This window comes from Treponema sp. Marseille-Q4132 (assembly GCF_014334835.1).
Classification (GTDB): domain Bacteria; phylum Spirochaetota; class Spirochaetia; order Treponematales; family Treponemataceae; genus Treponema_D; species Treponema_D paredis.
On record NZ_CP060591.1, the window covers coordinates 1,267,942 to 1,498,627 of the forward strand.

A 230,686-nucleotide genomic window follows, 5' to 3' on the forward strand; every position below is an offset into this window, starting at 1 on the left:
GGGCAACGCAAGATTTTTAATATTCCGTTCGCTGTCCGTACTCCCCGTCGTAAAATCCGGACGGATGCCGTAACGGTTCGCAGCCTGACGCACGACGGCGCCGCAGTACGAATCGAGCGTTTGAATACGGGCATCGGCAAATTCGCTTACCGCCCGCGCGGCGTTTTTTCTTTGACGTTCGGGCACCTGTTCGTTTTTTGAAAAAAATACGAGCGTTTTGTAAATACGCGCATACATTTCGGCGGCGGCTTTTTTCGTAAACGTCAGCGTCAAAACAGCCGGCGCTCTGATATCGTCGAATTCCATAACGAGCCATGCAAAGCGCGTAGCGAGTACTTGCGTTTTACCCGAACCCGCTCCCGCAGCGACGACGGCGTTTTTTACGGAGCAGCACACTTTTTTTTGCTGATCGTCGAGCGGATATTCCAAAAGGTCAAGGTATGCATAATCGTTTTTCATCGCAGGCTCCCGAGTTACAGTTTGTGAGATGCGACCGTATAGGCCGTGCGGCAAATCGTTTTAAAATCGCAAACCATACAGTCCGAATACACGTCGGGCGCGATGAGCGCGTCATCTCCGTGCCGTACGCCTCGAAGCGGTTCGGGATTTCCGTTTTCGACCGTTTCGTAAAAGAAGGCGGCATAACGTTCAAATACCGAAAGTGTCGGCTCATAGGATTTGGGCGTTTTTTTTGTATTTTCACTGTCGATAACGGCGGCATTTTTACCCGCATTTTTTATCGAACAGAAAATCATTTTATCCGCTTTCGCCGAATCGGCAAGATTCCACAACGTTATATACATGGCGCATTGAAAATTGTCGAGCGCACCCGTCGCTTCGTCCGCGCGGCACGAAGCGATCGACGGAAGAGCAGTGTTTTTATAATCCACGATGATGATCCGCCCCGCCTCATCCGAAAGTATGCAGTCGATTTTCCCGAAATACTTGTAACGCTTTTCGTTCTCCCACGCGTCGAACTGCGTTTCCGTCGAAACGACGCGGCAGCCGCCGAAGCCTTTTTCTTTTTTACAAAACTCGTGCAGAAAATCGATGATGATCTTTTCGAATTTATGCGATTGCTCTTCGAGTACGCGAAGCGCGAGCGGACTTTGATAAAAATCGAATGACTTGTCGTGAATCGCTTCCCGCGTCTTTTCTTTTATCAATTTTCGTATATCGTTTTCACGCTCCCCGAAAGTTCCGTCTTCATCCGTGACCGGCAGCGTATCAAAGGTTTTAAAAAGCAACTCCAGGATTTTGTGATTGATATTTCCCTGATCGTATTTTTCGAATAAGGACGCGTCGAGGGAATCTTCGCGGAGTTTGACGACCGATTTGAAAATCCACTTCCGGGGACAGGGAAAAAAATCGCGCATATCGCTTTGGCTGATCTTTACCGCAAAAGCGCCTTCGCTTGAAGAGCCGTGCGGTGTGCGGCGCTCTTTCAAAACATAGTCGATTATTTTTTTTACGCCGGCGTCTACGGACTGCGCGCGGGGAGCGTTTACGGAAAAATCCGAAGACGCCTTCCAATGTTCATACTGCGCCTTTTGCAAGTCGCTCAAAGCGCGGGGAGCATCCGATTCCGATAAAAACCATTTTCTTTCATTGAGGATAAAATCGTTTGCATCGAGTTCGTCGAACGGCGTATGATTTTTTTCGACGGGAGCGATATTGAAATACGTATGCGGGATTGCAAAGCCTGAGAAAGTCCGTTCGCTGCACGAAAAGATGCTCCGCACCCCGTCCGCATTATTAAATTTTCCGTACAGTCTGATAAAGGCGGTAGACGCCGCATCGGAATCGCGTATGCCGAGCGCGCGGCGTTTTTGCGTATTGAGAAAACCGAGCGGCTTACGGACGACGGTGAGCGCGTCCTGCGTACAGTTTATGACGATGTTGACAGGATAGGCGGCGCATGCGGCGACTTTATAATCGAAGACGGAAAGTCCCGAAAGCGCATCTTGCGGGCGATAGATTTTGCTTCTCAGCTCGTTGATAAAAAAAGAAAACGGCGAGCGAAGCTTCAAATCAAGCGGCACGATATAATCTTTTTCGATAGCGACAAGCGTCTCGAGCTCTGCAATGCAGCGGCCGAGAACATTGTTCGCTTCGACGCTGAACTCGTCATCGGCAAGGAATTCGTTTTTAAACATAAGCCACGCCGTCCGCAAGCCTTCGAAGGACTTCGCACCCGTAACGGCTTCTATCGATTTTTTTAATCGCTTGTATAATTCAAGCTCACGCTCGCTTCGTCCGGATTTGCCGAGCGATTCGATCCATACGTCCCCGCCGCCGTAATTGCAGATGCAGTGGAGCCGGTTCCCTTCGCGCACGAGGCTTTCGTTGAGCGCTTTGTTTTTCCACGGCACGCGCCCGTCGAGCACAAGACGGCGCACGCTGTCGTATGAATAATCGGTTTTGCGGCATTCGTCGATATCTTCAAAGATGCTGCCGGCGCTGCCGACCGTAAAACGCACCCCGCTTCGAACGACAAAGGGAATGCGGTAGTTCGTAAGTTCCCGTTCGATATACGGCCTGTAGGTTTCGAGGTCGGGAACGTGCAGCGCGATATCTTCATACGAAAGCTCTCCGCCGCTTTTTCCGACAATGTCCCGAATGCAGAGCGCCGTTCTTCGAAGCTCCGTCCTCGCGTCGGGATAGACGAAGACTTTGCTTTTATGCACTTCTTTTTCGGGAAGCACATACGAAGTTATATTTTCGGAAGCGGCGAAAACCGCTTCGTATTCATCGAAATCTTCAAGCTGTTCCGGATAAAAAATAATAAATTTTTTCCGCTCTTCCGTAAAGTCCGGCATGAGCCATGCAGGCTCGAACATCTCATCGCCTAAAAAATCGACATAGCGTCGGTAGAGCGTAAGATAATCTTCGTCTTCATCATCTGCCGCTTCGGGATTATCGCTCGTATAGCGGGAAAATTTTTCATACCACGTTTTCAAAAACGGAAGATTTCCGGCAATCCAATCGGTAAAGGAATCGGCTTCGTCGGCAAACTGCGGATGTACGATGCTCTTAAACAGAGGTTTACCGCTTCTGACGGCAGCGGCATTTTCTTCGATAAGATTTCGAACGAACACTTTTCGGAGCGCTGCAGGCACGGCATGACGGCCGCTCTCTTTTGCGACGGCATATTTTTCTTTAAATGTATCCCACGCGATAAAGCGCTCGAGCGCAACGGCTTTAACACCGGACGCTTGAGGACTTCTTACACACCGCTCCGCCCACGAAACGAGAGCGACATCGGTCGGAAAAACAAAGACCACATCTTCCTGTCCGAGATTTTCTTTCAGCACATCCGCGATGCGCGCCGGTTCAAGTTCAATACGTTTCATAATAATATTGCTGTAACCAGTATAGCACATAAAGCGTTTCATAGATACGGCAGGATTCAGGTACCCTGTCATACGCTATAAATTACAGCAAGGGGATTTTTATGAGAAAATTAATAATCGCAGGGCTTGCAGCGGCAATCGTATGCGGAGCCTTTGCTCAGCAAAATGCTCCAACGTTCGACGATCCGAAAGCATCCGTCATCGCCGTTTCATCCGCTGCCGTCCCGGGTAAAATGAAAGACAATATCAAGCTTATCAATTTGTCGGACGACGAAAATATTTCGTTCCGCGTATACATCTACAATTCGAAAAAGGCTTCGTGGAATCTGTACGGCAAAGCCTTGCTCAAGGGCTTTCACGACGGTGATACTATAGATTCCGATTTCGAAAGCAAAATAGGTAAAGTCGAATACGTCGCCGTCATTCCCGACGGAAACGGTACGTACAAATACGAAGCGGAAAAAAAGCACAACGACTTGCGTATTCGAATCTACCCTGCAAAAGAATCGGCCGATGAAAGCTATAAAAAAGATGCGGTAATAGCCGACGTTCGAAACATTCCCGGCGTTTTCAAAGACAACGTCAAATTCATCAATGAGACGAGCGATAAAAATATCTCGTTCACACTGTATGCGTTCAACGATAAAAACGGAACGTGGCAAAAGGCAGGCATCGCCGTTTTAAAAGACTTCGGCGATACGGACACGGTCGATTCGCCGCTCGAAGATTCGCTTCCGTCATACGCATACTTTGCCGTCGTTTCGCGCAGCGGAAAAACATACGCATACGATTTTAGAAAGGCGAATAAAGACTTTATCATCACGGTGCGGTGATAAGAGGTGTAAGCGGAGCGCCGAGCTCGCCGCAGGGAAAGCGGGTATTCCCTCCTTCCCTCATTCGTACAAAAAGCACGCGACCGAATGCCCGGACGCCGCTTGTGCGGGTTTTACGAACTTCGGCTGACACTGTTTGCATTTTTCCATGCGGTTCGGACAGCGGTCGTAAAAATAGCAGCCCGGCCGCTGCGTGTCGGGAGAAGGCACGTCGCCTTTCAATATGATGCGCTGGCGCTGCCGTTCGACTTTCGGATCGGGGATCGGAACCGCGGAAAGCAGCGCTTTCGTATACGGATGAAGCGGATTCGCATAGAGGTCTTTATATCCGCCCGTTTCGACGATTTTTCCGAGGTACATGACGGCGATCCTGTCGGAAATGTATTTGATGACCGCCAAATCGTGCGCGATAAACAGGTACGACAGCTCCATTTCTTTTTGAATGTCTTTAAAAAGATTCAACACTTGCGCTTGAATCGAAACGTCGAGTGCGGAAACGGGTTCGTCGGCGAGTATGAGACGAGGCTTCAGCGCAAGCGCGCGCGCAATGCCGATGCGCTGGCGCTGACCGCCTGAAAATTCATGAGGAAATCTGTTTTTGAAAAATTTCGAAAGACCGACGAGTTCCATGAGGTGTTCGACGCGAGAAGTGATGTCGGCTTCGGCTATATCGAGCAGTCCGTATTTTTTGTAAATGCGCATGGGTTCGGCGATGATTTCCGACGTCGTCATGCGCGGATCGAGCGACGAATAGGGGTCCTGAAACACGAGCTGCATATCGCGCCGGACTGCGATCATTTCCGACTTTTTCATCTTCGTCAAATCTTTTCCGTCGAGGAGCACTTTTCCGGCAGTCGGCTTATACAGCTGAGAAACCGTCCGCACGACGGTCGATTTTCCGCAGCCCGATTCGCCGACGAGTCCCAGCGTTTCTCCCTTGGCTATGTCAAAACTGATGCCGTCGATCGCGTAAATATATTTTTTTTTGCCGCCGAAAATACCTTCGCTTCCGTCGGGAAAATGCATTTTCAAATCGCGTACTTCAAGGATATTGTCGCTCATTTTGTCGTGTCCTCTGAGGTAAGTGTTCCGCCGTCTTTTTGCGCATAGAGCCAGCACGCCGCATGGTGCGTGCCCGAAAAGTCCACGACCGGCGGATAGCGGTTTTTGCACACGGGCAATGCCTTATGGCAGCGCGGATAAAACGGGCAGCAGTCGGGCAAATCGACGACGTTCGGCGGCTGCCCTTCGATCGAAAAAAGTCTGCTTTCGTCGTCGCGGTCGAGGCGCGGCACCGATTTGATAAGCCCCTGCGTATACGGATGTTTCGTATCGTAAAAAATATCTTCGGTCGTACCGCGTTCGACGATGCGGCCGGCGTACATGACGACGATCGTATCGCACACTCCGGCGACGACGCCGAGCGAATGCGTTATCAAAATGACGGCGGTTCCGAGACGGTGCGTCAAATCCTGCATCAAATCGAGTATCTGCGCTTGGATCGTCACGTCGAGCGCGCTCGTCGGTTCGTCGGCGATGAGTATGTCGGGATTGCACGACAGCCCCATTGCGATCATGACGCGCTGGCGCATACCGCCTGAAAACTGATGCGGATATCCGTCGATGCGTTTTTCCGCCGCGGGAATACCGGTAAGCTTCAGCATTTCGATCGCTTTTTCTTTCGCGGCCTTTTTGCTCAGCCCCTGATGCAGACATATCGTTTCGATCATCTGCGTCGAAATCCGGAGGTACGGATTGAGAGAAGACATCGGATCCTGAAAGATCATCGCAATTCTGTCGCCTCGTATTTCTCTCAGACGCGCATCGCTCATTTTTAATAAATCTTCGCCGTTAAACAGCACTTCACCGCCTTCGATTTTTCCCGGCGGAGTCTGAATCAAATTGATAATGGAAAGATTCGTAACGCTCTTTCCCGAACCGGACTCGCCGACAAGTCCGAGCGTTTCGCCTTTGTGCAGATCGAAAGTCAAACCGTCTACCGCTTTTACGACTCCCGCGTCGGTATAAAAATAGGTGCGGAGGTCTTTTACCTGTAAAATCACTTCATCCGTCATATATGCCTCACACCCTGTTTTTCGACTGCGGATCGAATGCGTCGCGCACGCCGTCGCCTAAAAAATTCATTGCAAATAAAAATACAGTCATAACGACTGCCGGTACGAGCAAACACCAGGGATAGAGCGCCATACCCTGCACACCGTCGGCAATGAGCGAACCCCATGAGGCAAGCGGCGCCGAAATGCCGAGTCCCAAAAACGACAAAAAGCTTTCGCTCATGATAAAAGACGGAAGCGACAGCGCCGTATACACGATGATGATGCCGACCGTATTCGGAATGAGATGATGCATGATGATGTGCCACGGACGGGCTCCCATCGAACGGGCGGCAAGAACGAACTCCATGTTTTTCAAACTCATCACCTGTCCGCGCACAACGCGTCCGATCGTAAGCCATGACACGAGTGCGATCGCGATAAAGAGGATGGCGACGTTGCGTCCGACGATCGCCATCATAATGATGACGACGAGCATATACGGCAGACCGTACATGACATCGACAAAGCGCATGAGAAACGAATCGATTCTGCCACCGGCGTAGCCCGCAATCGAACCGATGACGATACCGATGAGAAGCGCGGTCACCGTACCGATGAGGCCGACCATCATGGAAATGCGTCCGCCGTACACCGTACGCGACAGCATATCGCGGCCGAGAGAATCGGTACCCAACAAATATCTCCGGTTCTGTTCGGGATCGGTTTTATTGCGTTCTTCGATGGAAGCGATCACCGCCTGCTCTTCCGCGTTGTATTCGCTGCGCTTTTCCTTTGCCATCACTTTTGCAAAATACGCTTTGCGCGTTACAAGTTCGACCGCTCCCGCTTTTTGAAACGACGGCGGAAGATTCGTATGGTTGAGATTTTGCTGTGCATAGGGATAAAAAGGCAGCACCGGTGCAAGCAGGGCGATAAGCGCATAAACGACGACGATCAAAAAACTCGCGTATGCCATTTTATTTTTTCGCAGGCGGTTCCATGCATCCGCCGTCAGCGACACCGATTTCATTTCCTGATCGAATTCGTTCGTCGCTTTTTTTTCTTTTTTAATCATAGCGTTTTAATATTCCCGTTATTTATAAGAAATTCGAGGATCGAGAAATCCGTACAAAATATCGACGATGAGGTTCATAACGATAAGAATGCCCGAATACACGATAACCGTACCGATAATGAGCGTGTAATCGCGGTTGAGCGCGGATTTGACGAAAAAGTTTCCGATACCCGGCACGAGGAACACTTGTTCGACGACGACGGAACCGGTAACGATACCTGCAAACGCGGGACCGAGATAGCTGACGACCGGAAGCAGAGCTCCTTTGAGCACGTGCTTTACCATGACGACGGAATTTTTCAAACCCTTTGCACGCGCGGTTCGTACGTAATCGGAACGGAGCGTTTCGAGCACGCTCGCTCGCGTCAGGCGTGCGATCGACGCAAAGCGCGGAAGGGCAAGCGTAAAAGCCGGCATGATAAGCGTTTTCCATCCGTAACGCCCCGTGATCCAGCCGGAGGTCGGAAGCCATTTGAGCGTAAGCGCAAAAACAAAAACCGCAACCGGCCCTACGACGAAAAGCGGCACCGAAAGACCTACGCTCGCAAAAGACATCGTCGAGTAATCGACCCACGTATTTTGTTTTACCGCGGAGATAAGGCCGAAGGTAATGCCGAAGAGCATCGCAAAAGCAAGCGAAATGACGCCGAGCAAAAGAGAGTTCGGCATACTTGAGCCGATGAGCTGATTGACCGTAAAATCTTTGTTTTTGAACGACGGCCCCAAATCGCCGTGGAGAACATTGCCGACATAACGCAAGTACTGTTTAAACAGCGGTTCGTCCATGTGGTATTGCTTTTCGAGATTCGCGAGGATTTCCGGAGGTACTTTTTTTTCACTCGCAAACGGCCCGCCCGGTGCAAGCCGAGTGATAAAAAAACTCAGAGTTACGATAACGAAAAGCGTCGGAATGAGACCCAGCAAACGTTTTATAATAAATTTTCCCATATAATTACTCCGGCATAAAAAAAACGGAACAGCCGTTTTAGGCCGTTCCGTTCATTGTACCAGAAAATTACATTTTCTGCAATTTATTTTTTTTATTTTTTCGGTTTTAAGCCCGTATACGAGTGAATATCGAGAACATTCGAGTACCAGCCGTCCCATTTATTCAAATCGATAAGACACTGTGAAACGTAGATGTACATCGGAATGACCGCAGCGTCCCGTCCGATCGCAATCGATTCGGCCTTTTCAAGCACTTTCATGCGTTCAGGTCCGGCCGGCATACGGGCGGCGTCGCTGACGAGCTTATCGAATTCAGGACTGTTATAGCGTCCGTCGTTGTTTCCGCTGCCCGTCGTCAACAGTTCGAGGAAGTTCGACGGATCTTTATAGTCGCCGATCCAGCCCGCGCGCGCGATTTCGAAGTCGTTCGCCTGGCGCTTTGTCAGGAACGAATTCCATTCCATGTTCTGCAGTTCGACGTTGATGCCGAGATTTTTCTTCCACTGCTGCTGTACCCATTCGGCGGTTTTTTTGTGCTTTTCGTTCGTATTGAAAATATACGTAAGCACGGGGAAACCCTTACCGTTCGGATAGCCGGCTTCGGCAAGCAATTTCTTCGCTTCCTCGGGGTTAAACGAAAAACCCTTCGGCGGAGTATAGCCTGCCATTTCGGGAACGAAAGCACCGGTCGCAAGCTCTCCGCCCTTCGTTACTTTTTCGACGAGTTCTTTCGTATCGAGAGCGAGGATGAGCGCTTTACGAACGCGGACGTCTTTGAGCGTTTTATTGTTTACATTGAAAAATGCATAATACGAACCGAGGTACGGCGCGCACTGATAATCGTCGCGGAGTACTACTTCGTCGATTAAATCCGGCGGGATATGAGCGCTCGAAGAGTTCCAATCGATTTCACCGTTTTTGTATTTGTTGTAAGAGGTAACGCTGTCTTCGATCGGCAAAAACGTAATGCGCGACAGGAATATATTTTCTTTATTCCAATACTTGCCGTTCGGAACGACGGTGAGCTTGTCCTGCGGCACCCACGATTCGAGTACGAAGGGACCGTTGCCGACGAAGTTTTCTTTTTTGATCCATTCGGAACCGTATTTTTCTATCGCGTGCATCGGAAGAGGAGCGAACGCATAGTGCGCCATCATATCGACCGCATAGGGAACGGGACCGACGAGCGTCACTTCAAACGTATAATCGTCGACGGCGCGGATACCCACGGAACTCTCAGGCGCTTTTCCTTCGTTGTATTCTTTTGCACCCTTGATAACCAAAGCCGGCATATAACCGTAGACGGCAGCCGTTTTCGGCGACATATAATAGAGCCACGAATCGACAAAGGTTTTTGCCGTAATCGGCGTACCGTCGCTCCACGTCGTTTTGCGCAGATGGAACGTCACGACCGTATTGTCCGCGCTGCGCTCCCAGCTTTCCGCAACGCCCGGAACGGCTTCGCACGTTTTTACGTCGTAATCGACAAGTCCTTCGAACAGCGCCAAAAAAATGCGGTGTTCGGGTACGCCTTCAATCTGCGTCGGATCGATCGACTGCGGCTCGGCACCGTTGCTGATAATAAACTCGGCGCCTGAAGCGCTTTTTTTACCGCACGCCGAAAAACACAACACGGCGGCACAGAGCGCAAGAACCCATACCGATAGCTTTTTCATATAACCTCCATAAAAACTTTTACGGGTATATTGTACAAAGTATTCGATCAAATGTCGAGATTGGAAAAGCGATCGGAGATATGTGCTGTTTTCGTATCGGAAAAAGCGCCTGTCAACAAAAAAGCGCTTCGTAAAAAGCACGCTCGGCACGCACGCCGCACCGAGCGCCGTGCGGGAATGTTATATCCGCTTCATCGCTTTTAAAAGCATATTGCCCGCAATGCCGCCCAAAACGACGACAACGAGGTAAATCCAGCCGGAAAGCGAAAAGTTCGCGATCGGCGTATACAGCGCACCCGCGTTGCAGCCGTTTGCAAAGCGCGTTCCGATACCCATCGTAAAGCCGCCGAGCGCAAACACCAAAATGTCGATAAAGGTGATTTTAAGTTCCGACGTACAGGTTTTCGTAAACGAGCCGGCGAGCAAAAGACAGATAATCGTTCCCAAGATGATGCCTATATCCTGAATCGACGTGCCGGAAAAAAGCGATGCGTTGTAAAAGTCGGCGCTTTTTCCCGAAAAAGACGCGAGCGATTCCGCGCTGACGCCGAACAGGCGCAGGAATTTTCCGAACCAAAAACCGAACGGCGTCGAAACACCCCAGCCCGCTTTCGTTACGCCCATGAGCAGCGTAAACAAAATCGAAAAGGCAAAGGCGCCCGTCGCAAGCGACCACGGCTTTGCAAAGATGTGTTCATAATTTTCCGCGCTGAAAAATTTATAATGCTTGGTATCCAGTTCGGGCACGGAGTCCTGATCTTTTTCCGTGCAGACGCCGGAAAACGTGTCCGCGTTTTTGCGCTTGCGCTCGTACAGATACGAAAGCACTGTCACGATCGACGCCAAGAGCACGGTTACCAGAATCGCGCCCAAATAACCGCCCTTACCGTCTTTTGCAAACCAATCCGGGAAAAAGACACCCTTTCGTCCGCTGCCGCTTACAAACCAGCTGTCTTTGATCCACGAAGCTTTTGCCTGAAACGGAAATCCGACAAAAACGCCCAAGCACAAAAAGAACAGCGTAATGCCGCCGCGCGGCAGTCCCGTTACGATATCGGTAAGCGAACCGCTCGCGCAGCACGACGAAAGGCTCATGCCGAAACCGAACAAAAGTCCGCCGATTAAAAGGCCGGCGTTGATCGGATGAATCGAAAGCTTATACGCACTCGCATCCGTAAAGATGAGGAACGACGCCGTCAAAATCGCCGAAATCGTAAACATCAGCATCAGCGTCCGCATCAATTTCGTCGAGCCCGTGCGGAACGCGCGGTTGACGCTTCCGGCAAAACCGAAAAAAGCGCGCGTCAAAACATAACCGATCCCCATTCCGATGACCAAGCGGAAAAAAAACATTCCGCTCAAAAAAAACGGATCCCAGCACAAGACTCAAAACGAGTACGATAAAACCGATACCGTTTTCCACTTTGTTCATATAATGACCTCCATAATTAATAATAATTATTTTTTTCTACTCATATCTCTCGTACCGAAACGGTAAAACAACACGCCCAACACAGTCCACGCGATCAAAAAGACGATCGAACCGGCACCGAGCCGTGCGGGAGATGTCGGCCACAGCAAAAGAGCGATAAAGAGCAGCGCGACGGCGCACGCAAGAGCGCACGACAACTTATCGAAAACGGAAACGCTTTTTTTTATACCGACAAAACCGACGTATCCGTACGCCAAAGCGGCAAGTACGGAGGCCATATCGACGATGAGGACGATCACTTCTCTGCCGATCCACGGCCCGATCAAACTGACGCCTGCGATAAATAAAATCGCTTTCGGATACAAGCCTTTTTCATTTTTTTCTCCCAAAAACGAGGGACTCAATTTTTCTCCTGCAACGGCGCCGAGCAATTTGCTGCTGCCGATCATAAATCCGTTGATGCCGCCGGTAACCGCCGAAAAAAGAGCTAGGAGCATGAATACGAAACCGGCCGTCCCCGTCTTTTCCGTTACCGAAGAGGCAACCGCCCATTCGAGCTTTTCCGCTTCTTCAGGAGCGAAGCTTAACCCCGCGATCATATTCAAAAGCGCATAAATGACGACACCGAACGCGATTCCGGCGAGCGCCGTCGCATGAGCTTTTGCAGGCGAAAAACGGAGATCGTTCGATACTTGCGGGATCACGTCGAAACCGACGAATAAAAACGGAACGATCGCGACGACCGAAGCGATTTTTGCGCTCGCAATCTGCGATACGCCGAAATAATTGTGCGAAAAAATTTCCAAATCGCTTTTGCCGAGGATAATAAAAAAAAGCGCCGTAACGATAACGACAAGTGAAGCGCTCATGACGTTTTGAATGCGGGCGCTCAGCGACAGCCCGCGCAAATTGATAAGCGTAAAAACGACGATGGGTATCGACGCGATGACGATATCCGAAGCATACACGTCGGTTCCTCCGATCGTATACAAATGTCCCCACAGCACCGTGCTCCCGAAAATTTTCCGCAAAATCAAAACGTATGCGGTCGCGTTGAGCGGTATCATACTCAAATAGCACAGGCTCAGCGACCAGCCGACGATAAAGCCGTGAATCTTTCCGAGATTCGAAAGCGCATACGAAAATTCGCCGCCCTCACCGACATGACAGGTAAGCATCACTTGGTAGGCTTTTTGAATAATCGCAATAAAAAAGCCGCCGATACCGAGACCGATCACCGTACTCAAAACTCCCGCTTTCGGCAGAAAAAAAGTACCCGGCAAAATAAACGAACCCCAGCCGATAATCGAGCCGATTACGAGATTGAGAACATCGAATTTTGACAAACCTTTTTTTACTTTTTGCGTATTCATTGTTAAACCGGCCGAAACCGTTTCTACTAAAAAGGCCGCCCTCATGAAGTTTTCAACAACTTCAGGGACAGCCTTTTAAATTCGTAAGTTTAAAGCCGCAAAGGGCTGCCCTTATTTTTTTGCGGGAACGGGCACACCCATAATTTCGCCGATAGCCTGCGCAACGGGTGCGCGGCCGACAAGACAGCCGTTTACGGGTGCTTCTCCCGATGCAACGCCGGCCGCAAAGCCGTCGCAGCCCGGATAGCCGCATGCGCCGCAATTTACGCCGGGCAGCACCGCCCGGATTTTTCCGACGCGTTCATCGACCGGAATATAAAATATCTTTTTGAAAATACCGAGCAGCACGCCGATGACAAACGCAAGCGCGAACGAAACCGCAACGGCCGTAAGTATAGCAACCATAGTGTACCCCCTTCCTTTTCAGATCAAACCTTTGAAGCCTAAAAACGACAACGAAAGCAAACCCGCAGTGATAAACAGGATCGGCTTTCCTTTTATGAAAAGCGGAAGAGGAGAGCTTTTAATCCGTTCGCGTACTCCGGACATAATCACGAGTGCAATTAAAAAACCGATCGCAGCACCGAGCGAGTATACGATCGATTCGATATAATTATAATTTTTGTTAATGCACGTGATCGTAACGGCGAGAACCGCACAGTTCGTCGTGATGAGTGCAAGATACACGCCCATCGCGCTGTACAATCCCGGAATCGATTTTTTGAGATAAAATTCGACGAGCTGTACGAGAGCTGCGATGACGAGAATGAACATGAGCGTCTGCAGATACTGCAGTTTCAGCGGTACCATGATTCCGTAATAAAGCGGATAGGTAACGGCCGTCGCGAGCACGATAACGAAAGTAGTCGCAATCCCCATGCCCGTCGCTTTATCCGTTTCCGTCGTCATGCCGATAAACGGACAGATCGCCAGATATTGAATAAAAACGACGTTGTCGATAAGCATCGATTTAATAAAAATGCTGATTAAGTTGTTCATGCCGCGCCTCCTTTTGCTTTCGCTTTCGCTTTTCTGATCTTTGCCGCGCGCTCAGCAGCGAGCGTCACTGCGGAAAGCAAACCGAACACGAAAAATCCGCCCGGAGCATCCGATAAAAATTTTACGGTATACGCTTCGGGAATGATAGCTTTGCCGAACAGCGAACCGCTCCCCAAAAGTTCGCGCACGATCGAAATGGCGCAAAGCACCCACGTGTAGCCGAAGCCCATGCCGAACGCATCGAGAACCGCATTGAGCGGGCCTTCTTTCGACGCGAACGATTCGACGCGTCCCATAATGATGCAGTTGACGACGATGAGCGGCAAAAATACGCCGAGAGATGCCGACAGCGCCGGAATGTATGCTTCAAGCAAAAGCTGCACGATCGTCGTAAAAGCGGCGATGACTATGATGAAAATGGGCAAGCGTATGTCTTCCGGAATAATATTGCGGAAAATCGCAATTATTAATTCGCTCATAACGAGGACGAACATCATCGAAAAGCCCATACCGATGCCGTTGAACACGTTCGTCGTAACGGCAAGCGAAGAACACAAACCGATCGAAATGACGAGCAGAGGATTTTCTTTTACGATACCGTTTGTAAAAATCGATAATCTGTTTTGTTGTTTTTGCATTTCGCTTTTACTCCTATTTCGCAGCAAGGCAGGCAAGCGCGCTCTGCGTTCCCTGCGTCAAAAGATCGGCAACGCCTTTACTCGTGATCGTCGCACCGGATACCGCTTCGAAGGTTTGACCGGAAACGAAACCGTCGTTCGCATTTTTGCCTTCGAACTGACCGTAAAACGTTTTACCGCTCGAAACGGTATAATTCGGATCGCTCGCTTTTAAGCCGAAGCCCGCCGTATCGCTCGATGAAAGAAACTGCATACCCGTAAGCACGCCGTCTTTTTTTATACCGAAAATGATCGTCGATCGGTCGTAGGTAGGACCCGTCACTTGCGCGACCGCGCCTATGACGTTCCCGCCTTTTTTGGCAAGGTACATTTTGTCGATACTGATCGCCTGAACCGAGCTCGCCTTAAAATCCGTCACTTCTTCAAAAGAGTCGGCCGCGGCGAATACCGTTTTCATGCCGGAACTCGCTTTATCGGCCTGCTGCCGTTCGATGACGGGAGCCGTAATGTGATTGACGAGCGCAAGGCAAAAACATGAAACGGATGCGAAGATCGCAAGCGTGAGTCCGAGTTTTAAAATATGTTTCATTTTGCAGCCCCCTTCTTTGCCGCTTTACCGTAGCCGTATTTTCTCGACGTCAGTTTATTAAGGAATGTCGAAAGCGAATTCATAAATAAAATCGAAAACATAACGCCTTCGGGATAACCGCCGAATCTTCTTATTAAAAATGTAAGAAGTCCGCAACCTGCACCGAACACCGCACGCCCGGCTTTTGAAACCGGCGTCGTCGCGTAATCGGTGGCCATAAAGGTTGCACCGAAAAGCAGGCCTCCCGACGTGAGCGCCATGACGACGTCTCCGCCCGAAACAAAGGTCAAAAGAGCTACCGTTCCGACCATCGTAACAGGCGCGCGCCAGTCGATCACCTGCGTGAGAGCAAGGAATGCAAATGAAATCAAAATGAGCAATTCATTCGTTTCGCCGATGCAGCCGGCCGTGTTGCCCAAAAAGCTTTCGAGATACGCACCCGCATTGCCGACGGCACCCTCTTTCAGCTTGGAAAGTACCGTTGCGGCGCTTACCGCATCCGTTCCCGGAGCGAGCCACGATGCGCCGATCGCGGCGGAAAAGCTGACGAATAAAAACGCGCGCCCCGTAAGAGCGGGGTTCCATACGTTCGCCCCCAGTCCCCCGAAAAATCCCTTGGCGACGACGACCGCGAAGAGGTCTCCGAGCAGCACTTGCCACAGCGGAACCGTCGGCGGCAGTACGAGCGCGAGTAAAAGTCCCGTGACGACGGCCGAACAATCGCTCACGGTGATATTCTGCTTTGTCAATTTTTGAAACGCCGCTTCAAAGACGACGCTTCCCGCAACGGAAACGAGCACGACAAACAGCGCGCGGAACCCGAACAGCATAACGCCGTATATCGTTTCGGGAAGCAGCGCCAGAATAAGCATGCACATAAGAAAACGCGTCGATATCCCCTCGACAAAATGCGGGGCGGGAGACACGTACATTTGTTTCTTTACCGGTTCGCTCATTATTTTCCTCCAGCTGCTTTACCCGCAGCGTTTTTCTTTGCGGCGCGCGCTTTGACGACGCTTTTGCCGAGTTTAAATCGGTGCACCAAACGGACATGCGCAGGACAAACGTATGCGCAGCTGCCGCATTCGATGCAGTCTTTAAGCCCGAATTTTACGGCGGCATCATAGTCGTTCGCTTTCAGCGAGCGCGCCATCATAACCGGCGAGAGCCGCATCGGACAAGGCGGAATACATTTTCCGCAGCCGAGGCAAAGTTCTTCTTCGCCGATATAAATTTCTTTTTTTGTTAAAAATAAAACGCCGCTCGTGCCTTTGACGACGGGAAACGAAGCGTCGGCCGAAGCGACGCCCATCATCGGACCGCCGGAAAGGATCTGCACGAGTTCGCCGTCTTTTACGCGTATGACGTCTCCGATCAAATCTTCGACAAGCGTGCCTATCGGAACTCGTATATTCGCAGGATTTTCGCACGCACCGCCGCTTACGGTAAATGCGCGCTCGATGAGCGGCTTTCCGAGGCGGAACGCATCCGAAATCGCGCAGGCCGTACAGACGTTTGAAACGACACAGCCGACGTGGGCGGGAAGGCCGCCTGCGGGTACTTCGCGCTTTAAAATAGCGGTAATAAGATTCTTTTCACCGCCCTGCGGATACTTCGTTTTAACAATTTTAATTTCCATATCATTCGTATGATTCGTTTCGGCGATCGCATCGTTGATAACATTTATCAGATCGAGTTTGTTGTTTTCGATCGCAACGATACCTCGGGCGCCCAAAATATGCATTTCGGCTGCAAGTCCGTCGATCATTTTTTTACACGATTCTTTTACGGTATGATAATCTACAGTGAGATAGGGTTCGCATTCGGATGCATTTATGATGACGTATTCGATCTTTATGCCGTCCGGCGGCGAAAGTTTCACATAGGTAGGAAACGATGCGCCGCCCATACCGACGATGCCGGCAAGTCTGATGCGCTCGAGCGCGTCTTTCGGATCGCATGTAAACGGATCGAGCGGATCCATATACGCCGTCTCATCGCTTCCGTCCGATTCGATTGTAACGCAGGGAACTTGCGCTCCGTCTGCGGCGGCATGCGGTGCGATTTGCACGACCGTACCCGTGATCGACGCATGTACGGGAACGGACATATACTTTTCGGACGCCGCGATAACCTGCCCCTTAAGAACACGGTCGCCGACGCTGACGGTACATTCGTTCGGAAAACCGCCCATCGTGACGGGGATCGTCACCCGCTTGGTAGAAGGAAACGCATCCGCGATGGTTCCGTCGCGAGTGTGTGTCTTCCGCTCCGGCGGATAGACTCCGCCTTTAAATGTAAACATACGCATAAACCGTATTGTATGATATTCTTTCACAACTGTAAACTACGCACTGCGAAAAAAAGTTAGACATAACTTACTTCATATATACGGAGGGGTTTATGCCGATTGTTTTTACGTCTTTACAAAATGCGGCTGCATTCTGAAAAAACACTCTCTGCAAGGCATAAAAAAAAGACGGCCCCGTCTTCCGACAGGCCCGTCTTTCGGTGCTGCATTTTATCGCTTACTTTTGCAGAATAAATTCGACGCGGCGGTTTTTCCAGTTTTGATCTTTATCGCGCCAATCGGCAACAAGCTCCGTGCCGCCCTTTCCTTGAGTAGAAAGACGGGAAGCGCTTATGCCTTTATCGACGAGATAGGATTTTACGAATTCCGCGCGTTTTTGCGAAAGCGGAATGAGCGCGGGGCCCCACTGACGCGGATTGTCCTGCGTTTCTTCGGCTTCGTTTTCAGTCGTACGGTTCGCGTGTCCGACGACCGCAACTTTATAATCTTTGAATTTATTGAGAATTTCCGCGATGCGCTTGAGAATGCGTTCGTTGTTTGCCGCCTGTTCGGCCGTAACGCCATCGCGTTTTCCGGGAGCGCTTTCAACTTTAAAGTCGGCATTGTCGGGACGGAAGATGATCGACGGAACGGCCATTTTAAGCACATTGCCTTCGCGGATGACGAGCACGTCGACAGGAATGATTCCCCGCACCGTCGATGTCATACCGAGATTGTCTTTAACGGTAAACACCCACGGATAATCGACCGCCGACTGAACGCGTTCCGCCATGCCCGACGCGGTCTTTTGCGTATTGCTCAAACCGTCCCACACGATGCGTTCCGTAATCGCCGACGTTCCGCCCGTCTGCCAAAAGCGGCGGCCGTTCGGATCGTTGATCGTAAACGACCATGCGGTAATTTTGCCTTTTGTCGAACCGTTCAATCTGATAAACAAATCGTCATCGATACCGTCATTATCGGGACTGAAGTATGAAGGCGTCGTGCGGACGCTGAGTTCGGGAGGAAGGGCCGAACATACGAACGGAGACGACGAAGCGGAAACGCTCCGCCCGTTCCGATATACGATATCGAGTTTTCCGGTAAAAGTGCCTTCGCCGGCTTTTCCCGCGCTGTCCAAACCGTCCCACATAATCGATGAGGGAAGACTTGCGCTGTCTTTCGACGACCAGCTGCGCACCGCTTTTCCGTCTTCTCTGCATACGTCGAAATTCCAGGAGGAAATCGCGTCACTGACCGAGGTACGGATATCGAAACGTTGAGAATCGAGTATGCCGTCGCCGTTCGGAGAAATACCGTCGTAAGCCGTCGTCACGTACGCTTTTACGTCGCGGGTATCGACAGTGATATTTCGGATCGATGTGCCGAACGCATTGCCCGCTTCATCCGTCGAAGCGATGACGAGCGTATATGCCCCGTCGGGAACCGTATTGCCCGATTCGTCCGCACCGTCCCATGCGAATCCCGCTTTGCCTGCGGTCTGCACGGTACCGGCCCACGTGTATTTCCGGACAACGGCACCGCGGGCATTGCGCACTTCGGCAGTCCACAATTTTTCGGCCGTGCAGTCGCGCACATCGACAGGCAAAGATCTTTGGGCCGAATCGCCTGACGGTGAAAAGGACGCCCACGGAATTTCCGCGGCAAGATAGGGCGCTTTCGTGTCGAGCGCAAAAGCCTGCGTCGAAGCCGATGCCGTCGAAGCATTTGCGGACGTTATTTCAAGAGAGGCGATATACTGTCCGTCGGGACAGAGAGAGCCTTTGTCGTCTTTTCCGTCCCACACAAACGATGCGGGAACGTCTTTGTTTTCGCTCAGCGTTTTAAGCGCGGTACTCGAACCCGCCTTCATAATTTTAAACACATACTTTACGATACCGCCGCTTCCCGCGTGCGTGACGGGCGTAAAGGATATCGTATCTTTGACTTTATCGCCGTTCGGTGAAAATGCGCTGTCCTGCATTGCAAGAAGCAGCGTCGCCTTCGTCGTGTCGAAACTGAACGCATCGGAACGGACGGCTACGGTATTGCCCGCCAAGTCGGTTGCCGAAAGCTCGTACACGTATGAGCCGTCGGGCGCAAGTTTTCCGGCATCATCGAGACCGTCCCACGAAACCGTTTCGGGCGGGAATTCGCCGAGCGAGTATTCGCGCACGGCTTTTGTCATATTGCCCGAAGCGTAGATGCGCCCCGTCCATGCGGGAACCGCCGCAAGCGTTTTCGGCACAATCGTTTCGTTTATTGTGATCGTACTCTTCGAACCCGCGCCGAATACTTTATCGGATACGCGCAGCTGAGCCTGCGGTTTTTTCGTATCGATGATATAGACCGGCGAAGTAATCGGAGAAGGCTCGTAGCCGTTGAGATATTTTGCCGTAACGCGCGCCTGATAGCGCCCGTCGGGAAGCGTTTTACCGTCGGCTCCGGTTCCGTCGAACACGATCGTTTCAGGCGGTAAGGCCGACGAAGACTGATCGAATGTGCGATAGACTTTGCCATTCGCATCGACGATGCTTACCGCCCATTCGGTAAGTTTGTTTCCGGTACTCGCTTCGGGAACGGGGATCGTTACGTTGAACGTAACCGCTTTTTGCTTGCTTTCGGTGTTCGGAGAAAAATAGGGAGAACCTGAAATCGCGATATTCGTCGCGGGTTTTTCCGCCGAAAAAATAATATTCGATATGGAAGCGGCGGGAGAAGTGTTTCCCGCTCTGTCCGTCGCACTAATCGTATACGAATAGATGCCGTCGGCAACCGGCTTTCCCGAATCGCCCGTTCCGTTCCAATTGAACGCAGGCGGCTCGGTATCTTTCCACGAATAGGTTTTGACCGCAGTTCCGTCGGCTCCGGCAAAGACGCCTTTCCATTCGTCTTCTTTCGAACCGGACTGCCGCACGGAAAATACCGATTTCGCGCCTTCGCCGAAAATCTTATCGGTCGGCTGAATAAGCGCGACAGAAGGCGGCGTCGTATCGACGATGACCGTATATTTGCCGGTTTTGCCGACATTGCCGTTATCGTCCGTCGCCGTAAAATAATAATTATACGTTCCGTCCGGAGCCGTTTCGCCGTTATCCATAACGCCGTTCCATGAAACGACGGCGGGAATATCGATCGTTTTTTTTGCAGAAAAAAGCTGTTTCCAAAAAGATTTGAACGTCAGCTTTTCGGTAAACGAGAGTTTATTTCCGATCGTACGCACGACGCTGCCGCTTTCGTTTTCGACGACAAAGCTCCACGAAACTATATAGCGCCTGTCGGAAATTCGCAGCGGAACGTCAAGCGAATCCTGAACGCCGTCGTTGTTCGGCGAAATATATTTCGGCGCCCGTTGGGCAAACGCCGAAGCGGCTGCCAAAAAGAGAGCTGCCGCAATGATTGCATAAGTCCTTTTCATTATTTTTCATCTCCCGTCCACAGTTCGATTTCCGGCGGATCGGTATCCGCCAGTCCTAAATTGAATTTGACGTTGCCCGAAACGGCGTGCACCGTTTCGTAAAGCTGCTGCCATCCGGCATTCACCGTGATATCGCTTTCACCCCAGCCGTTGCGTTTCATATATTCGTTGTTTTTCGTTTTGAACGTAAGACGATAGCCGAGACTGATCGCAGGCATAAAATTGCTGTAGTTACCGTAGTCGGCGAGCGCGACGGCTTCACGGATATTGATTTCTTCCGCTATGCGTAAATAGAGCGCGTCGTTTACGGCAAAGTGGAATCCCGCCGCAACGATGAGATTTTGAAATCCCGGAGTAATCAATTCAAACGAAGCGCCGCCTTTTATATAATCGTTTGCAAATAAAAGAGCTGCAGCTCCGACGTGAGTCGTGCCGAGCATCGGAAAGATATCCGACGTGTTTTTGCCGTCGATGCCGACGAGATTTGTCGACGTATAATTTTTACCGAGATTGAGGACGGACACGCCGATCCTGAAATCCTTCATAAAACCGACACGCGGTATGCGGTACATCCCGCCGATATTTCCGGTCACCGACCAATCGCTTCCGTGTCCCCAATACACACCGCCTGCAATCCCGATACCGAGAGAAAGGCGGTCGCTCACTTCTTTCGCAATGGCAATATTCGTGCCGAGCGTGTTGCCGACATCGATTTTATCGAGCGGAAGGAATACGCCTTTGACGAGGCCGCTCACGGCAAAGTATTTCCACGGGATGAGAATGCCGGTCTGAAAGGCGGAACCGAAAATATTCGCTCCGCCGTTTGAAGAAAAAATCGCGGTGTATGAGGCATCGAGCGTGATGCGCTGTTCGGATGCGATAAGCGCGGGATTGAAAACGATCGCATCGGGGCCGGCGGTAAAAATCCCCCCGCCTGCGCTCGAAGACGCATACGTAAGCTGCGTCGGGCTTACAAGCCTGTCGAGGCTCTCTCCGCTGATCGGCGGATTATAGGCAAATATCACAGAGGCGAAACACAGAGCCCCTGCCGTCATTAAAATTCTTTTCATCGTACACTCCTTGTCCTTGCTGCTGCGATAAACTCCCGTAAAACGCCTACGATACTTTTATTAATAAATTCAATTTCGCTTTTTAACAAAACTCGATGTTCAACCTATTAAACAAACGAAACTGCGATAGTTTACAGTTATTTTTACAATAAATCTACACGAGCTTACATCGAAAAATCTTTGCCGAGGTAGATTTCGCGGGCGACGGGAGAATCGAGGATTTCCCGTTTCGTGCCCTGCATCATGATTTGTCCGGTACTGATGATGATCGCGCGGTGCGTGATTTCGAGCGTATCGCGCACGTTATGGTCGGTGATGAGGATGCCGATGCCGCGCTCAGAAAGCAGTTTGATCATACCTTTGATATCTGCAACCGCGATCGGATCGATGCCCGCAAAGGGTTCGTCGAGAAGCAAAAACTTCGGTTCGATTGCAAGCGACCGGGCGATTTCGGTACGCCGCCGCTCTCCGCCCGAAAGCGTGATCGCCTGCTGTCCTCTGATCCTTCCGATATCGAATTCGCTTATGAGTTGTTCGAGTCTCATCTTTTTTTCATCGAACGAAAGGTCACGTCTCGTTTCAAGGATCGCCCAAATATTTTCTTCGACCGTCAGCTTTTTAAACACGGACGGCTCCTGCGGCAGATAAGAAATGCCGAGCTTCGCGCGCTTATACATGGGAAGCGCCGTAATCCTCTCTTTGTCCAAAAACACATCGCCCGAAGTCGGACGGTAAAATCCGACAATCATATAAAAGGTCGTCGTTTTGCCCGAACCGTTGGGACCGAGAAGACCGAGCACTTCGCCCGTACGCATTGAAAAATCGATACCTTGTACGACGCGTTTTTTGCCGAAGGATTTATACAGACTTGAAACTTGCAGTACGTGATGAGCGCGCCCCGTTTCGTTTTCCGGAAGCGTATCGTTTTGCAAGGGCTTTTCGTTCGGCTCCTGCAATCCGTCTTTCAAAAAATCGGACGCATTTTGCATAGTATCATTCATCGCTCGCTCTCTTATTCAATCCGCTGCGGGAAGGCGTCGGCGCGTTTTTCTCTTTTTCCGGCGGAGCGCTTACCCGATTCCGTGTACCGGACGAAGCGTTTTTATCGCTTGCCGCATCTCCGCTCCGATCCGCGCCGCCTTCTTTTCCGGAAGACAGCCCGTCATTCGGAGGGGCATCGTTTTTGTCCGACGTATCGTCATCCGAAGCCGTATCGATACTTACAGCGGAATCTTTTTTCGTATCTTTATCACGCTCGGCGTTTTTTTCATCGACGACCGAACCTTTGACGCGGCCGTCGAGGCTTATCTCCTGCGTATCGAGATTCAGCGTAATCTGTTGGGCGCGGAAAGTATCTTCACCTTGAGTGATCCGGGCATTACCGCTCATTTCGAGCATTTTATTTTTTTTTCGGTACACGGCATACGCGCTCGAACACACATTGTCTTTTTGTTTGATCGTTATGCCGATTTGAATCCGTGCGATGTCGGTATTTTGATTATACTCGATAAGCTGAGCTTCGACCGATACGCCGTTTTCCGTATCGGTAAGGCGTACATTGTCTTTCAGCGTTGCGATTTTAGTCCGGCGGTCATACGAAAGACTCGCGCACGTAAACTCCATTTTCGTTTCTATATTTTTTCCGGTGATGTTTCCTTCAGCCTCGATATAGCGGAAATTTTTTCCGCTCATCGTAATCGAGTCGGCGGATATTTCCATAGACGATGTGAGAACGTATGCGCTGCCGGAAAGCGTCGTCGTATCGGACGTATTGCCTGCAGTGCCGGTCATACTGTTCGCGGAAAACGTAATGCGTTCCGCCCATAGCGGAAACATCGAAGCGATAATGTATAAAATTAATAAAAAGATTATCTGTCCGTTACGGACGGTTTTGCGCATCGCCGCCTTCCTCCGCGTTTTCATCGGTTTCAACCGTTCCCGATACGGCGCCGGTAAAAATAAAACGGTTGCTTACTCCGCTTGCGGAAAATCCGGAACCGCGGACAATCGTCCCGTTTTTTTTCATCGTAATCGTATCGGTGCGGCGGCTCGTAAGCTGTTCGGTATTTCCGTCCCAGCGCAGTTCGTCTGCAGCGATCGTTACGTTTCTCGGCGCATTCGTAAGCTCGATCCCGTCATAAAGCGAATACATTTTTTGGTTCGGATCGAACGCGACAAGAGCGCATGAGCCTTCGGTTTCCGCACTGCCGTCGTCCGCGTAGGCGGTAAACGAAACCGAATCCGCATAAGTACCGCCGCCTTTATACTGTTCGAGCGTTTGTGCGCGCATCGAAAGCATCTTTTGATTTTTTTCCCAGCGCGAAAAATCGGCATTTGCAAAAACGAATTCCGGCACTTCCGCATCAACGTTTTTTTGACCTTCGGAATATTTCAAAGAACATCCCGCCGCGATAAACGGCAAAGAACATAAAACCGCCGCGACGAAAAGATTCGACTTCATTGTTTTTTACCGAGCGCTGCTCCGATAAACGAGATGAAAAGCGGATGCGGTTTCATCGGACGCGAAACGAATTCGGGATGATACTGCACGCCGATGCCCCACGTGTGATCTTTCCACTCGAAGGCTTCCGTACAATTATCCGGTTCGGAAACGGCCGATGTGATGAGACCGTGTTCGGTCATATTGGCGGTGTATTTTTTATCGAAAGTATATTTATTGCGGTGCCGTTCGGTAATCGTGAGCTTTTTATACACGGAGGCAAGCTTCGTATCTTTAATAATACGGACGGTCCCCGCACCGAGCTTCATCGTGCCGGCAGCGGAAAGCCCCGTCTGCTCTTCCGGCAAACTGATGATCGCGTGAGTGCTGTTTTGTATAAACTCCGTGCTGTCCGCATCCGCCCAGCCGCACAGCGAACGCCCCGTTTCGATCGCCATGAGCTGCATACCCAAATCGATACCCAGGTAGGGTATATCGTTTTCGCGCGCATATTTTACCGCAACGAGAAGTCCGAGAAATCCGCGCTGCCCGTAATTTGCAGGCACGACTATGCCGTCGACGTCTTTGAACGCCGCTCTCACCTCTTTTTCGTTTTTGCAGCTTTCGAGCGTTTCCGCATCGATTTTCCGAAGCTTCAGCTCCGCGCCGTACTGCGTAACCGCCGCGTGAAACAGCGATTCGCGCACCGATTTATAGCAATCGTCAAGGTAATCTTTTTTACCGACGACCGCGATGCACACGGCAGGACCGCAGGCATTGAGCTTGTCAAGAAATGCCGTCCACGGGCGGATATTGCAGCGCTCGGCGGTAAGCGCGAGTTTTTTGAGTACCCGCGCGTCGAAACCTTCTTTATGAAAGATAACCGGAAGTTCATATACCGATTTTTGCACATCGATCGAAGAAAAAACCGCGTCGGGAGCGACATTGCAGAACAGCGCGATTTTTTTTCTGATCGGCAAATCAAGTTCGTTTGTCGTGCGGCACAAAAGAATATCCGGCTGGATCCCCGCTTCCTGCAGCTGCTTAACCGAATGCTGCGTCGGCTTCGTTTTCAATTCTCCGCCGATGATCGCAGGCACGAGCGTTATGTGGATGACGCATACTTCGTTTTTGCCGAGTTCGTGAATGAGCTGCCGACAGGCTTCGAGATACGGGATCGATTCGATATCTCCGACGGTACCGCCGATTTCGACGATGACGACGTCCGCACCCGAGCGCTCGCCGACGGAAAGAATATTGCGCTTTATTTCATCGGTAATATGCGGGATGACCTGCACCGTGCGTCCGTTGTATCTGCCGGCGCGTTCGTTTTGAATCACTTGATTGTAAATTTTTCCGATCGTAATGCAGTTATGTTCGGCGACATTGACACTCGTAAACCGCGCAAAGTTGCCCAAATCCAAATCGGTTTCCGCGCCGTCTTCGGTAACATATACTTCGCCGTGCTGAAACGGACTGATGTTTCCCGCGTCGAGGTTGATGTACGGATCGCATTTTATCATCGAAATCGAAAGCCCTCTGCATTCGAGAAGACTTCCGAGAGATGCGGACGCCACCCCTTTGCCGAGACTGGAACATACGCCGCTGGTCACGAGTATATATTTGCTCATAGAGCGATTTTCCCATTTACTTTACGCTTCGTCAATAGAGGTATACGGGTAAAAAGCATAATGCGGGTACTCACAGCGGTACCGCTTCCGGAGACACGGCAAAACCTGTCGGTTTTCGTTCTAATGTTACTTGTTTTATATGCAGCGAACGACGCAGGCTTTATGCGCCCCGTTTTTTCGCATCGAGGTAGCTTACCGCAGAAAGGGCTGCGATCGTCCCCTCTCCCGCCGACTTGCTGTACTGATAAGGCGGGCCGACGAGATCGCCGCACGCAAAGCAGCCGGCAACGCTCGTTTCCATACGGCGGTTTACGCGCACGTGATTGTTGTCGACTTCGATACCCGATACGAGCCGGCTCGGAGCAATCGCTTCGCGCAAAATAAAGACGCCGTCCGTGCGGATCTTTCCCGCGTCGGTTACCAACGCTTGCACATAGGTATCGCCTTCAATCGACTTCGGCACTTCGCGCACGATTTCGATTTTATCCGACACGCGCACATCTCCTTTGTACATCGGGATATAATACGTTTTCGCCGCAAGGTCGGCGAGGAAATTCGCTTCGCTCTCTTCATTCGCGCCGAACGCGATTACGGCCGCAGTTTTATTTTTATACAGCGGCGCGTCGCAGGTGGCACAATAGCTTACGCCTTTGCCGAGAAATAGCTCCTCGCCCGGATACGGCTTTGCCGCAACGACGCCCGTCGCCAAAACAAGGGCTTCCGCTTCAAGCATGCCGATCGACGTCTGTAAGCCGAAATAAGTGCCCATAGGATACACCGCCTGCACGCGAGCTTCCGTAACCTCGATCCCCATCGCATCAAGGTGCGCATAAAACGCCTTTTGCATATCGCTTCCGGTAATATTCGGCAAACCGAGATAATTTTGTACCGTATGCGCTTTTTCGATTTTTTCGCTTAAACGCTTGCTGCCCAAAAGCACGAAATTTTTATTGCGAATTTTTGCGGTGAGCGCAGCGGACAAACCTGCCGGACCCGTTCCGATTATCGCGATGTCGTATCGTTCCATACTTTTAATATACGTATTTATGAGCGCGCACGACAAGAGCGGGGAGATACGAGCGCACGGCTCTTTTTTAACAAATCAATGACAAGGCTGTCGGAAACGCTGCCGTCGAGCGCAATCGTTATCCAATTCTTTTTACTCATGTGGTACGCATCGTAAAAACCGCGCCTCTTTTTCAGCTCGATAATTTTTTCAGGATCGATTTTTATGTTGATGATTTCGACGATTGCATCGTCCGCCGAAAGAGAGGCGTCCTGCCTTTTTTCGACCGATTTTTTTGCGGATATCGCACGCGCAGATTCTTTTGCGCCGCGTTTTGAAACGCGCCCCTGCTTTTCGATTTTGTTTTTCGGAATATTCATAATGATCCCGTACCATTTGCGGCTTTCGGGATTTCTGAATACGCCGTACGTAGGCGCGGTCGAAAACGGGAAATCGATTTTATCGCCGAAAAGCGCCTCCGCTTCGCGCGCGATCCGATTCGCCTGATCCGTCAAAAACGGCTGCGGCGCAAAGCACGCGTTTTTAATTTCCCGCAAAAACGCTCGGTAACTTTCGCGCACTTCGTTTACGAACGCGCTTTGCCGGCTTTTCGCCCTGAGCGGAAGATAGCGTTCGCCCGCCTGCACATCGAACACCGAAGCGGTGACATCCCCGCCGCTTGTGACAACGACGTCGGCACTGAAATCGCCGTTTAAAAATTTTCCGGAAAACGAATACTTCGAGCCGTTTTTAACAAAACCGAATTTCACAAGTTTTGCAAAATCGGGAATCGAGCGCGCAAAGATTTCTTCTTCGATAGTCATGCAAGGTCAGTATACGCCCCTCCTCCGTCGTGCGTCAACGACCGCCGATAAAGCGGGCGCAACGGCTGAAATTTACCGTCGTTTTTACTTCGCGTTTTTATGCCGATACAGAAAATCGGACGAACGGTTAAACGAGCCGCTAAAATAGCGCGTCTCGTTTAACTTCGAGTTTGCCTTTCGGCAAACGTCGCTTATTAACTGTGCGCTTGCGCACATCAATTCAACAGTCTCCAAAATTGATATTTTGTTCGACTGTTGAATTTTAAGGAACGTTTCCGTAAATTACGGCACTTCGATTTTCGGAATTTGAAATCCTTTTTTTATTAAAAGCGCGGCAAGCTTTTCGCTTCCGAGGTGCATACAATACACGCGTTTCCGTTCCGACACGGGGATTTTCCGTTCGAGCGTCGTATAACTGCAATGCCCCGCCGAAGCCGTATCGATCGTCGCTTCGTGAAATAAAAGATCGATTTTATTATCGAGAAATTTTTTGAGCACAGGATCGGGAATATCGTGCGCGTCGCCGCTGTAATAAAAGGTCGCGCCCTTAAACGAAACTTCGTAGCCGAAGCACGCAATCATATTGGAATGAACGACACGATAAGGGACGATGGACAAGTTCCAATCTTCCGGTACCGAAAGGTGATGCGTATATTTGTCGTCGCTTATACCGATGCATTTTAGAAATCGCTCTATCGCCCGCGTCGGATAAAATATATCGACCGGTTTCGGCACTACGTGACTGCAAAACGAAAGAACCGTTCCCAAGCTCCCGATGTGATCGCTGTGAAGATGCGTAATTATTATCACCACCCGCCGGATACGCTTTGATTGCAAAAGCTTCAGCATACGGGCGTATACGCTTTCGCCGCAGTCGAATATGAAAAGCGTCGTGCCGTCTATAAAGTACGCATTCGTATTTCCGAACGGCGCATTGAATGCCGAACCGATGCCTGTAAAATGAAGTACGTTTCTTTTTGCCATTATTTTATCCCCTGCGTATTCGGTTTAAATCCCAGCTGCCGCACGGCTTTTTCAACGAGATTGATTTTCTGTACGCTGACATTTCCTTTTTTATTGAGTACGTTCGAAACGGTTCCGTGAGAAACGCCTGCAAGATTTGCAATATCTTTAATCGTCGCCATACGCTTTTTCCGTCCGCTGCTCCGTCCGGCTCCTGAACTGCGCGGGAGACGCACTGAAATATTTTCGAAACAATACGTAAAAATATTGACTGTTCGATATGCCGATCCGCTCGGCGATCTCTTTTATCGTCAAATCGGTTTCCAGCAAAAGCCTCTTTGCCTGCGCCATCCGCGCTTCATTGATATAATTTGCAATCGAAATATTTTCCGATGCTTTAAACAACTTCGAAACATAGGTATCGGACAGACCGAGACTGTCCGCGATCGCCTTTGAAGAAAGCTGTACATCATACAACTGTTCGTCGACGATCCGTTTGATCCGCTCGGCCGTTTTCTTTTGCTTTTGTTTATGCTGCTCTTCGCTCTGCGCGCAGATTTTTTCCATAAGCGCATAATACTCCGCATCTATGTCCGAAATATCTTCCGCCCGTTCGATGACGAGCGCGATGCGGTCGGCGCTGTCGTACAGCCGTTCCTCTTTTTCGGCGGAGGGCGTACCGTCCAACGCGGCCGTAAGGTTTATATAGAGGCGCTTCAAATTAAACACGATCGCGGCGTATCGGTATTCGCAGAGTTCGCGCACCGTATCGCCGTAAAAAGCTTCCGCCCCCGCACGGTTACCGGCTCGGAGCGCCTGCATCAATTTCGCTTCGATCGCTTCCGGATAGCGCATGCCGCTTTTCCGTGTATCGATATAACGCTCATACGCCGCATCTTTTCCGCGGTAAAAAATGCGCGCCGCATACAATTCCCGAAGCCGTGCAAAAGAACGGTGCATACCGTGCGCGCCGTCGATTTTTTCGGAAATAACCGCGGCCATCTTTTCGTTCCCCGCGATGCGCTCAAAATATGCGGACGCTTTTTCTTCGCTCGAAAACTGAACGATAAACGCAAAGAGACCGTCGACGGCAACGCGTTCCGCCGCACACGGAGCATCCCCTTGCCGCGCGGTTTCCGCCGGCGCACATTTTACAGATTCGGCGGCAGATTTTTCTCCCGTTGCAGACTGCACGGCTGTTCGTTCGACGCCCGGTAAAAATTCGGACGCGGTCAAAACGATATACAGAGGACGTGATGTGTCGAGTTCGGTTTGGAATCCGCCGAAAGCCGTTTGCAAATCGGCATCGTCCGGAGCGGGAGAGGTAAGCAGCTGCTTTAAGTATTCGCGCTTCAATATGGAAACGGACGCTTCTTTGCTTACGAGCTCTTTTTGAAGATACTGATCGATATTATTAAAAACCGCGTCTCCGCTCGGAGCGTTTTGTCCGATCTGCACGGCTAAAAAATTAACAACTTTTTTCAGAGGAACGTAAAAGCGGATCAATATGAGCAGCGAAACGAAAAGCCAGCTTATGAGAATAATCGCGGCGACCTGTATGGCGGTCGTCCGAAAACTTTCGAGTTCATACGAAAGCCTGTCGGCGTCGATGCAGCGTATATAATAGAGCTTGGGATCTGCAAGATACGAATAGATAAACGAAGCGCTCCGCCCTCTCTTTCCGCTCACGTATCCCGAAAGCGCGGACGCGTTCCGTATCGGTGAAAAATCGCAGGAAGCCGTCTTTTCGGAAACGACATCGGGGAATACGATTTCATCGGTATCGGGACGGTAGAGCGCACAATTATCGTACGGAAATTGAAAATACAATTTATTAAATTCTTTCGCGTCGAAATTGACCATCATCGCGTTTGTGCATATACCGCGGGCGTCCGTTTCCGAAATGATAAGCGAATACACATCGCCCCTCCAAATCAAATACGGATAGCACACATTTTTCGCGGTCAACAATTCGACGGCGCTCCTGTCGGGAAAATTGCGGCAAGTATCGGAACCCGTTTCCTTTGTCGAATAAACGTATGCGCGGCGTGCGTTGTACACGTACACCGAATCGATAAAGCCGTTAGAACTCGTAAACGAATTCAATACCCTGATCGCGAGTATCGCGTCAAAGTTCGAGACATCGGCCTGTGTGCGCAGTTTCGTTACTTGGGGATTGTAAAAGTTCTGATATGTGCAGGCGGTCAGCATCGTGTGCACTTGCTTTGCCGTACTGTCGGCATACTGTACGAGTTCGCCGGTCATATTGGAAATGGCGCGCAGTACCATTTTTTCATGCGCTGTACTCAAAATCACAACGACGACGACAAAGGACAGAGCTGCAGTGAGAAAGTGAAACAGCCACGTAAATGCCGCATAATACGAAGTCGAACTTTTCATACTCATCGAAAGCGGAAACCCGCTTCGATAAGTATAGCACAAAGGCACCGCCTTTTCAGCACTCGGCTCCGGCATCCGGCAAAGTGCCATCGAGAGCGCTTGCGCATGGATTTTACGCAAGCGCCCTACGATGTTATACGAGTTGACGCCGGTTTCTCTCTTCTTCGGAGTTTTTATCGTCGTCTTTATACCACATGACGCCGACCAAATCGACGCAGCACTCCTCTCCCTGCCTGAATACGACGCGATGCGGCGTCTGCACGAGGAGCATCTGTCCGCCGACTTTTACGTAGTATTCGGTGCAATCGGTGAGGAACACGCGCTTTTCGATTTTCGTTTTATATCCGACCGATTTATTCAGATTGATCGCATTCGGGCGCGCCGCCATAAAACGCTTTTCCCCGTTCGACGCGTCGTCGGGAAGCCGGCACGGAATGGCCTGAGAATAATCGCCGTCGGGATATGCTTTGCCGTCTTTGATTTCGATTTTGACAAAAGTCGATTTTCCCAAAAAGCTGTGCACGAATCTGTTCACCGGTTTATTGTAGAGATTGCGCGGCGTATCGATTTGGACGATCTTTCCCATGTCCATGACCATCATGCGGTCGGACAGAGCCATCGCTTCGGACTGATCGTGCGTTACGAAGATGATCGTAAAATTGAATTTTTTCTGCAGCTCTTTGATTTCGAAACGCATCGATTCGCGCAGTTTCGGATCGAGATTCGAAAGCGGTTCGTCGAGCAGCATGACTTTCGGATTCGTCACGATCGCGCGTGCAAGAGCGATGCGCTGCTGCTGGCCTCCGGAAAGATTTCCCGGATAGAGCGATTCCAAACCGTCCAAATTCGTGTACGAAAGCGCTGCGGCAACCCGCTCTTTGATTTCGTTCCGCGGAACTTTTTGCACTTTCAGCGGCAGCGCGACGTTTTCGAAAATGTTCATGTGCGGCCACACAGCGAACGCTTGAAACACCATGCCCAATCCGCGTTCTTCCGGCGGCACGTATAAGTTTTTGCTTTTAACCGACACCGGCCGCCCGCACAAATGAATTTCGCCTTCGGTTAAATCTTCGAAGCCCGCGATCATGCGGAGCGTCGTCGTTTTACCGCAGCCGGACGGGCCGAGAAACGAAAAGCATTCGCCCTCTTCTATTTCGAGATTGAAGTCGTCTACCGCGACGACCGACTCGATCGATTTTTCTTCGAATTTTTTCGTAACGTGTTTTAATACAACTTGAGCCACGTTTCTACCTTCCTTTTCTCTCTTTTGTGATCTGCGTGACGATCGTATTGCACACGATGATCAATATGATGGCTACCGAAGCGAGCGCGGAAGCTCTCTGGATATAACCGTCGCTGCGCAGCGAGTAAATCGCCACTCCGAGCGTCCGCGTATACGGACCGTAGAGCAGTACCGATGTGGTGAGTTCGCGCATGGCCGGTAAAAAGATCAGGAAAAATCCCGACACCATCGCCGGCCGGATAAGAGGCAGCGTTATGTCTTTGAGCGCTTCGCTGTGAGACGCCCCGCACGAACGCGCGGCATCTTCGAGAGACGGATGCACCTGCTGTAAAGATGCGGACGCGGACTTCATCGAAAACGACAGATAACGCGCGATGTACGCGATGAGGATGATCCAAATCGTATTGTATAAATTGATATGGAAGATGATGCCCGACCATGCGAGGATAACGCCGATGGCGAGTACCGTTCCCGGAATCGAATACGGGAGTACCGAAACGATTTCCAAAATACCCTTACCCTTGGGTTTGATTTTGTTGATAACGTACGCAATCATAACGCCGAGGAACATACTCAATACGCCGGCGGAAACGGAAAGGAACAGCGAATTGCGGATCGAATCCGCCACCATTTTATTGCCGGACAATATGTTCGCATAGTTTTTAAACGTAAAGTTTGCAAACGTAAGCGGCAATCCGTACGCTTTCAAAAATCCGACGAGGAAAATCATGACGAGCGGTACGAGCACGATGACGATGAGCGATAAAAATGCGATAACCAACAGCGGGTATTTTCCGTGGCGCAGTTTGATCAGCGTCGGGCGCATGCTCTTTCCTTTGATGATATCGTAGCTGCCCGAGCGCAGCACGAGCTTTTGAATGACGAGAGCGATCGACACGACGATGACGAGCAAAACCGAAAGAGCCGCCCCTTCACGGATACCGTTGAAATCGCCGGCAGCGCGGTTTATCAGCTGATAAATCTTCGTCGGCAGCGTATAGATATTCTGTGAGAATCCGAGAATCGACGGAACGCCGAAATGCGCAAGCGATGAAATAAGGATGAGCAGCGCACCCGACGATATGGCAGGCAGCACGAGCGGAAGCGTGATCCTCCTGATAACGTAGCCCTGCTTTGCACCAGCGATACGTGCGGATTCTTCGAGCGTCGGATCCATGCGTTCAAGCGCGCTGACGACTTGCATAAACACGAACGGAAAATAATACGACACTTCGACGAATATGATGCCCCACACCGAATTGATGTTGATCGGCGCCTTTTGCAAATGGAAAGTCGACATGATCCAATTGTTGATATAGCCGCCGCGGGATGAAAGCATTAAGTCCCACGCCATCGCTCCGAAAAACGGCGGAAACATATACGGGATCGTAAAGAGGCTGCGCATGAGGCCTTTGAGCGGGATGTCGCTTCTGCCGAGCAGCCACGCGTAAAAAAGCCCCACGATCGTACCGAGCACCGTCACCCAAAACGCGATGACGATCGTATTCCACATGGCGCCTATATTGTCTTTGTTGCCGATAACGCGTGCGAACAAACCCAAGTCGAATCGGTGTTCGTAAAAAAACGCGTTGTAGATGATCATAAAGATCGGAATGATGACAACGATAAACAAAATCACAAAGCTGAGCGCCGTCATGACACCGTCGAGATTCAAGGCAAAACGTTTGCCGTCGAGCTTTGCCAAATCGGCATTGCGGTTTTTAAACATCATACAGCCTCCGCCGCCCGGGCGGTTTTTTCCCGTGCGTAGTATTTCGGATTGATGAACTTCAGCCCCGCAACGTCGCCGGGCGCATATTCGCGGGAATTGAGCATGTCGAGCGTCCCCTGTTCGACGCGTATTTCCCTGCCTTCGAAATCGACGAAATAGGTGCTTTCACTTCCGAGAAAACTCGAACTCGTCACGGTAGCGCGAACGGAAGAGGTTTCATCGAAAACGATGTCGGAGGGACGGATGCCCATATCGTATTCGCCGTTCGTCACATCGGACGGCAAAGCGGATTCGGGAACATCGGCATAGCGTATCTCTTTGCCGTTCAGATCGAAATACATGCCGTCGGCTTTTTTCTTCACCGGAATAAAATTCGACACACCGATAAACGTAAAAACGAATTTGTCGGCGGGAGAGAGCAGTATCTCTTCGTCGGTACCGATTTGACTTAAAGCACCGGAAGGATTCATTACCGCGATTTTATCGCAGAGCTGTAAAGCCGCCTGCTGATCGTGCGTTATATATAAAATCGTCGTGCCGACCGTCCGCTGGATCTGCCGTATTTCGACGAGCATCTCTTCGCGGAGCTTTGCGTCGAGGTTCGTAATCGGTTCGTCGAGTACGATAACATCGTCCGACGACACGAGAGAACGGGCGATCGCAACACGCTGCTGCTGTCCGCCCGACAGCTGAGACGGCAAGTGATTTTTATATTTTTCCATCCGCACTTGAGAAAGCGCGAACTCCGCTTTTTTTTGTATTTCGTCTTTCGGCATTTTTTTCTTTTTCATCGGATAGACGATGTTTTCCCACACCGTCATGTGCGGCCACACCGCATAATCCTGAAAGACGACGCCGATATTGCGTTTTTCGGGCGCAACGTTGATGCGCTTTTTTGCGCTGAACACACATGTGTCGCCGATGTAGATTTCGCCCTTTTCCGGTTTAATAAATCCGCAGAGACAGCGGATGAGCGTCGTTTTACCGCAGCCGGAAGGTCCCACGACGCCGAGGATTTGGCTTTCGTCCACCGTGAGCGAAAAATCCTCGAATATCGTGTGCCCTCCGTATCTGAATGTAACGGAATCGAATTTTATCTGAGCCATATACGTACCGATTGATTGCAGGATAATTGAATGCCGAGTTTTGAAAGTATCGGAAAAATAAAGCTGTGCTTCCGGCGAAAACTTTCTTCGTTAACCGTTTCGCTTTTACCGGCGAGTTTATTTTGCAAACTCGCCGTGTATGCCGGAGGCATAATGCACAGACTACGACACGCAGCCGTAATCCCTCCTTTGCATAATTTTATCCGTATTCAAAACTCGCATTCAGCTGATTTGAATTTATTTGAAAATTTTGTCGAAGACGGCGAGAACGTCGCCGCTGTGCTTTGCAATTTCCGCATCGTCGATTTTCATAGCACGCTTGACGATTTCCGACGGAGCGAGCGTGCCTTCTTTTTGGACATCGTCTCTGATCGACGCACAGCCGTGTTCGCTCAAAATCTTCTGGCCTTCTACCGACAGAATATAATCGTACAAAAGCTTGCCGTTTTCCCGGTTCGCGGAATTTTTAATAAGCGCGATAGGACTTGAAATGGCGACGAGATCGGTTTCGGGATACACGAATTTGATCGGAGAACCGTCGCTTTCGAGCGTCTGCGTAACGTAGTCGACGGCGATACACACTTTGTATGCGCTTGCGGCGACTTTCGTATGCGTGGACGTCGTACCGCTTTCAAGCTCGGCACCCGCCGCTTTTAATTTTTTGAAATACGCTTCGCCGTATTTCGCATCGGCGAGCAAACCTGCAACCGCATAGAACGTCGTTCCCGATTCGCCGGGGTCGGTCATAACGATTTGATTTTTATAAAAAGGATCGAGCAGATCGTTCCACGTTTTCGGCGCCTGTTCGGGTTTTACCGTATTCGTGTTGTAAGCGAAGCCCATGACGATCATGCGTCCGCCGCAATAATAATTTTCGGGATCTTTATACAGCGCGTCGATGTTGGCAGCTTCGGGAGACGCATAAGGTTCGAGAATGCCCTGCTCTTTGAACGTGATATAGTTCGACGGATCGCCGACCCACACCAAATCGCAGGCGATTTGACCCGACTGCTTTTCCGCAGCCATCTTCGTCGCGACTTTGCTCGTTCCCGCCGCGTAATAATCCATAACGATGTTCGGGTATTTTTTGGTAAACCCTTCTTTAATTGCGATGAGCTGCGCTTCTTTCAGCGACGAGTACAGCATAACCGCTCCGGACTGCGATGAAGATGCCGCCCCTCCGGAAGCTTCGGCGCTTTTTTTTGAACACGAGATCAACCCCGCAATGAACATGATTGCCGTCAATATGACCGCGATTCGCTTGTGCATACCATTCTCCTAAAATGTGATCGATAATTTTATCCGATGATAAAACGAATAAGCACAGTATATATCATACCGTGTGTTTTACCAGTGTAAATTTCGGACATAGGCTGAAAAAACCGTTTTTTAAACCACCGTATATAACGTCGAAAAACAGCACTTGATTGTCTATTTTTTACGGTTGCAATATACTCCGTGTATCGACGGAGCGGAAATCGGCAAGGAGAAAAGATGAGCGAAAAAAAACTGAAGATTTTAGGATGGTGCGGAACCGTGCTTTCCGTAACGATGTACATATCGTATATCCCGCAAATAATGGGAAACCTGAACGGAAATAAAACACCGTTCATACAGCCTTTGGCGGCAGCCGTCAACTGCACGATATGGACGCTCTACGGTCTTTTGAAAGAAAAACGCGACTATCCTTTGGCGGCGGCAAACGTGCCGGGCATCATTTTCGGACTGCTTGCAACGATAACCGCGTTTTAATAATTTACACGGCGGCTGTCGTATGCAAAAGACGCATGTAAAATCGGCTGCATTGACGATTGCCGTCTCGTATGATAAAATTATTCGCACGTATGGATAAAGCTCTCTATAACGCGGAAAAATTTACAAGGGACGATATCCGCGCCGTCGACGCGAAATTCGAAGCGCAAAAGATAGCGTTCGCGCCGCTCACGTTTCAAGCAATACGCGCCATGATTGACTTGAATATTTTGCGAACAATCGAAAGCGCCGGAGACAAAGGTATCACGAGAGCGGCTCTCGCCGAAAAAACGGGCGTTTCGGAATACGGCGTCGGAGTACTCTGCGAAATGGCGCTCGGCATGAATGTCATAAAACTCACAAAAGACAGCCTGTCGGACGGCAGTGCCGACGACGGCAAAACAGAAAAATTCATCATCGGAAAGATCGGATGGATGCTGCTCGAAGACGATTTGACCAAAGCGAATTTCGATTTTACGAACGATATCTGTTACATGGGCGCTTACGACTTGGGAGAATCGATCCGAACGGAAAAACCGGCCGGTCTCAAATATTTCGGCACGAAGTGGGCGACTATCTACGAAGCGCTCTCTTCTCTTCCGGATAAGGCAAAACGCAGCTGGTTCGCATTCGATCATTTTTACAGCGATATCGCTTTTCCGGAAGCGTTGCCTATCGTATTCGGCGATAAGCCGCAGCATCTCGTCGACATCGGCGGCAATACCGCAAAGTGGGCGGTCGCATGCTGTGCGTATGACAAAGACGTCCGCGTAACGATCGTCGATTTACCCGGACAGACTGCCGTCGCCGAAAAAAATGCGGTAAGTGCTGGATTTGCGGAAAGGATCGCCGTTCACCCGTGCAATGTGCTCGACGAAACGACATCCCTTCCCGCATCGCCCGATGCCGTATGGATGAGCCAATTCCTCGATTGTTTTTCACTTCCGCAAATTACGGCAATTTTAACAAAAGTATATAAAGCGGCAAAACCCGACACGAAAGTGTACGTCCTCGAACCTCTGTGGGACAAACAGCGCTTCGAAGCAAGCTCATATTCGCTGCAGGCGACGTCGCTTTACTTCACCTGTATGGCGAACGGTACGAGCAAAATGTACCGCTTTCGAGAACTCGTAGATGCGATCGAAAGGGCGGGTTTTGCGCTCGAACGCGAGCATCACAATCTCGGATCGAACAGCTATTCGCTGCTCATGTTCCGCAAGAAGGCCTAGACGTGGCACGGATTGTTGTTTCAAATATAACAGCGTGGGCGCCCGGACTCGAGTCGAACGAAGATTGGAAAAAATGGGCGCGCGGTGAAAAACCGATCCTACCGACGAACGACGCGCCGAAGCTCGAATACACCGACGCTATTTTCCGAAGAAGGCTCAGCCAAATAAGCAAAATGACGATTCAAGTCATTCACGACCTGCTCGAAAAATCCGAAGAGGCAAAAGATATGCCGCAAACGTTCATCTCCTGTCGCGGCGAACTCGCGCGCGAATTTTCGGTGAGCAAAAAACTTGTCGAAGAAAAAGAAGTATCGCCCGCGGCTTTTTCGCTTTCCGTGTTCAACACGCCGATCGCGCTCGCAACGATTGCCTTCGGTCTGCGAGGAGGATATTCGGTCATCTTTCCGTCTCACGGTAATTTCCGAAACGCCTTTGAAGGAGCCTGTGCGCCGATTCTTTCCGGCGAAGAAAAAGAAGTCATGCTCGTATATGCGGACGAACTCGTCCCCGAAGCGTATAAAGCTTTCGGCACGGAAAACTTCGAACCGCTCGCGTTTGCAGCCGTCCTTTCCCTTTCGAAAAACGGCGTCGCCATTTCCGATGTGTCCGCAGTTCCCGAACGAGCCGCGGATTTTTTAAAGAATATTATTTTGGAGGACACGGCATTTTGAGTAAATTAACGAATAACAAAACCGCTTCCGACGAAGTCCGCACATCCCTCGGTGATTTACCGCCGATAAAAAATCCGCTCCTCTACGTGTACGGATCGATTATAAAATTATTTTTCTATGCATTTTTCGGTACGGGCAGCATCCTGCTCGGCCTCATCGTCCTGCCGCTCGAACGGCTTTTCATTCATCCGAAAGCGCGCTTTCAAAAAGCGGCTCGAGCAACGGTTTCGTTTGCATTTCGATTTTTTATCAATTTCATTCGTATCTTGGGCGTCCTGCGCTTTCAAACGGCGGACAGAGAAAAATTCCGCAGCCTCTCGTCGAAAATCGTCGTTGCAAATCACCCGTCCATGCTCGATGTCGTGTTTCTCATTTCCCTCATTCCGAATGCGGACTGTATCGTACGCGGCAGTCTTGCCAATTCGCTGTATGCGGGCGTCATCAGACAGCTGTACATCGTCAATACGCTCGGCTACGAAGAGATGATCGAACTTTGCAAAAAATCGCTTGCGACCGGCACGAATCTCATCGTATTTCCCGAAGGTACGCGGACGCCCCGCAACGGTACGAACACATTCAAAAAGGGAGCCGCCCGCATGGCGCTCGACACACATTGCGACATTCTGCCGGTATACATAGGCGGCAACGATAAATACGGACTCGGCAAACACGACGCATTTTTTTCATACGCACGGTCGGGTGTGTACCGCTATAACATCTATGTGCTCGATGAAATCAAAATCGCCGACTACGAATCGCTTGAACCGCAGATTGCGGCAAAACGCATTACCGAAAAAATACATCAAACGATCGCGGGCAAAGCCCAGCTTGTCGACAATCGCACGGTATAAATCGACAGCTAAAACGGCCGAAAGTCTCTGAGTTTTCAGATTTCACAAGGACGGATTATTAATCGAAAAATTCATATCGGTTTTTATAAAATCAAAGATAATAATTATTAATTTTGGAGTTCATTATGGAACAACGTGAAAGCCTCAGCTCGAGGCTCGGATTCATTCTTCTTTCGGCAGGATGTGCAATAGGAATCGGAAACGTTTGGAAGTTTCCGTATATCACAGGCTTTCACGGCGGCAGCGCCTTCGTACTCGTATATTTGTTTTTCCTCATCATCATGGGCATCCCCATATTGACGATGGAATTCGCCGTCGGACGGGCGAGCAGAAAAAGTCCGCTGTATGCATTCAACGTGCTTGAAAAACCGGGGCAAAAATGGCACTTGCACGGCTATATGGCGCTCGCGGGAAATTACCTGCTTATGATGTTTTATACGACAGTTACCGGTTGGATGCTTCACTATTTTTATCTCAGCGTAACGGGCGCGTTCGACGGTAAAAATGTTGAGCAAGTGAGCGCATTTTTCCCGGCAATGCTTTCAAAGCCGGGCGTTATGGTTTTTTGGATGATCGTCGTCGTCGTCTCGGGCTTTGCAATCTGCGCCGCGGGGTTGAAAAAAGGCGTCGAAAAAATGACCAAAATAATGATGACCGCGCTTTTTGCGCTCCTGCTCGTACTTGCGATCCACAGTATCTTTTTAAAAGGCGGAAGTGCGGGTTTGAAATTTTATCTCCTTCCCGATTTTAAACGGATGCAGGAAACGGGCATCGTCGCTACCGTCGTCGCCGCGATGAATCAGTCGTTTTTTACGCTGAGCCTCGGTATCGGCGCTATGGCGATTTTCGGCAGCTATATCGGAAAAGAACATTCGCTGTTCGGCGAATCGATACGCGTCGCAGCTCTCGACACTTTTATCGCTTTTTTTGCAGGTCTCATCATATTTCCGGCGTGCTCGGCATTCGGTGTCGATGCGGGAAGCGGGCCGAACCTGCTTTTTATCACATTGCCGAACATCTTCAACAATATGGCAGGCGGACGAATTTGGGGCAGTCTCTTTTTTCTCTTTATGGCTTTCGCGGCTTTTTCAACCGTTATCGCCGTCTTTGAAACGATCATCGCGTGCAATATCGATTTGACCGGCCGGTCGCGAAAAAAAATTGCCGCCGTCAATATATTCGTTATGATAATCCTTTCTCTGCCGTGCGCACTCGGCTTCAATGTACTTTCGGGCATACAGCCGCTCGGCAAAGGTTCGGGCATCCTCGACTTGGAAGATTTTCTCGTCAGTAACATCGCCCTTCCGCTCGGTTCGCTCATCTATCTGCTGTTTTGTGTATCGAAGAGCGGCTGGGGATGGAAAAATTTTACCGAAGAAGCGAATGCGGGAGCGGGAGCAAAGCTTCCGAATTGGCTGCGTTTTTATACGACGTATATTTTGCCGGTCATCATCATATCGATATTTATCATCGGTATAAAGGACAAATTTTTCTGATGCCGACGCGGAAAATCCATGGTAATATTATAAAAATACGGTATAATATCTATAGACAAAGAAATGTATCCGAATCAAGGAGGGAGGTACGATAAAAAGCGCCGTCTGAAATATCGCCGTCGCTGGAGTCTAAAGCCGAAAAACGCTGAAGCGTTTTTCTTTTAGGGGAGACACTCGCGATTTCTGTGCATTGCTCGAAATCGCAGCGTTCTTATCTCGAGTTTGCACGGATGTTTGCGGAAGCTATGTGTACGTATCGTTTTGATGAAAATTGAAAGACTACGATACAACATAGTTTCGCAAACTCGATTATTGAACATGTGCGCTTTTGCGCACGACTAAAAACTTTTTCGGAAGTTGCAACTTGCTTGAAGCTTCGCTGCAAGTACCTGCAAAAGTTTTTATAGGAGGTTGGTATGAAAAAGATTATGGCAATTTTTTCGGTGCTCGCGGCGGTATTCGTTTTTGCTTCTTGCGACGACGTATTGAAAGAAGTCGCACCGAAAGACACGTGGATCGCGGAACCTATCGATTATAAAGTCGGAAGCGAAACCGTTTCCCTTATGTGCTACCTGTATTATTCGGACAGCGGAACGACGACGCCGAAGGAAACGATCGATCCGGGACTTACGATCGTCGTCAGAGCGTCGACCGATGCGGAAGCGGTAAAATTATTGGGCAGCGGTACCGCTCAAAATTACATTATTAAAAACTTTCCGAAAGACTCGAAAATAGACGGCGGTTCCGTCACGATCAACGATACGCTTTGGGCAGGGGTCGGCATCGTCAGAAATTTTTCGAAAAAGACAACCTCTACGCCGGAATGTCTCTCGATGGCGGGATATGACAAATTCACCGGCACTTTCAACTGGGACGGAATTCTTGCAAAACTCATTCTTGAGAGCATAAAGAAGTAGCGCTGAAATTGGAACGCCGCCGTTTCCATCTCCGAATGAGAAATCGGCAATTTCCGCGTCGTTTGCACCGCCGCACACTTTTCAGAACGGCGATGACGCCGATGTGAAAATTTTAACAATCGATTCGATTGCAAATTTAACAAAAACCGCGAGGTTCGGCTCACCCCGCGGTTTTTTATTCGTGTAAAGGTTTTACCGGCCGCGACGACCGACGGCGGCTATCGATTTAAATCTCGATTTCGCCTTCGTAAACCGTATCGCTCTGCCCTGTCAAATAGACGGTATCGCCGGTATACTTTACGATGAGCGTGCCGCCGCGCACTTGCACGGTGATGTTTTCATCCATCGGACAATAACCGTTCAGTACGGCGGCGATCGCGGCCGCACATGCACCGGTACCGCAGGCAGGCGTTTCGCCGTTACCCCGTTCCCATGTCCGCATCTTCAATTCGTTCCGGCCGACGACACGCACGAACTCCGTATTCGTCCGATTCGGAAAAACGGCGTTGTTTTCAAACAGCGGACCGATTTTTTCGACATCGACTTTATCGACAAATCCGCAAAATACGACGCAGTGCGGCGTACCGACGGAAAGACATGTAACATCATATTTCGTACCGTCTACGGTAAGCGGCACGTTAACGATCGCTTTTCGAGGAAGCCGAGTGGCAAGCGATTCGCGCGAAGTCGGAACGGGCGTAAGCGTCGTCGGAAGAGATGCCGCATCGAAGAGCGGACGCCCCATATCGACGGAGACGGAAGAAACTTTTCCGTCGAGTTTATACAGCACGAGCGATTTCGTGCCGCTCGCCGTATCGATTGAAAGAGACGCAGTCGGAGATGCCGCATCTCCGCGGTCTTTTACACCGTTGATATTGTTGTCATACAGATATTTTGCAACGGAGCGGATCGCATTTCCCGCCAAGCGGCCTTCGCTTCCGTCCTGATTGAAAAACTGCATATACGCGTCCGCTTTGTCCGAATCTTTGACGAGCACGAGCGAATCCGCGCCGATTTCCATGCGGCGGTTGCATAGACGGACGGCAAGCCCCGCAGGATTCGATACAGCCTGCTTCCGCGCATCGATGAGGATAAAATCGTTTCCCGTACTCTGCATTTTATAAAAGCGCAGTTTTTCTTTCGATTCGCGCAGCGCGTTGATATCGACGAGTTCGACGTTTTCCGCATTGTAATGGCTCATGAGGCAGTTCGCGATCGCGTTCGCCGTATCGATCGCGGTGAGGCAGGGTATGTCGCGCTCTACGGCGTGCCGCCGCATCCGCACGCTGTCGGCATGCGGATCGCGTCCCTTCGTACTCGTCGAAATCACGTAGTCGATTTTACCGGTATCGAGCAGCGTCAAAAGATTGTCGTCGGGATTTTCGTGGATTTTGTTTACGACCGTCACTTCCATGCCGAAGTCTTTAATAACATCCGCCGTGCCTTCGGTCGCGTACAGCGTAAATCCCATATCGTAAAATTTCCGTGCGAGGTCGGGGATTTCAAATTGATCGGTTTTTCGCACCGTAAACAAAACGCCGCCGCTTCTTTTCATACGGTAACCCGCGCCGATGAGCCCCTTGTAAATCGCTTCTTCCATCGTCGACGCAAGACCGAGCACTTCACCGGTCGATTTCATCTCCGGTCCCAAATGCGTATCGACATCCATGAGTTTTTCAAAACTGAACACCGGCACTTTTACGGCAAAGTACGGCGGAATACGGTAAAGGCCCGTACCGTAACCGAAAGTTTTCACTTTTTCGCCGAGCATCGCGCGCACTGCAAGTTCGACCATCGGCACGCCGGTCACTTTGCTGATATAGGGCACCGTGCGGCTCGAACGCGGATTCACTTCGATCACATAGAGATCGTTGTTGTAGATGAGATATTGAATATTGACAAGCCCTTTCGTACCGAGCGCAAGCGCGAGTTCGCGCGACTGCTTGATAATTTTTTGCCGGAGGATATCGTTGAGATTCCACGACGGGTACACGGCGATCGAATCGCCGGAATGAATGCCCGCACGCTCTATGTGCTCCATGATGCCCGGAATCAAAATGTCTTTGCCGTCGCAGATCGCATCGACTTCGAGTTCGGTGCCGCCCATGTATTTGTCGATGAGCACCGGATTTTCGATGCCCTGCGAAAGGATGATACCCATGTATTCGCGCACATCGGCGTCTCCCCATGCGATAATCATATTTTGTCCGCCGAGCACGTAAGAGGGCCTCAGCAAAATCGGATAGCCGATGTGCCGTGCGGACGCGATCGCTTCTTCCGTCGTCAAAACCGTTTCCCCGGCAGGTTTATTGATACCGAGTTTGACGCAAAGCGCTTCGAATTTTTCGCGGTCTTCCGCAATGTCGATAGATTCGGCGCTCGTGCCGAGAATTTTTATACCCTGTTCATCAAGAAATTTTGTTAATTTTATCGCCGTCTGTCCGCCGAAAGCGACGACGACGCCGATCGGTTTTTCCGTATTGATGACGCTCATCACGTCTTCCGGCGTAAGCGGTTCGAAGTAAAGGCGGTCTGACGTATCGAAATCGGTTGAAACCGTTTCGGGATTGTTGTTGATCGTCACGACATCGTAGCCGAGCTTTTTCAGCGACCACACGCACTGCACCGACGCATAATCGAATTCGATCCCCTGCCCGATGCGGATCGGACCAGAACCGAGCACGATGATCGTACCTTTTTTGCTTTTCGATTTTACGTGTTCGGCGAGAAAGTCCGCCGCTTCGTTTTCTTTATCGTAGCCGCCGTAAAAATACGGCGTTTCCGCACTGAACTCTCCGGCGCAGGTATCGACCATTTTATACGTTGCGGGAATATGCGCGAGCTTGCCCTGCTTTACGAGCGCGGCAGCTTTTTTCGCTTCTTTAATAATTCCCGAGCCGCCCGGTATTGCGACTCCGCTCAACTCGGTGATCGTTTTATCGGGGAAGCCGTCTTTTTTCGCTTCAAGATACAAAAGCGGTGAAAGCTTTTGTTTTCCGGTTTTTACCGATGCGAGTTCGAGTTCACGGAACGCGATGTGCTGCAGTTTTGCCAAAAACCATATATCGATTTTCGTAATTTTATTAATTTCGTCGATCGACATGATGCCGCGCACAAGCGCTTCGTAGATCGCAAAAATCCTGCGGTCGGTACATTCGCCGACGCGTTCTTTGATGAGCTCATCGCTTTCGTCCACAAACTGTTTTAAGCGCATCGAGTCCGTTCCGATTTCGGCGCCGCGGACGGCTTTCATAATCGCTTCTTCAAACGTGCGCCCTATCGCCATCACTTCGCCCGTCGCTTTCATCTGCGTACCGAGCGTGCGTTTTGCGTATACGAATTTGTCGAACGGAAATTTCGGCATCTTTACGACGACGTAATCGACGACGGGTTCGAAACAGGCCGATGTTTTTTTCGTCACAAAGTTCGGGATCTCGTCGAGGTTATAACCGATCGCGATGAGCGTTGCGACGCGCGCAATCGGATAGCCCGTCGCTTTCGATGCGAGCGCCGACGAGCGGGATACGCGCGGATTCACTTCAATGACCGCGTATTCGAAACTCGACGGATGCAGCGCGAACTGAACGTTGCAGCCGCCTTCCATGCCGAGCGAATTGATAATATTGAGAGCGGCCGATCGCAGCATCTGATATTCTTTGTCGGAAAGCGTCATCGTCGGAGCGACGACGATCGAGTCGCCGGTATGGATGCCGACGGGATCGAGGTTTTCCATAGAACACACGGTGATCGCGTTCCCGCTGTGATCGCGCACGACTTCGAATTCGATTTCCTTCCAGCCGGCGATACATTTTTCCACGAGAATTTGATGGATGGGCGAACGGTGCAGCCCGTTTTGCGCAATCTCTTCGAGCTCGCTCTTCGTTTCCGCGATGCCTCCGCCCGTGCCGCCGAGCGTAAATGCGGGGCGCACTATCACGGGATATCCGATTTCATGTTCGGCAAAATCGACGGCATCCTCAAGCGTCGTTACGACCTTGGACGGAATGCACGGTTCGCCGATGGACAGCATCGTGTCTTTGAAAATCTGCCGATCTTCCGCTTTGTCGATCGTATCCGGCCGCGCACCCAAAAGCTGCACTCCGTGACTTTCCAAAAAGCCCGATTTGGCAAGCTCCATGCTCAGCGTCAATCCGGTTTGTCCGCCGAGCGTCGAAAGCAAACTGTCGGGCTTTTCCTTTTCGATAATCCTGCGAATCGTTTCGGGAATAAGCGGTTCGATATACACCGCATCCGCCATGGAGCGGTCGGTCATGAGAGTCGCGGGATTCGAATTGACGAGGACGACGCTCAAGCCCTGCTCTTTGAGCGCTTTGCACGCTTGCGTGCCCGCGTAATCGAATTCGGCGGCCTGCCCGATGACGATCGGCCCCGAACCGATAACCATAACTTTATGAATCGATGTATTTAACGGCATACGGCATCCTCCCGATCATCCGCGCACCTTTGCGCTTTTCGTTTTACGTACGGCGCGATGAGTATCCGCACTCTTCGCTTTTTGCACGACGGACCGTTTTCCCGCAGTTTTCTTTTTCGCTGAAGTGTCGGAACTTTTTCCCGTTTTTACCGTACTCTCAGGTTTAGCCTTTTTTACGGTTTTTCCGCGTTTGGTCGATCGTATCGCAGCTGCAAAATACGAGGCGGCATCGACGGCTTTGTACGGTGTTTTAAAATTATTAAAATACGCATGATCGTTTATTAAATTAATAAAATCATCGAAAATAAAATTCAAATCGAGCGGACCGGCTGCGGCTTCGGGATGAAACTGCACGCTGAACGCCGGTATATCGGTATACGTGATACCTTCGCACGTGCCGTCGTTCGCGTTGACAAAACTCAAAACCGCGCCGTGCGGCAAGCTCCCGTTTTCCACCGCATACCCGTGATTTTGACTCGATATGTACACGCGCCCCGTCGAAAGATGCTTTACCGGCTGATTTTCACCGCGGTGACCGTATTTTAATTTTTTCGTCTTTGCCCCTCGCGCGAGCGCAAGCAGCTGATGTCCGAGACAGATGCCGAAAACAGGCACGCCCGATTTACACACCGCTTTTATATTTTTAATAATTTCCGTATTTTCGGAAGGATCGCCGGGACCGTTTGAAAGCATGATGCCGTCGGGTTTGAGCGAAAGGATATCTTCCGCGCTCGAAGCGGCGGGGACGCGCATGACGAGGAGTCCGCGCTTTGTCAATTCCCGTTCGATATTGGCTTTAGCACCGAAATCCCACAGAACGACGCGCTTAGCTTTGCCTTTTTTTGCGGGCGCGGCCGGTTTCGTATCGTTTTCACTGCACGACACCGCCCGTACCGCATTGATAATTTTAAATGACTTTATTTTTTTCAAAAGCGACGCTTTTGCGCGGCTGTCTTTGAGCGCTTTTCGAACGGCATCCGCGGCTTCCGAATCGCCTGAAACGAGCAGCGCGTTCATAACGCCCGCTTCCCTCAGTACCTTCGTCAAAGAGCGCGTATCGATATCGTACAGACCGACCACTCCGTTCTTTTTTAAAAACGAATCGAGCGTCCCTTCGCTTCGGAAGTTCGAAGGCACATCGCATTTCGAGCGTACGAGGTAAGCTCTCAGGTGACAGGAAGAACTCTCAAAGTCGGCTGGAATGACACCGTAATTTCCGATGAGCGGAAAAGTCTGCACGACGATTTGCCCGTAATAACTCGGATCGGTCAAGGTTTCAATATAGCCTGCCATGCCTGTCGTAAACACCGCTTCGCCCGTTACCGAACCCGCGGCTCCGAAACTCTTTCCTTCAAACACTTGCCCGTTTGCAAGAACAAGGAATGCATCGTTATTCATCTTAAAATGCAATTATATATTTTTATGAAAAAAAAGAATACCCCGTTTGTGCATTCTTCCCGGAACAAACGTATCGGAAAATAATTTCCTGAAAAAATAACGGCTATTGTAAAAAAGAGGCCGTACTCCCTGCGGGACGCTTTTCTCTGTGGGCCTTTTGCGCTATAGTCGGCCTATGAACGATTACATCGGATTCGATATAGGCGGAACGAAATGCGCGGTTGTTGCCGCACGCGCGGATTGGGAAAACAACGCATGTACCCTTGTCGCACGAAAGCAAATCGCCACGGAACGCGTACCGTGGCAAAAAACGCTCGATGCGCTTATCGCTGCGGCAAAAAGCATTATCGCCGAACACGCGCTGCACCCTGCGGCGCTAGGCATCAGCTGCGGAGGCCCGCTCGACGAAAAGACGGGGCTTGTCATGTCGCCGCCGAATCTTCCGGGCTGGGATGCCGTTCCCATTACACAGTATATTTCCGAGAGGCTTTCCGTTCCCGCTTTTTTGCAAAATGATGCGAACGCATGCACCGTCGCCGAGTGGAAATTCGGTGCGGGAAAAGGCACGCGTAACCTCATATTTTTGACCTTCGGCACGGGACTCGGAGCCGGGCTTATCCTCGACGGCAGACTCTACGAAGGCACAAACGGACTTGCAGGAGAAGCGGGACATATCAGACTTGCGGAAAAGGGCCCGCTCGGCTACGGAAAGCACGGATCTTTTGAAGGATTTTGTTCCGGCGGCGGTATCGCGCGACTCGGACAATCAATGGTGACGGATGCGAAAAAATCGGGCGAACGATCGGTACTGCTTTCAATGCACGGCGAAGAGCTCACGGCAAAAACGATTGCGGAAGCTGCCGATTCCGGTGATGAGCTTGCACGGCGCATCTACGCGCGCTCCGGAGAATACCTCGGACGCGGACTCGCACTTTTAATCGATTTATTAAATCCCGAATGCATCGTCATCGGAAGCATATTCGCGCGCTCGGAAAATCTTTTGCGGCCTTCAATGGAGCGCGCCATAGAAAAAGAAGCGCTCGAAGTTCCGCGAAAAAGCTGCCGCATCGTACCCGCCGCGCTCGGAAACGCCATCGGCGATTATGCGGCAATCGCGGCCGCATGCAAAAACGGATAAGCGAGGTGTGCGGACTCGCGCAACTGCAAACACGCTTTCATTTAAACAAAGAATATCTTTAGGACGAAACTTTCGGAAGAACCGGCTTGCTTCGGGGTTTCCGTGCTGCCGCACCGCACTCGCAGTAAACCTGCGAGTGCGCCCTCCGCATCCGGCGTAGGATTGAGAAGAAAACACAGCGTATTTGAATACCGCGCTTTGGAAGCGACTGTCGCAATTTTTGCAAGCGGCAATTATTGGCGGAAGTACAACAGCTCGTACTTTGCAAATGTATATTCGCGCAAGGGATTTACAATACAAAAGTAAATTAAGGAAACTGTCCAAAAACCGGAGTTTTCGGACAGCATCCGAATTGATTACATTACGATGGTTTTAAATTAATCGATCTACATTCGGCGCGCTTATTTTTTCGTCAAAACCGAAACGCCCGTGTCATAATAGGCGGGGCTGACCTTTTCGCCGTTGAGTACTTTTGCCGCACTCTTCATACCTTCATATCCCATCACATCCGGGTTTTGCGCCATCGTCGCAACGAGAGAACCGCGCTGAATCAAATTCATGATCATATCGGATTTATCGAAACCGACGCCGACCGCCGCACCGTTCGATTCGGCAATAGCGCTTCCGACACCGACCGTCGAACCTTCGTTCGCACCGAAAAGACCGACACAGCCTTGAGCGATAAAATTCGACGCGGCATCTTTCGAGCGCGCAGCATCTCCTTCGCAGTACTGCGTTGCAAGGATTTTGAACTGCGTTCCTGCAAATGCGCTGCGGAATCCGTTTTCGCGGTCGAGCGTCGACGTCGTTGCAGCGTTCGTGTTGATGATACCGATCGAGCCTGACGTAATTCCTTTTGCCGAAAGCGCTTTGATGAGTTCTTTGCCTGCAGTCACGCCTGCAGCTTTATTGTCGGTCGCGAGCGTCTGCTCTCCGGGGAATTTTGCGGGGCTGTCGACGTAGATAATCTTAACGCCTGCAGCGACCGCTTCTTTCAGCGCGGACTGCACCGCCGTCGGACCGTTTGCCGCAAGCAGGATAACATTCGCGCCGTCGGCAACCGCATTGTTAATGCATTCGATTTGTTTGTTATCGTCTTTTACATCGGGAGCAAGCCACTTGTACGTAATGCCGCCGATTTCTTTCACAGCCTTTTCGCAGCCCTGATTGACATTGACCCAGTGCTGATCCATTTGATCCATCGTGATCAAATAAACTTTTTTCGAACCCGCATCCTGTTTGCCGGTTGCAAACACGGATCCCGCCAAAACAAGCGCCGCGATGATAAAGGTCAAACCTTTTTTCATACTTTCCTCCTGATTATTAATACTATATTCTCTGCATTTTATGCAGCAGAATTTTTTACCGCTTTTTTTCCGGCGTGACGGCCGGTACGCACGATGATATCGAGCAATACCGAAAGGATGACGATAATGCCGATAACGATATTTCTGATCGCAACCGGCGCGCCGGCAAACTGCAGTCCGTTTTGCAGCACACCCCAAATCGAAGCGCCGATAACCGTACCGAACAAAAGCCCCTGTCCGCCGAGCGTCGACACGCCGCCGATAACCGATGCCGCAACCGCATACAATTCGTAGGCATTTCCGCTGTCCATCGTCCCCATACCGCTCGTTGCACATGTGATAAGACCGACGACGCACGAAACGAAAGACGACACGAGATAGGCTTTCAGCGTCGTTGAAATGATATTGACACCCGAAAGACGTGCGGCTTCGATATTCGATCCGATCGCGTAGATATGCCGGCCTGTCCGTGTCCGCGTCAATATAAAATTGAACACGAGCCAAAACACGATCGCTATCCAAATCGTATTGTAAAAGCCGAGCGTCTTTCCGTAATAGAAAAAATTGCGGAAACCTTCCGCCGCTTCTCCGATGGAATCGGTATTGTAGTTGCCGTTCGCGATCTGAGCCACTCCGCGCGCAATCGTCATCGTACCGAGCGTCGCGATAAACGGCGGCAATTTGCACAGTGCGACGAGCAGCCCGTTCGCAGCTCCGACGGCAAGACAGCACACAAGCGTAATCGCGACCGCCGCCCACGGGTTCGTGCCTTTGGTCATAAGCGTCGCGCTTATCATACAGCTCATGCCGATGAGCGAACCGATCGACAAATCGATGTTGCCGGTAATGAGTACATACGACTGCCCTATACCGATAAGCAGTATCGGCGCGATTTGGCGCAAGAGGTTTCCGACATTGCGGCTGCTGAAAAATACGGGGTTTACGATACCGAACGCGATGCTCAACACGATAAGCCCCGCCGTAACGGTAAGCACTTGTCCCATACCGCGGATTTCAAGAAGGTGTTTTATAGGATTTCGTTTTTGCATTTCACTCATACCGCTTTCGCCTCTTTTTCGATTTTTTTATTAAGAAAACGCGTTGCAAGATACAATATTTTCTCCTGTGTCGCTTCCGACGCGGGCATCTCGCCGGTAACCCGACCCTCGCACAGAACAACGATTCTGTCCGCTATCCCTAAAATCTCGGGGAGTTCGCTCGACACGAACACGACGCCTTTTCCTTCCTGTTTGAGTTTATTCATCAGATTGTATATTTCAACTTTTGCCGCAACGTCTATGCCGCGCGTCGGCTCGTCGAATATGATAACGCGGCTTTCTCGCAGCAGCCACTTCGCGACGACGAGCTTTTGCTGATTGCCGCCGGAAAGGGATGCCGCATCTTTATCGCCGCCTGCCATCTTTAACGACAGCCGCTTTACCGCATTGTCAAGCATCGCCTCTTCTTTTTTCCGATCGATGATGCCGAAACGGTTGCACAAAATATCGAGGTTCGGCAATGCAATGTTTTCTTTGATCGAAAGCTTCGTACACAGTCCGTCTTTTTTTCGATCTTCGGGCGCCAGTACGACCCCCTGTCTGATCGCATCTGTAGGACAATTGACGAAGATTTCTTTGCCGTCGAGTTCGATCGTTCCGCCGTTTTTCGCATCGACCCCGAACAGCGCGCGCGTCGATTCCGTCCGCCCCGCACCCATAAGCCCCGCAATGCCGAGTATTTCACCTTCATATACGTCGAACGATACGTCGCGCACCATTTTACCGGCCGAAAGATTTTTTATCGAAAATATTTTTTTACCTCGCGGCATCGATACGCGCGGAAATTTTTCTTTGATTTCGCGGCCGACCATATTTTTAATAATCTCATCCATCCGCATGTCTTTAAATTCGCCGCGCGTGATGAATTTTCCGTCGCGCATGATCGTAACGCGGTCGGCGATGTCCTGCAGTTCTTCGAGACGGTGCGATATGTAAATAATGCCGACACCCTTTTCTTTCAGAGATTTAATAATACCGAAAAGCCTGTCGATTTCTTTACTTGTCAAAGCGGACGTCGGTTCGTCCATAATCAAAATCTTCGCATTTGTGTGAAACGCTTTTGCGATTTCAACCATCTGCTGCTTCGATACTTGGAGATTACCGACAACCGTATCCGGCGTGATGTCGTCCATCTGCAGTTCGTCGAGCACTTCCTGCGTGCGCTTTTTCATTTCGCGCTCGTTGAGTACGGATCCCCTGCACAGTTCCCTCCCCAGAAAAATATTCTGTGCGACCGTCAGATGCCCACACATATTGAGTTCCTGATGGATAATAGTAACACCGAGTTCCTGCGCTTTTTTCGGCGAAAGATTCATCTCCATGTCTTTGCCGAAAAGCTTCATACTGCCTTCATCGCGCGTATAGACACCGGAGATGATTTTGACGAGCGTCGATTTTCCCGCACCGTTTTCACCGAGGAGCGCCATCACTTCGCCTTCGCGCAATTCGAACGATACATCATCTAGCGCATGCACGCCGAAAAACGATTTGTAGATATGCCGCATATCCACAATTACTTTTTTGTCCATGAAAACCTCTCGTTTTATGAAACCGTTCCCATAATTATACGGCCTCATTTTCAAAAAGTCAAAGATTTTTTCGTGCTTTCATCGATTCGAATTCGACAAGCGGAAAATCGCTCTCCGGTTACCGGTGCAATGCACCGTACAATTCCACCAATATATCGCGGTTGTCGGCCGATGTGTAATCGACCGGACAGCCCATCCGGCTGAAGGTTTTCATAAAACGTAGGTAATATGCGGGATTATCCGCAGGCGGCTCGCCCTTTCTCCAATCCCACGTTTCGCGCTGCAAATCGAATACGTGGATCGCAGCGTTCCGAATCTCTTGCCCGTTTTGAATCGCAACGTTCCTTGCCATCGACAGCGCTTTTTCAAAAATCATCGGACTCATAACCGCCGATCCGATCGACAAATACACGCCGTTTTGCAAACCGCTCACCGATGCAACATAGCGTAAAAAATCGACTTCCGCCGTCCTCCCGATCGCGGCTCCCTTATTCGCTTTGTGCGTATAGATGATATCGTGGCCGAACATCGGATGATCGGTAAACGGCACGCCGTTTTCATAGCAGGCAGCCTGTACGCTGAAACGCTTATACGGATGCGCTATCGCCAAAAAGCGCCCTTCAGGCAGATCGAGGGAACGTATTTCATCGAGAAAATCGGCGGCGGCAGCACGCTTTGAAAGCGGAGCGTTTTTATCGCAGACAACCTTTTCAAGCGCTTCGACCGGCGGAATATCGATGCCGTCTTCAGCAATCATTTTGCCGACTGCCTCTCCGTAACCGAGCCCTTCGTATGCGCCTGCGACGATCGCCGCGTTGATCGAAAAGCCGGTTTCCTGCCACGTGCCGAATTGTCCGAGCGCGACGTTCGCGCAGACATCTTCGCTGCTTTGTCCTTGAAACGCAAATTCCCAATCGTGGATGACGCCGGCGCCGTTTGTGGCAAGGTGCGTAAACCATCCTTCCGCAACGAATTTCGAAAGCAGCGGACCGAGTCCGTTTTTGATCGCGTGCGCACCGAACGCACACATACGGGAAGCGCCCGCATCTTTCGCTTTCCGCAGTTCGTCGGCAATTTGTTCGGCACGGCGGCGCAGTTCCGGAGCAGCTTTGCTTTCATACGTTTTTTCATCGACGTAATCGCGCTCGATGAAAACTTTGTTTTTCCTTTCCGACAGCGGAAGGTAGCGCATCTCCGACCTGTCGAACAATCGCATCGCACTCATAACATTCCTTATTAAAATTTATTAACCGATAAAAATATCGAGCCTATTCGGAAAACCTCATACCGATTATGACCCGCCGTAAATACGGCGTATCTGCGAAAAATCGGGAATCAATACGTCCGCTCCCGCAAGCACGAGACGCGCTCTCTTCGCGCGATTGACGCCGAAGCGCTGTTTTTCGTCGGACAAAATGCCGACTGCAAAAAATCCGTTTCGGTGCGCTTCACGCATTTCGACCGGCCCGTCGCCGAAAACCGCACAGCTTTCCGGACGAATACCCTGCTCTGCAAGCTCTTTAATAATTTTTTGAATGACGATTTTTTTCGGATCGTTTTCAGGATCGCCGACCGAACCGCAGATGCCGCCGGTAAACAGATGCGCATAACCGAGCAGCTCCGCTTCGCGCACAACGTCGTCGTGATCGCTGCCGCTTGCCAAATACAATTTCGTCCCCGCTTCAAAAAGCGTTTGCAAAAAATCTCGAGCTCCTTTTATGGTTACGTCGTCCGCATTCAACTCACCGCGATGCAGCGCATCGACTTTTTCCCGCATCGATTGTTTTAATCGCCGGACGAATATCGCTTTGTACTCCTCCGCAGAACGAACGCTTTTTACAAGCCCGTATTTTTCTATGAGCGGGATGAGCAGCTGCATTTGAATGATCGTCTGAATACCGGTCGTTTTATCGATGAGTTCTTTGACGTCCGCCGTAATACGCTTCCGAAGCCCTTCATCCGCAAACGCATCCTGCGTCACCGCTTCGACCATGACGGCTTCCATGACACCTTCCCAGCCCTGCCGCAGTACGCTGATCGTTCCGTCGTGATCGAAGATCGCAACCTGAGGATAGATGCGTCGATTTTCGAATGCCGCCTCGTCGATGATTTCGATGTGCGAATCGGGAAGCGTCCGCGGCTTTTCCGCATAACTCGCAATTTCAGGATGACAGCGGAACATCGCATTATGCGCGACGGAACGCATATCCGAAAGCGAAGGATGCCCCGTCCGATACAGCGTCAAAACGCTTGCCGATGCGCCGAGATTTGCGGCTTCAACGGCATCGAAAAACGAAAGCCCCGAAACGAGGGCTGCGGCCATCGCAGCGATAAACGCATCTCCCGCTCCGACCGTATCGATCGGCTGAGTAAAGTCTATGCCGAGCGCGCGGCGGCTTTTGCCGTCCTGCACAGCGAGCGCGCCTTCTTTTCCGAGCGTTACGGCAATCGGTCGGTTCCAACGCGCCGAAAGAGAGGCGGCGGCTTTTTCGACCGATCGTTTGTTTCCGTTTTTTCCGTTATAATACGAAAGCGCTTCACGCTCGTTTATCTTATAGATGACGTTTTCATAACTTCCGATACGGTGCCGCGAATCGACAAGCCACACGATTTGCCCCGCAGTCGAAGCTATCCGTTTATTGAGTTCGCGTATAAAACGGTCGGTCGTCAAACCGGAAAGCAGCTGTTCGTTTACGATGATGCAGCGGTATTCGGAAAGCGACGCATCGAGTTTTTCGAGCAGTTCGTTTTGCGTCGCTTCGGAAATAAGGTTGAAGTTTCCCAAATCGAAACGGGGCAGCTCTTTTCCGTCTTTAATAATTTTGTGATACATATTCGTCTGCCAGTCCGTCTTTTGTACGATGATGCCGGAAGTCGAAATTCCGCGCTCTTTGCACAGCATCTCCAAAATCGCGCCTTCGGCATCGGAGCCCGAAACGCCGTAGAGATCGACTTTTCCGACCCCGAGAGTCCGAAGCGTTTCGGCAACGTTGCCCGCGCCACCGAGATAATACTCGCTCGATTTTACCGATACCGTTTCCAATCCCGTTTCTACGGATATTTCGGATACCGCCGAATCGGTAAAATAATAATGATCGATACAGATATCGCCGATAACGGCAACGGATGCGGACGCCAAAGCCGCTTCATCGAATTGATCCAAAAATGCAGACGTCATATTTTTACCTTTTTTTGAAACCGGTTTCATTAAATGATAAGACATGACCGGCCGTCTGTCAACAAAAAATTTTAAGTTGCAAAAGAGCAAAATACGGTTGATAATAATCCTATGATCACCATCAACGATGTCGCTCACATGGCAGGCGTATCGAAGTCGACCGTGTCCCGCGTTATGACGAATCCGTCTATCGTCAAGCCGGAAACGAGAGAAAAAGTACAGCGCGTCATTCGCAAAAAAAATTATGTACCCAGCACGATTGCGCAAAACCTCAGCGGCACTCCTACAAAGACAGTCGGCATCGTCATCAACGAAATGGCAAATTTCTTTTTCGTCGAAATCCTCGAAGGTGTCGACCGTGTGCTTTCGGCAAACGGATATTCGCTCGAAATCCATTCGTCGCAGTGGATCGACGAAAAAGAAAACGCGCAGATACGCTCGCTCATCAGCAAGCGTGCGGACGGCGTGCTGCTCGCCCCGCTTTCGAGTTCGAGCAAGAGCATCAATATGCTGCTGAAAGCGAAGATACCGCTCGTCGTATTCAACTGCATTCCCGATTCGCGCCGATGCCCCTACGTCGCATCCGATAATTTCGCAGGCGGAAAACTTGCCGGCGAATATATGAATACTCTCGGTGTACAGCAGTACATCGTCGTATCGGGCTTCGAACATCAAACGATTACGGACAGAGTAAACGGCTGCCTCGCCGTACTCAAAGCCAAGCGCGTCGTCCGTTATGAACACGTAAGTACATTTGAAGACGGAGAAAATCTCGTTCCGATCTTAATAAAAAAGAACCGTATCGATTCGGTAAAAACCGCGCTCTTTATCACGAATGACAACGTCGCAATCGGAACACTGCACAAACTGATCGAAAGCGGCATACGCGTTCCCGAACAGGTTTCCGTTATCGGCTACGACGACATAAAACTCGCAAAACTGTGTAAAGTCGCGCTGACGACCGTTTCGCAAAACGCGTTTCGGCTCGGAAAAACCGCTGCCGAAAAACTCCTCGACATCATCTCGCAAAAGAATGTCCGCACCGATACCGTGTACTCCCCCTCGATGATCGTGCGGGAGTCGAGCGGATAGTACGATAGCGCCGTTTCCCTCGTTGAGCAATTTTACCGTAATTTTCGCAAAATTTTTCAGCGCATATCTTTTTCCGCAATGAGCTCATAGGCGATGCGCGGAGTACCGTCGGCGACACGGATTATGCCGCATTCTTCAAATCCCGCTTTTTCGATCGCGCACCGCATCGTTTTGTTGTCGGCATGCGTATCGATCCTGATGTGAGAAATGCGTGCTTTACAAAACTCGATCGCAGCGGCAAAAACACCTTTGACCGTACCGTCGCTTGCAATGCGGTGAATCGTGCCGTACGGCGCATCGCTCATCCATGCGCCTTCGATTCGCGCGTATGTCGGATCGTCGCCCGGGATAAATGCAAACACTCCGTGTACGCCGCCGTCCGCTTCGACGACATAATTGTGTTTTTTATGGATATCATCCTTTATTAAATTTTCCGGCGGAAAGGATTTCCCCCACTGAGTCGGATTCCCGTGCGCCGTCATATATTCGCGCGCAAGGGAATAAATGCGCAGTATGTCGGAAAAATCTTTTTGTTCGGCCTGTCGAATCGTCATTTTTATTTTCTCATTTATATTAAAATTAATAATTAATGAATTTATCGCGTAACGTTGTGCAGCCATTTGCCGTTACGCACGCGGACGAAGCCTGCACACGCTTTTAAAATCTGTTCGATCTGCAAACAGACATAGATAATACACGGCTCGGCATGCAGCACAAAAGCTGCAATGCATGCTGCCGGAATCGCGACGAACCACATCCACACGCTGTCGTTGACTGCGGCGTAAACGGTATCGCCGCCCGATCGGCACATACCTACGATGAAAAACATATTGAACGCATTTGCCGGGTAGACGCACATGAGGATGCGAAGCATAAGCCTCGCCTGCCGAATGATGTACGGGCCGACATTGAATAAAGAGGGAAGAGCGAATGAAAGCGGAAAAAGCAGCGAACCGATAATGACGCCCATCGCGGGCATAAACCATGCGAATCTGTTTGCGTACAGCCGCGCTTCCGACTCGGCTCCTTCACCGATTTTTTTGCCGATGATAACCCCCGCACCGTTTCCGACACCGATAAAAAACACCCACGTCAGCTGCGAAATTGTTCCGGTTATATTGAATGCCGCAATCGCATCGGTACCCGCGTGCGAAAAAATCGAGTTTTCCGCCGTAATACCTAAACTCCACAACGTTTCGTTTATAATGACCGGCAGTGCGATTTTGACGAAGCGTCCAAGAAAATCGCCGTTGAACGAAAAGAATTCGGAAAAACTGCCGCACGCTTCATATTTTTTCCGATATGCCCAACCGGCCGTAATCGCGAGCTCCACGAATCGGGAAACAAGCGTCGCGATCGCGGCTCCCTCCACTCCCATTGCCGGTACGGTCAGCACGGAGCCGAATACGGAAACGGAAGCTCCGAAGATCAAAAGATAATTGAAAACGGCATTGATGAAAAATGAAACGGCGGTACTCACCGTCGGAAGGATGACGTGCTCGGTTGCACGGAAAGCCAGCTGAAATGCAAAGCTCAGCGAAAGCATGGGATAACTCAATGCGATCCGGCGCAAGTAAGCGCCGCCGAGGTCGATCACCCGTTCATCCGAAGAATACAACGAAATCAATTCACGCGGGAAAAAAAGCGCGGCGGCGGTAAACACAAGCGAAAGAGCGAACGAAAGCATAAGCGTAATGCCCAGCGTCCGGCGGATTCCTGCGATATCTTTTTTACCCCAATACTGCGCGATAAAGATAGCGCCGCCGCTTGAAATACCGAAAAGCATCATATTGAGTATAAAAAAAATCTGATTGCCGAGACCGACCGCTACGATTTCGGCCGCACCGAGCCTGCCGACCATAACGGTGTCGAGCATATTGACGAAGGTTTGAAGAAAATTCTGCAATACAATCGGAAGCGCGATCGTAAAAAGCGTACTGTAAAATCCCGGCAAAGCAGTCATAATCGCACCTCACGCAATCACGCCCGCACATAACAAAGCGCAGCGGCGGATTTCAAACAATGTAAAATCCGCATTATTCTACAATATAACAAAACGTTTATCGAAACAATACCGGACTTGCGTAACTTACCGCCGTTATATCTTTTATGTTATTGCAGCGTATTTTATCTGCGCGTTTTTTGGGAGTACCGATGCATACCGTAAAACGTTTTTTTAAACCGGCTGCGGCGACGCTCGCACTTTTATTTTTTACCGCATCTTTTTTCGCCGCCCCGCCCGAACCGAAAGAACTCGATATCCTCCGGCGCACGTATCCCGATATCGTATTTACGGCAATATACGATGCCGCGCTTGCCGATTTTAAAATCGATATCGTACAAAACCGCGGCACGGAACGAAAAACGACGGCATTGTATTGGGCGGACGGTAAAATGCTTCCTGCGGATAAACTCGCCGAACACGAATCTTATTGGCCTCTCTTCTACCCCTACGCAAAAGAAGTACCCGACCCGGCAAAATTTACCGAAGAGGATGTACGCCGCCTGCGTAATTTTTCTTCGGCGGAAAACCGCGCAAAACAAGCCGGCACGTCGCCTTATTTTTTCAATGCGGTCTATGACTGTGCGACACGGCAATCGACCGAAACGCACATAAAGCGCGTGTCGTTTCTCGGAAAATATACCAATGCGCACGAACGGATTTTTGCACCGCTTGCACGCGTCGAAAATAAAATCCGGGAGCGCGCGAAAACCGATGCCGCCGTGCAGCGCTTCATCGATGAATTGGCGCGCGTGGACAGCTACAACTGGCGGGAAATCGGAGACCGCGCGTCGCGTTCGTTCCACAGCTACGGCATTGCCCTCGATGTGCTGCCGCGGGGCTGGGGACAAAAAAATATCTATTGGGCATGGCGGCGCGACATCGATCCCGACGGATGGATGACGCTGCCGCTCGAAAAACGCTGGATGCCGCCTGCCGGCGTAATCGAAGCGTTCGAATCGGAAGGATTTATCTGGGGCGGTAAGTGGCCGATTTGGGACAATATGCATTTCGAATATCATCCCGAATTGATCGCGAACAGCCTGAACGGATAGAGGAGGGTTTGAAGAAAACAAAAAATACGGATTCGGAAGCGCAGCGAAAGAAAATCGCCCGACACACGCCGGCAGGCGATATGCCGTATCGCGAGGAGACGCAATGCGCGCTCGCATAAAAGCGCCTGTCATCGTTGCGCAGATCGTATTTCCTCACGTAAAAATCTAACCGAAACGATTTCGGTTCCTCAAGTAAAAATCTAACCGTAGCTATGACCGTTGCACCGCCATAGCGATAAGCTTACGCTGCAAGAGTTGTGTCTTGTCAAGCAGCTGTTGTAAATCCAATCTGTTCTTTCTCCTGAAAAGCTCAGCTTTTACCGCCTTGCTTACCTCCTTACTTTCCATAAGCCTTCGGTAGGGAGTCTTAGCCGCATCATATTTCTTTATGACCTTTGCGTCTATTCGTTGCTTTGCAATAATCTTCATCGAGGGAAAAAAGAAATTAACGAGCTTATTATAACTTTCATACAGTTCTGCTAAGACAACACAGGCAGCTTCTCCCTCAAATCGATAGTAGCCGACAATACGCCTTACCACGCTGTCGTTTTTCTGTTCAACAAAACAGTTGTCATTTTTTTTGTACGACCGGCTTCGGGTGAACGTAATATGATTTAGTTCACACCACTGCAAAAGCTGTATATTTTTGAACTCACGTCCGTTATCGCTGTCAATGCCTTTCATAGCAAAGGGTAAGTGTATTTTCACGTCCTCTGTCGCTTCTTTGACCCACCGATGAGCTTTATTCAAAAGCGCACGATTTTCCGTCCATCCTGAATGAACGTCGGTGAGTGTCAGGGTACAAATATACTGTCCTTCCGTAGTTGTACCGCAATGAGCGACCGTATCGGCTTCGAAAAAGCCCGGTTTTCGTTCGTCCCAATCGAAGAAGGTGCGGATCGGAATGAGTTTATTGAGATTCTTTGCCGGTCGTGTCGTTGCAATACCGCGGATGGAATGCTTGGGGATTTCCGGCTTGAGTATCCTTGAGACCGTTGCGCTTGATATGTGAGCAAGTTTTGTTTTCAGTTGTTCAGTATAGCCGAACTTGAGGGCAAGGTAATCGATATTGTCGCGGATAAAGGGTACGAGCCGTTTTGCACACAGGTACATCGAAAATAGCCACAGTCGAATAACTTCACGCTGCACATCTTGACCGTAGTATTTTTCATAGTGCCGCTTTTTACGAGGCTTTTTGATGATCTGTACACTCTTTCTTTCGACGTTGTTGAAGTGTGTTATTTTTATGCGTGCGCTGTTTTTGAGGATGTGGATGGCGTATTTTCGGTTGTAGCCGGTGGTTGCGGTGAACTCGTCGATGATTTTCGTCTTGCGCTTCTTGTTTGCCGTACAGTAGCGTTTTGCCGTTTCTTCGGTCAATTTCTTTTTCGTTTTCATATCTAACCCCATGGTGCCCTTCCTTCGGGCTTCTATTGTGACTCAGATTTGGGTTAGATTTTTACGTGAGGAACGGCTTTTTTTTCGGTTAGATTTAACGTGATGCAATGCGCAGATTTGAATTAATTGGAAAAATATGCTATAATATACAGCAGCATAATCATGCAAATACAGGCAATAATCGTTTGAACCGGTTGCAGAGGCAGCCGTTCATAAAAAATTATTGCCGGGGGGTATAAAATGAAAAAATTGATTATTGCAGCAATCCTCGCTGCGGGGATCGCTATTTCAGGATTATCCGCAGTCGAAACGACATTGTCGCTCGGAGGAACGGCGGAACTGTCGTATTGGACGGACATCAAAGAATTCAAAAAAGAAGCTATCAGAAACAGCATCGACAACAAAGATTACAGCTTCGGTCCGGACGTAACGTTTTTCAGTTATACGTCGGGATTTACCGGCTTATGGGGAAACGCCGCACTTATTTTCCCGAAAAACAAATTATTCAACACGTGGGGCATACTCGATTTCAACCTCGGACCCGCATTCCGCATCCCTCTCGGCAATATCCTTGTCATCCAGCTCGGAGTCGGTGCAAATGCAAAATTCCCGATCGACTTTAAATCCGCAATGATCGGCGTCGGTACGACCGGCAGCGTACAGATCGGACTCGGCGAATCGGCTGCACTGGTCGGCGGAATCAACGTTTCGTATGACTTTTACGAATTCGTCGAAAAGCAAAAGGTAACGTATTTGACGATCAGACCTTATGTCGGAATCGGCTTCAGAATCGGAGACAAATAACGGCGTTACGTATGCAAAAACGGGCTGCTCGATGCGGCTCGTTTTTTTATGTCTGCAAAACAAAGATGTTAAAAAAAAGAAAGCATAAAACTATCGTCGGCACAATCGGCATTTCGCTTTTAATAATTTTATTATTTTTTATTTTTACGGAAGCATGGATCCATGCTCACGATTATTACGGACTGCTGAAAAACACAAACGGTACTTTATATATCCTAAAAAGCGTACTTCCGAAAAACGACTTTCTTACCGCAGACGGTATTTTATTAAAACTTCCGTATGGCTACGCGAAAATATGTTCAAACGGCGCGATGGGTTTTTCACCGTTTACCGATACTGCTTCATGGATACAGGAATTGAATCGTGCATATAAATTTGTCGATCAGCTCGGCTCAAATTATGTATGGCTCGATAAAGCAACCGAAAGATTGTTGTTCGTAACTTTAAAAAAAAGCGGAATGATAGATTATCTCATATTTCATACCAAGCCGATTGTGTAACATGTTTTCCGCTGTCGCCGTTTTTGCATGCATTGTTACCTAGTAAAACGCCGGTATCGCTCATACAGCAGAATGCCCGCGGCGACGGATACGTTCAAGCTGTCGATTTTTCCGCAGGTCGGAATGGATACGACCGCATCGCAGTTTTTTGCAAGAAGCGGCGAAATGCCTTTTCCTTCACTCCCCATGACGATGACCGTTCTCCGTGCAAAGTCGACGGAACCGAGCGCCTCTCCGCCGGCATCTGCGCCGTATACCCAAAAGCCGGCCTCTTTCAATCGCTGAACCGCGCGCACCGCATTCGGTACGACGCTCACGGGAACCCACGCGGCGGCTCCCGCGCTTGAGCGGGCAATCACTTCGTTGTGTGCTATGTCGTTTGCACTTCTAGCCTGCGGTAAGATAACGAGAGAAGTACCGAACTGATCGCAGCTTCGGATAATCGCTCCGACGTTGTGGGGATCGGTCACCGAATCGAGAATGAGTACCGTCGAGTATGTATTTTGCCGCACGTCGTCTTGTAAAACGCCGCTTTGATCCGGTGAAGCGTCATAATCGGACGGCAAAGATGCGAGCCATTCGTCAAAATCGACGATATTGTGTACGTCCTCCGATTCTCCCGAAATGCAGAGCACGATGCCGCGGTGATCGCGCGCGGTTTCGGAGAGACGCGCGGCAAGGGAATCGAGTACTGCATCGTCCGCTTGTTCGCAAGGAATGCCTTCCTGCTTTGCAAGCGCGATGATTTTTTTCGCGCGCGGCCCCGCTTTACTCCAGAGGATGCGCATCCGGCCGCTTCCGCGCGAATCACTCCGTATGCGCTCTTCGATTGCATGAAATCCCGTAACGATTCTTTCAGCCATATCGTACCGCCGCACCGTATTTTCCGTATCCGCGCTTCCTGCAGCCGTACGCCGTTTTGCAAAAAGTACAAAAGGCGGACACCGAAACTCCGCTTACCGCCCGCAGCATTGTTTGTATTTTTTTCCGCTGCCGCAGGGACAAGGATCGTTCCGCCCGATTTTTTTGCCTTCGCGGCGTATCGTCGTCGTTTTGAGATTGCCCGTCGTATACAGCCATTCGCCGTCCGCTTTTTCAAACGCTGCGGTTTCATGATGCTTGTCGCGCAGTCCGTGACGCGTATAATCGGCTTCGAATTCGACGATGCCTTCGGTGTCCCCCGCCGCACCTTTTTCGGTACGCAGAATTTTCAAACCGTGCCATACGGACTGATTACTCCAATCCTCCGTTGCTTTGCGGTCTATGTCCCCGCGTCCTTCGCCGTCTTTACACGTATTTACGATAAAGTCGATTTCATGTACGACGTATGCCGTGTACCGCGCGCGCATAAGCGCTTCCGCCGTAGCGGCTTTTGTTTTGCCGGTAACAACAGGTTCGCAGCAGTCGGCATATTTTTTGCCTGAACCGCACGGACACATATCAATTTTTTCGTTGGTCATAGCACGAGTATAGCATGAACATTCGGTCGGAGCAATAATCGCGGATCGGCCGCCGAACGAAACACCGTTACGGAGTGCCGAATTTTTCAATCTTAATACGGTATGGAATCGTAAAACCTTCCGTATTTCCTCACGTAAAAATCTAACCGAAACGATTTCGGTTCCTCAAGTAAAAATCTAACCGTAGCTATGACCGTTGCACCGCCATAGCGATAAGCTTACGCTGCAAGAGTTGTGTCTTGTCAAGCAGCTGTTGTAAATCCAATCTGTTCTTTCTCCTGAAAAGCTCAGCTTTTACCGCCTTGCTTACCTCCTTACTTTCCATAAGCCTTCGGTAGGGAGTCTTAGCCGCATCATATTTCTTTATGACCTTTGCGTCTATTCGTTGCTTTGCAATAATCTTCATCGAGGGAAAAAAGAAATTAACGAGCTTATTATAACTTTCATACAGTTCTGCTAAGACAACACAGGCAGCTTCTCCCTCAAATCGATAGTAGCCGACAATACGCCTTACCACGCTGTCGTTTTTCTGTTCAACAAAACAGTTGTCATTTTTTTTGTACGACCGGCTTCGGGTGAACGTAATATGATTTAGTTCACACCACTGCAAAAGCTGTATATTTTTGAACTCACGTCCGTTATCGCTGTCAATGCCTTTCATAGCAAAGGGTAAGTGTATTTTCACGTCCTCTGTCGCTTCTTTGACCCACCGATGAGCTTTATTCAAAAGCGCACGATTTTCCGTCCATCCTGAATGAACGTCGGTGAGTGTCAGGGTACAAATATACTGTCCTTCCGTAGTTGTACCGCAATGAGCGACCGTATCGGCTTCGAAAAAGCCCGGTTTTCGTTCGTCCCAATCGAAGAAGGTGCGGATCGGAATGAGTTTATTGAGATTCTTTGCCGGTCGTGTCGTTGCAATACCGCGGATGGAATGCTTGGGGATTTCCGGCTTGAGTATCCTTGAGACCGTTGCGCTTGATATGTGAGCAAGTTTTGTTTTCAGTTGTTCAGTATAGCCGAACTTGAGGGCAAGGTAATCGATATTGTCGCGGATAAAGGGTACGAGCCGTTTTGCACACAGGTACATCGAAAATAGCCACAGTCGAATAACTTCACGCTGCACATCTTGACCGTAGTATTTTTCATAGTGCCGCTTTTTACGAGGCTTTTTGATGATCTGTACACTCTTTCTTTCGACGTTGTTGAAGTGTGTTATTTTTATGCGTGCGCTGTTTTTGAGGATGTGGATGGCGTATTTTCGGTTGTAGCCGGTGGTTGCGGTGAACTCGTCGATGATTTTCGTCTTGCGCTTCTTGTTTGCCGTACAGTAGCGTTTTGCCGTTTCTTCGGTCAATTTCTTTTTCGTTTTCATATCTAACCCCATGGTGCCCTTCCTTCGGGCTTCTATTGTGACTCAGATTTGGGTTAGATTTTTACGTGAGGAACGGCTTTTTTTTCGGTTAGATTTAACATGATGCAATGCGCCTTCTTGCGCGCGCAGCCCAATCGCTATATACTGGAAGCATTGAAATCACAGTGTTCTTACTTTGAATGCATGGGAGGTCGTATGTTCAATTTTACATATTTTACGCCGACGAAAGTCGTTTTCGGAAAAGAAACGGAAACACAAATCGGTTCGCTCGTCGCCGAACAGAAGTGCAAAAAAGTGCTCATCCATTACGGAAGCGGAAGCGTACAAAAGTCGGGACTCCTTGACCGCGTAAAGAAATCGCTCGACGAAGCAAAGATTTCGTATATAGAACTCGGCGGCGTCGTGCCGAACCCTCGTCTCTCGCTCGTATATCAAGGTATCGATCTTGTTAAAAAAGAAAACGTCGATTTTATCCTTGCAGTCGGAGGCGGCAGCGTTATCGATTCGGCGAAAGCGATCGGCTACGGAGTCGCAAACGAAGGCGACGTGTGGGATTTCTATGAACACACGCGGCTGCCGGAAGCGTGCATGCCGATCGGCGTCGTTTTGACCATCGCCGCAACCGGCAGCGAAATGAGCAACAGCACCGTTATCACCAAAGAAGAGGGACAGATAAAACGCGGCTGCAATACGGATTTTTGCCGGCCGAAATTTGCGGTGATGAATCCCGAATTGACGATGACGCTCCCCGATTATCAAACGGCGTGCGGCTGCACCGATATCCTCATGCATACGATGGAACGCTATTTTACAAACGGCGGCAACATGGAAATCACCGACAGCATCGCCGAAGCGCTCATGCGCACCGTTATGGTAAATGCGCAGATCCTGTGCGAAGAACCGCAAAATTACGATGCACGCGCGGAAATCATGTGGGCGGGAAGCCTTTCGCATAACGGGCTCACGGGCTGCGGAGCACAACACGGCGGCGATTGGGCCTCACACGCAATCGAACACGAATTGAGCGGTATGTTCGACGTTGCTCACGGCGCAGGACTCGCGGCGATTTGGGGAAGCTGGGCGCGCTATGTGTATAAAGATTGCCTTCCGCGCTTCCATAAGTTCGCCGTCAATGTCATGGGGATCGCCGACGGTACGCCGGAAGAAATCGCGCTGCGCGGTATTCAAGCGATGGAAAAATTTTTCCGCAAAATTAAAATGCCGACAAGCCTCAAAGAGCTCGGCATCAGTCTTTCCGAAGAACAGATGAAAACGCTGGCACACAAATGCAGTCTCGCGACGGGAGGAAAGCGTGGCTCGGCGAAAGTTTTGTATGAAGCCGATATGTTCGAAATTTATAAAATGGCGAACGACCGGTAAAGTGCTCCTTAAAAGAGCGGTACGGAAAATATTTCGCATTCCGAATATAACCGGATAACAAAAAAAACGGGGCCGGCTCAAAAGCGAAAAAGCTTAAAGGCTTTTGAGCTTCGCTGTCAGCTTAACCTTATTTTAAACCGCAAACGGGCACAGTCACGTTTGTCGGCTTTGGAAACGGTGTCAGGCAATTTTAATACAAATCGGAATGTGTTCCTGTCCTAAAAAGAAGTAATTCCAATTCTTTTTCCTTTATCTTATAAATTAAAAGCAAATCAGGACGAACATGGCATTCCCTATAACCTTTATAATTTCCAACTAAGAAATGGTCTCGTTTTTCTTCCGGCAGCGGTTCTTGCTTTTGAAGCATACCGATTACTTTGAAAAGTTCATCAATATCAACATCACGCTTCTGCGCAAGTTTATAATCCTTTTTGAATTGCGTTGTGTATACAAGATCAAGCATCTAATGAAGCTCTCAAATCCGAAATAGTTGAAAAAGGACCATGCAATTCCTTTCCATTTTCAGCAAGCTCGATTGCTTGTCGTGTAAGACCATTCGGTAAATCACTTTTTATTTCAAATGGAATTCTATGTTCACGCACAACAGCTTTTGCAAATAAAGTAATTGCGGTAGAAACAGACATACCAAAATCTTCACAAATGAGAGAAAATTCATACTTTAACTGACTATCCATCCTAACACTAAATGCTGACTGGTTCATATATACACCTATTTGATATAAATATACACCTAATTGATACTAATTTGCAAGCTTTTATTATAGTTTTCTTTTATTTTTTCTATAATAAAAATTAACGAAAGTGTGAAGCTACCCGAAGGGCAGTCCACACAACATTATTTCAAATCGCAAACCGGCTTACCGGATTTGCCGGCTTTAAAAACGGTGTCTGGTGATTTAATTTATTAACACTGCATCCACAAGACGCATTATATCGGTTTCCGTTCCGATTCCATTAAATACAGTTTTATTTTTCTTAATATCAAATACTCTATAACAAACAGTCCAATTCTTACCAAACAGTCCATTGCGCAAGGAATCTTTAAAAGGACTGATACAAAGCGGTACCAGAAAATAATCATCAGATAGAAGCACTAAAGGTCCGGCCATTCGCTCGTATCTTTGCTTAAACGTACATTGAATATCTTCGAATGTATTTAAATCCGTTATCACACAGCTTCCGCTGTCGCTCCTAAAATATTTCATATTCTCTGTTTGTGTAACGGATGAACCCTCCCTTATTATTTTATTTTTATAACGACTGCAGGGATAAGACCAGCCGATATCAATTTCATTCTTTCGAACATCACCTGTTGAACGGTCAATTACAAAACTTCCCGAATCACCGACAAATCCTCCGTCCATATAAAAGTAAACCGTATTATCATCTGCCTGCACAGCGGTAATAAATCTGCTTTCGTACCGTTCTCCGTGTTTGTCAAGAATATCTTCCACTTCAAAAAGTTTATTAATTTTTTTTGTTTTGGAATTATATTCATATAAAATATGCGGTTCTCTATTTTTTTCGCATCTTTCGCACCAGAAGAATGAATCCTCCGTAAAAGTGCGGAATCGGTAAATCTCTTTTTCAAAATCGAATAAAATCTTTTCTTCATTTGTAATATAGTTCAGTCGAATTATTCGATATACATTTTCCGCTTTCTCGGCAAATAAAACGGAATCCAAATGTTCTCTGTCAAAATGAATTTCCAAAATGTTTCGATTCTTTAAATTTTCAAGTTCGGCAAGCATTTGATTGTCATTAAATATCGAAAACGTTTTATTATCGGAATATCCCTTTTGAAATAAATATAAAAGTGAAAAATTTTGATCGTCTTTTTTATCATCAGCACAAGATAATACAATCGGTAATAACATAAAAAAGAGAGCAATTAAAAGCGTAATTTTTGTTTTCATTTTTCTCTTTGTTTTACTTGGCATAAGTTTATATTTATACACCTAACATAGTATTAAATACGCTTTCTATTGATATGAATGCAATACAACAAATAACATCCGATAATACATAAATAAAAATAGTGGGTCTTTTTATTGTTTTATTTTTTACGGACAAAACCAAACTAATAATTTGCATTATAATTGAAATCCCAAATAATATTTCCGGCAAATAAAAACATTGTGCAAAATAAAACAACATTCCGGGAATTATAAGAATAATACCGATAACAGCTGTCCATATATTATTTATATTTGAAACATTTCCAAAACAGTTTATAATCGATACTGAAAAGCAAGGAAGTAAAAGAATCGTATTCACAATTAAAATTATCAACGCTATTGGTTCTATTTTTTTATCTTCATTTTTTTTCATTTCCAACTCAAGTACCCTGCCTTATTCATCCAACACTCGCTTACCCTGCAGCGAGAATTACCCTGTTGATAAGTCAGTCGGTGTCGGATTGTGTTTTCAAAACATCGCCGGTTTTTCTTTTTCGATTCATTAATAAAAATGAAATTATTACCGGTAATATCAGCGCGGATAGAGCATATAATAATTCAGCGGAACCTAAAATTATTTTTCCATAGATCAAAATCGATAAAGCGGATACCGCATATAAAACAAAATGTTTTAAAATAATTTTATCGGTTCCTGTCATTGCACAAATAAAAATTGCCGTCAACGGTACAATAAATCGTTTATAATTAAAAACGCTTGATGCAATAATTCCGGCAATAAAATAAGTGATAACATGAAAAACCGTTACGGAAAGAATAAAAGGTATGATTTTTTCAGAATCGGCTTTTTTCATCCTGCAGCCTCCACATGTAAACTGATTATTATATTTCAATCAATCAACCGAATATTATTTTGAATCGCACCGGCGGCATCCGAGCATAACAAGGGATGATCGGTATTGGAAAGGTTCAAGCAATGCCGATCTATCCGAATTCGAATCAACAACCCCGACGCAGCCTCGAAGCGAAGCTTCAAGCGGCATCGGGGTATTAAATCCTCCGCACGAATAAATCGGCACGTTTTACATAGCGAGGTTTTAGCGCAAACGGACGCTCTTTTCCGCCGCCGCAATAAAGCGCAGCGCTTCGCTCTTTTTCCCCTGTCCGCCCAATCCTCCTCCGAGGATATACACGCAGTCCGCAGCGCTTCTGGTTTTATAGCCGACGCCTTTCGGATAGATAATTTTATCGATAAACGTGTATTGTTCGCTGTCGTAGGGTTTTCCGTCATACGGCGCAATACCGTCGCGCTTTTGCTCCCAGCTTTCCGTCGTAGTTTTCAGCGCACTTGCATCGGGCTTGGGTTGTTTGGAAATAAACAAAAAGCGATAATTTTCCGCACGCTTATTCGTAGACAAACTGAGCGTTCTTTCTTCCTGCATGATTTTTCCGTCTTTGAATGCATAGCCGATCGAAAGAGCGAACGTCGTGTCGTCGGACGCCGCCAAAAGAGAAGACGGCAGATCGACGGAATACGTGGCGGTTTTAAGAGCGATATGCTTTTTGGAATAGTCGAGCGAAATCGATTCGACAACGGGATCCCGTTTTCCCGCTTCGGTTTCCGAAAGCGCAAGGTATTCTTTCCAATTTTTCAATTCCGCCGAATACGACGGGTACGCATAATCGGCGACGAACGCCATATCCTGCCGATGTCCGTTTAAAACGTCGCCGTACGAATCGAACTTGAGCATGACGTAAACGCCGTCGGGCATCGGAAGCGCGTATGCGATCGCCATATAATCGACGAACGGAAGCTCCCAATAGTTGACAAGCCACGTGCGGCCGAAACGGTCGATATGCCGGTCGGATTTGCACGGATCGCCGAGAGAAGTGATTGCTATTTTTTCGCCGGCGACGTTCCGCGTGATTTTGCTTGCGGAAAGGATATAATCGATATATGTTTTCGGAGAGGTGACAAGGTCTTTCAGTGCGATCGATTCGGGCTTTACGACATACGCGAACGTATAGCCGAGCATCGCGCCGAAATTGACAAAACCGTTATCGCCGAGCTGATGCGTCGCAATATCTTTCGGCTTCATGTAATCCCATTTGCCCGCTTCCGACAGATACATCGTATAGGGAAAATTTGCCATATACGAATTCGAAAGCATTTCCGCAAAGCCCGCTGCGCGGGCAAAACCTTCTTTCGCATCGGGAGCAAAGCGTTCACTCAAATCGTGTACGAGTTTATCGGTGTTTTTTCTGTTATGCGACGTGATCTCCTCGCGGAGCGATCCGAGGTTTTGCGGCAGCGAAAACTTTTCGTCGAAAACATGATAAAAGCGTTCCGTCAAAATCGTCGGGAGCCGATAGTAAAAGGGGATATGCACGACACCCGTGTTGTCGGCGACGTTTTTCGTTTCCGCAAAAGGCAGCGCATAGTTCAAGTTTTCATTTTGGCTTTTCATGGCGATGATACCGAGTACATCGCCTTTTTCGGTAACAAGCGGACCTCCGGAATTTCCCGGACTTGCGGCAGCCGAAAAGCGGAGCCACTGCCACGCACCGTTTTCCTGTTCGGGCGTACGGCTCGTAAGCACGCCGTTTCTGATGACGATGCCTTCACCGAGCGCGTTGCCGACAGAAAACACCGCCGAGTTCAGCGCGGCATCCGGCGCGACGGAAAGACCTGCGTTTTTATCGGCGGTAAAATTTTCCGCATCGAAACAGATAAAATCGCGGTCGGTTGCAAATTTCGTAACCGATGTGATCTTCCACGTTTTACCGTCTTTACCGCGCAAAAAATAATTCGTGTACAACGTTTCTTTGTACAGCGAAAATACGTGCGCTGCGGAATAAAATTTTCCGTCGCTCATCAAAAATGCCGTACCGATCGGCAAGTATGCGTCGTTACGGATTGCAAACGGAATACGCTCGAGCGGAAGTTTTTTTTCGTATGTGAGATTTCCCTCCGCCGGTTTTTCGACAACGACTTCAAATACAGCCGCCTGCACTTTTTCCAAAACGGCGCTTTCCAAAATAGTCTGCGTGTAAGCCGAAACAAACGCGCACGCCCAAACGACAAGGGCGAGATACAATTTTCGTGTGTTTTTCATAGAATGATTGTAACATTCTTTTTTGAATTTTTCCAGACCGCGATTTTGCACAATGTTCGTTTGCGAAAAAATCGCGAGCGGCTCCTATCACACCGCCGTTATCCGCACGTTTTTCATCGTATAGCCGGCTTTTGAAACCGCTTCGACGAGGGCAGCTTCGCCGCCTTTTTCCTTCAGCAAAACGGACACCGAATTTTTTTTGAGATTTACGGCCGCCCATACGCCGTCGAGACTGTTGAGCGCATTCGTAACGCGCGCGGCGCAGTTTTTACACGTCATGCCTTCCACCGCCGCTTCGGCACGATACGGATAATGAGAACGATCGGTATCGGAAGGTTCTATTTTTACGATGGAATCGCCTCCCGAACAGCAGCTCTTTCCCGAAGCGCTTTGCAAAACAGAACGCACGCCGAATACGACTCCGACTGCGATTATTAAAATGATAATTATATTTACCGCCATAGCAAACCTCCTGCGGATTTTTATGATGGGTTTTCAAAAAAACAGGACCTGTGCGCTTGTGGCGTACGCAGCAGGCCCTGTGAAAAGCTGGAAACTTTTACTTTGTAGCTATGTCCCGTACAAGAGAATTGACAACCCTCCTGCACGCAGAAGAACCTATGTTAAAACCGTGCCGACCTCATTCGAATCGGCCGGCGCCGTTTTCCATCCGCTCCGATTCGTCGTATCGAAGCGGGTACCTGTCTGCGCATCATACGCACGCAAACCGGCACGCAATTTTGTTATGCGCTTGCGCCGAGATCTTCGCACGCTTTTACGGCATCCGCATCCGGCTCAAGGTGAGCCATGAGACCTTCGCCGTTTACCATCGTGCCGCCCGCATTTTTGACGCGGTCCGCCCAATCGCGAAGCCACTGACCGTCGCCCCAATCGTACGAACCGAAGAGCGCAACTTTTTTTCCGGCGAGACTGCCTTCGATGGACGTAAAGAAATCTTCCATGCTGTCTTCAAGAACTTCCGCACCCATCGCAGGGCTGCCTAAGATAATGACGTCGGCGCCTAAAACTTCCGCCGCATCAGCTTCGTCGGCTTTTTTCATTATAACGGTCGCGCCGGAACCCTGCGCACCTTTTGCGATCGCCTGAGCCATCGCTTCCGTATTTCCCGTCGTACTTGCATATACGATCGCTTTTTTCATTTTATGCCTCCATAAAAAATAATTATTATTCAACGCACCGCTTTGCATATCGTTTTGCTGCAAGTGGTACCGATAATCCCTTTTTTAACAATTCACGGCAGCCTGCGCTGCATATTTTATACCGCTCCATTTGCTTTCGTGCGGCATGCACGTCTCCGTACACTTTCCAAAAACCCGCATACCGGCAATTTCCGCCGGCTCTTTTTTCAAAGAGCACGACATCTTCAAGCGGATAACCGAGAAAGACGCCGACTTCATGCGGAAACGATTTTTCTCCTGCAAGCCGGTGCAGCAGTTCCGAAAGCATCGCTTGGAATCCCGCTTCTACGGGATAGCCTTTTTCTTTCAAATACCGCCGTATACAGCAATCGCCGCACTGCCGTTCGAGCAGATTTTTATCGTATACAAAAAACAGTACCGGCGCATTGCGGCGAGGCACGGCGACGATATATTTTTTATCTCCGGCAAAAGCGCTGTGCCACTCACGCAATTTATATTTGCTTTCGTCATACACTTCTTTCCGTATGGAAAAAAGACACGACGGTTTTATGCCGCACAGTGCGGGCGCCCCGCAATGTATAACGGCTTCATCAAAACTCATACGCTATTTTTTCGAGCGCTCGTCCAAAAACTTTTCCGCGTGCGAAAATTCATGACAGCCGCCTTTTGACGAACACCAGCCCGTACATCCGAGACAGCCGGGATTGCCGGTCAGTTTCGCCTCGCGGTGAGTTTTTACAACGGCGCGTACCGCGAAAAATCCCCACACGGCGATACAAAGCACGGCAATAATATTTGCAATCATACCAACCTCCGTAAACCGCCGGCAAGCGCCCGTTTTACCCGGGACAATTTTGCATGCCGTAAAACCCGCAAAACCATCCGTTCCGAAAGCCGCGGCGTCCGCAATGCAAACGCCGCAACCGATCATTTTTATAAAACGCCGTTTTAACTGCGTCCGTTTTCTTTCCGATCGATATCCGCCGACACTTTATGCGGCGACCGCGCGCCCTCTCATCATGCGTTCCTGCTTTTTATACGGATCCGGGCGGAACAGCATAACAAGGATGACGAGCGTAAAGAAGATCGCGAATACCGTTCCGACTCCGAAAGCTCCCGTCATAAAAAGCATACCGTACTGGTACACGCACAGCGCGATAACGTAGGCGAATACGTTTTGGAACAAAACCGCAAACCAAAACCACTTCCGGCTCTGCAGGTTTTGCGCCATCGTCGAAATGGCCGCAATACAAGGAGAGTCGAGCAGGTTGAACACGAGGTACGATATGGCGGCGGGAAGCGTCGGGAACCACGTCGCGACTGCGCTTGCAACCGCGTCGGCTTCTTCAACGCTGTCTTCAGCGACATTTGCGAGAACGCCCATCGTACTGACGATACCTTCTTTTGCAACGAAACCCGAAATGGCCGAAGCCGCGGACTGCCAACCGCCCACTTCGCCTCCGAAGCCGAGCGGTATGAATATCCAGCGGAGCGCATTGCCGACCGCCGCAAGCATGGACTCCGCAGGATCGACAAGGCCGAAACCTTCTTCACCGAAACCGTAACTCGACAGGAACCACATAACCAAGCACATGAGGAAAAGTACGGTTCCCGCTTTGATCATAAAGCCTTTCAAACGTTCCCACGTATGGAGCAGCACCGTCTTCACTTGAGGAATATGATACTGCGGCAGTTCCATAACAAAGGGAGCCGCATCCCCGTGGAAGGGCTTTGTCTTTTTCAGCATAATCGCCGCGATGAGTACGCACGCAACGCCCGTCGCATACATAGCCGGCGCAAGCCACGCGGCACTCATACCCGATACGTGCTGCACCATAACCGCACCCATGAGCGCGATGACGGGAAGCTTTGCACCGCAGGGCACCCACGTCGTCGTCATAATCGTCAAGCGACGGTCGTTATCATTTTCGATCGTCTTCGACGCCATAATACCGGGAACGCCGCAGCCCGAAGAGATGAGCAGCGGAATAAAGCTTTTCCCCGAAAGGCCGAAGTGTCTGAACACGCGGTCCATGACGAAAGCGATGCGCACCATATAGCCGATATCTTCAACGACTGAAAGCAGCAAAAACAAAACTGCCATCTGCGGCACAAAGCCGAGAATCGTACCGACGCCGCCGATCAAACCGTTGACGACGCAGTCGGTGAGCACTTCGTTCGCACCCGCGCCTTCCATCCAGCCGGAAACGATATCCTGAATACCCGCAACAAACGAATCGTTCGTCCAGTCCGTCATCCACGTGCCGACCGTCGTTACCGAAATATAATAAATAACCCACATGACGGCAAGGAAAATCGGAATGCCGAGCCAGCGGTTCGTCACAATCTTATCGATTTTATCGGATGTCGTCAGTTTATTGCCCGATTTTTTCAAACAGCCTTTCAGCATCTTCGTGATGTATTCGTAGCGTTCGTTTGTAATAAGCGATTCGGAATCGTCGTCGTACTCCGCTTCAAGGGCTTTTGTGATCTCTTCCGCTTTTGCGGCGTCTCCCGCCGAAAGATGCAGACGCTCCAGCACAACTCTATCGCGCTCGATCAGTTTGATCGCATACCAGCGTTTGAGTTCTGCAGAAATATCTGCGGGAACAAGCGCTTCCATTTTTGAAATCGCCTGTTCGACGTTTGCGGAAAAACACTTTTTGGGCATAACCGTTTTCGAGTTGCGCGCAGCTTCCGCCGCAGCGCGGGCGGCTTCTTTTACGCCCGTACCTTTCAGCGCAGACGTTTCGATTATCTTACAGCCGAGCGCTTCGCTGAGTTTTTCCGTATCGATTTTATCGCCCGATTTTTTCAGCACGTCGATCATATTCAGCGCAATGACGACGGGCTTGCCGAGCTCAAGAATTTGCGTAGTTAAATATAAGTTTCTCTCGATGTTCGTCGAATCTACAAGATTCAAAACCGCCGCAGGATCGTTTCCCGCAAGATAATCGCGGCTTACGACTTCTTCGGGCGTATACGGAGAAAGCGAATAAATACCGGGTAAGTCCGTAACGATAATATCGCTTTCGCCTTTCATTCGGCCTTCTTTTTTTTCTACCGTTACTCCCGGCCAGTTACCGACATACTGATTCGCCCCCGTCAGCGAATTGAACATAGTCGTTTTGCCGCAGTTCGGGTTTCCTGCAAGCGCAATTTTAATTGTTGCCATAGTTCCTCCACAAGCTACCAACGTTTTTTATCTTTTCAATACAAATAGGTGCGCTTCGCACACTGCGCCTGCACGCGCTTATTCCACTTCGATGCAATCCGCATCGTCTTTTCGGACGCTCAACTCGTATCCTCTGATCGTCACTTCAACCGGATCGCCGAGCGGCGCAACTTTACGGATATACACGCTGCATCCGTTGGTAAAACCCATGTCCATGAGGCGGCGTTTTAATGCGCCTTCTCCGTCCAACCTTTTGACCGTTACCGTTTCGCCTACGGTAACATCCCGCAATGTTTTCATTATGATCTCCTTGACCGTTTAACGGCCGTAATAAAACACACCGTAAAAAGATCCGCGCTCACACCATAATGCGGTTGGCCATCGCGCGATCCAATGCAATTCGGGATTCTTTTACCTGTACGATAATATTCCCGTTTGTCGTAGAAACGACGGTTATCGGAGTACCGACATTGAAGCCGATTTCGTTGAGACGCTGTCTGACTTCGGCCGTACCGCCGACTTTTTTTACCGTACATTGTTCGCCGATTGCACACATCGATAAAGGCATCATAACTTTCCTGTTCGAAAGCGCGCTTCAAAAACACGCCGCTTTTCCAAAGGTTAATATACGCTAACCGGCTGAAACTGTCAATAGCCTGTGCTAACTTTTCAAGTATAACCGAAACCGCGTGTTATTTTCGCCCGTACTCGCGTTGCCATACAACGCTCATATAAGGCAAAAGAATCTATATAACGAAACCCGCACCGATGCCGTTCATGGCATCGATAAAATCGGGAAACGAAACGGCCGAACACTCCGCGTCTTTTACGGTAATCGCCTCGCCTTCGGGCAGTCCGAAACCGAAACACGAAAGCGCCATCGCAGCGCGGTGATCGCCGTATGTTTCGACCGTACCGCCGTGAATCGCAAACGCATCGTTTTTTTCGCCGGATGCGCTAAGCGGTGCGTGTCCGTGAATCACGAGGCAATCCGCTTCGGCTTCAATTTCGACGCCGAGTTTCGTCAATTCGCTTTTCATCACTTCGACTCGGTCGGTTTCTTTTTTACGGCACACGCCGACGTCTTCTATAATCGTCGTCCCTTCGATAAACGATGCTGCGACGGCGAGCGCGCAGATCGCATCGGGAAAACCGGAAATAGGTACGCGCAATTCTCCGCGCGGCAATTTTTCCGCCGACAATCTGCCAGGCGCTTCTCCTTTTGCGGAACGCGCGCACTTTCCGCCGCGCACGGTAAGCGTATGCCGTATGCGATCGCGTTCGATGTCCGCGCCGACGGACTTTAGTACGTCCACGATCGCGTCGTCGCCCTGACTGCCCGAATCGTCTATATTATTAATTATTATTTCGCTGTCGGATATGAGAGAAGCGACGAGAGGAAACGCGAGAGCTTCCCAATCCGACGGAATCGTTTTGTCGAAAGGCGGAAGCGTAACGCCTCCCTTGACGCAAATGCGCTTGAAATCGTCCGACACGCTTACCTTCACACCGAGTTCTTCGAGCCACAAGCGCGTCATCGAAAGATAGGGCGTCTCTTTAGGATTTGTCAGCGTAATATCGAGCGTACCGTCTAGGCGAGAAGCCGCCATCATCATGCCGCTCACATACTGAGAAAGGCTTCCGTCGGTTATGACGCTCCGCTTTGAAAGGGGGCCGCGGATGATGAGAGGAGGGGCGTCGGTATCGGGGCGCGAAACGTAAGCTTCGCAGCCGAGCTGCTTGAGTGCGTCGACGACGTGGGAAACGGGTCGCTTTCGAATGGACTCGTCTCCGGTAAAAACGCTCCAGCCTGGAAAGGTCGCCGCGATCGGCGATAAAAAATACAAAAGCGATCCGGAGTTTCCGACATCGACGACATCGTCGGGAAGATGTGCGCACTTTCCCGCACCGGAAACCGTCCATACCGAATCGGCAGAATGAAAACCCGCGCCGATAAGCGGAATCGCACGGCTTGCCGACAGACAGTCGGCGCTCGGAAGCGGATTGAAAATATGCGACGTACCGTCTGCAAGAGCTGCAAGCAAAAGCGCACGTATCGTATGGCTTTTGGAACCGGGGACGGTGATCGTTCCGCGGAGATTTCGTTTCCTCGATACGATATCCATAATTTATTATTTTAACACATGTTCGGATGGATTGTATACCGTTGTTGTGCACCGATACTTTTTGTGTTATTATTTCGAATATGAAAAATCGGGCGCTCTTGTATACCGACGACACCGACAACCTCACGGCTCTTGTTCATTGCCTTATAAAACACGGCTGCGAAATTCTGTCGGCAGGACAAACCGGAAAGCTGCTCGCGGATGCCGATATCGCGTATACGGCGGTATCCGTTTTCGACGATTCGCCGCGCACTTTCGGCGACTACGAGGCGATGCTGCAATCGCTCGTTACAAGCGGTAGGCAAAACGAATTCGGCCGCTCAGACGAAACGGGTGCGATCCGCCTCGTCTGTATCAATTTGGAACCCGTATCTCATGCGCGGAAAAATTATAAATCGCTCGATTCCGTTGCGGACAAAATCGATATGCGCGCCCTCTCTTTCATTCAAGCGGCGTGCAAAAATTATAAAAACATACTCATACTCACCGATCCCGTCGATTATGAAGAAGCGATCGTTAAAATAGAAACACAAAGTATTTCCGAAGCGTTCCGGCTCTACCTTGCGGCAAAAGCGTTCAATATGATTTCGGCTTGTACCGCCGCGGCGGGAAACGCGATTTTACAGCAGGCGGGAGATAAATCCTATCCCCGTTATTTTATGCTGCCGTATAAAAAATCCGAAGAGCTGATAAACAAAGAGCAGTCGCACCGTTCGGCCTGTCTCTATACGCTTTTGCACGGCGGTGCGCTCGACAGCTTGCGGAAAAATCAGGGCGGGGAACTTTTGTACAGTCTCTACGTCAATATCGATGCGGTGTGGGAAAGCCTCAGCAATTTTTCCGCGTTGTTGAAAAAGCCTCCGACGGTAACCGAACGCGACGACAACGGAAATGAAATAGAAATGCGTTTTACGCCGGCTGCAGGATCTGTATTTACGTGTTCGTCAAAACACGGCATTCCCGTCAGCGCAGCACTCGGTTCGAACTGTACCGAATCCTTTCAAAAGATGTCCGCCTGCAGAAAAGCGTTTTTGGAAAACGCCGTCGCAGGATTCAGCGCAGTCGTCGACGAAAACGCAGCAAACGAATTATTAAAATCGAATTTGGCGGCGGTCGTCGCGCCGGACTTTACGGCGGGAGCAAAAACGCTGCTTGCCGAGCGGAAAGATATCCGCCTGATCACGATGTCGACACCGGCGACGATATCGTACAATATCCGCTCGCTCAACGGCGGACTCATCGTCGAAGAAGACAAAGTTACGCTCTTCGATTCGTGGAAGGTCGTCACAAAAGCGCGGCCGACACAAATTCAAGCCGATGAAGCGGCATTCGCACAGCTCGTCCTGCTCGGCGCGAAACACGATGCTGCCGCCGTCATCGGAAACATGACGACGATTGGTATGTGCTGCGCGGCGCTCGCTCCGGCGGACGCTTGCTTTGCGGCGATCAACAGAGCCGCGAACAATATGCAAAGCGAACCGGCAAAAAGCACAGCGCCTGTCGAAACGCTCGTAAGCGCAAGCGCACTGCCCTTTGACAAGGGTTTCGAACGTTTCATAAAGAGCGGCATACGTCTCATTTTGCAGCCCGGAGGTACCGATACCGATTCCGAATTTATTAAATTTTGCGACGAACACGGTATCGCCATGGTTTTTACGGATGATGAAGCGGTTTATCGAACGGGATCAACAAGCTCGGCGGAGAATGCCGAAGCACTGAATCCTTCTCGCGAATAAAATCGAGGTTGTTAATGATATACTATTTCGGTGCATATCTGCAGCATTTTTTCGGACCGGCGAGGCTTCTCCAATCCTACACGGTACTCATAACGCTCGCGCTTTATACGAGCTTTATCGCTTCGATGCGCCTTTTGCCCCGTTTTTACGAGCGCCTGCCGCACGACAGGGGCAGGGAATTTACGCTCACTGCGGAAGCATCGAAAGGGAAACCGACGGGAGCCGGCATCGTCTTCATCACGGTATTTATCGCCATCGCGTTTTTATGTACGCCGCTTACGATCCTGCAAGGCGGCACGCTTATGTTGACGTGGATCATGATGCTCACCGGATTTCTTGACGATAAGAGCCTTGTAAGCTGGGGCGAATACCGCAAAGCGCTGCTCGACTTTATCATAAGCTTTGCAGAAGCGCTGCTGCTTTTTTATTGTCTCAAAAGCGTGTCGCCCGACGGTCACGTCCGCTTTTGGCTGCCCTTCGTTACGCATCCGGTTTCGGTAAACGTTGCGGTATATGTGATCGTGTGTACGGTTTTGCTGTGGGCGTCGATCAATACGACGAACTGCACCGACGGAGTGGACGGGCTTTCGGGCACGCTCGTGCTCATCGCGCTCATCACGATGGGGTCGATTTTTTATTTTGTACTCGGTCACATCGATATAGCCGAATACCTGCTCGTACCGCATTTACCCAAGGGCGCGAACTGGGCTGTCATAAGTTTTGCACTCGCAGGTTCGCTTATGGGATACCTCTGGCACAACGCATACCCGAGCAAAGTGCTCATGGGAGACGCCGGCAGCCGCGCGCTCGGCTTTTTTATCGGCGTATGCGTTATGGTCAGCGGAAATCCCTTTTTGATTTTGGCGACATCGACGATCATGTCCATAAACGGCGGCATGGGATTATTGAAAGTCGCGCTGCTGCGTTTTTTCCATATACGCATATTCAACAATATCCGCTTTCCGCTGCACGACGAAATGCGTAAAAAGCGCGGATGGTCGCCGACGCAAGTACTTATCAAATTCGTCATCATGCAGCTGCTCATAACGGTAGCGCTGATCGGCATATTCTTTAAAGTGCGCTGAGCGTTTTGCGTACGCGCACACGAGCGCTCACATGAAAAAAAGTTTTATCCCCTCTTTGGGGAATTTTTTCTTCAGCATCCTGACGGCAGCCGAAATCATTGCCGCATCCGCTTTTTTTATGTAGGCGATCATCATAAAATTCTGTTCGGGCCATGTCGCAGTTCCGAGTTTGTAGTTGTCGCCGCCTCGCCCGTTTACCGTCGGAATGATCGTATAGCGGATATCCGGAACAGCCTGTTCAAGCGTTTCGACGATATCGTCTTCGACCGATTGATTTGCGATAATGCCGGCCTGCACGCAATCCGTTTCGGCAGGCATATCGCCGCTTTGGATGAAGTCCGCGACCGCCTGCGCGGCACCGCCATCGAGCGATTTTTTTTCTTTCATAACAAGCGAATAAAGTACCGGAATGATAAAGAGCGTGACGAATGTACTCGACGTCAAACCGCCGACGATCGAAAGGCCGATCGGCTGTACCATTTGAGCGGTTCCTTCGAATTGAAAACACATCGGAAGCGTACCGAGAATCGTCGTGAGCGTCGTCATAAGCACGGGACGAAGTCTGCTCGCACCCGCTTCAAGACAGGCTTCTTTCATTTTCATACCGCGGTCTATCAGGAGATTCGTATAATCGACAAGGATGATGCCGTTGTTGACGACGATACCCACCAGCATGATGATACCGACCATCGACGTCATAGCCATCGTCTGTCCGGTAAATTTATAGATAAAGACGACGCCGATTATTAAAAACGGAATCGTCATCATATTGATAAGCGGCGCTTTAAACGATTCGTAAGTCGCAGCCATAACGCCGAACACGAGAAGGAGCGCCATAAGCGCGATCGAACCGTAAACATTTTTCTGTTTTTGCACGTCGCTCCACGAACCTTCGTAGCTGACGGTAACGTTTTCGGGAATGACAAAAGTATCGGCGATACGCGACTTGATTTCGTTTTCGACGACGTTCGCATTTTCATCCGATATGATATCCGCCGACACTTCTATGACGCGGCTTTGATTTTCCCGATTGATGCTGACGGGCCCGAGCCCTTTTTTAAGCGAAGCGAAATTCGCAACGCTCACCATACCGTTCGCACCGCGCACGTAAATCGATTCGAGATCGGAAACTTTATCTCGGTCTTCCGGCCGGTACATAACGATGACATCGTATTCTTTGCCGTTCGAACGGTATACCGTCGACGTAACTCCGTTCATCGCATAATTGATTTCGCGCGCAACCGTCGTAACATCCACGCCGAACGCGTATGCCCGCTGCCGATCGATGACGACTTCGACTTGCGGCAAACCCTTTTTCGTATCGATCGTCACTTCGCCTACGGCATCGATTTTTTCCATTACGTCTTTTATTTTGTCGGAAACCGAAAGCGCCGCTTCAAGGTCGTCCGAACGAACCTTTATAACGATATCGCTTCCCGAAATCTGACCGCGCCAGCCCGCGCCGAACGAAAGCTGCGCGTCCGCAAATTCGTCGAAATGCGCGCGAAGCTTTTTCTGAATCGTTTCGGATGTGTCGATCTGTTTACTCGTTTCGGGAAGGCGGATCGAAAGCGAACCCGTATACGTCGACGCGCTCGACCGTCTGCCGCCCGTCCCGACGCTCATGATCAGCGTCGTGTAGCCTTGTATTTCTTCCTTTGCAATCGTTTCAAAGGCTTGCACGACTTTGGTCGTTTCCGCAAGCGAAGTTCCGGTCGGCATCGTCACATTGAGCGTCACGCTGTCGTCTCCGCCGCCCCGCCCCATCATATTGATTTTCAGTGTCGGAAAGAGCGCGAGCGCCATAAAGAGAACGCTTACGCTCACGACGATCGTCACAGCTCTGTGATCGAGAGCGATCTTCAATCCTCTGCGGTACACTTTCGTGAGGGCGTTTATGATATTTTGAAACGAAGCGTACATCGCTTTTAAAACGCGGTTTTTTACCGGCTTTTCCGTCCTGTTTGAAAGAGGCAGAAATTTGCCGGCCAGTACGGGCACGAGAAAGATCGCGACGAACAAGCTCGACACGAGGGCGATGACGACCGTAAAGATGATGCCTTTGAACATCTGCCCCAACATTTCAAGGTCTTTGAGAAAAAATAAAAACGGAACGAATACGCAGATCGTCGTGAGATTTCCGGAAATGACGGACATGAGCATTTCCTGAGAACCGAGGGCTGCGGAAATTTTGGGTTTTGCGCCGCGCGAGCGGTACGCATAAATATTTTCTATGATAACGATGGAGGCATCTACGATCATACCGACGCCGAGTATGAGACCTGTCAACGTCATGATGTTGATCGTGATCCCCGCAAAGGACATACACATGATCGTAATGACGAGGGAAAGCGGAATCGATATGGATATGATAAGCGTGCTTTTAAAATTCTGCAAAAAGACGAACAAAATAATAACCGCAAGCAGCAATCCCTGCCACGCCGAAGTCACGAGCGTGCTGATCGTATCGCGGATCGCAGTCGTATCGTCCGATACGATTTCAAGCGTAATATCCGACGGAAGGAGCGCCTGCACTTGCTCGATTTTTTTATACGTCGCATTTGCAACGGTTACCGAATTCGTGCCGGACTGCTTTGTAACCGAAACGTAAACTCCCGGCTCCCCGTTTATGTAAACCGTCGAAGACGCGTCTTCGTAGCCCATAAACGCGTTTCCGATATCGCGCAATTTTACGTCGTATCCGTTTACCGTTGTGATAACGGTATCGTCTATTTCATCGACAGTCGAATATTCACCTGTCGTGCGGACGACATAGTTCATCTTTCCTTCGGTGATCTTTCCGCCGCCGAGTTCGAAGTTCTGCTTTGCGAGCGCGGACGACACGGCAGATATGTTGAGACCGTAAGCGGCAAGCCTGTTTTCCGAAATTTCGACGCGGACGATTTTTGTGCGGCCTCCCGAAACGCTCGCTTCGGCGACGCCGTCCGTCTGTTCGAGAATATCGATAACGTCGTCTTCGGCTATCTGCCTAAGATCGTCCGTCGAACGGTTTCCCCGCATCGCGATTCGCATGATCGGCATGGCGGACGCATCCATTTTAAAAATACTCGGAGTCGATGCGCCGTCGGGCAATGAACGCTTGACTCGGTCGAGTTTATCGCGCACGTCGTTTACGGCCGATTCCAAATCGGTACCGTAATTGAATTCGAGAAACACGGCGCTCGATCCTTCCGATGACGAAGACGTCAGTTCTTTCAAACCGTTGACGCTCACGAGACTGCTTTCAAGCACTTTCGTCACCGACTTTTCCACCGACTCGGGACCCGCATTCGAATAGGTCGTCGAAACCATAATGAAAGGACTGTCGATATCGGGGAAAAGACTGATCGCGATATTGTTAAAACTCGATATGCCGATAATGCCGAGCAGTGCAAATACGATGAGTACAAGAACGGGATGCTCGAGCGTTTTCCGAGATAAACTCATTTTTCACCTCGCGTCGCATTCGACAAGTCGCGCACCTTCGTGCCGTTCGAAAGCACTTGCCCGCCTTCGATGACGACGCGTTCTCCTTCTTTTATGCCCGACAAAACCTGGACGATACCGTCCACCGATTGCCCGAGCGTTATTTCGCGTTGTTCGACGGTTTCGTCGTCTTTAACGACGAAAAGGTACGGTTTATCGCCTTTTGTAACGACCGCATCGGACGGAAGAGCAACGACGCCGCCGTAGTCGCGCGTATACAGCTTCACTTTACCGAACATACCGGCATTGATGCGCGAATCGTTTTCGTCGAATGTCAAAACGATTTCTTTCGTGCGCGCATTGACGTCCAGTACCGGAGACACGTGCGTTACCGTCGCCGCAAACACGACGCCGGGATAAGCTTCAAGCGATATCTCCGCTTTCAATCCCGTGCGAAGAGAAGCGACGTAACGTTCCGGAATCTTCGCGGTGATCTGCAAGCTCGCAATATCGCCGATCGTCGTAATCGTACTCGATGTCGTAACCTTCGTTCCGACTTTGAGCGGTGTTTTAATAATGCTGCCGTTGATCGGAGCGAGAACGGGACTCAGCGCATAATTGCTGCCCGGCTCGGACGGATCGACTCGAGCGATCACGTCTCCCCTCCTGACGGGCGAGCCGAGCGCTACGTTCGTACTCACGATTTTTCCGCCGATATCGGGATACACGGAAACGGAGTTCACCGCTTCGATATCGCCGTTCGTGTTGATATAGTCGTGCAGCGTCGCCGTTGCCGCAATTTGCGTGCGCACGGTCGAAACCCTTTGAGAAGGCGCCTTGCCGCGCATCGCTGCCGCTCGCCGAGTACCGAAAAAAGCATAAATACCTACCGCCAAAGCCGCAGCAAGTACAACGATTACGATCACCGCCGATTTTTTCATATCCGTTCTCCTCAATTCTCCGTAAAAAGCGTTTCGAGCGGTACGCTTCAAAAAACGATCCGCTTCAAGTTTATACCGATGCGTTTACCGCACATACGCGGTATCCCTGCAAAACCGATGCCGCATCCCATTCTAAATTAATAATTATTAATTTTTACCCAAAGAGCCGAACGGAACGCCCAGCGTATACTCAAGATTAATAATTTTCGTGATAAGCGCATACTCCTGCTGCGCAAGATCGGTACGCGCATTCAAAAGCGAATCGGATGCGGTTTGCAGCGAAAGCAAATCGCGCGATCCGTGATTATACGCATCTTTCGTCATATCGTACGACTTTTGCGCCAAATCGACATTTGCCTGAAGCGATACGATCTGCGATCGTATCTGCCGTATCTGTTTGATGTAATTATCGATTTGAATTGCAACCGTCGTCCTGCTGTTTTCCAGCGTAAGCTCCGCCGTCTTTACGTTATCCGCAGCCGATGCGATCGAGTCGGCGCCCTTCGACCACGGGAGATATCCGTCGAGCGGAATCGAAACGCCGATCGAAAGCGCATTCGTCGTAGAAAAATCGTTTGCGATATTCGTTTTCGATTTGCCGTACGTCCACCCCGCGCTCACGGTCGGCCCCCATGCGGCAAAGCGCCGCGCAAGCAGCGCCGCCTGAGCGATCTTTACGCTGTTTTTTTCGGCGCGGACGACAGGCGTATCTTCGGCATCGACTTCGACGCTTATATCGCCGAAAGAACGCGCGTCGGCAAGAGAACCGGAAAGCACGACTTCGGTCGATCGATCGATTCCGAGCATCTGTTTGAATGACGCCAAATCGTTGGCGAATGTTATCTCGGCGGACTCGAGCGCCGGCTTAAGCCGTTCGTATTTTACTTGGCTCGACAGCATATCCAGTTCGGAAAGCTGACCGCTTTTGTATTTTTTCGAATTTTGTTCGTACTGCTGACCGGCGGTTTCAAGATTGCGCCGCTGCAATTCTATATATTCAAGTTCATACAGAAGATGATAAAACGCGCTGCGCACTTTGAGTTCGATCGAACGCAGCGCTTCGTCATAAGTAAGAAGTCCGTTTTCATAATTGAGCGAAGCGCTCTTTACGGACGAATAGATCGACGGAGAAAGTGCAAAGTTCACTGAGCCTTGAATCGAAAAATTGTAATCGTATTGACGCGCGTCGCCCGCAACGGGAAAAAGCATATTTGCGCTGACGGACGCGCTCGGACTCACGCCGTTCCACGAATGATTTTTTGCGCGCTTGAGCGAGTCGAGCGTAATTTTATCTTTTTGTACGGAGATATTATTTTCCAGCGCGTACTTCACCGCACGATCGACCGTCAGCTCTTCGGCAGACAAAGCTCCGATAAAGCAAAGCCCGGCGGCAAGGAGCGCCGCAACCTTTTTCAAAATCATACCGCCATCCTCTTAATTTATTATAAATTAAACTGCGGTAAGGTTACAAGCAAATCATAAGAACAAATTGTTATTACGAGATAAAAAATTGTTATTTTTTTTCAGCGGACGATATCGGTTTCTAAAAGAAGTTCAAGTTTTCAGATACGGCCGATTATTATTTTTCATCGGAAAAATAACGCAGCGCGTTACCGAAAGAAATATTTTTTACGATACGGATGATGTCGTCTTTATTATCGGGGTATTCGCCGTCTTCGACCCAGGTACCGATAAGATTGCATAAAATACGGCGAAAATATTCGTGCCGAGGATACGACAAAAAACTTCTGCTGTCGGTGAGCATACCGACGAAAGCGCTCAGCATGCCGATGCTTGAAAGTACGGAAAGCTGATATTCCATTCCGTCTTTATGGTCGCAAAACCACCACGCCGAACCGAGCTGCATTTTTCCGCGAACGGGCGCTCTTTGAAAGCATCCCATAATCGATGCAAAAGGATAATAATCTTTCGGGTTCAGAGAATACAATATCGTTTTCGGAAGACCTGAGCGCGTTTCTGCACAGTCCAGAAATTTCGCGAGTTTGTCCGCAGCACCGTAATCGCAGATCGCATCGTAACCGGTGTCGGCGCCCGAAGCGGCAAATGCGCGCGAGTTAAGATTCCTGCACACATTCACGTGCAGCTGCATTGCGATATTCCGTTTTGCGTACGCTTCGGCAAGAGAAGCCAGCACTTTCGTCATATACGCTTCTCCGTCCGAATCGTCGACCGCTTTTCCGCCGAGCGCGGCTTCAAAGGTCGCTTGTATTTTTTTATCGGATTGAACGTTGAACGGCACATACGGAAGACCGTGATCGGCACAAAGGCAGCCGCAGGAAACGAAAAAGTCGAGCCGTTTTACAAGAGCTTCGATCACGTCGTCGACGCTGCGTATATCGGTTTTTGCCGACTGCGCAAGACGTCCGATATAGGATGCGAACGACGGCTTCGTTATATGCAGCGCATTGTCGGGACGGAAGGAGGGCATCACTTTCGTCGCAATCTTTCCGATCGGCGCAAAGCCCGATGCGATCGCTTTATGATATTCGAGCGTGTCGGCGGGATCGTCGGTCGTACCCACGGCGTATATATTGAATTTATTAAAAATATTTTTTACCGTAACCGTTCCGTCGGAAAGCAGCGCATTCGCCTTTTCCCAAATTACGGGCGCCGACGCGCGGGTAAGCGGCTGTGCAATATCGAAATAACGCTGCAGCTCCAAATGCGTCCAATGGTACAGAGGATTGCCGATGAGGTTCTCAATCGTTTCCGCCCATTTTAAAAATCGCTCGTAGGGAGGAGCGTCTCCCGTAATGAACTTTTCATCGATGCCGCATGCACGCATCATACGCCACTTATAGTGATCGCCGCACCCTCCCGTTCCGAGCCACAGATTTGCCAAATTATCGAAGCGTTTATTTTCTGCTATCTCTTTCGGATCGAGGTGACAGTGGTAATCGAAAATCGGTTCGGACGCACATACGTCAAAGAGCATCCTCGCGGTTTTATTTTTTAATAAAAAATCGGCATCCATAAACGGCATAATCGCCTTCCCATAAAAACTTTTGCAGGAAATATCAATTTCCGAAAAAGTTTTTAGCCGTGCGCGTGCGCGCACACGTTCAATAGTCGAGTTTGCAAAATAAAGCGTATCGTATTCATGCGATTTTTATCGAAACACCACGTATACACGTCTTCTGCAAACATTCGTGCAAACTCGAGATAAAAAGCGACGGCGATATTTCAGACGGCGCTTTTTATCATTCCTTCTTTCAACGTATGTATTTTTTCAGCGTCGCTCTTACGGCACCCCTGCCTGCCGTCAATTCGCCGAAATATTCGAGTACGAGAGGAGCAAGTCCCGCCGCGTAAAGATCGACACCGAACAGCGATGCGTCGGAAAGCAGGCCGTGCAAAAATCCGTCGAGAGCTTCCGCCGTATACGTTCGGCCGAGTTCGATTTTTTCGACAAAAGGACATACGCGGCCGAGCAGCGGGTCGGGACTTAATTCGAATTTTTTACCTTCGTCGTCGAGCGCCATAAGATAGCGGCACCAGCCGGCAAGCACGAGAGGAATATATTTGAGCTTTTGCGTACCCAGTGCGGGATCTGCGGCGTATGCTTTAATCGTTTCGCCGAAGCGGATCGAAAGTTTTTGCGACGTATCGCATGCTATGCGCTGCGGCGTGTCCGGCATAAACGGATTCGGAATGCGCACCGTAACGACTTCATCGATAAATTTTTTCGGATCGATTATTTTCGGATCGGTGACGACGGGAAGCCCTTCGTCATAGCCGATGCGGTGTACCAATGTATTGAGTTCGGCGTCTTTCATTTCATCCGCGATGAGCGTATATCCGAGCAGACAGCCGTAAATCGCAAGCGCCGTATGCAGCGGATTCAAGCACGTACACACTTTCATCCGCTCGACTTTATTTACCGTATCGCGCGTCGTAAAATACACGCCCGCTTTTTCGAGCGGCGGACGTCCGTTCGGGAACGCATCTTCGATGACGAGATACTGCGGAGATTCCGCATTTACGAAAGAAGCGGTATACGTGTGTTTGTCGGTGACGATTATTTCGGCGTCTTCAAAACCGTCGGTTTTAAGCTGCGCCTGCACGCCGGCATCGGGACGCGGCGTGATCTTGTCGATCATGCTCCACGGAAAACTCACCGAGTCGGGCGATGAAATATAATCGATAAAACCTTCTTCCACGAAGCCGCGTTTTTGCCATTCGCCGGCAATCGCTCGAACCGCCGCCTGAAGTTTTTCTCCGTTATGCGAACAGTTGTCGGTACTCACCAGCGCGACGGGATGTTTGTCCGCATGAAGATAGCGGCCGTACAAAAGCGCACACAGGCGGGATAAAAACATTTTCGCTTTATCGGGACTCGCTTCAAAATCGGCACAGTATGCGGGAAGAAAATTTCCGTCGGAATCTTTTACCGCGTATCCCTTTTCGGTGATCGTAAAAGTTACAAGCGCGAGAGACTTGCTTCGGAAGATTTCCGTAAGCGCATTCCAATCGCCCGGAAAAGAGGGATCGCATTTATAACTTTCTGCAACCGATGCCGCAACGGTTTTCGTAATGCTTCCGTCGCTTTTGAGCGTAACGAGCAGCGACAGATTGTCGTACGGCCGATACGCTTTATCTATAATGTCCAAATCGAAACCTTCAGCGACGATGATTCCCGTATCGGTAAGATTTTTTTCAAGCAGATCTTGTGCAAGCATCGCTTGAAACGCGCGGAAAATATTCCCCGCACCGAAATGAATCCACACAGGATTTTTTTTCGTCGCCGCAATCATCTTTGCGCGATCGAATTTCGGCAGTGCGTATCCTTTCCATGCATGCGTATCGGTGATGCCGCGCTCAGTGAGTTTCATTTTTTTCAATCGCCTCCCACAATCCGTTGATATATGCAACGCCGAGCGCGCGGTCGTACAAACCGTAACCGGGCATAGCTTTTTCACCCCAAATCATACGCCCGTGATCGGGACGGATCGGTCCGGAAAAGCCCGTTTCATAAAGCGCTTTAACAATTTCATACATATCGAAAGAACCGTCGGATGAAAGGTGCGCCGCTTCTTCGAAAACGCCGGGCGCATAATGATGCAAGTTCCGCACGTGTGCAAAATGAACGCGGCCTTTGCATGCACGGACAATGCCGGGCAAATCGTTTTGAGGATTCGTGCCGAGAGAACCGGTGCAAAACGTAATCCCGTTAAAAGGCGCGTCGACGGCATGCAGCATTTTCAATATAGCTTCTTTGCCGGTGATGATGCGAGGCAGATTGAAAACCGGCCACGCAGGATCGTCGGGATGGATCGCCATTTTAATATCGTACTTTTCGCATACCGGCCGAATCGCTTTGAGAAAATATACGAGATTATTAAAAAGCTTTTCGTTATCGACGTCTTTGTATTTTTCAAACAATTCTTTGACATGCGCAAGCCTCTCCGGCTCCCATCCCGGCATGATAAAACCGTTGGAATTTTTATCGGTTCCTTCGATAAATTTTTCGGGATCGATGCTGTCGACGACTTTTTGATCGTAGGCTAAAACCGTCGAACCGTCGGCTCTCTTTTTTGCCAAATCCGTACGCGTCCAATCGAAGACCGGCATAAAATTGTAGCACACCATATCGATGCCGCACTGTCCGAGATGTTCGAGCGTTTTGATATACGCGTCGATATAGCCGTCGCGCGACGGCAAACCGATTTTAATATCGTCATGAATGTTAACGCTTTCTATACCGCATATCTGAAGACCGGCATCTTCGACTTCTTTTTTAATCGTCTTGATTCTTTCAAGCGGCCATAATTCGCCGGCAGGAATATCGTATAAGGTTGTGATAACACCCGCAATTCCGGGCACCTGCCTGATGTTCTGCAGCGTGACGGAATCGAATTTCGTTCCGTACCAGCGCATCGTCATTTTCATAACCGTTGTACTCCCGTAAAAATTGAAATGCAAATACAAGGCTATGATAAAAGAAAATAAATGACATTGCAAGGGATTTTTTTGAGCCGCCGATTTGTATAACATCGAACGACCGCTTTTATGGTTTTTCCGCAGTTGCGCAATCGGGCAAATACCGATAGTATTTCAAATATGATTGAACTTTCAAGCAAGCAGAGAAAAATCCTTGAAAAATATGCACAGCCCCTGCAAAGCGTCGTCATCGTCGGACAAAACGGCGTTACCGAAGCGGTCGAAAAAATGACCGATGCCTCGCTCGCCGCTCACGAACTTATTAAAATCAGCTTCAACGAATTCAAAGACGAAAAACGGCATCTCGCCGCTTCATTGGCGGAAGACTGCTCCGCCGTCCTCGTACGGGTCATCGGCAACAAAGCGATTTTGTACCGCCCTGCAGAAAAAGCGGACGAAAGAAAATACGAAAAAGCTCTCGAAAAAACGAAAGCGAAAAAAAGCATCTGAAAACACCGTCAACCGACACGGCGCTGTTTTATTGTGCCGACGCTGTTTTCAAAATTTATCGTTCTGTCGATATACGAAACGAGCGGAAAATTTCGAAAAAAAATAAACCTATTTCTTATACGTTTCATAAAAAACCGCGTACTATATAACTTTGTAGACGATATATAGTTCGGCGGCTTTCCCGGCGGCTCTATCTCAACAATCGAAGGTATCCTCATGGTATATACCCACAAGCCTGTCGAAGAACTTACCTTTACCGACGACTTTATGTTCGGCACGGTCATGAAAAATAAAACGATATGCAAGGGCGTCATCGAACGGCTCCTGCATATCAAAGTCGGTAAAATCGAATATCCCTCTCTGCAAAAAACGATCGCTCCGTTTTACGAAAGCAAAGGCATACGCCTCGACGTCTATGTTTCAGATTCGGAGCGCGTCTTCGATATCGAAATACAAACATCGATCCCGCCTTTTCTTCCCAAGCGTACGCGCTATTATCAAAGTCTCATGGATGTCGATAACCTTTTGCGCGGCCAAAGCTATGCCGAACTGAAAGAAAGCTATGTCATCTTTATCTGTACGCAGGATCCCTTCGGCAAAGACTTGCCTGTATATACTTTCCGCAATATGTGCTGTGAGGACGGCAGTATTATTTTTGATGACAAAAGCGTCAAGGTATTTTATAATACGGGTGCCTACGATAAAGAAGGTGAGTCTGAATTGAGTGCCTTGTTGGAGTATCTTTGCGAGAGGCGGGCGACAAGCGGCTTTACTCAACGGATCGATGCGCTTGTCGAAAAAGCGAAACGGAACGAAAAGTTCAGGAGCTGGTATATGTCGTTGAATATTCATGAAGATGACTTACGCATGGCCGGTGAAAAGATCGGCTTTGAGCGGGGGATACGCAAAGGCAGGAAAGACGGTATTGCTGCGGGATCGTATCAAGCAAAGCTAGAAACGGCAAAGCTGATGGCTGAACACAAATACCCGCTCTCCGAGATTTGCCTTATGACCGGTCTTTCGGAAGCGGAAATTCAAAAGCTGTAGCATCATTTGCTTTTGACATCCAACCTATTAATTATTCTTTTTCGACGGGTCGATATATTTTGTTGCCGCCGCGGCCGCCCATACCGGAGCCTTTCATTTCAAAATCATCGTCGAGATAGGCTATCAAATCCGACAGCTTTTTAAATCCGAAATCGCGAGTGTCGAAGCCGGGATTTTGCCGCTTGAAAAGAGAGCCCGCCGCGGAGACGGGCGCCCAGCCGGTATCGTCTGCGTATTTTTCGTATGCGTTTGTAAGCAGCTTGTAAATCTGACGGAACTGCTTGTCGGTCATCGTATCACCGTCCGCGTTGACGCCTACCGTAGCGCCGGCTGCAGCCGTACCCCCTGCGGGAGCCGCTCGCTTTACTTTTGCACGCCGCTTATGCGCGACATCGATTTTTTCCGGCAGCGACGAATCTTCGACGCCGTGCAGATTTTCTATATAGATGAATTCGTCGCACGCGTTTACAAACGACACCGGCGTTTTCTTTTCGCCGACGCCGAACACGTATTCCTGCGATTCGCGGAGACGCGACGCGAGTTTGGTAAAATCGCTGTCGGAGGAAACGAGTACGAAAGTATCGTATTTTTCGGTATAGAGCAAATCCATCGCATCGATAATCATGGCCGAATCGCTCGAATTTTTTCCCTGCGTATAGCTGAACTGCTGTATCGGCAAAACGGCGTTTTCATTTAAAACGGTTTTCCACGCGCGGAGCTTGTCGCTCGAAAAGTCGCCGTATGCGCGCTTGGTGATGACATGCCCGTGCACCGCCATTTCTTCGAGGATGGCCGGCAATTTATTGTGCGGGATATTTTCCGCATCTATGAGTACTGCAATCTTTTTCTGTTCGTCTATATCTACCATGACAACGAGTATAACATATTTTCCGCCGATTGCAACTACGCGTTACGACAACGAAAAAATACGTCGGAAAACATATTCCTTAAAATTGCACGGCGAGTAAATCTTCGGATTTAGGAGCTGTGCAATTCGTGCGCGAGCGCGCACACGTACATCCGCGAGTTTTTGACAGAAAACTCGAAGTTAAAAGTGCCGCGCTATTTCAGCGGCGCTTTTAAACCTTCCTTAAAATTGCACGGCGAGTAAATCTTCGGATTTAGGAGCTGTGCAATTCGTGCGCGAGCCTCGAAACGAGCGCAATAGCGCGAAGTTTCAAGCGGCGCACACGTTCATCCGCGAGTTTTCGAAAAGAAAACTCGAAGTTAAATTGAACGGCGCTATCTCAGACGTTCAATTTAAACCTTCCCTAAAATTGCACGGCGAGTAAATCTTCGGATTTAGGAGCCGTGCAATTGGTGCGCGTAAGCGCACACGTACATCCGCGAGTTTTCGAAAGAAAACTCGAAGTTAAAAGTGCCGCGCTATTTCAGCGGCGCTTTTAAACCTTCGCCAAAAACAACCGGCACTATAAAAAGCCGCTTCGTGTACGGCACTCGACCTATTTCCTCACGGTCATATCGGCATCGATCAAAAGCGTGTGTGTAAAGCCGTCTTCTTCATACGTATAAAAAGTCCCCTGCACGGTGATGTTCGTATTCGGTTCGGGGTAATCGGCGGGGTATGCATGTTCTCCGCGCAGTCGGAATTCGATCCCCTGTGCGCAACATGCCGTCGCATCCATGATGAGACACGCGAACGTATACGTACCTTTTTTTTCATCGGGATACACGTAAAACAGACCGTTCATTTTTATTGTTTTACCGACGTAGTTTTCCGGCTCGACCATCATATTGAAAACTTCCGCGTATACCATCGTCGCGCTCAAGCGCGTCAAATCGACGATACCCGTATTTCGTTTTTGAGAAAACAGCATGTTCTTGATCTGAGCCGGCAAAGCTTTTGCACAGCCTGACAGCATTCCGACGGCGAGCAAAACGCAGAATTTTATCCGTACGGAAGATGCCCTGCATCGGCGCACTGCGGCGAGATTATCGATCATTTTTTTCATACCCCGCGCCTCCGTTTCAAATTTTCGATGCAGGAAAAAACAATAAATACTATAATGTGAATGGCGACGATTGTCGAGCCGACGGGTGTTCCGGCGACGATAGATATCGCAAGCCCGAAAAATGCACAGCCGACCGACAGCAGCACCGAACAAATCGTAACGGCTTTAAAGCTTTTAAAAATCCGCATAGCCGACAGAGCGGGAAAGATGATGAGCGCGGAGATGAGCAAAGAACCGACGAGGTTCATCGCAAGCACGATGACGATCGCGGTGACGACCGCGATAAGTAAATTGTATACGCCCGCCCGAGTGCCGACCGCACGCGCAAAACTCTCGTCGAAAGTGACGGCAAAAATCTTTTGATAAAACAGAACGAACAGCACGACTACGATAACCGACAGCACGACACATACGATCACTTCCGATTTCGACAGCGTTAAAATGGATGTGGAACCGAAGAGCGTACTGCATACGTCGCCCGTCAAATTTGCCGACGTCGAAAATATATTCATCAAGAGATAGCCGACTGCAAGCGCACCGACGGAAACCATAGCGATCGCGGCATCCCCTTTTATCTTCGTATTCTGTCCGGTGCGCAGCAAGAGAATCGCGCAGAGGACGGTTACCGGCAGCATAAGGAGCATATTGTTTGAAAAGCGCAAAACCGTTGCAACGGCCATCGCACCGAAAGCGACGTGAGAAAGTCCATCGCCGATAAATGAAAATCGCTTAAGCACGAGAGTTACGCCGAGCAGCGACGAACACAGCGCGATCAAAATGCCGACGATAAACGCATAGCGTACAAAAGGATAGCCTACGTAAAATGAAATCTCTTCTATGATGCCGTTCATCGCGCTTCGCTCCTCGCTTCGATCGATAAACCGCTCGCTCCGTTTTGGACGAACGCTTCCTTTGTTTGAAACGTCGCACGCTCTCCTCCGATGTGCAGGATGTGCGTCGCATAGCGCAGAGCCGAAGGGATATCGTGCGAAATCATAATAATCGTAACGCCGTCGTCGTGCAATTCTTTTATTAATCGATACATATCTTCCGCCGCGTTCGGATCGAGTCCCGACACGGGTTCATCCAAAAGCAAAAGTTTTTGCGTGGCGCAAAATGCCCGTGCAAGCAAAACGCGCTGCTGCTGCCCGCCGGAAAGATCGCGGTACGAGCGGCCGGCAAAACGCGCGATGCCCATCCGCTCCATGCTTTCCGAGGCAAGGCGCTTTTCCGCTTTATTGTAAAACGGGCGCATACCGCACCTTCCCTGACAGCCGGAAAGAACGATCTCGTACACGGACGCGGGAAAATCCCGCTGCACGAGCGTCTGCTGCGGCAGGTAGCCTATTTCGTTCCGCTTTAAGCCGTCGCCCGTCACAATCGTACCGCTTGAAGGAACATGAAGTCCGAGCAGCGTTTTTATCAATGTCGTTTTGCCCGAACCGTTTTCGCCGACGACACAGAGGTAATCGCCTGCGTTTACGGAAAAATTTATGTCGCGCACGATCACATTCGCATCGTATTTAAGCGATACGTTTTGACAAGCGAGCAATGCCATACAGCCTCCAAAAACCCGCGTTTGCAAATGCAAAATGCCCCGCAGGCGGAACACACCCGCAGGACATTCAGCCTGAAGCGCTTTACTGCAGCGCCGATTTCAACACGTCGGCGTTTTTCGTCATAATCGAAAGATAGGTAACGCCTTTTTTGACATCGTTCGACGTCGTCGACTGCATCGAATCGAGTGTTAAAATCTTTTGATTTTTCGCTTTCGTATTTTTAATAATCGTCCGGGCAATTTTTCCGTCCGACTTTTCGATCGTCAGCACGGCGGGAATGCCCAGTTCATCGACTTTTTTTGCGAGAAATAAAATCGTTTTAAAACTCGCTTCCGTTTCCGCAGAGCAGCCGACAAAGGCCGCATAATACGAAAGACCGTAATCGTCTACGAGATAGCGGAACGGAAAGCGATCGCCGAAGAGAACCGTTTTTTTCGACGCCGCATCGACGATCTTTTGATACTGCGCATCGAGCGACGAAAGTTTTGCATTGTAAGCGGCGGCGTTTGCACGATAGGTTTGCGCATTTTTCGGATCGATTTCCGAAATCTTTTCGGCAATCGTATTGCACAGAAATTTCGCGTTTTTCAAAGACAGCCAAATGTGTTCGTCGTATTCCGCTTCGTCTTCGTGCTCGCCGTGTTCGTGATGGTGTTCGCCGGCACTTTCATGTTCGTAATCGTGATGATGCTCGTCCGCGCTCTCATGCTCGTGATCGTGTTCGCCTTCCATGCCTTCGACCACTTCCTCTTCCTTCGCCGCATCGCCGAGCGAATCGAGGAGTTTCAGCACGACGCTTTTTTTATTTTTGATTTCTTTGCACGCATCGTCCATCCACCCTTCGGATTCGCCGCCGACATAAACGAAGAGATTGCATTCGGCGATCTTCGCAACATCGGCAACCGACGGCTGATAACTGTGCAGATCGACGCCGTTATCGAGCAGCAGCGTGAGATCGATTTTCGCCGTACTGTTTTTCGTTATTTCGCGGACCCAATCGTATACGGGGAAAATGTCGGTAACGATTTTTACCGTACCTGACGGCGCATTCTTTTTAGCGGGCGCGGCAAACGCGGCTCCCGCAACAAGCACTGCAAAAAGCAATGCAGACGCAATCTTAACAATATTTTTTTTCATAATAATTTTATAACCTCTTTCAATTTATTTTTCTTTTTACAAAACCGCACAATCGGCAAGAGAGGGCGGCAATCGATTCGGAAAACATACGTCAATTATTCAATTTAATTTTTTGCTCGACGAGCGTTCGGCAAAGAGGGGAAACGCAAAAAGATTTCACCGCCGAAAGCCGCTCAAAGGCGGGAGCGGCGGGCGTCATCGTCTCCGCCAAATCGATCGTCAGCTGCGATAAATTATTTTTTACCGAACGGATACACGCGCACACGGGACAGTCCTCTCCGCTGCAAACGTGAACGCTTTCGTGAACTATGTACATGACCGAAACGATCGTTATTAAAAACAATGCCGCATAGGCGAATACCGCCCGAGTGTTTTGAACCGATGTGTGCGCATAAACGCAATTAGACTTCCGCATATCTTTTTACCTGCCGCGTACTCGCTTCCGTCGCGAACATTCGCCGCATATCCCGTAGAGCACCGTTCTGTGCGAATCGATTTTAAATCCGTGAGAGTCCAGCAAGTGGCTTTGCATCGCCGACAATTTCGAACAACGCACGTGGATGAGTTTGCCGCAGTCTTTGCATTTGCAGTGAAAATACGGCTCCGCGCAGTCCCGCTTTTTTCCGCCGGTGTATTCGAAACAGGCGGGACTGTTGGCGTCGATGATGTATTTGTTGACGATGCCTTCTTCGACCATGTGTTCAAGCTGACGGTAGACCGTCGCCGTACCGATCGCTTTGCCGTGCGATTTAAAATATGAACAAACCGCGTTTACCGTGATATGCGTACCTTTCATCGATTCCAAAAAGGCAAGCAGTTCTTCGTGCTGTTTTGTTTTATATTGACTTTTCGTATTCATACGCGCATTTCTCAAAATGAGAACGGTTCTCATTTTATCGAATTCCGCGAGATGCTGTCAAGGAGAGGGTGCGGAGGTGCACACGGGCGGTATGTGCGGTTACAAAAAACAAAAAGGAAGCCGAAGCTTCCTTTTTTCATGTGATAATTTTTACATTTTACTAAAATGTAAAAACATTTTGCGGAGTCAAAGACTCCTTGTTAGCAGGTTGATCAAAAAAATTAATCAGTGGTTATAGCATACAATAAAATTATTTTATTGTCAAATATTTTTTACCGATTTATTCAGCCTCTCATATTTTTCACAAAATTTATATTTTCATGATATAATGGTTCTCATGAATAACAAAAATCAAAAATATAGATTGGGACTCGATTTGGGTACCAATTCAATCGGCTGGTGTATATATTCGTTGGACGGCAATAACAAACCTGAATCGCTTATCGATATGGGCGTTCGTATATTTTCCGACGGCCGTAATCCGAAAACAAAAGAACCCCTTGCCGTGGAGCGCAGAACCGCACGCGGCCTGCGGCGTATCCTATATCGAAGAAAACTGCGCAGGAAGCAGATGTTTCGCTTGTTGCGGGAACAAGGCTTGATGCCGAATGATCCCTCTGAGGCGACAGCGCTTAAATCGTTAAATCCCTACGAACTTCGTGTGCAAGCGCTGGATGCAAAACTCGAAGCGTACGAACTCGGCCGCGCTTTATTTAATTTATCCGTCCGCCGCGGATTTAAAAGCAACAGAAAAGAAGCGGTACAGGAAAAAGAAAAAGACAGTCAAAACGACGTAAAATCACAAAATGAAAAATGTGAACACCTTGCAAAAGCTATAAAAGATTCCGGGTGCAGGACACTCGGTGAGTTTTTGTGGAAACATAAAAATACGGAAACGGAGCAAACAGAAAACGATACAGGCGATATCGGCATGCGCTTTGCACCCGGCCGTTCGAATTATTATCCGACTCGCCGAATGTATGTTGAAGAATTCGACGCGATCCGCAAAGTGCAAGAACCCTATTACAGAGGCGTAAGCTGGGATGCGCTTTATGAAAAATTGTTTTACCAGCGGCCGCTCCGTGCGCAGGAACGCGGCAATTGCCGGTATATGCCCGATAAAGAGCGCACCTTTAAAGCGATGCCCTGTTCGCAAAAGATCCGCATTCTACAAGAAGTATACAATATGGATTACATTGACGCATTAGGAAAAGCATTTCCGATCGGGAATGCCCAAACTGATATGCTAATCGCGCTGCTCGATAAAAAAGAAAAACTTACTTTTAAAGCAATGAAAAAAGAGCTGGGGATCGATGAATCCTGTACGTTTAATTTGGAAAGAGGCGGACGGGAATATTTACAGGGAAATACAACCGCCGTTAAATTGCGCAATAAAAACAAATTCGGCGACTTGTGGGATTCTCTTTCTCCGACAGAGCAAGACGCGATCGTTGAAAAACTGATTACAGCGGACGAAGATGCGGAAATCATCTCCATGCTCGCGCAGTATAATTTAACGGACGAACAAAAGAAAAACATCGCCGCGACCGTACTGCCGTCGGGAACGTCGATGCTGTGTAAAGAAGTGACGGAGATGCTTGTTCAAAAAATGGAACAAAACAAAATACCGCTGACCGTTGCCGTTCAGATGCTCGGTTATACATACGCCGATCAATCGGTTCACGAAGAAGGCGAACTCCCCTACTACGGTGCCGTTTTGACCGGTTCTACGATGGGAGCGCATCCGGAGGCGGATGAATCGAAACCTGAATTGAAATACGGAAAAATAAGCAATCCGACCGTACATGTGGCGCTGAATCAAACCCGTACCGTCGTCAACACGCTGATAAAAGCGTACGGCAAGCCGCAGCAAATAGTCGTAGAGCTTTCACGCGATTTGAAAGCGAGCAGAGAAGCAAAAGCCCGAATTCAACAAACAATAACTGCAAACCAAAAGCGCAATGAACGGGACAATAAAAATATTGCGGAGATCACAAAAATTCCATATCCCAACAGAGAAGACCGATTAAAATATCGCTTATGGGAAGAATTAGGCAGCGATTCTTTCAGCAGAAAGTGTCTGTATTGCGGAAAGCCGATCAGCGGATCCGAAATTTTTACAAAAAATATCGAAATAGAACATATTCTCCCGTTCGGACGCACACTCTTTGACGGCGAAACGAATAAAACGATAGCGCATACAAGCTGCAATGCATTTAAAAAAGACTGTTCTCCGTTTGAAGCTTTCGGTTCGAGTCCGAACGGGTATAATTGGCATGAAATTTGTGCAAGAGCAAATTCGTTAAAAAATCCTGCAAAAAGAGCGTTGTTTGCGGAAAACGCGATGGAAAAGTTTGAAAAAGACAACTCTTTTATACAGCGTCAGCTTACCGACAATGCCTACCTTTCGCGTTCCGCGCTGCGGTATCTGCGATGCATCTGTAAAGATGTGTGGTCGGTCAACGGAGGTATGACAAAACTGCTGCGCGACAAATGGAATATCGATTCGATTTTAAAACGGAAAATCGACGATCCGGAAATAGCGCATTTCGAACTGAAAAACGAGCAAATCGGGCAATACAAAAAGAACCGCTACGACCATCGTCATCATGCCCTCGACGCTTCCGTCATCGCATTGATCGACCGCGCAATGGTGCAGGAGATTTCGCGGTTAAATCAGATTCGACAAAAAAATAGAATCGAAGTGCCGCAAATGCCCGTACGCCGCAGCGAATTGATCGAAAAAGTAAAGTATATCGCGGTCAGTTTCAAACCCGACCACGGCTGGCAGGGAAAGCTTTCAAAAGAAACGCTCCTCGGCAAAATAAAAAAGATTGAAAAAGTCGATATCGATTCCATAAAAACGGACGACGATATAGCATCGATAAAGGACGACGCCATCCGTACCCGGTTTGAAACAAAACGCCGCGAACTCGGTAATATGGCAAAAGTAAGAGCCGTATTAAAGACCGAGTTCCCGAAATTGGATGTCTTTAAATCGTACTATGTTTCGCGTACGCCGATAGTGTCGCTTACGGAGAAAAATATAGACAGTATCGTCGATGAAAAAATAAAAGAAAACCTGAAGACATTTATAAAAGAACACACCGATTTATCCTTTGCAGAGCAGCTGCAAAAATTCAGCGAAACGGACTGGATCGGAAAACCGAGCGCGGATGGTAAACCCGGCAAAAAATACCGCATCGAAAAGGTGCGCTGTATAAACAGAGTTCAAACCCCGATTCCGATTACGAGTTCCGCCGTTCCCCGCTACCTGTGTCCTGAAGATTATTTAGCGGCCGTCGTTTGGCAGATACCGCCTAAAAAGAAAAATATGGAACCTGAATACAAAGCAACCTACCTTCGTCGCGATGAATTTGATAACGAGAACAAACCAAAAAAACTGGAAAAACCGCACGACGCGGCAAAGTATATCTGTATGCTCTATAAAGACGATTACCTCGAGTTCACTGAAAGCGGGGCAACACATCTTTGCAGAATAGCGGGATTTGCAGCAACACAAAACAAAATCGACGTCCGCCCTGTATATGCGGTTTCTGACTGTAAAGATTGGATCATCGCTACGAATGACAGTATGCTTGAGTCTTGCTGGAAAGAAATAAAAGGACAAAATCATGTTTCCGTAAATGTGCTGTTCGGAAAGCGCAACGCACGCAGCGTAACGGTTAATCCGATAGGACGAGTTTTCAGAAAATAATAATTTTCTGCGTATCTGCCGATAATATATACGGCGTGATACACAGAGTTTTGGAAGTCTATGAAGAAAATCATTATCTTGCTCTCAGCCGAGGTTTTATAGTCATCAAGCATGAAGATGAAACGCTCGGCGAAGTGCCGCTTGACGATATCGGCGTATTGCTGCTTTCGGCACAGAGCGTTGTCTTGTCAAAAAATATATTAAATGCGTTGACGGAACACGGCTGCATTACCATACTCTGCGGAAAAAACTATGCACCGCAAAGCATGGTTTTACCTATCGCTTCGCATTATCTGTTTGCAAAAATTATAAAAAATCAAATAGAAGCTTCGGCTCCGCTCAAAAAACGAATCTGGCAGCAAATTGTCGTTCGTAAAATAAAAAATCAGGCACAAGTATTGCATTTGGACGGAAAAGAAGAAAATGCAAAGCTTGTCGATAAAATATCGTCGCTCGTAAAGTCCGGCGATCCTGATAACCGCGAAGCTTATGCCGCAAAAGCATATTGGAAAGCTTTATTCGGCAAAGACTTTCTTCGTGATAAAAATGAAGAAGGCATCAATTCTCTGCTCAATTACGGATATGCCGTAATGCGTGCGGCCATGGCTCGCGCGGTATGTTCTGCGGGGCTTTTGCCCTCTCTCGGTATTCACCACGACAATAATTTAAATCAATTTTGTCTCGTCGATGATCTATTTGAAATATATCGACCGCTTGTGGATTTTACCGTTGCCAAACTGCAAAAAGAAGGAAATGAAATACTTACACCGGAAATAAAAAAGCGTCTCTCCGATGTACTGTGGATAAAACTCCATACGACCGCAGGGAATTCACCGGCTTTTCAAAGTATGCAATATATGGCAAATGCCTATGCATGTGCGCTGGAAAATAAAAAACCGGATATCGAACTGCCCCTATGGGACGGAGATGAAAATGCGCGACTTGATTTTGAATAAGTATGAACTTATGTGGATGATGGTACTGTTCGACCTGCCGGTCATTGAAAAAAAAGAGCGGAAAGATGCTACGGAATTCCGAAAATTTTTATTGGACAACGGTTTTTCAATGGTTCAATATTCCATTTATACAAAACTATTTTCGGGAAAAGATGCTTGCGAAAAATACTACAGAATGATACACGATAACTTGCCGACGAAGGGAAAAGTTGATATTATCACGATAACGGACAGGCAATATGGCAATATCATCAGTTATAATGCGGGCGAAAAACGGCAAAAAAAGCAGCCGGAACAGTTTCTTTTATTCTGATTTTCGTTTAAAAATAACACGTCCGGCACAAACCATTTCTTTGTATTGTAACGGTTTACGCCGGACGCAATTATAACTGATTAATTTTTCTGGTCAACCTGCAACTTTTTCCTCCGTTATTTCTGCGCCGATACGATTATAACTGATTAATTTTTCTGGTCAACCTGCAACCGCAGACCAAGTGCTTGTAAATTCATTTAAATTATAACTGATTAATTTTTCTGGTCAACCTGCAACGAATGTCGCAATGATTTAAGAACGGATGATATTATAACTGATTAATTTTTCTGGTCAACCTGCAACAAACAGCCTATAACACGGGCCGCGCTATCGATTATAACTGATTAATTTTTCTGGTCAACCTGCAACCGCAGCTCGACGCTCGTATAGACAGCATCAATTATAACTGATTAATTTTTCTGGTCAACCTGCAACGCAAGCGTTCAACACGAACGACCCGATAACATTATAACTGATTAATTTTTCTGGTCAACCTGCAACAATCCGTAGTAATCTGTTGTTACAGTGATTATTATAACTGATTAATTTTTCTGGTCAACCTGCAACACGGTTTGCTGCTATCGGCATCGGAGGCAATTATAACTGATTAATTTTTCTGGTCAACCTGCAACCGGAAAATGAGAATGTGAGCACTTGACCCAATTATAACTGATTAATTTTTCTGGTCAACCTGCAACGGTATCGGCGATATGGTCGGGTGAATCGTATTATAACTGATTAATTTTTCTGGTCAACCTGCAACATAAATTGCACGGCAGCACCGACAAATACCATTATAACTGATTAATTTTTCTGGTCAACCTGCAACCGAGCACCACCACGAGCCATTCGCTCCATAATTATAACTGATTAATTTTTCTGGTCAACCTGCAACCAACGTCGGCATTGCTCGTTTCCCACGTCATTATAACTGATTAATTTTTCTGGTCAACCTGCAACAGCATTATACACAACAAGAAAGGGTATAATATTATAACTGATTAATTTTTCTGGTCAACCTGCAACTAAAATCTCAAGAGCCCAAAAGAAAATTAAATTATAACTGATTAATTTTTCTGGTCAACCTGCAACATCGCCCCGCGTGAGTTTCATCTCAAAATATTATAACTGATTAATTTTTCTGGTCAACCTGCAACGAACGGTTTGATTAAACAATGGGGAAACCTATTATACCTAATTAATTTTTCCGGTCAACCTGCAACATAAAAAAACATACCAGAAATTATACGTATAATGCATTTTTAAAATCAGTGCCGATTCCCGATAGTTTTCCTACAACGCAATCCTTCCGCGGAAGCTCCGCATTAAAGTCAGTTTATCGGTATACTCCAAATCACCGCCGACGGGAATGCCGGATGCGAGGCGTGTCACTTTTACACCGCCGGTTTTTGCAAGCAGCTGCTGCACGTACAACGCAGTCGTATCGCCTTCGACCGTCGGATTCGTCGCGATGATTATCTCTTCGATGCGTTCGTTTTTTACGCGGGAAAGGAGAGAGGCGATGCGCAGCTGATCCGGGCCGATACCGTCGATCGGAGAAATCACGCCGCCGAGCACGTGATACAAACCGGTGTATTCATGCGCGCTTTCGATGGTTTGCACATCCTGCGGCTGTTCGACGACGCAGATGAGGGTTTTGTCGCGGAGCGGGTTCGAGCAGATAGGACAGGGATCGTCTTCCGTCCACGAACCGCAAACCGAACACTGTTTGATTCTATCTTGAAGAACGGAAAGCTGTTCGGCAAAACGGTTCACATAAGCGCGATCGGATTTTAATAAATAATGCACGATACGCGACGCGCTCTTTTTTCCGATACCCGGAAGACGCGAAAACGAATCGATGAGTTCTTCGAGCGCGTTCATACATTCAATCCGGGGATATTGAGTCCCTGCAAGAGCGAACCGGTTTTCGCTTTGATTTGTTCCTGTATATTGGCGATCGCATCGTGATGAGCGGCGACAATCAAATCTTCGAGCATCGCGACATCGCGCTTGTCGACGCAAATTGGATCGATGCGGATCGCTGTCATTTCCATTTTTCCGTTTACGGTAACGGTAACCATTTTACCGCCGGACGAACCGTCGGCGGATAAAGCGGCAAGTTCGTCCTGCATCTTTTGCGCTTCTTCTTTGAGCTTTGCCGTATTTTGCAATAATTCAAACGGATTCATCTATATCTTTCCCCCTACTATGCTTCCTTTAAAAACGCTGCACAGGATTTTTATTTGCTGCGGCACTTCCGACGGTCCCGCCGCTTCTTCGGCTTCTTTTAAACTCACCGAAAAGTCCATACGCCGCTCGCACACTTTTTCAAGCGTCCGCAAAATCGCGTCGCGCTGCCGTTCAAGCTGCGTCTTTTGATACGCCGTCGCGGCCTGCGTCGAAATCACATTGCCTGAAATTTGCCACGGAGTCGTCGTCATAAGCGCTGCCGCCGTCGGCGCATCGTATATACCGAGTTCGGCGATAACGCTCCCGCGAAGCTGTACAAAACTAATCGTACGGCCCCCGCCCGTTACATAGGACTGCGCTTCATCCGCCGCGCCGCCTGTACGCTCAACATGCAGAGGCGGAATATATGCCCTTACTTCGGAAGCGTCACTTGTATCCTCATCGCCGCTCTCATCCGCATCGACGTCGGATAAAGCTTCATCGCTGTCGTCGATATCATCGAAATCGTCTGAAGAGAGATTATCTTCCCATGAAGGAAGGCTTTGAAAGGGCGGTTGTACTTCCGGCAGCCCGTCGCTTTCCCTCGCCGCTTGTTCAGGCGGCACGGCCCCGCCGTTATAAAAAGGGCTTTCGTTCTCCGGCGGCCGTTCCGCGAGGGCGGCAAAACGCGGCATAGCTTTCATCGCTTCCGATGACGCACGGTTTTGCACCGAAGATGTAAAATCGTTCCGTAAGTCGCTTTCGGATTGTTTCACATCCTCGACCGGCCGCACCGATGTTTGCACCGGCGAGGCAGCTTGCGTATACGCCGCATTGCCCCCGATCGATTGATTCGCAGCCCGGCCTGCAGGCGCATCGTTTTGCAGAGGACGCCCCGCCGCTTGAGCCGAATGATCGGGAGATCCCGCCGTCAACAATGAGCGGGCGGAATCGATCGCGGATTTGACTTCGGCGGGCGACACATACTCGGAAAGCCAGCACAAACGCGAAAACGCAAGTTCGAGTTCATAGCGCGGCGAAAGCGAATAGCGGATATCGCGGTAGAGCTGCAAAAAAATCGAAAGCGCGCGCTCGACTTGCACCGTATTCCACGCTTCGACGACGGCGGAACTGTAGCGTTCGGCCGAACTGCCGAGCAGCGATTCTTTTGTAATGCCGTTTTTAATCAATAAAAGGCTTCGAATATAATTCGTACTGTTTGCGATCAGCTGTTCGATCGAAATACCCGATTCGAGATAGGAGTCGAGTACACCGATCGCGTCGTCGGCTTTGCCCGCCGCGCACTTTTCAAACAATTCGTTGAGTCTGTCCACACCGACGAGACCGAGTTTGTCACGGATTTTGTCGTACGTGATGACGCCGTCGCTGAACGCCGCAACCTGGTCGAAAAGCGTATACGCGTCGCGGATCGAGCCGGTCGCCTCTCGCGCAATCCAATAAAGCGCTTCGTCGTCGGCTTGAATCGACAATTCACGTACCGCATCGGCAAGTAAATCCTTTATCTTTTCTGCGGAAACGAGACGGAAATTGAATTGCTGACAACGGCTTTTGATCGTAGCCGGAACTTTTTGCAGCTCCGTCGTCGCAAAAATAAAGACGACGTAGGGCGGCGGTTCTTCGATCGTTTTTAAAAGCGCATTGAAGGCGCTCGTCGAAAGCATATGCACTTCGTCGATGATATAAATTTTATAACGCGACGAGTTAGGCGGGAACATCACTTCGTCTTTGATTTGGCGCACGTCGTTGACGCTCGTATTCGACGCGCCGTCTATTTCGATAACGTCGAGACTCGCACCTTTCGTGATTTCCGTACAATGCGCGCAAGTGCCGCACGGAGCAGGCGTCGGTCCGTTTTCGCAGTTGAGCGCTTTTGCGAGTATGCGCGCCGTGGACGTTTTGCCGCAGCCGCGCGGACCGGAAAACAAATACGCATGAGCGATTTGATGCGACGTGATCGAATTTTTCAAAGTTTCCGCAACAAATTCCTGACCGACCAAATCGGCAAATTGCTTGGGCCGCCGACGCGTCGCCGTAACTTCGTAAGCCATAAAATGAGTGTAATATAAAACGCCGAAATCGGCAACGGGAAAAACGTTTTAATAAAGCTTATCGGAAATATTTTCCCCCGATACACCCGGCCCGAACAGTGCAAAATCGCCGCGGCAGGGATCGTCCGGCCAAATCTGCTTGAGTACACCGGTCAGTTCGTGCGCGGTCTTTTCCGTTGCGGCGCTCCGTTCGGAAATGAGACCGAAGTTTTTCGCTTGGCGGAGTACGTGCGTGTCGAGCGGTATGAGTAGATCCGCAGGCGAAAACCATGTCCACAATCCGGCATCGACGGGAGAGTTTGTACGCACCATCCAGCGCAAAAACATATTCGTACGCTTATTCGCCGAAGCGCTTTTTTGCGGAACGGCGCGGCAGTGCGGAAACGCATCGGCGATAACCTGTAAAAGCGCGGAAGACGCGGAAAAGGACTCGGTTTGAGAGGTTTTGCGATTTGCGGCTTTTATACCGGTAACGCTCGGCTCGCCGCTTTCGCTTTTTTTGTTAAGCTTACAAGAGGCAAGTTTTATACCGGCAGCCGATACGTTATATTCGCTTTCCGTGCGATCTGCACTTTTTATGCCGACGCCGTGTACTCGGAAGATTTCCCGCCGAACGGCGCATTCCGCTTCGTACGCTTTTTTTACATAAGCGCCGAACGATGAGTGCTTTTCCAATATTTTTTGGAGCGCGGCAAAAAGATCGCGCATATCGTCGTATGAAAAAAATCGATAAAATTTCCGAGTGCCGCGCGGAAAATCGCTTTGCCACGAGCCGCTTCGTATCCACTGCGCAGGATGCTTTCCTGCAAGTGCAAAAATCATCCCCGCTTTTTGCAAAAACTGTTCGCGCTTTCCGAACGACAGCATTGCCGTGATAAACGCGGCGGCTTCAATATCGCGCGCGGAACGGTAGCACCGCACTATGCGGCTCGGATCGCCTGCGGAAAACTCACGGGTTTCGTATGTGTCGGCAAGTTCGCGCAAAAGTTTTTTTATTCGTGCGGAAACTTCAATACCTCGCGACTGCTTGAAGCTTCGCTTCGAGGCTGCGGCAAGCTTGTTGATTTCGGGTGCTATTTTTACATTTGCCATCGGTGAGATTATAATTTTTTTCCCGCGTTTACAAAAGCCGGTAAAAGCGGCAGGGATTGAAGGAGCGGCGGAGCCGTTCCGAAGGAATGGAGCCGAAAGGCGGAACTCCGAAAAGCCCGGTTTTTTCGATGCAATCGAAAAAAGCCGCCCCTGCTGCAGACCTCCGCCCGCCGCATAATTTCAAAAAAATGCTATTCTTTTTCGATCGGAACCCAAAGCTGCATACGGTATGCGTCGCTCGTCATGTCGCCTTCTTCGTACACTTCAAAGTCCGGTGCGCCGGAATGCCGATACCCGTGTTCGGGGAAAAATACTTCGAAAAGATATTTCCAGCCTTTATGAATGCACTCCGGCACCTTTCCGCACAAATCGACGACGGCGTATTCCGCTTCGGCAATCGACGCCGTTTCAAGTCCCATCGCTTTTGCCGCTTTGACGTCCGCTGCGTCGTAACACGCCATATAATTGATCTTTTTGAAATCTTCGACACCATGGCACATTCCGAAGCTCCGACCGCTGCCGAGCTTTGCGAGCTCTTCGTGTGTGTGTTTCGCATACAGATCTTTCCATACTTTGGGACACAGCGACGATTCGATGTCGTTGAAATTGATCCCCGCTACCGTAAAAGCAGCCTTCTTTTGAATTGTGATATTCATAGTATTTCCTCCTTTTATGCTCAGCGCCAATTTGATTCGTGAAAGCACACGAAACGGCTTTCCGTTTCTGACTTCCGTGGGCGTATAGCCGTGAAAATTTTTAAATGCGAGACCGAACGAATCGGGTGAATCGTATCCGGCATCAAGGGCAATATCGATTATCTTTTTATCCGTTTCTCTCAGAGCCTCCGCCGCTCGCGTCAATTTTCTGAACCGCATATATTCGGATAAAGTCATTCCGGTCAAAATCGAAAAGATTCTGCGGAACATCGAATACGAATATCCCGACAGCACGGCGATCTTTTTTTCGTCGATTTCGCCGCCCGAAACACTTTCGATATAATCTACGGTTTTATTAAAGCTCTCTATCATGTGCATCGAATATGCCTCCGTGCCGCCCGCGCCGTGCAGCCGGCGTATCTCATATTTCACCCCGCGTACAACGCAATCGCATAGTATGATACCGTTTTTAAAAGGATATTTCCCGATAAAATACGTACGGAATAAATAGGGTGTAAAATCGATGAACGCGGTATGCGCACGATATGCTGAAGACGCGAACGATACGGCAGCGGGTATAAAGCGCCTCTCCCTTGTCAAACGCATAGAGCGGAGAGTATGATTATTGAGACGCCGATCGGCAAATATCGCGTGCAGTTGACGTATGTTTTTGCAAATGCGATTGCACAAGGAAGATATGACATGAAAGTGAAACATATGTGTACTTTTATAGGCCTGTTTATATGGTGTTTCGATTGCTATGCGCTACAGTTGGATACTCCTGAAGTACAGGTTCGCTTCGAGATCCCGACAAATCCGCTTATAACAAGAACATTTACAAAAGACAGAAATAAAATAACAGTCTTGGCAAATTATCATACGGAAAAAGATATTCCCAATAAAGAGCCGGAAGCATACTCGCCGCTGCTTTATGCAATATTAAAAAATGACGGATTTAAAATTTCAAAAGATCATATAACGGCTATGATAGAAAAATATAATCCTGCCGATTCTTCGGTATATGCTATGATTTCAAATGTCCCCGCGTACGGAGATACGCAACCTAAAAATTTTATAAAAAAATCGTATGAAAAAATATATTACCAAGGTAAGACAATCGGTGAATGCGTCTTGTATATGTCACCTGTTGATGCTGCACAGGCTATTAGCGACGATTCATATATTTCACTTAATTATCATATTTGTTTTGTTGTAGAACATGCACTGATCCATCTGCAAATAGCATTGCCGGAAGCGGATATAAATGCTTTGCGAACGGCATACCCTGAATTTTTTGTACAGAAAGAAGGTCTATGGTATTGGGCTAAAACGCAGACGGATTTTTTTAATGTACTTAATGGGAAAGATTATATGCGTTTTCCGGAAAATATTCGTCTGATTCGAGAAACCAAAGAATGCATACTTGCAACTTTACAAATTATTAAATCAAAGTAAATAGTTTATCTTATGAGTATTGAGAATGGAAAATGAAATTAAAGAAAAGTGTGTATAGTAAGATTTTTATCGCCAGCAGTGCTTTTATTGCTGCAAATATTTTTATGTTTATTTTATGGCTTTTTGGATTAAAAGATATGGAAGTAAATTTTTATATAAGCGGTTTTTCCGGTTTAATTACTTCTTTTATATTGAATAACAAAATAAACACAATTCCGTATGATGAATACGATAATGATAATGTAAAATTTTTTATTATATTGATTTTATCGCTTATATTACTCATTGTACAAGCGGTATTTCTTGCAGGGTTGAGAGATTAAGAATTCTTGCAGATGCGGTTCAAAATGAAAATTCTTATATTTTTAATAAAAATATTGGCCGGTTTTTGTATATTATTGGGACTTTGTAGAGGCTATATGAAGGAAAAACCTTTGTATCATAAGTTTAGAATTTTGCAGCATATCTTAACATTTGTAACAATATGTGCGCTGTTAATGTTTTATATATTTTGGGTAGGTAAAAAATAATTTGTTAATATTCAAGGGTTTATTTAAATAGTATAATTTTTGAAATCTCTTTCCGAATTATTTTTTTGAATTTAAAGCGGAAATAATATAAATCCCCTGTCTAAACGGCGTTTTAAACTTGATTTTCCGTTCCACATTTGTTATCTTTTCATACATGAAATATTTAAAATCTTTTTTAATCGCATCGGCGATTGCGATCGCCGCAGTATCTCCGATCTTTGCGCAAAGCGTCAAAGAAGGCAAAGCGGCTCCCGATTTTTCGATTACGCTTTCAACGGGACAGCAGGTAAAACTTTCCGACTATAAGGGCAAAGCGGTGCTTCTCCATTTTTGGGCGACGTGGTGCGGACCCTGCCGTGCCGAATTGCCTGAAATGAACGCATTCGCTTCAAAGCTCAATTCGTCTTCGCGCATCGCATTCCTTGCAGTGTGCATTTCCGACACGGAAAAATCGCGCGATACTTTTATGAAAAAAAATAATTATACGTTCCCCGGCGGTCTCGACAAAGACGGCTCCATCGCGGGTTCGTATTTTATTCAGGGCATTCCGACGAGCATACTGATTTCGCCGGACGGCAAAATCGAAAAAATCCGCGTCGGTGCGATGTCCCCCTCGGAATTACAGCGTTTTGTCGGAAAATATGCAAACTGAAAAAAAACTTTCCGTAAAAGACGGCCGCGCCGAAAAAAAGCGTAGGCTGCTGCGCATCGCATTGCTCGCGGCGGCGGTCGTGTTTATTATCGTCGGCGTTTTTCGCGGAGACAACGATTCGATTTTCCGCAAAGCCGTCTTTATCTGCATGGAGTGTATAGGCATTGGATAAAAAACAGACGAGACGCAGAAAGGCGATTCAATTCATCTCCATGCTCATATACAACGCGGATGTAAAACGCTGGTTTTCAGGCGGCATTTCGCATTCGCCGTTGAAAACCGTATGCGTACCCGGCTTGAACTGCTATTCGTGTCCCGGTGCCGTCGCCGCGTGCCCGCTCGGCTCCCTGCAAAACACGCTTGCAAACGGACAGCTGCCGTTTTTTATCACCGGCTTTTTTTTGCTCATCGGAACGCTTTTCGGACGCGTCGTGTGCGGCTTTATCTGCCCCGCAGGATTGGTGCAGGAACTGCTGTATAAAATTCCTTCAAAAAAAATAAAAAGGACAAAACGAAGCTTCGCGCTTACAAGAAGACTGTCGCTTTTCAAATACGCGCTTTTGCTTGTTCTGTGCATCGCACTGCCGCTCGCATTTTATTTTAAAGACGGACTCGGCGCGCCCTTCTTTTGCAAATTCGTGTGTCCCGCGGGAACGGTCGGAGCCGGCGTACCGCTCGTTTTACTGAACGAACAGCTCCGAAGCGCGGCCGGATTGCTTTTTACGTGGAAAGCCGCCGTCGCCGCCGTATTCATCGTGTGGTCGATTTTTATGTTCCGCCCCTTTTGCAGATTTTTTTGTCCGCTCGGCGCGGTTTATTCTTTTTTTAATAAATTCGCGATTTTCGGAATCCGCGTCGACGAATCGAAATGCGTCAGCTGTAACGCCTGCGTCGCATTGTGCAAAATGGATACGTACAAAGTAAATGACCGCGAATGCATCCGCTGCGGAGAATGCCGCACACGGTGCAAACACGGCGCGTTGAAATAGGCGGTGTTAATCGGGCGGCAAACGAATGCGGCGATCAAAATCCGAAAAAAGCCGCCGAGCGGCAAGGAGATATGCCGCTCGGCGGTGTTAATCGCGCCGTCTGCTAACGGCGGTAATACAGGTGTCGTGCAAGCTTACGCCGGTCGTTTCGCAATATGTTATAGAAACAACGACCGGATAGTGCTACTGCAGTATTGTCGTAGTAGCACTATACTACACCAACAGTTGCCTCGCAAAATCGATGAAATTTTTCAAGACAGCCATTAATTCCTACTGATCTTTTCTTTAAAAGTTTTAATTTTTTTCATAACACCTGCCGCATCCAAGAGCTTTAATAACTGCCTTTTTTGATCTTCAAAGCTTGATGCATTCGGATCAGTAACAAGAATGGAAGAAATGCACGTATCATCGTATTTATCCCCTTTATACACATCTTTTATAATAATCTTGATTTTCTCGGTTTTTTCCGGCAAGCGAACTATAGTATACTTTACCGCATCTTCAAGTTCATATTCCTTTGCGAATTTCGGATTTTCCGACTCGATTAGAATTTTCTTTACGCGACTGTTATCTCTGTATAAACGCTTACGAGAGAAATCGACAAACCCATTGAGAATTTGAATTTCATCCGATGCATATTTAAAATCGATATCAAGGTATTCACCGACACCGTACCCTTTTACACCTTCAACCCATGGGGGAGAAATAGAATCATAAAGCCAAAAATTAATATAATCGTCGCCGATATTATAAAATATCTTTGAAAGAAAATATTCCGGAGAATATACAATATCTTTTCCCTGTCGTGTTTCAATCAAATAAGACGAACTTACGATTTTTGAAATACCGGTATTAAAAAATACAGTATCTCCCAGACTTAAGCGTTTTAAATCTTTTTCCCGTGTTCCGAATAATTCGACTGCAGATTCAAGGGTATATTCGTCATGCTTATATAATCCCTCATGAAAAAGCTTACGCTGCATGTCAAGCCATTCTGTTACGCCATAGATTTTTAGTGCTTTCTCCAATTTTTCATGATGATATAGAATCAGTCCTTTAGCTTCCAAAATAAACAAGCCGTTAAGCTTATCCTTTAGAAAGCCGTATTCATTTTTCATCAATATCGGAAAAATTTCACAATATGCGTCATCCCTCTGTTCTTTAAATTCACATATATATCCGTCACCTTTTATAATATAAGCTATATCATCTTTATATAAAACATTCGGAATCCCACAAAAATTTGTAAAATCGTCTGCATAAGAATTATAGGAGAAAAAACAAACCGCATAAAATATCCATAATATTTTTTTCATAGATGCACCTTCCCTTGTAATATCCGATAAACGGCAAAAAGACACTGCCGGACACGGAAATCAATTTTTGCTCGAGTATTGTTTAAAAAGTTGATAAAGTGCTAAAGTAAGTGTATGAGGTGGGAAACATTAGAAGAAGCACTTGCAGTGCTTGAGACGGAACGGGAATACGACGGGTATTTTTGCAGCGTACAAGACGCGGTTATCATCGTGATTTTGGGAAGCTTGTGCGATTTGCAAAGCGTAAAGAAAATCCACGAGTGGGCAACGACCGAACATGTCAGAACATTTTTGGCAGAAACGTTCGGAATCAAACGAATACCGTGCTATTGGTGGCTGTTAAGCCTGCTTGGAATCATACGGCCGGAATCATTGAATGAGTGTATGAAACAATGGGTAGCTTCGGTTGTACCGGCTCTTGCAGCAAAACTTGAGACGGAAGAGAAAGAACAAAGCGCGAAGAAAAAGAAGCAGCCGTTGACGATAGCCATAGACGGAAAAGCTATCCGCTCAACGGGAAAGATGAAAAAATACGACAGTCCCTTGCATATCATCAGTGCACAGATAGGGGAATTGGGGTTGACGCTTGCCCAAAGAACGGTCGAATCAAAGAGTAATGAGATTCCTGCCGTACCGGAATTGATAAAAGAGCTTGAAATTCAGGGCTGTATGGTGGTCGCGGACGCAATGAACTGTCAAATAGAGACTGCCGAGGCGATAATTGAGGCAAAAGCGGATTATTTGTTAAGTGCGAAGGGCAATCAGGAAGCACTTATGAACGATATCGCGGAGTATGTTCAGGATACAAAGCTGAGAGTGACGATGGACAGCATCACACGAACGGAAAAGGGACATGGGCGGAAGGAAAGGCGCAGTGCGTATACGAGTGCAGATGTTTCATGGCAGCCGGGAGGACGAGTATGGCCGGAACTCAAATGTATTGGAGCAGTGCATACACGATTTGAGACGAGTAAAGGGGTGACGGAAGAATGGCATTATTATATTTCAAGTAAAGCGTTACGAGCGGAAGAGCTGCTCCATCATGCAAGAGAGGAATGGTCGGTGGAATCGATGCATTGGCTGTTGGATGTACATTTTGACGAGGACAGATGCAGGGTGCAGAGTAAGAACGTACAACAGAATCTCAATATGCTGCACAAGTTTGCGCTTAACATAATCCGCATACACAAACGTGAATCACAATCGAAGCTGCCTTTAAACGGGATTATGTTCCGTGCACTTATGAATCCTCAAGCATTATTACCGCTTTTGGGCAAAACTTGATTTCCGTGACTGCCGGATTATGTGCCGACAGTATCAGCCGCATTTTTTATATAATATATTTTCCCGATCGTATCCTTAACGAATATAATTTACTGTCTTATCACCTTTAAGTTCTTTAATCTTTTCCCAAATGCTGATATCTTTCAACTGCTTCAATAATAATGACTGTTGCTCTTCAAAACTCGGAATACTTGGGTCTTTAATAATTATCGATGAAAGACAAGTATCATCATACTTATCTCCCGGATATACATCTTTTATTATCATCCGTATAGAATTTGTTTTATGCGGCAATTTTATTACGGTGTATTTTACGCAATCTTCAAGTTCATATTCCTTCGAAAACCTTGGATTTTGAGACTCTATAAGAACTGTCTTTATTCTACTGTTTTCTTTAAAAAGATATTGTCGTCTAAAATCAACGAATCCATTTAGCACTTGAAGTTCATCGGTCTCATATTTGAATTCTATATCGAGATATTCTCCTATGCCATAACCGTCTACACCTTCAATCCATGGAGGAGTAATTGAATCATAAAAATAATTTATATAATCATCTCCAGTCTCAAAAAAAATTTTACTAATAACCCCTGTCGGCGTATAAACCGTATCATATTCTTTTAGAGATGAAGAAGCTTTTATAGTTTTTATATTATTATCGACCGATATAATCCTTCCCCAGCCTTCTCCCTCACTGCCTTTATAATCAGGATTATTTTTCCTAAATAAAAATTTCTTTTCATATTCTTTTTCTCGGGTATTTAATTTAGTCTTTGAAATCCTGCCGTTCCTATCAGATAAAATAATAACGCCTTTACCTTGCAATAAATACGCAGATCTTTCATATTCTTTACCAAGAAATTCCTTATAAGTTATAAAGAAATATCCTGAATCCATATCTTCCACTATACGCGTAATAAAGTTAGCAGGTTGTCCCGAATAGTATGAAATAATACTGTCGCTGGAATAATATGAACTAAATAAAATATCATCATATAGAATAAAAATATTCTGTTCTTGCGGTTTATCCGTTTGTAATGGATATAGAGGACTAAAATTAAAATTTTGAGGTACAATAAAAAACGAATAAAACATAAACAGATAAATAACTAAAATTTTCTTTTTCATGGTTTTATCCTTCCTTGCAGACGCATATTAAATTCATATCCGTTATAGATATTCCATTCTTTTTTATATTTATCAAATAAATTTTGCATATGATATGCACCGGAACCTTTTACTGCAGGATTCGACCATTTAGGGATTCCATCAATATAACCGGCTACAGTAGAATCGCTTAATGCTCCGAAACACCCCTCTGAACCTGCATTTTGTCCGAAAGAATGCATAAGCCATCTGGCTTCTCGCCACGTATCGTTAGGATTCGTTCTGCCATTTTTGTATATATATTTCCCATTTAAAGTAGCAGCGTCTGTTATAACTCCCACAGTATCTAATCCATACCCGTCATAATCAATCATATGCATCTTAAAATATTCTGAAATAATAGTGTTACCTTTGTATTCATCTTGATCAATTTTCTTTGTTAAATCTGAAGAGGCTTTATCCACAGTTGTCCATGCGCTGGTTAAATATTCGGAAAGTGTTTCCCCTGTAAATAAGTCCCTCTTCCAAATTTTAACCCGCGTATTATTTTTAACATCATAATCCTTACTTTCCTTTCCATTCTTCCATACATCAAATGCATCATCATCCCTGGTAAATATCATACCTGCCGTAAAGAACTGATACGTCCCGTCCTTGCGTCTGTTTACGCCGAGACTGTCATTCTCTCTTAATCCGGGTATTTTTAAGTTTCCTCCTACCCATCTGTTTTCTTCCGAATCCCATGAAACTCCTGCTTGTGACATAAGCTGTTGTCCAAGCAGTTTCTCTTTTTGTGTTTTAGTAAGACGGATGCTGTTCAATGAACCTGAACGCTGTATTCTTTTTATCTGTGCTTCATTTAATCCTATCTGTGTGAGAGTAGTATATTTATACAAATCCGCATCCAGATAATTTTTCCCTAACATTCTTTCCGCATTCTCTAAACCGAGAACACGTACCAACGCTTCCGTCCGTGATCCGGTAAAATCCGAGCCTTCTATTTTCATCGATGCAATCTGTTTTTTCGTTGCTTTCCCAACAACCTTACCGTCACCGTTTATCAAACTACCATTTTCGTCTATTATTAAACCGTTTTCATCTACATATTGGCGAGAGAAATAATTCGTTTTATCATCGGTAATAGAACCGTCAAGTTTAAAGAGCCAATAATCCCCGCTCGAGTCATACGCCGCATCCACATACGCCGCATATTGTTCGTACGCTTCCCTCTGCTTCGCCTCGTCTCCTCCGGCTCGCGCCATTGCAAACATATATCGATTGTAGTTTCCGATATCGCTTCGCAACTCGGTCATACGCGATAACACACCTTCCATCATAGCGCCGGCCATCCCGTCACTCGTCATCCGAAGCGCCATTTCCGTATGCTTGTAGACGGCCTGCAACGTCTCCGCTTGTTGTGCCGCGCTCGATTCCGTAACTCCGTCCCGATACGCTTCGTGCTGAAGCGTTATACCCATAGCAAGCGCGCTTTCAACCGTTCCATCCAACTTACTGCCGTTGACATATATTTTTCGTTTGCCGTCAAATATTGTTTTTGCGCGGCCTCCGTCCGTCACGGTACCCTCGTCCTTTATCAATTCGGCTCTGCCGTGCAGAATGTCATCCGCCTGCTGTCGCGCCATTTTATCTCCGAATCCGTATTGACTGCGAAGAGCCGTACCGGTGCCCGCTCCGTTTTTCCGTTCATACGCGTTTGTCCGCAGCGCAATGCCCGCCGCTTTCGTACCGCTTATCGTATTCGCTATTTCCGTAATACTGTAATTGCGTCCTGCCGCGCTTATTTCCGTACGTACGCCTTTATTACCGAAGGTCAACGCAAGCAATCCGCTCGATGCTCCGGCCAATTTCGTCTTTGCAAGAAAATTACTTGTATTCAATATATTTACAGTCGTTTCGCCGTTTATGCCGAGTTCCATCGCACTTCCGGTCAGATTGCCCAGCGTTCCGGCAAGCGTTTTTATTTGACCGATTTGTCCGCTGTTAAAACCGGCCGCTCTTGTATATCCGATTACCTTTCCCCCTTTCGCTATCGTATCTCCGAGCATCGCGGTTTCAAAACCGTTGGTGACGGCATTTCCGGCCATACCTATCGCCGTCCCCTTCCAATCATTCCAATCGTCCCATTGTTTGCCCATTTCGCTCCAGTTCCAATTCGTCGCGATGCCGCCCGTAACGAATTTTCCCGTAAGCTCTCCCGAAACGCTGATGCCGGTTTTCAGAGCAGCGCCCGCAAAGCCGCCCAAAATTCCGGCTCCCGCGGCACCGGCTCCTCCTGCCGCGCCGATCACGCTCGTAACCGCGCTCATCGCAAGGCTCTTGCCGATCTCGTCCGCAGTTTTATAGCCACCACTGAAATCAAGAGCGGCAAACAAAAGTTCGTTGCTCATCGTTATCGCGCTTGCAACCGCCGCCGAACACAAAGCCGCCACTACCGGTGCGGCAGTACCCCACGTACACACCGCGCTTACAATCGTCGCCGCGGCGGCTGCGGCAACCGTCGTCACCGTCCGTACGCTCGGCGGATCCATACCTAAAAAAGAATTCCCGCTCCACAGCTTTTGATCCCAATCGGGTTTCGCAAGTTCGTTCCAGCCGTAATTCTCTTCAATATCATTCCATAAAATATCCAGCATGACAAGGCCGATTTCGCCGGTACCCTGTGTTTCAATATTTGCATCCCGGCCTTTTTTAATATTGAGATCGCCGCCGCTTTTAAATACGGGCTTTTCTCCTCGATGCTTTTCAAACTCGCCGCCTTCACCGAAAACACGCTTATACCATGCCGAAAGATTTTCATGCGCCGCGGCCATAAGATAATCGGCAACGGCAGTATCGGCATTCAAAAGCGCTTTCGTATCTATACCGATGTCGGGGGCCGCACTTACATACCATTCGTACGGATGTACCGTCTGCACGACTTCCGTAACGCCCCAAAAATTCGAATCGATAACCGCACGCCGTTTAATAATTTTACCGCTCACCGTATATCCGGAATCGATTACGGTATCGAATACATAATCTTCAAGCTTTTGATTTTGCTCGTGAACCAGAGCGGCATATCGATCGCGGCTTTTTATAAGATTTTGTTCAGCTTGCTGCGCGGCTATGCGGACAGCCGTCTGCTGCAAATCTCGGTTTGTCGCAGCAAGCACTTCCGCCGCACGATATGCGATTTCGATATCGGACGATGGCTGACTGCAGCGAGAAGCGGCAAATGAAATCGATTCAATGCGCTTTTCCAAAACACCGCTGTGCGCTTCGAGCTTACCGATAAGCGTCTCCCCGAGCAGCGCTTCGATGTATTTTTTACCGTCGACAATCGTTTTCGGAAGCGTCTTCCGCACGGCGTTCCGCGCTTCGGCAAGTTTTTCCGCTCGTTTTTGTTCTCCCTCATCCTGACGCAGATCCGTTTCGGCTGCCGCATCGGAATACATTCCGTTTATCCATTCCTGTTTTTGCGATAAAAACGTATCGTAATTCGATTCCCACTCGCTTTGTGCGGCTTTATACGTTTGCACAAATTCGTGCCGCCACGTGTTGTACTGCACATTCATTCTTTCCTGCGCTTTTGCCCACTCGTCGCTTGCCAGAACGGCAATATCGTTAAGCTGTTCGAGTGCGTTTTTATATTCGGTCTTCGCCGCATCAGCATTTTTCGTCAATTCGATTTTATACGCATCGTAGCGCCATGCATTTTCCGTTCCGATTTTAACTTCGGCGAAACGGAGCAGCTCGTTTCCGATATACTCATCGTAAGTCTCCGCCGTACGTGAAAAATCATTTCGATTATTTTCACGATAATCGTTATAATAATTTCCGAGCGATTTAATAAAACCGATGCTGTCATACGTGCCCCTACCCCATGCCTTTTCGGCATATTCTGCGAACAGCCGTTTTTCTTCTTCCGTCACGGAAAATTTTTCCGCAGCCGACACCGCATATTTTTCAGCGGCTCTTTTGCGCGCTTCGGCACTCAATCGTGCGTCCGACGATTCCAAAGCGAGTTTCCGCAATTCGGCACGGGTCTCCTCGTCTATCGTTTTATTTTTTTCACCGTATGCATAATAGGCGGCCGAAGCTTTTTTTTGCGCTTCAAAAAGTTCTTTCCGTTTTTCGGCCAGCACAAGCGCGGCTTCGTCTTTTTTCGCTTTATACTCGTTTACCGTTTTATCGATAAAATCGAGGGCGTTCGAATAACTTGCGTTTTCATCCGCCTCATCGACAATTTCATCGAGGATCGTGGGGGAAACCGTATCGTTTCCGGCGAACATATCCCGCATTGTTTTTGCGGCCCGCTTGCCGTTTTGAGGCGCACCTTTATAAAGCGCGGCATAATCGGCCGAAGCGGCTTTTCGCGTATTTTCCGCTTCTTTCAGCATATTGAGCGCTTGGGCGATATTTTCGCGTTTTTTGATATTGACCGCCTCTGCACTTTTTTCATAGGAATAGCATTTTCCTACGACCGAATACGCATATTTTCCGGTTGCGTTGCGCATCGAAAAGATTCCCCAAAAAATCCATTTGAAACAAGTGTTTTGGCGCTCTATCCTATACATGGCGCTGCCGAGCCGTTCGAGGGAGCGCTCTTTTAAAATATTCGTTTCATATTCTTCGATCCCCGCACCGAGGATATTGCCGCTGTTCCTGAATAAAATACATTTCGCTATATCGCTTTCGCCTCCGGCTTTGACAACCGAATCGTATGCATCCCATAAAACTTCTTCACGATACTGCTTGTACATTCCGTATACATCGATTCCGTGTTCCGATCTGACATTCGGTATGGCAAAACGATGTTCGGAAGCGCTTTGCAAAATTTTTATTTTATTGCCGCATCGATACTGCAAATACATCGCGGCAAGAATCACGCTTTCGGCGTACCGATGCCCCCTGCTCCACAGCGATGAAAGCCATTGTACGGCTTCGCTCTCCGCGGCAGTCCGCTTAATCGTTCCTCTCGATACCGTTTCCACTGCCGCTTCGTCGCCGTCGGTAAAATATTTTTTTTGTTCGGCATCGTTGTCGACGCCCGCATAAGAAGTCGGATGAATATTGTATTCCGTCCACCTTCGGGTAACGGGAACCTCGACTTCTTCATAATCGCTTTCTTTAGGCTCTTCGTCACCGGATACGTAATGTTTAAGCTGCCTGCGTTTTTCAAAATGCGTTTCGCTTTTTTCTTCGGCAACGATACGATGAGAAAGCGCATAGTTCCATCCGCTTTCGTCTTTTGAAATATGTACGAGTTTTTCTTCATTCGTATAATCCGACGCCACGCTCACTGCCGAGCGGGCTTCGAGTTCGGCGGCTTCAGCATCGAAAAGCTTTTTTTCTTTTTCGCGGGAATCTTTATGGAGTTCATACTGAAGGACAAGGCGTTCATAATACGCGCGGTCGGCTTTTTTATACGCTTCGATTTCATCGTTTTCTGCAGGAAGATCCGCCGTCCCGCGTTTTTCCGCAATTATATTTTCCAACACACGAATCGAAAATGCCGCCCGCTCTTTTGCGTATGCCGCTTTTGAAAGCCGCTCTTTCGGAGTGATATAGCTTTCATGCGTATTGGTTCCGATATTTTCAAGATAGATGCTCGACGCCCAATCGTATACCGCTTGAGCACAGCGTTTGGCTGTCCGGAATTTTTCAAGCGCCGCATACGACGCATTGCATTCGTCAACCTTTTTTGCATATTCGGCTTCCGCGTATTTTACTTCCGAAAGCGCTTTTTCATACGATTCATTTGCGGCGACAACCGTACGCTGAGCGGCTGCCGTTTTTTCAAAACTTTCGGTGATGCGAACCGTCATATTGTCCGCACACGAAAGCGAAAAAAGCTCCGCATAGAGTTCGAGTTTTTTCGTCGAGTCCTCTTTTTGTTCAAAGGCACGTGTAAGCGTTCCGTATAACTCCGCCGCCGTTTTCTCTCCCTCCGTATAATCGGCTTGCAAAAAGAAATCCGCAGCAAAAGCGGCGGTATCCGCTTTCATCTGCAAATCGGCAGCATCGCTTTCGACAAGCACTTTCCGTATCCTTTCCTTTTCTTCAGCCGAAGTAAATACCGACGAATTCAAATATCCGTTTTTTAATAATTTTTCATTCCACGTGCCGCGCGTTTTTTTCGCATAACGTACGACGCTTTCCAAAAACTTGCTTTCAAAGATGAGCGTATGCAGTTCCGCTTTTTGCGCTTCATCGAGCGTATCGATATCGGCAATGTTTTCATACTGCGCAAGTTTTTCGCAATACTCCGTAAACTTCGCCGCTTCCGCTTTTCCGTCGGTACCCGAAAGATCCGCATATCTGTATGCTTCCGCATCCGAATACAGCTCCGTATATTCGGCAAGCGCTTGGCGCGCACCGTCGGAAAGTCCCGAAGAAAGGATGCTCAGCTCCTTTATATAATCGATAACTTTACCATACGATCCTTTTTCCGCTCGGGCGGGAGCTGCGGCATTTTTTCGAATCGCGTCGGCGACCGCGCTTTTTGCAGTTTTATAATCCTGCCGCTTTTCATCGGCATTTTCTCCTTCAATTTTTAATAAATCCTGTTTTTCAAGTTCCGAAAATTTCGCAAGATAATAATCTCGTGCCGCCTGAAGTACAGCGGTATTTTTTTCCAAATACGTATCCGCGAACAGTAAAATCATCCGCTCTATCATATCGCGCTTAGCTTCGGACTTTAGCGACATAAGCGAAGCGTTTTCTTTTTCCGCTTCGGAAAGAGCTTCTTTTGCAGCTTCCAGATTTTTATGCGCCGCCTCCAGCTTTTCCCGTGCGCGTTGTATATCGCCGTCGGAAAGCTTTTCACATAAAATTCGATACTCATTATATGCGGCTTTATATGCATTTTCCGCACCGTGCAGGCGCCGCTCCGTTTCGATCTTCGATTCGCGCGACGCATCCGTCACCGATGCATAATCGTCGACCGCTTTTGCAATTTCATATTCTTCTTCCGCCGCCCGCGCAATCGCTTTCAATTTCAACAATGCCGACTCCGCTTCTCCGTATCCGATCGTTTTTCCTTCCGTCAGAAAAAAAAGATTATCCATCGTTTTGTCGAGACGTATTTTATCGGAAAGCGCGATCCGGTACCGCTCCAAAAGCGCCGTACCCGCTTCGATTTCTTCCGCGAGCACGATAAAATTATTATTTTTAGATAAGGTTTTGTCGGTATTTTTTATTTTTTCCAAATACGATCGGAATTTCTGAGAAGCGTTGCCGCCCGCCGCTTTTGTCTTTTGAATCGCAAGCCATTTTTTTATATCGTCGATATACGCTTTCGTCCGTTCGTCGAGCGCCGATTCGTCGGCATCTTTGTAAAGGAGAAGTTCTTTTTCCAAATTTTTTACATTTTCCGACGCCATGAGAGCGCGAAACGTTTTTTCATTATTGCCGTATTGTTTGAGCGCTTCGATTTTATCGTAATACTCGAAAAACTCCTGTACTTTGAAATTGTCCAAAGAGCGTGTCTTATATTTTCTTAAAAAGATATCCGCTTTTTTTATAATATCTTTATTGTATTCTTTTGATTTCGTATAATCGATTTTATCAAAAGATCCTCCTTGTAAATCGTCGTTAATATTTTGCTGCAGGCTTTCGATTTTCGTTACATATTGCGCCATAACGCTGTCGTATTCCCGAACGAGCAGACGTATATACGAATCCTGCCAATCATATACATTTTTACGAAGACGCTTTGCGGTTTCGACATCGATTTTTATATTGTTTTTTCCGTTAATAATATTGTAGAGTACATCGGTTGCGTCTTCCGTTTTCCAATACGAATAAACGCCGTTATACTTCGTTCCCCACAGCGCGCCCCAATTTTTAATGCCGTCATGCGAAGAAGCGAGCATGTCGCGCATATTTTTATAAATCGACTCCTGCATCCGTATCGCGGCGTATCGATTCGACGCATTTTCTTCGAGCGCCGCACGATAATTTTCAAGCAGAGTATTTATCTCACTTTCATACTCTTTATTTTTTTCCGCGATTTCCCGTTCGAATTTCCGTATGCGCTCTTCAATACTTTTTTCCCATTCCGCCTTTTTGTCCGAAAGCGTCTTTTTCGCTTCTTCCCAAATTTTCTCACTTTCTTCGTAGGTTTGCTGTGCTTCGTTTTCCCACGTAAGGCGGTCTTTCAAAAATGCGCGTTCGGCATCTTCCCACTTTGCAAGCCCCTTGTTGAAAACTTCTTTAAATCGCGAAAGAAACGCATCCTTGTCGGCCGATTCCGCATCGGGCGCCGTTATCCTTTTTTCGAATGCGGCAAACAGTTCGTTCATATCCCGTTCGGTTTCACCGTACGTTTTTTTCGTCAAATCTTCCGCAATCGCAGCGGCAGCTTCTTTCGCTTTTTCCGCTTTAAGCGAATGTTCGTCTTTTATAAAACGGGAGATAAGGCGCTTCCCTTCAATCATCGAAAGCATTTCCGCTTCGCGCCGTACCGCTTCCGAAAAATTTCCGGTACCGTATCCGTCAAGATATTCATCGATGATTTTTCGGCTCTCTTCATTCCAATCGTCATAGAGCTTTGCCGTTTCGGTAAGCGTATATTCCGACAAATCTAAATTATTAATTTTTTCTTTAAGTCGGCGCGAAAGCTCGGAAGATATTTTCGCATCATGTGAACGCGTATAGCGAGCGCGGATCAGATCGGCATATCGCTTTGCAACCGTATTCTCATAATACTGTTTCGCTTCCGAACGCAATGCATTCCATTCGTCGGCATTTTGTTCTTTTAGAGCGAGCGTCATACGTTCCCATGCCGCAAGAGAAGCAAGCATCCCTTCTTCCGCAAGGCGCTTCCATTCGTTTTCGTCGCAGGTTTTTTCCGCTCGATTCAAATAATAGTCGATGCGGACTTTTCCGGCCGCAAGACCGGATGCGATTTCGTGCGCGGGAACAATACTCGCGCAGTAAACGAACATAAGCAGGGCAGCCGTCGCCCTTGTCATTTTTTCATTCATACATACCTCCTATAAAATTATCAAAAATCCGTGCAACGCAGCCCGGAAACAATACAAACGATACGAGCGTCGAATCGATAATTCCGAAAATAATAAAAAACGCGAGACATCGTGAAAAAGAATCTCCTCCGAACAGATACAGCGGGACGGCACCGACGATCGTCGTAAGCGAAGTAACCAAAATGCTGCGCGCTTTTTCACGTACGCAAAACACGATCCGACTTTTTTTCGATTCGGTTATGTAAATCCCGTTATTTACGGCAAGGCCGGACAGGACGACCATCCCCGTAATATCGCCGAGTTCAAGCGGCACTCCGGACACAAAACGGATTGCAAGAGGCAGCACGAGGGAAACGGGAATAACCGAAACGATGAGTGCCGACAATTCAAACCGCTCGTTCAACGCCGTAAGCAATATGAAAATCCCCGCGACACAAAGCACAAGCACTCCTGCCGCCGTCCTGTAATCCCTATTCAATTCGGCGACATCCCTTTCGAACGAAAAGCGATATCCTTTTTCGAGCGGCAAAACCGCAAGTCTTTCGGATACGAGAGATGCTGCCGTGCCGGTACTCACGCCGCTCAGTTCCGCAGTAAAATACGCACATCGTCTTCCGTCTTTTCTGTATATTTTATTAATTTTATCAACCGATTTTATCGAACCGAGGGAAGCGAATTTGATACTGCCCGATGAAAGCGGCAAGTGAATATTTTCGATTTGTGAGAGAGAAGCCTTTTGCAAATTTTTTCCCGCAATGCGGATATCGTATTCTTTGCCGTCTTGAAGCCACTTATCCGCAACGGGGCCGAACATAAGCCAGCGAAGATTCGACGCAACCGATTCGACCGTCAATCCGTTTTTAATAAGAAGCGTTTTATCGGGAACGAAGACGTATTCTTTTTCCGCTTTTTTAAAATTGAGTACGATCGAATCGACTTGCTTTAACGGCGCAAGTGCGGCGGCGGCTTTTTCGGCATACGCTCTGCACATCTCGGATTCGTCTCCGACGGCTGCAATTTTCAACCGCGCAAATTTTTTACGCGGCGTCTTTTTTCCTCCGGGCACATGGAAAAATCCGTCGGGGACAAAGCGCGAAAAGGATGCCGTATATTCGCGGATGCGAGCCGTATCTGCAGAACGTTTGCATCCGATTTCGATATCCGCAGAACCCCTCTTCGCTTCCGTACGGATGAACGAAACGCCCGTATTTTCTTTTAAATACGGGACGATCTTTCTTATGCTTTCATCTATATACCCCGCCCCGAGTTCCGGCTCGTAATCGACCGATGCAAATACGATATTGCCGCGCTCTTCCGACGAAAGATTTTTTCCGCTCATTAAAAATAAAAACGGAGGGATTGCGATACAGCATATATATGTTATACATACCACACGACGGTGCGAAACGCTTTTCTGTGCAGCGTAATACGAACCTCGCACATAGGCCGATTCGATTTTACGGTACGGAATAAGTTCCGGCAAAAATCGATTTTTTCCGTAAATGCAGCACGGAACGAAAACTTCCGTTATAATTATCGAAAGCGAAATCATTATACACATCGCCGCCGCAATATTTTTCGTACCCGGCACAACGGCATCGAAAAAGAAAAGAGGAACGACGGCAAGCAGCGTCGTGCATCCGGCAGCGGCAAGCGGCGCGTACGTTTTTCGGACTTTGTGTAAAAACTCATCTTTTGTCGAACTCGTTTCGGCAAGCTCGCTGATAATAAGAGCCGGATCGGAGATAAGACCGAGCGCGATCGATATACCCGCAATCGTATGGCAGTTCAGCGTAAAACCTAAAAGCTGCAGTATGCCCACCGTCCATACGCTGTCGGTAATTAATAATAATAAAATAAAAAGTCCGATAGAAATCGATTTATAAAAAAACGGAACAATAAGGACGACGCAGATAAAGCTCTGTAAAAATGCGCATGCAACCGATTTGATAAGTTCGAGCTGTTCGCGTCCGCTGTCGTATAAAATCGTATAATCGATATCATGCAAGTCGGCTGCCGAAAGAATTTTTCTGCAAGCCGAAGAAAGCGCGACGGCGTTTCCGTCCGATGCGCATTTTACATTCAGCGCAATGCATTCTCTCCCGTCAATGCGCACGATTCCGTCAGGCTCACGCGGCCGCATTCGTACTTCCGCGAGATAACCGAAATTCGAATAACCAGTACCCGCCCTTATCGGGAGCGCACGAAGTTCGTCGAGGGTTTTCAGCTTCGTGTCGAATACGATCGATTCGTTTTTTCTCGCGCTTTGTATCGTGCACGAGGGGCTCACCGTATTGCCGTCTCGGACGACCGTCGAAAAATCGGACGGATTTTGCAGCGAAGCCGATGCTTTTTCCGGATCGAACGATACAAGTACTTCGTTCTGCGCTCCGCCGCTTACAATCACTTCTGAAACACCGCGGACGCTTTCGATTTTTTTCTTCAATGCCGATTCGATCGCTTCTCTCGTACGCTCGTCTTTTTTTTCAAATGCGACGCATAAAACGCTCGCGGAATGCATGTCCGATGCATATATGCGCGGTTTTTGCACATCGCGCGGGAGAGATGCATACAAAGTGTCGACTCCGTTTCTGAGAGCAAGATAGGTATTTTTCGATGAAATATTTTTATTAAAATACGCCGTCGTCACCGATTTACCGTTTTCCGCCGAAGAGTCCAGTTCCAAAAGCCCCGAAAGCGGCAGTATTTTTTCTTCAAGCGGGATCGTCACGAGCTGCTCGATTTTATCGGCGTCCATTCCGTAATAATCGAATTCGACGGTGAACACGGTACTGCGCCGGTCATTCGATTCGCCGAGTTCGATTCGTATCGCGCATGCGATCAAGCACACCGTTACGGCCGCGAACACGAAAAATGCGAGCTTCGGACGGTTGTACCACGAGCGCTCGTTCACGGCTTTCTCCTCTTTTGTAAAACCGCAAGGAAAAGCGGCGGCATAACGGCGAGCACGACGACAAAAGACGCCGCAAGTCCTCCGATAACGGCAACGGCCATCGACGATTGTTGGTTTTTACGGAACGGGTCGAACGCAAACGGAATAACGGCACATATCGTCGTCAATGTCGTTATTAAAATCGAACGAAGTTTCGAAACGCTTGCCGCAATAACGCCGTCTTCCGTAATTTTTTTCAGCCGGATGATGCTTTCATATAGAATAATCGCGTTGTTGACCGCCGTTCCGAAAAGCACGACAAGAGCGATTATCCCGTTTATATTGAGCGAGCGGCGGCACAAAAAAAGCAAAAAGAACGCACCGGCAAAGGCCGGCGGTATCGAAGCGAACATAAGAAGCGGAACGACAAAGGATTCGAACTGTGCGCCCATAATGCAATAAAGCAAAAGAAATACGACGGCAAGCAATACTGCAGCACTTTTAAAAAGCTCTTTTATCCGCATATCCCGAAGCGGAATAAGGACGGCGGATTCGATACTCGGACGCTTTGCAGCGAAGCTGTTGATTCGTGCCGAGGCTTTAATACCCCGCTGCTCCGCGGCAGATCTGTCGATCAATTTTCCGCTTTTTACATTATTAATTTTTTTTGCATCTTTTCTGTTCCAACGGAACAAAGTTTTTTCATTCGTCCTGCGCTCGATCGTGCCGAGCACGGAAAGAGGCACGGCAAGTTTTCCGGAAACGACGCTTGTATACATGAGATCTTCAACTGCGGTATATGTCCCCGCGGCAAAGGATACGCGGATCGGTATCTTTCTCCCGTTTCGATAAAAGACGTTCGACGGTGCTCCTTCAAGCGCAGCATAGGCGGCGGAAGCGGTTTGAGAAGCGGAAACGGAAAACCTCGTGCATGCGTTTCGATCGGGAACAAAAACGGCTTCCGGCAAAATATCGCAAGGCACTACATCCCGCTCATCGAACAAAGCGAGCGCCCTTTCTCTGAGCGCTTCGGGAGAAGAATCCGTCATAATAAGCGGCGCGCCCTCGGATGCGATCGTCTCTTCAAGCAGATTGCGTCTGCTTTCGATCGTATAGGGCATATCGGTTTCCCGTAAAATTTTATTAAGGAGAGAAGCGGTTTTTTCGGGATGTTTTCCGCTGCACGTTATACGGAGCGTTTCCTTTTTCGCTCCGGGATCCGCAAGAAATTCGTAATCGTCTTTTTCGATTCCGCCCGATATGCACACCGTATCGACGGAAGCGTCCGCGGATAAGAGCCGGTATATCACTGCGGCATCGGAAAAAAGCGCGTCGAGTGAAGGAGAAGCGCCGTACCGTACGGTTGCCGAAACTGCGTTGCCCGACATGCTCGGCAGCAGTTCTTTTTTTAAGAACACGGCGCTCACTATGCCGACGCAAATACAGCCGGAAAGCAAAACGAAAAGAATATTCTTTTTTGCAAATACGGTTTTTAAGCAGCCGCCGTATATTTTTTCAAAATACGCGATACGATGATCAGGCCTGCATAATTTTATTAAAAATTTCGGATGAAATGCCGTCATCGCGGGAATATAGGTCATAGCGAGTACGAATGAAAACGCGATGGAAGCGATAACGGCTGCCGCCATATCCGAAAAAAGTTTTCCGAACAATCCCGGAAAAAAGAATAACGGAGAAAAAGCCGCAATCGTCGTTACCGCCGAGCCGGACGAAGAAAGAGCCGTTTCCGAAACGCCTTGAATAATCGCAATCGAAACATCGGATTTCGGCTGCCGCTTTATTTTTTCCGATATATTTTCCATAGCGACCGCGGCAGGATCGATTACCATACCGATGCCTATCGTAATACCCGAAACGGATAATACGTTTATCGTTTTGCCGCACAGAAAAAGAACAAATACGGAAAAAACAATCGAAAGCGGCATAACGCTTGCAGTCAAAAACGAAATACTCAGCGAGCGCAAAAATAAAAACAGCACGAGGGCGCTTATGGCCGCACCGACAATGGCAGATGCGCATAAATTTTTTATCGACGCCCTAAGTTCATCCGATAAATCGAAAACGACTTTCAACGTAAAATTTCCGCCGTAGAGTTTTTCAAGTTCCGAAATTTCTTTTATTAATTTTTTCGAAACCGAAAGCGGACTCGCATCGGCTTTTTTATAGATTTTTACACATAACGCTTCTCTGCCGTTATATATAAAAAAGCTCTGTTTTTTTTCGGTGCCGAAAACAGCCGTTCCGATGTCTTTTATTTTAAGCACGCCGCTGTCGCCGTAAAAAATAGGCGTATCGGCAATATCGTCAAGCGATGTGAATAAACCCGAAGTTCTGAAAAGCAGCTCTTTATTTCCGTCGCGCGCATTTCCCGACGGATATTCAAAATTGGACCGGGCTAAAATATCGGCCGCAGCTTGCAGCGACAGCGGGAGCGCTTCAAGTTTCGCTTTGTCGAGCCGCACTTGCACTTCGCTCTTCAGCCCGCCGGTAACGGAAACGGAAGCGACACCTTTGACGCGCTGAAGATGCGGACGTATATCCGAATCGACGATATGGCGGGCGTATTCCAAATCTCCGTCGTTCGGAAAAACGGCGAGCGTAAGCAGTTCGCGATGCACGGGATTGAAAACGGATGCAGTCGGTTTCGCACAGCCGTTCGGAAGCGCTTCGTAGCACCGATCGATAATTTCGCGGCATTCGGTAAGGGCAAGATCGGCATCGACATTCCAATGCAGTTCGACGATGACAAGCGAAAGTCCGTCGCGCGTTACCGATGAAATATTTTTTATCCCTTTGAGCGAAGCCGCAGCATCTTCCACGGGAAGCGTAACAAGAGACCGCATATCGTCCGCGTTCACTCCGGTAAAATCGGTCGCGATAAGCAAAAATCGTTCTCCCGTTTTCGGCATAAAATCGAACTGAATAAGGGCAAGGCTTATACAACAGCACAACGCCAATGCGAGATGAAGCATCAACACGGAGACGGGATGATATACCGAAAACGAAACGATCTTTTTTATCATAATTCTTTTACCGTTACCGCCTGTCCTTCGCGCAAAAACGGCGAAGGCTTATCGATAATAATTTCTCCGGCGGAAAGACCGCCGCCCGCCCACACAAAACCGTCGCGATGCGCTTTTATTAAAATATTTTTTTGCACCGCATATCCGTTTACAACCGAAAAAATTTTTCCGCTTTTTTCATCAGACATGAGCAATGCGCTCTCAGGTATGCACGGCATATCTTTTGCAGCCGAACGTTCGATTTCGCATCGCACAAACATACCCGGTTTGATTGTGCCGCTTTTATTATCGATTTCGGTTTTGATCGAAAAGTTTCCGCTTTGAGGATCCGCCGCCGGCGATATTTCGGAAATGACGGACTCGTAAGATTTTCCGAGCGACGGCAAAAAAAGCGAAACCCGCGTACCTTGCATAAAACCTACGGCATCCTGCTCCTGCACGGACAGCACCGCAAAAACGGAAGAGGTATCCATAAGCGTTGCGAGTTTTTCATTTTCTTTTATATATTCGCCGTTTTCGTAATAACGTGCGCCGACAATACCCGCCGCCGGAGCGCGTATCGTAAGCTCGTCGATAAGCTTTTGCACGGATGTAAGCTGCTGTCCTGCCGTCTTTACCTGTGCTTCGACCGATGCAAGTTCCGCTCCGCCCGATTTGGTATTGAGTGCGATAAGCTGTTTTTTCCGCACATCCGAATCGGAAGAAGGAACGATTCCCTCTTTTATCAAGTCTTCATCGCGAAAACCCAAAAGCAGCGCGTCGAGTTCTTTTTTCAAAATTGCGATTTCCGTTTCCATCGAGCGGACTTGAAGCTTCAAGTGTTCGAGCGAAGAGTCGGTAACGCCGCCGAGTTCGTGAAGCCGCGATTTATTCGAAAGCGTATTTTTCAACAATTCCGATTCGAGTTCTTTTTGCACTATGTTCATTTTCGATTTTTCTACGGCAAGGAGACGGCTTTCGGCTGCAAGCGTTTCTTCGCGAAGTTTCGCATATGCAAGTTTGAGAGCCGCGTTCGCCGCATCGAGCGCGCTCACGGATTGCTCTTTTTGCAATTCAAGCTGAACATTGCGAAGCTGTGCAAGTCTTTGCCCTTTTTCCACCGCATCGCCTTCTTTTACAAAAAACGATACGATCGTGCCGCCGACCATACACGTAACATCGGTTTTCGTTTTATATGAAATAGAACCGAAGCTTTTAAGCTCATCGTCGAGAGGCTTTTCATCCGCACGAACGACGTACACTTCCGCCGCAGCACCCGTATTTTCATTTTTCAAACCGGAAGGCGCGCACGAAAAACAAGATAGTATAAACAAAGCACAACATACGTATTTTATTAAAAACATTTTTCCAACCCTCCAAACGGAACGCATATCATAATCTCTATATCGCGCGCAGCGGCAAGGACGGACGATTGCGCGGCGACGAGTTTGACTTTCTCTTCCGCAATTTCCATCAACTCGGCAAGGTAATCGATCCGCTTCATCTCCCCTTTTTCAACCTGTTCGGCACTGACTGCAATACGCCGTTCGCGCAAAGCGATCGATTCCGAAATACGGGCGATCGAATCTTTACCGTCGTCATAAGCTGCCGCTTTTTCAAAAAGCCGTTCATACAACGCATGCTTTTGCAAACGCAGCTGTTCCGCTTCGCGCTTAACCGAAATTTTATTAATATTATTTTTAATAAAATAACCGATATCGGGCACAAAACCCGCCGAAAGGGAATTATCGATACCGCCGAGTCCGCCTTTATTAAAACCGTATCCGCTGCCGGCCGTCGTCGGGGCAAACGGCATATTCGAAAAACTCACCGACAGCTTTATCGAATACGAAGGCTTGTTCAGCGGATAAGCCGTACCGGAAAACGAAACGCCGCCCTCAATGCTCACTTCGGGAATAAAAAACAGTTTCGCATACGCCAAGCGGCGTTCGGCATAATGCAGCGCAGCTTCAGCTTTTTTTACGGCAGGATTGCGCTCGTCGCTCATACGCCGCAGTTCGGCTATATGGCCTTCGAGATACCGAAGTCCGCTTTGTTCCGCCGAAGTATTTTCGATGCGCAGATCCTCATCGATATCCATACCGATAAGCGATTTCAGTGTGCGCATCCTCGTCCTAAGTTCACGCTCGGCTTTCTTTTTGTCGTTTTGAATCGTTTTGAACGAAATAAGATATTCCAAATAATCGTTTTCAAGAGCGAGTCCGAGATCATATTCTTTTTTAATAATTTCGAGCTGCATGGAAGCGTTCTTTTCCAAATCGGTTTTAATTTTAATAATTTCATTTTGCTGCAGGCAGGCGCCGTATTGATTTATGACGGACGATCGAAACACCTGCAGTTCCTGCTCGTACGCCTTTACCGCATAATACGCATCGGTTTTATTCATATTGTATAAAACGATACGGCGGCCGCCGTCTGTAACAAGCTGGCGAACGGAAAGCTGTATCGATTTGCTGCGCGAATCCGCCCCTCCGATTTTGACGGCATCGTTTTCCGACCACGATATGTTCAGCGACGGTAAAAAATCCTGCAGTGCACGGCAAGCAGCTTTGTATGCCGCTTCGACATATTCTTTTTTCAGCAGATATTCTTTAGAATGCGATACGGCGTATAAAGCCGCTTCTTCGGCCGAACGGAAAACCGTGTCGGAGGACATCGGCGTAACGGTACAAAAAAAGAGAAGCGGAACAATCGATTTAAATCCGTTTTTCATACTGCCCCCGTCACTTCGTAAACGTAAAAATCCGTTTCGCCCTCATCGTATTTCCGAGCGAATCTTTTATACCGTCTCCGAGCGTTATCGTAACTATGCCGGCTTTGCTGCCGTTTCTAATTTCGAGTCCCGCTTTTACGATGCTCATACCGTCCGTAAGAGCGATAAGTTCATTTACCGGAAATCGAGCGCAGTCATCAGGGGAGAGAACGGCGAATGTTTTTATCACCGCCGAACAACAGCCGTTCGTCGCCGCAATCGAAAGAGAATCGAACATCGAAAGCATATCGATACCCGCGGATTCCCGCGAAACGGAAAACACGAGATAAAGCGAGCAGGCCGTGTCCGACGAAATCGGAAAAAAAACGGGATCGAAAAGCAGCGCTGAAAAATTCGATTCGCTGTTTATCGTTTTATAATGCACACCCTCGGAAAGATTACCCGCACTCCAAACTCCGGTTTGTAAAAATCCTTTAACAAATTCGACCTGTCTGTCCCCTTCCGCATCGAAACATATATCGAAATTTGTATCGCTTTCGGTTTTATTACCCGATACGGCTTGCATGCCTTTTCGCATACGGAACGTATAGGTCTTTCCCCAAGCGGGAGCATCGAAGACAAGTTCGGCGTGCGTTTTATCAAGCGCATTTGTTTTTATCGAATACGATGCGGTCGGTATGATCGAAATATACGCAGAGAGCGAATCGATGTTCATCTCTTTCGAAAAATCCATACCGATAACGCAGTCTTTCGGAACGGAAGAATATAGGCCGCCGGAAAGGACTTCCGTTTGAAAACCTTTTTTATTTTTGATCGAAAAAGTGCAGATCGGCAAATCGGGATCGTACCGGTAATAAAACGATGTATGAAATTCTTTTGCAAGAGCGTTGCGCGCGCAATCTTCAAGACTTTCCGAAACCGTAATTTTATACAGCGTATTCGCTTTCAGTTTTTCGGTCGGCACAAGGCGAACACTTTTGTCGCCGTCGAAAAAAACCTTTGCATACGAAAACGGCGGACTCACGGAAACGGCGGCTTCAAAAGATTCCCGTGCGACGGGTTCGGAAAACGAAATCGTTATGTCGGGAACTTCGTCAACGAAACTGCCGTTTGACGGCGTAAACGAAATTATTTCAGGCCACACAATATCGGTACGGGTCGAAAAAGTTTTGCAATAATCGGCGCCGAGCGAATAACCTTTTTCGCTTTCGGCGGAAGATGAAACGGTAAGCACATAATCGTAATTTGTTTTAATGCCGCCAGCCGGAAAAAAGCGCACTTCTTTTCCCGAACGCGAAAAAATCCCCGCAGAAGGATGTTCGTCTTCCGTCAGCGAAAACGCTTTTACGATCGATGTCATATCGGGTTCAAGAGAAAATACGATCGAAACGGATTCTTTGTCCCATGTACAGGATTCGACCCGCATTTCGGGAAGCAAAAGCGAAGCGCAGCCCGCAAGCATAGCCGGAAAAATTATTAATTTCGCAATCATTATTTTGCCAAAATATTTATGCATATATCCTTCTCCATATAACCGCCGCACCCGTCGCTTATGCCCGACGGCCCGCCTGCGATTTTCAATCGATAGTACGACAATACATCGCTCGTACTTACCGTAAAGCGCGTCCACGTTACCGTAAGCCGAGTTCTGTCTTCGTTCCAAAACACAGCGGTTTTGACGGGACTTGACGAAGTAAACGGAAAGAGGAGCGACGCCGTCACCGCATTCGCAGCCGCCGTCAAAAAATCGTCGGCAAGTGCGTGCGAAAAAAGAATATGCGCGGTCAACTCCCCGTCGCCGTCGGCATTTTTATAAAACACGTGTTCGATACAGCCGCCGGAAAAATCGGAAACAGCGTCGGCATCCAACAAAAGCCCGACGACGGAAAGGCGCACGTCAGCGGCATAAAAACAATGGATATATTTTTCAAAAAGCGGCATACCGTTTTTGTCTTGAGCCGAAGCGGAAATCGAAAGCGTATATTCGACTCCGCTTTTATAATGCTCTTCGGGCACGAATAAAAAACGTTCGGAAGAATCACCGCACCGAATCATATAGCCCGATATCGGAGGAGAAATCGAAACGGCGTCTTTTACCGAATCGAAATCCATCGGCTTTGAAAACACAAAACCGATCGCCTGTTTTTCAGAAATATTTTTATCGAGAGGAATATCGGTAAGCCACGGAGCGTCGGGCGACATATCCGTCACGGGACACAAAGCGGCGAGCGCGGGATTTTCCGGATCTTCTTTCGTCGAAAACGTATTCAAAAGCGTCTCCTGCATTTCGAAACCGTCCGATGAAAAAAGCCGTTTTACCGTCCACGCATAAGTCGTATTCATCTTCCAATTCGGAGAGGGCAAAACGACAACCGTTTTCCCGTCATCCGACAAAGCCGTCGTATATTCGGCAGCGGGTGAAAGGGAAAAGGCTTTTTCAAACTGAGATTCTTCTATTTTTTTATTAAATGAAAATACGAGTTTTGTTTGCAGATCGGCATCGTATCGACGTTCGGGAAGTGAAAGCGCCAAAAACCGATCCGTTTCGTTTCCGTATATGAACGCACATACCGCATACGCTTGAAACGACGCATTATTTTCCGTGTGCATGAGACCGTCGATGCTCACAAGATACGGCTTGCCCCGAATCCATCCGGCCTCGGGCTTTACGGACAAAGAACATCCGTTCCACACATATTCGGCATCATAGCGATGAGTTCCCGATTTTATCGTTACGGCCTGTTCCGCATAATAATGAACGACATCGCAGTTGAATGAAAAATCGATGCACTCGCCTTCAAAATACCGTGCCGCGGGATTTCGGCTGCACGAAACGCCGTATTCGTCGAATGAAATCAAAGCGCATGAAAAAAGAAGCAGAGGCAGCATTGCACCGAAAACCCTTCGTTTCATCGTATGTCGTCTCCTCTTTTAATAAAATTTATTATTTCCGCGACTACGGACGGTTCTGATGAAACGGCATGAGCTTTGTCGAGCGCGGCAAGCGCATTCGCACGAACGCCGAGCATAAGCCATATATCCGCCGTTTCGATATACAGCTTTTCGGAATCGCAAAGAGCCTGCTCCGCCTTTCTGCACATCGCAAGACGCTTATCAAGCGCATTTTGTTTTTGTGCCAAAAGCGCATATTGATAATAAAAACGCCAATCCGTTTGATTGAGCGAGAGTTCCCTTTCAAGAAAGGCTTCGGCATTATCGTATCGTTCGCTCATAATCAAAGCGCGCACATACCACAGCCGCGCTTCGGTAAATTCGGGATACCGTTCGCAAAGGCTATGCAAAATCTTTTCCGCCTCGCCGATTTTTTCCGTAAAAATCAATACTTTCGCTTTGAGCAGTTTTGCCTGAAAAAAATTTCCGTCGGCGCGCAAAGCTTCATCCGAAAGCGCAAGGGCATTCGAAAAATCTTCGCGTATGTACGCATCCGTCGCGCGTGCGTACAGCGCTTCCGCCCCTCGCGAATCTCTGCACGAAAAAAAGAAAAAAATCGTACATGTCAAAAGGAATGCAAGTTTTCGCTTCATAACGCCTCACGATAAAATAAATGCGAGCCGGTCTTTTAAGCGCCCCGACGACCGTTCGTACTTTTTTGCGAGCGCGGCGCGAACGATCGGTTCGGAAGCCGCCGCCTTTACCATCTGCACGCCGGCATAGACGTACGAACAGTCGGGAAGATCCAATAAGGCGTACACAGGGAAAAGCCTGTCCTCGTCCGCCGTCGACGCAAAATCCTCAAGCGCGGCTTTTACTTCCTGAGGCATGAGCAAAGCGGCCGCGTTTTTTCTCTCGATGCCGATACAAGATGCCAACGCCTTTCTTGCAAGCGATGCGTAAGAAGACGAAGGCATAAGCGCAATCGTCTTTTCGAGTACGCGAAACCACTCGTTCGATCTTTCAGGCTCGAGTACACGAGCAGCTTCCCACACCGTCCAATAGTACGAAGGAAACTGCGAAAAATATTTTTCAAGCTGCAAAAGCGCCGAAAAATCGGCGAGAGAAAAATCGTTTCGAAGCAGTTTCGCTTTACAATAAACGTAGTCGGAAATGAAAAAGGGCGAAGAAGGCGCTTTCGCTTCGAGCCGCATATCGAACAAAGCTTTGATGCTTTCAAGCGCTTCGGAAGCGCCGCCTGATGGAAGAAGAGCTTCAACCGATTGCAGATTTGCCGAAAACGCATCGGCGGACGCATTTCCGTCCGCGGCGTATTCGTAATCGAGGAAGGCGCACAGCACAGCTTTTTCGGTATCGCCGAGTTTTTCATATACGGTCGATGCGAAAAGGCCCAGCCCCGGAAAAAAGATGCCGGTTTCAAAATAAGGTTCGAGCAGTTCGGCGCATTTTTGAAACTCGCCGGCATCGGCAAGCAAATACATATACGAACGCATTTCATCGGGTGCAATGCGTTCGGGATAACGCGAGTACGTTTTATCGAACAAAGCGAGCGCTTCGCTTTCGGCGCCGTGCAAAAGCTGCATTTTCGCATAGAGATATCCGTATGCCGCGCCGGAGTTCGGCACTTCGTAAGCTTTTTTCGCGTAATCCCGCGCTTTATCGGCATCGCTGTCGGCCGCATACAAAGCCGAAAGAAGGGCGAAAAGCAACGCACGTTTTTGCGGTACGGCGCTTTTTACGGAGGCAAGCAGACCTTCGGCTTTCAATGCGTATTTCCATGCTTCGCCGCGATTTCCTAAAATAAAATAATATGAAGCCAAGTCGAGCTTCGAGTCGAAAGAGACGGGATGCTCCTTGTCAAAGGCGATAAGTTTTTCGTACAGCGCGCCTCCCGTTAAGCCGGAATTTTTAAGCGCCGCATATTCGCCGGAGTTTTTTTCCGCACAGCCGCATGCGAACAATGCAAACAGCGCAAGGAAAAGCGTCGATTTTTTCATACTGCACCTCAAAGCCGCATACCGCGCGGAAACGCATACATCACGCGCTCTCCCGCACGGCGCTTTGCAGCCCGCCTATATATCGTGTGCAAATGCGTTTTTTACGCGGATTTAAAAATGTTTTTTTAGAAGGAAAAATATCGGCGAATTCGGTCGGTTTTAATATGAAGTTTTATGAGAAGAAAGAAGATTTAATAACACAATGCGCTATATCGGTATTATTGATATATGGGTAAATCCGGTCCAAAATACGGTTCCCGATTTTGTATTTCAAGCAAATTTTTTATTGGCTTATTCGAATATTTACTGATCCGTGTTCTGTACTCTTCTCGGATTTTTACATCTTCAATTTCTTCTCTTCTATTTTTTGAAATTTCCAAAAAATCTTTCTCTCTATCTATACCAAGAAACCGACGATTTAATAAACTTGCTGCAATCCCTGTTGTACTTGAACCGGTAAACGGATCGAGGACCCATGCACACTCTTTCGTCGAAGAGAGAATTATCCGTGCAAGCAACGGAAGCGATTTTTGCGTCGGGTGCTTACCGCAAGATTTTTCCCATTTTGCAATTGCAGGTAAAATCCATAAATCCCTCATCTGTGTTCCGCCGTTGATCTCTCTCATAAGTTCATAATTATAATAATGACTGATTTTTTTATTTTTTCGCGCCCATAAAATAAATTCCGTAGAATGCGTGAAAAACTTACAGGAAAGATTCGGCGGAGGATTCGTTTTTGCCCATGTTATACAATTTAATATCCGGAAACCCAATTCGGTAAGCATCTGTGCAACGGAAAAAATATTGTGATAAGTACCCGAAACCCAAATCGTACCGTCCTCTTTTAATTTATCGCGGCACAGCGAAATCCAATCAAAATTAAACTTATTATCTTTCATAAAGCCTTGCGATTTATCCCAATCACCTTTGTTTACACTGACTCGTTTTCCACTCTGTACGGAAATACCACCATTCGATAAAAAATAAGGAGGATCGGCAAAAATCATATCAAATTGAAAATCGAATTGCGTTAATAATTCAATGCAATCACCTTGCAAGAGGGTAAAATCGCGGTTTCGGGATCTATAATATGATTGCAACATATCGTTAATCGGTTATTAATTCCGGCGGAACTGGTAATCCGATTTTTGTCAAAGGAATGTATTCGAAGTAATATTGACAGCCGACGCTGATTATATAATCCAAAACGTCTTTATATTTGGGATCCCTAAACCAATTATCGAGCAAGTACATATATTCCACTTCAATATTCGCCGGCGCCATAAGTCGTTGATATTGTTTTTTCTTAAAATCACATGTCTGTAATTTTTCATCTACCGATCCGGCAACTTGTTGATGTTTGCACTCGATGATGAAAAGAGTATTATTTATAATTACATAGATACTGTCATCGGGTAATAATTTTTTTGAAATTATCGCTTTCCAGTCAATTCCGATTTCGTTTATGAATTCATAAAACGTATGTTTTTTAAAAATACGCGCTACTTTTTCACCTCTGTAAAAAACATTACCATTGTTGATTTTATATCCTGGCTGCTTTGAAAGAAACGTTGAAAGATCGACTTTTCCTTCAAAAACCAAACCTGTCCTCGTGTTTCCTCCGCCTTTTCCGCCCTTTATCATATTACTCCTGTAAAAATTTTTAAAAATTACAAATTAATAATTCATTTATCGAATCGCGAGCCGACGCTTTGCTGTTTATCATACGATTTGCCTCAATGCGGACGATATTGTATTTTTTATACAAGTCATCAAAAAAATTATCATTCTCATTCGTATTCTTCGGATCAGAATTGCTTAAAACAATTTTAGCCCCTTTTTCTGTAATTTCATCAACAAAGGAGCCGAGTTTTATCTGCTCCCGATCGGTAAAAACAAATTCCGAATATGCCGTAAACGAAGATGTAGGGGAAATTGGGCGGTAGGGAGGATCTAAATAGACGAAAGTTTTCGAATCGATAAAATCTATCGTCGACGAAAAATCACCACAAATAATTTTTACTTTTTTCAATAATTTTTCACAACGACGAAGATTCTCTACATCACAGATCGGAGGGCGTTTATATGCTCCCATCGGAACGTTAAATAAACCTTTCGAATTTACGCGGTATAAGCCGTTAAAACAGGTTTTATTGAGAAAAATAAATAAAGCCGCTTTTTCCGAATTTCCGCGGTTTTCGTCGCTCGATTTTAAATCATTAAATTTTTTCCTTTTATTTAAATATATTTTTTTTCTTTCATCATTCCCCTTGTTCCAATAATCTTTTTGCAATTCTATAAGATTTTTTATTAAATCATCGCAATTCGTTTTAATTTGTTTATAAACATTTATAAGTTCTTTGTTTATATCGTTTACAAGAACTTCATCAGGATGAAAATTTGCAAGAATATCAAACAAAACGGCACCGCCACCAAGAAACGGTTCACAATATTTTTCGATCTTTGCTGGATATTTTGTGCGAATTTCAGTTAATAACTGGGTTTTTCCTCCCGCCCATTTTATAAACGGTTTTACAGTCATATAATCCATACGTTTATTGTACCGTAAAACATTTTGCATTTCCATACAGCGCGTCTCCCGTTAAGCCGGAATTTTTAAGCGCCGCATATTCGCCGGAATTTTTTTCCGCACAGCCGCATGCGAACAATGCAAACAGCGCAAGGAAAAGCGTCGATTTTTTCATACTGCACCTCAAAGCCGCATACCGCGCGGAAACGCATACATCACGCGCTCTCCCGCACGGCGCTTTGCAGCCCGCCTATATATCGTGTGCAAATGCGTTTTTTACGCGGATTTAAAAATGTTTTTTTACAGAAACATAAAGCGCAGGGGAACGGAGCGTGAGGGATTGGAGGGGCGAAAGTTCCGGAGCGAGCGATGAGCGAGCGGAGGAATGGAGCGCGCGAGCGCGGAACCCCGCAAAGCCCGACCCGAGAAACGCGAGGGGGCACGCCCTGAAAATTAATAAATATCCGAACAGGCGATACGGAAAATGCGGACGGTAAAATATATTAATAATTTTTCAATCGATATTATTAAATTTTAATAATCGGAAAATGCGAATCGAAAACTTGCAGGATTCGATTTTTTCAGATATGATGTGCGCATGGCAAAGACGGTTGATAATAAAAAAATCATCTACACGATGGACGATGTGAGCCGCGCGTACGGCACAAAAGTCGTTTTGAAAAATATCGGCATTTCGTATTATTACGGCGCAAAGATCGGCGTCATCGGGCCGAACGGATCGGGTAAATCGAGCCTGTTTAAAATACTTGCGGGACGCGACACTGAGTTTACGGGCGAAACGCATCTCGCGCCCGGCTATTCGATCGGCTATCTCGAACAGGAGCCGGAACTCGAAGCGGGGAAAACGGTCAGAGAGATCGTCGGCGAAGGTGTCAAAGAGATCACCGACCTGCTTGCGGAATTCGATAAAGTAAACGAAGCGTTCGGAGATCCCGACGCGGACTTCGACAAACTCGGCGCGCGGCAGGCGGAGCTGCAGGAAAAACTCGATGCGCTCGATGCGTGGAATCTCGATGCGAATTTGGAACTCGCGATGGAAGCGCTGCGCTGTCCGCCGGGAGATCAGATCGTCGACGTGCTTTCAGGCGGCGAGCGAAGGCGCGTTGCACTGTGCCGGCTGCTTTTGCAAAAGCCCGATATCCTTTTGCTCGACGAACCGACGAACCACTTGGACGCGGAAACGGTCGCGTGGCTTGAAAAGCATTTGAACGATTACGAGGGTACGGTCATCGCGATCACGCACGACCGTTATTTTCTCGACGACGTGGCCGGCTGGATTTTGGAACTCGACCGCGGTGAAGGCTATCCGTTTAAAGGCAATTATTCGAGCTGGCTTGAACAAAAAGAAGCGCGTCTTGCGCTGGAAGAAAAGGGTGAAAGCGAACGGCGCAAAGCGATGCAGCGCGAACTCGAGTGGATCCACATGGGTGCGAAGGGCAGGCAGGCGAAACACAAAGAACACATTACGCGCTACAACGAACTGCTTTCGCAAAGCGGCAAAACCGCGCTCAAAGACACGCAGATTTCGATCCCCGCGGGCCCGCGCCTGGGAGGAGCGGTTATCGATGCGGAAAATATAACGAAATCCTACGGCGACAAACTCCTGTTCGAAAATCTTTCGTTTCACATTCCGGCGGGCGCGATCGTCGGCATCGTAGGGCCGAACGGCGCGGGAAAGACGACGCTGTTCAAATTGATCGCGGATGCGGCAGGTCAAACGGCCGAACGGCTCGACGGCAAAGAGGACGGAGAAAAACCGGATTCCGGTGAAATCAAAATCGGCTCGACGGTAAAATTGGTTTATGTCGATCAGCTCCGCTCAAAGCTCGAGCCCGACAAAACGGTGTACGAACAGCTTTCCGGCGGACAGGATATCATCAAGCTGGGAGCGGTCGATGAAAAAGGCAGGGCGCTTGAAGGCGGAGTGCGCGAAGTGAACGCGCATGCTTACTGTTCGTGGTTCAATTTTTCCGGCGCGGAACAGAATAAAAAGATCGGTGTGCTTTCCGGCGGCGAAAAAAATCGGCTGAATCTCGGCATGATGCTCAAAGAAGCGGGCAACGTTTTAATGCTCGACGAACCGACGAACGACTTGGATGTGCAGACGGTGCGCGCGCTCGAAGAAGCCCTCGAAGACTTTGCCGGATGTGCGCTCGTCGTCAGTCACGACCGCTGGTTTTTGGACAGGATCTGTACGCACATACTCGCCTTTGAAAACAACAGCCAAGTACGCTTTTTCGAAGGCAACTGGTCGGAGTACGCGGCGTGGCGGAAAGCCCAGTTCGGAGACGACGTCGAAGTACCGCGCAGGGTCGTATACAGAAAGCTCACGCGCTAGCGATTTGTGCGGAAAGTACACCGTCGGCAAAGCAGGCACCGGAATCCCTTACCGGCGGTGTGCGGCGAAGGCGCTTGAGTGCGGAGCGTTGTAACGCCGATCCTCCCGTTGACATTTTTAACAAAAAAACCCTATACTACCGGCGGCGAGAGCAAAGTTTTTATTTCGTCACCGGTCGGGCGCAACAAAGCGTCCGTATAACAATCACATATTTTGCAGTCATGACTGCAAAAAGGAGTAACAGATGAAACTCACTAAAAAGATTTTTGCCGCGGCTGCAGTATTTGCCGCAGCAACGACACTGTTCGTCGGATGCGGCGGCTTGAGCGGAAACGCCGACGATGTTGAAAGCAAAGGAAAGCGCGAAAAATTTACAACCGAAAAAAAAGGTGCTATCGATGGCTTAACGTTTACGCGCTTTTATGATCAGTTCGGGAAGAGTGAAAATGTGTATGCCGCGGACTGCGACATAACGATTACGGGAAGCAACACAACAGGCAGCTCGAGAGCGGCTGCGGGATTTATGTTCGGTATCCATACCGACAAAGACGCCGCAAAAAAGATGTCTGCCTTTGTCGCCGCTGTTCGAGTACATAATGGAGTAAAACAATACTACGTAAGTCATTTTACGGACTATACGGAATCAGAACTGACATCAAGCTCAAGCAGCAACCTCGGAACCGAAGATGCGACATGGGCGGAAAAAAACTGGCAGACACTCAATGCGAACAGTTATACCTATGATAACGTAAAAGATATACTTAGCGTAAAAATCTCCGTCGTATCCGCTACAGACGGAAAAATCACCGTAAAAGTCGGCAACGATACCGTAACGCTTACGAAAACCGCCGGCACGCACAGTTATGCAACTTTCAGTAATGAAGTCGATGTCGAAAAAGTACAGACAAAAACGAAGGGCTGCGTCATCGGAAAAATCGCATCGTACGGTGTCATCTATCCGACAAATGCAAATCCCGCAAACAGTCTGACCGCGACGTGGAAAGTGTCGAACGACAAAGTTACGGTCGGCGCGCTCTTCGCGGAAGAAGAATGATCGCTTCGGCAAAATCCGAAATCGATAATTTTTTGTAAATCAACGAGGGCTGCCCGAAAACGGACAGCCCCCGATTTTTTTTAACCGAACAAGTTTCGAAAGTATTTTTCTATACGGGCCGGAAAAATCACGGAAAGCAAAACACGCGGCAGGCCGAACCCGCCGCACGGCACGCGGAAACCGGCGAAAAGCGAAAGCGGCTACAGGTCGGTTATACGGTGCGCTGCAAGCGGTAGATGCCGTGATTTCCGTTACAGTAAAACGCTACGGCGCACACGAGTGCGAACAGCGGCGTATATTGAAAACCGAAAACCGCCCCCGTGATCGCGATCGGCGCAAGGAGCGTATTCGTCGCGCTGCCGAAGACCGCACCGTGACCGAGCGCCGCGCACAAAAGAGGCGGCAAACCGAAAAGAGGAGCGACGATATAGCCGAAAGCCGAACCGATGATAAAAAGCGGCGTAAGCTCTCCGCCTTGAAAACCGGCAGAAAGGCAGACGACGGTAAACAGCAATTTTAAAATCCAGTCGTACATAAACACGTTTCCGCCCTCAAAGACCGCATCGGTTATCGAAAAACTCAAACCCGCGTATCTTCCTTTATGAACGACAAGGAGCAGCGCGCTCAAAACCGCACCGACGATAAAAATCCGCTTGTATTTATTCGGCAGCCAAACGTGAAAACGCTCATGGCAATATTTTAAAAGATGTGCAAAAAGCTGCCCCGCGGCGCAAAAGAGCAGAGCGAGCGCCGTGAGTTTTGCGACAAAGGGCAGCGTAAAAGCCGCTTCGCCCATATCGGGAAGCGGAAAATACTCATGGGTAAGACCTAAAAGCCCCGAAACGGCCGACGCGCTTCCCGCCGCAATGACGGCCGGCAAAAGCGCATAATAAAAAAGGCGGCCGGCGACCATCACTTCGAGCGCAAAGCACACGGCAGCGATCGGCGTACGGAACAAGCCGGCAAAACCGCCGGCCATTCCCGCGATGATAAGAGTCTGCGTAAAGCGTTTGTTTTTTACGAGCTTTCCGACGGTATATCCGATCACCGCGCCGATTTGACAGGCGACTCCTTCACGCCCTACGCTCGCCCCTCCGACGTGCCCGAACCACGTCGCACCGACGGCAAGCGGCATCATGCGAAACGGAATCGGCCGTGTATCGTCCAAGCCTGCGGCGAATACGATATTCATACCCTCTTCGGCGCCGCCGCCCCACTTGTCGTACATAAAAACGATACAAAGTCCGAGCAGCGGCAAAAGCGGAATTAAAAATATTTGATGCGCGTCGCGGAAATTATTAATTAACAACAAACCTCGTCCGAATACCGCGCATACGACACCGGAACAAATGCCTACCGCGCAGGAGAGTGCGCCCATTTGAAGTGCGGATATAATCCGATACCGCCATATATGAAACGTATCCATCGGGTATGATTATAATTATTTAATAATCCTGCGTCTATCGGTTTGAAAAACATTGCGGAAAAAATCTCATGCGCCCCGCTCGCCGGCAAAGGCGCGCATCGGAAGACTTATGCGTATGCCCGTTGCAAATGCAAAACCCGCACAAAACGCACTCGCAAAAGAAAACGTCGAATCGCCGCTTTTTTTAAAAATCGTATAAGAGATGTCCTGCATAAAACGAATGCCGACGGAACCTGCGGCATGGGGCGGCGTACAAAACGATACTCCGAAAGTTCCCGAAAAAGCGGGAGAAGCCGTACGTTCGCCGAAAAAGGTCGGAGAACCGAGCGTAACGGCAGGACCGGCATAAGCGCGAATATTGTCGTTCAGCTCCAGGATGAATACGAGCGGAACCAAAACGATACCGCCGTTATACCCTTTGATCATCGTTCCGATTCCCGGCCGGAGCTTCCATTTTGAAAACGTTATGTCGGCACCGGAATCGATGCCGCGAAAATTCGCAAAAAAGCGATCGGGTTCGAAAAACGACCAATCTATCGCCGCAGAAAAACTGCAGATAAAATTATCGATAAGTTCGTTCTTTTTCGGGCCGGCGTCGACTTTTGCCGTATCTTTACGTACGGATGCGGACGACTCATCCCGATCCGATCCGCCGCTGTCGGCAATCGTTTTTTCGCCCGATTCTTTATCGCTTTTACCGGAAGCCGCCGTTTCCGCGTCAGCCGTCGTGCCGCTCGTTTTTTTTTCGGAATTCTCAGCTGAAGAAGGCGCATCGGTTTTTTGCTTATCGGAACCGTTCGACGGCTTCCCTCCCGCCGCACTTTTTGCCGAAGGAACAAATCTACCCGCACCGGCATAATAGGTTTTCCAATAGTGCTCACCGAGCGACGAAACGACAACTCCGGTTTTCGGCCCCTCGCTCGCCGCATGGATCATTTTACCTTTTCCGATATACAAACCGACATGAGTCATGCGCCCCGATGACGATGCGGAAAAAAAGAGCAAATCGCCCGCTTCGATTTCATCGTCCGAAATATGTTCGACAAATCGATATATGGCGTGAGAACTGCGGGGAAGCTGCACCTTCGCCGATTTACGCGCGATAAAATAGATAAAGCCGGAACAATCGAAGGATTCCGGTCCTACCCCGCCTGCCGCATAGGGCGAGCCGATATATTTTTTTGCTTCCGCAATAAGCGCATCTCGTTTCGCCTGAGCAGCTTCCGCTTTCGATTCGGCGGATGCCGCCGCGCAAAGAGTAATCAAAAATAGGCCGAAGTGCAGACGCTTCCGTAAAATTCTCATACTTCTATTATAGGCGAAAAGCGGGAATTTTTTCAGCGGATTTTTTACAGGAAAATAATTTTCATACAATTCCTTCCGGCGCCGGTTTAAAATCCGTTCAAATCGCATAAATTTATCCCCCGTTTTCGTGATTATGTGATAGAATAGTACATTATGACAAACACAAACAATCTTCCCTGGTCTTTTCTCGATTCATACCGAGGCAAAGTTTTCGACGGCGAATGGCCGACTTTTCCGCAAGTGTTCCGGATTTCCGCAGAACGGTTTCCAGACAGTCCGTGCTTTACCGATTTCGACGGCCCGAACGCTTCGAAACGGTCTTTCAGTTACGCGCAAGCACTGAAAAATATAGAATCGCTTGCTGCATGGCTCGCAGAGAACGGAGTTAAAAAAGGAGATCGGGTTGCCGTAACCGGAAAAAATTCACCCGAGTGGGCGATCGCGTATCTGGCAATCCTTTTTGCCGGCGGCATCGTCGTCCCGATCGATTACGCGCTGCGCGACAATGAAGTCGACAATCTTTTGCGCGTATCGGATCCGAAAATCATCTTCGTCGATGAAGAAAAATACGAATACTTCGCACGCAATGCCGCCTCTTTGAAAGTCATGTCGCTGAGTCCGAAATATCCGGAAACCTATGTTTGTAATTTAAAAGCCGACGGCAAAATCGAAGCGGACCGGGAAGCCGAAAGCGGCGACGTCGCGGCGATTTTATTTACGTCGGGAACGACGGGTACGCCCAAAGGCGTCATGCTCACGCACGAAAATTTAATAAGCGACTGCTATATCGCGCAGCTGAATTTCAGACATTACAACGGAGACGTATTTTATGCGCTCCTTCCGATCCACCACGCGTACACGATGCAGGCGGCATTTATCAATCCGCTGTCGACGGGAGCCGAAATCGTATTCGGAAAAAATATGGCCGTCTCCCGCCTCATGCGGGAACTGCGTGAAGGTAAGATCACCGTTATGCTCGGCGTGCCGCTTTTATACAACAAACTGCTCGCCGGCATAAAAAAAGGCATACGCGAAAAAGGCGTACTCGTCGCAGGTATCATGCGCTTTCTCATGGGATTCTCCTACCTCGTTAAAAAGCTCACCGGAAAAAATCCCGGAAAAGTGCTGTTCAAAGCGGTACTCCAACAGGCGAACATCTACACGCTGCGCGTCGCAATCTGCGGCGGCGGACCGCTTTCTTCGAGCGTGTTCAAAGCGTATAACGCCGCGGGCATCAATTTTATTCAAGGGTACGGACTCACCGAAACGAGCCCCATCATCGCGCTGAATCCGGTCGAACGTTTTAAAATCGAAAGCGTCGGAAAAGATTTTTATCCCTACGAAGAAGTTAAAATTCTCAATCCCGATAAAGACGGTATCGGAGAAATCGCCGTCAAAGGCCCGATGGTGATGAAAGGCTATTACAATATGCCGGAAGAAACCGCGAAAATGTTTACCGACGACGGCTTTTTCAAAACGGGCGATGTCGGCAAAATCGACGCCGAACGTTATATTTCGCTGTGCGGACGGGCAAAGAACATCATCGTCACGTCGGGCGGAAAAAACGTATATCCCGAAGAGATCGAAGATGCGTTCCAGCTCTACGACAATATTCAACAGATCACGGCGCAAGGTTATGTCGAAGACGACGAATCGAAATCGGAAAGCATAGAAGCGCTCGTCTATCCGAGCGACGAAGCGTTCAAAAAACTCGGTATAGAACGAGGCGATTCTTTTTCGAACGACGACATACGTCATTTGATCCAAGCCGACGTCGATGCGGTAAATCACACGCTGCAGCCCTATGCCAGGATCACGAAGATAACGATACTCGATAAACCGCTGGAAATGACGACGACGCTCAAAGTAAAGCGGAATTACAAAAAATAATAACGCATAAAGAGAATAAACGATGCCGGCCGATTTGCGAAAACAAGCCGGCGTCTTATCGTTTGCTCATAGCGGCGGATTTTTCATAGGCGGCTTTTACGGCATCGAATACCGCCGACCGGAAGCCGCCTTTTTCCAAAGCCGCAACCCCTTCGATCGTCGTGCCGCCGGGAGAGCATACGGCATCTTTCAGAGCGGCGGGATTTTTTCCGCCGGCAAGAACCGCAGCGGCAGCTCCTTTTACCGTCTGCGCAGCATAGACGTAGGCCGCAGCTCTCGGCATACCCGAGCGGACTGCGGCATCGGCAAGCGCTTCGATAAACACGAACGCGTATGCCGGCCCCGAACCGCTCACCGCCGTTACGCAGTCCATGAGTTTTTCATCGACGAGTTCGACTTTCCCCGAAGCTTCGAGGAGGGCGCGTACAGCGGCAACGCGCTCTTCGCTTACATCGCTTGAAGCCGCAAGGGCGGTCATCCCTTCTCCTACGGAAACGGGCATATTCGGCATAATGCGCACGGAGGGTTTTCCGGAAGCTTTAGAGAGCGCTTCAAGCGGAATACCGGCTACCATGGAAACGACCGTCGCATCGTCTTTGAGAGAGTTCGAAATCTCTTCAAGTACGGAAAGAACGCAAGCGGGCTTTACCGCGATAAAAACGAAATCGCTTTTTCGGGCAGCTTCCGAATTCGTTTTTACTGCCGCGCACTTCGTTTCCGCCGCGATCGCTTCGGCGTGTTCGAAATGTTTCGCGCTTACTTTCACCGACTGCGGATCGATTTTTTTACACAGCGCGCGGAGGACGGCGCCTCCCATCGCACCGCATCCGATAACGCTTACCGTGATTTTTTTCATATCGAAAGCTCCCGCCATATCCGCCTCGCTTAAAAAAATTAATAATAAACGACCGATCGTAAGCACCGCCGTTTTCAAAAACACGTATTCAATGCCGGTTTCCAAAGACGATGGCGCGCGTTTCAAGACCGTCTGATATCCTGCAGCAATTTTTCTTGATCGGCAAAAAAGAGCGTGCCGCATTCCTTTCCCGCCGCGAGATTTTCAAGCGCAGTATCCGTACCCTTTGCAAGGAGGAGCGGAATGCCGTACGACGTCGAAAGTTCGGCCGCTTCGAGTTTCGTTTCGATGCCGCCGGTACCGAACGAATTCGTCGCACCGATCGTAATCGATTTTCGAAGAGAAGCGATATCGGTTACCGTCGCAACGAGTTTTGCGTCTTTGTTCGTTTTGGGATTGTCGGTATAAACGCCGTCGATGTCGCTGAATAAAATCAAAAGATCCGCGCTCCACAAAACCGCCGTCAGCGCGCTCAGATTGTCGTTGTCGCCGATCCTGATTTCATCGAAAGACACCGAATCGTTTTCGTTGATGATCGGAACGACGCCCTCATCGACGAGCGTAAAAAGCGTATTTCGTATATTGAGCGTGCGGTGATCGTTCGTAAAATCGTCTTTTGTCAAAAGCAGCTGTCCGATATGCAGACCGTATGTATTGAACGCGCTCCGCCATCTGTCCATGAGTTCGACCTGCCCGATTGCACACAGCGCCTGCCGGTAGTGAACGTCGCGTTTACGCGCCCACTCTTTGATCGTCGCGAGCCCGCTGATCTGCGCACCGGACGACACGACGACAAGCTGTTTGCCGCAGTCTATGAGCGCTTTCGCCTGACGCGCGAAGTTTTCCATAAAACCGTCGTTCGGCAAACCCGTCGCATCCGCAAGCGTATTGCTGCCGATTTTAATAACGATTTTCCGCGATCGATTAATAATTTCCGCGATCGCTTTTCCGTTTACCGCTTCCGTTTCGCTCATCGAATTTGTCCTTCGCCGTCTATGACGTATTTCGTCGTCGTCAGCGCTTTGATACCCATAGGCCCGCGCGCATGCAGTTTTTGCGTGCTTATGCCGAGCTCCGAACCGAAGCCGAATTCACCGCCGTCGGTAAAGCGCGTCGATGCGTTGACGTAGACACAGGCGGCATCGACTTGCGCTTGAAATTTGCGGGCGTGAGAGAGGTCGTTCGTCACGATGCATTCGGAATGTTTCGTGTTGTGCGCGTTGATGAATTCGATCGCTTCGTCGACCGAGGCAACGGCACGAACGGCGCACACGTAATCGAGAAACTCGAATCCGAAGTCTTCGTCTTTCGCACGCACGACGCAGTCCGCCCCGTAGAGTCCGCCCTTTGCAGCTTCGTCTTTTTCTGCGGCGGCTTTCAAAATCGGATAGCACACATCGTCCGCGCGGAGCTGCACACGGCCGGCCAATTTTTTTTCAAGCAGCGGCAAAAAATCATCCGCGATTTTTTTATTGACCAAAATACATTCGATCGCATTGCACGCGCCGGGACGCTGAATTTTTGCGTTTTCGGCAATGGACGCCGCCGTTCCCGCATCAGCCGTTTCATCGACATAAAGATGACATACGCCGCTTCCCGTTTCGATGACGGGCACGCGCGCGTTTTGCACGACGTTTTGTATGAGCGCTTTGCCGCCGCGCGGAATCACGACATCGATTTTCCCGACGGCGTGCAAAATCTCCGTGACGTCTTCGCGGCTTTCGCTTTCCGAAAGTTCGACCGCTTCGGGAACGCCCGCTTCCTGCAATCCGTCTTTGATCGCACGGACGAGCGCTTTATTCGATTCGAGTGCGGAAGACGATCCGCGCAGCAAAATCGCATTGCCGCTTTTGTATGCGAGGCAAAATGCGTCGACGGTAACGTTCGGCCGCGATTCGTAGATGATAGCTGCGACGCCGAGGGGAACGCGCACTTGGCGTATCCGCATACCGTTCGGAGTCGTCCAGCCGGCGACGACTTCACCCACGGGATCTTCCTGCGCGATGACGATGCGCATACCCGCAATGATATCGTCTATTTTTTTATCGTCGAGCGAAAGCCGTTCGACAAGCGCGCGCGGCATACCCCCCTTTTCGGCGCGGCGGACGTCAAGCGCGTTCGCAGAAAGGAGCGCGGAACGGCCGGAATCGATACGGGCGGCAACGGCAAAAAGCGCGCGGTTTTTTTGTGCGGCGGTTTGCAGGGCAAGTTTTTCGGCTCCTCGGCGGAGAGAAGCGCATACACTGTTTAAATCCATTGCCAGCCTCAAAAAAGAAAAAGCCGGGAACACGCTGAACCCGGCCGCATTTTAATAATTTGCAAGGAAGTACATTCCGAGCAAAATAGCATCGCGGCATTTCATTTCGGGCCAATCGGCGCTTCTCGGCAGGCTGCCGACGTACCACCAGTAAGTGCCGAATTCCGGATCGATACGAAGCGCATATTCGTTGAAATCGTCCGTGTGAACCTGCTCCCCGAACATAAGGTATACCGCATTGTAGAGGATATCAAGGAACGGAGCATAAGAAGCTTTCCACGTTTGTGCGGAATCGACGCGGAATTGTTCAAGCTGATACAGAATACGTTCTTTTAATTCGATATCCGTTTTTTCAACCCATGTTTTTTGAATAAGCAATGCAAGATTATTTTTAAAACTTACCGTCAATTTGGCGTCGTCATTCGCGCTATTTCGCGAAAACGATCGATTGTCAAAGCCGAATGCTTGTACGATGATATCCGTTGCACCGGAAAAATCTTTTTCATCATTCGATGTGACAAATACGGAAAGGGCATCGACGGTTTTTTTATCAATAAACTCTTCTATCGACCAGACCATATAATAATAATATAATATTGCCGACCTTTATTCAATAAGCCGCTTTCTTTATCGGTAAGGGTCAATAGGTAATTAAATTATCCATTGCTTACACCGGCATTATGCTTCAACGAGACTGCTGCGGATAGCTTCCACCGCTTCGACGACTTTCGGATCGAACTGTCTGCCCGACAGCCGTTTAATCGAATTGACCGTTTCATCGACCGAAAGCGCTTCTTTATACGGACGTTTGCTCAACAGCGCGTCCAGCACATCCGCCGCCGCCATAATGCGCGCGGCAAGGGGAATATCGGTTCCCGAAACATGCTGCGGATAGCCTTCGCCGTTCCACCATTCGTGATGTCCGAGCGTCATAGCACGCGCGGTTTCCGTGTATTCGTCGGTTTCAATACCCGAAAGATATTTTTCAATCAAATTCGCTCCGTACAGCGGATGTTTCCGTATCATATCGAATTCCTGCTCCGTCAGCGGTCCCTGCTTCGCAAGAATATCTTCGGGAATGCTTATCTTTCCCAAATCGTGGAGCGGCGCGGCTTTTACCATCGTATCGATAACTTCGTCGGTAAGTTCGTCGGTATAATAGCCGAGTTCTCGCAGCTTCAGGCAGATGCGCCGCACGTATTTGCTCGTACGTTTGATGTGTTCTCCCGTCGTATAATCTTTCGATTCGACGAGGTTTGCAAAACCCGCGATGAGCTTTGTCTGCATGTCGCGGATACGGATATCCTGTTCATACTGTTTTTGAAGACTCGCGTGCGCCGTCGATACGACGTTGTACATAAGAATAACGCAAAATACGTATTCGAGCGTTGCCCCGGTACCGTATGTTATAAACCAGCGTATACCGTAGAGCGCTCCTGCAGGATAAGGCTGCGCCGCACAGCTTCTGATATACAGCGATATCATCATCATGATATAACAGGCGATAAAGACCCGATACGTAAAGCGTTTGTTGTAATACACGCAGCTTAATATGGGCACGAGTACGTATAAAATAAAAACCGATATACCCGGCACGATTGAAAGAAAGATAACGATCGTCTCGAGCATGCCGAGCGCGAGATATTTTGTATGATGAGTATAGGGAACAAAGCGTATAAACAAAAACAAAAAAATGCTCGTAAGGGCAAAATAAAGCGTATATGCGAATAAAAGCGCATAATTCGCTTTCGGAAAGATATTGAAATACCGCGCTGCGAGCATAACGGGACCCGCAAACGTAAATAGACTGTACAACTTCACAACGACGGTATTTACCCGTCGTTCGTTTTCGTCAAAAAAATTGACGCTTGAGTCAGGCTGCATTGTAATTCTCTCACTTTATAACTTTTTAAAATGAAATATTTTAAAAGCACCGCTGAAAAGCTGCGGCGCTTTTAGAGCGTATAGTATATGCATTTTTTATAAAAGTGTAAATAGTATAATAAAGTAATTAACCGCTTTTCCTCTTTTTTTCTTTACAAAATCGATATAATCGGATATATTAGTTTCTCAGTAGGAAAATATGAAAATATCAACACGCGGCAGATACGCGCTCCGCTTTATGATCGACTTGGCGCAGCACAAACAGGACGAATTTATCCCTTTAAAAGACATATCGGAACGGCAAAGCATTTCGATAAAATATCTCGAACAGATCACTTCGCTTTTAAGCAAATACGGACTTTTGCAAAGCGTGCGCGGACCGCAAGGCGGATACAAACTTGCGCGCCCGCAAAACCAATACACCGTCGGCGAAATACTGCGCATCACCGAAGGCGATTTGGCACCGGTGAGCTGTTTGGAAACCGAAGCGAACGAATGCTGCAGACGGTCAATATGCGCAACCCTCAAATTATGGGAAGGTCTTGAAAAAACGATCAATTCGTATCTCGACGGTATAACACTCGATCAGCTTACCGCGGCTCCCGAACCCGTCGATTACAGCATTTAAAACAATATGGCTGAAAAAATCGCATCGAAAATAACCGATCTCATCGGGCACACTCCGCTCGTCGAAATCAAAAATACGCAAAGGCGGCTTGCGCTTCATGCGCGCATTCTCGTAAAGCTCGAATATTTGAACCCTGCCGGCAGCGTAAAAGACCGCATTGCAAAGTCTATGATAGACGACGGGATAAAAACCGGCAAAATTAAAAAAGATTCGGTTGTCATCGAACCGACGAGCGGCAATACGGGTATAGGTCTCGCATCGGTGTGCGCGAGCTGCGGTCTCCGCCTCATTTTGACGATGCCGGAAACGATGTCCGCCGAACGGCGCAATTTACTGAAAGCGTACGGTGCCGAAATCGTACTTACCGACGGCACTCTCGGTATGAAAGGTGCGGTCGATAAAGCCGAAAAAATCGCAAAGGAAACGCCGCACAGCTTTATTCCGAGTCAGTTTACCAATCCCGTAAATCCCGATACGCATTTCAAAACGACCGGTCCCGAGATTTGGGAAGATTCGGGCGGACACGTCGATGCCTTTGTAGCGGGCATCGGTACGGGCGGTACCCTTTCGGGCGCCGGAAAATTTTTGCGCTCAAAAAACAAACGCATAAAAATCTTTGCCGTAGAACCTGCAGCATCCCCGCTTCTTTCAAAAGGCTACGCCGGCTCGCATAAACTGCAAGGACTCGGAGCGAACTTTATTCCCGAAACGCTCGACAGAAAAATCTACGACGAAGTCATAGCCGTTAAAAACGAAGATGCGTTTTCCGCTGCAAGAGAATTCGGAAAAACGGAAGGTATACTTGCCGGCATCTCCTCCGGCGCAGCGCTCTATGCCTCATACGAAATCGTCAAGCGGCAGGAATTTAAAAATAAAACGATCGTCGTTTTGCTTCCCGATTCCGCCGACCGCTACCTCTCGACGCCGCTGTTTATCGACTGAATCGAATAAATGATAAAATAAAATAAAGAAAAACATACGTAAACACCACGGAAATCAAGTTTTGCCCAAAAGCGGTAATAATGCTTGAGGATTCATAAGTGCACGGAACATAATCCCGTTTAAAGGCAGCTTCGATTGTGATTCACGTTTGTGTATGCGGATTATGTTAAGCGCAAACTTGTGCAGCATATTGAGATTCTGTTGTACGTTCTTACTCTGCACCCTGCATCTGTCCTCGTCAAAATGTACATCCAACAGCCAATGCATCGATTCCACCGACCATTCCTCTCTTGCATGATGGAGCAGCTCTTCCGCTCGTAACGCTTTACTTGAAATATAATAATGCCATTCTTCCGTCACCCCTTTACTCGTCTCAAATCGTGTATGCACTGCTCCAATACATTTGAGTTCCGGCCATACTCGTCCTCCCGGCTGCCATGAAACATCTGCACTCGTATACGCACTGCGCCTTTCCTTCCGCCCATGTCCCTTTTCCGTTCGTGTGATGCTGTCCATCGTCACTCTCAGCTTTGTATCCTGAACATACTCCGCGATATCGTTCATAAGTGCTTCCTGATTGCCCTTCGCACTTAACAAATAATCCGCTTTTGCCTCAATTATCGCCTCGGCAGTCTCTATTTGACAGTTCATTGCGTCCGCGACCACCATACAGCCCTGAATTTCAAGCTCTTTTATCAATTCCGGTACGGCAGGAATCTCATTACTCTTTGATTCGACCGTTCTTTGGGCAAGCGTCAACCCCAATTCCCCTATCTGTGCACTGATGATATGCAAGGGACTGTCGTATTTTTTCATCTTTCCCGTTGAGCGGATAGCTTTTCCGTCTATGGCTATCGTCAACGGCTGCTTCTTTTTCTTCGCGCTTTGTTCTTTCTCTTCCGTCTCAAGTTTTGCTGCAAGAGCCGGTACAACCGAAGCTACCCATTGTTTCATACACTCATTCAATGATTCCGGCCGTATGATTCCAAGCAGGCTTAACAGCCACCAATAGCACGGTATTCGTTTGATTCCGAACGTTTCTGCCAAAAATGTTCTGACATGTTCGGTCGTTGCCCACTCGTGGATTTTCTTTACGCTTTGCAAATCGCACAAGCTTCCCAAAATCACGATGATAACCGCGTCTTGTACGCTGCAAAAATACCCGTCGTATTCCCGTTCCGTCTCAAGCACTGCAAGTGCTTCTTCTAATGTTTCCCACCTCATACACTTACTTTAGCACTTTATCAACTTTTTAAACAATACTCGAGCAAAAATTGATTTCCGTGCGTAAACACTTGATTTTATATGAAAGCTGTTGTATTATCGTTTTTGAAAGACTTGTATCGATGCGGAGTACTTCAAACGGCCGGTTTCCGGCACTGCTCGCGTATGCAAATCCTTCACGATGAATAAAGAAAGAATCCCGATATAGGAGCTAAGGCAGGTTATCCTGTGGCAGTCGGTTCAAATCCGATCGTCTTTGTTCATCTTTTTTTCAATTTTTCCTCTTTTTCTCTCAAAATTCCTCCATTTCACCTATAAATGCGCGTAAATCTTTTCGTTTTCGGTTTGACATTTTGAAGATTGTACGTTACTATGTATACTGAATTATTCTATACCATGCACACAAGGAGACGAAGATGAATACTATCATTTTATTCATTGTTCTCCCGATTGCAGGAATTATTCTTGGATGGATTATTAGATGGCTGTATGCCAGATTTCAACTATCTGCGTCAGAACAAAAAGCTGAACGTGTAAAACAGGATGCAATTCGAGAAGCTGAAGCACAGAAAAAAGAAATTTTGCTCAATGCAAAAGATGAACTCATTCGGGAACGAAACCAGCAGGAACGGGAAAACAGAGAACGACGGGCCGAAGTACAGCGCTATGAAGCCCGCGTAAATAAAAAAGAGGAGCTCCTCGATCAGCGGGCTGCCGATTACGAAAAGCGCGACAAAGAAGTTGCCGACCGCGTCGAAACGCTGAAAAAGCGCGAAGCGTCGGTTATGACGCAGGAAGAAGAATATCGAAAGCGTCTGGAACACGTGTCGGGGCTTTCACAGCAGCAGGCAAAAGAGCTTATCATCAAAAACCTCGAAAACGACGCCCGCCACGATGCGCAGGCTCTGCTCAATAAAATCGAGCAGGAAGCTCAGCTTACGGCGGAAAAAAAGGCGCGCGACGTACTCGTAACGATCGTTCAGCGCCTCGCGCCGGAAGTTACGAGCGATATCACCGTTACGACGGTATCTCTTCCGAGCGACGAGATGAAGGGCCGCATTATCGGGCGGGAAGGACGCAATATCCGCACGCTCGAAACGCTCACCGGTGTCGATATCATCATTGACGATACGCCGGAAGCGGTTGTCATTTCGTGCTTCGATCCGGTGCGCAAAGAGATCGCAAAGGTGGCGCTCGAACGGCTCATATCCGACGGCCGCATTCACCCCGCGCGGATCGAAGAAATCGTGCAAAAAGTTACGCACGAGGTGCAAAATAAAATTTACGAAGAAGGCGAAAAAGCGCTGTTCGATTTGGGCATCCACAATATGCCGACGGAAGGCGTGCGGGCGCTCGGGCGGCTTTATTTCCGCACTAGCTACGGACAAAACGTACTCACGCACTCGAAAGAAGTGGCGATGATTGCAGCCGCCCTCGCTGCGGAAATCGGCGGAAACCGAGAACTTGCAAAACGCGCGGCACTGCTCCACGACATCGGCAAGGGAGCCGAAACGGAAAGCGATCAAAATCACGCGGAAATCGGCGCGGAAATCGCACGGAAAATGGGCGAGGATCCCCGCGTCATCAACGCGATCGCCGCTCACCACAACGACATCGAACCGACAAGTACGGAAGCGGTGTACGTACAGATCGCGGATGCCATTTCGGCCGCGCGGCCGGGAGCACGGCGAGAAACGATCGACAATTACGTCAAGCGTCTTGAAAACCTCGAACAGACGGCGGAACGTTTTTCCGGCGTAGAAAAAGCGTACGCGATTCAAGCCGGTCGCGAACTGCGCATCCTCGTCGACAACGCGAAAGTGGGCGACGAAGAGGTAAAACCGCTCGCACAAAATATCGCAAAACAGATCGAATCGGATCTGCGCTATCCGGGCAGGATCAGAATCACGATGATACGCGAAACGCGCATCGTCGAGTACGCTCGGTAAAAACGGAAGTTTCCGACGGCACGCTGCACACAGGCATGCCGCCGGCTGTATTCGCCGATTCGGCGGATAAAACAGGCTTTGCAATTTTTGCAAAGCCTGTTTTGTTTTTAAACGATTTCACCGCATACCGACAGCAAAACGCCTTTCCATTGTCCGCCGCGGATGCTAAGATGGATTACAGATAGCCTAGCAGGCGCGGGACAAATAAAATCAATTCGGGAACATAGGTCATAATCAGCAGCGCAACGAATTCGGCGGCGATAAACGGCAGCGACGCCTTCGCAACCCTTTCAAAGCTTACGCGAGCTATGGGAGCGGCAGCAAAAAGGCACACACCCATCGGAGGAGTTACGAGCCCGATATTGAGATTGACAAGGAGCACCAACGCAAAGTGCAGCGGTGTAATACCGAGCCGAATCGCAACAGGCAAGAGGATCGGAGCAATGAGCATGACATTGACACCTGCATCGAGGAGCATACCCGCGATAAGCAAAACGCCGTTCATAATAAGTAAAAATACGTATTTGTTCTGCGTAAAGGCGAGAATGCCGGTCGCGATTGCGGCGGGAACGCGCTCTATTGAAAGTACTTGTGCAAAGAGTGCGGCCATAGAGATGAGCAACAAGATGACGGAACCGGCAACGACGCTTATCTTTAAACTTTCCCAAATATCTTTCAGTGTCAGAGTTTTCAGTATAAACATACCCGCAATGATCGCATAGAGACACGCAACCGCGGCAGCTTCCGTCGGCGTGAAGTAACCGGAAAAAATTCCGACAATGAGAATTATCGGGCATAAAAGCGCAACGATCGATTTCCGCAATGTCGTCACAACAAATTTCGCCGTAAGTTTTTCCGTTCTGCGGGGATGGTGCTGTTTAATCGCATAGTAAAAACACATAATCATCAGCGCGAGAGCGATCATCAAACCGGGAATAAATCCCGCCGCAAACAGAGCGCCGACGGATTCGCCGGTACACGTCGCGTAGATGATCATAACGATCGACGGAGGAATGATGGGGCCGATAACCGATGACGTACACGTGACAGCCGCCGAATATTCGGGCGTATAGCCTTCTTTCGTCATCGCGGGAATCAAAATGGAACCGAGTGCAGCCGTATCGGCGACTCCCGCGCCGGTTATGCCGGCAAAGAAAACGCTCGCAACGATGTTCACCTGCGCAAGCGCTCCCGGAATCTTTCCGACCAGAATCCTCGAAAATTCGATAAGGGCATCGGTAATTTTCGACCGATTCATCAATTCACCGGCAAGTATAAAAAACGGAATCGCCAGCAAAACGAAGTTATCGATGCCGGCATATAATTTTTGTCCGATCATTTCCATCGGAACTTTGCTTAAAAAGAAAAAATAAAAAAGAGATGTTCCCCCGAGAACAAATGCGATCGGCAAACCGATTACCAAAAGAAGTACGAAGATTAAAATCAATATACTCATAGTTTCCGCCTTAACTTCCGATTGTCGCGTCGGCAATCGCCGCAAGCCGCTTATCGAATAATTTTATCAATCCGCCCAGAAGCTGGATGAACATCATAAAAAAACCGAGAGGCAAAAACATTTTCACATAAATCATGGATACGGGAATGATATCGCCTTTCAGATTGACGGTACGCATTGCAGCCAAAAAACAATAATAGCTGAAAAAAATACACAGCGTTATGCCGCACAGATATGCGATTGCAGTGCAGATTCTCGCAACGGGAAACGGCAGCCGGGTAACGATGATATTTACACCGACATGCGATTTATTGTACAACGCAGCACTCGCTCCGCTGAAACACATGGCAATCAGTCCCCAGCGCGACAATTCTTCCGTCCATGAGGGACTCTTTCCCATAAAACGTCCGCTTATTTCGATAAAGAGAACGACAAAAACCGATAAAAGCAAAAGCCCCGAAAGTACGGTTGCAATTTTTGCCGTCGTTTTGCATATTTTGTCGACGATATCCATATATATTTCCTTATTCAATAAAATTGACGGAGGTTAAAAGCGCCGCTGAAATCGTACGGCGCTTTTAACTGCGAGTTTTTTTCGGAAACTCGCGGATATACGTGTACGCCGCTCGAAACTTCGCGCTTACGCGCTCGTTGCGGGGCTTACGCACTAATTGTAATGCTCCTAAATCCGAAGATTTACTCGCCGTACAATTTTTCGGACAGTTTCCTTAGCGGTCAGATCAATATCCGTATTTCACTTCCGATTTTTTGATTTCAGCAAGGAATTCGTCAACGACGGCATCGCCGACTTGTCCCCGAAGCCACGTATATGTCGGAGCGGCTGCATCCTGAAATTCTTTCAGTTCTTCAGCCGTCGGAACGTATACTTCCATCGTCTGACGGATAACATCGAAATCGAGAACGCGCGAAGCAAGATCTTCGGCCGCACGGTCTGCCTGTTGTGCATGATAAGCAGCACGCTCGATAATGCGCTGCTGCTCGGGAGTAAGTTTATTCCAGAACTTCGAATTGATCATTACGAAGTTTTCGCTCCACGTATGTCCGTCAAGCGTGATGTATTTTTGTACTTCGTACCATTTATTTGCGACGATGTTCCACACGGGATTTTCCTGTCCGTCAACGACGTTCGTCTGGCATGCCGTATAGATTTCTCCCGATGCAAGCGGCGTTGCGCTTGCCCCCATCGCTTCGACCATCTTAACATAGATCGGACTCTGCATGACACGGAATTTCAACCCTTTCATATCTTTCGGCGAATGGATAGGGCGCACGTTGTTCGTAAAATGGCGCGTTCCGTTTTGCCCGACGGAAATCATGCGCATTCCGCTTTTTTTCTCAAGTTCTTTGCACATGCGTTTCCACATGGGACTATTATCAAAAAAATCCCATGCGACTTCATCGCCCTTAAAAACATACGGGAGAAAAATAACTTGAAGTTCCGGCATTAAAGCCGAAACGGTTCCTGTACAGGTTACCATTTCGATACTGCCCGACATGCACATTTCCATCGTCGCTTTCGTATCGCCGAGCATATTTCCCGGATACAATTCGACGGCGATTGTATTATTGGAAAGCGATTCGACCATGCTTTTGAATGTGAGCGCATAGGCGTGTTCCGGCAGCGGAAGGCGTGCGATATTCGGCCACGTCGCGGTATCGTAATAACAAAATCTGATAATGACATCGGCTTTTGACGTATCGGAATCTCTGAGCGAAACATCACCTATACCCGCTTTTTCCGAAGCTGCCGGAGCTCCCGACGCATCGGCGCGTTTTTTACAGCCGGCGAAAACCAGCGTTGTCAATGCGACTGCCGCGAGCAGTGTTTTTACCGTACATTTCATAGAAACCTCCTTTACTTTCCTATTTTAGAACCGGAAATCTTTGCATAATATTTTGCAAGTCCGCTGTGATCGTCCGAACCGCATCCGTCCGCATGAAGAATTTCGAACATTTCCTGAACGTTCGCCGTAAGGAGCATAGGTGCTCCTACTTTGTGACCTGTCTCAAGCGCGTTATTCAAATCTTTAATGTGCAGATCGATCCTGAATCCCGGCTTGAAATTTCCTTCGATCATCATCGGCGCCTTTGCGTTCATAACCGTCGAGCCGGCAAGACCGCCTTTGATTGCCTGAAAAACCGTTTCAGGGTCGACACCCGCCTTTTTTGCAAGCGTAAGCGCTTCCGCCAAAACCGCGATATTGCCCGCAACGATCATTTGATTTGCAAGTTTTGTCGTATTGCCTGCGCCGACATCTCCGCATAAAACGATTGAAGCGCCCATACATGAAAGGATCGGTTTCATCTCTTCAAACAACGCTTTATCGCCGCCGACCATAATCGAAAGGCTTCCGTCTATGGCTTTCGGTTCTCCTCCGGAAACGGGAGCATCGAGCATGCGGACGCCTTTTTTCTTACAGGCTTCACAGATCTCTTTGCTGGCAAGCGGAGCGATCGAAGACATATCGATAAGGATGAGACCAGCTTTTGCTCCTTCAAGCACACCGTCTTTTTCCATAACAACGGCTTTAACATGCGGAGAATTGGGCAGCATCGTAATAACGACGGGACATTCCGCTGCAATCGCGGCGGCATTTTTTCCTGCGACAGCGCCGTCACGCACGGCCGTCTGCAGATTTTCCGCAACGATATCGTAAGCGACGACTTCATGTCCCGCTTTTAAAAGATTTTTTACCATCGGCTTTCCCATAATGCCGAGTCCGATAAATCCTATTTTCATAATATCTCCCATAAAAGGTTTTCATCTCCGAATCGAATGTTTTATCACTTACACAGCATCGAAAGCGCTTTGGCAACGATATCTTCCGGCATCAGATGATAGGCCTCAAGCAATTTGTCGTAATTTTCAGCGCTTGTACCGAAACAATCGTCGACGGCAACCATACCGATCGGAATTCCCGTTTCACACAAAACTTCAGCAACGGCCGAACCCATACCGCAGTATTTATTATGCTCTTCCGCCGTTATAACGGCTTTCATACCTTTCACATAAGCTTTCAATCGCTTAACGTCGAGCGGCTTAATCGTCGACAGATTGACAACTTTCGCGTCGATATTTTGTTTTGCCAAAATTTCCGCCGCTTTAAGACTCTGCGAAACCATGACGCCGCATGCAAAGATAACGATGTCTTTCCCGCTTCGAAGCTCGGTCATCTTACCGATGGAATAACTCGTTTCGGATTCGGTAAGCACGGGCAGATCCGCGCGGCAAATTCGGATATACACCGGTCCCTTACAGGTGAGCGCCGTTTTCATCATCTGATGTACTTCATGCGCATCGCAGGGACACAAAACCGTCATGTGCGGAAGAACGCGCATGAGCGCTATATCGTCGATACTTTGATGCGTTTTCCCGTCGCCGTAATCTGATAAACCGGCCGAAGAGCCGCAGATAATAACATGCAAATTCGGAATCGCGATCGACGAACGTATTTGATCATACGGCCGGCCGGAAGAAAAAACTGCAAACGAACTCGCGAACGGAATCTTTCCCGTAAGCGCAAGACCCGCCGCCGTCGATATCATGTTCTGCTCGGCGATTCCCATTTGAAAATAGCGATCGGGATATTTTTTGCCGAAAGAAATACTCATCGTCGATTTTCCGAGATCGGCTTCAAGAGCTACAATGCGATTGTCTTTATCGCCCAAAGCGACGAGCGCGTCGCCGTAGGCCTTCCGCAAACTTTCGACTTTCATTTTGAAGCCTCCTTTTTCATAATTTCAACACAGTTCAGCGCTTCTTTGTACAGTTTTTCATCGAGGGCGGCATTGTGGAACTGCGCCTTGCCTTCGGCAAAGGGGAAGCCCTTGCCTTTCACGGTATTCGCAACGATAACGGTCGGCACACCTTTTACGGAATCGGCTTCATCGACGGCATCGAGTATCTGAGTGATATCGTGCCCGTCGATTTCTATGACATGCCATCCGAACGCCGCAAATTTCCCCGATATGGTTGTCATAGGGAATACGGCGCGTACGGTATCGGTCGCCTGCACATCGTTTTTGTCGATAAAGAGACAGAGATTGTCGAGTTTATAATTTGCGGCGCTCATCGCCGCTTCCCAAATCTGCCCTTCGGCAAGTTCGCCGTCGCCGCACACACAAAATACTTTCGCGCCGCTTTTATCGAGTTTAAGCGCCGAAGCAATACCTGCCGAAATGCTTAAGCCCTGACCGAGCGAACCGGTTACCGCTTCAAGGCCGGGCGTTTTATCAATATCGGGATGTCCTTGCAGCATACCGCCGAAAGTTTTTACTTTTTTGAGCTCCGCGCGCCCGAAATATCCGAGCTCAACGAGCGCGGCATATTGGGCGAGTACGGCGTGACCTTTGCTCAGCAAAAGACGATCGCGATTTTTCTTTTTGGGATTCTTCGGATCAAGATTCTTCATACGGTAAAAATACAATACCGACAGAATATCGCAGATCGACGAACTGCCGCCGAGATGGCCGACTTTTCCGGGAGGAATCATTTCAACGACATTCCCCCGCATTTTTGCAGCCATCAGTTTCAATTTTTTCACATCAACATCAGACCTCATACAGCCTCCTAAAAACTATTTAATAACAGGTAACTCCGCCGTCCACCGTCATCGCAAGCCCGTTTATAAACGACGCGTCATCTCCCGAAAGAAATAAAACCGCATTTGCAACATCCTGCACCGAACAAAGCCTGCCGAGCGGTACTTCGCCGAGTCTTTCCGCTTTACGCGCGGGATCTTTAAAGAGTGTCTGCACAAGCGGCGTGTCGACCGTGCTCGGATGAATCGAATTGCAACGTATGCCGAATTGTGCGTAACGCGACGCGACGGCTTTTGTCAGCAGCGTCACGGCGCCTTTTGAAGCCGTATACGCTTCAGGCGTATACTTATGCCCGACAAGGCCGCACACCGAAGACGTATTGATGATCGCACCGCCGCCCTGCTTTTTCATTACAGGAATGACGTATTTGCATCCGAGAAAAACCGAACCCGTGTTGACCGACATCATCGTATTCCATTCGGAAATGTTCATCTCTTCGATCGGCTTTCTGATATTGATACCCGCGTTATTGACGAGGACGTCTATCCTGCCGTACCGTTCGACTGAATCATCGACGACGCGCTTCCAATCTTCTTCTTTCGTCACATCGATTTGCATAAACGAAACGGCATCGTATCCCGCCCGTTTAAGCTCTTCGAGTTTTTCGTTTCCGGCGTCGGAAGCGACATCGAGCATAACGACATTCGCTTTATTTTTAAGCAAAACTTCGATCATCGCAAATCCGAGTCCGCCGGCGCCTCCGGTGATCAATATCGTTTTTCCGCTTACGCTCATGCTACACCTCCAGCATAACTTTGAGCATTTTACCGTCTGTGTTGTTTTCAAGCGCTTTAAATGCCGCCACACCGTCCTGCAGTTTATACGTGTCGGTAATCATCGACGACACGTCGATAACTTTATTTTGGAGCAATTCCACACATTTTTTGAAGCCGTCGAAATCGTATACGTAGCTGCCGCGAACGGAAAGCTCGGTCGTAACGATTTTTTGCATATTGATTGAAACGATCTTTTGCGCATTGCCGATCCAAATAGCCGTACCGCCGATTTTCAGCGCATCGAGAGAAGATTCCGCCGTAGCCGAGATTCCCACAGCTTCGATTGCAAAATCGCATTTTTTCCCGTCCGTCGCCTTTTTGATTGCTTCTTCGAAATCGCCGGAAGCAGGGTTCACGACCGTATGCGCACCCATCTTTTTCGCCGTTTCCAAGCGGAATTCCTGCGTATCGCTCACGATGATGTGTTTAGCCTTCCGATAGGAGAGCATAGCCGTCACAAGCAAGCCGATCGTACCGGCGCCGATGACAACGATATGATCGCTCGCTTGGAGTTCTTCGTCGCTGATTTTATAGACGGCACGGTATGCGACCGAAAGAGGCTCGGTCATAGATGCGATATCGTACGGAAGCTTTTCCGGTGAAAACGGGATCAAATATTTTTCATCGATGGCAACGTATTCGCACATCGCGCCGTCCGCCGAAAGCACACCCATACAGATTCCGGAAGTACACACATTTACGAGTCCTTTTTTACAGTATTCGCAGGTTCCGCAAAACGGCTTCGGAAATACGACGACGCTTTCCCCTTTTTTAAATTTTCCGCCCTCCGGCGCTTCGGTTATAACGCCCGCAAATTCATGTCCCATAATCATCGGAGGCGTTCTGCGCCCCGTTTTACCCATATAACCTTCAAAATCGGAACCGCATATACCGCACACCTTTACTTGAATAAGGTACTGCCCTTTTTTCGGCACCGGCACAGCGATATCACGTAATTCCATCATTTTATCGGCCGTAAAATACAATGCTTTCATATATGCACCTCTAATTAGATTATAAGTTATGATAACATACAGTATATCAGCTGTCAAGAAATTTTTTAACAATATAATTCATTGTATTATAGGCAATTATATAAATTTTTTGTAATAATACTTAGATAATTCTATGGAATTATTGAAATATGAATTGCTGATTTTATTTATCATGCAATATACTTCCCTAAACATATATTATATGGTATAATCACAAATAATATGATTATAGACTGGACATAAACGGAGAAAAAAATTATTATAGTGAAATCTCAAAAGAAAATAAAAGAAAAATGATGTTACGACAGCGTATTGCAAAAGACATGGAACATAAAATACTCAGCGGAAAATGGAGCTTGCATTCCGCTATTCCCGCCGAAAGTCAGCTTTGCAGCGAATATCACGTAAGTAAAACGACAATCCGATCGGCACTGCAAGATTTGGAAAGCAAGGGATTTATCAAAATAGCACAGGGAAAAAGAGCGGTCGTTATTTCCCGGAACGGTACATCGCTCGCTCTTATACCTCCGCAAACCGTATACAGCAAAGAATATATTCTTTCGGCGCTGGAATCGCGCATGATTTTCGAGCGCGGCATTGCGGGTCTTGCCGCCGAGCGCATAACCGACGAAGAGATTGCAGAACTTCAAGCCTGCTACGACGAAATGCTTTCAACGACGAACAATATACCGCGCCATGCCGAGGCGGATTTCAAATTTCATATGCTTTTGGGAAAATTCACAAAGAACCCGCTCATCCTTATTCAGCAAAGTGCAATGCAGGATTATATGCTGCCGCTTATGAAAAGCATCGTGAGTATTTTAGGAGCGGCACTCGGAATCAAGTACCATAAAATCCTGCTCGAAACGATGCAGACTCATAACCGCACGGAAGCGGAAAAAGCGATGGAAGCACACTTGCTGTCCACGATAGAAAATATTTCCGCTTTTTTTAACGAACATCCGGATATCACTATCAACGTCGAAGCATCTTAACAAGCGACTAAGCCGCCCTTCAAACAAGCTAACATTCCTCTCAAAGCGCCGCCTTTGTGAGTGCAGACGAATTCCGTCGTCACCGCATGCCGGCAGCGGAACGCCTTTCATCATCCGCCGCTGACGATAAGACGGGCAGCTCTACACGGCATACCCGTCGAATAACGCCGTCAACACTGTCTGCGCTTACGGTTAATTTTTTACGATAACGATCCCGCCGAGCACGAGCAAGTGCCGCGAAAGCGTACTGAGCCAGCGCAAAACGGAATCGATACTCCCCGACGGCAGTGCGCCCTTGCCGATAAAGTCGAGCAGCACGATCGCCGCGATCCACGCTATCATGATGATAACCATAAGAATCGTGTCGATCGGAGAACTGAACGTCACGAATATGCGGAGCAGCAAAAAAAGTCCCGCAAGCACTTCGATGATTCCGAACACGAGGCAGATGATCCTCGCCATGTCTCCACCGGTAACCGATTTTACCGCCGCCGCGATTTCGTTGCCGTTTCCGCCCTGCAGCGTCCAAATTCCCGTCACAAAAAAATACAAACCGAGCGCGATCTGAGTAAGCATATACCCGATCGAATGCCGTTCTGCCATACCGATACCCCCTAAAATATTTAATAATAATCGAAAGTTTCAAAAACCCTGTTTTCGGCAACTTTCATTAAATTATTAATTAATAATTTAATCTAATTTACAATACGGAATTCATGAAAAACAAGTTTAATATCTTCGGCAAATGCAAAGCCTACGATCTCTCCCTCGTCTTCCAAATACCCCTTCTCTTTTTCACGCCACGCTTCAAGCGATTCGTCCTCGCCTTCCGCGATTACCATTTCGCGCGTCACTTCACAAAACGGAACGATCCGTACGGAAGTCAGCTCGATAATACACCGCGGACTACCGCTTCTGTCAAGCACCACGTACCTTTCTCCCGATGAGGGGAGCTCTTCATTATCTATAATATACGAAGCATAACTTGAAAAAAACGCCGTCTTTTTTCCCGTAAGAACAAGCGCGAGCAGTTCGTCGCCGAAAAATCCCTCCGCTTCAAAACTCATTTCACCGGCGCAGCACTTGTCGGAATTATATCCTCTTTTCTGCAAAAATTTTTGCCAATAAGACGCGGCTTCGGCCGTCATCGGTTCCGCCTGATCATAAGGATAAACGCGACGATAAAAAAACAGCTCGGTACGACGGCAAATAAAAGCGTCGGAAGCGGAATGCCGGCGACGCTCAACGCACCCGGAAGGATGACGCCGAGTTTTGTCATCATATCGTACACAAAACTCGCATACGATGTTACGACACCCGCAGCGAGCGACATCCATGCGGCATCCCGCGTTTTCGACCACAGCATGATCGCACAAAACGCCGAAATGCCGCCCAGTACGAGTTTAACAATCGACAGTACTATATCCCCTTGCGCCATTGTTTTCCCCAACAATCGTTTTGCAATTATTTGAACGGAGTATTTTTCAGCTTCGTAAATACGCCCCTGTCCGCGCCGAACGGAACGATCGAGGGCACATTATAGTCACAGCTTACGACTACCTCGCAGTCAAGGCAGTGCAGCAAAAAATCGGCATAGCGCGCTTCCGCGATTTTCGGATAGAGGTAGGGCCCTTCGCGCGTCCAATATTTTGTTAAAACCGTATCGTAGATAAACCAATCTTTTTCTCCGAAGCGATTTACCGAAGCAATGGAGTCGTAGATCGCCCTCACCGCAGCTGCCGCATGGGCTGCCGGAATGCGCTCGCATGCCGCCGGAATAATGCCCGCATCGATACGCTCTCGACGTACGGACGGACGAACTGCGATAAAATACAACGCGCTCGCCCACGGAAACGGCGGCGTTACGATAACACAGTCGATTTTTCGATAGTCGGAAACATTCGGATTCCACGGCTTCCAAAAAGCGGTACTGCTCTCCGAAAACGCCAACGCCGTTTTCAGCGCGGAAGTACGGTCGGTATACACATACGCGACGCGCTCATCCCCGATAAGCGAACTCACCGCCCTCGCGATGCGCCCCTCATAATCCGTATCGAAGCTTCCGACAAGTCCGCGGTCGAGCGTATTTTTAAAAACTTTCAGCGCCGCGCCTCCCTTCCAACCGAGGATCGCCCGCCCTCCTTCCCGATAGAGGTCGGTGAGGCGTACGACTTTTCGCGTATATAAAAAGCAGCCGCGAGCGCGCTGCACGGTGCCGTAGCGCTTTGTTATTTCAGATGCCAAAAAATCGATCGATGTCATTATAAACAGTATAGCGAAAAAAGACCGGCTCCGCCATAAGGTGCCATACAGCGTCGAGTAGGAACAGCTTTGCAACGGGGAAAAAATAATTTATACTGATTCCGTGGGAAGGATTTCAAACGATGAACGGGAGATTGCCGTGTATAAAATGAATCGCATATTAATTATTATCGGGTGTTGTATACTTTGCTCTTGCTCCCCTTCCGACGTCGAGATAGCGGAAGATAATCTTTTGTTTTTCAGTTTAAGCGGCAGCGACGTATGGATAGGCAATACGCAAATTTCTTTTACCGCATTAAAAGAGCAATACAAACTACCCTTCTATGACGATATGCCTGCCTGCTTTTATGATTCTGCGGAACATCGGCTTTGGCTTGTACTATACAGTACTGACAAAACACACGATAGATTCGGAAACAGAGTAAGCCGAGATATTTTTTTCTATGAAGTAAAAAATAAAATCGTGGAAATGCAAAATCCTGTAGTTAAAGAAAACGATACCGGTTTTGTATACGGCATCGATGACGGCAAAGTGTTGATATCAAATCATTGGAATTTCGACGAGGGTTTCTATATAGTATCACCGCTTGCAGACGATACGGCGATACGTATAACGATCGATGAGGACTCGCATCTTTCCCCGATCGCATTTAAAAACAATACGATATTTTTTTACAAAGGGTATTACAAAATCGATGAGGCGGTATTTATTCCGTATGAAAACGAATGGGGACATTACGGCGCGCCGAATGACGGCATGGAACCGGTATATTCGAGCGAAGACGGATCTGTAAAGGAATACAAATGGGTCGGGATGTGGGAATATTTTAACGTATCGGCGGACGGGAAAAAGCTCGTAGGAAGAGACAGAGACGGACGCATACTGATCTACGATCTGGAAACGAAAGCGGCGTACGATACGGGTTTGAAGCGCGATTTATTGAAGAGCACGAGGTATAAAGGCAAGGATTTATATTATCTTGACGGGACATACCTCTATTTTTCAAAAGATACTTCCGGCACGTTGTCCCCGCTCAGATATTTTCTTTTGACGTGGTATCCGGGCCTCATCTGGTATAGACACGATTTAGATACGAAAGAAACGGTCAGGATAGCCGCCCCGAAAAAACACGTCGATATAGCCGGGAAAATACAGTGACCGGTCGGAAATGAAAATGAAGTTATTACGATGAAATTGTTAAAACAGCGTTCGCTCGGAATATGTATCGACCACCGGCGCCGTCAGATTATCGAAGTGGAAAATATACGACATCGAGAGTACACATTGTTTTTCTTATCCGAGTTTTTCCTTGAGCATTTCCGTCGCCTGTTTCGGATTCGCTTTTCCGTGCGACTCTTTCATCACTTGCCCCATAAGCCAGCCGAGCGCATTCGTCTTGCCGTTTTTAAAATCGGCGACGGCCTGCGGATTTGCGGCAAGCACGCTTTCGACGATCTTTTCGATCGCACCGGTATCGTTTACCTGCTCCATGCCTTCTTCTTTAATAATTTCCGACGGCAGCTTTTTCGTTGCAAGCATCTTTTCGAAAACGGCCTTTCCCTGCTTGCTTGTGATTTTGCCGGATTCAAGGGCGTCCGCGAGCTCTGCGATGTGCAGCGGCGTAATCGAAACGGAATCTATCGTTTCCTGCTTTTCGTTTAAGACTGCGAGCAGTTCGGTGAGGATGAGATTTGCCGCTCGCTTCGGGCTTTTCGATTTTTTTGCAGCGTCTTCGAACCATAGCGCAAGCTCGCGCGTCGCAGTCAGCGTTTCCGCATCGAATGCGGAAAGTCCGTATTCTTTTATAAACCGCACGCGCTTGGCTTCAGGCAGCTCTCCGACCGCTTCTTTTGCCCGCGCGATAAGCGCTTCGCTCACGCTGAAGGGTTTGATGTCCGGCTCGACGACAAAGCGGTAATCGACGAATGAATTCTTCGTGCGCTGAACGACCGTTTCGCCTTTCGCTTCGTCCCAGCCCATCGTCACTTTAAAACCCGCATTAAAGGGCTGCCGATCAGTTTCGAATTCTTTGAGCTGGCGTTTTGCTTCATAGGTACACGCGTCTTTTATCGCGCGGAACGAATTCAAGTTTTTGATTTCGGAAATGGGCGTGTGATACAGCGTGCCGTTTTCCCACACGTTCAAATTGATATTCGCGTCGCAGCGCATATTGCCTTCTTCGAGATTTCCCTTCGTCACTTTGACGTAGCGGAGGATCTCCTGTACGGTCTGCATAAAGAGAGAGGCTTCTTCGGGACTTGTCATATCGGGCTTCGTTACGATTTCGATGAGCGGAGTGCCGCAGCGGTTGTAGTCGATATACGAATGCGCACCTTCGAGGTGCAGCGATTTTCCGACGTCTTCTTCGAGGTGAATACGCTCGATCCGCACGCGGCGGTATCGGTTGTCGACGATGCAGTTTTCGCCTTTGAAATTCACCGTACGGCATTTCGCTCCGCCGGGGCGCTCGTCTTCCGGATAATGGATAAAGGGCAAATCGACGTACCCGTCGGCGCACAGCGGAATATCGTACTGCGTGATCTGATAGCCTTTTGCCAAATCGGGATAAAAATAATGCTTACGGTCGAATTTCGTAAAGCGCGCGATGCGGCAGTTGAGCGCCTGTCCCGCAACGGCGCCGAGTTCGACGTAGCCTTCGCTTACGCGCGGCATCGCACCGGGAAGTCCGAGACACACGGGACACACGCGCGTATCGGGCATGCCGCCGTAGCGGTTTTCGCACGCGCAAAACGCTTTTGTCTTTGTTAAAAGCTGCGTATGTATTTCGCAGCCTATTACGATTTCGTATTTATCGATTGCCATACATCATTCCTAAAAACCGCAGTCGGGCGATCTGCCGATATAATTAATTAATAATTTCACTTAGTACCGAGCGGCATACCGCAGCCGGGATGATCGGCTTCCCACGCCTCGGCAAGTTCAAGTATCTTCGCTTCGCCGAACATCGGTCCGACGAATTGAATACCGACCGGCAGTCCCTCTTTTGTAATACCGGCCGGCACCGAAAGAGAGGTGATACGCGCAAGGTTTACGAAGTTGACGAAGAGATCGCTCAAATACATTTCGAGCGGATCGTCCACTTTTTGACCGAGTTTAAACGCCGGTGTCGGACAGACGGGACAAAGCACCGCATCGTAGGTTTTAAAGAGCGCGGCCATTTCGCGCTGAATGCGTGCGCGCACCGTCATGCCTTTTTTATACGTGTCCCCCGAAAACTGCTCGGATAAAACATAATTACCGATGACGATCCTGCGCTTTACTTCCGCCCCGAAACCTTCGCTCCTCGTATGCACGTACAATTCGTCGTAGCCTTCTCCCGTATCGACGCGGCGGCCGTAACGGATGCCGTCAAATCGGCTCAAATTCGACGCGGCTTCGGCAAGCGCGAGTACGTAATAACTTGCGACGGAGGCATCCATGACCGGTATATCGACGACTTCGATTTTCGCGCCCCTGCTTTCAAACCATTTGCGCGTTTCGTCGAAGACTTTTCCGACGTCCGCATCGAGCCCCTTGTTTTCGAAGAATTGACGGATGAGCGCGATTTTCAAAGACGAAAACGGCGCGTCTCCGCAGGGTTTGAGATTTAATAATTTTTCTTTTTCAGGCAAATCCGCACTCGTATCGTCGTACATATCGACACCGCACATCGCATAAAGCGCTTCGGCGATATCCGACGGCGTATGTGCAAGGATGCCGACTTGATCGAGAGAGCTGCCGTACGCGACGACACCCCACCTGCTCAAAACGCCGTACGTCGGCTTTAAACCGTACACGCCGCAATAACTTGCCGGCAAGCGCACCGAGCCGCCCGTTTCGGTACCGAGTCCGAAAACCGCCTGATTCGCGGCGACGGCGGCGGTCGAACCGCCCGACGAACCGCCTGAAACATAGTCGCGGTTTACGGGATTTCTCGTCGCCCCGTAAACCGAATACTCGGTCGAAGAACCCATCGCAAATTCGTCCTGATTGCAGCGGCCGAGCGGGACAGCGCCCGCTTTTTCCAGGCGCGCGATCACCGTCGCATCGTAGGGAGCGACATAGCCTTCGAGGATTTTACTCGCGCAGGTTAAGCGTTTGCCCTTCGCCGAAATATTGTCTTTGTTCGCAAACGGCAAACCCAAAAGCGGCTTTTCCGAAAAGAGCGCGTCGAGCGTACCCGAACTGCGCGCACTCGCGATTTCCGCGTCCGCCGCTTCGGCTTTTGTAAGCGCATCTTCATATATTTCAAGAAAAGCGTTGAGAGGAGAAGCCGATTTTTTATCCGCTTCAAAATCCGCCGCCGATTTTTTAATAATGTCCGCACTCGTCGCAGATCCTTCTTTCAGCGCCGCGCGCATATCACGTATCGTATTCATCACGCGCCCTCGCCCAATACTTTCGGCACTTGAAAATAGCCGTCCATAAAATCTTTCGAAATCTTTTTTACGTCGCTCATAGCCAAACCCGCTACGACTTCGTCTTTGCGCAGTTTATCCGCCTCCGTCGACGGATACGCATCGTAAGGATTTTCGCTGTCGTCGTATTTCGACAAGAGTTCGAAATAGCCGATGATTTCATCGACCTGCTTTTTTAATATCGTTAAATTGGTGCTTTCGGGCGAAAGCCGGGAAAGATACAGCAGCTTTTCGAGCGTATCTTCATCGATCGTCGTATGTGTAGCCATGATGGATTATTTTAGCGGATTTTGTGAAAATGAACAACAATAGAATTGTGCGATAGGAGAAACTCTGCTTTCGGACAAAGAGGACGCGTTGTTTACCGTAAATACTGTTATGAAAGATTTCTTGTTTTGAGTGAAACAGCGAATAATCCGAGTGAAAAATACAATTCAAAGTATTTTAAAAATCTGTTCCGAGCTTCAAACATTACTGTCTTTCAGTAATCGCGTCGAAACACAAACTTATCTACTTTCCAAAATAGAAGTTTTTAATTTTCGGAAATTCAGAGATATAATCTTTTAAGTCGGAGTATTTTAACAATTCGGTGAGAATTCTAAAGTTACCGATTTTATCTTTTTTACATTGATTATTAATTATTTCAGCCAATTGTCCGTAATCTTCTTCATAAGACTTTAACGTATCTGCCAATTCTTTTCCGAAATTATCAAATATTATTTCGCCTAAAATAAATTCTTCGGCACCGTATTTTTTTACGGCATCCAAGTTCCGGTTATCTTTTTCGTAATAATCGGATATGAAAAAATTCCTAATTCCATAATAATGAGAAACAATCTGTTTTAATCCTTCAATATATTTAGGCTTTGAAGCCGTAAAGCTCCCGTCTTTTTCATTATAATGTAAGCTTCCTCGCGAATTTAATTCATCATAGATAGGCTTACTAAAACAGCCTTCCTTAAAATATGCTTTTCCGATTTTATATTCGGTGTCTTTTTTATTTATTCCTGTTATATATTCCGAAAATTTTGATTCAAGAAATAGAATCACCTTTTTATTCGTTATCTTATTTTTTCCTAAAAGAACAATATCGATATTTGAGGGATATCTTATTACTTTATTTTTGAATTCAAAAAACGACTGTGTAAATTCGCAGTTTTCCAACCCCCGCATTTTCAAAGGCATATTATCTACATTAAAAAAGAATAACAATGCACACAAAGAGGATGAATGCAATGTTGTGATTTTCTTTAATTCTCCGCCGGTTCCGGAACATGACATTTCGAATTTTTTTATAAACACATCTTTTTCTTTTTCGATACCGAAGTTATTTGCCAAGGATTCGCTCACAAAAGACGCGGAATCCTTATCTGCAAATTCAAATTCATAAGAGGGATCCGATATACCCTTTTTAATAATATTAAAATCAAAGCTTCGATTCGCCCATAGATGTTTATAGATTATCTGCTTTTCTTTGTCCTTCAGTTCATTAACATCGATTTTGTTTCCTCCCATATTATATTTCACTCATCTCATTTCTTTGACAATTATCACTTCACCTTTCATCAAGCATACTCTTCGAGCACGCTCCGGAATATTGCAAGCCCTGCGTCCATCTCTTCGTCCGTGATCGTAAGCGGCGGCAAAAATCGGATCACGTTTGTACCCGCGATCGACACGCACAATCCTTTTTCAAGGCAGCGCTTTTCCACATCGAAGGGTTTTATCGTTCCCGCGATTTCCGTACCGATCATGAGTCCGAGCCCGCGCACGTCGGTAACGATCGGAATCTTCCAGCCGGAAATGACGCTCCTCATATAATCGCCCTTTCGATTTACGTCGTCCAAAAATCCGGGAGCGGAAAGAGTTTTGAGCACGATGCGGCCTGCGCTGCACGCAAGCGGATTTCCCGCAAAGGTCGATTGATGATCGCCTGAGGAAAACACTTTGTCGGCTTTGCCGCGGAAAAGACAGGCTCCCATCGGAATGCCGCCTGCGATTCCCTTTGCAAGCGTGACGACGTCCGGACAAAAGCCGAGCCGTTCGCTTGCCAAAAGCGTACCGCAGCGCCCCATGCCGGTCTGCACTTCGTCGGCCATAACGATCGCTCCCGCTTTGCGCGCGGCGTCGGACACCGCACACGCCCATTCGGCATCGATGAGGTTTACGCCGCCTTCGCCCTGCACGCATTCGATTAGCAGTGCGCAAGTCGTATCGTCGAATGCCGTTTCGAGTACGTCCCAATCGTTCGCTTTGATCGTTTTGAAATCCGCGACATAGGGAGCAAAATACGGCGGATGAAATTTTTCCTGTCCCGTTGCGGTGAGCGTCGCAAGCGTTCTGCCGTGAAACGATTGTTCGAGCGTATAGATCGTGCGGCGCTTTTCCCCGCCGTTCATATAGCCGTATTTCCGCGCAAGTTTGATCGCAGCTTCGTTCGCTTCCGCGCCGCTGTTGCCGAAAAAGCCGCCGGAAAATCCCGTCGCCGAAAGCAGTTCGTCCGCAAATGCGACACCCGTATCCGACAGATAATAATTCGAAATATGGATTTCACGCGCAGCTTGTTTTTGCACGGCTTCGACGAGCGGCGCGTAGTTATGCCCGAGAGAGTTTACGCCGATGCCTGCGATAAAGTCGATATAGCGCTTTCCCTCCGCGTCGAAGAGAACGGCACCCTCGCCTTTTACAAAAACGACGTCGAAGCTTCCGTAATTATTAACAATTTTCTTCTCCATAATCCGCCCCTCGTTTTATTATTAAAGTAATTTTGAGTTTGCCAAAACTCAAAATCTTCTATCCTTTTCGTTCACCAACTGAATAGCGAGTTTTGAAAATAAATAAAACTATGCTTACGGCGAAGTTCCGACCGCGTGCCGAAAGCGCTTGACATGTGCGCGATGCGGCGTAGCAGCGGGAGACCCGCGTGCGACTTTGTGCGTTCAGCTTGCGGAAGCTTTGCTTAAAAAAGCACAACCGGAGCGTAAGCGGGGATTCCGCTGTGAAAGCCGCGGTCGCATATGACTGCAAAAATTGTACAGCGGTCATTTTCGCCGCAAGCATCGCTTCATTCAACTAAATATTTTCAAAACTCTCCATTCAACCTAATAAATCATAGTGCCGATGCCGCGGTCGCTGAACATTTCAATGAGGAGCGAATGCGGCACCCGTCCGTCGATGATATGCGTCCGTTCCACTCCTCCCGCAAGCGCCGTTATGCAACACTCCACTTTCGGGATCATGCCGCCGGCGACGATGCCGTCATTTACGAGCGCCTCAACTTCCGTCCTCGATACGCGGGCGATGAGAGAAGACGAGTCGCCTGTGTCGCGCAAAATGCCGGGCACGTTCGTAAGCTGTACGAATTTTTCCGCATGCAGCGCGACGGCGATTTTGGCAGCGGCGGTATCCGCGTTGATATTGTATCGATTCGTATCTCCGTCTTCTCCGACCGCGACGGTCGAAATGACAGGGATAAATCCTTGAGATAAAAGGGATGCGACGATGTCGGGACGCACTTCCGTCACTTCGCCCGTATAGCCGTAATCGATTTTATCGTTGTTGATTTTTTTTGCGCGGATCAAACCGCCGTCGACGCCGCTCAAACCGACGGCTTTACCGCCTTCGCGGAGCAACATACCGACGATCTCTTTGTTGAGTTTTCCGGACAGAACCATTTCGACGATCTCCATCGTATCGGCATCGGTACAGCGCAAGCCGTCGACGAATTTGCTTTCTTTTCCGACGCGCTCGAGCATTTTGTTGATTTCCGGACCTCCCCCGTGTACGAGTACGACGTGTACGCCGATCGTATTGAGCAGCACAAGGTCTTTCATAACCGCCGCTTTCAGTTCGTCGTTGAGCATCGCGTTGCCGCCGTACTTTACGACGACGACTTTGCCGACCCACTTTTTAAAATACGGCATAGCCTGCACAAGCACGTCCGCCCAGTGCGCATTGTCGAGCGGGCGCTCGCGATTTTCGCAGCGCTGCCGTTCATCTGCCGAATTGTTTGCCGTATCAGTCGTCATAGCTTCCTCTCTTTCACTTCGCGGGCCACCGTCAGCCGCATCGCACTTTCATTTTCGGCGCTTTGGCTGCACCGCGCATTTTCGCTCATGTTCGATAATCGCCGTTTATTTTAACATAATCGTAAGTTAAGTCGCATCCCCACGCGCGGCCTTCGGCTTTTCCGTCCTGCAGTTCGACGAGGATTTCGACTTCTTTTTCGTCGAGTATTTTTTTTGCGAGCACTTCGTCGAAGTTCAGGGGAACACCGTTTTCAAATACGGTGATCTTTCGGCTCTCCTCCGCTTCGCCGCCCGACGTATCACATTTGCGCGGATCCGACGAGGATTTTGCAGTGGGCGCGCTTGAAAAATATACCGACGTTTTTTCCGCCGTAAATTCCGCACCCGAATAGCCGAGCGCACACAAAACCCGCCCCCAATTCGCATCGCATCCGAACATTGCGGCTTTTACGAGATTCGATGAAATCACGCTCTTTGCAAGCGTGCGCGCCGTATGGACATCTTTTGCGCCCGTGACCGTGCATTCGATGAGCCGGCTCGCCCCTTCTCCGTCGGCTGCGATTTTTTTCGCCATCACCGTATTCAGCGCGGTGAGCGCCGAAAAAAATACGTCGTAATCGCCGCCCTCCCGCTCGATCGGAGCGTTGCCCGCCATGCCGTTTGCCAAAATCGAAAGCGTGTCGTTCGTACTCGTGTCTCCGTCGACGGACACGCAATTATACGTCGCGTTCGCACTTTCGAAAAGCGCTTTACGGAGCATCGCTTGAGAGACGGCGCAGTCGGTCGTGATAAAGCCGAGCATCGTTCCCATATTGATATGAATCATGCCGCTGCCTTTACACATGGCGCCGATCGTCACCGTTTTTCCGCCGAGCGTAAATTGTACGGCGCATTCTTTATACTGCGTGTCGGTCGTCATAATCGCTTCGCGCGCCTTTTCGTGATTTTTTTTCGAAAGACCGCTTTTCAACTCATCGATTTTCGCTTCGATTTTTTCGACGGGAAGCTGCCTGCCGATAACACCGGTCGAACACACGATTACGTCGCACGGCTCTATGCCGAGCGCGTTTGCGGCGGCAAAAGCCATGCGCCGCGCGGCTTTCGCACCCTGATCGCCCGTGCACGCGTTCGCGTTTCCGCTGTTTGCAATCACCGCCTGAGAAAATCCCGAAGCGATATTTTCTTTTGTTAATTTTACGCATTCGGCCTGCACACGGTTTTTCGTAAAAACAGCGGCGGCGGTGCAGCGGGTTTCGGAAAAGATGAGCGCCGTATCGGGAGTTTTGCGGCTCGCTTTTATACCGCATAAAACGCCGTTTGCCGTAAAGCCCAGCGGAGCGGTCACTCCGCCTTCAACAAAGCGCATATCATTCGGTTGGTTTGATTGCATATTTATACACTCCTAGTACATAAATATACATCCAGTATAGCACTGCGCAGCGATTAGAGCAAGCGCCGGATGGAAAGGCAAGCCTCTTACATCAATGCTTATGAACCTTTTTAAACTTTATTGCAGTTTTCAAAAATACGAAAACGGTTAATATCAACATTTTTTCAAGCTTTATGTTTCCGTTTAGCCGAAAAAAGAGGAATTACATATTCATATCGATCGGATAGATTAAAAAGCAAACCAAATAAATCAACCAAACGACCGGATCATTTTTTGTAAATTTCATGACGCCTGTGATATAATTATATATCCAAACAGCTGCTAGTAGTAAATAAGACATTAAAAATCCACAAAAAATTGTCATGGTAAAATCTTTTGATACTTTAAAAATTTTTATCTTCAATGCCCTTCTTTCATAAATTAGCGATTGTAAATTCTTCAACCATGCAAACATTCTGTCAGTTCTCCCATCCTATTTGATTACCAACATAATTAACCAATTCATCTATCGCTTTTTCAATATCATTTATTGTGAACAGAAAACATTGAACCTTTTCCACTTATGATAACTTGAATCTTAAAAGCCGTAAAAGCTGCCACAGAGTCCACCTACCGCTGTATCTAAGATAAAAGACAAATGATCAACAAGAAACGGCCTTTTGTGCCGCAAGCTGCGCATGAATTTTCGCGGTATCGAAGACGGGAATATCCGAATCTTCCTGCGAAATAAGCAAGCCTATTTCGGTGCAGCCGAGGATAACGGCTTCGGCTCCGCGCGATTTCAAATCGGCTATGATACGAAGGTAATCTTTTTTCGATTTTTCGGAAACGATGCCGAGACACAGTTCATCGTAGATGACCGCATTGACCCGCTCGATTTGCACTGGCTCGGGAACAAGCACGTCCAAACCTTTTTCTGCGATGCGGTCTTTATAAAAATCCTGCGTAAGGGTGTATTTCGTACCGAGAAGACCGACACGTTTTATTCCGTTTCGAATCAGCTCTTCCGCCGTCGCGTCGGCGATGTGCAAAATCGGAACGGAAATATGCGCTTGAATCGCGGGAACCGTTTTGTGCATCGTATTGGTACAGATGACGATAAAATCCGCGCCCGCTTTTTCAAGCGACGCAGCTGCTTCGGCAAGTATTCGACCGCTTTTTTCCCAATCCCCGTTCGCCTGACACGCTTCGATTTCCGCAAAATCGACGCTGTACATGACGATTTTTGCCGAATGAAGTCCTCCGAGTTTTTCTTTGACGGTTTCGTTGATTATGCGGTAATACGTTACCGTGCTTTCCCAACTCATTCCGCCCAATAATCCGATCGTTTTCATTGTATCTCCCGCAGCGATTTTATTAATAGAGTGTGTGCCCGACCAAACAATACGGCACTCTTGTGGAAACCGCATAATCAACACCCCCGACGCAGCCTCGCAGCGAAGCTTCAAGCGGCGTCGGGGTATTAAACCCTCCGCACGAATAAAATATCACGATAACGAGTACATGTCCATCGACAAGTTTTACGACAGGGTACGTAAAAACGAGTACCGGCGAAGAATGCCGGAAAGCGCACTTGCGCGCCGGAAAAAATCCATTATGCGTTGTGAAAAATTATTAAAAAATATGTTTATTGTACGCGACCCGCCTACGCCCGCGTGGAGCACCGCGAAGCGTCCGCGCCGGAGCGCGGATGAGGGTTACCGAAGTGCGGAAGGCGGGTTCTTCCGATAAGCTCCGTCCGAAAAAATAAAAAAGGCGCCGACCTCCGATTTCGAAAGCCGACGCCCATCTTTTCCATAGCCTTTATTTTTCCAACTTACAATCATGCGCACCGGTACACAATACCATCAGTACGGCGCATACGGATTTTACGAAAGTTTTTTGTGGCAAAACCAAAAGTCGTAGCCATCGTATTCGGAAAGGCGTTTGTCGGCTTCGGCTTTGCTTCCCGGCGGCGGGATGATGACGCTGTCGCCGATCAAAGCGTTTTCAGGCCAATCGGCAGGCATCGCGACGCCGTTCGCATCGGAAATCTGGAGCACTTTGACGGCGCGCACGATCTCTTTCATATTGCGGCCGACTTCCTGCGGATAATAGAGGACGAGGCGCACTTTGCCCTTGGGATCGCCGATAAAGACCGCGCGCACGGTGTTCGTTCCTTTTCCGGGGTGCAGGAGTCCGAGTTTATTCGCAACCGTATCGTTCGCAGCGATGACGGGGAAAGTGATTTCGATTCCGAGTTTTTCTTTGATCCATTCGATCCACTTCAAATGGCTTTGCAGCTGATCGATCGAAAGGCCGATCAATTTGACGCCGAGCTTTTCAAACTCGGGAACGAGGTTTTGAAACGCGGCAAATTCGGTCGTGCAGACCGGCGTAAAATCGGCGGGATGGCTGAACAGCACAAACCAGCTGCCTTTCAAATCGCCGGGAATATTCATCTTGCCGAGCGTCGTCGTTACGCTCAATTCGGGAAAATCGTCGCCCAAGAGGGGCATGTGCATTGTCGTTTGTTCCATAAAATCTCCTAAAATTATGATAGTAAAATTAAAGTAATTATATAATTGTATTAATTACATAAATGTAATATAAATGATAATTTTAAATTTGTCAAGAGGGGGAAGGAAAATTATGCGCGGAGTCTATTTTTGCCGTATGTTTTCGGATAAACGGATAGAATATAATTTACCGCACCGCTTTAAAAACAAAAAAGCCGCTCCGCCGCGTTCGATTTCGGAACGTTCGGAGCAGCCGTATTTATCGGTTTCTGCCGTTTACGACAATCTCACCGAAGTAAGCTCAGCACATTTTGGCTAGATTGGTTCGCCTGTGCGATCATAGCCGTGCCAGCCTGTGAGAGAACATTGTCTCTCGTGAAATTAACGGTTTCTTTTGCCATGTTGGCGTCGCGGATGCGGCTCTCGGATGCTTGGAGGTTTTCCGCACCGATATCAAGACCGACGATCGTCTTTTCGAGACGGTTTTGATATGCACCGAGGTCGGCGCGCTGTTTGTTGATCTTTTTAATCGCTTCGTCGAGCGTACCGATCGCGCGGTTCGCTTCATCCGGCGTTTCGAGCGTCATAATCGATTCGTCGCCGACATTGCGCAAACCGAGCGCCATTGCCGACATCGTGCCGATGTAAACTTGCGTGCGCTGATCCATGTTCGCACCGATGTGGAACCACATCGAACCGGTAACGGTGTTTTCTCCCGTCGGACGGGCAAAGCGGCCGGTAAGCATATTCATGCCGTTAAACTGTGCCGCGCTGGCAACGCGGTCAACTTCCGCGATGAGCGAAGAAACTTCGACTTGGATCTGCATGCGGTCTTCCGCGCTGTAAATACCGTTGGAAGACTGAACAGCCAGTTCACGGATGCGCTGGATGATGTCGGTGGTTTCCTGCAGATAACCTTCCGTCGTCTGAATGAACGAAATGCCGTTCTGAGCGTTCGTCGACGCTTGATTCAAACCGCGGATTTGGCTGCGCATTTTTTCCGAAACGGCGAGACCGGAAGCATCGTCTCCTGCACGGTTTATTCTCATACCGGAGGACAGCTTTTCCATGTCTTTCTGTTGGGAAACCTCCGTGAGTCCCTCAGCGCGAGTTGCAAACATAGCGCTCATATTGTGATTGATAACCATAGTAATCTCCTTCAGCTTTGGTATCAGACAAACCGTATTCGGCTTGTTTTGGTTTTATCACCTTACATACTAATCATCGGAATTCGCCAAAAAGACATTAGCATTTTTTTAATTTTTTTAAAGAAATTGTATGATAACGAAGCCTGTAAAAAACCGTATTCGCCGAAAAACGTGTATCGAAAAAATCGGCCGCACGCTCGGCAGGGGCTGCACGGCGGCAATCGATACCGGTCATTAAGCGAAAGGGTCTTCCGGAAGCTGTTTACGAAGCGTATCTTTGACGACATAGCCTTTTTCGTTGCACGTACCGTAATAATCGAAATAACCGCGGTCGAGGGCGATCGGAAGCCATACGCGGCAGTCGACGGACATTTTGCCGAACGGCAATTTTTTGATGTTTACCCAAAGGGGCAGGTTTTTGTCGGTTTCTTTGATCGTACCGGCAAACTCGTCGGCGACAAACACATAGCAGCGTAAGTCGCGTCCCGGAAGGGCAAAATTCAATCTTCCGTGACAGCGCGGCTCTTCGACAGCAAATCCCGTCTCTTCGAGCGCGCACCGTTTGCATGCAGCGACGGGATCTTCTCCCGCTTCCATGCGGCGCATCGCCCCCGATACTTTGCCCGATCCTTTTTCTATATACTTCCGATCTATAAGCAGTACCTGATTCCGCTCGTTTACGATAAAGCACAGCACGACGTATTCGCCGGGTTTCCACGCAGCCCATTCGTCGTCGAATTCTTTTTGAATATCCGCTTCCGTTTTCGGCGCAAGTTCCGGATGTTCTTCAACAAAACATGCGCCGCAGATATTTTCATCGTTTGTAAGCATCTGCGTAATCGTCAATTGCTTGCCGCATTTCCGGCAACGGCTCATAAAAGGCCACGTATGACGGCGGAGCAAAAATCCCGTAAAAACAACCGCGATAAAACCCGGAATCGCAAAATACGGATTCCAATGCATCCGCTGGATCAAAAGCAAAAACACCAAATAAAATACGGCGAGCATAAGCATGATAAACACCGCTCTCCGTTTTTTTACGGACACGAACCCCAGTCTTTTTTGATTAAAATAAACAAGTGCGAAGGCCGCAAGTAAAAATAAATAATTTTCGATTATTTTTTGTATGATTTTTTCCATAAATAATAAAAAAAAGAAATTTTGTAAAAAGCAAAAAAGCTGCCCGAAAGCTTCGATTTCAGGCAGCTTCCGTCGACGGATATATTGCCGAGTGTCCGCGGGGCGCCGAGCAGCGGATGTTTTGCCGGACGGTCGTGTGTCACCGAGCTGCCGGCAGAGCACCGCACAAAAGCGGAAAATACAGGGCCGCTTTATCTCACTCGATAACCATGACCGACACGCCGTCGGGAATCGCCGTGACCGAAGCATTCGGATTGCCGCAAAGTTTTTCGGCTTCTTTCATCGCTTCTTCGAGACTGTGCGCGGGGATCATGTGAAGGGCACGCACCATTTCGTCGGGCGCATCCGAAACGTAAATCACGCTCGCCTTTTGTAAAATGCGGATAAAAATCTGCGTTTGCCATTGATCGGGCTTCGTTTCGTTTCTGCCGCGGCTCATAAAAAGCTCGAGCGTCTTTTGAATATCCGGCTCGTCGGCCATCTGATGATAAAATCCTTCACCGCCGTGACCGTCGTTCGACTTCGCAAGCATGATGATGACGCCGCCTTTTTTGACCGTCGCTTCCGCCGCCGTCATGCCTTTCACCGCTTGGTAAATATTTTGATCGAGCGGATAGCCGCCGTTCGTCGATATGACGATGTCCGCAGGCAGCGCGTCGACTTTGCACAAGGACGAAAGGAAATCGCAGCCTTTTTTATGTGCGACTTCCACATCGCCTGCAACCGCATAAATCGCTTCTTTTTTTTCGTTGATGACGACGTTGACGATAAACGCGAGCTTTGCCGCGTGCGCCGCCCATACCATATCTTTGTGAATCGGATTTCCTTCGAGGATGCCGGTACGCGAATGAACGTCGGCGATGAATTCGGAACAGTGATTGGCAAGCACCGTCGTACGGCTTGCCACGCCGGGAAGAACGCTTTTGCGCCCGCCCGAAAAACCCGCAAAAAAGTGCGGTTCGATAAAGCCTTCCGCGACAAGCAGATCGGCATCGACTGCAAGCTTATTGATAATGCACTCTCCTCCGCTCGGCAGCGTTCCGATTTTTACGAGCGGAGAATTGTCGCAGTCGTGAACGACGATTTTTTCGTTTTTAACGATTTCTTCGCCGAATTTATCGATGAGTTCTTCTTTTGTCGAAAGCCTGTGACAGCCGGTCGAAATGAGAATCGTAATGTCGGCGTTCGGGTTTCCTTTTCGGATTTCGGCAAGCATCGGCGGAACGATCACTTTGCTGGGAACGGGGCGCGTGTGATCGCTTGCGATGAGTACGATATTGTTTTTCCCTTCGGCGAGTTCCGAAAGTTTTTTCGTACCGACGGGATTTTCAAGCGCTTCGGCGACAAGTGCGGACGGCGTATTTTTTGCCGTATAGTGATGAAGATCCGAAACGATGACGCCTTTTAAGCGTTCGTCGGGAATATCGATTTTTAAGAATTCTTTTCCGTAAGGAAACGACAGATTCATATACACCCCCATAAAAACAAAAGCCGCTTTGAAACGGCTTTTGTTCGATATAGCAATTAAAGTTTCGGCTCGCGCTTGGCGGCTCTTTCCATCTCCGTAAAAAATCTTCGCGTTGTCGATCTCGGGTTGGCTTGCGTCTTCACCGGGATGCCACGAATCGATGAGCCAGCCGGTCTTGGCGGTAACATTCGGAGTAAGTATCGCCTTTACGACGCTCCACTGACTTCCGAGCGTCACTTGTACGGGATCTGCCGGAACGTTCACATTCGCATCGCCTTTTACGGTGATGTCGATCATGGTCGTCTCTCCGCCCGATTGGCTCTGCGGGCAGCCCGTCGTACCGAACAGCACAATAAGCGCCGAAGCGGCAGCCAAAAATGCGTTCAATTTGTGTTTCATAAACACCTCCTCTGATTTCCATTGATAATTATTCGCAATTATCAATTACATATATTATTTTTCGAAATTACCGATTTTATTAAAAAAAAGGCACAAAAGACGATTCGTCTTTTATGCCTTTCATGCGAAATATATATTGTATGCTTTTTATACTCGACCCGCCGATATGCCGGGGATCGGAAAATGCTTTCGGTGAAAAATTTTGCGGGTAAAGCGGAATCGTATCAAGCGCCCTGCAGCGGAACTTTTGCATACGGATACCCGTGCCGGCTTCGCAATGCGCGAAGACAAAGCTTGCGTTATACTCTCTCATAGTTTTCAGTATAAGGCATACGGCGGAAATTGACAAGTGTTCCGTCACAAAGCGTGTCAAGCGTTTTCGGCTTGCACTCTCTCGCGCGGTTTTGCGGGCATCCCCCACCGAGCATCTCATGAGGGTTCGTATTTACAGCACACCGAGCAGCCGGTAACGATGACGTGTTTTTTGCCGTCTTTTGTTTTATTGAAAAGGCGGGCGACAAGGTGGCCTTCGGGGGGCACCGCTTTACGGCAGACGGGACATATCCGCTTGACCCCCGGTTCCGGTTTCGGCCAGCAGTGCGGACAGCCGAAAATAATGCAGCGCTGATCGCTTACCGTCATCGGACGAAAAACGCGCGAATACAGATCTTCTTTATACAGCGGAAAAGCGCACAGCGGACAATTTGCGAACGAATAGGTTTTTTGCCGCCTATGTTTTTTGTCGTGCGCTTGGGCGCTCAAAAATGCAATACCCCGGCCCAGCACCGAAACGATAACAACGGCCGCGCCGCCGATCAAAATATAATCGAGCATACGGAAAGTATAGCACGTTTTCGTCATACGTACACGCAGCGTACCACGACGCGATTCGGATGCGACGCGCATCTTGCCGTTTGCAGTTTTTTTATTTATTATGAGCGCATGAATATCATTCTCGTCGGATCGGGCGGGCGTGAGCATGCCATCGCGTGGTCTCTCGCGCAAAGTCCGCTTGTAAAAAAGATCGTCGTCGTTCCCGGAAACGGCGGTACCGCTTTGGAATCGAAATGCGAAAATATCGATATATCGTCGTGCGGTTATATAGAAAATAACGGAATATCGCCTTACGTACAGATTGCGCGGCGCGAAGAATGCATTATGGCTGTCGTCGGACCGGAAGATCCGCTTGCAGAAGGCCTTGCCGATGATTTTTGGAAAGCCGATATCCCGTGCATCGGCCCGAAAAAAAAAGCGGCGGAACTCGAAGCGAGTAAAGATTTTGCAAAGCGTTTTATGCGCACATACGGCGTAGCATGTGCAAAAAGCGAAACGTTTGACGGCAGCGAAAAAGCGAAAGCGTATGTCATGCAACACGGCGCACCCGTCGTCATAAAAGCGGACGGGCTTGCGGCAGGAAAAGGCGTTGTCGTAGCCGCGACCGTCGAAGATGCTTTTGCAGCGATTTCCGACATCATGGATTCGGGAAAAGTCGGAGCAGCGGGAAAAAAAATCGTCATCGAAGAATACCTCGAAGGCATCGAAATTTCCGTACTCGCCGCGGTTTCGGTAACTCCCGAAGCGGCAAAAAAACAAAAAGCGAAAATCGTGCCGTTTTTGCCGGCACGCGATCACAAACGACTTTTCGACGGAGCGGCAGGCCCGAACACCGGCGGCATGGGAGCCGTATGCCCGCTTGCCGACGTAACGGATGAAACGATGACGCTCTTTCGGCGCGATATCCTTTCGCCGACGCTCAAGGGGCTCATCGCAGAAAACTTCGATTACCGCGGTTTTATTTTTTTCGGCGTCATGCTCACAAAAGACGGGCCGAAGCTTCTCGAATACAACGTACGGCTCGGCGATCCCGAAACGCAGGCGCTTCTTCCGCTCGCCGATTTCGATTTCGCCGCGATGTGCTGTTCGATCGTCAACTGTTCGCTTGACAATTTTTCATTCAAATGGAAAACGGGCTGTGTCGTCGCTCCGGTCGTCGTTTCCGGCGGTTATCCCGGCGCATACGAAAAAGGCAAAGAAATTACAATCGATGAAAACCGCATAAAAGAAGCCGGTGCGAAATTATTTATCGCAGGAGCAAAGCGCAGCGCGGACGGGAAACTCGCAACCGACGGCGGGCGCGTACTCGCATGCAGCGCACACGGTGCCGATTTCGGCGAAGCGCGTAAAAAAGCGTACGATGCCATCGATGCGGTACGCTTTGACAATGCGTTCTATCGAAAAGATATAGGGTTGCCCGGTGCGGCGGAATCCGGAAAGCTGTAAAAAAATCGATTGTATCGAATTTCAATCGACATACATCGGCGCATTCAAGTGCCGGGTGTAAAAAATTCCGTTATATCCTCTTTCAGACATTCAACAGCGGCTTTTTTGTCGCCGTCCGTAAAATAATTAATAAGCTGTTTATGATAATTCGCTCCGCTGCTTACCCGCGTCAAGTGCAGCGTTTTCCAATACGAGCGGACATAGACGATGCCGAGCGTACGCATGACATCGGCAAGCCGTTCGTACGAAAAGGCGTTGCCCCAGAACGAAAAAAGCGCCAAATGAAAATTGCAGTTTTTTCCCCAGTGTTCAAGCGCTTCACGCTGTTCGGGCTTACGGTAATCTTTATACAGCAATTCTTCCAACCGTGCGATCCGCTTGCCCGTTATGGCATCCCAATTCCGTTCAAGATATCCGCATTCCAATACGACGCGGTAATCGAGCATCTCGGAAACCGTTTGTTCGGAAATGGACATCACTTCGTAACCGAATCTCGGTATACTTTTTAACAATCTTTCATTACATAGAGAAATCAACGCTTCGCGAATCGGAGACTTGCTTACATTGAATTCATCGACAAGAGATTTTTCCGTAATGATGTCGCCCGATTTATACTCGTCGCGGATAACACGCTGAAGGATAATATCGTAATACGTATCTTTCAGCGTGTTGTTTGAATATTTTTCCCGCGTCGCAACCATGACATGCGCCTTATTTTTCGAGCATGATCTGCAATATTTCCGTATCGGTCGAACGCATACCGTCGCGGCCCACGCGGCCGAAACTCCGTATCGTTTCTTCAGCCGATCCCTTAACCAGGCCCTCGCCTTTTTGGAATGCAACGCCTTCTTTCGAGCCTAGTTCAAAGCCGAGTATTGCCGCATCCACCGCCGACGCAATCTTTGCCGCACACGAAGGTTTGGCACCGTCGCACACGACACCGCCCACATCGCCGAGCGTATTCGCGATCGTGCGAGCGATCGCGTCCTCGTCTCCGCCGTGCAGGTAAGTTATGCCGCAGCCGGCGCCGGTTGCCGCACACACCGCTCCGCAAAATGCGCTCAAACTGCCTATATAACGCTTTTGCAAAAGCGCTATGAGATTTGCCAAAACAAGCGCACGGATCAATTTGTCGTGCGGCACGTTCCACTCTTTCGCATATTCGATGACCGGCAGCGATACCGTCATTCCCTGATTGCCGCTTCCGCTGTTTATGACGACCGGCAGCGGGCATCCGCTCATACGCGCATCGCTTCCCGCCGCCGCGGCAGCGCGAGCGCGCACACGCACATCGTTTTTGTCGTACAACTTTTCAAGCGTACGTCCGATCCTCGCTCCGTATTCGCGCGCAAGCCCTTCTTGCGATATGGCGGTATTGTATTCGATTTGTCGTTCAATCACGGCGCGCACGTCTTCGATATTCACTTCATTCGCAAAATCGATGATATCTTTTACCGCAAGCAGCGATTTGTCAGCCTGCGTTCCCGTATCGGCTTTTGCTGCGGGCGATTGCGCATCGATTATTATTTTTCCGTTTTTTTCAACATACGAAATATTCGTGTGCTTTTCTGATACGATGACGATCACCGTATCTTCGCCTTTTTTTGCCGTTACGCGAATATAAAGATTATCTTTGCCGTCGACAAGACTGCACTTGCAAAACCCCGAATCGACAAGCTCTTTCGTTTTTTTAATCTGCTCTTCGGTAATTTTCGAAAGCACTTCCAAACCGATTTCAGCGTCGCCGCCGACCGCACCGAGCGTCGCCGCCACATCGATTCCTTTCATCCCGCCGGAATTGGGAACGGTTACGCCCTGCACGTTTTTAACGATATTGCCGCTCGCTTCGATCTGCATTTTTTCAGGAAAGCTTCCGAGTACATCGCGCGCTTTTGCAGCCGCAAACGCGATGGCGATCGGCTCGGTACAGCCGAGCGCAGGTACGAGTTCCGTTTTTAAGATCGCGACATATGCATCGTATATTTTTTTATCCATATAATTATTTTCCTTGACAATATATATTGATTGCTTCAAACAAGAGTTTACCGACGACCGAACCGCCGTCGAGAAAACACATCCTATTACCATATACCAGTTCGATGTTTTTCATCTTTTTTTTACGAAATCTCCTGGTTTATTAATATTTTTTTTCACATATACCTCCGTAATTTTTCACTGAAATATCCGGTTTGTGCGGTTTGTAAGATACCAGTAATATCTTACAAATACCTTATAAGTATAAATCGAGTTTTCAAATAACGCAAGGTTTTTTTTACGTTTTTTTGCTTTTGCGGTTCATCCCCGTCACACGCTGAAAAGCAAATCTTCATACGACGGAAACGGCTTGTACGATTCGGCAAGCAGCGGCTCTATGGCGTCGGTCACCGCACGCACTTTTTCCATCGCGGGGATCACACTGTCGGCATAAGCTTTTGCGCGGAGCATATAATCGCCGTTTGCGATTGCCGCCGCATGCTTTTCCGAAAGCGAAACAGTCTCTGCCGAAAGAGAATCGGCAAGGGTATCGAGTTTTTCGAGCAGCGAAATACCCGCGCCGCATTTTGCAAGCGGAAGGGCATTTTTTACCGACACGACAGTCTCCGCAATCGAATCCATATAGCCGAGCACGGAGGGCATGATATTTTTATTGACCATTTCGAGCATCGTGCCGACTTCGATATTGAGCACTTGGCAGTATTTTTCGAGCTTTACTTCATAGTGGCTTTTCATCTCCGCTTCGGTGTAGATGCCCGTTTCGGTATACAGCTTGACGTTTTTCGGCTTGAGGTATTCGGCGACCGCTTCCGGAAGATTGCGCAAGTTCAAGAGTCCGCGCTTTCCCGCTTCGGAAACCCAATCGTCTCCGTAGCCGTTGCCGTTGAAGATGATTTTCCAGTGATCCGTAATTTCGTTTTTAATAAGTTCCTGCAGCGCTTGATTGAAGTCTTTCGCACCTTCGAGTCTGTCGGCATACTCTTTCAAAACATCCGCGACGATCGCGTTGAGCGTCGTCATCGGCCCCGAAATCGACAGAGAAGAACCGACCGAACGGAATTCGAATTTATTTACGGTAAACGCAAAAGGAGACGTGCGGTTGCGGTCGGTCGTATCTTTCGGGATGGGCGGCAAAACGTCGGCACCGATTTTTATTTTCTGTTTCGATTTCGCGCTGTACGGCGTTCCGTCTTTTATCGATTTCAATACGGCTTCGAGCTCGTCGCCGACGAATATCGACATGATTGCAGGCGGCGCTTCATTCGCTCCGAGCCGGTGATCGTTCCCTGCGCTCGCAACCGAAATGCGCAGCAAATCCTGATTGTCGTCGACGGCGCGGATCACCGCGGTGAGGAAAAGCAAAAAGCGTGCGTTTTCCCTCGGTGTGTCGCCCGGCTTCAAAAGACCTTCGCCAGAATCGGTTTCGATCGACCAGTTGTTGTGTTTGCCGCTGCCGTTGATGCCGGCAAAAGGCTTTTCGTGGAGCAGGCACACAAGCCCGTGACGGCGCGCAACCTTTTTCATGATCTCCATCGTCAGCTGATTTTGATCGGCCGCCAAATTCGTCGTCGAAAAAATCGGCGCCATTTCGTGCTGGGCGGGAGCCGTTTCGTTGTGCTCCGTCTTCGCAAAGATACCGAGTTTCCACAACTCTTCGTTCAAGTCTTCCATGTATTCCGTAACGCGCGGCGTGATCGCGGTAAAATACTGGTCGTCCATCTCCTGCCCCTTCGCGGGCTTTGCGCCGAAGAGCGTACGCCCCGTCATCTGGAGATCTCTGCGCTTTTCATAGAGTTTTTCATCGACCAAAAAATATTCCTGTTCGGCGCCGACGCAGGAAATCACGTGTTCGACGTCTTTTTCGCCGAAGAGCCGAAGCACGCGCACCGCCTGTTTGCTGAGCGCTTCGATGGAACGAAGGAGCGGCGTTTTTTTATCGAGGGCTTCTCCCGTGTACGAACAGAAGGCCGTCGGAATACACAGCGAATGATCTTTTACGAACGCGTACGCAGTCGGATCCCAGACCGTGTACCCGCGCGCTTCAAAAGTGGCACGGCTTCCGCCCGACGGAAATGACGACGCATCGCTTTCGCCTTTGACAAGCTCTTTGCCGCCGAACTCCATAATAACGCCGCCGTTTTTGTCGGGGGCGATAAAGCTTTCATGCTTTTCCGCCGTAATGCCGGTGAGCGGCTGAAACCAATGCGTATAGTGCGTCGCGCCTTTTGAAATAGCCCATTCTTTCATCGCGTGCGCCACTTGATTTGCAATTTCAAGTTCGAGAGGACTGCCTCCGTCGAGCGTTTTTTTGAGCGCTTTAAATGTGTCTTTCGGCAAAAGCTCCTGCATCACCTTTTGATTAAAAACCATGCTTCCGAACAATTCCTGCACATTCGGCATACAGTCCTCCGGCGTTTATCCCGCCATTTAAAAATAAAAAAACGATGCAAACCCCTTTTTTACAAAAGTGTTTACACCGCTTGCAGTTTTCATAATAAAGTTATAGCCTTTGTCGGCAAAAAAATCAAGCGGATTTACCGGTCGCTGCCGCTGTGCTTCCGACATAAAAGCGTTACGTCGCAGCGTTTCCTCTATTAAAAAAATATTCTTCGATTGCATCTTTATCGGGCATATTCCTGTTTTCAATTTCATTAATAACCGTTTTCGTATTCCATTCCAATTCGATCGGCTTTATCGTATATGCGTTTTTATCGATTTCTATAATATCGGCAGATTTTCCTTTTGAATATTTTCCGTCGCAGCCCGCAGATCCTACGCTTATATATGTATTTATTTTCTCCGTTAGGAATGCTTTATGTAAGTGTCCGAAAAAAATCAAATTATTTTTCTTCGGTTCGATTCCGAATACGCGCTCGAGATCAAGTCCGTCAATACCGTACTCAAATACATTGTATTCGGAGATTATTCCGTTTTCCAAAAAGAAATGCTGAAAATACAGATTATATTTTCCGATTTCGATATGATATTTATAGGGGAGCTTTTCAATATAACGTACGTTATCGATGCCTATTTGCTCTTTTGTCCATCGATAGTGTTCGGCTTCCGATTTTCCTATGCTCTTTTTCAATTCGGGTCCGAGCCCTATCGAACAGTTATATTCTTCGTGATTGCCTTTCAGATAAACCGTTTTTTCTCTCTTAATAAATTCCAGCGTTTCTTTCGGCCACGGCCCCAAATCAACGGCATCTCCCAGCGTTATGTGTAAATCGCATTTTTCACGCGCATATATTTTTGCCAACGCTTCGCATGCCAATATGTTTGCATGTATATCGGAACTTATCAATATCCGCATTTTTTTACTCCGCGGAAACGTAAATCCGGCGTACGTTTTTCCGCAAAAACACTTTTATCGGCTCCTACATATCTTTTAAAACCGACTTAAAGTGTACGAGGTAATCGGCAAACGAAATATAACACAGGGCAAGGCTCGCGATAAACATACCGAGCGCGGCGTTTTTCCAAGCTTCCGTATGCTGCACGACGGATAAAACGATACTGCCGACAGCTCCCCCTTTCGCCGCATAAAAGCGCAGCGCACATTCGGGAATGAGGCATACAAATCCCGATGCGACGTAAAATACGGTTTTGAGTTTTCCGCCCTTTCGCGCGGCGATCGCCGTACCTTGCTTTGCTGCAACCATACGGAGAAAATTTTGCGAAAACTCGCGGTACAGGATCAATACGAAAATCCATACCGGAAGATAGCTTTTGACGGATGCGGCGAACGAATGCATAAAACACGTAAATGTCGTCAAATGCACGATAACGTCCGCAAAGGGATCGAACATCTTTCCGAAGTCGCTCACTTCACGATTTTTACGCGCAAAAAATCCGTCGAGAAAATCGGTAAATTCCATGCACGCCAGAAGAGGGATCATAAGAGATGCCGAAAGACCGGCAAATCGCCCCGTCCAAATCGGGATAAAATAAATAAGGAAAAATACCGGCGCAAAGACGATGCGAACCGATGTAAATGCATTTGCAAGTTTCATATTGCAAGTATGTTTTGAAAGACACATAGTGTCAAGACGCGGCATTACGCTGCACGGATGCAGCGCGAACACATTAACGGAAACTTACTCTCGATACACGGCACGGATGCCGTGTCGTATTCTTGCAAAACGGCCGCGTATTTTTGCTCTGCAAAAATACGGTAGTGAGCGCTGCACGGATGCAGCGCGAACGAATATTATTTTGCTTTTTCGGGATGACGGTTTGCGAGGAAGTTCGCGTAAACGGCGCCCGAAATATTGTGCCACACGCTGAACACGGCTCCCGGGATCGTCGCAAGCGGATACTGCGCAAAGTGCGTTGCCGCAAGCGATGTCGCAAGTCCCGAATTCTGCATACCGACTTCGATTGAAAGCGCACGGCACTTAGTCGTATTGAGACGCAGCAATTTTCCGACACCGAATCCCGTCGCGTAGCCGAGCAGGTTGTGAAGAATAACGACGACGACGACCACAATGCCGACCGTTTTAAGCCGCGCGGAATTCGCGGACACGACGCTTGCAATAATCATGATGATCGCGATCGTCGAAATAAGCGGAAGGATACGCACGATCTCGCGCGTCGCTTTTTCGAAAAAATAATTGCACACCAAACCGAGCGCAATCGGCACGAGTACGACTTTTACAATCGACAAAAACATCGCGACGGCATTGACATCGACACGCTGCCCCGCATACAGGAGCGTTAAAAGAGGGGTCATAAGCGGCGCGAACAGCGTCGATACAGCGGTCATGCCGACCGACAGCGGAACGTCACCTTTGGAAAGATAAGTCATGACGTTCGACGAAGTACCACCGGGACAAGTGCCGACAAGGATAACGCCGACGGCGATTTCCGTCGGCAGATTAAACGCTTTCGCCAAAAGAAAGGCGATAAGCGGCATGAGCGTAAACTGCGCGATAAAACCGATGATGATATCTTTCGGCCGGCTGAACACGACTTTAAAATCGCTCATCTTGAGCGTAAGTCCCATGCCGAACATCACGATACCGAGCAGCCAATTTATCCAGCTCGTTTTAACCCACAGACAGGTTTGCGGCGCAAAAAGCGCAAGAGCGGCAACCGCAATGACGATGAGCGCCATCCACTTGCCGAAAAAATCGCTCAGCTTTTCAAGAAATTTCATAATAATTACATCCTTTATGTATCTTTAATTATATTAAAGTATTTTAGCATAAATTAAACGGCAGTGTAAAGACGGCAAGACTTTGTCCGAACGAAGCCGTATAAACGAAGGATTCGAATTTATTATAGTACTTAAAGGGGAAAAGCCTTTCCCCTCGGTTCAGAGCTCCGCTCTTCACCCGACCCCTTTCAAGCGGGGGCGGCCGTTTTTCGCTCGTGCCCCCGCAACGCCCCGCCTATCCGTACAATTCGTCGAGGAGCGCCTTTCCCGTTTCCGTGCGGAAAATCGTTTTGCGCACCGCTCGCGCTTCGGCTCTCATCGCTTCGCCGTCCGAATCGTTTTCATGGTGCTCGTATATGTTTACGAGAAAATCCGCTTCGACAAGTATTTGATAATCGATGCCGTCGATATGCGTATACGTGTGGTGAAGACTTACGAGCCGGCACACGCGCTCCGTCACCGCCGTATCGTAACCGAGCGCTTCGAGCATTTTTTTCGCTTCCGGCGGCCCTTCGATTTCCTGATAATGCCCGTGCCCGTTGCCGTATTTTTGCTCCGCAAGGTGAATGCCGATATCGTGTACGATCGCCGCCGTTTCCGTAATGTGCCGAAGCTCGTCGCCGACTTTTTCGCCCTCGCAGATCAGTTTTGCAAATTCGTACACTTTCAAAAAGTGATGAATGCGTTTGGGATCGCCTCTGTCGTACGCGATCATCGCGCGCAAAAGTTTATTATTTTTCGACACCGCTATTTCCGCAAAAGAGATGCAAAGGGATTGTAGCCCTCGCCGTCGGTCTGACCGGACATATAACGCGCCGTCGTTTTATCCTGTTCGAGCGAAGTCGTCGGCGTAAGCGAAATGCGCCGCTCCCGAGCGTTTACTTCTTTGACGAGTACGGACATCTTTTGTCCTTTCGAAAAAACTTTACTCAGATTCGTATGAGAGTCGACGCCGTCCATTTCCGATATGTGCACGAGCCCGTCGATGCCGGGTTCGAGTTCGACGAAAACGCCGAATGGTGCGACGCGCGAAACGGCTCCCTCGCATTTCAAACCGGGAGCATATTTTTCCGCAGCCCCCTCCCACGGATCGGCGAGCAGTTCTTTTGCACTGACCGAAACGCGCTCGTGCGCCCAGTCCGCTTTAATAATTTTTACGTCGAGCTTTTGCCCTACATGCAAAACGGCGCTCACGTCGTCGACACGCGAGCGCGCGATTTCCGAAATCGGCAGAAGCGCTTCGAATCCGCCGATGTCGACAAAGGCGCCGTACGTCTGCAGCGACACGACAGTCGCTTCGACCGTCATACCTTCTTTTAATTTCTCCTTGAGCGCTTCGAGTTCTTTTTCGTGCGCTTCTTCCATGACGGCGCGGTTTGAAACGAGTATGTCGCGGCCGTCGTTTTTGTATTCCTGAATTTTAAAAACGAGATGCTTTCCGACAAACGATGCGGCATCTCCCTTTTGCTTCCAGCCCATCTGCGAATACGGGCAAAATGCGCGGCTTGTTCCGACCGTCACTTCGTAACCGCCTTTGATCTCTTTGTTCACGTGTCCTTCGACGGGAATGCCGTTTTTATACGCGTTTTCGAGAATCGATTTATCCGCTTTACCGCCGGAAATCTTCGTCGTAAAACGCGATTCTCCGTTTTCGTTTCCGATAAAATACACGTCGAGCATATCGCCAGGATGTACCGAACAGACGCCGTTTTCATCGGTAAACTCGGACGCATCGAGTACGCCTTCGCTTTTTGCGTTCAAGTCGAGAAAAACCGTACCCGCGGAAACCGCGACGACTTTGAGCGAAACTTTTTCGCCTATATCAAATCTTTTCATACAAGCCTCATACTTCGAACGCGATTATAGCGCATTCCGCGGATGAACGCAAACCGAAACGTAAATCGTATCGGAGCGCAAATCACCGCAATGTCGCTATCAAGGCAACTGCGGTTTTTATAACGCTTTCGATTATATTTTCAGCGCATTGCAATATGTTTTTCGGAACGAAATCAATCCTCATGCGCGATGCCGCACATATCGTACACGGACGCGTAACCCTTGCGCTTCATAAACGCTTCGATACCCGAAAGCACTTCGAGCATCGTCAGCGGATTTGCAAAAGTATTCGTACCGACTCCGACTGCAAGCGCTCCCGCCATGATAAACTCGACCGCGTCTTCCCATTTTTCGATACCGCCGACGGCGACGATCGGCACGCGGTCGTGCGGCGGAAGCGAGCGCATCGCTTCGAAGGTTTCCCACACAAGGCGCACGGCGATCGGACGAACGGCAGGGCCGCCGAAACCCGCTTTGATTTTATCGAACACCGGCACACCACGCTCTATGTCGACGGCGACGCCTTGAAACGAATTTCCGATGCTGAGCGCGTCCGCACCCGAGCGGATACAGGCGAGCGCGACGCCCGTAAAATCGGGCGCTTGCGGCGTAAGTTTGACGATGAGCGGTTTTTTCGTTACGGCGCGCACTTCGCGCACCGCAGTTTCCGCATTCGCACACGTCATACCCCATGCGGCGCCTCCGGCAGCGACGTTCGGACAGGAAATATTCAGTTCGATGATCGGGACGGCACTTTTATCGAGCAGCTTTGCGCCTTCGACATAGGTTTCGAGCGTCGAACCGGAAAGATTCGCTATCGTCACCGTTTTCAGTTTGAGCATTTCCGGCAGTTCGAAATCGATAAAATGAGCGATGCCGGGATTTTGCAGTCCGATCGAATTCATGAGACCCGAAGGCGTTTCCCACAAGCGGATGCCCGTGTTTCCTTCGCGCGCTTCGAGCGTCAACCCCTTGCTCGCAATGCCGCCGAGCTTTCCGACGTCGAATACCGAAGCGTATTCCGTGCCGAATCCGAAAGTCCCCGAAGAGGCGATGACGGGATTTTTAAAACGTACTTTCCCGATCGCAATCGAAAGATCGGGTAATCCGTCGAGCGCTTTCCGAGCAGGCTTCGATAGGGGCTTCGGAAATTCGAGTATGCGGCTGTCGAAAACGGGGCCGTCTTTACAGCAGCGCTTGTTGCCTTCGCTCGTGTGAATCGTGCAGCCGAGACAGACGCCCATGCCGCAGGCCATTCGGCTTTCCATACTTATATAACACGGAATACCCGCACTTTCGGCTATGCGCTTTACATACGAAAGCATAGGCATAGGCCCGCACGCATACACGGCGCCGTAGCCTCCCGCGCGGAGCACATCTTCGCTAAGAGCTTCGGGAAGCATGCCGTGAACGCCTTCGCTTCCGTCGTCCGTCGTAATTATTAATTTTTCTGGGCGAATATGCTCCAAACCGTATGAGCCGCTTTTAAAGCTTGCAAAAAAATCGTAAGAGCCGGGCGGAAGCGTTTCGGCAAAAGCAGCTACGGGCGCGACACCGATACCGCCGCCTGCGATACAGACTTTTTTATCGGTTTCCGGAAGGGAAAATGTATTTCCGACTGGGCCGAGCATGAGCACGGTGTCTCCCGCTTTCAGTGCGCACAACTCCCTCGTACCGCGTCCCTTTACAAGGATGAGAAACTGCACTTCGATTTCGTCCGCGCGCGCTTCGGCATGAAATACGCTGACCGGCCGCCCCAAAAGCACACCCGACCTTTCCGCACGGAGCATATAAAACTGCCCCGGAAGCGGTATGCCGGACTGCGCGCTCGGCGAACTTCTGCCGCATACGGCGCTGTCAGCGTTCGCGGCTTCCTGCAGCACGGCGGAAGTGTTTACAGCTTGCAGAATCGAAGACGGCATCGACTGACAGTGTCTAGCTGCCGACTTCGGTATGGCGGCTTTCAGCAGAAAAACGCTTCCTTCGGGACGCGCGCCTTTTTCTTTTTCACAGGATATGACGGTACCCCTCGCATAGAGCGGAGGAGATTTACAAGCTGCGGTATCGGACATAGTGTAAAGATATGATTTTACGCGAGTTAGGGCAAGACGGACGGAGGCTCCCGTATAAAAAACGGCACCCCGAATAAGGGGGTGCCGTCCGCTGCGAGCAAAAACCGATTACATTTCTTGTTTACAAAATTATTTTTCGAATGTATCGGAGCGAACCGCCGTAGAGGTATTATATCTATACCATATACAGACGACTCCTTCGAATTCTGTTAATGGCCCGTCATACCGTTCTTGTCCGCTGGAAATAACTGCACTTGTGCAATGTAAAAAAAGCAACTTTCCCCGAAAGGAAAGCCGCCTTTACATCATCGCCTGCGCTTCTAAGCCCTTCCGAAAGGTCTGCTTTTGAAACTGACGATTATTTGCCCGCCGCTGCGTTCGCACCGGCGATGCGTCCGAATACGACCGTATCGGTCAGCGCGTTGCCGCCCAAGCGGTTCGCACCGTGTATGCCGCCGGTAACTTCGCCCGCCGCATACAAGCCCGGAATGATTTTTCCGTCGGTATTGTACACGTGACAGCCCGTATCGATTTTGACGCCGCCCATCGTGTGGTGAACCGTCGGAACGCGGGGAGCCGCATAGAACGGCGGCGTATCGATCGGCGTCGAATAAAGCGTACGGCCGAACGCGTCCTTCGATTTATCGGCGACGTGTTTATTGAAATCGTCGAGCGCGGCTTTCAAATGATCGGCGGGAACGTTCATCGCTTTTGCAAGTTCTTCGACGGAATTCGCTTTCACCGCGCGGCCGGCCGCAACGAGTTCGTTCGCGGATTCGTTGAAATTATTTTTTTCGTCGCCCGTCGGATAGCAGTGCGAATCGAGTACGATCCACATATAGTTATCCGGCTGATGGAACAGCGCCATCGTCATAACGTCGCGCCTCGCGCCTTCATCGACAAAGCGGTCGCCGTTTTTATTGACAAAGATGCGGCGTTCGACATCCATTTCGATATTGCCGGAAAGGCTTCCCGTTTGGGGATCACCGAGCGGCAGGAGCTGGATGTTTTCCATCTGCACGAGCTGCGCGTGAAGCGGTTCGAGCATGGCAAAACCGTCGCCGGTTGAACTCGGCGGGTTCGTCGAAGGAATATTCGCACCGAGCGTCGGCCATTGTTTGTTGTATTTTTCGCGCATTTCGACATTGCGTGCAAAACCGCCGGTCGCAAGAACTACGCCCTTATTCGCGCGGAGCGTCACTTTGTTGCCCGTTTCACCGATCGCATTGACGCCGACGACTTTACCGTTTTCGACGATAAAGCTTTCGCCCTTCGTGTTGAGCATAACTTCGATGCCCTCGTGCGAATCGATATAGCGGTTATAGGTTTTGAAAAATCCAGTACCGACGGGATCTACCGGTTTATGAGCGCGCGGCCACATACCGCCGGTTACCGTAAACGTGCCGGGCTTGAATTCCATGCCCATCGATTTGAGCCATTCGACACCCTTCCACGCATTGTCGGTGAGCACGTGAATCAAAGCGGGATCGCCCTGTTTGTCGCCGCCTTCATAAGTCTGCTTGTAATGCAGCGCAACCGAATCCTTGTTCGCCTTTGCCGTTTCGCTGCCTTCATCTACCGCGTTCAGCGCGCCGCCGGCCATGATCGTATCGCCTCCGACGCGTGCCGTTTTTTCGATGATGATAACCGTCGCGCCGTTTTGATTTGCCTGAACGCCGGCTGCCATACCCGCACCGCCCGCGCCGACGACGATAACGTCCGCCGTTTTTTCGACATCGGCCGCTTTCGTTTCCGCAGAAGAAACGGTTGCCGAGTTCAGCTTTTCGACATTGACGCCCGCGCTTTTGAGCGCAGCATCCGCCGCCTGCATGATTGCGCGGCTCGTAATCGTACATCCGCCGATAGCGTCGAGGTTCGTTTTTTGGGAAGCTACGATTTGCGCCGGAATCTTTTCGATCGCAGGATCGCTGATGCCGGGCGTTTCGTTGTGCTTCGTCACTTCAACCGATTCGATTTTCGAAGCGGAAAGCTTTACCTGCACCGTGAGCGCGCCGCCCATACCCGTACCCTCGCCGGTATAGGTTCCCGCTTTGAATTTGCTTCCGCCTCCGCAAGAAACAAAAAACAGCGATACCGCAAGCATCACCGCTGCCGTCCGCTTAAAAGCGAATTTTTTCATTTTTTCCTCCGTTGTAAAACATATTGTGCTTGCGCTTGACGGCAGAACAAATCCCGCGTGTCCGCGCTTAGAGCCGAGTTTACAGATTCGATCGAGTTTACTTAAACGCGCCATCCGACTTCATACTAACACATCGATTCGTAAATGACAATCTTTACACGATGCATCTTTGCCCGATGCACGATGTAAAAGCCGGCGCTTACGCCAAAGCCGACAGTTCTTCTTTTGCCGAAAGCGCGCTTCGTGCGGCCGCATCGGCCATATCGGAAAGCGTGATCACTCCTTCATCCGCTTTTCGCACGAGATCCGCATCGTTTTTCCATGCGCACAGAAGAGCTCGAGAAGAGTTTACGACGCCGCCGGCTTTACCGAGAAGGGCTGCGGCAACACGCGCCTTTCCGCCTTGAGCACCGTAGCCGGGGATCAAAAAAAAGAGTTCGGAATACTCGTCGCGCAAAAAACGGGCGTCGCTTTCTTCCGTACAGCCGACGACGGCACCGACGGGCGGACAGCACTCGGCCGGATAATGCACCGCGCTTTCCTTTGCAAGCCGCTTGAGCTCCGCACCGACGATGCCGAACACCGCACCGCCGTCTTTAAGCTCCTTCCGCTCAATGTCCGCCGCTCCGGGATTCGACGTGCGGAGTAAAACGAATATCCCTTTGCCCTTTTTGCAAAACTCCGCAAAGGGCGAAAGCGTATCGAAACCCATATACGGATTTACCGTCGCTATATCCGTTTCGAAGTCGCCCGAAAAATGCGCTCTCGCGTAGGCTTCCGCCGTATTCGCGATATCGCCTCGCTTGATATCCGATATGACCGACAATCCCGCTTCTCTCACCGCCGAAAGCGTTTTTGCATACGCGCTCATCCCTGCAACGCCCATCGCTTCGTAATACGCGATCTGTACTTTACAGCAGCACGCGCTTTTGTCGGCCGCAATTCGATTAATAATTTCTCTGTTGTATGCGAAAACCGCTTCCGCTTTTCCGCCGAATCGGTGCAAAACGCTTTCGGGGATATACGACGGATCGGTGTCGAGTCCGACGCACAGCGGTCCGTTTTTTTTCGAAAGCTCCCTCAAGCGCTCCATCGCATGTTTCACATCACACCTCGATTTTATGTTCCATAAGCCAGCCCGTCGCCAAAAAATACACCGCGCCGAAAATCGCATAACGCAGCGTATGATTCCACGAATAGCGCAGCACCGCTCCATAAAACGACGAGTCCCGCACCATATCGCTCACGTCGGTATCGAAGCCGAGCGTACCGATGCGCATCGGAAAATAAAACAGAAAAAAGATGATTACGACGATCAAAAACATATTCGGCTTTTTCGTGCGGATAAACGCGGAGTACAGCGCCATCGCAAAATTGAACATCGCCTGCCAGCTCGCAAAAGAGATGACGCCCATTGCGCCGAATTGTACGAGTTCTAAAAAATGTTCGGCAAACACAAAGCGGTACAGCTGCTTTATGCTTTCGACATAGGACATGCCCGGATTGACCGGAAACGGCATATATTGCGAAAACGCACCGTGAAAGAGCAGCCCCGCAGTCGGCGCCATAAACGACAGATACAACAGAGCCGGCAGCATATAGATGACGTATTCGGCAAGATTTACGAGCTGTCTCGCTCCGAGCTGCACATAACTTCGCTCAGGTACAAGCAATGCAAGCCATCCCGTATCGCCGAAAAGGATCGGCTGCATATTGCCGCTTCCGCGCACCAAAGCATACAGCGGAATAATCCCCATACAGCAAAATCCGATAAAATACATTGCCATACCGAAAAGCGAAAGATGATCCGACCGCGTTTGATACGCGATAAAATTAATAAGCGCCGCACCGAGCAGCACCATCGCGATGACGGCGCTCGTATACAAAATACGCAGGCGGCTCGCTTTCCATTCCTGTTTCAACGTCGCTTGCATCATGCTCACATCTCCTTGAACGTATCGATATACAGTTCGTCGATGTCCATACCGCGTCCGCTTTTCAGCACGCTCGCATCTTCATACAGCACGATTTCGCCCTTGCCGATAAAGCACACGTCGTTGAACATGTGTTCGATGTCGTGTACGAGATGAGTGCTCACGATGATCGACGAAGAAGGATTGTACGTGTTGACGATAGCCGATACGATCCTCTCCCTTGCGACGGGATCGACTCCGCCGAGCGGTTCGTCGAGCAAAAACAATTTCGCTTTGCGGGAAAAACACAAAGTCAAATTCAACTTTTCGATCATGCCCTTCGCCATCTGCGAAACGGGAACATTTTTTTCGAGACGGACGAAGTCGAGCATATCGAGCGCTTTGCGCATATCGAAATCGTCGAAGTAATCGCGGTAATAATCGAAAGCGTCGAGCGCCGTCATCCACTTCGGCATAATATTACGATCGGGTAAAAAGGATACGTACTTTTTGCTTTCGATGCCGACCGGATTTCCGCATACGCACACTTTTCCGCCGTTCGCCTTTTGCAAACCGGCGACGACTTTCAAAAACGTCGTTTTGCCGCTGCCGTTCGGCCCCATGAGTCCCATGATCCGCCCCGATTCGAGTACGAGCGAAATATTTTTAAGCGCGGGCTTTGCGCCGTAGCGCTTCGTCAGGTTTTCTACAGTCAATATCGGTTCCATAGATGTACCGACAGTATAGCGAATTTACGTACAGTGTGCTATGATGGTTTTGCAGGAAGGGCACTTTTCTTGCTTCCCGCCTGCGTTTCGGCTATACTCGTTTTATGACGAAAACGGCGCTTCAAAAAAAATTATTTTCGATGCAGGATACCGTTTACCGGCGATTTCAGCAAAAGCTTTTGCCGACGCTTCCGGGCGAAACGATCATCGGCATACGGACTCCCGCTCTCCGCTCTTTTGCAAAAGAGTTCGCAAAAACCCCCGATGCAAAAAAATTTGTTAAAAATCTTCCGCACGTTTATTACGAAGAAAACAACATACACGCGTTTATCATCGAAACGATTGCCGATTTCAACGACGTCGTCGCCGCACTCGACGAGTTTTTACCCTATGTCGACAACTGGGCAACCTGCGATTTGATGAGTCCGAAAGCGCTCGAAAAAAATATTCCCGCGCTGTACGAAAAAGCGCAGGAATGGATGGCGTCGGGGAAAACCTATACGGTGAGATTCGGCATCGGCATACTCATGCGCTTTTTTCTCGACGAACGCTTTACGCTTTCGTCCGCAGCCCTCGTTTCAAAAATACGTTCGGACGAATACTATATCAATATGATGGTCGCCTGGTATTTTGCGACGGCGCTCGCAAAACAATACGATGCCGTTCTTCCTTTTATCGAAAAGAAAAAACTCGACGTATGGACGCACAACAAAACGATTCAAAAAGCGATCGAAAGTTACCGAGTTTCCGATGAGCGCAAAAAATATTTGCGCAGTCTGAAATTAAAACCGTAAACATATTTCTATAAGCCGGAGGTTACGGTTTTTTGTGTTAGGGATTGGAGGGGCGGCGAAGCCGTTCCCGAGCGAGCTGCATGAGCGAGGGAATGGAGCGCTTGTGCGCGGAACCCCGCAAAGCCCGGCGCCGAGCGAAGCGAGGCGCAACACCCGTAAACGAAAAAAAAGAATATTTGTATTACCGTCCGTCGTGATTGCACTCTTTTTTTCGGTGCACTATAGTAGACGTATGGCATACAGAGTTTTTATCGACGGACAGGAAGGGACGACGGGCTTAAAGATATACGAGCGCTTTGCAAAACGCGGCGACATCGAAATGCTGCGCATAGACGACGACAAAAGAAAAGACGCGGACGAACGAAAAAAATTAATTAATAATTCCGACTTTACGTTTTTATGTCTCCCCGATGCCGCTGCCGTCGAAGCTGCCGAACTGTGCACGAATCCCGCCGTACGCATCATCGACGCGTCCACTGCGCACCGCACTGCCGAAGGATGGGATTACGGTTTCCCCGAACTTTCGAGCGATTTCAGACGCCGTATTGAAAGATCGAAACGAGTCGCGGTTCCCGGCTGCTATGCGAGCGGCTTTAACGCGATCTGTTTTCCGCTCGTCTCTTCGCGCATCATGGGACGCGATTATCCCGTCGTGTGCCACGCGGTTTCAGGCTACAGCGGCGCGGGCAAAAAAGCGATCGCAGAGTACGAAGCGGAAAATCGCCCCGAAGAACTCGCCTCCCCTCGCCTCTACGCGCTTACGCAGCATCACAAGCATTTGCCGGAAATGCAAAAGATAAGCGGCTTGGATTTTCCGCCCGTCTTTACTCCGTATATATGCGATTATTTTTCGGGTATGACGGTTACCGTGTCTCTGCATGCTCGGCTGCTTGCAAAAAAAGTTTCCGCCCTTGACATACGGGAGATGTTTGCATCCCGCTATGAGGGCTCAAAATTTATTAAGGTTATGGAACTGCAGGATACGATCGACGGCGGATTTATTGCGGCAAACACGCTTTCGGGAACGAACGATATGCAGCTATTCGTGTACGGAAACGACGAGCGCATCGTAATCTCCGCGCGCTTCGACAATCTCGGCAAGGGTGCGTCGGGAGCTGCGGTACAGTGTATGAATATAATGATGGGAATCGACGAAGGTACGGGACTGTAGCGATGACCGGCGATATCCGATCCGACGAAGGGGGCGATGTTTTTAACAATCTGTACGCGGGCAGCTGCGGTTATTTTGAAGGCCGCACGTCGTACGAAACGATTTACCGTATTCCGTCAGTGAAAGAAGCGTCCGATATGCTGACGCACGGTGAAGAGCAGAACCGCACCGAAAACGATCCCGCACTCTATCAGCAAATTTTATTCGACATCATACTCGACGAAGGTTTCCGCCGGGCGGGAAATTATGTATACCGCGCCGACTGTCCCGATTGCAAAGCGTGTATTCCGATCAGGATTTGGCCGGACGCGTTCGAGCCGTCGAAGTCGCAGCGGCGCGTACTTGAAAAGAACCGCGATCTTGTCGTAACGATCACGACGAAAGCGGACGAATTCGTTACCGGCGAAAAAATTGCGCTCTTCCGCACCTATGACAAGCGACACAATCCCGACTCCGAAAAAAGTTTCGATGAAGCGAAAAAAACGCTTATCGATATGAACGGCATTTGCCGTACGGCGGAGGCCAGCAAGTACGAATCGTTTTATTCCGGCACGATAAATATGGATTACAGGTGCGGCGGAAAGCTCGTCGGCGTCGGTATCATCGATACGGGAGAAGCGAGCCTGTCGTCGAATTATTTTTACTACGACACGTCGGACGAAACGAAAAAGAGAAGCATCGGCACCTACAGCATATTGAAGGAAATCGAATTGTGCCGAACATTTCATCTGCAGCGGTACTATCTCGGCTATTGGCTTAAAGACTGCAAGTCGATGGTGTACAAATCGAATTTCAAGCCGCACGAATTGCTGATCGACGGCAAGTGGAAACTTATTAAATAGGCCGAATATCGGGTTTGGAAAGTATACGTTGATAACGACGAGAACTTCGTTCGCTGCGCTCACTACCGAGTTTGCCTCGCAAACTCGCCGTTCGGTTGGCGGCGAAAAGAAAGGATGGAAAAGATGAAAACGGGGATCGTAATCGAAGGCGGAGGACACCGCGGCATCTATGCGGCGGGCATACTCGACGTGTTCTGCGAAAACGGCATCGAAGCCGACGGTGTGCTCGGCGTGTCGGCGGGAGCCGTTCACGGAGCAAGTTATGCGTCGCACCAAATCGGACGCTCCGTCCGCTACACGATGAAATACTGCGGCGACAAACGCTATATGAGTTTCCGCTCGTGGCTTAGGACGGGCGATTTATTCAACGCGGATTTTTGCTGGCGCGAGTTGCCGGAAAAACTCGATCCTTACGACAACGACGCGCTCGAATCTTCTCCGGTCGAGTTTTACGTAACGTGTACCGACATCGAAACGGGTGAGCCCGTTTACCATCGGTGCAAAACGCTCCGCGGCGATGAAATGAAATGGCTGCAGGCGTCGGCGTCCATGCCGCTCGCTTCGAACATCGTATGCGCGGACGGCCGTAAAATGCTCGACGGCGGCATCGCCGATTCGATTCCGCTCCGCGCTTTCGAGCATCTCGGCTATACGCGAAACATCGTCATTTTGACGCAGCCTGAAGGATACCGTAAAGGAAAAAATCCGCTGCTTCCCGCGCTGCGCATTGCAATGCGGAAATATCCCGCGCTCATCCGTGCAATGGAAATGCGCCATATCGTATACAACGAAGAAGTCGCGGATATCGAACGAAGGGCGGAAGCGGGGTCGCTTTTACTCATCCGTCCGAAGCACACCGCGGGTGTCGCGCGTACGGAAAAAGACGGTACAAAAATCAAAGCGTTGTACGACATCGGACGAAAAGACGCGCTCGATCGGCTTGATGCGATCTGGAACTTTTTCGGAAAACGGTAATGCGTATCACAGCGTACAATGCGGTAAGCGTTTAAAAAAACGGAAAACTCACAGAGTTATCAAAACGCTAACGAGTGCCGTAGCTCCGGCAGATAAAACGGCAATGTCTGCTCCAACGCGCAATATCGCACGCATTTACGATCGACTTACGCCCGCGTGGAGTACCGCGCAGCGTCCGCGCCGGGGCGCGGATGAGGGTTACCGAAGTGCGGAAGGCGGGTTCTTCCGATCCGCTTCGTCCTGAAATTATTAATTAGCCTGAGTCACGAACCTGTTGGAAAATTTCGCGTTTTAGCAAACTCGAAATTTCGTTTAATTATTAATTATTAAAAATTTCCATCGTCGGCGTTTTCGATGTGCGAAATCGCGAAATACGACAATTGCACAAAATCCGTAAAAATGTTATTTTTAAAACCGTATGAATACCCTCGTTGCGCTCTGCGCCGTCGGCGCGGATAAAATACTCGGCAATGAAATCAAACATCTCGGCTACAAACTCGCGGGAAACGCGCCCGGACGGGTTTTTTTTACCGGCGACGACGATGCACTTTTCCGCGCGAACCTGTGCCTCCGCACGGCCGACCGCGTGTATTTGCAGGCTGCTTCTTTTCAGGCGGCCGATTTCGATTCGCTTTTTGCCGGCACTTATGCGGCCGACTGGCAGGATTTATTAAAAAAAGACGTGCGCGTCGTCGTGGACAAAGTGCGCTCGCATCACTCGAAATTGAACTCGGAACACACGGTCCAAAGCATGGTGCAAAAAGCGATCTACAAAAAACTCGGCGACAGGTGGCGCATGAGATCGCTTCCCGAATCGGGAGAAACGGCTGATGTGCGCGTATATATAGATAACGATAAGGTAAACGTCCTGCTCGATCTTTCGGGAGAACCGCTGTACAAACGCGGCTACCGCACGGGAGGAGGGACGGCGCCGCTTCGCGAAACGGTTGCCGCCGTGCTGCTGCAGGAAATGCTGTGGCGCAGAAGAACGCCGCTGCACGATCCCTTTTGCGGTTCTGGAACGATCGCGATCGAAGCGATGCTTTTTGCGCACAATATCGCACCGGGTATAGGCAGGAGTTTTGCGCTCGAACACCTCGCCGTTTTCAATAAAAAACGTGCGGATGAGATCCGTGCGCAGGAAGCGGAACGGATCAGAACAGATGTCGAAGTGCGCGTCACCGGAAGCGATATCGACATAGAGGCGGTAAACCGTGCAAAGACGAACGCCGAACACGCATGCGTTGCGGCCGGCCGCGCTTTGCAGTCCATCGGAAAAGACAACCGTATCCCTCGCCCCGATTTCATACAGTCGGATTTTATCGATTTGGCGGCTCCGTACGATGAGGGTCTTTTGCTGTGCAATCCCCCGTACGGCGAACGGCTCGGAGACGAGGCGGAAGCGGAAGCCCTCTACAAAAAGATGGGCGCGCTGTGGACGAATTTTCCGAATTGGCAAATCGGCGTCATCACCGCAAGCAAACAGTTTCAAAAATGCTCGGGACATTATGCGGACAAACTGAAAAGTTTTAAAGCCGGAAATCTCGATACGCATTTTTACATGTACTCGATATCTTCCGGCAAAAAAGAAAAAGCGTAGGAGAATGGCATTCCATGGCGATCATCGTCGAACACGACAAACGCAGACATAAAATACTCGAAAAAGCGCTCGACGTTTTCGTCGAAGAAGGCTACGAAGACGTCACGTTTCAAAAGATCGCCGATCGGTGCGGCATTACGCGGACGACGCTGTACATCTATTTTAAAAACAAACGCGAAATTTTTTTATGGAGCATCAAGCAGCTCATATCGGGAATTGAAACGACGATCATGCAGATCGTCAACAATACGTCTTTCAACACGGAAAAATGTTTCCGCAAAATGCTGATGAGCATCGTCGATGCGATCGGTGAAAATAAAAAACTGTTCAGCGTTTTGCTCCTGTATTTGATACAGCTGCAAAAATCGGGCATCGATCCGCGAAAGCGTGTCATGCGGCGCGTCATCAAACTGCGGCACATCATGACGACGCTGCTTATCCGCGGAACGAAATCGGGCGAGTTTAAAAAGATAAACGTCAAAGTCGTAAACGATATGTTTTACGGATTGATCGAATCCGCAATTTTCCGCCTCGCAGTCCTTGCACAGGAAAACATCGACGACATACGCGACATACTCAATTTCGCAGTCGACGGCATCGTCGCAAAGCGGAGCCGAGCTTGAGGGCACGGCGTACGGGATGCGCGGATTTGCCGCTGCATCGGGGCACGGTTCCGCCTTGGCTCGCCGAGCGCATGAAAAATCTCGGAACGCTGATCGTCGAATCGATCATTCAAAATTACGGTAAGCGCGAAGTGCTCGTGCGATTGAGCGATCCGATGTGGTTTCAGTCGTTCGGTGCGGTACTCGGCATGGACTGGCATTCGTCGGGCATCACGACGAGCGTCATGTATGCGCTCAAACGCGGACTGAACGAACGAGGACGGGAACTAGGCATCTGCGTATGCGGCGGACGCGGAAAATATTCGCGCAATACACCGAACGAATTATTATTTTTATCCGATGCCGCAGGACTCGACGGTGCCTCGCTCGTACGCGCAAGCAAACTTTGCGCAAAGGTCGATAACAACGCCGTCCAGGACGGATTTCAGCTGTATCAGCATAATTTTATCGTTACCGACGAAGGCGATTGGGCGGTCGTACAGCAGGGCATGAATGCCGCTTCCCGCACGGCGAGGCGATATCATTGGTGTTCGCCGAAGCTGCGCTCTTTCACCGAAGAACCTCATACGGGCGTCGTCGGAGAAAAGCAAAGTGCAATTTTAAATCTCACCGATCGGGCTGCGGGGCCTACGCGGTCTATGATCATCGAAATCGCACACGAAAATCCCGACCGTATCGTGCGTGAACTCTCGCATATCGCATCGCCTTCTGCGGCGATCATCGTACCGAAAGAGTCGGAGCTTTTTCCCGACCTCGCCGAAAGCGCGGACAAAAATGCGGAAACCGTTTGCCCCGCGCCCGCCCCGCACTCGAACGCCGTCTCAAAAACGGCTCGCATTTCGCACTCATCGCGCTCCATAACGATGAGCGCACGCCACGACGTACGCGCCCAAGATATCGATTTAAAAAGACTCGGTGCCGTGCTCGCGCTATCATACGAAAGCCCTCCGGAAGATTTCGAATCGCTTTTGCTCACTCCCGGTCTCGGACCGCGCACGCTGCAGTCGCTTGCGCTCGTAAGCGAAATCGTATACGGAACGCCGTCGCGTTTTACCGATCCCGCGCGATTTTCGTTTGCACACGGAGGAAAAGACGGGCATCCCTTTCCCGTGCCGTGCAGAATTTACGATGAAACGATCCGTGTGCTCGGCGACGGTATCGAAAAATCGAAACTCGGCGACACCGATAAAACCGAATGCCTGCGACGGCTGTATGCGACGCAGCTGCAGATCGAACGATTTTGTTCGCCTGAAGCCGACTTTGATAAAGCTGTCGCGTATGAAAAAGCGCATTCGAAATCATGGAACGGCCGACAAGTGTAATAATCGGAGGACTGCAGTTATGGAAACGGCGTTATATCTTATTCCGACGACGCTCGGCGACACGGAAACGGAACGCGTTATACCGGAATACAACCGGAGCCTTATCTCCGCGATAAAATATTTTATCGTTGAAAACCTGCGGAGCGCGCGGCGCTTTCTCAAAAAAATCGACCGCACGATCGACATAGACGAGCTGACCTTTTTCGTGCTCGACGAACACACCGATTTGACGAAAATCGAACCGTTCCTTGCGCCGCTTGAAAAAGGCTCCGCCGTAGGCGTTCTCTCGGAAGCGGGCTGCCCTGCAGTCGCCGATCCGGGGGCCGCAATCGTCGCTCTCGCTCACAAAAAAGGTTTTCGCGTCATCCCTCTTGCAGGTCCCTCTTCGATCATCATGGCACTTATGGCAAGCGGTTTTAACGGACAGAACTTCGCATTCAACGGATATCTCCCCGCAAAACCCGATGCGCGCGTACAGAGGATCAAACAGCTTGAAAGCCGCGTTTACAAAGAAAAGCAGACGCAGATTTTTATCGAAGCGCCGTACCGCAATATGCAGTTGCTGTCGTCACTCCTCTCATCGCTCAAGGGAGAAACGAAACTGTGCATAGCCGCGGGCATCACGTGCGGCGAAGAATACATCCGCACAAAGTCCGTTTCCGAATGGAAAAAATCACCGCTTCCCGAAATCAATAAAATACCCGCGATCTTTTTGCTGTACGCATAAACACCGCACGAGTCTATACGATTAATAATTATTAATTTCGTTTATGCAGATACACTTCGGCAAATCCGCCGATTGCGCCGGCATTTTACAAACCGACGTACGGACGAATATATTTATTAATTAATAAATTCATGCTTTCAAAAAAAACGTATCGGAAATTTTCCGTTCCTGTTTTCGATCGGCATCATATTCCGGTTTCGGGGGGGTACGGATCGAGAGCGTCCCTTGTTTTTATAAAGCATACCGTCCGCTTTTTTAATAAGTTCAACGGCGGTCATATCCTGTCCGTCGGTTTTCGCATAACCGATGCTCAATTTTATCATATAGGGCAATCTTCGTGCGGCAGCTTCCGCTTCGATTGTTTTATTAAAATCGTATATCAATTCGTCGGGATTCGGCAGATAAAGAGATTCCGCAACCAATAAAAATTCATCGCCGCCGAACCGTGCGGTAAAAGCGCTGTATTTTTGGCTTATTATCCGAAGCACTTGCGCAACGATGCGTAAAACTTTATCGCCTTCGATATGACCGTAGGTATCGTTTATCTCTTTGAAAAAATCGATATCGAACATAAATAAATACAGTGGCCATTCGGTAAGCGGACTGTTGAATTTCGTTTCAAGATACTGATCGGCGCGGCGCCGGTTGTTCAGCTCGGTCAGCGCATCGCTGAAAATCTGCGCCTGCTGAAAATTAATAAACGTAATGAAAAAGCCTGAAAATATGGCCATTTCGACGAGCGGAGTGCCCGGAACGAAAATCTGAAGCGAACCGACGGCAACGGAGGCAATGATGGAAAAGGCGAGGCTGAACGTCGCTTTTTTCCGCATCGGCATTTGTTCTTTCGATCCGTACCACAACGCCCGAAAAGCCGCAGAGGCAAAATACAAAAGTACGATCGTCATTTGCCAGCAATAATAGGGGCCGCGCACATAGCGGTTATCGCTCGTTATATAAAAGATCCATCCGGTACGATACGAGCAGATACACATAAAAAAAGAAAGTACGAGCGGAACCGAAGCGATAATCCACAATTCGCGTTTTTTCACAAACAGTGTTTTTAATCTGATTTCCGTATAAATGAGCGTTAAAAAGCCGAGAACGCCTACTAAAAAAACGGACAAAAAGCAAACGGCGCCGTTTACGAAACGCAGGAAATACGGCATATAACCGTATTCTCCCAAAATCCACGCCGCATCGATAAAAGAATAGGCTATAAATATCTGCAGCATAGTTTTCAATATGCGTATTTCGAGTTCGCTGCCGATATCTGTTGTCAGTTTTTTAATTATTAAAAAGGAAAAAGCGATGGAAAGAAAATCAACTACCATGTAGGTAAGAACGCTGTTGATCGCTTGAGGCATACGATCCTTCCTTCTTCTTAAATGTAAAATTTTAAACAAACTTTTACAGGAAAGTGCAGCGCATTTTTAAAGTAAACTCTATATTCCGAAAAAGTTTTACGGAATGTATATCCGTCTTACAGACCGGCACACATTCCGCATCAACCGTTGAGAGTATTATAGCATATATTTAATTTTTTTACTACGGCAAAAGTTTTTTTCGCTTTTTTTATAATTTTTATAATCGGAAAATAATTGATTTGACAAGCGGCGGCCGATGTTTTATGATAATTCGAGTATCCTAAAATCCGTCGAATATTCGGATGGGGCATACTTAAACGGAGCATATATGTTAAAACATATTCCTTCCATTGTCGGACCGGATTTATTGAAAATACTGTCGGAAATGGGACACGGAGATGAAATCGCAATCGTCGACGGCAATTATCCTGCCGCTTCGCGGGCGCAGCGGCTCGTACGTATGGACGGGCACGGCGTATGCGAAGTACTCAAAGCCGTTCTTACGCTTTTTCCTCTCGACCACATGAATGAAAATGCGATTCTCATGGAAGTTCCGAAAAACAATTTCGTCGAAACGCCGATTTGGAAAGAATTCGATGCCCTCTGCCGAGAAGGCGACGAAGCGTATAAAAATTATTCGCTTATAGAAGCGGGCGAATTTTATAATCGTACCGAAAAATGCTACGCCGTAATCGCGACAAGCGAAAAAGCGCTGTATGCCAACATCATTTTACGAAAAGGCATTGTGCGCTGAGGACGGAAGGCTATGATTATCGATTCAATCGAAAATATCGGAAAATACGCACCTTCTTTTCCGGCGCTTTCGGAAGTGAAAAAAGAGCTCGAAACGGCGATGACACGGAAAGAAGGCTCGTACAACGAATCGGTACGCTACTCGGTAAGCGAATACAGGACGCGGCCGAAAGGCACGAAAGGTTATGAAACGCACCGCCATGCGGCGGATGTGCAGATTATCGTATCCGGCGAAGAAATAATCGATATATGCGAAAATGCCGGCATGAAAGCGCGGGGCGAATACGATGCCGAAAACGATATTCAATTTTTTGACGGCGAGCTTGCTTTGCGCTATATCGCGCGGCCGGGAAAATTTATCGTTCTTTTCCCCGGAGAAGGACACGAACCGAACCTTTCGATCACGGAGCCGAAAACGGTACGCAAAATCGTATTTAAAATAAAAATGTAACAGGAGCGGCAGCTGCGCTCGATCGGCACAAAAGTGCGGCCGGAAAGTGCATTTTCGTGCTGCAGTATATTTTTTATAAAGAGTATTTTTAATTTGACACTGATAAAAACTCATGCTATTATACATCGTTAATATTCTAAAATAAGATAAAATAAAATTTTATATTGGAAAAAGTTATGAAAAAATTTATCTGCACCGTTCTATCGGTTTTACTGCTGTGCGCAATAGCGGCAGCAAACGGCAAAAGCGACGACGATTCCGACGTCGTTTCTGAAAATCAAAAAATAACGCTGAAATGGGCGTCGGTTCATCCGGCCGAACATCCCGCTTCTCAAATGATGGCGCGCATCGCGAATGAAATTTCGGAAAAAACGGACGGCCGCATTGAAATCAAATGCTTTCCGGGCTCGCAGCTCGGCGGAAGCAAAGATTTGATCCGCGCGGTACAAAAAGGCGATATCGATATGGTGAGCGAAGGAGCGGCAAACTTCGGACAGTACGTGCCTTCCGCAACCATTGCCGAAGCACCCTATATTTGGCGCAGCATCGGTCATCTCGAATCGGCTCTCAACGGAGCGTTCGGACAAAAAATAAACGAAGCGCTTGTCGGTGAAAGCGGTATGCGTATGCTCGGTGCAATGTATTACGGAACGCGCCATCTGTCGACATCGACGAAAGCGGTGCATTCGGTCGCCGATTGCGCAGGCATGAATATCCGCGTTCCCGAAAACGATCTGTTCGTCGCAATGGCGCACGCGTGGGGTTCCAATTCAAAACCGATCACGTTCAGCGAATTGTATTTGGCGCTCCAATACAATATCGTCGACGGACAGGAAAATCCGCTGCCGACCTTCGCTTCCGCAAAACTGCAGGAAGTGTAAAAATACGTCATCCTCACGGGACACGTTATGACACCCGCGTTCGTCGTCATCAACGAAAACACGTGGCAAAAGCTCGATGTCGACGATCGGGAAATCATAAAAGCATCGATTGCAAAAAATATCGAATGGCAAAATAACGAAATCGTCAAACAGGAAAAGGAATTGATTGCCGCACTCGAAGCGCAGGGCATAACGGTTATCACGCCCGACGTCGAAAGCTTCAGAGTGGCTACGCTGAAAACGCTTCCGCCGATGTTCGAAGCGAAGTGGGGCAAGGGTACTTGGGAAAGCATTCAGGATATTCAATAAACGCCGAGCGCTTGCACTACGGGCAATGCTCGCCGGAGCGCCCCGCTTCGGCGAGAGCTGCAAACTGAACACCGCATTCCGACGCGAGCAGCGGACAAAACGCTTATCCCAGCGTGAGCTGCGTTTCTTTTTCTTTTTGATTTTTCAAATAACAGTCGCGGCAAAGACAGGTATATTCGCTGTCGCCGACAACGATATCGCTTGTCTTTGCACCCTGCTTATAATACGAATAGTTCCCGATTTGACTTGCACACTGCGTACACACACCGTTCAATTTGATGATGGAATCGCAATACGGCAAAAGCTGCGCCGCTTCGGCAAAAAGCGTGCATTCCGATGTCGCAAGCAGACCGGCAAAATAGATGTCCTGATCTTTTCGGCACTCGGCGGCAAGTTCGGCACAGTTTTTTATCATAAAATATTCGTCGACGAAAACCGCGTCGTATTCGTCGAAACGAGGACCTCCGTCAAAAGCGCAAACGGAAACGGTATCGATCTTTTTCGATTCAGCGAGCCGGCGCAAAGCGTTTTCGAGGGGTGAATGTGAAAAAAAACTGCGCGTGTCGCGCTCGGGTCGAACGAGAATGATTTTTTTATGCGCGTATACGTAGCGCTCCATCTTTTGAAACAACAGCGTCGATTTGCCCGAAAACATCGGCCCCGTAATCAGCTCAACCATGCCTACCCCGCCTGCACGCTACTGTAACGCAAAAACGGCAGCGTGGCAATGAGAAGAACACAGCGAAGTTCCGCTTGTGCATTCCTTTTTAAAAAATAAAACTTTATCGAAAAAACAGGCAGGATCAATATCATAAAATTTTCGGGACTAAACCCCCTGTAAATCGCCGCTTTTTTCATATAAAATACAATTATGATTCCGAATATAATTCTTTGCGATGACCACGCTCTGTTGAGAACCGGAATAAAAAGCTGGATAGAAACTCATTCAAAATACAAAGTTACGCATGAAGCGGGAACTTGGGCGGAATGCGAAAAAATTCTCGAAGCGTTTCGCGCGTCCTGCTCTGCGAACAACCATATCGCCGTCGTAGATATTTCGTTCAAAGCCGAATATTCGCCGGCAGCCCACGAAGAAAATTGCGGTTTTGAAATAATCCGCCGTTTTACCGCGTTCGGCGTTCCATGCATCGCATATTCAAGTCATGATTCGGGAGGATTCGTAGAACACGCCGTAAGCCGCGCAGTCGGGGCAAAAGGTTTTGTTTCAAAAAATGCGGATGAAGAAATTTTGCTTGCGGCGATTTGTGCGGTGTCTGACGGAAAAACATACATTCAGGCGGAACTTGTAACAGGCCTTTTGGAAGTAAACCACATAACGCAGACGTTTACCAAAAAAGAAAAACTCCTTTCGGATGCTCTGGCGATCCATAACACAAACGCCGAAGTTGCCGCCGCTCTCGGCATCACCGAAAAAACCGTTGTAAATTATCTTACGATTTTGTATGACAAAGCAGGGGTAAAAAGCAAACTTGAATTCTTGGAAAAGATGGGGAGGTTAAATTGAACGGCTGAAATAGCGCCGTTCAATTTAACTTCGAGTTTCCCTTCGGAAAACTCGCGGATATACATGTGCGCCGCTCGAAACTTCGCGCTTACGCGCTCGTTGCGAAGCTCGCGCACCAATGCGGCATTTTCGAAAATTGATATTTTCTGCAATGCCGCATTTTGAAGGAGGTTAAATTGAACGTCCGAGTGAAAGCATTTTATAAAACGGCACTTCTTTGCGCGGCGGCGCTTGCTTTGAATATTGTAACTTTCTTACTCGTCATTTATTTGCGGCTTCCCGTTTTTATGGACACGATTTTTACCGTCGCTCTCGTTTTTTATGCAGGGCTCGTGCCGGCTCTGATAGTCGCAGCGCTCTATAATCCGATTATGACGATTTTACTGTGTGTGATCTATGGAACGGAAATTTTTTATTTTGATTTTTTGTATGCGATCTGCGGAATCCTGATCGTCATTTCGACTTGGATTTTCAGCCGCAACAAAAAAGAATTCTTTTTCAGTCATACCGTTACGGTTTTATACCTTTTGATTATCGCATTCGTTTCCGCTTTTTTAACCAGTTTTTCCGCAAGCGCGCTGAACACGTTTATTCGTCCGCTTTTCGGAAACTTATCGCGATTTTCCGCAATCGACGATTTTTACATCGCGTTCCAAAATTTAAAATTCGGGACATTCCTTTCATATCTTTTGCCGCGTATCCCGATCATCGTGCTGGACAGGCTGATTTCCACTTTTTTAGGCTACGGAATATATAGAGTAATTAAACTATGAACGAACAGCAATTACAGGATTTACTTTTTGCCTTAAACCTCTACACGTCGTTTTTTCTCTTTTTGATCGTGCTCTGTTTTACCTCTTTTGTCGCAGTTCTTTTTATTTTGATCCGCAATATAAAGAACCGCAAAAAATTACAAAAAAACCGGGAGTTTATTTCGGAAATAATCCAAACGCAGGAAGCGGAGCGAAACCGTATAAGTCGGGAACTTCACGATACGGTAAGTCAGAACATAAAAACCCTTCTTCTGAAAGAAAAAGAACTTTCGGCGATTTTGAGCGATTATAATTTTAAAAGCGATGAAATACAATTCAAAATCGAAAAAATCATCGATCTTGAAAAACAAAATCAAAAGCAGCTCAGAACGATCATTCGAAATTTTGCAGTTCCGGCTGTCGGCAACATTCCTTTTAAAACCGTCATAAACGATTTGTGCGAACAGTTCAAAGAGCAAAGCGGCATAGACTGCTCGTTTTTCGTTTCTCCCGACGTTGTGCTTGACGATTTTTCAAAAGAGCAAAAACATCACATTTTACGGATAATTCAGGAAGCCCTGAACAATGCAAAAACGCACGCAAAAGCAAGCGAGACAAGCATTGTCATAAGAAAGAGCCGCAGTGAAAACCGCCGTTCCGAGCCGGTTTCGGAGCAAAACTTGCAGACCGGCGAAGATTTTATTTGCATAATGATTTTTGACGACGGACAGGGCTTTGCCGAAGCAGCACAAATTGAAAGCGGGCTATATTCGCAAAATCACTTCGGCATGAGCGGAATGGAAATGCGTGCAAAACTTTTAGGCGGTTCTCTTTTTGTGCAAAGCAATGCGGAAGCCGGAACGGAAGTGCGGCTTGAGATTCCGGTAAAAAGCGTATAGTTTCAATCCAATTCGGTCATAATCCCGAAGTTTTGACTTTTCCGTTTGTCCCGACTTTTTCGGGAGTAAACTCCCTATTACATAAACAAAAACAGGTGTAAAATCAATGTAAAGAAACTGCCGGCGGATCGAAAACGCGGGGGATATGTAGAAAATAGATATGGAAACGTTAAGTTATTTGGAAATGGTTGAATTGAATTTTGCGGAACCGATTCAAAGTACAGGGAACGACAAATTAAAGGCTGCCCTCAAATTTGCGGACAGGTGCCGCGACAAGGAAATAGACAGATTTTGGCAGCGCGGTCTTTATTTTTGGGGATTTATAGTATCATCATTTGGTGCTTATATGGCGGTATTCAATGCCGCTCTGGATTCGGAATTGAACAAAGGCAAAGTTCGGTTATCGCTGGCGGCAATTCTTGACATGAGTTTTACGGCAAAAATTATTCTGGTGGTTCTTGCGTTTATCTGCTTTATTTTTTGCTTTTCATGGTTTTTGGTTCATAAAGGTTCAAAATTCTGGCAGGAAAATTGGGAAGCCCATGTTTACCTGCTTGAAGGATTTATCATGGGGAAAATTTATTCCAGCCATCTTGATACGAAAAATCCTTACAAATTAGGCAAATGGAACCCGACAAAACCGTACAATTTTTCTGTAAGCAAGATTTCGGTTTTGTGTTCATTACTGTTGGCGATCTGCTCTTTTTTACTGTTTGTTTTTCATTGTGCAGTTTTGACCGGTTATTTTTTGAAAAAATTTTCAATAATTTATCTTGTGAATAAAAAAATGGGCGTTTCCATGCTTGTTATTGTAGGCATGATTGTTTTTTCCATTTCATTTATAAAAAATATTGAGGGGAATAAAGATAAAGATGGTTATGATAATTCTCACTATTTCTTTGTTCAAAAGAAAAGGCATATAAAAATAAAAAACTAAGTCAGATAAACTTACGCAGGAGGAGATATGAAAGCGTTAAGAAAAATTGGAATACTTGTGATGGCAGTCGCCATCACGGCAATAGGAATCGGCTGCAAAAACACCGCAGAAGAAGACAAAAAGGCTGACGAGAGCGCGCCTGCCGCCGTTACAAACCTTACGGCAACGGCAAAAGACAGCCGTGTACTCCTTACATGGACGGATGCCACAGACGGCGACGTATACGGCTACGAAGTAAGCTACAGCGGAAGCGCCCCGATAAACCGGGCTGCACTTCCTGCTCTGAACGTTAAAAGTATGATGGCGCCGCAGGGAGCGGGCGGCTGCTATGTCTCGGGTCTTACGAACGGCACGGAGTACACGTTTACCGTAAGGACAATGGACACAAGCGGAAACAAGAGCGGGGGCGTAACGGCAAAGGCAACGCCTGTCGCCGTCAGCGCGAATTCACCGATGACGATCGCATTAAGCGTCCCGGATGCCGCCACAAACACGAGCCTCAATGTAAAGGTAGAGGTAACGACAGCCGCCGAACTGAAGAAGGTCGTGTACAAAAAGGGCGGAAGCGTGAACGCGAAAACCCTCCTTTCGGACACAGGTGCGCATGACGTTACGGGAAGCGTCAAATCAAACGGTTACTTCACCGTCACGGCGGCAAGCGAAGCCGACGGAAACGGAACGTACACGGTTGCGGTTCTTGACGAATCGGGACGAGAGAAGACGGAGCAGATTACCATAGGTAAATTTGACTTTACGCCGCCTTCCAAAGTAAAAAATGTTTCCGAAACATATTCAGACACGCTCCATGTGATAATCCTTAACTGGACAAACCCGAGCGAAAGCGACTTTGACCATGTAGAAATCTCGTACACTACAAACGACGGAACGACAGACTCCGCGAAATCTGCGGCTGAAAGCGTAAACGGCGTGACCAAGACATTCACCGGCATCGACGCAACGAAGGCATACTACACCTACTACATAGCGAGCGTTGACAAACTCGGAAACAAGAGCGCGGAAGTTAAACATAGGGTGGGCGTAAATACTGGCACAAGCAACCCTCCCGAAGGCTTTGTGGAAGTACCCCGCACCTCAATCGCCGGAACGGAAAGCTGGATACCGAGTTCAGCAGTATTTGTGAGCGGCCGCGTTCTGGAGATAAACTCCTTTTACATGAGCGACCACGAAGTGACAAGGGCGGAGTACAAGGCCGTCATGGGAAGCCTACCGGACTATATGGCAAAGGCTTTCGACAAGGACGGACACAAACTTACGGGAGACGCTGCCGGAAAGAATCCTGTAAACAAAGTCAGCTGGTATGACGCACTCGTGTACTGCAATAAACTTTCGATAAAAAAAAGCCTCACCCCATGCTATAAAATCAACGGCAAGACTAATCCTGACGAGTGGGGAGCTGTTCCGAGTTCAAGCGACAGTACATGGGACGCCGCTACATGCGACTTCGATGCGGACGGCTACCGCCTTCCGACGGAAGCGGAATGGGAGTGGGCTGCCCGCGGCGGAGAGCACTACACTTACGCCGGAAGCGATAACATCGATGATGTCGCATGGTATACATCAAACACAAACGATACAGGAACCAGGGACGTAAAGACAAAGAAAAAGAACGGCTACGGACTGTACGATATGAGCGAGAACGTGTGGGAATGGTGCTGGGACCGGTACGGAAACATATCGAACACCACACCAAACACGGGCTCGGCGTCGGGTTCTTACCGCTGTCAGCGTGGGGGTTCTTGGTTTAGCGGCGCCGGCACCGCGCTGGTTACTTACCGGATCAGCAACAACCCGAACTTTCGCGACAACGGCTATGGCTTCCGCCCGGTTCGCAAAGTCAACTAGCGTCGGCCGGTTCTGTAAGGAAATTATTAACACCTTCCGCATTCTGCGGAAGGGCGAAGCCCGACAAGCGGAGTGCGGTATTCCGGCAGGAATACTGCGAACGCAGCGGCCGGGCCGGCAATGTCAAGCCCGCATACGGGTTAGGGATAGAAGCGGAAATTGCCGAAGGCAATTGGAGCGGATAGCCCGACCCGCCTGAGGCGGGGAACCCCCTGAAAAATAACTTTACGGACTCCCTTTCGGCCTGAGAGATGATTCAAACAAAACCGGATTTATTTGATATTTCGATTTTTGGCAAACGAAGTCGCATATTGAATCGAATTGAGCAAGCTCAACTCGTTTTGAATACCTTGTCCCGCATGACCGAAAGCCGTTCCGTGATCGACGGATACGCGGATGATCGGAAGACCGAGCGTTATATTGACGCCTTCTACGGCTCCCCATTTTTTTGCCGCTTTGTCGTATACGAAACCGAGTACTTTCAGCGGTATGTGTCCCTGATCGTGGTACTGAACGACAAGCACGTCGTACCAGCCGCCGCGCGCTTTCGAAAATGCCGTATCGGCGGGAAGAGGCCCGTCGACGTCGATGCCTTCGCTTTTCGCCTGTTCTATTGCCGGAATAATTTCCTTGATTTCTTCGTCGCCGAATAAACCGTTTTCTCCCGCGTGGGGGTTAAGACCGCAGACTCCTACTTTCGGATGTTCTATGCCGAGCTGTTTGCACGCCTGATTTGCAAGACGTATGCATTCGAGCTCCCGCTCTTTTTTCGCACGGTCGCACGCTTCGCGCAGCGATATGTGCGTCGACATGTGTACGACGCGAAGATCGTCTCCGGCGAGCATCATCGCATATTTTTTCGTATGCGTATAATCGGCGTATATTTCCGTATGTCCGCTGTAATGATGCCCCGCAAGATTGATCGCCTCTTTGTTGAATGCGTTCGTCACCGTTGCGTCGATTTCGCCTTTCATCGCCATATCGATAACCTTTATGACGCATTGAAAAGCGGCTTCTCCGCACATTGCGCTCACTTTTCCGTATTCGAATTTCGACATATCGACGAGTTCGAGGTGATATACGTCGATCGTACCGAGTTCGAACTTCGCCTCTTTGACTGATGCGATGCGGTTTATTTTTGTCGACGTATCTTTTAAGATGCGAAGCGAATCTTCGATCATCTTTACATCGCCGACGACGAAGGGCCGGCATATTTTATAGACGTCCGGATTGCGCAGCGCTTTTACCGACAGTTCGGGACCGCAGCCTGCGGGATCTCCCATCGTAATACCGATAATCGGTCTTTCGTTCATGTATGCCTCCATTCATCATGGTTTGTATATTTTAATAGAAAATCGACACATTCGGTAAGTACCGAATCGTCCCCGAAGCCGCCCGATTTCGTGATGATCGGAAGCGAATCCGCTTTGCCTCCGACCAAAATACCGAGCGGCGTACCCGGCACTATCTCGCAAACGGGCTCGATACCGAAAGCACCCAGCGCATTACACAGCCGCAGCGTCGTATCGCCGCCGCATGAAACGATCGCCCGAAGCGGAAACGCTTCGTATATGCGCGCGGCAAGTTTACCCAAAGTGCGTGAGAGAACGTCCGCTTCGCGATAATTTTCATCGCTGTCTTTGAGCACAATCGTAAAATCTTCAAACAAACTCGAAAGCACGACGAGGAGTGTCGTATCTCCCGCAGCGATTCTGTGAGCGGCTTTTTCAAAGCAATCGTTCAATACCTTGCTTTCACCGCCGTATTTTATCGTTTTCGTATCGGCAACGATGCAGCGCGTATGTACATAGTCGCAGAGCTTTTGAAACTGCATACGCGTTTTTTTATTGCGCGAGCCGGAAATGACGAGCGTAACGCCGTCCTTCAACGGATTTTTTTTCTTTTCCGTAAAACGCAGAGCGTCGAACCGTGCAAGCCCCGCCGATCCGCACAGCACATATTTTTCAGGAAAAGCCAAAGCAGTATCGTATATCGATTTCAAATCGTTTTCCGAACATGCGTCGAGCACAAAAACGGAAGCGCCGGATTTCGAAGCTTCGTCAAGCATATATTTTCCGACAGCTGCCGCTCCTTCCCGAACGATTTCAAGCGGCACCGAATGCACGGTACGCTTCATATCTTCCGCAACGGTTTTTACCGCATCGATTTTATCGTCGCCGGCATACAATATACCGCTTTTGACGATGCGCCCGTTTTCGGGATAAGCCGGACACACGAATGCAAAATCGCTTTCGAAGGAATCCATAACCGCGTCGAGTTCCGCGCCCGGATTCCCCCGCATCACCGAATCGATTTTTTTATAGGGAGCGGCGGCTCCGTTTTTATTAAAAAATCGGCACGCTTCGTAAACGGCGTCATAGGCTTTTGCGCTCGGCATGGCGCGGCTGTCCGTATTTACCGAGATGACATCGTACCCTGCAAAACGCGATATACTTTCGGAATCGGGCATACCCACGCTTACAATTGAAGATGCTCCGCAGTTTTTATATTGAACGGCAGTATCGTTCGCGCCGGTTAAATCATCCGCAAGTATAATCATAAACAAATTTTACTTTGCAATATCCGTGCCAATCGATTTAAAACACGCGGCAAAGATTTCGAATGAAAAAAGATGAATTATGTACTGAAAACGCTGCGGTTTACCGCGGTTACTGCGGACGGCTGCAAAATAAACGCATAGTATATTTTATTTTTTTTAATGAAATTAAAATTCGATGTTGCAATACGCACCGTAGGTTGCAGAACGCAATTAAAGTCGCCTATTGCAACATTAAGTGCAAAGAAAATTTCCTCTCAATAATTCGAATTCCGTAAAACCGATTGCCGAACATTTCGGAGCGACAGACTATTTTTTTAATTATCAATGTGTTATTATAGTATCGTACTTCGCTATGAAGTTTTAATAATTTTTATACAGCAAGGGGGCGTATATGAAAATCGGATTCGGAAGCGATCATTCGGGAGTCGCATTAAAACATACTTTAATGGAGCACGTACGCAATAAAGGATACGAATGCGTCGATTACGGTGCCTCGGATTCGAAGGTTCCGGCAAACTATGCCGAATTCGGCTTAAAGGTTGCCGAAGCGATTAAATCGCGCGAAGTTGAAAAAGGCGTTATGGTGTGCGGATCGGGCGTCGGCATTTCTCTTGCCGCAAACAAGGTTCCGGGAGTAAGAGCTGCGGCGTGCAGCGAACCGTGTACGGCAAAGCTCGCCGTCGAACACAGCGACATAAACGCTGTCGCCATGGGCGTATGCATCGTCGGACCCGAAGAAGCGAAAATGATTGTAGACGCCTTTCTCGATGCCCGCTTTGAAGGCGGCGTCTACACGGAACGGGTCAACACCCTTTCCGCCATAGAAAGAAAATACGGTAAATAAACGCGGCCGCCGAATCGGCGGCTTTTGCGGACTTTATCGCAATGCGGCTTTTTCTATTTCCGCAGCCAAAATTTTTGCCGATGACGAATTAAAATGAACGCCGTCTACGCTTGCGTTCAAGCCTCGTGTTTTTGCGAACCCGTCTTTACAAAACGGCAACAGCGTCATTATGACGGCATCTATAAGCCTGAACGCAAAACCGTGTTTCCACGTATAGGTACACTTGTCGGGTGGAAGCGTTTCTTTTTGCAGTTCGTATATATCGATAAAAGAATAATTATATTTTTGCGCCAATCGTTTGATAACGGCGTTTCTTCGTATCGTCTTTTCGCGCGGAAAATTTTCTAAGTTAATAAACGGCATTCCGAAAACGATTACGCGTTTGTTTTTTTCGGAGCATAAGTGCAAAAGTCTGTCGTATTCGCGTTCAAAGATATCGTCGTTTTCTATGCACCGTTTTATTTTGCAGCGCAGATTCATTGTCAAAAACCAAAACAAAGAAAGGGATTTTAAATACGGCAGCAGAATATCGTTTGTACCGATCCCGAGGATGAATGTACCGCCCCCGTGTCGGGACTTATCGATTATTTTTTTGAGCCGGCCGTAAGCGCCTCTAAGCGTGTCGCCGTTTTTTCCTTTGTTTACGGCATGATTTTTTTTGTTTAAAAAATGAATATACGAATAGCCGACATTACCGAATGTTAAGCTGTCGCCGATACAGATGAGTTTCATTCCACGCTGATTATGGTTCGTTTGCCGTCTTCAATAATAACGGCTTGCGAATTATTGATAGCGCATATTTCAAGCGTCGGAAAGGCTTGCATAATTTGCTCCGTAGCTTTTTTGAACGGCGCGGTTAGATAATGCGGCAGGATATAAAAATCGATAAGCTTTAATCCGGCATAGTCGCTTTGCGAATAATCTTTCGGAATCGGATCCATTTTCTCAATATAAGAAATTGTCGGCGCACATACGATAGCCCCTGCCGATTCTCCGATAAATAATTTCCCTTTTTCCAGCTGCCGTTTTAAAAGTTTATCCGTTCCGGTTTTTCGTAAGCAGTCGATGAGGAAAAACGAATTACCGCCGGTAAAATAAATAACATCGGCATCATCAAACAGCGTTTTTATTTTCGAAAATTCTTCGCTCGAAATATCGATTTCCGTCAGCAAGGCGCCCGCTTTTTTGAATAATTTACGTGCCGAACCGACATATCCCGTATAGCCTTCGTGTATTGATGCCGTCGGAATGAACAGAACCTTTTTCCCCGCAATTTGCTTTTCAACAGCGGAGCCGACGCTTGAAAAATGTGAACATAAAAATAAACGCATGCTTTGCAATCTCCTTTGGTTACATATAGTATCACTTTTATGTTTATATTTACAGCCCGGCAAGGTATTGATACAACTGCGAGTGCAGGGCTCTCATTTCGTCGGGCGCTTTCATCGAGTGCCGGTACATAAATAAATTTCCGAAGCGGCTTTTAAAAACTTGAGTAAAAATGCCTTGCAGCACGGGAGCCGGCAGCAGCCTCAAAAGGTGCATTTTCGGCGGTGAAAGTTTTACTCCCGAACGGTACAATTTTTGAAAATTGTTTTTTATGTGCCGCGCCGTATCGTTCATAATGTCCGCTTCTTTCCAAACTTCTTCCGGATTTTCGGCTTTATAATACGCATCGGCAATCGGAACAACCAGCGCCAAGTGACACAACTGCCAGCCGTGCATGTCTTTTACGATTCGGTACGGTACGCCCGCCGTCTTAAAAAGAGCCGCGAGTTTTTTCAGCCGCTCCGATGTGTTCCCGCCGATTTCGGCGAATGTCGTAGCCTGAATAAAAGGCGGCGTAAAATCCGCTTTCAGCACGCCGTCTTCATAGTTGCCGCCCGCCCCCGGAAACGCGGGGATAATACGCCCTTCGCCGCACAGGTTCTCCCAGTCGGCGTAAGGTTCAAGCGTATTGACCATTGTAACGATATTCGGGCTGCCGTTTGACCGGAGTTCTTCGAGCGCCGTATGCACTTGATTTTCTTTTACCGTCAAAAAGATAAAATCATAGACGTTATCGTTTTGTAATGTATCGATAACTTTAACCTTTGCTTTATACTGTTTGCCGTTTTTTTCATACAGCAAGCCGCGGGTTTTCAGCGTTTCAAGTCTTTTCCCTCTTGCGTACACTGTCGTGTCATAGCCTGCTTCGGCGAACGCCGCGGCATACACACCGCCGATTACGCCCGCACCGTAGATTAAAATTTTCATTTGTCGATTGCGGTCTCCTCTGAATTGAAAATTATTCCACAAATAGATTTCAGTATAAAAAACTAAAATATCGGTGTAAATTCAACTGCTTTTTCTTTTTTGTATTTTATGTAATTCGGCGATATAATTCAAACCGAAAGTCTCAATCTCGTCTAACACTTTTTGAAACTGAGTTCCCAATTTACTTAAAGAGTATTCAACATGAGGCGGGACTTCGGCAAAGACTTTTCGGTCGATCAGTTTATCTTTTTCAAGCTGACGAAGCTGCCTTGTTAAAACAGTTCGAGTTGTTGAAGGCATTAATCTTTGAAGTTCATTAAACCTTTTTGTACCCGTACTCAGATGATATAAAATTATAATCGCCCATTTTCCTTGCAATACTCTTTGCGTAGTAGCGAAGGGACACTTATCATAAATCGACATCATAAAAAACTCCTTTACGGTAGTATATTAGATACTGTGTATTATAAATGTTCGTACTTGTAAAATCAAGATAAGGGAGTATAATAATATCCATAGAAGAGAGGAATCTTTCTAAATATTTACCGGAGGAATTTTATGAAAAATGAAGCGATGAAGGTATTTGATGCTTATCGGGATGCATTGGAAAGAGGTGATTTTGCAGGAGTTTTTGCAACACTGTCCGATACTATCGTATGGCACATGGGAGGCGAAAGTTCGCTTTCAGGTACGGTTGTAGGGAAACAGGCACTGGGAGAGCGTTTAGGGGAATTTGCAAAAAGGAGCGGCGGCACATTTAAAGTTATTACCAATTGGGCTGCAAGTAACGATTGTTTTGTTGCTGCAAGTGTTGTTTCCGTAGCAGAGAGAGGTTCTGACAAGCTGAATGATCCGGGCATTGATCTATTCAAAATAGAAAACGGCAAGATACAAGAAGTATGGACTTTTGCCGAACAACAATCGGCAGAAGATACATTTTGGGACAAAGTATAGAATTTTTCCGTGTTATGGGTAATTCATCATAGTAAATAAAAGACGTATAACATTCATTTAACCTGACATTGCGCTATTGTGCATCTTTTGTATATCAAACAGAAAAACTAAGTACGGAAAAAGTTTTAGAATTACTAGGAACTGCAACTGCTGAATTGGTAGGAAATCTGTCAGGTCTTTTTTCCAGAAGATTAAATATTCAGCATAGATTTGTCTATCAAATTTATGTTGAAAGAATGGTAGAAGATAATATTGAATATGAGGGTACAGTAAAAATTATTAGAATGTGGTCTCACTATAATAATTTGAAATAGCACCTAACACCGGCTTCAACGCCGTCGATAAGGAGTATAGAAAATGACAATAACGATAACAGCAACGCTTATGCTGATGGTGTTTTATTTTCTTTTGCTGTATGGAGGAGTGGCCTTTGTTCAGGACAAAAAGTTTTTTTCTTCGGCTCCAAAAGAAGTCTATGACGCCGTTCCCGACAGAAAAGAAAGATTCCGCGGTGCCCATATAATCGGCGGATTATAATTGCATGTGCTCTTCTTATTTTTTTGAGTGCATTTATCCTTGGAGCATGGAACGGA

Annotated in this window: 199 protein-coding genes, 1 pseudogene and 1 CRISPR repeat array (1 of these 201 cut by a window edge); of the genes and pseudogenes, 54 read left to right on the forward strand and 146 right to left on the reverse strand. The window is 48.5% G+C overall.

The window, feature by feature from the left end:
* A protein-coding gene (locus H9I35_RS05840; RefSeq protein ID WP_187420626.1) for a UvrD-helicase domain-containing protein crosses the window boundary here: on the reverse strand, positions 1-459 show its start. 3,291 nt of this gene lie to the left of the window's left edge; the window shows 459 of its 3,750 coding nt (coding positions 1-459); its start codon is at positions 457-459; its stop codon lies off the left edge, out of view.
* Between the two features lie 14 nt (positions 460-473).
* Positions 474-3,353 carry a PD-(D/E)XK nuclease family protein gene (locus tag H9I35_RS05845; protein WP_187420627.1) on the reverse strand — a complete coding sequence of 960 codons (2,880 nt, stop codon included), beginning with the start codon at positions 3,351-3,353 and terminating at the stop codon, positions 474-476.
* A gap of 101 nt (positions 3,354-3,454) precedes the next feature.
* On the opposite strand from H9I35_RS05845, the gene H9I35_RS05850 reads away from it, so the two are divergent.
* Positions 3,455-4,186, forward strand: a complete 732-nt coding sequence (locus H9I35_RS05850) for a hypothetical protein (protein WP_187420628.1) — start codon at positions 3,455-3,457, stop codon at positions 4,184-4,186.
* 60 nt (positions 4,187-4,246) lie between these two features.
* Here the strand turns inward: H9I35_RS05850 and H9I35_RS05855 are convergent, their stop codons facing one another.
* From H9I35_RS05855 to H9I35_RS05990, 28 genes are all read right to left on the reverse strand, one after another.
* Complete coding sequence (locus H9I35_RS05855) at positions 4,247-5,248, reverse strand: ABC transporter ATP-binding protein (RefSeq protein WP_187420629.1); 1,002 nt, start codon at positions 5,246-5,248, stop codon at positions 4,247-4,249.
* Entirely contained in the window at positions 5,245-6,261 is a 1,017-nt protein-coding gene (locus H9I35_RS05860) for an ABC transporter ATP-binding protein (protein ID WP_016522008.1), read from the reverse strand. Before H9I35_RS05860 ends, H9I35_RS05855 begins: the two co-directional genes overlap by 4 nt.
* A gap of 7 nt (positions 6,262-6,268) precedes the next feature.
* On the reverse strand, positions 6,269-7,318 hold the full coding sequence (locus H9I35_RS05865; protein ID WP_187420630.1) for an ABC transporter permease: 1,050 nt from the start codon (positions 7,316-7,318) through the stop codon (positions 6,269-6,271).
* Positions 7,319-7,336: 18 nt separating this feature from the next.
* Entirely contained in the window at positions 7,337-8,266 is a 930-nt protein-coding gene (gene oppB / locus H9I35_RS05870) for an oligopeptide ABC transporter permease OppB (protein ID WP_180484986.1), read from the reverse strand.
* Positions 8,267-8,358: 92 nt separating this feature from the next.
* Positions 8,359-9,942 (reverse strand): peptide ABC transporter substrate-binding protein, encoded by a 1,584-nt coding sequence (locus tag H9I35_RS05875; protein WP_187420631.1) that lies wholly within the window; start codon positions 9,940-9,942, stop codon positions 8,359-8,361.
* 180 nt (positions 9,943-10,122) lie between these two features.
* Complete coding sequence (locus H9I35_RS05880) at positions 10,123-11,295, reverse strand: YeeE/YedE family protein (RefSeq protein ID WP_252722752.1); 1,173 nt, start codon at positions 11,293-11,295, stop codon at positions 10,123-10,125.
* A gap of 105 nt (positions 11,296-11,400) precedes the next feature.
* Complete coding sequence (locus H9I35_RS05885) at positions 11,401-12,747, reverse strand: APC family permease (RefSeq protein ID WP_187420632.1); 1,347 nt, start codon at positions 12,745-12,747, stop codon at positions 11,401-11,403.
* 111 nt (positions 12,748-12,858) lie between these two features.
* A complete protein-coding gene (locus tag H9I35_RS05890) occupies positions 12,859-13,152 on the reverse strand; it encodes an RnfABCDGE type electron transport complex subunit B (RefSeq protein ID WP_187420633.1) in 294 nt (97 codons plus the stop codon).
* 18 nt (positions 13,153-13,170) lie between these two features.
* Entirely contained in the window at positions 13,171-13,746 is a 576-nt protein-coding gene (locus tag H9I35_RS05895; protein WP_016522015.1) for an electron transport complex protein RnfA, read from the reverse strand.
* Positions 13,743-14,384 (reverse strand): electron transport complex subunit RsxE, encoded by a 642-nt coding sequence (gene rsxE / locus H9I35_RS05900; protein ID WP_187420634.1) that lies wholly within the window; start codon positions 14,382-14,384, stop codon positions 13,743-13,745. The genes H9I35_RS05895 and rsxE overlap by 4 nt, the downstream gene beginning before the upstream one ends.
* Before the next feature lie 13 nt (positions 14,385-14,397).
* The gene (locus tag H9I35_RS05905) at positions 14,398-14,973 is read right to left on the reverse strand and encodes an RnfABCDGE type electron transport complex subunit G (protein WP_187420635.1); all 576 of its coding nucleotides are present in this window, start codon (positions 14,971-14,973) and stop codon (positions 14,398-14,400) included.
* A complete protein-coding gene (locus H9I35_RS05910; protein WP_187420636.1) occupies positions 14,970-15,929 on the reverse strand; it encodes an RnfABCDGE type electron transport complex subunit D in 960 nt (319 codons plus the stop codon). Before H9I35_RS05910 ends, H9I35_RS05905 begins: the two co-directional genes overlap by 4 nt.
* Positions 15,929-17,278, reverse strand: coding sequence for an electron transport complex subunit RsxC (gene rsxC, locus H9I35_RS05915; RefSeq protein WP_371809473.1), 1,350 nt, complete (start codon positions 17,276-17,278; stop codon positions 15,929-15,931). Before rsxC ends, H9I35_RS05910 begins: the two co-directional genes overlap by 1 nt.
* 223 nt (positions 17,279-17,501) lie before the next feature.
* Positions 17,502-20,681, reverse strand: coding sequence for a FlgD immunoglobulin-like domain containing protein (locus H9I35_RS05920; protein WP_187420638.1), 3,180 nt, complete (start codon positions 20,679-20,681; stop codon positions 17,502-17,504).
* On the reverse strand, positions 20,681-21,751 hold the full coding sequence (locus tag H9I35_RS05925; RefSeq protein WP_187420639.1) for a hypothetical protein: 1,071 nt from the start codon (positions 21,749-21,751) through the stop codon (positions 20,681-20,683). Before H9I35_RS05925 ends, H9I35_RS05920 begins: the two co-directional genes overlap by 1 nt.
* 164 nt (positions 21,752-21,915) lie before the next feature.
* The gene (lptB, locus tag H9I35_RS05930; protein ID WP_252722736.1) at positions 21,916-22,752 is read right to left on the reverse strand and encodes an LPS export ABC transporter ATP-binding protein; all 837 of its coding nucleotides are present in this window, start codon (positions 22,750-22,752) and stop codon (positions 21,916-21,918) included.
* On the reverse strand, positions 22,745-23,650 hold the full coding sequence (locus H9I35_RS05935) for an LptA/OstA family protein (protein WP_187420640.1): 906 nt from the start codon (positions 23,648-23,650) through the stop codon (positions 22,745-22,747). Before H9I35_RS05935 ends, lptB begins: the two co-directional genes overlap by 8 nt.
* Positions 23,631-24,212, reverse strand: a complete 582-nt coding sequence (gene lptC, locus H9I35_RS05940) for an LPS export ABC transporter periplasmic protein LptC (protein ID WP_187420641.1) — start codon at positions 24,210-24,212, stop codon at positions 23,631-23,633. The genes H9I35_RS05935 and lptC overlap by 20 nt, the downstream gene beginning before the upstream one ends.
* Positions 24,209-25,822 (reverse strand): CTP synthase, encoded by a 1,614-nt coding sequence (locus tag H9I35_RS05945; protein WP_187420642.1) that lies wholly within the window; start codon positions 25,820-25,822, stop codon positions 24,209-24,211. Before H9I35_RS05945 ends, lptC begins: the two co-directional genes overlap by 4 nt.
* 160 nt (positions 25,823-25,982) lie before the next feature.
* Positions 25,983-26,849, reverse strand: a complete 867-nt coding sequence (locus H9I35_RS05950) for an NAD(P)/FAD-dependent oxidoreductase (RefSeq protein ID WP_187420643.1) — start codon at positions 26,847-26,849, stop codon at positions 25,983-25,985.
* A 17-nt stretch (positions 26,850-26,866) separates the two neighbouring features.
* Complete coding sequence (locus H9I35_RS05955; protein ID WP_187420644.1) at positions 26,867-27,652, reverse strand: MmcQ/YjbR family DNA-binding protein; 786 nt, start codon at positions 27,650-27,652, stop codon at positions 26,867-26,869.
* Positions 27,653-27,934: 282 nt separating this feature from the next.
* Complete coding sequence (locus H9I35_RS05960) at positions 27,935-28,636, reverse strand: MBL fold metallo-hydrolase (RefSeq protein WP_187420645.1); 702 nt, start codon at positions 28,634-28,636, stop codon at positions 27,935-27,937.
* Entirely contained in the window at positions 28,636-28,797 is a 162-nt protein-coding gene (locus H9I35_RS05965) for a LacI family DNA-binding transcriptional regulator (RefSeq protein ID WP_187420646.1), read from the reverse strand. The genes H9I35_RS05960 and H9I35_RS05965 overlap by 1 nt, the downstream gene beginning before the upstream one ends.
* Positions 28,784-31,015: a helix-turn-helix transcriptional regulator gene (locus H9I35_RS05970; protein WP_187420647.1), complete on the reverse strand. Its 2,232-nt coding sequence runs from the start codon at positions 31,013-31,015 to the stop codon at positions 28,784-28,786. Before H9I35_RS05970 ends, H9I35_RS05965 begins: the two co-directional genes overlap by 14 nt.
* A 133-nt stretch (positions 31,016-31,148) precedes the next feature.
* Positions 31,149-32,258 carry an ABC transporter ATP-binding protein gene (locus tag H9I35_RS05975; protein ID WP_187420648.1) on the reverse strand — a complete coding sequence of 370 codons (1,110 nt, stop codon included), beginning with the start codon at positions 32,256-32,258 and terminating at the stop codon, positions 31,149-31,151.
* A 4-nt stretch (positions 32,259-32,262) separates the two neighbouring features.
* Complete coding sequence (locus H9I35_RS05980) at positions 32,263-33,990, reverse strand: ABC transporter permease (RefSeq protein ID WP_187420649.1); 1,728 nt, start codon at positions 33,988-33,990, stop codon at positions 32,263-32,265.
* Positions 33,987-35,096 (reverse strand): ABC transporter ATP-binding protein, encoded by a 1,110-nt coding sequence (locus H9I35_RS05985; protein WP_187420650.1) that lies wholly within the window; start codon positions 35,094-35,096, stop codon positions 33,987-33,989. Before H9I35_RS05985 ends, H9I35_RS05980 begins: the two co-directional genes overlap by 4 nt.
* 237 nt (positions 35,097-35,333) lie before the next feature.
* Positions 35,334-36,365 carry an ABC transporter substrate-binding protein gene (locus H9I35_RS05990; RefSeq protein ID WP_187420651.1) on the reverse strand — a complete coding sequence of 344 codons (1,032 nt, stop codon included), beginning with the start codon at positions 36,363-36,365 and terminating at the stop codon, positions 35,334-35,336.
* Between the two features lie 225 nt (positions 36,366-36,590).
* Here H9I35_RS05990 and H9I35_RS05995 point away from each other — a divergent pair, with 225 nt between their 5' ends.
* The 6 genes from H9I35_RS05995 to H9I35_RS06020 all read left to right on the forward strand — a co-directional run bounded on the left by H9I35_RS05995 (position 36,591) and on the right by H9I35_RS06020 (position 42,012).
* A complete protein-coding gene (locus H9I35_RS05995; protein ID WP_187420652.1) occupies positions 36,591-36,848 on the forward strand; it encodes a SemiSWEET family transporter in 258 nt (85 codons plus the stop codon).
* A gap of 92 nt (positions 36,849-36,940) precedes the next feature.
* A complete protein-coding gene (locus H9I35_RS06000; protein ID WP_252722738.1) occupies positions 36,941-38,077 on the forward strand; it encodes a methyltransferase in 1,137 nt (378 codons plus the stop codon).
* 2 nt (positions 38,078-38,079) lie between these two features.
* On the forward strand, positions 38,080-38,748 hold the full coding sequence (locus tag H9I35_RS06005) for a beta-ketoacyl synthase chain length factor (RefSeq protein ID WP_187420654.1): 669 nt from the start codon (positions 38,080-38,082) through the stop codon (positions 38,746-38,748).
* Positions 38,745-39,599: a lysophospholipid acyltransferase family protein gene (locus H9I35_RS06010; protein WP_187420655.1), complete on the forward strand. Its 855-nt coding sequence runs from the start codon at positions 38,745-38,747 to the stop codon at positions 39,597-39,599. Before H9I35_RS06005 ends, H9I35_RS06010 begins: the two co-directional genes overlap by 4 nt.
* Before the next feature lie 125 nt (positions 39,600-39,724).
* A complete protein-coding gene (locus H9I35_RS06015) occupies positions 39,725-41,095 on the forward strand; it encodes a sodium-dependent transporter (protein ID WP_187420656.1) in 1,371 nt (456 codons plus the stop codon).
* A 416-nt stretch (positions 41,096-41,511) separates the two neighbouring features.
* Positions 41,512-42,012, forward strand: a complete 501-nt coding sequence (locus tag H9I35_RS06020) for a hypothetical protein (protein WP_187420657.1) — start codon at positions 41,512-41,514, stop codon at positions 42,010-42,012.
* A 226-nt stretch (positions 42,013-42,238) separates the two neighbouring features.
* Here H9I35_RS06020 and carB read toward each other — a convergent pair whose 3' ends face one another.
* Positions 42,239-46,447, reverse strand: a complete 4,209-nt coding sequence (gene carB / locus H9I35_RS06025) for a carbamoyl-phosphate synthase large subunit (protein WP_187420658.1) — start codon at positions 46,445-46,447, stop codon at positions 42,239-42,241.
* 15 nt (positions 46,448-46,462) lie between these two features.
* Positions 46,463-47,845, reverse strand: a complete 1,383-nt coding sequence (locus H9I35_RS06030; RefSeq protein WP_187420659.1) for a carbamoyl phosphate synthase small subunit — start codon at positions 47,843-47,845, stop codon at positions 46,463-46,465.
* A gap of 175 nt (positions 47,846-48,020) precedes the next feature.
* Here H9I35_RS06030 and H9I35_RS06035 point away from each other — a divergent pair, with 175 nt between their 5' ends.
* The gene (locus tag H9I35_RS06035; protein WP_187420660.1) at positions 48,021-48,983 is read left to right on the forward strand and encodes an ROK family protein; all 963 of its coding nucleotides are present in this window, start codon (positions 48,021-48,023) and stop codon (positions 48,981-48,983) included.
* Positions 48,984-49,384: 401 nt separating this feature from the next.
* Here H9I35_RS06035 and H9I35_RS06040 read toward each other — a convergent pair whose 3' ends face one another.
* The 5 genes from H9I35_RS06040 to H9I35_RS06060 form a co-directional block, all read right to left on the reverse strand.
* Positions 49,385-50,290 carry a substrate-binding domain-containing protein gene (locus tag H9I35_RS06040; RefSeq protein WP_187420661.1) on the reverse strand — a complete coding sequence of 302 codons (906 nt, stop codon included), beginning with the start codon at positions 50,288-50,290 and terminating at the stop codon, positions 49,385-49,387.
* A gap of 38 nt (positions 50,291-50,328) precedes the next feature.
* Positions 50,329-51,348, reverse strand: a complete 1,020-nt coding sequence (locus H9I35_RS06045; RefSeq protein WP_187420662.1) for an ABC transporter permease — start codon at positions 51,346-51,348, stop codon at positions 50,329-50,331.
* Complete coding sequence (locus H9I35_RS06050; protein WP_187420663.1) at positions 51,345-52,877, reverse strand: sugar ABC transporter ATP-binding protein; 1,533 nt, start codon at positions 52,875-52,877, stop codon at positions 51,345-51,347. The genes H9I35_RS06045 and H9I35_RS06050 overlap by 4 nt, the downstream gene beginning before the upstream one ends.
* Before the next feature lie 118 nt (positions 52,878-52,995).
* Complete coding sequence (locus H9I35_RS06055) at positions 52,996-54,102, reverse strand: GSU2086 family protein (RefSeq protein ID WP_252722739.1); 1,107 nt, start codon at positions 54,100-54,102, stop codon at positions 52,996-52,998.
* A 66-nt stretch (positions 54,103-54,168) separates the two neighbouring features.
* Positions 54,169-56,055 carry a PfkB family carbohydrate kinase gene (locus H9I35_RS06060; RefSeq protein WP_187420664.1) on the reverse strand — a complete coding sequence of 629 codons (1,887 nt, stop codon included), beginning with the start codon at positions 56,053-56,055 and terminating at the stop codon, positions 54,169-54,171.
* Positions 56,056-56,166: 111 nt separating this feature from the next.
* Between H9I35_RS06060 and H9I35_RS06065 the strand changes: the two genes are divergently transcribed.
* Positions 56,167-57,147: a LacI family DNA-binding transcriptional regulator gene (locus tag H9I35_RS06065; RefSeq protein WP_187420665.1), complete on the forward strand. Its 981-nt coding sequence runs from the start codon at positions 56,167-56,169 to the stop codon at positions 57,145-57,147.
* A gap of 56 nt (positions 57,148-57,203) precedes the next feature.
* Here H9I35_RS06065 and H9I35_RS06070 read toward each other — a convergent pair whose 3' ends face one another.
* Positions 57,204-57,701, reverse strand: coding sequence for a GNAT family N-acetyltransferase (locus H9I35_RS06070; RefSeq protein ID WP_187420666.1), 498 nt, complete (start codon positions 57,699-57,701; stop codon positions 57,204-57,206).
* A gap of 41 nt (positions 57,702-57,742) precedes the next feature.
* The gene (locus H9I35_RS06075) at positions 57,743-59,110 is read right to left on the reverse strand and encodes an MATE family efflux transporter (RefSeq protein WP_187420667.1); all 1,368 of its coding nucleotides are present in this window, start codon (positions 59,108-59,110) and stop codon (positions 57,743-57,745) included.
* Between the two features lie 191 nt (positions 59,111-59,301).
* On the opposite strand from H9I35_RS06075, the gene H9I35_RS06080 reads away from it, so the two are divergent.
* Positions 59,302-60,204 (forward strand): M15 family metallopeptidase, encoded by a 903-nt coding sequence (locus H9I35_RS06080; protein WP_187420668.1) that lies wholly within the window; start codon positions 59,302-59,304, stop codon positions 60,202-60,204.
* 210 nt (positions 60,205-60,414) lie between these two features.
* On the opposite strand, the gene H9I35_RS06085 is transcribed toward H9I35_RS06080, so the two are convergent.
* Positions 60,415-61,614 (reverse strand): integrase catalytic domain-containing protein, encoded by a 1,200-nt coding sequence (locus H9I35_RS06085; protein ID WP_187418950.1) that lies wholly within the window; start codon positions 61,612-61,614, stop codon positions 60,415-60,417.
* A gap of 228 nt (positions 61,615-61,842) precedes the next feature.
* Here H9I35_RS06085 and H9I35_RS06090 point away from each other — a divergent pair, with 228 nt between their 5' ends.
* Both H9I35_RS06090 and H9I35_RS06095 read left to right on the forward strand, forming a co-directional pair.
* Positions 61,843-62,406 carry a hypothetical protein gene (locus tag H9I35_RS06090; protein WP_187420669.1) on the forward strand — a complete coding sequence of 188 codons (564 nt, stop codon included), beginning with the start codon at positions 61,843-61,845 and terminating at the stop codon, positions 62,404-62,406.
* 65 nt (positions 62,407-62,471) lie between these two features.
* The gene (locus H9I35_RS06095; RefSeq protein WP_187420670.1) at positions 62,472-62,906 is read left to right on the forward strand and encodes a hypothetical protein; all 435 of its coding nucleotides are present in this window, start codon (positions 62,472-62,474) and stop codon (positions 62,904-62,906) included.
* A gap of 35 nt (positions 62,907-62,941) precedes the next feature.
* Here H9I35_RS06095 and rlmB read toward each other — a convergent pair whose 3' ends face one another.
* The 3 genes from rlmB to H9I35_RS06110 all read right to left on the reverse strand — a co-directional run bounded on the left by rlmB (position 62,942) and on the right by H9I35_RS06110 (position 65,753).
* On the reverse strand, positions 62,942-63,769 hold the full coding sequence (gene rlmB, locus H9I35_RS06100) for a 23S rRNA (guanosine(2251)-2'-O)-methyltransferase RlmB (protein ID WP_187420671.1): 828 nt from the start codon (positions 63,767-63,769) through the stop codon (positions 62,942-62,944).
* A gap of 93 nt (positions 63,770-63,862) precedes the next feature.
* Positions 63,863-64,366 carry a YchJ family protein gene (locus H9I35_RS06105; protein WP_016522056.1) on the reverse strand — a complete coding sequence of 168 codons (504 nt, stop codon included), beginning with the start codon at positions 64,364-64,366 and terminating at the stop codon, positions 63,863-63,865.
* Between the two features lie 187 nt (positions 64,367-64,553).
* A complete protein-coding gene (locus tag H9I35_RS06110; RefSeq protein ID WP_187418950.1) occupies positions 64,554-65,753 on the reverse strand; it encodes an integrase catalytic domain-containing protein in 1,200 nt (399 codons plus the stop codon).
* A gap of 183 nt (positions 65,754-65,936) precedes the next feature.
* Here H9I35_RS06110 and H9I35_RS06115 point away from each other — a divergent pair, with 183 nt between their 5' ends.
* The gene (locus H9I35_RS06115; RefSeq protein ID WP_187420672.1) at positions 65,937-67,121 is read left to right on the forward strand and encodes an iron-containing alcohol dehydrogenase; all 1,185 of its coding nucleotides are present in this window, start codon (positions 65,937-65,939) and stop codon (positions 67,119-67,121) included.
* A gap of 190 nt (positions 67,122-67,311) precedes the next feature.
* On the opposite strand, the gene H9I35_RS06120 is transcribed toward H9I35_RS06115, so the two are convergent.
* The 14 genes from H9I35_RS06120 to aroA form a co-directional block, all read right to left on the reverse strand.
* Positions 67,312-67,584: a type II toxin-antitoxin system YafQ family toxin gene (locus H9I35_RS06120; RefSeq protein ID WP_187420673.1), complete on the reverse strand. Its 273-nt coding sequence runs from the start codon at positions 67,582-67,584 to the stop codon at positions 67,312-67,314.
* Positions 67,577-67,843, reverse strand: a complete 267-nt coding sequence (locus H9I35_RS06125) for a type II toxin-antitoxin system RelB/DinJ family antitoxin (protein WP_187420674.1) — start codon at positions 67,841-67,843, stop codon at positions 67,577-67,579. Before H9I35_RS06125 ends, H9I35_RS06120 begins: the two co-directional genes overlap by 8 nt.
* A gap of 195 nt (positions 67,844-68,038) precedes the next feature.
* Positions 68,039-69,082 carry a hypothetical protein gene (locus H9I35_RS06130; RefSeq protein ID WP_187420675.1) on the reverse strand — a complete coding sequence of 348 codons (1,044 nt, stop codon included), beginning with the start codon at positions 69,080-69,082 and terminating at the stop codon, positions 68,039-68,041.
* 10 nt (positions 69,083-69,092) lie between these two features.
* Positions 69,093-69,473, reverse strand: a complete 381-nt coding sequence (locus H9I35_RS06135; RefSeq protein WP_187420676.1) for a hypothetical protein — start codon at positions 69,471-69,473, stop codon at positions 69,093-69,095.
* 73 nt (positions 69,474-69,546) lie between these two features.
* A complete protein-coding gene (locus H9I35_RS06140) occupies positions 69,547-69,912 on the reverse strand; it encodes a hypothetical protein (protein ID WP_187420677.1) in 366 nt (121 codons plus the stop codon).
* Positions 69,913-70,155: 243 nt separating this feature from the next.
* Complete coding sequence (locus tag H9I35_RS06145) at positions 70,156-72,174, reverse strand: S1 family peptidase (protein ID WP_187420678.1); 2,019 nt, start codon at positions 72,172-72,174, stop codon at positions 70,156-70,158.
* Positions 72,175-72,261: 87 nt separating this feature from the next.
* Positions 72,262-72,636, reverse strand: a complete 375-nt coding sequence (locus H9I35_RS06150; RefSeq protein ID WP_187420679.1) for a heavy-metal-associated domain-containing protein — start codon at positions 72,634-72,636, stop codon at positions 72,262-72,264.
* Between the two features lie 281 nt (positions 72,637-72,917).
* The gene (locus tag H9I35_RS06155; RefSeq protein ID WP_016522068.1) at positions 72,918-73,334 is read right to left on the reverse strand and encodes a flavodoxin; all 417 of its coding nucleotides are present in this window, start codon (positions 73,332-73,334) and stop codon (positions 72,918-72,920) included.
* A gap of 25 nt (positions 73,335-73,359) precedes the next feature.
* Positions 73,360-73,935: a DUF3793 family protein gene (locus tag H9I35_RS06160; RefSeq protein ID WP_187420680.1), complete on the reverse strand. Its 576-nt coding sequence runs from the start codon at positions 73,933-73,935 to the stop codon at positions 73,360-73,362.
* A gap of 3 nt (positions 73,936-73,938) precedes the next feature.
* Positions 73,939-74,139, reverse strand: coding sequence for a FeoB-associated Cys-rich membrane protein (locus tag H9I35_RS06165; protein WP_187420681.1), 201 nt, complete (start codon positions 74,137-74,139; stop codon positions 73,939-73,941).
* Positions 74,140-74,325: 186 nt separating this feature from the next.
* On the reverse strand, positions 74,326-76,509 hold the full coding sequence (gene feoB / locus H9I35_RS06170; protein ID WP_187420682.1) for a ferrous iron transport protein B: 2,184 nt from the start codon (positions 76,507-76,509) through the stop codon (positions 74,326-74,328).
* Between the two features lie 78 nt (positions 76,510-76,587).
* The gene (locus H9I35_RS06175) at positions 76,588-76,809 is read right to left on the reverse strand and encodes a FeoA family protein (protein ID WP_021331113.1); all 222 of its coding nucleotides are present in this window, start codon (positions 76,807-76,809) and stop codon (positions 76,588-76,590) included.
* A gap of 58 nt (positions 76,810-76,867) precedes the next feature.
* Positions 76,868-77,077, reverse strand: coding sequence for a FeoA family protein (locus H9I35_RS06180; protein ID WP_252722741.1), 210 nt, complete (start codon positions 77,075-77,077; stop codon positions 76,868-76,870).
* A 178-nt stretch (positions 77,078-77,255) separates the two neighbouring features.
* Positions 77,256-78,635: a 3-phosphoshikimate 1-carboxyvinyltransferase gene (gene aroA / locus H9I35_RS06185; protein WP_187420684.1), complete on the reverse strand. Its 1,380-nt coding sequence runs from the start codon at positions 78,633-78,635 to the stop codon at positions 77,256-77,258.
* 80 nt (positions 78,636-78,715) lie between these two features.
* Here aroA and H9I35_RS06190 point away from each other — a divergent pair, with 80 nt between their 5' ends.
* Both H9I35_RS06190 and H9I35_RS06195 read left to right on the forward strand, forming a co-directional pair.
* Complete coding sequence (locus H9I35_RS06190) at positions 78,716-80,371, forward strand: hypothetical protein (RefSeq protein WP_187420685.1); 1,656 nt, start codon at positions 78,716-78,718, stop codon at positions 80,369-80,371.
* Positions 80,372-80,385: 14 nt separating this feature from the next.
* Positions 80,386-81,456: an MraY family glycosyltransferase gene (locus tag H9I35_RS06195; RefSeq protein WP_187420686.1), complete on the forward strand. Its 1,071-nt coding sequence runs from the start codon at positions 80,386-80,388 to the stop codon at positions 81,454-81,456.
* Between the two features lie 27 nt (positions 81,457-81,483).
* On the opposite strand, the gene H9I35_RS06200 is transcribed toward H9I35_RS06195, so the two are convergent.
* The 6 genes from H9I35_RS06200 to uxuA all read right to left on the reverse strand — a co-directional run bounded on the left by H9I35_RS06200 (position 81,484) and on the right by uxuA (position 91,733).
* Positions 81,484-84,903, reverse strand: coding sequence for a PG0541 family transporter-associated protein (locus H9I35_RS06200; protein ID WP_187420687.1), 3,420 nt, complete (start codon positions 84,901-84,903; stop codon positions 81,484-81,486).
* A complete protein-coding gene (locus H9I35_RS06205; protein ID WP_187420688.1) occupies positions 84,900-85,823 on the reverse strand; it encodes an efflux RND transporter periplasmic adaptor subunit in 924 nt (307 codons plus the stop codon). The genes H9I35_RS06200 and H9I35_RS06205 overlap by 4 nt, the downstream gene beginning before the upstream one ends.
* Positions 85,824-85,970: 147 nt before the next feature.
* Entirely contained in the window at positions 85,971-87,245 is a 1,275-nt protein-coding gene (locus H9I35_RS06210; protein ID WP_187420689.1) for a TolC family protein, read from the reverse strand.
* Positions 87,246-87,402: 157 nt separating this feature from the next.
* Positions 87,403-88,827 (reverse strand): glucuronate isomerase, encoded by a 1,425-nt coding sequence (gene uxaC / locus H9I35_RS06215; RefSeq protein WP_215905304.1) that lies wholly within the window; start codon positions 88,825-88,827, stop codon positions 87,403-87,405.
* Positions 88,828-89,056: 229 nt separating this feature from the next.
* On the reverse strand, positions 89,057-90,676 hold the full coding sequence (locus H9I35_RS06220) for a mannitol dehydrogenase family protein (protein WP_187420690.1): 1,620 nt from the start codon (positions 90,674-90,676) through the stop codon (positions 89,057-89,059).
* Complete coding sequence (gene uxuA, locus H9I35_RS06225; protein WP_187420691.1) at positions 90,663-91,733, reverse strand: mannonate dehydratase; 1,071 nt, start codon at positions 91,731-91,733, stop codon at positions 90,663-90,665. The genes H9I35_RS06220 and uxuA overlap by 14 nt, the downstream gene beginning before the upstream one ends.
* Before the next feature lie 171 nt (positions 91,734-91,904).
* Here uxuA and H9I35_RS06230 point away from each other — a divergent pair, with 171 nt between their 5' ends.
* Both H9I35_RS06230 and H9I35_RS06235 read left to right on the forward strand, forming a co-directional pair.
* A complete protein-coding gene (locus H9I35_RS06230) occupies positions 91,905-92,234 on the forward strand; it encodes a YhbY family RNA-binding protein (protein ID WP_187420692.1) in 330 nt (109 codons plus the stop codon).
* A gap of 216 nt (positions 92,235-92,450) precedes the next feature.
* Complete coding sequence (locus tag H9I35_RS06235; RefSeq protein ID WP_187420693.1) at positions 92,451-93,281, forward strand: Rpn family recombination-promoting nuclease/putative transposase; 831 nt, start codon at positions 92,451-92,453, stop codon at positions 93,279-93,281.
* Between the two features lie 31 nt (positions 93,282-93,312).
* Here the strand turns inward: H9I35_RS06235 and H9I35_RS06240 are convergent, their stop codons facing one another.
* The 7 genes from H9I35_RS06240 to H9I35_RS06270 all read right to left on the reverse strand — a co-directional run bounded on the left by H9I35_RS06240 (position 93,313) and on the right by H9I35_RS06270 (position 98,809).
* Entirely contained in the window at positions 93,313-94,149 is an 837-nt protein-coding gene (locus tag H9I35_RS06240) for an NYN domain-containing protein (protein ID WP_187420694.1), read from the reverse strand.
* A gap of 595 nt (positions 94,150-94,744) precedes the next feature.
* Positions 94,745-95,254 (reverse strand): hypothetical protein, encoded by a 510-nt coding sequence (locus H9I35_RS06245; protein ID WP_187420695.1) that lies wholly within the window; start codon positions 95,252-95,254, stop codon positions 94,745-94,747.
* The gene (locus H9I35_RS06250; RefSeq protein WP_187420696.1) at positions 95,251-96,105 is read right to left on the reverse strand and encodes a metal ABC transporter permease; all 855 of its coding nucleotides are present in this window, start codon (positions 96,103-96,105) and stop codon (positions 95,251-95,253) included. The genes H9I35_RS06245 and H9I35_RS06250 overlap by 4 nt, the downstream gene beginning before the upstream one ends.
* Positions 96,102-96,812 (reverse strand): metal ABC transporter ATP-binding protein, encoded by a 711-nt coding sequence (locus H9I35_RS06255; RefSeq protein WP_187418581.1) that lies wholly within the window; start codon positions 96,810-96,812, stop codon positions 96,102-96,104. Before H9I35_RS06255 ends, H9I35_RS06250 begins: the two co-directional genes overlap by 4 nt.
* Positions 96,813-96,894: 82 nt before the next feature.
* Positions 96,895-97,950, reverse strand: a complete 1,056-nt coding sequence (locus tag H9I35_RS06260; RefSeq protein ID WP_187418582.1) for a metal ABC transporter substrate-binding protein — start codon at positions 97,948-97,950, stop codon at positions 96,895-96,897.
* A gap of 91 nt (positions 97,951-98,041) precedes the next feature.
* Positions 98,042-98,365, reverse strand: coding sequence for a hypothetical protein (locus H9I35_RS06265; RefSeq protein ID WP_187418583.1), 324 nt, complete (start codon positions 98,363-98,365; stop codon positions 98,042-98,044).
* Between the two features lie 6 nt (positions 98,366-98,371).
* A complete protein-coding gene (locus H9I35_RS06270; RefSeq protein WP_187418584.1) occupies positions 98,372-98,809 on the reverse strand; it encodes a Fur family transcriptional regulator in 438 nt (145 codons plus the stop codon).
* A gap of 337 nt (positions 98,810-99,146) precedes the next feature.
* Here H9I35_RS06270 and cas9 point away from each other — a divergent pair, with 337 nt between their 5' ends.
* The 3 genes from cas9 to cas2 are packed head-to-tail and all read left to right on the forward strand — an operon-like array spanning position 99,147 to position 103,796.
* Positions 99,147-102,527 carry a type II CRISPR RNA-guided endonuclease Cas9 gene (gene cas9, locus H9I35_RS06275; protein ID WP_187418585.1) on the forward strand — a complete coding sequence of 1,127 codons (3,381 nt, stop codon included), beginning with the start codon at positions 99,147-99,149 and terminating at the stop codon, positions 102,525-102,527.
* 35 nt (positions 102,528-102,562) lie between these two features.
* Complete coding sequence (cas1, locus tag H9I35_RS06280; protein WP_187418586.1) at positions 102,563-103,483, forward strand: type II CRISPR-associated endonuclease Cas1; 921 nt, start codon at positions 102,563-102,565, stop codon at positions 103,481-103,483.
* Entirely contained in the window at positions 103,461-103,796 is a 336-nt protein-coding gene (gene cas2, locus H9I35_RS06285) for a CRISPR-associated endonuclease Cas2 (protein ID WP_187418587.1), read from the forward strand. The genes cas1 and cas2 overlap by 23 nt, the downstream gene beginning before the upstream one ends.
* A gap of 69 nt (positions 103,797-103,865) precedes the next feature.
* A CRISPR array of direct repeats spans positions 103,866-105,019; the repeat unit is 36 nt; unit sequence ATTATAACTGATTAATTTTTCTGGTCAACCTGCAAC.
* Positions 105,020-105,089: 70 nt separating this feature from the next.
* Here the strand turns inward: cas2 and recR are convergent.
* The 5 genes from recR to H9I35_RS06310 all read right to left on the reverse strand — a co-directional run bounded on the left by recR (position 105,090) and on the right by H9I35_RS06310 (position 110,163).
* A complete protein-coding gene (gene recR, locus H9I35_RS06290; protein WP_187418588.1) occupies positions 105,090-105,680 on the reverse strand; it encodes a recombination mediator RecR in 591 nt (196 codons plus the stop codon).
* On the reverse strand, positions 105,677-105,988 hold the full coding sequence (locus tag H9I35_RS06295; protein ID WP_187418589.1) for a YbaB/EbfC family nucleoid-associated protein: 312 nt from the start codon (positions 105,986-105,988) through the stop codon (positions 105,677-105,679). Before H9I35_RS06295 ends, recR begins: the two co-directional genes overlap by 4 nt.
* The gene (dnaX, locus tag H9I35_RS06300; protein ID WP_187418590.1) at positions 105,989-108,037 is read right to left on the reverse strand and encodes a DNA polymerase III subunit gamma/tau; all 2,049 of its coding nucleotides are present in this window, start codon (positions 108,035-108,037) and stop codon (positions 105,989-105,991) included.
* Between the two features lie 48 nt (positions 108,038-108,085).
* Complete coding sequence (locus tag H9I35_RS06305; RefSeq protein WP_187418591.1) at positions 108,086-109,129, reverse strand: TIGR02757 family protein; 1,044 nt, start codon at positions 109,127-109,129, stop codon at positions 108,086-108,088.
* 191 nt (positions 109,130-109,320) lie between these two features.
* Positions 109,321-110,163, reverse strand: coding sequence for an AraC family transcriptional regulator (locus tag H9I35_RS06310; protein WP_187418592.1), 843 nt, complete (start codon positions 110,161-110,163; stop codon positions 109,321-109,323).
* A 240-nt stretch (positions 110,164-110,403) separates the two neighbouring features.
* On the opposite strand from H9I35_RS06310, the gene H9I35_RS06315 reads away from it, so the two are divergent.
* From H9I35_RS06315 to H9I35_RS06335, 5 genes are all read left to right on the forward strand, one after another.
* Positions 110,404-111,240 (forward strand): hypothetical protein, encoded by an 837-nt coding sequence (locus tag H9I35_RS06315; protein ID WP_187418593.1) that lies wholly within the window; start codon positions 110,404-110,406, stop codon positions 111,238-111,240.
* 32 nt (positions 111,241-111,272) lie between these two features.
* Positions 111,273-111,563, forward strand: coding sequence for a hypothetical protein (locus H9I35_RS06320; protein ID WP_187418594.1), 291 nt, complete (start codon positions 111,273-111,275; stop codon positions 111,561-111,563).
* A 361-nt stretch (positions 111,564-111,924) separates the two neighbouring features.
* The gene (locus H9I35_RS06325) at positions 111,925-112,422 is read left to right on the forward strand and encodes a TlpA family protein disulfide reductase (protein WP_187418595.1); all 498 of its coding nucleotides are present in this window, start codon (positions 111,925-111,927) and stop codon (positions 112,420-112,422) included.
* Positions 112,412-112,594, forward strand: a complete 183-nt coding sequence (locus H9I35_RS06330) for a CD1871A family CXXC motif-containing protein (protein WP_187418596.1) — start codon at positions 112,412-112,414, stop codon at positions 112,592-112,594. Before H9I35_RS06325 ends, H9I35_RS06330 begins: the two co-directional genes overlap by 11 nt.
* Positions 112,587-113,411 carry a 4Fe-4S binding protein gene (locus H9I35_RS06335; protein WP_187418597.1) on the forward strand — a complete coding sequence of 275 codons (825 nt, stop codon included), beginning with the start codon at positions 112,587-112,589 and terminating at the stop codon, positions 113,409-113,411. The genes H9I35_RS06330 and H9I35_RS06335 overlap by 8 nt, the downstream gene beginning before the upstream one ends.
* Before the next feature lie 263 nt (positions 113,412-113,674).
* Here H9I35_RS06335 and H9I35_RS06340 read toward each other — a convergent pair whose 3' ends face one another.
* Positions 113,675-114,727, reverse strand: coding sequence for an NADase-type glycan-binding domain-containing protein (locus H9I35_RS06340; RefSeq protein WP_187418598.1), 1,053 nt, complete (start codon positions 114,725-114,727; stop codon positions 113,675-113,677).
* 114 nt (positions 114,728-114,841) lie between these two features.
* Here H9I35_RS06340 and H9I35_RS06345 point away from each other — a divergent pair, with 114 nt between their 5' ends.
* Complete coding sequence (locus H9I35_RS06345; RefSeq protein ID WP_187418599.1) at positions 114,842-116,011, forward strand: ISAs1 family transposase; 1,170 nt, start codon at positions 114,842-114,844, stop codon at positions 116,009-116,011.
* Positions 116,012-116,086: 75 nt separating this feature from the next.
* Here the strand turns inward: H9I35_RS06345 and H9I35_RS06350 are convergent, their stop codons facing one another.
* The 14 genes from H9I35_RS06350 to H9I35_RS06415 all read right to left on the reverse strand — a co-directional run bounded on the left by H9I35_RS06350 (position 116,087) and on the right by H9I35_RS06415 (position 142,373).
* Positions 116,087-117,139, reverse strand: coding sequence for an NADase-type glycan-binding domain-containing protein (locus tag H9I35_RS06350; protein ID WP_187418600.1), 1,053 nt, complete (start codon positions 117,137-117,139; stop codon positions 116,087-116,089).
* A complete protein-coding gene (locus tag H9I35_RS06355) occupies positions 117,136-126,108 on the reverse strand; it encodes a hypothetical protein (RefSeq protein ID WP_187418601.1) in 8,973 nt (2,990 codons plus the stop codon). The genes H9I35_RS06350 and H9I35_RS06355 overlap by 4 nt, the downstream gene beginning before the upstream one ends.
* Entirely contained in the window at positions 126,101-129,022 is a 2,922-nt protein-coding gene (locus H9I35_RS06360) for an efflux RND transporter permease subunit (RefSeq protein WP_187418602.1), read from the reverse strand. Before H9I35_RS06360 ends, H9I35_RS06355 begins: the two co-directional genes overlap by 8 nt.
* Entirely contained in the window at positions 129,019-132,045 is a 3,027-nt protein-coding gene (locus tag H9I35_RS06365) for an efflux RND transporter permease subunit (protein ID WP_187418603.1), read from the reverse strand. Before H9I35_RS06365 ends, H9I35_RS06360 begins: the two co-directional genes overlap by 4 nt.
* A complete protein-coding gene (locus H9I35_RS06370) occupies positions 132,042-133,319 on the reverse strand; it encodes an efflux RND transporter periplasmic adaptor subunit (protein WP_187418604.1) in 1,278 nt (425 codons plus the stop codon). Before H9I35_RS06370 ends, H9I35_RS06365 begins: the two co-directional genes overlap by 4 nt.
* 59 nt (positions 133,320-133,378) lie before the next feature.
* A complete protein-coding gene (locus H9I35_RS06375; RefSeq protein ID WP_187418605.1) occupies positions 133,379-134,758 on the reverse strand; it encodes a TolC family protein in 1,380 nt (459 codons plus the stop codon).
* A gap of 10 nt (positions 134,759-134,768) precedes the next feature.
* Positions 134,769-136,274 (reverse strand): Ig-like domain-containing domain, encoded by a 1,506-nt coding sequence (locus H9I35_RS06380; protein WP_187418606.1) that lies wholly within the window; start codon positions 136,272-136,274, stop codon positions 134,769-134,771.
* A complete protein-coding gene (locus H9I35_RS06385) occupies positions 136,250-137,671 on the reverse strand; it encodes an Ig-like domain-containing domain (protein ID WP_187418607.1) in 1,422 nt (473 codons plus the stop codon). Before H9I35_RS06385 ends, H9I35_RS06380 begins: the two co-directional genes overlap by 25 nt.
* Positions 137,668-138,303, reverse strand: coding sequence for a tetratricopeptide repeat protein (locus tag H9I35_RS06390; protein WP_187418608.1), 636 nt, complete (start codon positions 138,301-138,303; stop codon positions 137,668-137,670). Before H9I35_RS06390 ends, H9I35_RS06385 begins: the two co-directional genes overlap by 4 nt.
* Positions 138,304-138,309: 6 nt before the next feature.
* A complete protein-coding gene (locus H9I35_RS06395) occupies positions 138,310-139,668 on the reverse strand; it encodes a hypothetical protein (protein WP_187418609.1) in 1,359 nt (452 codons plus the stop codon).
* Between the two features lie 218 nt (positions 139,669-139,886).
* The gene (locus tag H9I35_RS06400; RefSeq protein WP_252722615.1) at positions 139,887-140,675 is read right to left on the reverse strand and encodes a DNA-methyltransferase; all 789 of its coding nucleotides are present in this window, start codon (positions 140,673-140,675) and stop codon (positions 139,887-139,889) included.
* A gap of 100 nt (positions 140,676-140,775) precedes the next feature.
* Positions 140,776-141,312 carry a PD-(D/E)XK nuclease superfamily protein gene (locus H9I35_RS06405; protein ID WP_187418611.1) on the reverse strand — a complete coding sequence of 179 codons (537 nt, stop codon included), beginning with the start codon at positions 141,310-141,312 and terminating at the stop codon, positions 140,776-140,778.
* Positions 141,313-141,331: 19 nt separating this feature from the next.
* Positions 141,332-142,219 (reverse strand): DNA adenine methylase, encoded by an 888-nt coding sequence (locus H9I35_RS06410; protein ID WP_187418612.1) that lies wholly within the window; start codon positions 142,217-142,219, stop codon positions 141,332-141,334.
* Between the two features lie 4 nt (positions 142,220-142,223).
* Positions 142,224-142,373, reverse strand: coding sequence for a hypothetical protein (locus H9I35_RS06415; RefSeq protein ID WP_187418613.1), 150 nt, complete (start codon positions 142,371-142,373; stop codon positions 142,224-142,226).
* A gap of 423 nt (positions 142,374-142,796) precedes the next feature.
* Here H9I35_RS06415 and ettA point away from each other — a divergent pair, with 423 nt between their 5' ends.
* Positions 142,797-144,557, forward strand: coding sequence for an energy-dependent translational throttle protein EttA (gene ettA, locus H9I35_RS06420; protein WP_187418614.1), 1,761 nt, complete (start codon positions 142,797-142,799; stop codon positions 144,555-144,557).
* Positions 144,558-144,801: 244 nt separating this feature from the next.
* Entirely contained in the window at positions 144,802-145,611 is an 810-nt protein-coding gene (locus tag H9I35_RS06425) for a hypothetical protein (RefSeq protein ID WP_187418615.1), read from the forward strand.
* A 211-nt stretch (positions 145,612-145,822) separates the two neighbouring features.
* Here the strand turns inward: H9I35_RS06425 and H9I35_RS06430 are convergent, their stop codons facing one another.
* Together H9I35_RS06430 and H9I35_RS06435 are read right to left on the reverse strand one after the other, a co-directional pair.
* Positions 145,823-147,037, reverse strand: a complete 1,215-nt coding sequence (locus H9I35_RS06430; RefSeq protein WP_187418616.1) for a chloride channel protein — start codon at positions 147,035-147,037, stop codon at positions 145,823-145,825.
* 66 nt (positions 147,038-147,103) lie between these two features.
* Complete coding sequence (locus tag H9I35_RS06435) at positions 147,104-148,342, reverse strand: C40 family peptidase (RefSeq protein ID WP_187418617.1); 1,239 nt, start codon at positions 148,340-148,342, stop codon at positions 147,104-147,106.
* Positions 148,343-148,495: 153 nt separating this feature from the next.
* Between H9I35_RS06435 and H9I35_RS06440 the strand changes: the two genes are divergently transcribed.
* Positions 148,496-150,232 (forward strand): AMP-dependent synthetase/ligase, encoded by a 1,737-nt coding sequence (locus H9I35_RS06440; protein ID WP_187418618.1) that lies wholly within the window; start codon positions 148,496-148,498, stop codon positions 150,230-150,232.
* A 55-nt stretch (positions 150,233-150,287) separates the two neighbouring features.
* Here H9I35_RS06440 and proC read toward each other — a convergent pair whose 3' ends face one another.
* The 5 genes from proC to H9I35_RS06465 all read right to left on the reverse strand — a co-directional run bounded on the left by proC (position 150,288) and on the right by H9I35_RS06465 (position 155,166).
* Positions 150,288-151,088, reverse strand: coding sequence for a pyrroline-5-carboxylate reductase (proC, locus tag H9I35_RS06445; protein WP_252722616.1), 801 nt, complete (start codon positions 151,086-151,088; stop codon positions 150,288-150,290).
* Positions 151,089-151,210: 122 nt separating this feature from the next.
* Complete coding sequence (proB, locus tag H9I35_RS06450; RefSeq protein ID WP_187418619.1) at positions 151,211-152,062, reverse strand: glutamate 5-kinase; 852 nt, start codon at positions 152,060-152,062, stop codon at positions 151,211-151,213.
* Entirely contained in the window at positions 152,059-153,345 is a 1,287-nt protein-coding gene (locus H9I35_RS06455) for a glutamate-5-semialdehyde dehydrogenase (RefSeq protein ID WP_187418620.1), read from the reverse strand. Before H9I35_RS06455 ends, proB begins: the two co-directional genes overlap by 4 nt.
* Positions 153,346-153,396: 51 nt before the next feature.
* Positions 153,397-153,924, reverse strand: coding sequence for a hypothetical protein (locus H9I35_RS06460; protein WP_187418621.1), 528 nt, complete (start codon positions 153,922-153,924; stop codon positions 153,397-153,399).
* A 99-nt stretch (positions 153,925-154,023) separates the two neighbouring features.
* Positions 154,024-155,166, reverse strand: coding sequence for an HD-GYP domain-containing protein (locus tag H9I35_RS06465; protein ID WP_187418622.1), 1,143 nt, complete (start codon positions 155,164-155,166; stop codon positions 154,024-154,026).
* 262 nt (positions 155,167-155,428) lie between these two features.
* Between H9I35_RS06465 and H9I35_RS06470 the strand changes: the two genes are divergently transcribed.
* Positions 155,429-155,857 carry an RrF2 family transcriptional regulator gene (locus tag H9I35_RS06470; RefSeq protein WP_187418623.1) on the forward strand — a complete coding sequence of 143 codons (429 nt, stop codon included), beginning with the start codon at positions 155,429-155,431 and terminating at the stop codon, positions 155,855-155,857.
* A gap of 6 nt (positions 155,858-155,863) precedes the next feature.
* The gene (gene cysK, locus H9I35_RS06475; RefSeq protein WP_187418624.1) at positions 155,864-156,799 is read left to right on the forward strand and encodes a cysteine synthase A; all 936 of its coding nucleotides are present in this window, start codon (positions 155,864-155,866) and stop codon (positions 156,797-156,799) included.
* A 54-nt stretch (positions 156,800-156,853) separates the two neighbouring features.
* Here the strand turns inward: cysK and H9I35_RS06480 are convergent, their stop codons facing one another.
* Complete coding sequence (locus tag H9I35_RS06480) at positions 156,854-158,023, reverse strand: ISAs1 family transposase (protein WP_187418599.1); 1,170 nt, start codon at positions 158,021-158,023, stop codon at positions 156,854-156,856.
* A gap of 416 nt (positions 158,024-158,439) precedes the next feature.
* On the opposite strand from H9I35_RS06480, the gene rny reads away from it, so the two are divergent.
* The gene (rny, locus tag H9I35_RS06485; RefSeq protein ID WP_187418625.1) at positions 158,440-159,972 is read left to right on the forward strand and encodes a ribonuclease Y; all 1,533 of its coding nucleotides are present in this window, start codon (positions 158,440-158,442) and stop codon (positions 159,970-159,972) included.
* Between the two features lie 175 nt (positions 159,973-160,147).
* Here rny and H9I35_RS06490 read toward each other — a convergent pair whose 3' ends face one another.
* The 8 genes from H9I35_RS06490 to H9I35_RS06525 form a co-directional block, all read right to left on the reverse strand.
* Positions 160,148-161,428: a TRAP transporter large permease gene (locus tag H9I35_RS06490; RefSeq protein ID WP_016521411.1), complete on the reverse strand. Its 1,281-nt coding sequence runs from the start codon at positions 161,426-161,428 to the stop codon at positions 160,148-160,150.
* Between the two features lie 10 nt (positions 161,429-161,438).
* A complete protein-coding gene (locus H9I35_RS06495) occupies positions 161,439-161,942 on the reverse strand; it encodes a TRAP transporter small permease (RefSeq protein ID WP_187418626.1) in 504 nt (167 codons plus the stop codon).
* Between the two features lie 226 nt (positions 161,943-162,168).
* Complete coding sequence (locus tag H9I35_RS06500; RefSeq protein ID WP_187418627.1) at positions 162,169-163,293, reverse strand: DctP family TRAP transporter solute-binding subunit; 1,125 nt, start codon at positions 163,291-163,293, stop codon at positions 162,169-162,171.
* A gap of 11 nt (positions 163,294-163,304) precedes the next feature.
* Positions 163,305-164,189 (reverse strand): 2-hydroxy-3-oxopropionate reductase, encoded by an 885-nt coding sequence (garR, locus tag H9I35_RS06505; protein ID WP_187418628.1) that lies wholly within the window; start codon positions 164,187-164,189, stop codon positions 163,305-163,307.
* A 44-nt stretch (positions 164,190-164,233) separates the two neighbouring features.
* On the reverse strand, positions 164,234-165,166 hold the full coding sequence (locus tag H9I35_RS06510) for a transketolase family protein (protein ID WP_187418629.1): 933 nt from the start codon (positions 165,164-165,166) through the stop codon (positions 164,234-164,236).
* Positions 165,163-166,011 (reverse strand): transketolase, encoded by an 849-nt coding sequence (locus H9I35_RS06515; RefSeq protein ID WP_016521406.1) that lies wholly within the window; start codon positions 166,009-166,011, stop codon positions 165,163-165,165. The genes H9I35_RS06510 and H9I35_RS06515 overlap by 4 nt, the downstream gene beginning before the upstream one ends.
* Positions 166,012-166,030: 19 nt before the next feature.
* On the reverse strand, positions 166,031-166,786 hold the full coding sequence (locus H9I35_RS06520; RefSeq protein ID WP_187418630.1) for an SDR family NAD(P)-dependent oxidoreductase: 756 nt from the start codon (positions 166,784-166,786) through the stop codon (positions 166,031-166,033).
* A 1-nt stretch (position 166,787) separates the two neighbouring features.
* Complete coding sequence (locus tag H9I35_RS06525) at positions 166,788-167,822, reverse strand: zinc-dependent alcohol dehydrogenase (protein ID WP_187418631.1); 1,035 nt, start codon at positions 167,820-167,822, stop codon at positions 166,788-166,790.
* Between the two features lie 293 nt (positions 167,823-168,115).
* Here H9I35_RS06525 and H9I35_RS06530 point away from each other — a divergent pair, with 293 nt between their 5' ends.
* Entirely contained in the window at positions 168,116-168,817 is a 702-nt protein-coding gene (locus tag H9I35_RS06530; protein WP_187418632.1) for a FadR/GntR family transcriptional regulator, read from the forward strand.
* 192 nt (positions 168,818-169,009) lie between these two features.
* Here the strand turns inward: H9I35_RS06530 and H9I35_RS06535 are convergent, their stop codons facing one another.
* The 4 genes from H9I35_RS06535 to H9I35_RS06550 all read right to left on the reverse strand — a co-directional run bounded on the left by H9I35_RS06535 (position 169,010) and on the right by H9I35_RS06550 (position 171,079).
* On the reverse strand, positions 169,010-169,420 hold the full coding sequence (locus tag H9I35_RS06535) for a hypothetical protein (RefSeq protein WP_187418633.1): 411 nt from the start codon (positions 169,418-169,420) through the stop codon (positions 169,010-169,012).
* Positions 169,421-169,512: 92 nt separating this feature from the next.
* Positions 169,513-169,965: an ASCH domain-containing protein gene (locus tag H9I35_RS06540; protein WP_187418634.1), complete on the reverse strand. Its 453-nt coding sequence runs from the start codon at positions 169,963-169,965 to the stop codon at positions 169,513-169,515.
* A complete protein-coding gene (locus H9I35_RS06545) occupies positions 169,962-170,255 on the reverse strand; it encodes a hypothetical protein (protein WP_187418635.1) in 294 nt (97 codons plus the stop codon). The genes H9I35_RS06540 and H9I35_RS06545 overlap by 4 nt, the downstream gene beginning before the upstream one ends.
* Before the next feature lie 26 nt (positions 170,256-170,281).
* Positions 170,282-171,079 (reverse strand): hypothetical protein, encoded by a 798-nt coding sequence (locus tag H9I35_RS06550; protein ID WP_187418636.1) that lies wholly within the window; start codon positions 171,077-171,079, stop codon positions 170,282-170,284.
* Between the two features lie 469 nt (positions 171,080-171,548).
* Here H9I35_RS06550 and H9I35_RS06555 point away from each other — a divergent pair, with 469 nt between their 5' ends.
* Positions 171,549-172,238 carry a hypothetical protein gene (locus H9I35_RS06555; RefSeq protein ID WP_252722617.1) on the forward strand — a complete coding sequence of 230 codons (690 nt, stop codon included), beginning with the start codon at positions 171,549-171,551 and terminating at the stop codon, positions 172,236-172,238.
* A 135-nt stretch (positions 172,239-172,373) separates the two neighbouring features.
* Here H9I35_RS06555 and gatB read toward each other — a convergent pair whose 3' ends face one another.
* The 14 genes from gatB to H9I35_RS06625 form a co-directional block, all read right to left on the reverse strand.
* Positions 172,374-173,903 (reverse strand): Asp-tRNA(Asn)/Glu-tRNA(Gln) amidotransferase subunit GatB, encoded by a 1,530-nt coding sequence (gatB, locus tag H9I35_RS06560; protein ID WP_187418637.1) that lies wholly within the window; start codon positions 173,901-173,903, stop codon positions 172,374-172,376.
* Between the two features lie 56 nt (positions 173,904-173,959).
* On the reverse strand, positions 173,960-175,459 hold the full coding sequence (gatA, locus tag H9I35_RS06565) for an Asp-tRNA(Asn)/Glu-tRNA(Gln) amidotransferase subunit GatA (protein WP_187418638.1): 1,500 nt from the start codon (positions 175,457-175,459) through the stop codon (positions 173,960-173,962).
* Positions 175,459-175,767 (reverse strand): Asp-tRNA(Asn)/Glu-tRNA(Gln) amidotransferase subunit GatC, encoded by a 309-nt coding sequence (gatC, locus tag H9I35_RS06570; RefSeq protein WP_016521395.1) that lies wholly within the window; start codon positions 175,765-175,767, stop codon positions 175,459-175,461. Before gatC ends, gatA begins: the two co-directional genes overlap by 1 nt.
* Positions 175,768-176,008: 241 nt before the next feature.
* Complete coding sequence (locus H9I35_RS06575) at positions 176,009-177,013, reverse strand: hypothetical protein (protein ID WP_187418639.1); 1,005 nt, start codon at positions 177,011-177,013, stop codon at positions 176,009-176,011.
* Between the two features lie 50 nt (positions 177,014-177,063).
* Positions 177,064-178,233, reverse strand: a complete 1,170-nt coding sequence (locus tag H9I35_RS06580; protein WP_187418640.1) for an aspartate aminotransferase family protein — start codon at positions 178,231-178,233, stop codon at positions 177,064-177,066.
* A gap of 366 nt (positions 178,234-178,599) precedes the next feature.
* Positions 178,600-179,526: an acetylglutamate kinase gene (gene argB, locus H9I35_RS06585; protein ID WP_187418641.1), complete on the reverse strand. Its 927-nt coding sequence runs from the start codon at positions 179,524-179,526 to the stop codon at positions 178,600-178,602.
* A gap of 85 nt (positions 179,527-179,611) precedes the next feature.
* Entirely contained in the window at positions 179,612-180,916 is a 1,305-nt protein-coding gene (gene argJ, locus H9I35_RS06590) for a bifunctional glutamate N-acetyltransferase/amino-acid acetyltransferase ArgJ (RefSeq protein ID WP_252722618.1), read from the reverse strand.
* Between the two features lie 641 nt (positions 180,917-181,557).
* Positions 181,558-182,250, reverse strand: coding sequence for an aspartate/glutamate racemase family protein (locus H9I35_RS06595; RefSeq protein ID WP_187418642.1), 693 nt, complete (start codon positions 182,248-182,250; stop codon positions 181,558-181,560).
* A gap of 534 nt (positions 182,251-182,784) precedes the next feature.
* Complete coding sequence (locus H9I35_RS06600; protein WP_187418643.1) at positions 182,785-183,435, reverse strand: peroxiredoxin; 651 nt, start codon at positions 183,433-183,435, stop codon at positions 182,785-182,787.
* A gap of 266 nt (positions 183,436-183,701) precedes the next feature.
* Positions 183,702-184,562 (reverse strand): flagellin N-terminal helical domain-containing protein, encoded by an 861-nt coding sequence (locus tag H9I35_RS06605; RefSeq protein ID WP_016521388.1) that lies wholly within the window; start codon positions 184,560-184,562, stop codon positions 183,702-183,704.
* Positions 184,563-184,796: 234 nt separating this feature from the next.
* Entirely contained in the window at positions 184,797-185,702 is a 906-nt protein-coding gene (locus H9I35_RS06610; protein WP_187418644.1) for an NUDIX domain-containing protein, read from the reverse strand.
* 196 nt (positions 185,703-185,898) lie between these two features.
* Positions 185,899-187,569 carry a nickel-dependent lactate racemase gene (gene larA / locus H9I35_RS06615; protein ID WP_252722619.1) on the reverse strand — a complete coding sequence of 557 codons (1,671 nt, stop codon included), beginning with the start codon at positions 187,567-187,569 and terminating at the stop codon, positions 185,899-185,901.
* Positions 187,570-187,648: 79 nt separating this feature from the next.
* Positions 187,649-187,882, reverse strand: a complete 234-nt coding sequence (locus H9I35_RS06620; RefSeq protein WP_187418645.1) for a hypothetical protein — start codon at positions 187,880-187,882, stop codon at positions 187,649-187,651.
* 116 nt (positions 187,883-187,998) lie between these two features.
* Positions 187,999-188,403: a hypothetical protein gene (locus H9I35_RS06625; protein WP_187418646.1), complete on the reverse strand. Its 405-nt coding sequence runs from the start codon at positions 188,401-188,403 to the stop codon at positions 187,999-188,001.
* Between the two features lie 108 nt (positions 188,404-188,511).
* Here H9I35_RS06625 and purD point away from each other — a divergent pair, with 108 nt between their 5' ends.
* On the forward strand, positions 188,512-189,849 hold the full coding sequence (gene purD / locus H9I35_RS06630) for a phosphoribosylamine--glycine ligase (protein ID WP_187418647.1): 1,338 nt from the start codon (positions 188,512-188,514) through the stop codon (positions 189,847-189,849).
* A gap of 44 nt (positions 189,850-189,893) precedes the next feature.
* Here the strand turns inward: purD and H9I35_RS06635 are convergent, their stop codons facing one another.
* The 13 genes from H9I35_RS06635 to H9I35_RS06695 form a co-directional block, all read right to left on the reverse strand.
* The gene (locus tag H9I35_RS06635; protein ID WP_016521379.1) at positions 189,894-190,550 is read right to left on the reverse strand and encodes a GntR family transcriptional regulator; all 657 of its coding nucleotides are present in this window, start codon (positions 190,548-190,550) and stop codon (positions 189,894-189,896) included.
* Positions 190,551-190,560: 10 nt separating this feature from the next.
* Positions 190,561-191,844: an L-cysteine desulfidase family protein gene (locus tag H9I35_RS06640; RefSeq protein WP_187418648.1), complete on the reverse strand. Its 1,284-nt coding sequence runs from the start codon at positions 191,842-191,844 to the stop codon at positions 190,561-190,563.
* A gap of 309 nt (positions 191,845-192,153) precedes the next feature.
* On the reverse strand, positions 192,154-194,244 hold the full coding sequence (locus tag H9I35_RS06645; protein WP_187418649.1) for a glutamine synthetase III family protein: 2,091 nt from the start codon (positions 194,242-194,244) through the stop codon (positions 192,154-192,156).
* Between the two features lie 172 nt (positions 194,245-194,416).
* A complete protein-coding gene (locus H9I35_RS06650; RefSeq protein ID WP_187418650.1) occupies positions 194,417-195,157 on the reverse strand; it encodes a metallophosphoesterase family protein in 741 nt (246 codons plus the stop codon).
* 64 nt (positions 195,158-195,221) lie between these two features.
* Positions 195,222-195,857 (reverse strand): CDP-alcohol phosphatidyltransferase family protein, encoded by a 636-nt coding sequence (locus H9I35_RS06655; protein WP_187418651.1) that lies wholly within the window; start codon positions 195,855-195,857, stop codon positions 195,222-195,224.
* 197 nt (positions 195,858-196,054) lie between these two features.
* The gene (locus H9I35_RS06660) at positions 196,055-197,002 is read right to left on the reverse strand and encodes a bile acid:sodium symporter family protein (RefSeq protein WP_187418652.1); all 948 of its coding nucleotides are present in this window, start codon (positions 197,000-197,002) and stop codon (positions 196,055-196,057) included.
* A 235-nt stretch (positions 197,003-197,237) separates the two neighbouring features.
* Positions 197,238-197,747 carry an HD domain-containing protein gene (locus H9I35_RS06665; protein WP_252722620.1) on the reverse strand — a complete coding sequence of 170 codons (510 nt, stop codon included), beginning with the start codon at positions 197,745-197,747 and terminating at the stop codon, positions 197,238-197,240.
* Between the two features lie 2 nt (positions 197,748-197,749).
* Positions 197,750-198,838, reverse strand: a complete 1,089-nt coding sequence (locus H9I35_RS06670; RefSeq protein ID WP_187418653.1) for a 30S ribosomal protein S1 — start codon at positions 198,836-198,838, stop codon at positions 197,750-197,752.
* Between the two features lie 173 nt (positions 198,839-199,011).
* Entirely contained in the window at positions 199,012-200,910 is a 1,899-nt protein-coding gene (locus H9I35_RS06675) for a dihydroorotate dehydrogenase (RefSeq protein WP_187418654.1), read from the reverse strand.
* Positions 200,911-201,268: 358 nt separating this feature from the next.
* Positions 201,269-203,050 (reverse strand): flavocytochrome c, encoded by a 1,782-nt coding sequence (locus tag H9I35_RS06680; protein WP_187418655.1) that lies wholly within the window; start codon positions 203,048-203,050, stop codon positions 201,269-201,271.
* 199 nt (positions 203,051-203,249) lie between these two features.
* Positions 203,250-204,155 (reverse strand): orotidine-5'-phosphate decarboxylase, encoded by a 906-nt coding sequence (gene pyrF, locus H9I35_RS06685; protein ID WP_187418656.1) that lies wholly within the window; start codon positions 204,153-204,155, stop codon positions 203,250-203,252.
* Position 204,156: 1 nt separating this feature from the next.
* The gene (locus tag H9I35_RS06690) at positions 204,157-204,987 is read right to left on the reverse strand and encodes a hypothetical protein (RefSeq protein WP_187418657.1); all 831 of its coding nucleotides are present in this window, start codon (positions 204,985-204,987) and stop codon (positions 204,157-204,159) included.
* A 2-nt stretch (positions 204,988-204,989) separates the two neighbouring features.
* Positions 204,990-205,691 carry an ABC transporter ATP-binding protein gene (locus H9I35_RS06695; RefSeq protein WP_187418658.1) on the reverse strand — a complete coding sequence of 234 codons (702 nt, stop codon included), beginning with the start codon at positions 205,689-205,691 and terminating at the stop codon, positions 204,990-204,992.
* Between the two features lie 104 nt (positions 205,692-205,795).
* Here H9I35_RS06695 and H9I35_RS06700 point away from each other — a divergent pair, with 104 nt between their 5' ends.
* The 8 genes from H9I35_RS06700 (at position 205,796) to H9I35_RS06735 (ending at position 213,745) form a co-directional block, all read left to right on the forward strand.
* The gene (locus tag H9I35_RS06700; RefSeq protein WP_187418659.1) at positions 205,796-206,485 is read left to right on the forward strand and encodes a DNA alkylation repair protein; all 690 of its coding nucleotides are present in this window, start codon (positions 205,796-205,798) and stop codon (positions 206,483-206,485) included.
* A gap of 232 nt (positions 206,486-206,717) precedes the next feature.
* Positions 206,718-207,656, forward strand: a complete 939-nt coding sequence (gene argC, locus H9I35_RS06705) for an N-acetyl-gamma-glutamyl-phosphate reductase (protein ID WP_187418660.1) — start codon at positions 206,718-206,720, stop codon at positions 207,654-207,656.
* Positions 207,657-207,658: 2 nt separating this feature from the next.
* Positions 207,659-208,498, forward strand: coding sequence for an arginyltransferase (locus H9I35_RS06710; RefSeq protein ID WP_187418661.1), 840 nt, complete (start codon positions 207,659-207,661; stop codon positions 208,496-208,498).
* A 114-nt stretch (positions 208,499-208,612) separates the two neighbouring features.
* Complete coding sequence (locus H9I35_RS06715) at positions 208,613-209,473, forward strand: patatin-like phospholipase family protein (protein WP_252722621.1); 861 nt, start codon at positions 208,613-208,615, stop codon at positions 209,471-209,473.
* A 418-nt stretch (positions 209,474-209,891) separates the two neighbouring features.
* A complete protein-coding gene (locus H9I35_RS06720) occupies positions 209,892-211,073 on the forward strand; it encodes a THUMP domain-containing class I SAM-dependent RNA methyltransferase (protein ID WP_187418662.1) in 1,182 nt (393 codons plus the stop codon).
* 14 nt (positions 211,074-211,087) lie between these two features.
* A complete protein-coding gene (locus H9I35_RS06725) occupies positions 211,088-211,696 on the forward strand; it encodes a TetR/AcrR family transcriptional regulator (protein ID WP_187418663.1) in 609 nt (202 codons plus the stop codon).
* Positions 211,693-213,018, forward strand: coding sequence for a DUF763 domain-containing protein (locus H9I35_RS06730; protein WP_187418664.1), 1,326 nt, complete (start codon positions 211,693-211,695; stop codon positions 213,016-213,018). The genes H9I35_RS06725 and H9I35_RS06730 overlap by 4 nt, the downstream gene beginning before the upstream one ends.
* Positions 213,019-213,037: 19 nt before the next feature.
* Positions 213,038-213,745, forward strand: a complete 708-nt coding sequence (locus H9I35_RS06735; protein ID WP_187418665.1) for an SAM-dependent methyltransferase — start codon at positions 213,038-213,040, stop codon at positions 213,743-213,745.
* A gap of 137 nt (positions 213,746-213,882) precedes the next feature.
* On the opposite strand, the gene H9I35_RS06740 is transcribed toward H9I35_RS06735, so the two are convergent.
* Positions 213,883-215,109, reverse strand: coding sequence for a GGDEF domain-containing protein (locus tag H9I35_RS06740; protein WP_187418666.1), 1,227 nt, complete (start codon positions 215,107-215,109; stop codon positions 213,883-213,885).
* 328 nt (positions 215,110-215,437) lie between these two features.
* Between H9I35_RS06740 and H9I35_RS06745 the strand changes: the two genes are divergently transcribed.
* The 3 genes and pseudogenes from H9I35_RS06745 (at position 215,438) to H9I35_RS12450 (ending at position 217,503) form a co-directional block, all read left to right on the forward strand.
* Positions 215,438-215,863, forward strand: coding sequence for an RbsD/FucU family protein (locus H9I35_RS06745; RefSeq protein ID WP_187418667.1), 426 nt, complete (start codon positions 215,438-215,440; stop codon positions 215,861-215,863).
* A 12-nt stretch (positions 215,864-215,875) separates the two neighbouring features.
* Complete coding sequence (locus H9I35_RS06750) at positions 215,876-216,313, forward strand: NanQ anomerase/TabA/YiaL family protein (RefSeq protein WP_187418668.1); 438 nt, start codon at positions 215,876-215,878, stop codon at positions 216,311-216,313.
* Positions 216,314-216,489: 176 nt separating this feature from the next.
* Positions 216,490-217,503: pseudogene (locus H9I35_RS12450) on the forward strand (DctP family TRAP transporter solute-binding subunit).
* A gap of 103 nt (positions 217,504-217,606) precedes the next feature.
* Here the strand turns inward: H9I35_RS12450 and H9I35_RS06765 are convergent.
* Entirely contained in the window at positions 217,607-218,182 is a 576-nt protein-coding gene (locus H9I35_RS06765; RefSeq protein ID WP_187418671.1) for a thymidine kinase, read from the reverse strand.
* 2 nt (positions 218,183-218,184) lie between these two features.
* On the reverse strand, positions 218,185-218,361 hold the full coding sequence (locus H9I35_RS06770) for a hypothetical protein (RefSeq protein ID WP_187418672.1): 177 nt from the start codon (positions 218,359-218,361) through the stop codon (positions 218,185-218,187).
* A 13-nt stretch (positions 218,362-218,374) separates the two neighbouring features.
* Between H9I35_RS06770 and H9I35_RS06775 the strand changes: the two genes are divergently transcribed.
* The 5 genes from H9I35_RS06775 (at position 218,375) to H9I35_RS06795 (ending at position 223,479) form a co-directional block, all read left to right on the forward strand.
* Positions 218,375-219,028: a response regulator transcription factor gene (locus H9I35_RS06775; protein WP_187418673.1), complete on the forward strand. Its 654-nt coding sequence runs from the start codon at positions 218,375-218,377 to the stop codon at positions 219,026-219,028.
* A 176-nt stretch (positions 219,029-219,204) separates the two neighbouring features.
* The gene (locus H9I35_RS06780; protein WP_187418674.1) at positions 219,205-219,801 is read left to right on the forward strand and encodes a hypothetical protein; all 597 of its coding nucleotides are present in this window, start codon (positions 219,205-219,207) and stop codon (positions 219,799-219,801) included.
* Positions 219,798-220,679: a sensor histidine kinase gene (locus H9I35_RS06785; protein ID WP_187418675.1), complete on the forward strand. Its 882-nt coding sequence runs from the start codon at positions 219,798-219,800 to the stop codon at positions 220,677-220,679. Before H9I35_RS06780 ends, H9I35_RS06785 begins: the two co-directional genes overlap by 4 nt.
* 160 nt (positions 220,680-220,839) lie before the next feature.
* Positions 220,840-221,616 (forward strand): RipA family octameric membrane protein, encoded by a 777-nt coding sequence (locus tag H9I35_RS06790; protein ID WP_187418676.1) that lies wholly within the window; start codon positions 220,840-220,842, stop codon positions 221,614-221,616.
* Between the two features lie 27 nt (positions 221,617-221,643).
* Complete coding sequence (locus H9I35_RS06795; protein WP_187418677.1) at positions 221,644-223,479, forward strand: SUMF1/EgtB/PvdO family nonheme iron enzyme; 1,836 nt, start codon at positions 221,644-221,646, stop codon at positions 223,477-223,479.
* Between the two features lie 272 nt (positions 223,480-223,751).
* On the opposite strand, the gene pdxA is transcribed toward H9I35_RS06795, so the two are convergent.
* Together pdxA and H9I35_RS06805 are read right to left on the reverse strand one after the other, a co-directional pair.
* On the reverse strand, positions 223,752-224,792 hold the full coding sequence (gene pdxA / locus H9I35_RS06800; RefSeq protein WP_187418678.1) for a 4-hydroxythreonine-4-phosphate dehydrogenase PdxA: 1,041 nt from the start codon (positions 224,790-224,792) through the stop codon (positions 223,752-223,754).
* The gene (locus H9I35_RS06805) at positions 224,789-226,039 is read right to left on the reverse strand and encodes a four-carbon acid sugar kinase family protein (RefSeq protein ID WP_187418679.1); all 1,251 of its coding nucleotides are present in this window, start codon (positions 226,037-226,039) and stop codon (positions 224,789-224,791) included. The genes pdxA and H9I35_RS06805 overlap by 4 nt, the downstream gene beginning before the upstream one ends.
* Positions 226,040-226,430: 391 nt before the next feature.
* On the opposite strand from H9I35_RS06805, the gene H9I35_RS06810 reads away from it, so the two are divergent.
* On the forward strand, positions 226,431-226,883 hold the full coding sequence (locus H9I35_RS06810) for an RpiB/LacA/LacB family sugar-phosphate isomerase (RefSeq protein ID WP_187418680.1): 453 nt from the start codon (positions 226,431-226,433) through the stop codon (positions 226,881-226,883).
* A gap of 33 nt (positions 226,884-226,916) precedes the next feature.
* On the opposite strand, the gene H9I35_RS06815 is transcribed toward H9I35_RS06810, so the two are convergent.
* The 4 genes from H9I35_RS06815 to H9I35_RS06830 form a co-directional block, all read right to left on the reverse strand.
* The gene (locus tag H9I35_RS06815) at positions 226,917-227,615 is read right to left on the reverse strand and encodes an SGNH/GDSL hydrolase family protein (RefSeq protein WP_187418681.1); all 699 of its coding nucleotides are present in this window, start codon (positions 227,613-227,615) and stop codon (positions 226,917-226,919) included.
* Entirely contained in the window at positions 227,612-228,214 is a 603-nt protein-coding gene (locus tag H9I35_RS06820) for a Type 1 glutamine amidotransferase-like domain-containing protein (RefSeq protein WP_187418682.1), read from the reverse strand. The genes H9I35_RS06815 and H9I35_RS06820 overlap by 4 nt, the downstream gene beginning before the upstream one ends.
* A 49-nt stretch (positions 228,215-228,263) precedes the next feature.
* Positions 228,264-229,139, reverse strand: coding sequence for a ketopantoate reductase family protein (locus H9I35_RS06825; RefSeq protein WP_187418683.1), 876 nt, complete (start codon positions 229,137-229,139; stop codon positions 228,264-228,266).
* Positions 229,140-229,220: 81 nt separating this feature from the next.
* Positions 229,221-229,565 (reverse strand): winged helix-turn-helix transcriptional regulator, encoded by a 345-nt coding sequence (locus H9I35_RS06830; protein ID WP_187418684.1) that lies wholly within the window; start codon positions 229,563-229,565, stop codon positions 229,221-229,223.
* Positions 229,566-229,697: 132 nt separating this feature from the next.
* Here H9I35_RS06830 and H9I35_RS06835 point away from each other — a divergent pair, with 132 nt between their 5' ends.
* Complete coding sequence (locus H9I35_RS06835; RefSeq protein WP_187418685.1) at positions 229,698-230,093, forward strand: nuclear transport factor 2 family protein; 396 nt, start codon at positions 229,698-229,700, stop codon at positions 230,091-230,093.
* Positions 230,094-230,450: 357 nt separating this feature from the next.
* Positions 230,451-230,630: a hypothetical protein gene (locus tag H9I35_RS12455; protein WP_252722622.1), complete on the forward strand. Its 180-nt coding sequence runs from the start codon at positions 230,451-230,453 to the stop codon at positions 230,628-230,630.
* The last annotated feature ends 56 nt before the right edge of the window (positions 230,631-230,686 follow it).

What these genes read in the sequence shown, in the direction of transcription:
- H9I35_RS05845 (WP_187420627.1), bottom strand. Translation starts at nt 3,353, where the DNA reads ATGAAACGTATTGAACTTGAACCGGCGCGCATCGCGGATGTGCTGAAA.
- H9I35_RS05850 (WP_187420628.1), top strand. Translation starts at nt 3,455, where the DNA reads ATGAGAAAATTAATAATCGCAGGGCTTGCAGCGGCAATCGTATGCGGA.
- H9I35_RS05855 (WP_187420629.1), bottom strand. Translation starts at nt 5,248, where the DNA reads ATGAGCGACAATATCCTTGAAGTACGCGATTTGAAAATGCATTTTCCC.
- H9I35_RS05860 (WP_016522008.1), bottom strand. Translation starts at nt 6,261, where the DNA reads ATGACGGATGAAGTGATTTTACAGGTAAAAGACCTCCGCACCTATTTT.
- H9I35_RS05865 (WP_187420630.1), bottom strand. Translation starts at nt 7,318, where the DNA reads ATGATTAAAAAAGAAAAAAAAGCGACGAACGAATTCGATCAGGAAATG.
- oppB (WP_180484986.1), bottom strand. Translation starts at nt 8,266, where the DNA reads ATGGGAAAATTTATTATAAAACGTTTGCTGGGTCTCATTCCGACGCTT.
- H9I35_RS05875 (WP_187420631.1), bottom strand. Translation starts at nt 9,942, where the DNA reads ATGAAAAAGCTATCGGTATGGGTTCTTGCGCTCTGTGCCGCCGTGTTG.
- H9I35_RS05880 (WP_252722752.1), bottom strand. Translation starts at nt 11,295, where the DNA reads ATGTTTTTTTTCCGCTTGGTCATCGGAATGGGGATCGGTTATGTTTTG.
- H9I35_RS05885 (WP_187420632.1), bottom strand. Translation starts at nt 12,747, where the DNA reads ATGAATACGCAAAAAGTAAAAAAAGGTTTGTCAAAATTCGATGTTCTC.
- H9I35_RS05890 (WP_187420633.1), bottom strand. Translation starts at nt 13,152, where the DNA reads ATGGTTGCTATACTTACGGCCGTTGCGGTTTCGTTCGCGCTTGCGTTT.
- H9I35_RS05895 (WP_016522015.1), bottom strand. Translation starts at nt 13,746, where the DNA reads ATGAACAACTTAATCAGCATTTTTATTAAATCGATGCTTATCGACAAC.
- rsxE (WP_187420634.1), bottom strand. Translation starts at nt 14,384, where the DNA reads ATGCAAAAACAACAAAACAGATTATCGATTTTTACAAACGGTATCGTA.
- H9I35_RS05905 (WP_187420635.1), bottom strand. Translation starts at nt 14,973, where the DNA reads ATGAAACATATTTTAAAACTCGGACTCACGCTTGCGATCTTCGCATCC.
- H9I35_RS05910 (WP_187420636.1), bottom strand. Translation starts at nt 15,929, where the DNA reads ATGAGCGAACCGGTAAAGAAACAAATGTACGTGTCTCCCGCCCCGCAT.
- rsxC (WP_371809473.1), bottom strand. Translation starts at nt 17,278, where the DNA reads ATGTTTACATTTAAAGGCGGAGTCTATCCGCCGGAGCGGAAGACACAC.
- H9I35_RS05920 (WP_187420638.1), bottom strand. Translation starts at nt 20,681, where the DNA reads ATGAAAAGGACTTATGCAATCATTGCGGCAGCTCTCTTTTTGGCAGCC.
- H9I35_RS05925 (WP_187420639.1), bottom strand. Translation starts at nt 21,751, where the DNA reads ATGAAAAGAATTTTAATGACGGCAGGGGCTCTGTGTTTCGCCTCTGTG.
- lptB (WP_252722736.1), bottom strand. Translation starts at nt 22,752, where the DNA reads ATGAATGATACTATGCAAAATGCGTCCGATTTTTTGAAAGACGGATTG.
- H9I35_RS05935 (WP_187420640.1), bottom strand. Translation starts at nt 23,650, where the DNA reads ATGCGCAAAACCGTCCGTAACGGACAGATAATCTTTTTATTAATTTTA.
- lptC (WP_187420641.1), bottom strand. Translation starts at nt 24,212, where the DNA reads ATGAAGTCGAATCTTTTCGTCGCGGCGGTTTTATGTTCTTTGCCGTTT.
- H9I35_RS05945 (WP_187420642.1), bottom strand. Translation starts at nt 25,822, where the DNA reads ATGAGCAAATATATACTCGTGACCAGCGGCGTATGTTCCAGTCTCGGC.
- H9I35_RS05950 (WP_187420643.1), bottom strand. Translation starts at nt 26,849, where the DNA reads ATGGAACGATACGACATCGCGATAATCGGAACGGGTCCGGCAGGTTTG.
- H9I35_RS05955 (WP_187420644.1), bottom strand. Translation starts at nt 27,652, where the DNA reads ATGACTATCGAAGAAGAAATCTTTGCGCGCTCGATTCCCGATTTTGCA.
- H9I35_RS05960 (WP_187420645.1), bottom strand. Translation starts at nt 28,636, where the DNA reads ATGGCAAAAAGAAACGTACTTCATTTTACAGGCATCGGTTCGGCATTC.
- H9I35_RS05965 (WP_187420646.1), bottom strand. Translation starts at nt 28,797, where the DNA reads ATGGCGACGATTAAAGATATTGCAAATCTTGCAGGCGTTTCTCACGGA.
- H9I35_RS05970 (WP_187420647.1), bottom strand. Translation starts at nt 31,015, where the DNA reads ATGAAAAGTTCGACTTCGTATTATGCGGCATTTACGTGGCTGTTTCAC.
- H9I35_RS05980 (WP_187420649.1), bottom strand. Translation starts at nt 33,990, where the DNA reads ATGATGTTTAAAAACCGCAATGCCGATTTGGCAAAGCTCGACGGCAAA.
- H9I35_RS05985 (WP_187420650.1), bottom strand. Translation starts at nt 35,096, where the DNA reads ATGGCTCAGATAAAATTCGATTCCGTTACATTCAGATACGGAGGGCAC.
- H9I35_RS05990 (WP_187420651.1), bottom strand. Translation starts at nt 36,365, where the DNA reads ATGCACAAGCGAATCGCGGTCATATTGACGGCAATCATGTTCATTGCG.
- H9I35_RS05995 (WP_187420652.1), top strand. Translation starts at nt 36,591, where the DNA reads ATGAGCGAAAAAAAACTGAAGATTTTAGGATGGTGCGGAACCGTGCTT.
- H9I35_RS06000 (WP_252722738.1), top strand. Translation starts at nt 36,941, where the DNA reads ATGGATAAAGCTCTCTATAACGCGGAAAAATTTACAAGGGACGATATC.
- H9I35_RS06015 (WP_187420656.1), top strand. Translation starts at nt 39,725, where the DNA reads ATGGAACAACGTGAAAGCCTCAGCTCGAGGCTCGGATTCATTCTTCTT.
- H9I35_RS06020 (WP_187420657.1), top strand. Translation starts at nt 41,512, where the DNA reads ATGAAAAAGATTATGGCAATTTTTTCGGTGCTCGCGGCGGTATTCGTT.
- carB (WP_187420658.1), bottom strand. Translation starts at nt 46,447, where the DNA reads ATGCCGTTAAATACATCGATTCATAAAGTTATGGTTATCGGTTCGGGG.
- H9I35_RS06030 (WP_187420659.1), bottom strand. Translation starts at nt 47,845, where the DNA reads ATGAATAACGATGCATTCCTTGTTCTTGCAAACGGGCAAGTGTTTGAA.
- H9I35_RS06035 (WP_187420660.1), top strand. Translation starts at nt 48,021, where the DNA reads ATGAACGATTACATCGGATTCGATATAGGCGGAACGAAATGCGCGGTT.
- H9I35_RS06040 (WP_187420661.1), bottom strand. Translation starts at nt 50,290, where the DNA reads ATGAAAAAAGGTTTGACCTTTATCATCGCGGCGCTTGTTTTGGCGGGA.
- H9I35_RS06045 (WP_187420662.1), bottom strand. Translation starts at nt 51,348, where the DNA reads ATGAGTGAAATGCAAAAACGAAATCCTATAAAACACCTTCTTGAAATC.
- H9I35_RS06050 (WP_187420663.1), bottom strand. Translation starts at nt 52,877, where the DNA reads ATGGACAAAAAAGTAATTGTGGATATGCGGCATATCTACAAATCGTTT.
- H9I35_RS06055 (WP_252722739.1), bottom strand. Translation starts at nt 54,102, where the DNA reads ATGAGTGCGATGCGATTGTTCGACAGGTCGGAGATGCGCTACCTTCCG.
- H9I35_RS06060 (WP_187420664.1), bottom strand. Translation starts at nt 56,055, where the DNA reads ATGACGTCTGCATTTTTGGATCAATTCGATGAAGCGGCTTTGGCGTCC.
- H9I35_RS06065 (WP_187420665.1), top strand. Translation starts at nt 56,167, where the DNA reads ATGATCACCATCAACGATGTCGCTCACATGGCAGGCGTATCGAAGTCG.
- H9I35_RS06070 (WP_187420666.1), bottom strand. Translation starts at nt 57,701, where the DNA reads ATGACGATTCGACAGGCCGAACAAAAAGATTTTTCCGACATACTGCGC.
- H9I35_RS06075 (WP_187420667.1), bottom strand. Translation starts at nt 59,110, where the DNA reads ATGACTGCTTTGCCGGGATTTTACAGTACGCTTTTTACGATCGCGCTT.
- H9I35_RS06080 (WP_187420668.1), top strand. Translation starts at nt 59,302, where the DNA reads ATGCATACCGTAAAACGTTTTTTTAAACCGGCTGCGGCGACGCTCGCA.
- H9I35_RS06085 (WP_187418950.1), bottom strand. Translation starts at nt 61,614, where the DNA reads ATGGGGTTAGATATGAAAACGAAAAAGAAATTGACCGAAGAAACGGCA.
- H9I35_RS06090 (WP_187420669.1), top strand. Translation starts at nt 61,843, where the DNA reads ATGAAAAAATTGATTATTGCAGCAATCCTCGCTGCGGGGATCGCTATT.
- H9I35_RS06095 (WP_187420670.1), top strand. Translation starts at nt 62,472, where the DNA reads ATGTTAAAAAAAAGAAAGCATAAAACTATCGTCGGCACAATCGGCATT.
- rlmB (WP_187420671.1), bottom strand. Translation starts at nt 63,769, where the DNA reads ATGGCTGAAAGAATCGTTACGGGATTTCATGCAATCGAAGAGCGCATA.
- H9I35_RS06105 (WP_016522056.1), bottom strand. Translation starts at nt 64,366, where the DNA reads ATGACCAACGAAAAAATTGATATGTGTCCGTGCGGTTCAGGCAAAAAA.
- H9I35_RS06110 (WP_187418950.1), bottom strand. Translation starts at nt 65,753, where the DNA reads ATGGGGTTAGATATGAAAACGAAAAAGAAATTGACCGAAGAAACGGCA.
- H9I35_RS06115 (WP_187420672.1), top strand. Translation starts at nt 65,937, where the DNA reads ATGTTCAATTTTACATATTTTACGCCGACGAAAGTCGTTTTCGGAAAA.
- H9I35_RS06120 (WP_187420673.1), bottom strand. Translation starts at nt 67,584, where the DNA reads ATGCTTGATCTTGTATACACAACGCAATTCAAAAAGGATTATAAACTT.
- H9I35_RS06125 (WP_187420674.1), bottom strand. Translation starts at nt 67,843, where the DNA reads ATGAACCAGTCAGCATTTAGTGTTAGGATGGATAGTCAGTTAAAGTAT.
- H9I35_RS06130 (WP_187420675.1), bottom strand. Translation starts at nt 69,082, where the DNA reads ATGCCAAGTAAAACAAAGAGAAAAATGAAAACAAAAATTACGCTTTTA.
- H9I35_RS06135 (WP_187420676.1), bottom strand. Translation starts at nt 69,473, where the DNA reads ATGAAAAAAAATGAAGATAAAAAAATAGAACCAATAGCGTTGATAATT.
- H9I35_RS06140 (WP_187420677.1), bottom strand. Translation starts at nt 69,912, where the DNA reads ATGAAAAAAGCCGATTCTGAAAAAATCATACCTTTTATTCTTTCCGTA.
- H9I35_RS06145 (WP_187420678.1), bottom strand. Translation starts at nt 72,174, where the DNA reads ATGAAAAACACACGAAAATTGTATCTCGCCCTTGTCGTTTGGGCGTGC.
- H9I35_RS06150 (WP_187420679.1), bottom strand. Translation starts at nt 72,636, where the DNA reads ATGGCGGTAAATATAATTATCATTTTAATAATCGCAGTCGGAGTCGTA.
- H9I35_RS06155 (WP_016522068.1), bottom strand. Translation starts at nt 73,334, where the DNA reads ATGAAAAAAGCGATCGTATATGCAAGTACGACGGGAAATACGGAAGCG.
- H9I35_RS06160 (WP_187420680.1), bottom strand. Translation starts at nt 73,935, where the DNA reads ATGAGTTTTGATGAAGCCGTTATACATTGCGGGGCGCCCGCACTGTGC.
- H9I35_RS06165 (WP_187420681.1), bottom strand. Translation starts at nt 74,139, where the DNA reads ATGATTGCAAATATTATTGCCGTGCTTTGTATCGCCGTGTGGGGATTT.
- feoB (WP_187420682.1), bottom strand. Translation starts at nt 76,509, where the DNA reads ATGGCAACAATTAAAATTGCGCTTGCAGGAAACCCGAACTGCGGCAAA.
- H9I35_RS06175 (WP_021331113.1), bottom strand. Translation starts at nt 76,809, where the DNA reads ATGAAAACATTGCGGGATGTTACCGTAGGCGAAACGGTAACGGTCAAA.
- H9I35_RS06180 (WP_252722741.1), bottom strand. Translation starts at nt 77,077, where the DNA reads ATGCCTTTATCGATGTGTGCAATCGGCGAACAATGTACGGTAAAAAAA.
- aroA (WP_187420684.1), bottom strand. Translation starts at nt 78,635, where the DNA reads ATGGATATCGTATCGAGGAAACGAAATCTCCGCGGAACGATCACCGTC.
- H9I35_RS06190 (WP_187420685.1), top strand. Translation starts at nt 78,716, where the DNA reads ATGAAAAATCGGGCGCTCTTGTATACCGACGACACCGACAACCTCACG.
- H9I35_RS06195 (WP_187420686.1), top strand. Translation starts at nt 80,386, where the DNA reads ATGATATACTATTTCGGTGCATATCTGCAGCATTTTTTCGGACCGGCG.
- H9I35_RS06200 (WP_187420687.1), bottom strand. Translation starts at nt 84,903, where the DNA reads ATGAGTTTATCTCGGAAAACGCTCGAGCATCCCGTTCTTGTACTCATC.
- H9I35_RS06205 (WP_187420688.1), bottom strand. Translation starts at nt 85,823, where the DNA reads ATGAAAAAATCGGCGGTGATCGTAATCGTTGTACTTGCTGCGGCTTTG.
- H9I35_RS06210 (WP_187420689.1), bottom strand. Translation starts at nt 87,245, where the DNA reads ATGATTTTGAAAAAGGTTGCGGCGCTCCTTGCCGCCGGGCTTTGCTTT.
- uxaC (WP_215905304.1), bottom strand. Translation starts at nt 88,827, where the DNA reads ATGCCGTTTATGGATGCCGATTTTTTATTAAAAAATAAAACCGCGAGG.
- H9I35_RS06220 (WP_187420690.1), bottom strand. Translation starts at nt 90,676, where the DNA reads ATGAAACTCACTGAGCGCGGCATCACCGATACGCATGCATGGAAAGGA.
- uxuA (WP_187420691.1), bottom strand. Translation starts at nt 91,733, where the DNA reads ATGAAAATGACGATGCGCTGGTACGGAACGAAATTCGATTCCGTCACG.
- H9I35_RS06230 (WP_187420692.1), top strand. Translation starts at nt 91,905, where the DNA reads ATGATTGAACTTTCAAGCAAGCAGAGAAAAATCCTTGAAAAATATGCA.
- H9I35_RS06235 (WP_187420693.1), top strand. Translation starts at nt 92,451, where the DNA reads ATGGTATATACCCACAAGCCTGTCGAAGAACTTACCTTTACCGACGAC.
- H9I35_RS06240 (WP_187420694.1), bottom strand. Translation starts at nt 94,149, where the DNA reads ATGGTAGATATAGACGAACAGAAAAAGATTGCAGTACTCATAGATGCG.
- H9I35_RS06245 (WP_187420695.1), bottom strand. Translation starts at nt 95,254, where the DNA reads ATGAAAAAAATGATCGATAATCTCGCCGCAGTGCGCCGATGCAGGGCA.
- H9I35_RS06250 (WP_187420696.1), bottom strand. Translation starts at nt 96,105, where the DNA reads ATGAACGGCATCATAGAAGAGATTTCATTTTACGTAGGCTATCCTTTT.
- H9I35_RS06255 (WP_187418581.1), bottom strand. Translation starts at nt 96,812, where the DNA reads ATGGCATTGCTCGCTTGTCAAAACGTATCGCTTAAATACGATGCGAAT.
- H9I35_RS06260 (WP_187418582.1), bottom strand. Translation starts at nt 97,950, where the DNA reads ATGAAAAAAAATATTGTTAAGATTGCGTCTGCATTGCTTTTTGCAGTG.
- H9I35_RS06265 (WP_187418583.1), bottom strand. Translation starts at nt 98,365, where the DNA reads ATGCGGAAGTCTAATTGCGTTTATGCGCACACATCGGTTCAAAACACT.
- H9I35_RS06270 (WP_187418584.1), bottom strand. Translation starts at nt 98,809, where the DNA reads ATGAATACGAAAAGTCAATATAAAACAAAACAGCACGAAGAACTGCTT.
- cas9 (WP_187418585.1), top strand. Translation starts at nt 99,147, where the DNA reads ATGAATAACAAAAATCAAAAATATAGATTGGGACTCGATTTGGGTACC.
- cas2 (WP_187418587.1), top strand. Translation starts at nt 103,461, where the DNA reads ATGCGCGACTTGATTTTGAATAAGTATGAACTTATGTGGATGATGGTA.
- recR (WP_187418588.1), bottom strand. Translation starts at nt 105,680, where the DNA reads ATGAACGCGCTCGAAGAACTCATCGATTCGTTTTCGCGTCTTCCGGGT.
- H9I35_RS06295 (WP_187418589.1), bottom strand. Translation starts at nt 105,988, where the DNA reads ATGAATCCGTTTGAATTATTGCAAAATACGGCAAAGCTCAAAGAAGAA.
- dnaX (WP_187418590.1), bottom strand. Translation starts at nt 108,037, where the DNA reads ATGGCTTACGAAGTTACGGCGACGCGTCGGCGGCCCAAGCAATTTGCC.
- H9I35_RS06305 (WP_187418591.1), bottom strand. Translation starts at nt 109,129, where the DNA reads ATGGCAAATGTAAAAATAGCACCCGAAATCAACAAGCTTGCCGCAGCC.
- H9I35_RS06310 (WP_187418592.1), bottom strand. Translation starts at nt 110,163, where the DNA reads ATGCACATGATAGAGAGCTTTAATAAAACCGTAGATTATATCGAAAGT.
- H9I35_RS06315 (WP_187418593.1), top strand. Translation starts at nt 110,404, where the DNA reads ATGATTATTGAGACGCCGATCGGCAAATATCGCGTGCAGTTGACGTAT.
- H9I35_RS06320 (WP_187418594.1), top strand. Translation starts at nt 111,273, where the DNA reads ATGAAATTAAAGAAAAGTGTGTATAGTAAGATTTTTATCGCCAGCAGT.
- H9I35_RS06325 (WP_187418595.1), top strand. Translation starts at nt 111,925, where the DNA reads ATGAAATATTTAAAATCTTTTTTAATCGCATCGGCGATTGCGATCGCC.
- H9I35_RS06330 (WP_187418596.1), top strand. Translation starts at nt 112,412, where the DNA reads ATGCAAACTGAAAAAAAACTTTCCGTAAAAGACGGCCGCGCCGAAAAA.
- H9I35_RS06340 (WP_187418598.1), bottom strand. Translation starts at nt 114,727, where the DNA reads ATGAAAAAAATATTATGGATATTTTATGCGGTTTGTTTTTTCTCCTAT.
- H9I35_RS06345 (WP_187418599.1), top strand. Translation starts at nt 114,842, where the DNA reads ATGAGGTGGGAAACATTAGAAGAAGCACTTGCAGTGCTTGAGACGGAA.
- H9I35_RS06350 (WP_187418600.1), bottom strand. Translation starts at nt 117,139, where the DNA reads ATGAAAAAGAAAATTTTAGTTATTTATCTGTTTATGTTTTATTCGTTT.
- H9I35_RS06355 (WP_187418601.1), bottom strand. Translation starts at nt 126,108, where the DNA reads ATGAATGAAAAAATGACAAGGGCGACGGCTGCCCTGCTTATGTTCGTT.
- H9I35_RS06365 (WP_187418603.1), bottom strand. Translation starts at nt 132,045, where the DNA reads ATGATAAAAAAGATCGTTTCGTTTTCGGTATATCATCCCGTCTCCGTG.
- H9I35_RS06375 (WP_187418605.1), bottom strand. Translation starts at nt 134,758, where the DNA reads ATGAAAAACGGATTTAAATCGATTGTTCCGCTTCTCTTTTTTTGTACC.
- H9I35_RS06380 (WP_187418606.1), bottom strand. Translation starts at nt 136,274, where the DNA reads ATGCATAAATATTTTGGCAAAATAATGATTGCGAAATTAATAATTTTT.
- H9I35_RS06385 (WP_187418607.1), bottom strand. Translation starts at nt 137,671, where the DNA reads ATGAAACGAAGGGTTTTCGGTGCAATGCTGCCTCTGCTTCTTTTTTCA.
- H9I35_RS06390 (WP_187418608.1), bottom strand. Translation starts at nt 138,303, where the DNA reads ATGAAGCGAAAACTTGCATTCCTTTTGACATGTACGATTTTTTTCTTT.
- H9I35_RS06395 (WP_187418609.1), bottom strand. Translation starts at nt 139,668, where the DNA reads ATGAAAAAATCGACGCTTTTCCTTGCGCTGTTTGCATTGTTCGCATGC.
- H9I35_RS06400 (WP_252722615.1), bottom strand. Translation starts at nt 140,675, where the DNA reads ATGATTTTTGCCGATCCTCCTTATTTTTTATCGAATGGTGGTATTTCC.
- H9I35_RS06405 (WP_187418611.1), bottom strand. Translation starts at nt 141,312, where the DNA reads ATGATAAAGGGCGGAAAAGGCGGAGGAAACACGAGGACAGGTTTGGTT.
- H9I35_RS06410 (WP_187418612.1), bottom strand. Translation starts at nt 142,219, where the DNA reads ATGGATTATATGACTGTAAAACCGTTTATAAAATGGGCGGGAGGAAAA.
- H9I35_RS06415 (WP_187418613.1), bottom strand. Translation starts at nt 142,373, where the DNA reads ATGAAAAAATCGACGCTTTTCCTTGCGCTGTTTGCATTGTTCGCATGC.
- ettA (WP_187418614.1), top strand. Translation starts at nt 142,797, where the DNA reads ATGGCAAAGACGGTTGATAATAAAAAAATCATCTACACGATGGACGAT.
- H9I35_RS06425 (WP_187418615.1), top strand. Translation starts at nt 144,802, where the DNA reads ATGAAACTCACTAAAAAGATTTTTGCCGCGGCTGCAGTATTTGCCGCA.
- H9I35_RS06430 (WP_187418616.1), bottom strand. Translation starts at nt 147,037, where the DNA reads ATGGATACGTTTCATATATGGCGGTATCGGATTATATCCGCACTTCAA.
- H9I35_RS06435 (WP_187418617.1), bottom strand. Translation starts at nt 148,342, where the DNA reads ATGAGAATTTTACGGAAGCGTCTGCACTTCGGCCTATTTTTGATTACT.
- H9I35_RS06440 (WP_187418618.1), top strand. Translation starts at nt 148,496, where the DNA reads ATGACAAACACAAACAATCTTCCCTGGTCTTTTCTCGATTCATACCGA.
- proC (WP_252722616.1), bottom strand. Translation starts at nt 151,088, where the DNA reads ATGAAAAAAATCACGGTAAGCGTTATCGGATGCGGTGCGATGGGAGGC.
- proB (WP_187418619.1), bottom strand. Translation starts at nt 152,062, where the DNA reads ATGAGCGAAACGGAAGCGGTAAACGGAAAAGCGATCGCGGAAATTATT.
- H9I35_RS06455 (WP_187418620.1), bottom strand. Translation starts at nt 153,345, where the DNA reads ATGGATTTAAACAGTGTATGCGCTTCTCTCCGCCGAGGAGCCGAAAAA.
- H9I35_RS06460 (WP_187418621.1), bottom strand. Translation starts at nt 153,924, where the DNA reads ATGGTCTGGTCGATAGAAGAGTTTATTGATAAAAAAACCGTCGATGCC.
- H9I35_RS06470 (WP_187418623.1), top strand. Translation starts at nt 155,429, where the DNA reads ATGAAAATATCAACACGCGGCAGATACGCGCTCCGCTTTATGATCGAC.
- cysK (WP_187418624.1), top strand. Translation starts at nt 155,864, where the DNA reads ATGGCTGAAAAAATCGCATCGAAAATAACCGATCTCATCGGGCACACT.
- H9I35_RS06480 (WP_187418599.1), bottom strand. Translation starts at nt 158,023, where the DNA reads ATGAGGTGGGAAACATTAGAAGAAGCACTTGCAGTGCTTGAGACGGAA.
- rny (WP_187418625.1), top strand. Translation starts at nt 158,440, where the DNA reads ATGAATACTATCATTTTATTCATTGTTCTCCCGATTGCAGGAATTATT.
- H9I35_RS06490 (WP_016521411.1), bottom strand. Translation starts at nt 161,428, where the DNA reads ATGAGTATATTGATTTTAATCTTCGTACTTCTTTTGGTAATCGGTTTG.
- H9I35_RS06495 (WP_187418626.1), bottom strand. Translation starts at nt 161,942, where the DNA reads ATGGATATCGTCGACAAAATATGCAAAACGACGGCAAAAATTGCAACC.
- H9I35_RS06500 (WP_187418627.1), bottom strand. Translation starts at nt 163,293, where the DNA reads ATGAAATGTACGGTAAAAACACTGCTCGCGGCAGTCGCATTGACAACG.
- garR (WP_187418628.1), bottom strand. Translation starts at nt 164,189, where the DNA reads ATGAAAATAGGATTTATCGGACTCGGCATTATGGGAAAGCCGATGGTA.
- H9I35_RS06510 (WP_187418629.1), bottom strand. Translation starts at nt 165,166, where the DNA reads ATGAAAGTCGAAAGTTTGCGGAAGGCCTACGGCGACGCGCTCGTCGCT.
- H9I35_RS06515 (WP_016521406.1), bottom strand. Translation starts at nt 166,011, where the DNA reads ATGAGGTCTGATGTTGATGTGAAAAAATTGAAACTGATGGCTGCAAAA.
- H9I35_RS06520 (WP_187418630.1), bottom strand. Translation starts at nt 166,786, where the DNA reads ATGAGCGTAAGCGGAAAAACGATATTGATCACCGGAGGCGCCGGCGGA.
- H9I35_RS06525 (WP_187418631.1), bottom strand. Translation starts at nt 167,822, where the DNA reads ATGAAAGCATTGTATTTTACGGCCGATAAAATGATGGAATTACGTGAT.
- H9I35_RS06530 (WP_187418632.1), top strand. Translation starts at nt 168,116, where the DNA reads ATGATGTTACGACAGCGTATTGCAAAAGACATGGAACATAAAATACTC.
- H9I35_RS06535 (WP_187418633.1), bottom strand. Translation starts at nt 169,420, where the DNA reads ATGGCAGAACGGCATTCGATCGGGTATATGCTTACTCAGATCGCGCTC.
- H9I35_RS06540 (WP_187418634.1), bottom strand. Translation starts at nt 169,965, where the DNA reads ATGACGGCCGAAGCCGCGTCTTATTGGCAAAAATTTTTGCAGAAAAGA.
- H9I35_RS06545 (WP_187418635.1), bottom strand. Translation starts at nt 170,255, where the DNA reads ATGGCGCAAGGGGATATAGTACTGTCGATTGTTAAACTCGTACTGGGC.
- H9I35_RS06550 (WP_187418636.1), bottom strand. Translation starts at nt 171,079, where the DNA reads ATGACATCGATCGATTTTTTGGCATCTGAAATAACAAAGCGCTACGGC.
- H9I35_RS06555 (WP_252722617.1), top strand. Translation starts at nt 171,549, where the DNA reads ATGCAAAATCCTGTAGTTAAAGAAAACGATACCGGTTTTGTATACGGC.
- gatB (WP_187418637.1), bottom strand. Translation starts at nt 173,903, where the DNA reads ATGGCAATCGATAAATACGAAATCGTAATAGGCTGCGAAATACATACG.
- gatA (WP_187418638.1), bottom strand. Translation starts at nt 175,459, where the DNA reads ATGAATACGATACGTGATATGCGCGCGGCGCTGAAAGAAGGATCTGCG.
- gatC (WP_016521395.1), bottom strand. Translation starts at nt 175,767, where the DNA reads ATGGCTACACATACGACGATCGATGAAGATACGCTCGAAAAGCTGCTG.
- H9I35_RS06575 (WP_187418639.1), bottom strand. Translation starts at nt 177,013, where the DNA reads ATGGGAGGAAACAAAATCGATGTTAATGAACTGAAGGACAAAGAAAAG.
- H9I35_RS06580 (WP_187418640.1), bottom strand. Translation starts at nt 178,233, where the DNA reads ATGGAGAAGAAAATTGTTAATAATTACGGAAGCTTCGACGTCGTTTTT.
- argB (WP_187418641.1), bottom strand. Translation starts at nt 179,526, where the DNA reads ATGACGACTGATACGGCAAACAATTCGGCAGATGAACGGCAGCGCTGC.
- argJ (WP_252722618.1), bottom strand. Translation starts at nt 180,916, where the DNA reads ATGCAATCAAACCAACCGAATGATATGCGCTTTGTTGAAGGCGGAGTG.
- H9I35_RS06595 (WP_187418642.1), bottom strand. Translation starts at nt 182,250, where the DNA reads ATGAAAACGATCGGATTATTGGGCGGAATGAGTTGGGAAAGCACGGTA.
- H9I35_RS06600 (WP_187418643.1), bottom strand. Translation starts at nt 183,435, where the DNA reads ATGGAACAAACGACAATGCACATGCCCCTCTTGGGCGACGATTTTCCC.
- H9I35_RS06605 (WP_016521388.1), bottom strand. Translation starts at nt 184,562, where the DNA reads ATGGTTATCAATCACAATATGAGCGCTATGTTTGCAACTCGCGCTGAG.
- H9I35_RS06610 (WP_187418644.1), bottom strand. Translation starts at nt 185,702, where the DNA reads ATGGAAAAAATCATACAAAAAATAATCGAAAATTATTTATTTTTACTT.
- larA (WP_252722619.1), bottom strand. Translation starts at nt 187,569, where the DNA reads ATGAAACACAAATTGAACGCATTTTTGGCTGCCGCTTCGGCGCTTATT.
- H9I35_RS06620 (WP_187418645.1), bottom strand. Translation starts at nt 187,882, where the DNA reads ATGAGAGAGTATAACGCAAGCTTTGTCTTCGCGCATTGCGAAGCCGGC.
- H9I35_RS06625 (WP_187418646.1), bottom strand. Translation starts at nt 188,403, where the DNA reads ATGCTCGATTATATTTTGATCGGCGGCGCGGCCGTTGTTATCGTTTCG.
- purD (WP_187418647.1), top strand. Translation starts at nt 188,512, where the DNA reads ATGAATATCATTCTCGTCGGATCGGGCGGGCGTGAGCATGCCATCGCG.
- H9I35_RS06635 (WP_016521379.1), bottom strand. Translation starts at nt 190,550, where the DNA reads ATGGTTGCGACGCGGGAAAAATATTCAAACAACACGCTGAAAGATACG.
- H9I35_RS06640 (WP_187418648.1), bottom strand. Translation starts at nt 191,844, where the DNA reads ATGGATAAAAAAATATACGATGCATATGTCGCGATCTTAAAAACGGAA.
- H9I35_RS06645 (WP_187418649.1), bottom strand. Translation starts at nt 194,244, where the DNA reads ATGCCGAATGTGCAGGAATTGTTCGGAAGCATGGTTTTTAATCAAAAG.
- H9I35_RS06650 (WP_187418650.1), bottom strand. Translation starts at nt 195,157, where the DNA reads ATGCGGATATTGATAAGTTCCGATATACATGCAAACATATTGGCATGC.
- H9I35_RS06655 (WP_187418651.1), bottom strand. Translation starts at nt 195,857, where the DNA reads ATGAAACTTGCAAATGCATTTACATCGGTTCGCATCGTCTTTGCGCCG.
- H9I35_RS06660 (WP_187418652.1), bottom strand. Translation starts at nt 197,002, where the DNA reads ATGAAATTTCTTGAAAAGCTGAGCGATTTTTTCGGCAAGTGGATGGCG.
- H9I35_RS06670 (WP_187418653.1), bottom strand. Translation starts at nt 198,838, where the DNA reads ATGAAAAGATTTGATATAGGCGAAAAAGTTTCGCTCAAAGTCGTCGCG.
- H9I35_RS06675 (WP_187418654.1), bottom strand. Translation starts at nt 200,910, where the DNA reads ATGTCCGATACCGCAGCTTGTAAATCTCCTCCGCTCTATGCGAGGGGT.
- H9I35_RS06680 (WP_187418655.1), bottom strand. Translation starts at nt 203,050, where the DNA reads ATGAAAAAATTCGCTTTTAAGCGGACGGCAGCGGTGATGCTTGCGGTA.
- H9I35_RS06690 (WP_187418657.1), bottom strand. Translation starts at nt 204,987, where the DNA reads ATGATGCAAGCGACGTTGAAACAGGAATGGAAAGCGAGCCGCCTGCGT.
- H9I35_RS06695 (WP_187418658.1), bottom strand. Translation starts at nt 205,691, where the DNA reads ATGGAACCGATATTGACTGTAGAAAACCTGACGAAGCGCTACGGCGCA.
- H9I35_RS06700 (WP_187418659.1), top strand. Translation starts at nt 205,796, where the DNA reads ATGACGAAAACGGCGCTTCAAAAAAAATTATTTTCGATGCAGGATACC.
- argC (WP_187418660.1), top strand. Translation starts at nt 206,718, where the DNA reads ATGGCATACAGAGTTTTTATCGACGGACAGGAAGGGACGACGGGCTTA.
- H9I35_RS06710 (WP_187418661.1), top strand. Translation starts at nt 207,659, where the DNA reads ATGACCGGCGATATCCGATCCGACGAAGGGGGCGATGTTTTTAACAAT.
- H9I35_RS06715 (WP_252722621.1), top strand. Translation starts at nt 208,613, where the DNA reads ATGGAAAAGATGAAAACGGGGATCGTAATCGAAGGCGGAGGACACCGC.
- H9I35_RS06720 (WP_187418662.1), top strand. Translation starts at nt 209,892, where the DNA reads ATGAATACCCTCGTTGCGCTCTGCGCCGTCGGCGCGGATAAAATACTC.
- H9I35_RS06725 (WP_187418663.1), top strand. Translation starts at nt 211,088, where the DNA reads ATGGCGATCATCGTCGAACACGACAAACGCAGACATAAAATACTCGAA.
- H9I35_RS06735 (WP_187418665.1), top strand. Translation starts at nt 213,038, where the DNA reads ATGGAAACGGCGTTATATCTTATTCCGACGACGCTCGGCGACACGGAA.
- H9I35_RS06740 (WP_187418666.1), bottom strand. Translation starts at nt 215,109, where the DNA reads ATGCCTCAAGCGATCAACAGCGTTCTTACCTACATGGTAGTTGATTTT.
- H9I35_RS06745 (WP_187418667.1), top strand. Translation starts at nt 215,438, where the DNA reads ATGTTAAAACATATTCCTTCCATTGTCGGACCGGATTTATTGAAAATA.
- H9I35_RS06750 (WP_187418668.1), top strand. Translation starts at nt 215,876, where the DNA reads ATGATTATCGATTCAATCGAAAATATCGGAAAATACGCACCTTCTTTT.
- H9I35_RS06765 (WP_187418671.1), bottom strand. Translation starts at nt 218,182, where the DNA reads ATGGTTGAGCTGATTACGGGGCCGATGTTTTCGGGCAAATCGACGCTG.
- H9I35_RS06770 (WP_187418672.1), bottom strand. Translation starts at nt 218,361, where the DNA reads ATGAAAAAAGCGGCGATTTACAGGGGGTTTAGTCCCGAAAATTTTATG.
- H9I35_RS06775 (WP_187418673.1), top strand. Translation starts at nt 218,375, where the DNA reads ATGATTCCGAATATAATTCTTTGCGATGACCACGCTCTGTTGAGAACC.
- H9I35_RS06785 (WP_187418675.1), top strand. Translation starts at nt 219,798, where the DNA reads ATGAACGAACAGCAATTACAGGATTTACTTTTTGCCTTAAACCTCTAC.
- H9I35_RS06790 (WP_187418676.1), top strand. Translation starts at nt 220,840, where the DNA reads ATGGAAACGTTAAGTTATTTGGAAATGGTTGAATTGAATTTTGCGGAA.
- H9I35_RS06795 (WP_187418677.1), top strand. Translation starts at nt 221,644, where the DNA reads ATGAAAGCGTTAAGAAAAATTGGAATACTTGTGATGGCAGTCGCCATC.
- pdxA (WP_187418678.1), bottom strand. Translation starts at nt 224,792, where the DNA reads ATGAACGAAAGACCGATTATCGGTATTACGATGGGAGATCCCGCAGGC.
- H9I35_RS06805 (WP_187418679.1), bottom strand. Translation starts at nt 226,039, where the DNA reads ATGATTATACTTGCGGATGATTTAACCGGCGCGAACGATACTGCCGTT.
- H9I35_RS06810 (WP_187418680.1), top strand. Translation starts at nt 226,431, where the DNA reads ATGAAAATCGGATTCGGAAGCGATCATTCGGGAGTCGCATTAAAACAT.
- H9I35_RS06815 (WP_187418681.1), bottom strand. Translation starts at nt 227,615, where the DNA reads ATGAAACTCATCTGTATCGGCGACAGCTTAACATTCGGTAATGTCGGC.
- H9I35_RS06820 (WP_187418682.1), bottom strand. Translation starts at nt 228,214, where the DNA reads ATGCGTTTATTTTTATGTTCACATTTTTCAAGCGTCGGCTCCGCTGTT.
- H9I35_RS06825 (WP_187418683.1), bottom strand. Translation starts at nt 229,139, where the DNA reads ATGAAAATTTTAATCTACGGTGCGGGCGTAATCGGCGGTGTGTATGCC.
- H9I35_RS06830 (WP_187418684.1), bottom strand. Translation starts at nt 229,565, where the DNA reads ATGATGTCGATTTATGATAAGTGTCCCTTCGCTACTACGCAAAGAGTA.
- H9I35_RS06835 (WP_187418685.1), top strand. Translation starts at nt 229,698, where the DNA reads ATGAAAAATGAAGCGATGAAGGTATTTGATGCTTATCGGGATGCATTG.
- H9I35_RS12455 (WP_252722622.1), top strand. Translation starts at nt 230,451, where the DNA reads ATGACAATAACGATAACAGCAACGCTTATGCTGATGGTGTTTTATTTT.